The following is a 226,760-nucleotide window of genomic DNA, read 5'->3' on the forward strand; positions in this document are numbered from 1 at the left end:
GGCCGAGGCCCATGCTCTGCGGCGCGTCGATCAAGCGCTGCCGTAACAGCGCCAGGTCCAATGTGGTGGTGCCGCCGCCCAGGGTCCTGACCGCCGTCAACAACGCGGCCGGATCGAAGTTCACCGTCAGCGGCAGGCGATCGGCGACGCCGCGCACGCGCAGCCAAGCCTGGCCGTTGACCGCGAGCAGACCGCGCTGAAGGGCGGCGACGAACAGATCGGTGGCGGCGCTGTCCAGGCGCACCGCCAACCCCGTCGAACCCAAGCTGGCACTGTCGAGCGGCAACAACTCGCCGAGCGACGGCGGCAGATCCAAGGCCTCCACCGCGCTCAGGCGTAACCAGCCTCCTTCGTTCGGCAACGCCGACAAGGCGAGGTTCTGGCCGGCATCGAAGGTGGCGCGGCGCGCCTCGTCGAGGCCGAACTCGGCGGCGAAGGCGATCGACAGGATCGAGAAGCGCTCCAGCCCGGCACTGCCGCGGTCTTGCTGGAAGATGTCGAGACGCATCGGTGGCTCGCTGCCGGCGCCGTGCGCCGCGAGCAGCACCGGCGGCAACTGGAACGCGCCGGGACGCTCGTAGGCGGCGAATGCGATACGTTCGCCGACTTGCATCGGCATGCGCCAATCGGGGCGGCCCGAGAACGACATCGCTCAAGCCCCCGCGATCAATACGGCGGGTTCGTCGGTGCGGCACCAGGGCGTGCTCGGCAGGCTCTGGCCCGACGTGTACATCACCGTCTGCCGATACTCGTAGAAGCCTTCGCTGTCGCGGCGCAACAGGATGTCCATCAACGGCACCGGCACGTCGACGTCGACGGCGAGGTTGGCGGCGTCGAGCACGGCGCGTTTGTTGCCGCGGAACTCGACGATGATGCTGGCGATCTCGCCCGCGGCGTGGCCGGCGTTGAGCAAGACCTCGGGCGTGGTCATGAGCCGCACCGGACGCACCGTTTGCTGGTCGATGGTCTCGTCCAGGGTGTATTTCATGATCGCCTCGCCGTCGGGGATGCTGCGCACCGAGGCGGTGTTGAAAATCGCATCGGCCGGCGCGCTGCCGCTCAGGGCGGCGGTCGGCTGGACCACGAAATCGACGCCCTGCTCCGGGGCGATCTCGACCGGCTGGCTGAGGTCCAGGCCTTCGATGCGGCCTTCGACCAGGCCTTCGCCGCGCGTGATCCAGGTCGGCAGGCGGGCGATGCGTAACTTGCTCTCGGTGGCGTTGAGCAAGCGCACCGCCACCGCGCCGGTCTGTGGGTCGGGGGTTTCGATCGACTGGAACAGCTCGCCTTCCATGTCGGCGAAGTTGAGCTTGACCGGCACCATCACGTTCTCGTTGATGCCGGTCGACACCACCACGCTGCCTTGCAGCAGGTTGGAGTTCGACAGCGACATCAGCACCGCGAACACTTCCTGGAAGTCGTCGAACTCGAAACGCTCGTTGACGGTGAAACCGTTGTCCCAGTCGATCGCCGCCGGCACCGTCTCAAAGCGGATCGCGCCGTCGCGCATCAGCGCCAACTGCAAAGTCGAGCTGGCGCGCAGCAGGCGCAGGTCGAACTCGCGCTGCGGGTTGTCGGCGCTGGCCGGCACCTTGCTGGCCAGTTCGCGGCGCGCGGCGAGCAGGCGCTCGCCGTCGGTGACCGGGCGCACTTCGCAGGTCAGGTCGACCTTGGCGTCGTCGGCGTCCGCGCCCTGGTCGATGCGGAACGCCAGCGACGGCGCATGCGGCGCTTCGCTGCGGCGCGCAAGTTTGAAGGCATCGGGCAGGTAATAGATCCGCGCCGGGTCGCTCATGTCCTGGAAATAGGCATGGCTGCGGCCGCCGCTGGCCGGATAGCGCAGCGAATGCACCACCCAACGCGGCGCCGCCGGGCCGGGCTGGGCGCCGGACGGATACAGATAGGGATGCAGCACCGGCTCGAAGAACAGCGGGATCGCCCAGTCCTGCGACTGGTTGGAAACGTCGTAGCGCGGCTCCGGCGCCGGCTCGGGTTGCGGCTCGGGCTGCGGTAGCGGCTCCGGCTCGGGCTGGACGATGATCGGCTCGCCATCGAAACCGCGGCGCTTGATGTGCATGCGCATGCCCGGCATGGCGGCGCCGCGCGCCATCATCGCCGGCTTGCTCATCTCGGGCCTGCCCATGGCCGGCTTGACCATCGCCGCCGGCGCCGCCCGCAGGCTCGCCGCCGAAGCGCGCGACAAGGCGGCCGCCGACACACTCGCCTGCGGCGCCCGCGACAGCAGCATCTGGCCCTTGATCATCATCAACTGGCGCTTGGGCGCATCCGGCGCCGGGCTGGCCGGCAACGGCACCGCCACGGTGTAGCCACGCGAGATGAGCAGGCGCGCCTGCGACTCGTTCGACATGAAGGCTCGCAGCAAGGCATCGCGTTCGGCCAGGCTCAGGCGCAGCATCGCCACGCAGCCGCCGCGCGGGTCGTCGATCAACTCGCCGACCGGCAGGCGTTGCTCGATCGCGGTGCCGGCGGCGCGGTAGCTAATCACCGCACTGCGCGCGACCGGCAGCATCTGCGCGCTGCGCGCGGCGTCGCCGATCTCGGCGGCAGGATAGGTTTCCATCGCCACGCTGACCGCCCACAGGCCGTCCTGGGCCTGCGCGACCTTGATCTCGTAGCGGCCGCCTTCGTTGCGTACGCGATAGCGTGGCAGCCAATAGCGCTGCTGCGGATGATGCGGATCCTCGAATAGGCAGCGGTCGTCGGGCGTAGCGCTCGGGCTGATCGGATGCGGCGACTGCGAACGCACGAAGCCGGCATCGGCCTTGATCGGAAACAAGCCCGGGCGCAGATCGTTCAAGCGCGGCCGCACCGTCCGACCTTCGAGCTGGGCGATGATCGCCGGTTGCGCGCGCAGCAGCGCCGGGTTGATCCGCATCGCCGGCATGACCGGCATGACCGCAGGACGCGCGACGACCTCCGCAACCGCTGCGGGCGCGACCACCGCAGGTGCGGCGACAGGCGCGGCCACCGGCGCAGCAACGGGCATGGCGATCTTGATGGACTTGGCGGGGGCAACGGCGACGGCCGGGCGCACGCCGGCGACGATCTGGTTGAGATTGAGCAGACGGCCCGGGGGCATGCGGTTCTCCTTGAAATCAGCGTCGGAACGCTGTCCGGCGAGGCGGTCCGGCCTCGTCGGGTCCTGGGTATCGATTGAGTGCGCCCATGGCGCCCATCACCTGCAATACAACGCGACGCCCGCGCGGCGTAGGACGTTGCATGGATGAAACGGATTCGGCGCATCGCGCATTCAGCACCGGCGACGCGCCTGTCGACGGCTAAACCGATGGCCCGATCGGCGCAGCGATACGGGTGTGGGCGCAAAAGAAAACGGGAGCGCCAGGCGCTCCCGTTTTCTGTCGCGACTTGCGACGACTTGCGACGACTTGCGATGGTGCCGCCGCGCGCGACACGCGGCGGCGGGATGCGAGTACCGCTTACAGCGTGACCAGGCTGAGCCCGTACAGCTCGAGAATCGGATTCACCGGCTGGAACCAGGTCGTCGCCGTGAACTGGCCGCAATTGTGCTGCGCGCCGGGAAGGATGTTGGCGGCGGAGGTCACCCCCTGCGCGTGCTCGTACACGTCGATCCAACCGCCACCGGAGTCGCCGTAACCGGCGCAGGCATTGGTCTGGGTCAGGCCATAAACGACACCGCGGGTCGTGTTCACGGTGACGTTCTTGGCGGTGATGAAGCCGCATTGATAACCGGTCGTCGCACCCGAGCGGCACACCACCGCGCTGTAGTGGGCCTCGTTACTGCCGCGCACGTAGAAATACGCACCGGCGTAATTGCTCACCCACGGCAGCACGTCGTGCTGAGCGCCGAGAGCCACCCAGGCCCGGTCGGCGCCGGGAAACTCCGACGCCGCGATGTGACCGGCAGGCGCGCCATCGAGCCAGATCGATTCGCCGACCGTGCCGCAATGGCCGGCGGTGACGAAGCCCTTGGTCGCGCCTTGCCGCACCGCGAAGCCGACCGAGCACGAAGACCCGCCGCTCTTCTGGTAAGCGCGGCCGGCGTAGACCGACGCGGTCGGTTGCGGCACGCCTTCCATGACGGTGAAACGCAGCAAACCGCTGCCTGCACCGCTGAGGGCTACGAAATCGATCGCACGCTCCATCTGCTCCGGCGCCACGCTGATCAGCACCGAGTTGCTGGCCGGGTCGACATGCCAGGCGTGCACGCCGTCGAGCGGCCGGCTGATGCCCGGCACCCGCGCCCGCGCGCTGCGATCCAGCCGCGCTTTCGCCGCTTCCAGCTCGGCCAGGCTGTAACGCACCTTGCGCAGTTGCACGCCCTCGAGCGTGAGCCGGGCGCGCGGATCGGACGAAGCGACGATCAATCGCACTTCATCGTTCTCCCCTCGCTCGATCCAAGTCCCTCCGTAATGCGCGCCGAGGCGCCGCTGCGCAAGCGCCGCCGTCGCCGGCGCTTGGCTCTGCAGTTGCAGCCAGCGGGCGGCTTGGGTCGCGGATAAATCCAGATCGCGCTGGGCGGCGCCGAGCATCTCCGGATTGACGTTCATCTGCGATGCCCCGGCGGTAAACGCGACGCAGCAAAGCAGGGTCGACACCACTACGCCGGCACCGGTACGGCCCAGCCAGTCTCGAACGATCGACATACCCATCTCCTTTGGTTTGAAACATCCAGCCGCGCGCTTAGGCGCGGTCGCGGTCCGTCGCGAATGTCGTCGGATGAGTACATTCGACGGACACGCTCAGCTAACCCCATCCGCGCGAGCGATGCAGTTGCGCAGGTCACAGCGGCGTTAGCCACCGCATCACAAACCCGGCAAACGACGGCTGCGCCGCAGTCGCTGCAGGCGCTGGGCCCGCATAGCGCTGCGTGCGCTCCTTCGAAGACTCTGCGTATCGCGGCGATCGCGCCTGCTCCGCGCCCGGCGCGGCTCCGGCCGGGTCGAAACGCATCGTCCCTGTTCAGCTCACCCGACAACGGGCGGCCTCGCGGGTCACAGCTACTGCGACAGGCCGGCGCTTCGATAGACGACAAGTCCGGTGCCGACGACTCCCGGCGCCGCAGCCATTCGGCTGGCGTGCTGCGTCCTCGTCGAACGCTCCCGGCGTCGCAGAACGTGCTGCGACGGCTTGATAACGTGACCTGCCTCGCATCAGTTCCGGCCAATCGCGTGACTTGCATCGCGATCACGAGCGGCCTTCTGGCACAGGCGAAGGCTATCGAAGCAAAGCGCGTGCACGGCGGCCCCACGCCGCAGGCACTCGATCGAGCGGGCCACGGCGAACACGGGGATCGGCGCGGCCCGGGCAATCCAAGTCATCCACTCTCGTCATCACAGGACGGACCAAAAGATGAAGACTGTTTCGCCACCACAGCCGTGTTCGACCAAAGTCGTCGACATCGACCAGTTCTGGAAACTCGCCGACGCTCTGCAGGATGCAACCGTCGAACAGGCGAAGGACATGTTCTCCTTCGTCGAAACCGCCAGCCCGGATCGCCTGTTCTCGTTACTGGCGCAATACCGCTACTTCACCGTTTATTACATCACCGATATCGCGCTGTTGATCGCCAGGCTGCAGCCCGGACGGATGCGCAGTTTCCTCGCCGACATTCTCCTCGACGAGTTGGGCGAAGGCGACCACACCCAAGCGCATCCGGAGTTGTACGACGAGTTCCTGGACAGCCTCGGGATCGCTCATCCGCCGCTGGACAGCATGGCGCTGGCCGGCAACATCGCGTTGTTGGACCAGACCCGTTCCAATCTGATCGACCCCGCCTACAGCACGGCCTACGGCATCGGCTTGCGCGGCATGGGCGGCGAGTGCGTATGCCAGATCTATCTCGCTCGCCTGTACCAGCATTTGCTGCTCAATCCGTACATCCAACAACACAAGGACACGATCGCCTGGAAGTTCTGGGAGCTGCATGTCGGCGAGCACGACATCGCCCATCGCGAGAACCTGCGCAAGCTCATCAGCGACGAGATCGCGTCCATGGACAGCGGCAGCGTCGAGGCGCTGCAGGACGGTTTCTGCGACAGCATGACGGCCTGGACCTCGTTCTGGCAGAACATCCAGGACGCAGCGACGATGCCCGACGGCCATGACGCCGCCGAACGCGCCGCGGTCGGCGAGATCATTCTCGGACCGGCCGGCGACCGCGGCGGCGGTACCATCCGTCAATTCCATCTGGCCATCGGCGTGCACGACCTGGAACAAGCCCGCCAGTTCTATTGCGATGTGCTCGGCGCGAAACAGGGCCGGTCGACCAGGAATCTGATCGACCTCGACTTCTACGGCCATCACCTGGTCATCCACCAGACGCCGGGCGGCAGCGAAGGCGCCGAGACCTCGTTCGGGTCTGCGTTCTACGGCGAGACCGTACGGGTGCCGCACTTCGGAGTGAACCTCGACTGGAAGGATTGGAGTTCGTTGGCCGACCGCATCAAGTCGCGGGGGCATGCGTTCATCGATCCGCCGCATGTGCGCATGCGCGACCTGCCCGGCGAACACGCGACCATGTTCCTGAGCGACCCGAGCGGCAACTCGCTCGAGTTCAAGGCCTTCCGCAACCATGATGAAGTGTTCTCGGTGATCTTCTCCGACAGCACCCGCGACATCTTCGGCCTGGATGCGCTGGTGGAGAAAGCCGCCACCGCCTGATGCGGCATGGAAGGAAGCCCGGTATCTTCGGGCTTCCTTCCACTGCGGCAGGACGCCTCTGATTCAGGCGCTGCACGAAGCGAGGAGCGGCTCGGCCAAGGCGCGGTTATTGGGCCAGGTAACGGTCGGCGACGTTCAATGCATCGTCGATGATGGCCAACCCCGTCCGTAGATCGGCTTCGCCGATGTTGAGCGGCGGAGCGATGTGCACCCGGTTGAAGTGGACGAAAGGCCACAGCCCCTTGTCCTTGCACGCCGCCGCGAACTCGGCCATGGGCCGGTTGTCGGCGCCGGCCGCGTTGTACGGAACCAGCGGTTCGCGGCTGGTGGGATCGCGCACGAGCTCCAAGGCCCAGAACATGCCGAGGCCTCGCACCTCGCCGATCGACGGATGCCGGCTCTTGAGTGCTTCCAGCGCGGGCCGCACCAGCTCCTCGCCGAGGCGGCGAACGCGCTCGATGATGCCTTCTTCGCGATACACGTTCAGACAGGCGACGGCGGCCGCACAAGCCAGGGGATGGCCCGAATAGGTCAGGCCTCCCGGGAATACACGTTGAGCGAAGGTCTGGGCGATACGCTCGCTGATGATCACGCCGCCCAAAGGGACATAGCCGCAGTTGACGCCCTTGGCGAAGGTGATCAGGTCCGGGACCACGCCCCAGCGATCGATAGCGAACCACTCGCCGCAGCGCCCGAACCCCGCCATGACTTCGTCGGCCACCATGACGATGCCGTGCCGGTCGCACAGCTCGCGTACGCCGCGCAGGTAGCCGTCCGGCGGAACCAGGACGCCGTTGCCGCCGACGACGGACTCCAGTACGACGGCCGCCACGGTATGCGGGCCCTCGACCATGAGCACATCGGCCAGGTGCGCCAGCGCGCGCTCGCACTCCTGCGCCTCGGAGTCGGAATGGAAGGCCGAGCGATACGCGTACGGCCCCCAGAACTTGACTGTCCCGGGCATGCCGGGTTCGGCGCCCCAACGGCGCGGATCGCCGGTCAGCGATATCGCGCCGGCGGTGGCGCCGTGATAGCTGCGATACGCCGACAGGACCTTGATGCGGGTGGTGTGATGCCTGGCGATGCGCACCGCGTTCTCCACCGCTTCGGCGCCGCCGCTGGTGAAGAACACCTTGTCGAGATCGCCGGGAGCCGCTTGCGCGATCAATCGCGCCGCTTCGCCCGTGGCTTCGTTCGCGTGATAGGGCGCGAGCGTGCAAAGACGCTCGGCTTGAGCCTGGATCGCGGCGATCAGCTTGGGGTGCTGGTGGCCGAGATTGACGTTGACCAACTGGCTGGAGAAATCCAGCCAGGTCCGGCCGCTCTCGTCCCAGAAGCGGGAACCGCTGCCTCCGGCGACCACCACCGGGTCCAGGGAGGCTTGCGCCGACCACGAATGCACGACATGGGCGCGGTCGTTCCGGTAGGCCGTAGATTTTCCAGCGGCAGACGTCGCCGCGGCAGTCGCAATCTGTTCGGTCTGGATCTCGGTATCGGTCATCTCGGTCTCGACTCCGATGGCGGGGACAGCGCTCGGTTGACGGTTCGCATCGCCCGGCGATGGCCGTCGAGCGGCGGCGCGCGGCCCGTCCCGGTGCTGCGCCACGCGCTACTACTTCAGCAGCTTCCTGCAGCCCGGGATAGTCCGCCCCGGCAGTCCAGGGGCACGAAGCGGAGAAAATACCGCAGCACCACCCGGCCGGCCCCCTCGATGCCGCCGCAGGCGCGACCGGCCCGAAGACGCAGCGCCCAAGTCATCCTGGGCGCTGCACGACGACGCGCTTACTCGACCGTGACCGCCTTGGCCAGGTTGCGCGGCTTGTCGACGTCGGTGCCGCGCGCGAGAGCGGCGTGGTAAGCGAGCAACTGCACCGGAATCGCATGCACCACCGGCGACAGCACGCCGACGTGGCGCGGGGTGCGGATCACGTGCACCGCCTCGGATTCGCCGAAGTGGCTGTCGAGGTCGGCGAACACGAACATCTCGCCGCCGCGCGCGCGCACTTCCTGGATGTTGGACTTCACCTTCTCCAACAGGCTGTCCTTCGGCGCGATCACCACCACCGGCATGTCGGCATCGACCAGCGCCAGCGGGCCGTGCTTGAGCTCGCCGGCCGGATAGGCCTCTGCGTGGATGTAGGAGATTTCCTTGAGCTTGAGCGCGCCTTCCAGGGCGATCGGGTAATGCACGCCGCGGCCGAGGAACAGCGCGTGCTGCTTCGGCGCGAAGCGGTCGGCCCAGGCGGTGATCTGCGGTTCCAGGTTGAGCGCGTGCTGGATGCTGCCCGGCAGGTGGCGCAGCGCATCGATGAACTCGGCTTCCTGCTCGGCCGAGAGCTTGCCGTGCTGCTTGGCCAGGGTCGCGGTGAGGATGAACAGCGCCACCAGCTGGGTGGTGAAGGCCTTGGTCGAGGCCACGCCGATCTCGGCGCCGGCGCGGGTGTAGTACACCAGCTGGCTCGCACGCGGGATCGCGCTTTCCGGCACGTTGCAGATCGACAGGGTCTTGTCGTGGCCGAGCGACTTGGCGTACTTCAACGCTTCCATCGTGTCGAGGGTTTCGCCGGACTGCGAAATCGTCACGATGAGTTGCTTGGGATTGGCGACCGCGGCGCGGTAGCGGTATTCGCTGGCGATCTCGACCTGGCACGGCAGGCCGGCGATGGCTTCGATCCAGTAGCGCGCGGTCATGCCGGCGTAATAGCTGGTGCCGCAGGCGAGAATCTGCACGCCCTCGACGCCGGCGAACACCGACTCGGCCTGGGCGCCGAACAACGCCGGCGAGAACTTGCCGTCGTCCATCACCGCTTCGATGGTGTCGGCGATGGCGCGCGGCTGTTCGTGGATTTCCTTCTGCATGAAGTGGCGGTAGGGGCCGAGTTCCAGCGAGGCCAGCGACACATCGGAAACGTGCACCTCGCGCTCGATCGCCGCGCCGGTGCCGTCGAACACGCGCACTTGGGCGCGGGTGAGGTCGGCGGTGTCGCCTTCTTCCAGGAAGATCACCCGGCGCGTGGCCTGCAGGATCGCCGAGACGTCGCTGGCGACGAAGTTCTCGCCTTCGCCCAGGCCGATCAGCAGCGGGCAGCCCATGCGCGCGGCGATCATGCGGTCGGGTTCGCGCTTGCTGACCACGGCGATGGCATAGGCGCCGACCAGCTCGCGCACCGCATTCTGCACCGCCGCCAACAAGTCGCCCCCCTGCGACTGGTGGAAGTGGATCAGATGGGCGATGACTTCGGTGTCGGTCTGCGACTCGAAGCTGTAGCCGGCCGCGCGCAAACGCTCGCGCTGCTCGTCGTGGTTTTCGATGATGCCGTTATGGACCACGGCCAGTTCGCCGAAGCTGATGTGCGGATGCGCATTGGCTTCGGTAACGCCGCCGTGGGTCGCCCAACGGGTGTGACCGATGCCCACCGAGGCATTGAAGCCTTCGGCCTGGGCGGCCGCTTCCATTTCGCCGACGCGACCGGTCCGGCGCACGCGGCGCAGGTCGGCGCCGTCGAACACGGCGATGCCGGCCGAGTCATAGCCACGGTATTCCAGTCGCTTCAAGCCATCGATCAAAACCGGTACCACGTCACGATCTGCGATCGCACCTACGATTCCGCACATGCTGGGGCAACTCCTTGGGGGATGCCCGCATTCTATCCGTGCCCCGTGGCGGACACGTCCGGCGGACGCACTGTCCGTCCGGACGGACACCCGGACGGCGGTGTCCGCCTTTAAAAATCAAAGACTTGCAGTTGGCACGCGTTGTGCTTGGGTTATGGATAAACCGCCAAGCCCGAGTCCCACCGAAATGAGCATCCGCGACACTTCTGCGCAGGACCACCGAGTCGCCACCGCCACCGTGCAGGGTCGGCACCGTCGCCGCTGGCTGCTCGGCGCCGGCGCCGGCGTGCTCGCCTTGGGCGCGGGCGCGTGGCTGCTGTCGGGCTGGAGCGCGGGTGGCCGTTCGGTCGACGCCGAGCGTCTGCGCATCGCCGAGGTCAAGCGCGGCGAATTGGTCCGCGACATCGCCGCCGACGGCCGGGTGATCGCCGCCAACAGCCCGATCCTGTATGCCATCGCCGGCGGCTCGGTCGACCTCAAGGTGGTCGCCGGCGACGTGGTCCGTAAAGGCCAGGTGCTGGCCGAGATCGACAGCCCGGAACTCCGCAGCAAGCTCGCCCAGGAACAGGCCACCCTGGCCAGCCTCGAAGCCGAGGCCAGCCGCGCCGAACTCGACGCCGAACTGGCGCGTTCGACCGCGCGCAAGGACCTCGACCAGGCGCAGATCGCCCGCGTCGCCGCGCTGCGCGACCTGGAACGCTACCAGCGCGCCTTCGAAGGCGGCGCGGTGGCCAAGGTCGATGTGGCCAAGGCCCAGGACGATCTGAAAAAGTCCGACATCGGCCTGAGCCATGCTCAGGGCGACCTCGGCCGCCAGGGCCGCAGCGCCGCGCTGGACACTCGCAACAAGCGCTTGCTCGCCGATCGCCAGCGCGCGATCGCGGTCGAGGCGCAGCGCCAGGTCGAAGCGCTGACCCTGCGCGCGCCCTTCGACGGTCAGGTCGGCCAGGTCCAGGTCGCCCAACGCGCCAACGTCGCGATCAACGACCCGGTGTTGAGCGTGGTCGACCTGAGCGTGTTCGAAGTCGAGATCAAGGTGCCGGAAAGTTTCGCCCGCGACCTGGCGATCGGCATTCCGGCGCAGGTCACCAGCGGCAACGGCCAGCCGTTCGCGGCGCAGATCTCCGCGGTTTCGCCCGAAGTCGTCAACGGCGAGGTGGTCAGCCGCCTGCGTTTCACCGGCAAGCAGCCGCCGGGCCTGCGCCAGAGCCAGCGCCTGAGCGCGCGCATCGTCCTGGACACCCGCCGCAACGCGCTGATGGTCGAGCGCGGCCCGTTCCTGGAGCAAGCCGGCGGCAACAGCGCCTATGTCGTCGCCAACGGCGTCGCCACCCGCCGCAGCATCCGTACCGGCGTAAGCAGCCTCAACGCCGTGGAAATCCTCGAAGGTCTGCAGCCGGGCGAGCGTGTCGTCGTCTCCGGCAGCGACCAGTTCGAAAACGCCGAAACCGTCCGCATCAGTGGAGAATGATCATGCAAACCCAACACCACGCCACCGACTTCCCGTTCGCCCCGCAGTGGAGCTCGCAAGAGCTGACCGACGCCGTGCCGCTGCGCCTGCATCAGCTGATCGATTTCGACCAGGCCCGCGATGCCGGCGACGCGCGCAGCGCCAACCAAGCCGCACCGCGCCGCCCGATCCGCATCCACCGTTACCTGGCCGCGTGCGCGCTGCCGATGTTCGCGATCCGCTGAAGCCCACCGCCAAAGGAAACACGTCATGCTCGACATGCGCCAGGTCACCAAGGTCTACCGCACCGAACTCGTCGAAACCCACGCCCTGCGCTCGCTGGACCTGCACGTACGGGACGGCGAATTCGTCGCGGTGACCGGCCCCTCGGGCTCGGGCAAGACCACCTTCCTCAACATCGCCGGCCTGCTGGAGACCTTCAGCGGCGGCGAGTACCGGCTCGACGGCGAAGACGTGCGCGGCCTGTCCGACGATGCGCGTTCGCGCCTGCGCAACCAGAAGATCGGCTTCATCTTCCAGAGCTTCAACCTGATTCCCGACCTCAACCTGTTCGACAACTGCGACGTGCCGCTGCGCTATCGGCGGATGCCGGCCGCCGAGCGCCGCCAGCGCATCGAGCAGGCCCTGACCCAGGTCGGCCTGGGCTCGCGCATGAAGCACTACCCGGCCGAACTGTCCGGCGGCCAGCAACAGCGCGCGGCGATCGCCCGCGCGCTCGCCGGCACGCCGCGCCTGCTGCTCGCCGACGAACCCACCGGCAACCTCGACTCGCAGATGGCGCGCGGGGTGATGGAGTTGCTGGAAGAGATCAACGCTCAGGGCACGACCATCATCATGGTGACCCACGACCCCGAACTCGCCGCCCGCGCGCAGCGCAACGTGCACATCGTCGACGGCATGGCCACCGACCTGAAGGCCGAGCCGAGCCTGATCCGCGCCCCGATGCCGACGGCCTCCGTCGATACCGACGCCACCCTCGTCTGAGACCGTCGCCATGACCGGAAACAGCCAGTTCGGCTATTACGTCCAGCTCGCCCTGCGCAGCTTCAAGCGCAACAAGGTGCTGACCGCGTTGATGGTGGTCGCCATCGCGCTCGGCATCGGCGCGGCGATGACCACCCTGACCGTGTTCTACGTACTGTCCGGCGATCCGCTGCCGGGCAGGAGCGAACACTTGTTCCATCCGCGCATGGATCCGCGCCCGATGGCCGGCTACACGCCCGGCGACGAGCCGCACGAGGACATGACCCGCTTCGATGCCGAGGCGCTGCTGCGCGAGAAGCGCGGCGACCGCCAGGCGCTGATGAGCGGCGGCGACGTCGCCATCGAGCCGCGCCGCAACGGCCTGCCGCCGTTCCGCCAGATCTCGCGCTACACCTCGACCGACTTCTTCGCCATGTTCGGCGTGCCGTTCCAGTACGGCGGCCCGTGGCCGGGCGAAGACGATGCGCGCCGCGCCCGCGTCGCGGTGATCGGCGCCGCCCTCAACGAGAAACTGTTCGGCGGCGGCAACAGCGTCGGCAAGTCGCTGTGGATCGACAAGAGCGAGTTCCGCGTCGTCGGCGTGATCCGGGACTGGAACCCGCAGCCGAAGTTCTACGATCTGTCCGACCGTAACGGCTTCGGCGAACGCGAACTGCTGTTCCTGCCGTTCTCGACCAGCCGCGACCTGAACATGAGCTCGCAAGGCAACTTCGATTGCTGGGCCGAGAGCAACCTCGATGCGGAAGGCAGTCGCGGCATCAACGCCCCGTGCGCCTGGGTGATTTACTGGGTCGAGCTGGGCACACCGGAAAAAGTCGCGGCTTATCGCCAGTACCTGCAGAACTATGTCGCCCAGCAACGCAGCGCCGGACGCTTCGAACGCCCGACTGCGCCGGTGCTCGAGGACGTCATGCAATGGCTGGATTTCAAGCGCGTCGTGCCCGCGGACGTGCGCCTGCAGACCTGGCTCGCCTTCGGCTTCCTGTTGGTCTGTCTGCTCAACACGGTGGGCCTGCTGCTGGCCAAGTTCCTGCGCCGCTCCAGCGAAATCGGCGTACGCCGCGCGCTCGGCGCGAGCCGCAGGGCGATCTTCGCCCAATGCCTGGTCGAAGCCGGCACCGTCGGCCTGGCCGGCGGCCTGCTCGGCCTGCTGTTGGCGCAGGTGGGGCTGTGGGCGGTGCGCCAACAGCCGGTCAGCTATGCCGCCCTCGCCCGCCTCGACCCGACCATGTTGCTCGTTACCTTCCTTCTGGCCGTCGTCGCCAGCGTGCTCGCCGGGCTGTTGCCGGCCTGGCGCGCCTGCCAGGTGACGCCGGCGATCCAGCTCAAGAGTCAGTGATCCATCTTCCGTCGAGGCACGCCATGGATATCCGCCCCATCCTGTCCACCCTGCGCCGGCACAAGACCGCCGCCGCGCTGATCGTGTTCGAAGTCGCCTTGACCTGCGCGATCATCTGCAATGCGGTGTTCCTGATCGAAAGCCGCATCGCCCGCATGCAGCGCCCTAGCGGCATGGTTGAGAACGAGCTGATCCGGTTCTCGATCGGCGGCATCAACGAGAAAGGCGATGCCGATTCGTTGACGAAGTCGGACCTGGCCGTGTTGCGCTCGCTGCCCGGGGTCAAGGCGGCGACCGTGACCAATCAGGTGCGCTACGGCCAGTCGTCGTGGAACACCGGCCTGGAGCTCAAGCGCGACCAACCGGTGCCGACGACCAATGCCACGACTTATCTCGGCGACGACCAGTTCCTCAAGACCATGGGGCTCAAGTTGGTCGCCGGCCGCGATTTCAACGCCGACGAACTGCTCAGCTACCGCAAGATCCGCGAGCCGGGTTCGGACTATCCGGTCTCCTCGGCGATCGTCACCCGCTCGCTGGCCGAGATGCTGTTCCCCGGCCAGGACCCGATCGGCAAGGTGTTCTACGGCTGGGGCGACGCGCCGACCCACGTCGTCGGCGTGGTCGAACATCTGCTGCGTCCGAACGAACTATTCGGCCCGGCCAGCGCCGACTACTCGGTGATCTTCCCGATCCAGGTGGACTACAACAGCGGCATCTACCTGATCCGTACCGACCCCGCGCGGCGCCAGGAAGTGCTCAAGAGCGCCGCCGAAGCGCTGAGCAAGAACGGTCCGTTGCGCATCGTCGACGTCGACAACGACACCCTCGAGAACATGAGCGACAAGTTCCACCAGACCGACCGCTCGATGGTCTGGCTGCTCGCGTCGGTCTGCATCGCCCTGCTGATCGTGACCGCGCTCGGCATCGTCGGCCTGGCCAGCTTCTGGGTGCAGCAACGGACCAAGCAGATCGGCGTGCGCCGCGCGCTCGGCGCCACCCGCGGCCAGATCCTGCGCTATTTCCAGACCGAGAACTTCCTGCTGACCAGCATCGGCATCGGCCTGGGCATGGCGCTGGCGTTCGCGATCAACCTGGCCCTGATGCGCTATTACGAGTTGCCGCGCCTGCCCGGATTCTATCTGCCGCTCGGCGCGCTGTGCCTGTGGCTGCTCGGACAAGTCGCGGTGTACGGCCCGGCCCGGCGCGCGGCGATGGTGCCGCCGGCGCTGGCGACGCGCTCGGCTTGATCGCTCGCACCGCCGGGAAAATAAGTCGTTCGGCCGTGCCACCGATCCGCCCTTCGATGTATCCGTAGATATCAACCCCGTCCGGGCACCGGACGGGACCGGGACTTCGCCTCCCGCCCGACACCATTCGCCACCACGGAGCCCACCATGACTCTTGCGTACGCCTACCGCCCCTCGCGCTCCGCGCTCCGTATCGCCGCACTGTCGGCCGCGCTCGCCGGCGCCATCTACCTGCCCACCGCTTATGCCGCCGCAAAGACCGCCGACAGCGCGGCGGCCGCGCCCGCCTCCGCCGCGGCCAACGACGTCGCCGCCCGCACGCGCCAATTCAACGCCCTGGTCGACGAGCAGTGGGAAGGCCTGATGCGCGAGTTGCCGGAGCAGGCCAGTTTCTTCGGCGACTACCGCTACAACGCCGCCTGGAGCGATTTCTCCCTGGCCGGCGCCAAGCGCCACAACGAAGCGACACGCCGTTTGCTCGCGCGTCTCCAGGCGGTCGACAGCACCGGCTTCGCCGACAGCGATCTGCTCAATCACCGACTGCTGGTGCACTGGCTCGAGAACGACATCCAGGGCTACGAGCTCAAGACCAACCAGATGCCGCTGGACCAGTTCAACGGCACCCACCTGTTCCTGACCATCATGGTCAAGGCGTTCCCGTTCAACGACACCCAGCAGTACGACGACTATCTCGTGCGCCTGCGCGGGATTCCGCGCATCCTCGACCAGGTCACCGAGGTCGCCCGCGAGGGCGCCAAGAACGGCCTGATGCAACCGCGCTATCTGCTCGACAAGGTCGCCGCGCAATGCAACGGCATCGCCGACGTCGCCGGCGAGGACAGCGTGTTCGCCGCGTCGCTGAAGAAGTTCCCCGACAGCGTGCCGGCGGCCGAACGCGAGCGCCTGCGCAAGCAGATCCTCGAAGTCGTCGACCAGCAAATACGACCGGCCTATCGCCGCCTCGCCGAGTTCGTCGCCAAGGAATACGCGCCGCAAGGCCGCGAGCAGTACGGCATCTGGTCGGTGCCGAACGGCGATGGCCTGTACCGCTATGCGATCGAACAGTTCACCTCCTCGTCGATGACGCCCGAGCAGATCCATCGCCTCGGCCTGAGCGAGGTCGAACGCATCGAACGCGCGCAGACCGAGATCGCCCAGCGCCTGGGCTATGCCGATCTGAAGACCGCGCGCAAGGCGATAGCGGCCGATCCTGCCCGTCACGCGAAGTCGCGCGAACAGATTCTCGAGTTGTATCGCCAGTACATCGCGGCCATGGAAAAACGCCTGCCCGATCTGTTCGGCACCCTGCCGACCACCGCGGTGCAGGTGCAGGCGGTGGAAACCTGGCGCGAGAAAGAAGCCTCGTCGGCGCAGTACATGCCCGGCACGCCGGACGGCAAGCGCCCCGGTCTGATCACGGTCAACACCGGCGAGCCCGACAAGCGCCTGCTGACCACGGTCGAGGCCATCGCCTACCACGAAGGCGTGCCCGGCCATCACCTGCAGTTGTCGGTCGCGCGCGGCCTGCCGGCCTTGCCGAAATTCCGCACCCTGACCGGCCAGCTCGCCTACATCGAAGGTTGGGGCCTGTACTCGGAGGATCTCGGCAAGGAAGTCGGCCTCTACCAGGACCCGTACAGCGATTTCGGCCGCCTCTCGCAGGAGTTGATCCGCGCCAACCGTCTCGTGCTCGATACCGGTGTGCATCACCAGCGCTGGAGCCGCGAGCAGATGGTGCAATGGATGCGCGACCACTCCGACATGGAAGAGCCGATCATCCAGGCCGAAGCCGATCGCTACATCGCCTGGCCGGGCCAGGCCCTGGCCTACAAGATGGGGCAGTTGAAGATCCGCGAATTGCGCGCCCGCGCCGAATCCCGACTCGGCGCGCGCTTCGACGTCCGCGCCTTCCACGACCAGATCCTCGGCGGCGGCGCCTTGCCGCTGCGCGAACTGGAAACACGGATCGATCGCTGGATCGCCTCGGTGCCGGCCGATGCGGCGCCGGCCAAGGTCGCGAAATAAGCATCGCGAAGTAAGCCTCTGCAAACGAACCTCGTCCAAGCCGGACGACGGCCGGCCCCGCTCCTCTCGCGGCCACGCGAGAGGAGCCAGGGCGATCCGCGGCTCGCGGACTTCGCGTCTCCACGGGCTGTCGCGATCGGCGCATGGCGAACATCGACGCCGCCGGCCGCTCCTCGCCGGCCCGACCTGCACCGCCGAGCCCGCGCCGTATACTGCGTCGGCAACGAGTCGCCGCGATCCGGCGCCCGCTCCCGAACCACACGGATTCCTGATGCGCACGGTCCTGGTCATCGACGACAACCCGGCGGTCGGCACCGCGCTCGACCTGCTGTTCGGCCTGCGCGAGATCCGCGTGGTCACCGCGCAGTCGCCGGACGAGGGCCTGGACCTGCTGACCCGCGAGGACATCGGCCTGGTCCTGCAGGACATGAACTTCACCGCCGACACCACCTCGGGCGAGGAAGGCGTGGCGCTGTTCCGCGCGATCCGCGCGCGCCATCCGGACCTGCCGATCATCCTGCTGACCGCGTGGACGCACCTGGACATCGCCGTCGACCTGGCCAAGGCCGGCGCCGCCGATTATCTGGCCAAGCCCTGGGACGACCAGAAGCTGCTCGCCAGCGTCGAGAACCTGCTCGAACTCGGCGCCAGCACCCGCGAGGTGTCGCGCCTGCACGAACAGCGGCGCAAGCTGCAGCGCGACCTGGAAGCGCGCTACGACCTGCGCGGGCTGGTGTTCGGTTCCGAACAACTGGCGCGGGTGATCGAGCTCGCCGGCCAGGTCGCGCGCGCCGACGTGCCCGTGCTCATCACCGGCCCCAACGGCGCCGGCAAGGAAAAGATCGCCGAGATCGTCCAGGCCAATTCCTCGGTCAAGTCCGGCCCCTTCGTGACCCTGAACTGCGGCGCGCTGCCGACCGAACTGATCGAAGCCGAGCTGTTCGGCGCCGATGCCGGCGCCTACACCGGCGCCAACAAGATGCGCGAAGGCAAGTTCGAGGCCGCCGACGGCGGCACCTTGTTCCTCGACGAAATCGGCAACCTGCCGCCGGCGGGGCAGATGAAGTTGTTGCGCGTGCTCGAAACCGGGCGCTTCGAACGGCTCGGCTCCAACCGCGAGCGCCAGGTCAAGGTGCGGGTGATCAGCGCCACCAACGCCGACCTGCCGACGATGATCCGCGACGGCCGCTTCCGCGAAGACCTGTACTACCGCCTCAACACCATCCAGATCGATATTCCGCCGCTGGCCGAACGCCGCGACGACGTATTGCCGTTGGCGCGGCATTTCCTGCGCGACAACGCGATCGCGCAAGGCAAGCGCCTCAGCGAAGAGGCCGAAAGCGCGTTGTACGCGCATGCCTGGCCCGGCAACGTGCGCGAACTGCGCAACACCTTGCAGCGCGCCGCCCTGCTCGCGCGCGGCGACAGCATCGGCGCGGCCGACCTCGGCCTGCCGGTCGCTCCGCCGCCGAGTGCGGCCAACGGCGGCGAAGAACCCGACCGCATCGCCATCGAGGCCGCGCTCGAACGCGCCGGCGGCGTGCTCGCACAAGCCGCCGGCGAACTCGGCCTGTCGCGGCAGGCCTTGTACCGCCGCCTCGAACGGCTCGGCATCAAGCGCGACTGAGGTCCGATCATGCGCCGTCTTCCCCTGAGTCTGGTCTTCAGCGTCATCGCCCTGGCCTACCTCGCTGGCGGTGCGGCGCTGACCCTGTGGCTGTCGGACTACCTCGCCAACCGCTGGCTCGCCCTCGCCATCGTGGTGGCGGTGCTGGCGCCGCTGCTGATCTATCACGTCCATCGCGCCTTCGCGCCGATGAACTCGTTGTTTCGCGCCCTCGCCGGATCGGTCGCCAGCTATCGCGACGGCGACTATTCGATCAGCTTCAACTGGAATGGCCAGGGCGATCTCGGCGACTTGGTCGCCAGCCACAATCGCCTCGGCGATGCCTTGCGCGAACAACGCCTGAGCCTCGTGCAGCGCGAGTTGCTGCTCGACACCATGATCCAGAACACCCCGGTGGCGATGATGCTGGTCGACCCGACCCGGCGCATCGTTCACGGCAACCTCGCCGCGCGCAAAATGCTCGGCGAAGGCCGGCGCCTGGAGGGCCAGAGTTTCGCCGACCTGTTGTCGCGCGCGCCCACGCCGATGCAGGAAGCCTTCGAGCGCGGCGGCGACGGCATGTTCTCGGTCGGGGATATCGAAAACGAAGAGATCTATCACCTCTCGCGCCGCATCTTCCGTCTCAACGGCCGCGCCCACGAACTCGTGCTGCTGCGTCAGCTCACCGCCGAGCTGCGGCGCCAGGAAGTGCAGACCTGGAAGAAGGTGATCCGGGTGATCAGCCACGAGCTCAACAACTCGCTGGCGCCGATCGCCTCGCTCGCCCACTCCGGCGCCGAGTTGCTGCGTCGCGGCCAGTACGAGCGCCTGCCGACCGCGTTGACCACGATCGAAGAACGCGCCCGCCATCTCGAAGGCTTCATCCGCGACTACGCGCGCTTCGCCAAGCTGCCCTCGCCGCGCCTGCAGCCGATCGAGTGGTCGCGCTTCGTCGAGCAACTGCGCAGCCAGGTCGATTTCGCCTACGACGGCGTGCAGGGCGAAGCGATCGCGCGGGTCGACGCCGCGCAGCTCGAACAGAGCCTGATCAACCTGCTCAAGAACGCCCACGAATCCGGCTCCAAGCCCGAGGAAGTACGCCTGCAACTGCGCCGCGTGCAGGATGCCTGGCGCATCGACGTGCTCGACCGCGGCAGCGGCATGAACGACGCCGTGCTGTCCAACGCCTTGTTGCCCTTCTACTCGACCAAGCGCAACGGCACCGGTCTGGGCCTGGCCCTGGCGCGCGAGATCGCCGAGGCCCACGGTGGCCGCATCGCTCTGCTCAATCGCGAAGGTGGCGGCTTGTGCGTGTCGATGGTGTTGCCCGATGCATAAGCCGCGGGTAAGCGCGATAGCAGTCGATGCCCGTATACATTCCGGCCGCCGCTACCGGCTCGGCGACTGACCGACCGAAGCCCACGATCTGCGTAACCCGCATCGCTGCCCCGTCGATTTCACTGCGCGCTTGCGGAATCGAAACAGCCTCGCCGGACACATCGACACCTGCGGCTCCGCGATCGAGCCCTGCCCGCATCGACGATGCGTGACCGCGGTCATCGCAGCATCGACGATGCTGTCGCAACACATCGGCCGTAACCGCCTCAACATAGCCGGCGCCAGCGAAGCGTCCATCCGACCCTCGTTAACCGCAGCGACTGCGAACGCGTCCGGCATGACGATCGAAGTTGGCGATATCGCTTCGCTCACCGTTCACGTTCGAGCCGACGCATGAGATCGATGTAGGGGAGCGGCCCTCGCGTTCGTTTCTAGACAGGACGCCCCTGCAACCCGAACGACGGAGGACGCGTGCACCCGCAAAAACCGAAGAAAATTCCAAACAACCGAACAGGAGATTCGCCAATGCTCAGCAAATCTACGCTTCTGGCTGCCGGTCTAATCGCATTTCTTGCAAGCTTCGGAGCTTGCGCGCGCAACGTCGTATTTTTGAACAATCCGTCGCCGCAGGACGTGAAGGACGTCGGTCACTATCGGGTCAAGAGCAGCGGCCAGCCGTTCTTCTCCGATCTCGTGTTGTTCGCCGCCAACATCAACGGCAGCACGCCCAACACGCCCGTGCTGTACTACAACACGGAGATGAGCGCGATCCTGAAGGACAACATCGACGCGGTCCGGCAGTTGCAGAACAGTGGCATCAAGGTCCAGATTTCCTATCTGGGCAATCATCAGAACGCGGGCTGGTCGTGCAACATGACCGCAAAGACGGCGACCCGGCTCGGCAACGCAATGGTGGCCGACGTGGTCAAGTACGGCCTCGACGGCATCAACGTCGACGACGAATACTCCAGCTGCTCGGGCAGCGCGAGCTCGTTCTATTCGGTGCTCAAGGCGATCCGCAGCAACCCGTACTTTTCCGGCAAGACCCTGAGCAAAGCACTGTGGTCCGACTCGCAGTACTTCCGCTCGCCCAACAACGCCGCCAACCAGCTGACCGAAGGGTATGAGATGACCTACGGCGGCAGCGTCAGCTATCTGACGCCGTACGTCGGCTACGGCATGAGTAAGTCCAGCCTGTTCCTCGGCATCTCGCCGGAATTCAGCTCGGCGTCGCAGGCGCATACCATCGCCCAGAACGTCGCCAACGGCGGCTACCAGGGCGTGATGATCTGGGCGCCGAACGCCTTCCTCGACAGGACCGCAGCCGCGCAGTACTACACCGAGATCGCCAAGGCGCAGATCGGCGCCACCGAGTCGGTGGAATACGTTCCCTGATCGAAGCCGCCGCGGCGCGACATCGCGCTGAAGATTCTGGATCCCCGCCTTAGCGGGGATGACAGCCTGGAGAGTCGCGGCAGAGCCCACCTATCGTCATCCCCGCGCAGGCGGGGATCCAGGGCTTAATCCAGGGAGCTTTGCAAAGTCTCTGCACCCGCTTTCGTGCAGCGGGCGGCATCGCGGCGCGCCACCAGGCGCGCCGCGCTGCGTTTGCGACCGCTTACTTCTTCTTGACCGGCCGCTTCCAGCCTTCCACCGTCGACTGGCGCGCGCGCGCCACGGTCAGTTCTCCCGGCGGCGCCAGGCGCGTGATCACCGAGCCGGCTGCGATCGTCGCGTCCTTGCCGATCGTGACCGGCGCCACCAGCGAGGAATTGGAACCGATGAAGGCGCCGTCCTCGATCGTGGTGGTCGATTTGTTGACGCCGTCGTAGTTGCAGGTGATGGTGCCCGCGCCGACGTTGACGCCCGCGCCGATCAGCGCATCGCCGAGATAGGTCAGGTGATTGGCCTTACTGCCGACGCCCAAGGTGAGGTTCTTGGTTTCGACGAAGTTGCCGACGTGGGCGCCATCGGCGAGCACGGTGCCCGGACGCAAACGCGCATAGGGACCGATCTGCGCCGCGCCCTCCACCACCACGCCGTCGAGATCGCAATGCGCGCGCACCAGAGTGCCGGCGCCGAGCTTGACGTCCTTGAGCCGGCAGAACGGGCCGATGCGCACGCCGTCGCCGAGTTCGACCTTGCCCTCGAGAATCACGTCGACATCGATCTCGACGTCCTGGCCCACCCGGACTTCGCCGCGCAGATCGAAGCGCGAGGGATCGGCCAGGCGCGCGCCCTGCAGGCAGACCGCGCGCGCCGCGCGCCACTGGTAGGCGCGCTCGAGTTGGGCGAGCTGCCAGGCATCGTTGGCGCCTTCGACTTCGATCGGGTCGGCGACATGCACCATCTCGGCCGGGCTGTATTCGGAAGCGGCCGCGGCGAACACGTCGGTGAGGTAGTACTCGCCCTGCGCGTTGTCGTTGCCGAGGCGGTCGAGCCAGCGGCGCAGCGGCTCGCCGTCGGCGACGAGGATGCCGGTGTTGACGGTGCGGATCTCCCGCTGCTCTTCGTCGGCATCCTTGTGTTCGACGATGCGGCCGACGCGGCCTTCGGGATCGCGGACGATGCGGCCGTAGCCGGTCGGGTCGTCCAGGTCGGCGACCAATACCGAGATGCGGCCGGGCGCGGCGAGCAGACGCTGTAGGGTCTCGGGGGTGATCAGGGCGACGTCGCCGTACAGCACCAGCACTCGCGCATCCTGCGGCACGCCGGGCATCGCCTGCTGCACCGCATGACCGGTGCCGAGGCGCTGCTGCTGCTCGGCCCAATGCAGGTCGTCCTGGCCTTCGAAGGCCGCACGCACCTGTTCGCCGCCATGGCCGTAGACCACGTGGATGCCGGCCGGGCCCAGCGCCCGCGCAGTCTCGATCACGTGCGCCAGCATCGGCCGGCCGGCGATCTTCTGCAGCACCTTGGCGGTGGCCGACTTCATCCGCTTGCCCTCGCCCGCGGCGAGGATGACGATATGCAATTGATTCATCGAATCGTGAGCCATGGATTTCGGGTTCCTCGACGCGCACTCCGCGTCCGGGCCGAATCTTAGCAACTGCCTTGACGAGGATTCTGCATGCCCGCTGAGCGCGTTTCCTGGCGACCGACCGCCCTGGTCGCCCTGTTCTTCACCTTGCTCGCGGCGCTGGTCCAACGCCAGGACGCAAACTGGGACCTGCGTAACTATCATTTGTACACGCCGCTGGCCTGGCTCGACGGACGCCTGGACTACGACATCGCCGCGGCGCAGATGCAGACCTGGCACAACCCGATCGCCGACCTGCCCTTCGCCCTGTTGGTGCGGGGCGGCGCCGGCGGCTGGCTGGTCATGCTGTGGCTGGCCCTGCCGAGCTTCATCGCCCTGCTGTTCGGCCTGCGCCTGCTCGACGCGCTGATGCCGGCGCAGCGCAGCCGGCTGCGCACCTGGATGGCGGGCCTGGTCGCAATCACCGGTGCCGCGGTGTATCCCGGCACCGCGGCGACCTTCAACGACCACATCGTCGGCGCCTTCGTGCTGGCGGCCTTGTGGTGGGCGGTCGATTCGTTCCGGCGCCGCGACGCCTGGGCGACCTGGCTGCCGGTCGGCCTGCTGGCCGGCATCGCCGCCGGCCTCAAGCTCACCGCCGTGATGTACTGCCTGGGCTTCATCGCCATGGCCTTGTGCGCGGGGCCGCTGAAGCAACTGCCGGCGCGCCTGATCGCCCTGGCAATCGGCGGCTCGGTCGGCGCGGCCCTGAGCTGGGGGCCGTGGGGTTGGTACCTGTGGGAGCATCACGGCAATCCGCTGTTCCCCTATTTCAATCATTGGTTCCACTCGCCCGATGCGCTGTTCAGCGAGCGCCGCGACCTGCGCTTCCTGCCGAAGACCGCGCTCGATGCGCTGAACGTGCCGGTGCGCCTGCTGCGCAAGAGCAACGATTTCTCCGAAGCCTCGCTCGCCGATGCGCGCCTGCTGCTCGGCTTGTGCGCACTCGCGGCTTGGCTGTGGCTGCGCGGCAAGCGCGGCGCCGCAGCGGCGAGCGCATCGCCTGTCGCTGCCGAGGGTTCCGACCAACGGGAAGCCGCCGCGCCGTACTGGCCGCTGCTGGCCTTCGTCCTGGTCAGCTACTGCTTTTGGCTCGGCGTCTACAGCATCTACCGTTATCTGTATCCGCTCGAACTGTTGTTCTCGGTGCTCATCGTCGGCGTGATATCGGTCGCATTCGCGCGGCGTTGGTCGCGCACCGCGCTGGTGGTCGGCGCGCTGTTGGTCATCGCGCCGACCAAGCATCCGGGTTGGGGACGCGACCCGTTCCGCAGCCCGATGATCTCGGTCGAGTTTCCCGCGTTGCCCGTCGACAGCCTGGTCGTGACCAGCACCGAAACGCCGATCGGGCATGCGGTCGCGTTCCTGCCGCGCGGCGTACCGGCGCTGGCGATACGCAACAATTTCATGGACCCGCAGCAATGCACCCGGCTGCAGGCGCGCGTGGAAACCCGGATCGCCGGCCATGTCGGGCCGCTGTGGCTGTTGCGCCCGATCCAAGTCGACACGGTCGCGGCCGAACGCATGAGCCTGTACGGCTTGCGCGTCGATGGCGCCTGCCGGCGCGTCGCCGACAGCCTGGCCGAGATCGAACTGTGCCCGCTCGCGCGGACGCCGTTCACTCCGATCTGTAGCGCACCACCTGGTCGGTGATCAGGCGCAGGATCTCGTTCGAGCGCCGGTTGACGGTGTCGAGGATCAGCCCGGTCGCGAGCAGGATGAAGGCGGTCAGGGCCAGGGCCGCGGCGAGCACCGCGGTCGAGGGATGAGTGACCGCGCCGCTGAGGGTGTATTCGTGGACGACGAAGGCGCCGAAGCCCAGGCTCGCCAACCCCGCGATCAAGGCGGCGATGCCGAAGAACAGCAGCGGCCGCAAGTCCTTGAACAGGAAACCGATCGTGCGCAGCACGCGGAAGCCGTCGCGGAAGGTATTGAGCTTGGATTCGCTGCCTTCCGGGCGCACGCCGTAGGGCACGGTGCGTTCGCTGAGTACGAAGGCGTGGGCCATCGCGAACACCGTCATCTCGGTCTCGATCTCGAAACCGCTCGACAGCACCGGCATCGATTTGACGAAACGGCGCGAGAAAGCGCGATAGCCCGACAGCACGTCGCGTACCGGCTGCCCGAACAAACGGCCGATGCTCCAGCGCACCAGGCGATTGCCAAAGCCATGAAAGCGCCGGAACGAACCGCTGTCGTGGCTTTCCAGGCGCGTGCCGACGACCATGTCGGCGCGGCCCTCGACGATGTCCTCGATCAGCATCGCGGCATGGTCGGCCGGGTAGGTGTCGTCGCCGTCGACCATCAGATAGACGTCGGCCTCGACCTCGCGGAACATCGCCCGCACCACGTTGCCCTTGCCCTTGGCCGGCACGCGGTGGACCCGGGCGCCGGCGGCGCGCGCGATCGCCGCAGTGTCGTCGGTGCTGGCGTTGTCGAACACCCAAACCTCGGCGTCGGGCAGGACGCGACGGAAGTCGGCGACCACCTTGGCCACCGTCCGGGCTTCGTTGTAGCAGGGGATGAGTACTGCGCTGCGCAAACCGCCGCTCCCGTCGTGCCGGCTGGTGATGGGCGCGATGGTACAGGGTCGCTTGGCTAGAATGCGCGCATGACCGCCGCCCCGCCCGCTTCCGCCAAGCCCGCCCCCGCCGAGATCGTCCCCGCCCTCGCGGCCGAGGCCGGCGCATGAGCCTGACCCGCCAGGGCCGCAATTACCTGATCTTCGGCGCGCTGCAATACCTGATCGACTGGGGCGTCATGGTCGGTCTCAGCCACCTCGGCATGCCGGTCGAAGCCGCGAACCTCGTCGGCCGCGTCAGCGGCGCCCTGATCGGCTTCTGGCTCAACGGCCGTTTCACCTTCGCCAGCGAAGACACCCGGGTCGGCCGGCGCCAGTTCGGGCGTTTCGTCATGCTCTGGATCGGCACCACCCTCGTCAGCACCTGGGCGGTCAGCACGGTGGACAGCTACGCCGGCCTGCAATGGACTTGGCTCGCCAAGCCGGTCATCGAAGTGTTTCTCGGCGGCGTCGGCTTCCTGGTCTCTCGCCACTGGGTGTATCGCCGTTGAGAGGCCGCCGTTGAGAGGCCGGCGCTGAGAGGCCGCCGCCGAAGAGCCGCCGCTGACGGACCGGCGTTGAGAGGCCTCGGCTGAGTTCAACGGCGCCGCAGCGACGGCGGCGAACCGCGCCTGTCTGCTACCGTCATCCCCGCGCAGGCGGGGGTCCAGGGCTCCATCGCAGCACAGTTCTGAAGTCTTTGGATTCCCGCCTTCGCGGGAATGACGGTAGGTGCTAGCGCCACATCTCTATCCCCTCGTCATCCCCGCGCAGGCGGGGGTCCAGGGCTCCATCGCAGCACAGTTCTGAAGTCTTTGGATTCCCGCCTTCGCGGGAATGACGGTAGGTGCTAGCGCCACATCTCTATCCCCTCGTCATCCCCGCGCAGGCGGGGGTCCAGGGCTCCATCGCAGCACAGTTCTGAAGTCTTTGGATTCCCGCCTTCGCGGGAATGACGGTAGGTGCTAGCGCCACATCTCTATCCCCTCGTCATCCCCGCGAAAGCGGGGATCCAGGGCTTCACCCAGACATGACTCTGAAGTCTCTGGATGTTCGGCTCCGAAGTAGAGTCGCCTTCGGGACGACGGTCCGAAAGTACCCAAGCACATCGCCGCGACTCGATCCCGAAACGAAAAACGCCGGCGCAAGGCCGGCGTTTTCGTTGCAGCGATGATCTGCTGCGCGTCGCGAAGCAAGACTCAGTGCTTGATGTTCTTGCGCAGACGCTCCAGCGCCTGCAGCTGCGCCATCGCCTCGGCGAGCTTGGACTGCGCTTCGGCGACGTCCATCTGCGGGCCGCGGTTGGCGAGCATGCGCTCGGCTTCTTCCTTGGCGGCGCGCACGGCGGCTTCGTCGATGTCCTGTGCGCGGATCGCGGTGTCGGCCAGCACGGTGACGACCTGCGGCTGCACTTCCAGGATGCCGCCGGAGACGGCGAAATCCAGTTGCTCGCCGCTCGGCAGGGTCACCACGACCTTGCCCGGCTTCAGGCGCGTAATCAGCGGCGCGTGGCGCGGTGCGATACCGAGTTCGCCGATCTCGCCGGTGGCGACGAGCAGCGTCGCCTCGCCGTGGAAGATTTCTTCCTCGGCGCTGACGATGTCGCAACGGAACGTAGTGGCCATAGTCTTTCTCGCTTCGCTCGATGGGATTCGATATTCGGGATTCGGGATTGGCAAAACCTGGCCAACCGCCTCGTACCGCCTTACGAATCCCTAATCTCTAATCCCTAATCCCGAGACGCCCGGAGGGCGTCTCAGCCCACGCCCATCTTCTTGGCCTTCTCGACCGCTTCCTCGATGCCGCCGACCATGTAGAACGCCTGCTCCGGCAGGTGGTCGTACTCGCCTTCGACGATGCCCTTGAAGCCGCGGATCGTGTCCTTCAGCGACACGTACTTGCCGGGCGCGCCGGTGAACACTTCGGCGACGTGGAAGGGCTGCGAGAAGAAACGCTCGATCTTGCGCGCGCGCGACACGGCCTGCTTGTCTTCTTCCGACAGCTCGTCCATGCCGAGGATCGCGATGATGTCCTTGAGCTCCTTGTACTTCTGCAAGGTGGCCTGGACGCGACGCGCGGTGTCGTAGTGCTCGGCGCCGATCACGTTCGGGTCGAGCTGACGCGAGGTCGAGTCGAGCGGGTCGACCGCCGGGTAGATACCCAGGGACGCGATGTTACGACTCAACACGACGGTGGCGTCGAGGTGGGCGAAGGTGGTGGCCGGCGACGGGTCGGTCAGGTCGTCCGCGGGCACGTACACGGCCTGGATCGAGGTGATCGAACCGGTCTTGGTCGAGGTGATGCGCTCCTGCAGGACACCCATTTCCTCGGCCAGGGTCGGCTGGTAACCCACCGCCGACGGCATACGGCCGAGCAGCGCCGACACTTCGGTACCGGCCAGCGTGTAGCGATAGATGTTGTCGACGAAGAACAGCACGTCGCGGCCCTTGCCGTTCTCGTCCTTTTCGTCGCGGAAGTATTCGGCCATGGTCAGGCCGGTCAGGGCGACGCGCAGACGGTTGCCCGGCGGCTCGTTCATCTGGCCGTACACCATCGCGACCTTCGAGTCCTTCAGGCTCTCGAGCTGGATGACGCCGGCTTCGGCCATCTCGTGGTAGAAGTCGTTGCCTTCGCGGGTACGCTCGCCGACGCCTGCGAACACCGACAGACCCGAGTGCTCGGTGGCGATGTTGTTGATCAGCTCGAGCATGTTGACCGTCTTGCCCACGCCGGCGCCGCCGAACAGGCCGACCTTGCCGCCCTTGGCGAACGGGCACATCAGGTCGATGACCTTGATGCCGGTTTCCAGCAGCTCGTTGCCCGAGGACTGGTCGGCGTAATCGGGAGCCGCGCGGTGGATTTCCCAATGCTCGGTGGCTTCGACCGGACCGGCTTCGTCGATCGGCTCGCCGAGCACGTTCATGATGCGGCCCAGGGTGCCCACGCCGACCGGCACCGAAACGCCCTTGCCGGTGTTGATGGCGATCAGGTTGCGCTTGAGGCCGTCGGTGGAACCGAGCGCGATCGCGCGCACGATGCCGTCGCCGAGCTGCTGCTGCACTTCGAGCGTGATGGCGGTGTTCTCGACCTTCAGCGCGTCGTACACGCGCGGCACCGACTCGCGTGCGAACTCGACGTCGACGACCGCACCGATGATCTGAACGATCTTGCCCTGGCTGCTGCTCATCTTTGATTCCTCAGTAACTTTCAAATGCTGCTCGTGGTCGCTGGCCTAGGCCGCGCCCACCGGATGGTTTAGACCGCCGCGGCGCCGCCGACGATTTCGGAGATTTCCTGGGTGATCGCCGCCTGACGGGCCTTGTTGTAGACCAGGTTCAGGGTGCCGATCAGCTTGCTGGCGTTGTCGCTCGCCGACTTCATCGCGACCATGCGCGCGGCATGTTCGGAAGCCACGTTCTCCAGCACGGCCTGGTACACCAGCGACTCGATGTAGCGCGTCAGCACGTGATCGAGCACGGTCTGCGCATCGGGTTCGTAGATGTAGTCCCAGTCGTGCTTGGCGACCTGCGTTTCCGGCGCCGGCAGCGGCAGCAGCTGATCGAACGCCGCGCGCTGGGTCATCGTGTTGACGAAGTCGTTGTAGCTCAGGAACACGCGATCGATGTTGCCGGCGCTGTAGGCGTCGAGCATGACCTTGATCACGCCGACCAGCTGCTCCAGGTGCGGCTTGTCGCCCAGGTGGGTGACCGAAGCGAGCATATTGACCTTGATGCGGCGGAAGAACACCGAGGCCTTCTGGCCGATGGTGACCACGTCGACCTCGACGCCCTGCTCCTGCCACTTGCGGATTTCGCCGAGCAGCTTGCGGAACAGGTTGTTGTTGAGGCCGCCGGCCAGGCCGCGGTCGGACGACACGATCACGTAGCCGACGCGCTTGGGATCCTTGCGCTCGACCATGTACGGATGCTTGTAATCGGTGTTGGCCTGGGCCAGGTGACCGATCACTTGCTTGATCACGCGCGCGTACGGGCGCGAGGTCTTCATCCGATCCTGCGCCTTGCGGATCTTGGAAGCCGAGACCATTTCGAGCGCGCGCGTCACCTTGCGGGTGTTCTGCACGCTCTTGATCTTGGTTTTGATTTCTCTGCCGCCGGCCATTGCTCGCTCCGCTCGTGGGATTGGGGATTCGGGATTCGGGATTCGCTGAAACGGGGATCGGGACCGGCTGCGCCGAATCCCGAATCCCTAACCGCGAATCCCGGCCTTACTCACCAGGTCCCGGTCCGCTTGAACTCTTCGATGCCCTTCTTGAAGGCGCCTTCGATTTCGTCGTTCCAGTCGCCGCTGTCGTTGATCTTCTTGACCAGCTCGCCTGCGGTGTTGGTGAAGTGCGCGTGCAGCGCCTCTTCGAACGCACCGATCTTGGTCACCGGCACGTCGTCCATGTGGCCCTTGTCGACCGCGTAGATCGACAGCGACTGCAGGGCGATCGACATCGGCGCGTACTGCTTCTGCTTCATCAGCTCGGTGACGCGCTGACCGCGCTCGAGCTGCTTGCGGGTGGCTTCGTCGAGGTCGGAAGCGAACTGCGCGAACGCAGCCAGCTCGCGGTACTGGGCCAGGGCGATACGGATGCCGCCGGACAGCTTCTTGACGATCTTGGTCTGGGCCGCGCCGCCGACGCGCGACACCGAGATACCGGCGTTCACGGCCGGGCGGATGCCGGCGTTGAACAGGTCGGTTTCCAGGAAGATCTGGCCGTCGGTGATCGAGATCACGTTGGTCGGAACGAACGCCGAAACGTCGCCGGCCTGGGTTTCGATGATCGGCAGCGCGGTCAGCGAACCGGTCTTGCCCTTCACTTCGCCGTTGGTGAACTTCTCGACGTAGTCGGTCGACACGCGCGCGGCGCGCTCGAGCAGGCGGCTGTGCAGGTAGAACACGTCGCCCGGGTAGGCTTCGCGGCCCGGCGGGCGCTTGAGCAGCAGCGAGATCTGGCGGTAGGCGACGGCCTGCTTGGACAGATCGTCGTACACGATCAGCGCGTCTTCGCCGCGGTCGAGGAAGTACTCGCCCATGGTGCAGCCCGAGTAGGCGCTGATGTACTGCATCGCGGCCGATTCGGACGCGGTCGCGGCGACCACGATGGTGTGGGCGAGCGCGCCGTTCTCTTCGAGCTTGCGCACGACGTTGGCGACCGAGCTGGCCTTCTGGCCGATCGCGACGTACACGCACTTAATGCCGGTGCCCTTCTGGTTGATGATCGCGTCGATCGCCAGGGCGGTCTTGCCGGTCTGGCGGTCGCCGATGATCAGCTCGCGCTGGCCGCGGCCGATCGGGATCATCGCGTCGACGGTCTTGTAACCGGTCTGCACCGGCTGGTCGACCGACTTGCGCCAGATCACGCCCGGGGCCACGCGCTCCACCGGAGCGGTCATGGTCGCGGCGATCGGGCCCTTGCCGTCGATCGGCTCGCCGAGGGCGTTGACCACGCGGCCGAGCAGTTCGCGGCCGACCGGCACTTCCAGGATGCGTGCGGTGGTCTTGGCGATGTCGCCTTCGCGCAGGTGTTCGTAATCGCCCAGCACCACGGCGCCGACCGAGTCGCGCTCCAGGTTCAACGCCAGGGCGAAGGTGTTGTTCGGCAGTTCGATCATTTCGCCCTGCATCACGTCGGCCAGGCCGTGGATGCGCACGATGCCGTCGGACACCGAGGTGACCGTGCCTTCATTGCGCGCTTCGGCGGCCAGCTTGACCTTCTCGATGCGGGTCTTGATCAGTTCGCTGATTTCGGACGGGTTGAGCTGGGTGCTTGCCATTGTCGTTTCCTTGGTCCTGCATCGCGATGGGGCGACGCGCGGGTGCTTTCTTTTGGTTCGGGAGTCGGGAATGGGGAATCGGGAATCGGAAGAGCTACTGCTTCGACGATTCCCTATTTCCTATTCTCTATTCCCGGCTTAACCGGCCAGCGCCGTCTGCAGGCGCGCGAGCTTGCCCTTGAGCGAGCCATCGATCACCACGTCGCCGGCATCGATCACCGCGCCGCCGATCAGCGATGCGTCGACGGCCGTCTCGACTTCGACCTTGCGGCCGAAGCGCTTCACCAGCGCGGCCGTGATCGATTCGAGTTCGGCCGCGGGCAGATCGCTGGCGGAGGTGACCTTGGCCTTGACCACGCGGTCGGCTTCGGCGCGCAGTTCCTCGAACTGACCGGAGATCTCCGGCAGCAGCGCCAGACGGCGGTTGTCGGCCAGCAGCGCGAGAAAGCGCTGGAAGGCTTCGTCCGCGCCGTCGATCGCGACCAGGCCGACCGCGTCGGCGAGGGTCAGCTGCGGATGACCGAGCAGCCCCTGCACCTGCGGATCGCCGGCGACGCGCGCCGCGAAGGCGAGCGCCTGGGACCATTCGGCGGAGCGGCCGGCGTCGTTCGCTGCCGCAAAAGCGGCGCGGGCGTACGGACGTGCGAGGGTAAGGTTCTGGCTCATCGCGTTGGGCTATCCGATCAGATTTCTGCGGCCAGCTCGTCGAGCAGCGCCTTGTGGGCGTTGGCGTCGATTTCGCGCTTGAGCAGCTTTTCGGCGCCGGTCACGGCCAGCGTGGACACCTGCTTGCGCAGATCCTCGCGAGCGCGATCGGTGGCCGCGGCGATTTCGGCGTCGGCCAGCGCTTTCAGGCGCGTGCCTTCGACGACGGCGTCGGTCTTGGCCTGGTCGATGATCTGATTGGCGCGCTGATGCGCCTGATCGATGATCTCGTTGGCCTTGGTACGGGCTTCACGCAGCGCCGCGTCGACGCTTTCCTGCGCCTGCGCAAGGTCTTTCTGGCTGCGTTCGGCAGCCGCAAGACCTTCGGCGATTTTCTTCTGGCGCTCTTCGATCGCTGCGTTCAGCGGCGGCCAAATGAACTTCATCGTGAACCATACGAGGATCGCGAAGGAGAGCATCTGACCGAAGAAAGTCATGTTGGGATTCATGACGGGTCCTCGACGTTGCTTACGTTGGGCCGGCTAGCGCCGGCCCGGGTTGCCGAATCGTGCCCCGGTCGGGGCACGGTTCTGCCTGATCAGCCAGCGGCGCCAGCGAGCTTGACGGCTTCGATCAGCGGGTTGGCGAACGCGAAGAACAGGGCAACGGCGAGGCCGATGATGAACGCGGCGTCGATCAGGCCGGCCAGCAGGAACATGCGGCCCTGCAGCATCGGGACCAGCTCCGGCTGACGCGCGGCGGATTCGAGGAACTTCGAACCCATGATCGCGATGCCCAGGCAAGCGCCGAGCGCGCCGAGGCCGATGATGATGCCGATCGCGATGGCGGTCAGACCCTGAACGTTGGCGATGAACTCCATGGTGCTTCTCCTGGTAGAGGTAGTGCTAAACGGTGAAGGGAAAACGAATGAGGGGTGGTGCGCGTCGAGCGATGGATCAATGACTTTCGCGGGCGCCGGCGATGTAGACGACCGTGAGGATCATGAAAATGAAGGCCTGCAACAGGATGATCAGGATGTGGAAGATCGCCCAGGCCGCGTTGGCGATCACGCCAGGCACGAACGTGTAGATGCTTCCCATCAGACCGGCGATGAGCATGAACACCAGCTCGCCGCCGTACATGTTGCCGAACAGTCGCATCGCGAGCGAAACCGGCTTGACCAGCCACTCGATGATGTTCATGACCAGGTTGACCGGCACCAGCACGAGCTTCATCGGGCCGTGCGCATGGAACGGCGCGGTGACCAGTTCCTTGCCGAAGCCGCCGACGCCCTTGGCCGAAACCGCGTGGCCGATCAGGATGAAGAACACCGAGGCCGAGATCGCGAACGTGGTATTGAGATCGGCGGTCGGGACGGCGCGGAAATAGGTGTGGTGCGCCGCTTCCGGACCGGCGGTGACGTGGACCAGCCAGCCGAACAGGTCGAGCGGCAGCAGATCCATCGTGTTCATGAACACGACCCACATGAAGATGGTCAGCGCCAGCGGGGTCACCGAACGGCGGTCGCCGTGGAAGGTGTCCTTCACCTGGCCGTCGATGAACTCGAGAATGATCTCGACGAAAGCCTGGCCCTTGCTCGGGACGCCCGCGGTGGCCTTGCGTGCCGCCAGACCGAACCACAGGATGAAGAGCAGGCCGAGCACCAAAGCGACGATCCACGAGTCGAAATTGAACTTCGACAACGCTTCACTGCCAAAGACCTCACTGGTGTTGTGGGTCAAATGGTGCTTGATGTATTCGTTCAGGCCGCCCGAACCGGTCTGTTCACTCACGAAAGACACCTTATCGTTTCAAAAGATTGGCCAGTACGAACGCCAGCGTCGCCGCCAACAGCCCCACCAGCATTGGAAGCGGAGGTAGACGCCACCAGGCCATTCCGAGCCCGAGCACCGCCAGTACCACCACCCATTTGAATATGACTCCGGCCAACAACCGACCCACTACCATCCCGGCCGGTTGCACGCCTCCCCCCAATGCCATCCTGGCGGCCACTAGGCTGCCAGCGACCGTCGCGCCGCCGCCGACCGCCGCCGCCAATGCGTGTGACGCACCGAAGGGGTAGAAGGCCAGCGCAGCCAGCGCCATCGCGCCGAATTGCCAGGCAATCGCGCGCGACGCCAACCGGCGACCTGCGGACAAAGGATCGTGCACGCGGGACTCGTCGGTATGGGGTTGGCGCAAAGCGCCCGGTAGAGCCGCAAAAGTATAGAACGCGGGCGCAGTTGCGGCAACCGGCGTCGGTCATACCTGTGCGCAGCGCCCGGTAGTACACGGTATCTATGGCGGCGGCGGAGGACTTCATGGCCGCGACTATGGCCCGCACTGCGCGGCCGTTGAATTACCCGGCAGGTAAAGCGCGCGCCGCGGGCGGCCGCATCGATAGCCGGGATCTATCGTATCGAGCATAAAGGTCGATTTGATTTCCGAAGGCAAAGGCGTATTGTTGAGAACAATTCTCATTTAGACCATCCCCATGAGCAAGACCCTCAGCTTTGCCTGCGTGCATTTCTCGGTCGCGTTCCTCGTCGGCTACCTGATGACCGGCAGCGTCTGGGTCGGCGGCGCGCTGGCCCTGGTCGAACCGGCCTGCAACACGGTGGCCTTCCACTTCCACGAAAAGATCTGGAAGCGGATCGAACGCCGCCGCGCCGCGGCCTCGCCGGGCGCGCTGGCGACTTGATCGAAATCTTTGACGAAGTTCGGAACCTTTCGCGAAAGCACCGGTCAGTATCTGTGAACGCCCGCCGCCTCTCTCTCCTCGTCAATGGCAAAGCAGCGGCGGGCTCCCCCGAAGCCCCGGCATGACCCGCCGGGGCTTCGCCTTTTTGCGGCAAGGGTCACCGTTCGGGGCATTGCGACTTTGCCGCAACGGTCGGCACCGCTTTTTTTCACCGTCACTGCACTTCCCGCGCGGCATTCATGTACGGGCCAGTACATAAAACCGTACTGCGCTTCCCCCGCAACGGAGTGATCCTGTGAACCCGAAAATTTTGCCACTGACGCTCGCGTTGGCCGCGACGAGCGCTTTGTTCGCGCAATCCGCGCATGCCGAAGACGATCGCTTCACCGTACGTTTGGGCGCCATGTCGGTCGAAGGCAGCGGCGAACTCAGCGCCGGCACCACTTACCGCGGCGAACCCTACCGATTCAGCCAGGACTTCGATTTCGGCAGCCGCGAAACCGTGCCGCGCATCGAAGGCGTGTTCCGCTTCAGCGAGCGCAACCGCCTGCTGTTCAACTACTTCGGCTACGACAAGAGCAAACGCGCGACGCTCAACGAGGCGATTTCCTACGACGACACGACCATCCCGGCCGGCAGTTTCGCCGAGGCCAAGGCCAAGTTCGAACTGGCCAGCGTGATGTACGACTACGCCGTGGTCGAAACCGAAACGGTGAGCTGGGGCCTGCAGATCGGCGTGGAGTACGCCAAGCTCGAAGGCAAGCTGCGCGCCGAGGCCGGCGCCGACAACTACCGCACCAGTTCCAGCGAAGACGGCTATGCGCCGGTGGTCGGCACGCGCCTGACCCTGTCGCCGAACGACAAGTGGCGCTTCGTCGTCCAGGGCCAGTACCTCGACGCCGACTGGGGCGATTTCGGCGATTACGAAGGCGACATCAGCCGCGCCAACGCCCTGGTCGAATACCGCTTCACCCCGGCGATCGGCGCCTTCGTCGGCTACGACTGGTTCAAGATCGACGCCCGGCGCGCAGGCAACGACGGCGTGATCGGCCTGGATCAGCGCTTCAAGGGACCGATGGCGGGCGTGACGCTGTCGTTCTGAGGCAGCGTACGACCTTCATACCCTGCCTGGTCATCGCACCCTAAGGCTGGCCGCAACGTGTTGCGCCAGCCTTGGGTGGCGGTGGCGGCGGCGGAACTCCGAGCCAGTTGTCGCGTTCGCCGATCGGACGCGCCTCGGCCAGGTATCGGCGTATCGCGAGGACCTGCGCATCGCGGGTTCCCCCCTCGGCGCCCAAATCGCGTGCCCCACCGCAGTAATGCAGAAATGCAGCGCGTTCCCGGTCATGGGCATAAACGAGATACTCGTGACCGATCGCAATATCGATTCCGCAGAAGCTGATAGGAGAGATCAGGCTCTCTATGGACGTGGAATCGCCTTTCAAAGACTCGACCACGACGAAACGCGCACGCACGACGTTTCCGTCGGATTCCCCGGACGGGTCAGAAATCGTTTCGGCCGCGGTTACCCGTACCACCGCGACGACCCGTGCGCGCGCAACCTGGCCCTGCAATCCGTCTCGTGGCCACCCACAAGAACAAGCCAGGACCAGTCCGGGCATCGCGGCGATCAGGGCCAGCAATGCCCGGCGCAGGATCACTTCTTCTTCGGGATATACAAATCAGTGATGGTGCCGTCGAACACCTCGGCGGCCATGCCGACCGATTCGCTCAGGGTCGGGTGCGGGTGGATGGTGTGGCCGATGTCGGCGACTTCGCAGCCCATCTCGATCGCCAGGCCGATCTCGGCGATTAGGTCGCCGGCGTGCACGCCGACGATGCCGCCGCCGACGATGCGGTGGGTGGCTTCGTCGAAGATCAACTTGGTGAAGCCCTCGGTGCGGCCGATGCCGATCGCGCGGCCGCTGGCGGCCCACGGGAACTTGCCGATGCCGACCTTGAGGCCCTTGGCCTTGGCCTCGCTCTCGGTGACGCCGACCCAGGCGATTTCCGGATCGGTGTAGGCCACCGACGGAATCACCCGCGCCACCCACTCTTTCTTCTCGCCGGCGGCCACTTCGGCGGCGAGCTTGCCTTCGTGGGTGGCCTTGTGGGCGAGCATCGGGTTACCGACCAGATCGCCGATGGCGAAGATGTGCGGCACGTTGGTGCGCATCTGCCGGTCGGCCGGAATGAAGCCGCGTTCGGTGACGCTGACGCCGGCCTGGTCGGCGCCGATCTTGCCGCCGTTCGGCGCGCGGCCCACCGCGACCAGCACACGGTCGTAGACGGTCGCTTCGAGCGTGGCGGCCTTGCCGGCTTCGGCGCTTTCGAACGACACCTTGATGCCTTCCTTCAGCGCCTCGGTGGCCGCGGCCTTGGTCTTCAGATGCACCGTCACGCCCTGCTTCTTCAGGCGGTCGGCGAGCGGCTTGACCAGGTCGGGATCGGCGCCCGGCATCAACTGGTCCATGAACTCGACCACGGTGACTTCGCTGCCGAGCGCACGGTACACCGTGGCCATTTCCAGGCCGATGATGCCGCCGCCGACGACCAGCAGTTTCTGCGGAATCTCGGCCAGTTCCAGCGCGTCGGTGGAATCCATGACGCGCTTGTCGTCCCACGGGAAATTGCCGAGCTTCACCGCCTGCGAACCGGCCGCGATGATGCATTGCTCGAAGCGGATCAACTGGGTGCCGCCCTCGCCCGCCACTTCCAGCTCGTTGGGCGAGACGAAGCGGCCGGTACCGGAGACCACGCGCACTTTGCGCTGCTTGGCCATGCCGGCCAGGCCCTTGGTCAACTGGCCGACCACTTTTTCCTTGTACTTGCGCAGCGCGTCCAGGTCGATGCTCGGCTTGCCGAAGCTGACGCCGTAGTCGCTGGCGTGTTCGGCCTCGTCGATGACCGCGGCCGCATGCAGCAGCGCCTTGGACGGAATGCAGCCGACGTTGAGGCAGACGCCGCCGAGGCTGGCGTAGCGCTCGACCAGCACCGTGTCGAGGCCGAGGTCGGCGGCGCGGAACGCGGCGGTGTAGCCGCCGGGGCCGGAGCCGAGCACGAGCATGCGGCATTCGACGTCGGCCTTGCGGCCGCTCGCCGCGGCCGCGCTCGGTGCGGGTGCGCTGCTTGCCGTTGCCGTTGCTGCCGCAGCGGGAGCCGCAGCGGCAGCGGGCTTCGGCGCTTCGGCCGGCGCCGCTGCGCTGTTGTCCGCGGCCGGCTTCGGCGCCTCGCCTGCGCCTTGCGCTTCGAGGATCGCGATCACCGCGCCCTCGGAGACCTTGTCGCCGATCTTGACGCTGATCGACTTGACCACGCCGTCGGCCGACGAGGGCACTTCCATCGTCGCCTTGTCCGATTCCAGCGTGACCAGGCCCTGGTCTTTCTTCACCGTATCGCCGACGGCGACCAGCAATTCGATCACCGGCACGTCGTCGTAGCCGCCGATGTCGGGAACCTTCACTTCGATGTTGTTGGCCATGACGCTGCGTCCTTTGTTCTGTCTCGGGCCGACGGCGCGCTCGAAGCGTCCGTCGTGGGGGCGGCCATCGCAGCGCGACGGCCTGGCATGGGGCGGCGCGTACGCCGGATCAGCTCGCCGGCGTCGATGCGGCTTCGGCCAGACGCTTGTCCAATTCGTCCAGCGATTCTTCCAGCGCGCGCCAGCGGCGTTCGCGCTTGGACTCGCTTTCGTTCGCCGCCTCGGTCATCAGGCCGACCTGTTCCATGATCGATTCGCCCGGCCCGCAATCGGGGCGCACGCCGCTGATGCGCAGGCCGTCGACGACGAAGATCAACTGGTCCTGCTCGTGGAACTCGGCGGCCTTGCCTTCCGGCGCCAGCGTCGACAGCGCGCGCTTCCAGCTCGCGACCAGGCGCTGGGCCAGAGCGGCCGGCATCGGCGCCTCTTCGTTCTCGACTTCCTGGTCCACCCGCAGTTCCAGCGCCGAGCTGCGGCGCGAGGAGCTCCAGGCCGCGACACGCTCGCTGGCGGTGGCATGGCGCAGGGTCCAGTCGCTCTCGCCCGGAATCAGCATCAGGCCGCTCTCGACGCCGCGCGCCGGCAGATAGGTCAGGCGCAGGCCCGGCTCGGCCTTGGCCGCGAGCAATTGCTCGACCGCCGAGCCGTGGTTTTCGGTGGCCGGCGGCCAACCGCGGCCCAGGGACACTTGGCAGCCATCGGCGGCGTGAGCCAACGGAGCGGCCAGCAGCAAGGCGATCAGGCCGATGCGGCCAAGACGGCGTGGAGCGGAGACGTTCGGTATGCGGCTCATTACGGCGGGCAATCCTATGGAGAACAGCAGGCGTCGGGGCGTGGAGCTTGCGAGCTCGGCGCGGTCGCAGCGAGGCGTCCCGGTCGCGGACCGGAGCGCATCGCGGCGGCATCGCCGGCATCGGGCGAAGTCGGCAGGGCGGCCTGGCACGGTAGCCTGCTCCGCGCCGCCGCCGATGACGGCAGCGACGCGATGCGCACTACGGAACCTAAGCGGGAAGCCATCGCCGACGCGTGCCGCGCTTACAACAGCACGCGGCGCAGATCGGCCAGCAGCTGCGCCAGGTAGGCGGTGAAGCGCGCGGCGGCGGCGCCGTCGATGACGCGGTGGTCGTAGGACAGCGACAGCGGCAGGAGCAGGCGCGGCACGAACTGCTTGCCGTCCCAGACCGGCTTGGTCGCCGACTTCGACACGCCGAGGATCGCGACTTCCGGCGCGTTGACGATCGGCGTGAACGAGGTGCCGCCGATGCCGCCGAGCGAGCTGATCGAGAAGCAACCGCCGCTCATGTCGGCCGGGCCGAGCTTGCCGTCGCGCGCCTTGGCGGCGAGTTCGCCGGTTTCCTTGGCGATCTGCAGCACGCCCTTCTTGTCGCAGTCGCGCACCACCGGAACCACCAGGCCGTTCGGGGTGTCGGCGGCGAAGCCGATGTGGAAATACTTCTTGAGGGTCAGGTTTTCGCCGGAGGCATCGAGCGAGGCGTTGAAATCGGGGTACTTCTTCAACGCGGCCACGCTGGCCTTCATCAGGAAGGCGAGCATGGTCAGCTTCATGCCCGACTTCTCGTTTTCCTTGTTCAGCGCGACACGCAGCGCTTCGAGCTCGGTGATGTCGGCATCGTCGTGCTGGGTGACGTGCGGGATCATCGCCCAGTTGCGCGCGAGGTTGGCGCCGGAGAGCTTCTTGATGCGCGACAGCGCGACCGTCTCGGTCTCGCCGAACTTGCTGAAGTCGACCTTCGGCCACGGCAGCAGGTTGAGGCCGCCGCCGTTCGAGGCCGGCGCGCCGCCGGTCGCGGCGACCGCGCCGCCGCCCTGCATGACGCCCTTGACGAAGGACTGCACGTCTTCCTTGCTGATGCGGCCGCCGCGTGCGCTGCCGCTGACTCGACCCAGGTCGACGCCGAGCTCGCGTGCGAACAGACGCACCGCCGGGCTCGCATACGGCACCTTGTCGGGCATGAGTTCGTCGGCGGTGAACGCCACCGGCGGGGTGCGCGGCGGCATCGCTTCGGGATCGGTGCCGGCGTTGGCGCCGGGGATCGCTGCAGGGGCTGCGGCGGGCGCGGCCGGGGCCTCGACCTTCGCTGCGGCGGGAGCTTCGGCTTTGGCGGGAGCGGGTGCCGGAGCTGCGGGCGCGGCGGGTTTTGCCGGCTCTTGCGGCGAAGCAGGCGCTGCTTTGGCTTCCCCTTCGGTTGGTTCGATCAGCGCGACCACGCTGCCTTCGGCCAACTGGTCGCCGATCTTGACCTTGAGCTCGCGCACCACGCCGGCGAACGGCGCCGGCACTTCCATCGTGGCCTTGTCCGATTCCAGCGTCACCAGTCCCTGGTCCTGGGTGACCGTGTCGCCGACCGCGACCAGCAGTTCGATGACGGGTACGCCGTCGTAGTCGCCGATGTCGGGGACGCGTGCTTCCTTCAGCTCAGCCATTTCGTGGGGCTCCGCAATGCGCGAAAACCCTATTGTGGCGGTTGCAGGCGGTCACGCCAACCGCGTTGCCGGCCAATACCCACTAAAGGCCTAAGCGGCACCGGAACGCACACCGGCGGCGCCAGCGTACGCCCCAGTACTGCCGTGCGCCGGTCACGGCTTGGCGGATTTGCCCGACTTGGCCGGCGCCGACTCGACCTGCAGCAGGTCCAGCGGCTGGCCCTGGTAGCGGTATTCCAGTGCGTTCTCGAGTACGTCGAGTGCGCGCATCTGCCGGCACAGGCCTTCGGCGCGGCGTCCGAGCGCATCGGCGCGCGGCTGCACCGCGGCTTCGATCCTGGCATCCAGGTCGTCGAGCTTCTGCAGGCGAGCGACATCGCCGCTGAAGGCCGCGGTGACCGCGCCGCCGACGACCTCGCCGATCACCGTCGGCAGGGTGTCGCCGAGCGCATCGCCGATGCCGTCGCCGAGCGCCTTGCCGCTGAAGTGGGTCGGGGTGATCACGCGGCTCAGACGGGCGTCGAGCTGCTGGCGCGCCTTCTCGACATGGGCGCGGGTGCGCTCGGGATGATTGCCCAGCGCCGCGGCGACCTCGCCGAGCGCGGTGAAGGCGATGCCCGCGGCTTCCCGGCCGATCAGCTGCGCTTCCGGCATGGCCGCGCGGGTGCCGCGTTCGAACTCGGCCAGGCGGCGCGCATCGGCGGCGTCGAGCGCGACCCAGCGGTCGTCGACGAACAAGCGGCCCTGGCGCATCACGATGGCCTTCGGCTCGCCGCTCTCGCGGGTCAGGATCAGGCTGCGCTCGTTGAGGCTCAGGAAATAACCGCTGTCGATCTCGCAGCTGGCGTCGACATGGATGTTGGAGGCGAAGCTCGAACCGCAGGCCAGCGTCAGTGCGGCCAGGGCGGTCAATCGAAACGTGTGGGACGGGCGCATCGTCGGGTCCTCGACGGTGGAGTGCGTTCAGGATGCCGCAGCGCCGCCGCGCCGGCCCGTGCCGATGGGCGGCGTGACCTTCGTCATGGCCGTTGGCCTTGCCGGCTGTGGCGGTTGGGTCGACGGACGGGTCGCCTGCTCTGCGCCGATCCAGGCCGATCCAGGCCGATCGCCGCGCAAATGCGCCGATACGGGTGTGCATTGCGTTCCCGGCATGGAACGCACCGGTTCGCCGATCGCCCATGCAGGGAAGCAGGCGTGGCAGGTCGATGCGGCGACTCTGCGCAATCCGATCGCTCGACACCGCGTCGACAAAGAACGCGCCAGCGCGGCGCGACATCGTTCATCGGTCGCGGCGAATACGCGAAACCCTTGCGCCGCGTGCGATCCGCGACGAATCCCTGCGCATGGACAACGCTCGCAAGCGATGATTTTTCGCGTGCATGCGTTACGAGATGAACGCAGGTTCATGCAAGTCGCGCACGGTTCATTTTGTTCATTTTTCCCTTGAAAACACGTGTCTAACACGATGCGCGCGTGAAAGTTCCTTCACCCGCGTTCGCGCGGCAAGTTCGGTTCATGCGTGCATGGCTATCTTGCGCCTCGCCTCCCCCAAGGCATCGACACAACACAACAACAGGAGATATCTCCATGATGCGCTTTCGTCATTTGACCCTTGCCCTGATGGGCGCCATGGCCTTTGCCCCGGCCGCCTTCGCTCAGGATTCCGCCACCACCGACACCGCGAGCGGCAAGCGCTTCGCCATCGTCGGCGGTTACGCGCTCAGCCAGCCGACCAAGAACCCGCTGATCGGCGGCGTACGCACCGATCTCGACGGTGAAGGCGCGGCCACGCTCAGCGCCAGCTACTACATCAACGACAACATCGCCATCGAGGCGTGGGGCGCAGCCGACAAGTTCGGTCATCGCGTCAACGCCGGCGGCGGCAAGATCGGCAGCGTCGATTCGCAGCCGATCGCGCTGAGCGGCCAGTACCACTTCCGCACCGCCGACAGCATCGTGCGTCCGTTCGTGGGCCTGGGCTACTACGAAGCCAACTACAGCAACGAGACCCCGATCGCCGGCCAGCGTCTGGGCGTGGAGACCGCCAAGGGCGCGATGGCGACCGCCGGTGTCGACCTCAACATCAACCCGACCTGGTTCGCCCGCGCCGACGTGCGCTACATGCAGGGCAAGTCGGACGTGAAGCTCAACGGCCTCAACGTCGGCGAAGCCGAGCTGAACCCGGTGACCCTCGGTATCGGTGTCGGCGCGCGCTTCTGATCGCCTGATCGCATCGTTTTACGCAACACCCAACGGGCTCCTTCGGGAGCCCGTTGTCGTTTCGACCGCTGTCGTTGAGTGCGTTATCGCCGCCGGCGCTCAGGCCAACGCTCAGGCCAACGCTCAGCCGAATGCGCGCGGATCGGCCACGCGGATCAGGTAGAACGCGGCCCCGCTCGGATCGCTCAAGCGCGCGATGCGGTCGGCGCCGGCGTCGAACGGCGCCAGCAGGATGCGGCCGCCGAGCGCCACCGCGCGCGCGGCGCAGGCATCGACATCGTGCACCTGCAGATAGATCGACCAATGCGGCGCCATGTCGCCCCACTCCGGTCCCATCTGCATCAGGCCGCCGAGCCTGCGCCGATCGTCGGAAAACACCCGGTAGCCGCTCGCCGCGGCCGGCTGCGCCTGCATGCGCCAACCGAACAGGCGGCGGTAATAGGCTTCGGCGCGGTCGAGGTCGCGCGTCGCCAGTTCGGCCCAGCACACGGCGTTGTCGACGCCGAGGCGGTCGACACCGGGATGCGCGCGCTGCTGGGCGAGCAGGAAGGCGACGCCTTCCGGATCGCTGCACACCGCCATGCGCACATGCTCCATGAGCTCGAACGGGGCGGCGATCAAACGCCCGCCCAGCGCGACGGCGCGTTTGGCGACGCTGTCGCAGTCGGCGGCGCGGAAATACACGCCCCAATGCGGCACGCTGCTGCCGTCCGGCCCCGGCCAGGCGCCCGGCACCAGGCTGTAAGCGCCGGCGACGTCGTGGCCGTCGAGCTTGAAGATCGTGTACGGACTGCTGTCCGGCATCGGGGTGCGTTCGGTGGTCCAACCGAACAAAGCACAATAGAAAGCCTCGGCCGCGACCTGGTCGTCGGTCGCCAACTCGAACCAACACGGCGCTCCCGGCGCGTGGACGAGCGAGGTCATCGTGGCTCTCCCCCTGACTACCCCTCGACACTACGCCGTGGCGAAGAAATCGTCATGGCGCGCTGCGGCGAAAGCGCCGCGCTGCGGTGCCTTGGGTGAGACAGCAGGAGTTTCGGTGAGCCTCGGCCAGAACCGCACCGCGCTCAGGGATGTTCGGCCTCGACGTGGACGCGTTCGCGGCGCAGCAAATACAGCCCGCTGGCGACGATGATGGCGGCGCCGATCCAGGTCGTCGAATCGGGCAACACGCCCCACAAGCTGAGGTCGAGCAATACGCCCCAGATCAAGGCCGTGTACTCCAGCGGCGCGATCAGCGAGGCCTCGCCGAGGCGGAAGGCTTCGGTGACCGCGTATTGCCCGATCGAACCGGCGACGCCGAGGCCGGCGATCAGCCATAGGTCTTCGCCGCGGATCGGCGCCCAGGCCGGCAGGGCCAGGGCGCCGGCGCCGAGGGTCAACATCACCATCAGCCAGACCATCATCGCCTGAGTGCTGTCGGTGCGCGACAGCAGGCGCACGGTGATCGCGCTGACCGCATAGCCCAACGCCGCGGCCAGCACCGCCAGCGCGGCCAGGCTCAGCATGCCCTCGCCGCTCGGCCGCAGCAGCACCAGCACGCCGATCAGGCCGATGCCGATCGCGACCCAGCGCCGCGGCCCGACCCGTTCGCCGAGGATCGGCCCGGACAGCGCGGTGATCAGCAAGGGCGCGATGAAGAAGATCGAATACGTCGTCGACAGCGGCAACCGATGCACGCCGTAGACGAAGGTCGCCATCATGCCGATGCCGAGCACGCCGCGCAGCAGGTGCAGCGACCAGCGCACCCGCAGCAAGGGCTTCAGCCCGCCGCTGGCCAAGGCCCAGGTCAGCACGAACGGCAGCGAAGACGCACCGCGCAAGGCGGCGACCTGGAAGGGTTGGTAGTGCGCAGACAGCAGCTTCAGCAGCGCGTCCATGATCGAGAACATCACCACCGCGACCAGCATGGTCGCCATCGCGCGACGGCGATGCGGATGCGCCGCACTCATGACGAGCGCGGGCCGGCGCAAGCGGCGCGCTCGGCGCAGGGCGTGAAGCGGTGGCGTGACGAGAAGGACATGTCGGCCGATCGAAGCGGGACCGTCTATCTTGCCCGCCGCGCCTGCGCGCGTCATCCGGCCGAAGGCGGACGCGATGGAGACCGCGACGATGCCGACCGGGCCGGCGTCGACAAAGCCGGCGTCAACAAAGCCGGCGTCAACAAAGCCGGCCGGGGCAGAGCAGGATCAGCCGCGCCGGCGCAGCCGGCGCCCGAGCCCCACGCTGTAGGCCTGGTAGTAGCCGAGCAGCAGGCCGCCGACCGCGAGCAGGCTGCCTTGCCGCGGCAACCAACTGGCATGGTCGCTCCAGCCATGCGCGGCCTGCCACAGGCCGAACACGATCCGCGCCGCGACCACCAGGGTCAGGCCCAGGATCAGCCAGCGGTTCGGCGTGTAGTACAGGCCCTGGGCCTCGTACTCGAAGCGGGTCAGGTAGACGCCGAGCACACCGAGCAACAGGCCCCCGCCCCAGCCGAGCGCGGCATACAACGGCGCATCGGCGATCCAGTAACCGACCAGCCAGGCGCTGACGAAGAAGATCAGCAGCGACAGCAGCGACAAGGCCGCCGCCAGCCGCACCGCCCACGGCAGGGCCCGGCGCCGGGCCTTGCCGTAGCGATAGCGCTGGATCAGCCCGAGCGGCAACAGCACCGCCCACAGCATCAGCAGGAGCAGCAAGGCCAGCGGAATCAGCAGCAACAGGGGCATGGCCGCAGCTTAGCGGTAGGCCCTGCCGACGTCGCGCGAAGACGCCGACGCGGCGCTGAAGCCGGGGTGCGGTCCGTGGGGTCTCCGCCCTTGCCCGTCATCCCGGCGCAGGCGGGGGTGAGCGGACGTGCGTGCGAGCCACCGGCTCGCACGTCCGTGAACGCCAGGGCGCGATGCGCCCTGGCCGGGCCTTGGACGTAGAGACTTCAGCGCTCTACTCGGACGAGCCCTGGATCCCTGCCTTCGCGGGGATGACGGAATCGGGAAGGCGGCCGTGCCGGGGACGACGAAGTCGAGAACGACGGCCGCGGTTCGGCGGCCGTCCCGGACTCGCCTCAGGCCGCCTGGCCCAGACTGGCGATGTCGATGACGAAGCGGTAGCGCACATCGCCCTTGATCATGCGCTCGTAGGCCTCGTTGATCTGGGCGATGTCGATCAGCTCGATGTCCGAGGCCACGCCGTGTTCGGCGCAGAAATCCAGCATTTCCTGGGTTTCGCGAATGCCGCCGATCAGCGAGCCGCCGAGCTTGCGCCGCTGCATGATCAGCGCGCCCGCGGCGACCGTCGACGGCGTTTCCGGAATGCCCAGCAGGACCATGGTGCCGTCGAACTTCAACAGGCCCAGGTAGGCGTTGTAATCGTGATCGCCGGACACCGAGTCGATGATGAAATCGAAGGAACGCGACAACGTCTTGAAGGTCGCCTTGTCGCGGGTGGCGGCGAAGGCGTGCGCGCCCAACGCCAGCGCCGCCTCGCGCTTGGACTCGGAGGTGCTGAGCACGGTCACCCGCGCGCCCATCGCCACCGCGATCTTGACCGCCATATGGCCCAGGCCGCCGAGGCCGACCACCGCGACTTCGTCGCCGGCCTTGACCCCGTAGTGCTTCAACGGCGAATAGGTGGTGATGCCGGCACACAACAGCGGCGCCGCGCGATCCAGCGGAATCGACTCGGGAATGCGCAGCACGTAGTCCTGGTCGACGGTGATGCGGGTCGAATAGCCGCCGTAGGTCGGCGCCCCGGTGCCGCGCTCGCGCGAGTTGTAGGTGCCGGTCATGCCCTGGTCGCAGTACTGCTCCTCGCCGGCCCGGCACTGCGGGCATTCGCGGCAGGAATCGACGAAACAGCCGACGCCGACCGCGTCGCCGAGCTGGAAGCTCTTGACGTTGGCGCCGAGCCGGGCGACCCGGCCGACGATTTCGTGGCCCGGCACCATCGGGAAGGCCGAACCGCCCCACTCGTCGCGGGCCTGGTGGATGTCGGAATGGCAGACGCCGCAATAGAGAATGTCGATCAGGACCTCGTTCGGGCCCGGCTCGCGGCGCTCGATCGAGAACGGAGCCAACGGCGTGCGCGCATCGACGGCGGCGTAGGCGGCGGTTTTGAGCATGAGGTCGGATCCTGGAGATGGGTGAACGGAGTTTATCGGCGCCCCGATGAGCGGGGCGTCGGCCCGCCGCAACAGTGCATATCGCCCCCGCGCTTGCGTTACCCTTTGCCGGTTCTCCCCCCAGCGAGTGTGCCATGCCTTCCTTCGACGTCGTGTCCGAAGTCGACACCCACGAACTCACCAACGCGGTCGACCAAGCCAACCGCGAACTCGGCAACCGTTTCGATTTCAAGGGCGTCGATGCCGAGTTCGTTCTCGACGACAAGAGCATCACCCAGTCGGCGCCGAGCGAATTCCAGCTCGAGCAGATGACCCAGATCCTGCGCGCGCGCCTGATCGCGCGCAACATCGACGCCCGTTGCCTGGAATTCGGCGACGTCGAGACCAACCTGGCCCGCGCGCGCCAGAAGATCACCGTCCAGCAGGGCATCGAGCAGAAGCTGGCGAAGAAGATCGCCGCGACCATCAAGGACGCCAAGCTCAAGGTCGAGACCCAGATCAACGGCGACAAGCTGCGCGTCACCGGCAAGAAGCGCGACGATCTGCAGGCGGTCATGGCGCTGCTCAAGGGCGGCGAATTCGAGCGTCCGCTGCAGTTCGACAACTTCCGCGACTGAGATGAGCGCGATGGCCCCGTCCGGCGACGACCCGATCGCGGCGACCCGGCGCTGGCTGGAGCGCGCCGTGATCGGCCTGAATCTGTGCCCCTTCGCCAAGGCGGTGCTGGCGAAGGGCCAGGTGCGTTTCGTCCTCAGCGAGGCGACGACCACCGAAGCCCTGCTGGAAGAGCTGGCCTCGGAGCTGGTGCTGCTGGAACAGAGCGACCCGGAACGGATCGACACCACCGTGCTGATCCATCCGCAGGTCTTGAACGAGTTCCTGGACTTCAACGATTTCCTGGAACTCGCCGATGGCGCGGTCGCCGCGCTGGACCTGGAAGGCGAGATCCAGGTCGCCAGCTTCCACCCCGACTATCAGTTCGCCGATACCGCCTATGACGACGTCGGCAACTGCACCAACCGCTCGCCCTACCCGACCTTGCACCTGTTGCGCGAAGCCAGCGTCGAACGCGCGGTCGCGGCCTTCCCCGATCCGGACGTGATCGTCGAACGCAATCTGGCGACCTTGGAAAAGCTCGGCCTGGAGGGCTGGCGCAAGCTGATGGCGGGTTGATTCGCTCCCTGGACGGCGACGCGACGGGCGGAACAGAGCAAATCCCCCTAGCCCCCTTTTTCAAAGGGGGGAACAGCCAGCGCGACTTGATGTATGGATTCGCTGGCAGGTTGCAGACTCGGGGCCGCTGGCGGCTCGCTACGGCTAGCACGTTCGCATCCGCTTGAAAGTCCGCGAGCAGCGAATACACCCGATGGGCGAAGAGCACCTGCCCCGAAGCACTTCCCCCCTTTGCAAAGGGGGGCCAGGGGGGGATTTGCTCTTGCTCTACCCCAATCCGACCAGCCCGCGCCTAGCCCGCAGCGGCCTCGCGTGCGCCCAGCGCCCTATCCAGCAAAACGCGCGCCTGCACCAGCGACTCGGCGATGCGGTGCCCCAGGCCGCGCAATTCCGCGCGCGGTGGAACCAGATCGGGCACCTGGATCGGCGTTGCGCCGGCGGCGAGCGCGGCGCGCACGCCGGGCTCGGAATCTTCCAGCACCAGGCAACGGCGCGGATCGACGCCGAGCTGCCGTGCAGCCAACAGATAGATGTCCGGCGCCGGCTTCGGATGCTCGACGTCGCTGCCGGTGACGATCACCGCGAACCGCTCGATCAAGCCGCTCGAGGCCAGCTTCGCCAGCGCGCGTTCGCGGCGGGTCGAGGTCGCGACCGCCTTCGGGATGCCGTGCGCATCGAGCAGGTCCAGCAGGTCGATCAAGCCGCTCTTGATCGGCAGGCCGGCGACGACGCGCGCGTCGTAGAGGCGGTCGCCGGCGTCGCGCAGGCGCAGCGCGGTGTCGGCGCCGAGGCGCTCGGCCAGCAGCGCGTGGCTGGCGCGATCGTGCATGCCGACCATGCTCAGCCACAGTGCGTCGTCGGCCTCGACCGATTCCTCCACCGCGGCGGCGCGCCAGGTCTCGAGCATCGCCCGCTCGCTGTCCAGCATCAGGCCGTCCATATCGAACAACACCGCGTCCGGGACGAAATCGATCGGCGGCAATCCGGACTCAGCCACGGAATAAGGTCTCGATATCGGACGCGTCGAGCCTGCGCCATTGCCCGCTCGGCAGATCGCCCAGCGACAAACCGCCGATGCGGCTGCGGTGCAGGGCTTCGACATGGTTTCCGACCGCGGCGAACATGCGCCGCACCTGGTGGTAGCGGCCTTCGGTCAGGGTCAGCCTGGCCTGGCGCGGGGCGACCACGTCGAGCACGGCCGGCGCCAACGGCGTCTGTTCCGACTCCAGCATCAGCTCGCCGCTGGCGAAGATCGCGGCCTCGTCGCCGCGCAGATCGGCGGCCAGCGTGGCCTCGTAGACCTTGGCCAGTTGCGCCTTCGGCGACACGATCCGATGCAGCAGACCGCCGTCGTCGGTGAACAACAGCAGGCCGCTGGTCTCGCGGTCGAGCCGTCCGACCGAGGACAACAACGGCGAGCGCGCGCGAAAACGCGGCGGCAGCAAGTCGTAGACGATGCGCCCGGGGTCCTTGGTCGAGCAGGTGTAGCCGACCGGCTTGTGCAACAGCAGGGTCAGGCCGGCCGGCGGATCGAGCGGCTCGCCGTCGAGGCGGATCGCCTCGTGCGCGACCTTGTCGTCGGCGTACAGCACCTCGCCCTGCGCATCGGTGATGCGGCCGGAGCGGAACATCGCGGTGACGTCCTTGCGGCTGCCATAGCCCAGGTTGGCGATCAGCTTGACCAGTTTCATGCGCGCGCCTTGCCCGGAGCCTTCGAATGTTTGATCGCTTCGACGACCTTGAAGCCGCCGCGCTGGGCGACGATGCGGACCTGGCCGAAGCGCTCGTCGAGCACCGATTCGTAGGGCAGATGGCGGTTCGCCACCAGCCACAGGCGGCCGCCGGGGTTCAACGCTTCGGCGGCGACGGCGATGAAGCGGCGGCCCAGGTCGGGGCGCTCGTCGCGGCCCTGGCCGTGGAACGGCGGGTTGCTGACGATCACGTCGTAACCGCGGTCGAGGCCGGCGGTGACGTCGTGCCAGTGGAATTCGAGCTCGGCCGTCGTCGCCACGCGCGACAGATTGGTCCGCGCCAGTGCCAGCGCGCGCGCCTGCGCTTCGTACAGGTCCACCGCGACGATGCCGGGGCAACGCGCCAACAATTCGGCCGAAAGATAGCCGTAGCCGGCGCCGAGATCGGCCGCGCGGCCGCGCAGATCGCTCGGCAGGTGCGCGGCGAGCAGGGCCGATGCGGCGTCGATGCGGTCCCAGGCGAACACGCCGGGGCGGCTGACGAAGCGGCCGCCGAGGATCTCGCGCGGCGCGTCGAACGCGGCCCAGGCCGCGGCCTGGGCCGGATCGGCCGCGCCGTCCAGCGGTGCGGTCCAGAACGCGCGGCATTTGCGCTTGGACAGGCTGCCGACCGGGCCGGCGATGCGCCCCAGGTCGGTTTCGCCGGAACGCGCGCCCTCGTCGTTGCGCATGCAGGCGAGCACGCGCCCGCCGGGCGCGGTGCGCGCGATCGCCTGGGCGAACAGCGCGCGCGCCTCGTCGCGTTGGCGCGGCGGCAGCACCAGCACCAGCGGGAAGCGCCGGGCCGGGTCGAGCGTATCCAGGTCGACCGTGTCCAGGCCGGCGCGGTGCAAGGCGTCGACTTCGGGCTTGAAGCCCTGTTCGCAGACCAGGCCGGGGCGCGGCTGCTGGCGCAGGCCGATGCCGTCGCGCGCGTGCAGGAACAGCGCGCTGCCCTGTTCGGGCCAGCGCAGCACGCCGTCGGCGAGGGGCTGGAAGAGGGTGTCGAGCGCGTCGTCGGAGCGGTCAACGCGCATGCGGGGAATTCTGAATGGCGGTCATCGCACGGATTTTACGCGCGACCGCGCTAGGGTGTCGGCATCGCATCCAACGGAATGCATGCTTCATGCGCCTGCCCGTCCTGATTGCGGCCCTGTTGATGCCCGCGGTGGCCTGGTTTTCCCAACAGGGCGTGTTCGGCCCCGACAACGGCACGATCTCCGACCGCTACCCCACCCTGCTGGTCGCGGCCGGTTACGCCTTCGCGATCTGGGGCCCGATCTTCCTTGGCGACCTGATTTTCGCTTTCTGGCAGCTGCGCGCGCGATATCGCGATGCCGACAGCCTGCGCCGGCTGCGCCCGGCCGCGGCCGCCGGCTTCACCCTGACCGCGCTGTGGATGCCGATCTTCTCCCAGCAGTGGTTCTGGCTGGCCCTGGCGGTGATCTGGCTGGCGCTGGCCTGCCTGGCCCGCTGCGCGGTGCTGCTGTCGCGCGACAGCCACCCCCTGCCCGGGCAGGTCGCCTGGGCCAAGTTCCCGATCTCCTTGCATGCCGGCTGGCTGAGCCTGGCCGCGTTCCTGAACACCGCTCAGGTGATCGTCGCCTATCGCCTGTTGCCGACCGACGACATGCTGGCCTGGAGCCTGGTGCTGCTGGCCGCAGCCGCCGCGCTGCTGTTGCTGTTGAACGCGCGCATGCGCGGCAACACCGGTTATACGATCGCCGCGCTATGGGGCCTGGCCGGCGTCTACGTCGAACAATCCGGGTCGGTCTTGCGGGGCGCGCAGATCGCCGCCTGGGGCGCCGTGGCGATCGCCGTGTTGTTGCTGGTGCAGACCTTGTGGTTGCGCCTGCACCCGCGGCATCGGGTGTTTTCCGGCCATCTCTCGCCGGGCGAGTGATCGTCGTCGGCGCGTTCGCGCCGCGGCGTCCTTGCGACTGCGCAACAGCGGCTTCATCGCCACGCAACGCCGCGACCGCGAGGATGGAACATCGTCCAGCCCAAGGAGCGACCCACGATGCGAGCCCTTTTCATCGGCGGCACCGTCGACAACAGCGAACTCGATCTCGACGACGGCACGCCGCCGCGCCATTACCCGCCCGACACCGGCAGCGGCCACTCGCGTTACCGCTTGCACCACGTCGGCTTGCGGCAGAACGATACGGTCTATGCGGTGTATGCGGCGCCGGACCTTGCCGACGGCGAGGTCGAGCGGGTCGCGCAGGAGCGCGGCTATGCGCGCCGGTTCCAGGCGGAGCCGCAGGTCAGCGAGTGACCCAAGATCGGTAAGCCTCACCGCTGCGCGCGCCCTCACCCAACTCCTCTCCCGCACGCGGGAGAGGGGCTTATCGAAGCCGAGGTTCAGTGAGATCGGCTCGCCGAACTCAACCCTGCAATTCGCGCAAGGTCACCGACGGCGGCGCGTCCAGCACCCGGCGAGTGGCGAACATGCCGGCCGCCAGGGCCGCCAGCACGCCCGCGGCGGCACCGAACGCGGCCATGCGCGCGTCGAATTCCCAGGGCAGATCGAACACCTGCACCGCGACCACGCCGGCCAGCACCGAGGCAGCGATGGCCGCGGTCAAACCGGACAACAGACCGATCGCGGCGAACTCCGAGGCCTGGGCCAGGCGCAACTGGCGCCGACTGCCGCCGAGCACGCGCATCACCCCGCCTTCGAGCAAGCGTTCGTCCTGGCTCGCGCTGACCGCCGCCATCAACACCAGCACGCCGGCGACCAGGGAGAAATAGAACACCACCTCGACCACGGTCGAGACCTGGTCGGCGGTGCTGCGCACTTGCTTGAGCACCTGGTCGATGTCGATCACCGACAGGTTCGGGAAGCGTTCGACCAACTGCGAGGTGAAACGCGTGCGCTCGGCCGGCACGTTCATCGCGGTGATGTAGCTCGCCGCATAACCGTCGAGCGAACCGGGCGAAGCGATGACGAAGAAGTTCGGGCGGAAACTTTCCCAATCGACCTTGCGCAGGCTGGTGACGGTGGCCTGGAAGTTCTGCCCGGCGATGTCGAAGCCGACCTTGTCGCCGAGCTTCCAGCCCAGCTCCTCGGCGAAACCTTCTTCGACCGAAACCTCGGGCCGGGCGAGCTTTCGCGCGGCCCAGAACGTGCCGTCGACGATCTTGTTGTCCGAGCGCAGGCTGTCGGCGACCGACAGATTGAATTCGCGCTCGGCCAATTGCTTGGCGCGCTCGCCGCGCTCGGCATAGTCGGCGCCGGTGACGGCCTTGCCGTTGTGCGCGACCAGGCGCCCGCGGATCATCGGAAACAGGGTCGGCGCCGGCAGGCCTTGCTCGCCGATGAAACGGCGCACGTCGGCGATCTGGTCCTGCTGCACGTTGATGATGAAGCGGTTCGGCGCATCGGCCGACAACGACAGCTGCCAGCGATCGAGCAGATCGGTGCGCACGAAGGTCAGCAGCAGCAAGGCCATCAGGCCCAGGCCGAGCGCCGAGACCTGGGCGATGCTGGTGCCGGCGCGGCGGCTGACGTTGGCCAGGCCGTAGCGCAGGCTGCCGCGCAAGCGCGAACGCAGGCGGCGCACCACCACGATCAGGCCCCAGGCCAGCAAAGCGAGCACCGCCAGGGTCGCGGCGATGCCGCCGAGCATGGCCGCGCCGAGCGCGACCGAACCGGCCTTCCACCACAGCAGCGCGCCGAGCCCGAGCAGGCCGACGATCGCGACCACCCAGGCGCTGGGCTCGGTCGGATCGAGATCGCGACGCAGCACGCGCAGGGCCGGCACGCGCCGCAGCGCGAGCACCGGCGGCGCGCCGAAGGCGAGCAACACCACCATGCCGACACCGAAGCCTTGCACCGCCGGCAACCAGCCCGCGCCCGGGATCGACATCTTCAAGGCCTGTTCCAGCCAACCGCCGATCAGCCATTGCAGGCCGAAGGCGAGCGCGACACCGATCGCGCTCGCGATCAAGCCCAGCAGCACCATCTCGCCGACGTGGATGCCGACCAGGGTGCGCTGGCTGGCGCCGAGGCAACGCATCACCGCGGTGCCGGACAAATGGCGCTCGCTGTGGCGGCGCGCGGCCATCGCCACCGCGACCGCCGCCAGCACCACCGAGACCAGCGCGGCCAAACCGAGGAAACGGCCGGCGCGGTCGAGCGCCGAACGCACTTCCGGACGCGCGTCGGAGATGGTTTCCAGGCGCTGGCCGCGTTGCAGCGCGGGCTTGGCCGCGGCGACGAAACGCTCGACCGCACCGGGCGCGCCGGCTACGACGAGGCGATAGCGGATGCGGCTGCCGGGCTGGACCAGCCCGGTCGCGGGCAGATCGCCGGCGTTGAGGAACACCTTCGGCGCGATGTTGAAATAGTCGAGCGAGGCATCCGGTTCCTGCACCACCAGCGCGGCCAAGCGCAGGCTGGAATCGCCGATCGCGATGCTCTGGCCGATCTGCGCGCCGAGCGTGTCGGCGCCGGCGCGGCTCATCCACACCGTGCCCTTCGCCGGCACGCCCTGCGCATCGCGTTCGGCGCCGCCGGCGCGATCGACGATGCGGAAACTGCCGCGCAAGGGAAAGCCTTCGCCGAGCGCGCGCAGATCGCCGAGTTGCAGGCGTTCGCCGACCCGGATCATGGTCTGCAGTTCGGTGGCTTCGGCGCGGCGCAGCGCCGGCACCGACGCCGCCCGGCGCAGGGCGCCTTCGATCGGGTGATCGGCGCGGATCACCGCATCGCCGCCGAGCAGGCGGTTGGCTTCGATGGTCAACGCGCGTTCGGCGCGATCGGTGACGAAGCCGACCGCGGTCACCGCCAGCACGGCCAACACCAGCGCCGCAAGCAGGATGCGCACGTCGCCGGCCTTGAGGTCGCGGCGCAGTTGCCGCCACGCCAGGGACACGGTGCGGGGCATGCCGCTCACTCCTGCACCAGGCGGCCGCTGTCGAGGCGGATGCGGCGATGGCAGCGCTCGGCCAGGTGCTCGTCGTGGGTCACCAGCACCAAGGTCGTGCCGGCATCGGCGTTGAGTTCGAACAGCAATTCGATGATCGCCTGGCCGGTGTGGGTGTCGAGATTGCCGGTGGGCTCGTCGGCGAACAACAACGACGGCCGGGTCACGAAGGCGCGCGCAAGGGCGACGCGCTGCTGCTCGCCGCCGGACAACTGGCGCGGGTAATGATCCAGGCGTTGGCCCAGGCCGACCTTGGTCAGGATGGCTTGCGCCGGCGCGAAGGCATCGCGGTCGCCGCGCAGTTCCAGCGGCAGCATCACGTTTTCCAATGCGGTCAGCGACGGCAACAGCTGGAAGCTCTGGAACACGAAGCCGACTTTCTCGCTGCGCACGCGCGCGCGGCCGTCCTCGTCGAGCGAGGAAATCGGTTCGCCGTCGAGCGTCACCGTGCCGCTGCTCGGCGAGTCCAGGCCCGCCATCAACGACAGCAGGGTGCTCTTGCCGGAGCCGGAGGCACCGACGATCGCCACGGTGTCGCCCTTGGCGATCGAAAATCCGACCCCATCGAGGATCGTGAGTTCGCCCGAGGGCAGCGCCACGCGCTTGCTCAGCCGGTCGACCTCGAGGGTCGGCACCGCCGCACGCGATACCGCTTCAGCGTGCGTCCCGTCGCGACCCTTCACGATGGAATCGGCCATGATCGAATCGGCCAGGTTGGAAGCTGCCATGATCGTCCTATCTGCTTGCCTCGCCGTATCTTCGGGAGACGTTATTAAATGAGTTTTAAGAACTGCAACCGCGGGGGCTTCGATTTCGGGGATCTCGACGACGCGAGCTCCACCGTCGCCAGCACCGCCCCGGACCGCACCTGCGGCCCGGCCGGCGATATCGCGGCCCGGAAAGAACGATATGTGGCATCGCCGGGCCGCGTTCAATGGGCCGTTGGTCGTGGCGCCCGCGCCGCGCTGCTGGCCGCGGCCGTGCTGCTGAGCGCTTGGGCGCCGCTGCAGGCTCAACCGGCGACCGCCCCACGAGCCTCGGCCAAGCCTGCGGTCGCCGCACCGGCGGCCAAGGCGGCACGCACCGTGCTGTTCATGGGCGACTCGCTGTCGGCCGGCTACGGCCTGGCCGCCTCGCAAGGCTGGGTGGCGCTGACCGCCGAGCGCATCGCCAAGACCAAGCCCGGCTGGAAGGTGGTCAACGCCAGCATCAGCGGCGAAACCACCGCCGGCGGCGCCTCGCGCATCGCCGGCGAATTGCAGCGCAACCGTCCGGCCGTCGTGGTGATCGAACTAGGGGCCAACGACGGCCTGCGCGGATTGCAGCTGGCGCAGAGCCGGGCCAACCTCGAACGCATGATCGCCGCGGCCAAGGCGGCCAAGGCACAGGTGCTGCTGATCGGCATGCGCATGCCGCCGAACCTCGGCAAGGAGTACACCCAGGGCTTCGAGCGCAACTTCCGCGAACTGGCGAACCAGCACGGCACCGCCTTGCTGCCGTTCCTGCTCGAACCGATCGCCCTCGACCGCGCCGCGTTCCAGGCCGACAACCTGCACCCGATCGCGAGCGCGCAGCCGAAGCTGCGCGATCACGTGTGGACTCGGCTCGGGCCGATGTTGAAGTAGCTGCGGGTCGAAACGGGCGCGAGGGCGTCCGCTTCAGGCGCTGTGGCGGGCCGCGGTAGAACGGGCCCGTGCGTGCGGCTTCTCGGCGTCGCGTCCGAGATAGGCCTTGCAGCGGAACTGGTCGATGTCGTTGATGCGCAGGATGTTGCGCTTGCGGCTGACCAGGCCGCTGCGGTGCCAGGTTTGCAACTGCGCGTTCAACTTGGGCCGGCTGGCGTTGACCATCGCCGCCAGGATGCTCTGGGTGGGCGGCAGGGCGACCTCGAAACTGTCCTCGCGCGGACGCGTCTGCGAGCGCATCAGCGACAACAGATACCTCGCCAGACGCGACTCCAGGCGATGCAGGCACATCGTCTCCAGGCTTTCCACCGCTTGCCGCAAGCGCATGCACAACGAGGCATGGGCGCGTTCGATGACCGCCGGGTCCGCGGTCAGGCTCGGGAAGTGGCGGCGCGACAGCAACAGCACGCGGGTCGGACTGTAGGCCACCGCGGTGAAGGTATGCGAGTGATTGTCGAGCAACGGCGTTTCGTCCACCGTTTCGCCGCTTTCGATGGTGTCGACGATGAGCTCCTGGCCGTCGGGACCGTACAGCAGCTTGTAGATCCGCCCGTGGATGACGAAAGCGAGAAAGTCGCTGGAATCGTTCTTGAAGAACAGCGCATCGCCTTCTTCGAGATTGAGTTCGGTGGAATGACGGGCGATGTGTTCCAGCAGCGTCGCCGGCAAACCGCGCAGGAGATTGCAGCGATCCAGGCCCCAGCGGCGCCGGCGCACGGCGATGTTGTCTTCGAGTGTCACGCACATACGGGCGGCCGCGTGCCCGAGCTGGCGGTTGCGTAGGTCCGGGCGGCGACGAAGCCGCGATCATGATGGCCGCGCATGCGGCCGATGGCACGTTGCATAACGCCCCCTGTGGATCGTCTGCGTTCGGAGCCTGCGGCGAGCGGCGAGATCCGTCGATCGAGCTGTGTCGGAGATGCGGCGCCGTTGCGGCGTCGCCAGCGCGAACCCGGCACGCAGGAGCCGGTACGATGCCGGCGCCAGCAGCGGCCCGGCATCGTGTCCCTTGCGGATTACGCGTACGGCGACGGCTTGAACGAGGTGAGCACGGTCAACAGGCTGGTCAGGTTGTCCGACACGCCGGTCTGGGCGACCTTCTCGGTGGCGCCTGCGGCGGCAGTGGTGTCGACGCTGTAGATCTGCATCACGCCCTGGTTGGCGGCGGCCAGCGACAGCGAATTCTGCTGCTGCTGCGAGGAAACCGCGTTCTCGAACAGGATGCCGGTGGAGTGCGCGGCGGCCTGGAAGATCGAACCCATGGCGAAGGCCGGCGCTTCGCCGATGACCTTGACGTTGGACTGGGTGACGGCGTCGGTGATCTGGTTGTTGACTGCGGTGGGAAAGGCCATGAAGAAATCCTCGGTTGGCGATTACTGGAAAGCGAATGAGCCCGGATGCCGGCCCGGCTCAGCGCGAGCGCGGACCGGCATCTGCGGCCTGACCGTCGCGGTCAGGCCCGAACGGCTGCGGGGTATGCGAATCGAACCGATTACGGCTTGAACGCGCGCAGCACGGTCAGCAGGCTGGTCAGGTTGTCCGACACGCCGGTCTGGGCGATCTTTTCGGTCGCGCCGGCGGCGGCGGTGGTGTCGAGGCTGTAGATCTGCATCACGCCCTGGTTGGCCGCCGCCTGCGCCAGCGTGTTCTGCTGCTGCTGCGCGGACACGGCGTTCTCGAACAGGATGCCGGTCGAGTGGGCCATCGACTGGTAGATCGAGCCCATCGCGAAGGCGGGCGCCTCGCCGATGACCTTGACGTTGGACTGGGTGACGGCATCGGTGATTTGATCGTTGACGGCGGTAGGGAAAGCCATGTTGAACTCCTTGGAGGGATGAAGTACGGCCGATGCCGTACGTGTTGGAAGAACGAGTCATCTATCGCGTTGTGAAGCCGATGCTGGCGCCTTGGCGGCGTGTTTTAGTTGTTGTCCCGATCGGGTTTTGCAGCGGAATTCCCGCTGTTTTCCGCATCGGTACGCGACTGGTCCGATGGCGCGGAATTCTGGGTCTTCGGGATCAGGCCGTTGTCCTTCGCGGCGTCGATCACGCTTTGCAGTTGTTTGGCGAGCGGCCCGAACTGTTTGTCGAAGCAGGCCTCGACTTCGATCTGGACCAGGTGCGCGAGCTGATCGGCGATCTGCGCGATCATCGGCCGCTCGCCGGCGGCGGCGCCTGCGCTGCCCGGCGGCGGCCTGGGCGGGCGCAGATCGTCGAGCGAGGTGGCGCGTTCGACCGCGCCGAGCACCGCCGCCTCGGCTTCGCGCTCGGCGCGCGCATCCTTGCGCACCGTCGCCTGGGTGCGGCGCAGGCTTTGCTCGATCACGTCCTCGATGCGCTGGCGGCCGGATTCGATCAGGTTGCCGGCCTGCGAACGGCCGAGCTGTCCGACCGTCGGCGCGCCGGCCGGCGCCGCTGCGCGCGCCTTGGAATCGGCATCGATCGCATCCAGCGCCGCGCTCACCTGCACGCGTTCGCTGTCGCTGAGTTCGCGGCCGAGCACGTGCAAGGCCAACAGGCCGACGTGATGGTCCAGTTCGGTGCGGATCGGATCGGCGGCGGTTCGGCTGAGCGCGGCGCCATTGAGCGCGGCGCCATTGAGCGCGGCGCCGTTGACGGCCGCTGCGCTGGCGAAGCTCGCATCGGGAGGGGCGGCGGACATCAGCGCGCTCCCAACTGCTTCAGCAACGCGCTCAGCACCTGCTGGGGCTGCACGCCGACCAGCTTGGCCAAGGCCGTCAGGACCTGCTCGGGCGACACCCCGGCCAGTTTCGTCAGCGCTTCGAGCACGTCCGGGCGCAGGAAGCGCTCGATCAGCTCGCCGCCGTCCGCGGCCGGCTCGGCCGGCGCCGCCGGATCCGCTACCGGCGCGGTCGCCGGCGCCACCGGCGGCGCCGATGCCGGCGCGAGCGCGTGCTCCATCGCCTCGCTCGATGCGGCGTGCGCCGCCGATACGGCCTGCTCCACCGCCTGTTGCGACGCCGCTTGCGCAGCCTTGACCGCCGGCAGATCGAACAGACCTTCCAGTTCCTCGTGCAGCAGGTAATGCAGATTCTCGTCCATTGCGAACTCCGGTCTTACAAGGGATGCGATACGCAATGCGGTCGCCGATCAGGCCGGGCTGGGCTTGCGCGTGACGGTGACGACGGACGCCGGCGCCTTGTATCCGGCGATCGACGCGGTGATTTGCCGCGTGCCGGCAAAACCCGCGAGCGGGCCGACCGTGGCCTGCCAGTAGGCAGCCGAGACGCTGGCGACCAGTTGTTGCAACTGCGCGCCGACGTTGCCCTGGCTCGACGCGGAGGCCTCGAAAGGCACCAGGTCGTAGGCCAGCAGCACGATCGCGCGCAGGAATTCGTCCTGGATATCGCTGTGTTCGAGGCCTTGCGCATCCGAGCCGAGCAGGTAGGAGCGCCAGTTGATGAACAGGTTCAGGGCCCGGCACAGCGCCGCGAACCAGACACTGCGCACGCCGCTGTCGCCGGCCAGGGCTTCGACCAAGGCCTGGAATGCGGCATAGGCGCGGTCGAGGTTGGCGACGCTGGCGATCAGCGCCATCGCCGCGGCCAATTGCTCCTGGATCACCGGTTTGCCGGCGACGAACAGATCGGCCAGCGTCGCGGCACCGCGCACCAGGCTCATGAGTTGGGCGATCTGCGCGGCGCTCAGGGCCTGCAGGCCGGTGAACATCAACCTGTCGCTCGCGACGCGCAGCAGGTCGGTGTCGACATGGCCGTCGAGGCCGCCCTGGGTCGAAGCGAACCAGCCCGGGGCGCCGGTGATCGCATGACCGCCCAAGTGCGTGTCGAAGGCGATGAAGGGGTACTTGGCGGCGACGAAGCTGCGGTAGTGGCAGACGCCGCCGAGACGGAACCCCAACAGGCTGGCGTTCGCGGTCAGCAGCTCGTAATAGTTCGGGCCCTGCTCCGACGACGGCAGATCCAGCGATTCGCATAAGGCCATCGTGTTGCGTTTGCCGGCGGAGTCGACCCGTTCACGCGTGCGCGCACTGGCGATGTCGTAGCGGCGCAGGGCCAGGCCGTCGCAGGTCAGGCTGTCGTTGCGGAACATCTCGTCGAACAATCCCGAGACGTCGTGGGCCCGATGCGGCGGCATGCCCGCGCTGTCGCGCGCCTCCTCGGCCTGGCGCCCTTTGGCCGCGGCGAGGCAGGCGAAGACATAGTCCGAATAGGCGCGATAGAAACCCGTCGCCGGCAACCGCAACGAATAGGCCATGGCATAGCCGATCGCCGAGCGATTGTCCGAAGACAGGCCCTCGTCTTCGCCGCACTGGATGCGGTTGGTCAGTTGCAAGGCACGCGCGCCCGCGCCGGCACCGAAGAAACGGGTCAGCTCCGGGCTCGGCTGAACCTGCAGCTGCGCGGTCAAAAACGCGAACAACTCGGCGTAGTGGCCGCCCCTGTGCTCGCTGCCGGGCAGGTCGATGCCGATCACCTCGCCGAGGCTCGGGTCTTCGAACAAGGGCAGAATTCTGGCGCTCAGATCGCGTTCGAGCGCCTGCGCGCCGGCGTCGACCGCCGAGGTCCGCGCCAGCAGCTTGTACTGGGTCTGGCGGGCCCGGTTGTAGCTCGCCACGACCGCATTGGCCGCGCGGATCTCGTCCTCGCCGATGGCCGTCTGCACATGGGCGACGCCCTGCTGTTCGAGATAGCGCAGGCTCATCGCCATCCACTGCAGATAGCGTGTTTCGCCATCGGGCTCGGCGCGCAGCTGTTTGATCGCGAACGAGCGTGCGCAGCAGGCATCGTCGAACGGCGTGTATTGGCCGGCGCTATAGATATTGCGGTTGAAGTAACGCAAGGCCGGCATCAGCTGGTCGAGCGTCGTCGAGGCGTTCGGCTTCGCGCCCTTGGCCAGGGCTTCGAGTGCGCCGCGCACGGTCTTGTACAGCACCGGATCGGTGGCGGCGATGCCGCGGCGCAGGTTCAGGCCCAACCAACGGGTCAGGCAGACGCAGGCGATGTAGAGGCTCTCGGCGATGCATTCGCCGCGCTCGTAGCGCGCGCGGTTGCCGCTGGCGGCCACGGTGGCGAGCGGATTGCTCTCCTCCATCCACAACAGCGCCTTGAGAAACAAGGACACCGCGCCGCGACCGGCCTGGGCGTCGTCGGCATCGCCGCCGCCGAAGGCCGCGGCCAGCGACAGTTGCTGGCCCTTGGCGATGGCGACCGTGGCCTGCACTTCGACCGTGCCGTCGCGGCCCTGCACCTTGTACGCGACCGGCAATTGCAGCGCGTCGCCGGCCACCGACGCCGCATCTTCGACCGGCAGGATGCCGGCGAAACGGTTGTGGTAGTCGAAGCGATAGCTCGGCAATGTCAGCGACGGCAAGGCGAAATAAGCCATGGCCCGGGTCCTGTGGGTGCGGTGCGGCGACGGCGGGCCGACGCGGGCGTGCGTTCACGCCCGCGCGGGACGGCGCGGCGGTCAACTGCCCTTGCGGTTCTGCAGCAGCGAGGAGTACTTGGCGATGCTTGAATCGATGCGGTCGATGGCGAAGCTCGCCGACTCGGCTTCCATCGCACCGGCGGCGGCGGCGACGGCGGCGGCCGCGCCCATGAGGATGTCGGTGGCGAGAATGCCCAACGCGTCCTCGGCGGCTTTCTCGAGCTGGTTGTCGACCAGGTCCTGGGTCATTTGCCGCATCAGGATGCCTTGGCTGGCCAGCGCGATCTTGCTGACGCCGTCGAAATAGGCCGCGGCCGATTGCGCCACCAGACCGGCGGCCTGGCTGATCATCATGTCCGGCCCGGTCGCGATCTGCGACGGCGCATACGATGCGGTCTCGGCGTTGGTGAACTGGACCGCCTGCACGATCTGCTGATTGAGCGCGTCGGTCGGCGGCGGGGCCGGCGTCGGCGGATCGACGCTCTTGGCGACCGCCAGGCTGCGCGCCGCGGCCAGCGGCGAGGGCGGCGGCGTCGCAGGAGTCGACGGCGGCGTGCCCGCGGCGGCGGCCGAGGACGGCGCCGCGGCGGCGCTGGCAGGCGACGTCGCGGCGGCATCGCTCGGTGACGTGCCACCCGCTGCTGGTGCCGTCGATGCCGACGGCGATGACGCGGGTGCGGCAGCGGCGGGCGTTGCCGTAGCCGCCGGCGCGCTCGGATCGACAGGCGTGGCCGGCGTAGCGGATGTCGCCGGACTCGCACTTGCGCTCGCGTCGGCCGGCGTCGTTGCCGGCGTATCTGCGGCAGCCGCGGGCGCCGCCGGCGCGTCGCTCGGCGGCGGCGCAGCAGTGGCCGCTGCCGCGGTCGCGGCCGACGTATTCGCCGGGTCGGGCGCGGCCGGCGCAGCGGACCCAGCAGGCGCAGGCGACGCTGCGGCAGCCGGCGCGGTGGCGGCCGGTGCCGGAGTCGTCGCGCTGGCGCTGGCCGCGGCGGCATCGGCGGCAGGCGGATCGATCGGTGCGGGCGGAGTGGTGGCGTTGATGGTCATGGCGGCGGGTATCGCTATAGGCGGTGTGGCAGCGGATGCCGCAACGGGCGGCGTGGGGCTGGCCGTCGCGGTGGAGGGTGTCGGCGTGGACGATGCGATCGACGGTGCGGACGGTGTTGGCGGTGGCGCTGCGCCCGCGTTGCGAGCCGTTTTTTTGCCCGACGCGTTCTTGTTCTTGCCGGGCCTTTGTTTCATCGCCGGGCGCTCCCGCGACGAGGGTCGCGAGCGGGAACCGGCTCATGCCCTCGTCTCGCCGGCGCCATCGCCGACGCAGCGAGCGTCATGGCTTCTCCCCGATCGCCATGATCAACGCAACCGCCTTGGACACCACCGCGCTCGAGATCTGGTTGAGCACTTGCTGGCTGTGTACGGCGTTCTGCAGCGACAGGCCGGCCGAATGGCTGGACACTTGATAGAGGGATGCGATCGCTTGCGCGGGCGCTTCGGCGACCACCTTGACGTTGGTTTGGGTGACAGCGTCGGTGATCTGCGAATTGACGGAGGTCTCGTCGGCCATGAGCCTGTCCTTGAATGGTGCGGTTTGAAGGGGGTCGGCATGACCGGCGCCGGGGTCGCGCTGTCCATTCCGTTATTCGTCGTGGGTCTGATTGGGAGGAACGCCCGGCCAGTACCGTTGTGAAACGAGATTTGACCGATGCGCTTGCTGCCCCGCGAACGAGGTCTCCGCCTCGCTCGCACGAGCGCGCTCAGTCGCGCGCCATCGCGGTCTTGAGGCGGTTGCGCAGCAGCTCCACGCGCTTGCGCGCGAGCGGCTGGTTGATCTGGAATTTCTGGGCGATCACCGGGTACGGCAGATCGTCGATGAAGCGATAGGCGAACAGGCGGCGCTGTTCGCGGCTCAGGCGCGAGACCGCGGCGACGACGCGATCGAGTTGCTGGTCCAGTTCGAGCTTCTGCAGCGCCGACAGGCCGTCGTGGGCGAAGCCGCTGGCTTCGCTGTCGATCTCGCGGTTGCGGTCGAACACCTCGCGGTCGCGACCTCGACGGCGCACGCTGTCGAGAAATACGTGACGCAGCACCACGAACAGGAAGCCGCAGGGATCGGTCACGGTCTGCGGCGCGCGGCGCATGAACAGCAGGGCCTTGATCGCGGTATTGGCCAGCAGTTCCTCGGCCTGGTCGCGCTGGCCGTCGGCGAAGCGGCGCGAACGCGCCTCCAGTTCGGGCAAACACATCCGCCAGGCGTTGGCGAACATTTCGTCGGCGACCTTGAGGTCGTCGCGCTCATTCTTGGGACGTTCCATCTCTCGCTTCTCCTGTGTCGAGCACCTGAGAGCGAGTCTGGTTAGGGGGTCTGGCGATGGCTGTTACTTGGGTGACACGCGCCTGCTGCTGAGGGCGATGAACTGCGCACCCCGTCGCGATACGCGACTTCCGTTCCCGTTTTCGTCGACGTGTTGCGATTTCGTCACCATCGCCGGTGTCCGCAATACGCGTCGGATCCCGTTGCGCGCTCGGGGCGGCAAGGCTGCGAGCGTCACGGAAGGCGCGTGCGCCGCGACACGTCGGCGCGGCGTTTCAAACGATGTTCGATGTACGCCCGGAGGGCCGCAGGCGAGTGGCGAATCGATCGCGGCGCGTTCGACGAACGCCGCGGAGCCGCGACTGCGTCACAGATCCGCGTCGACGACCGCGCAGCATCACAACGCAGCGGCGCGCCTGCGCGATCGCGCAGGCCTTGCTTACGCGGTGCGGCCTTGCGCGGCGCCGTCCAAACCCAGACCGCGCAGAGCGCCGTCCCAACCCCAGGTCAGGGTGCAGCAGGCCGCCACCACCAGCCCCCAGGACACGCTGCCTTGCGGCAAGGCCTGCAACGGCGCCTGCAGCGCCGGCAACCAGTTCGCGCTGGTCGCCATCATCATGCCCACACCGATCACCAACAGCAGGCCCAGCAAACCGCCTTGCAGCAGGCGTTCGAGGCGATCGCCGGCGTTCGCCGCGGACTCGGCCCGGCGCGCGACCTGCGCGGCGAAACCATAGGGAATCGGCTCCATCACCGGCGCACGCAGCGCCCGGCTGAGCAAACGGTACTGGGCCAGGCGCGGATCGCCGGCGCTCATCGGCATGCCGGCGCGCTCTTCCTGCAGCGCGCGCTCCTGCAGCCGCCACTCGCGTGCGATGCGTTCGTCGTCGAAACGCGGTTCCTGATCGGAAGGAATGCCGTTGCGGTTCATGCGAATTCTCCCAACCGGGCTTCGAGGCGCTGGCGCAAGCGGGCGCGAGTCCGGAACAGATGGCTTTTGATCGTGCCCTCGGCCAGGCCGGTCATGCTGGCGATTTCGCCGATGGGCACTTCTTCGAGGTGATACAGGGTCAACAAGGTGCGTTGCAGCGGCGGCAAGGCTTCGATCTCGGCGTGCAGGCCGGCGGCGATCTCCTCGTCGGCGCAGGCCGCCTCCAGGTCGAAGCCATCGCTGACCATGTCGAGCGGCGACAAGGCGTCTTCGTCGTCGGCGACTTCGAGGATCGGAATGCGCTTGCGTTCGAGGTGGCGCTTGGCGACCGAATAGGCGACCTGGCCGATCCACGACTTCAGCGGGCTCTCGTGCCGGTACTGGTGCAGGCACTGGTGCACCCGCAGGAACGCTTCCTGGCACAGCTCGCGGGTGTCGTCCGGGTGCCGCACCATGCGCTGGATGATGTGCCAGCACAGCCCCTGATAGTCCCGCACCAGGCGCTCGAAAGCGCCCGGCGTCTGGGCCAGGACGGCAGCGACCAGACTGCGGTCGTCGTTGATGGGGAGGCCGGTCATCGCACTCAAGATGCGGTCAGGGCGCAATCGGTTGCAGTGACGAGGATATCCATCGCGATATGACAACGGTCAACTTCCGGCTGGCCAGGCCGGACCGGCCGACCCCGCCGGCCACCCTGTAACCGGCCCACCTCACCGCGCCCCGCTCCGGCCGCAGACCCATCGCCCGGGCCTGCAACCGATCGCCAGGTACCCGTATCCATTACCTCGTGACCCGAACCCGAAGAGACTGCCCACATGGAATTCGAACTTCTAATCCCCATTACCCTGTTCATCTGCATCGTCTTCGCGATCAAGATCGTCGTGGACGCGCGCTTCCGCAGTAAGTTGCTGTCGACCGGCGGCGCCGAAGAGCTGTTGCGCTCGATGGCCCGCGACGAAGACATCCGTCGCCGCCACGGCGCCTTGCGCTGGGGCATCGTCATGGTCCTGCTGGCTCTCGCCTTCGGCATCATCGAGGCCACCGGCTGGCGCGAAGCCACCCCGGGCATGGTCGCGGTGCTGCTCGGCGCCTGCGGGCTGGGCAATCTCGCCTACTACTTCATTTCGCGCAAGCTGAATTGACCAAAGTAGTAGACCTTCCGTGCCGGTCTCGGCCGGAAGGCGGTTTCTTGCGGGTGCGGAGGCGGCGATGATCGCCGCTTCCGCCCCGGAGCCCCGCATGCGTCCGCTCACATCGCTGCATCTGTTGCTTGCCTGCCTGTTCGCCGTCGTCGCCTCGTGGCCATCGCTCGCCGGCGCCGCGGCCGACGCTCCCGACCGAGCTCATGTTCCCGACCGCCGCATCGTCATGACCGTCGACGATCTGCCCTGGGTGCAGTTGCCGTCGGTAACGAGCGCCGAGGCGATCGATGGCCACCGCCGCCTGGTCGCGGCGATCGAGCGCGCCGGCGTGCCGGCGATCGGTTTCGTCAACGAGGGCAAGCTCGAACACGACGGCCAAGTCCAGCCCGAACGCCTGGCGATGCTGCGCGATTGGCTCGACGCCGGCGCCGAGCTCGGCAACCACGGCCACGGCCACCTCGATCTGCATGCGGTCGGCCTGCCGGCCTATCAGGCCGACATCCTGCTCGGCGAGCGGCAGTTGCGGCCCTTGCTGGAACGCGCCGGCCGCGCGCCGCCGCGCTGGTTCCGTCATCCCTATCTGCGCGCCGGCCGCAGCGCGCAGGACAAGGCCGATCTGCAGCGCTTCCTCGCCGGACACGGTTACCGCATCGCGCCGGTCACCGCCGACAACACCGACTGGATCTGGGCCACCGCCTACCTGCGCGTCGGCGAATCGCCCGAGCTGTCCAGGCGCGAGGCGCGCAAGCTCAAAGCCAGGCTGCGCGGCGACTACGTCGAGCACATGGGCGACAAACTCGACTACTACGAACGCCAATCGGTCGCCCTGCTCGGCTACGCCCTGCCGCAGATCTGGCTGATCCACGCCAACGCGCTCAACGCCGATACCTATGGCGAGCTGATCGCGATGATGCGCAAGCGCGGCTACCGTTTCGTCGACCTGGACGAAGCCATGCGCGACCCCGCCTTCGAGCGCAGCGACGCCTACCTCGGCCCGGCCGGACCGAGCTGGCTGCACCGCTGGGCGACCGGAGAGCACCCGCCGGCGAGTGTCCTTGCCGGCGAACCGAAGACGCCGGCCTGGGTCATGAAGCTGGCTGGGGTTGAATCGGAATAAACGCCGCTCGTGCAGGATCGGCCTGAACCGCGACCGCGCCGGCGGCTGCAACGACGCGGTCGCGGCTTGCGCCGCTCCTACCCTAAAGCTGCGCGCACCGTGGCTACGACCGATCCAGGGCGGTGCGCAGCACCGGAATCGTGGTCACGTCGTCGACGCCCTTCAACGCGGCGACCCGCTCGCGCAGGTCCGCCAGCTCGCTCGGCGAATGCGTTTCCACCAGCACCATCAGATCGATCTCGCCAGCGACGCTGTGGATCAGGCGCACCTGCGGCAGTTGCGCCAGCGGCGGCACCACGTCGTCGCAACTGAAGCCCTCGCCATAGCGCAGCAGCAACCAGGCCCGCAGCGGATCGCCGCCGCTGCCCAGGCGCACGGTGTATTGGGCGATGACCCCGGCCGCCTCCAGGCGCTGCAGGCGCTCCTGCACGGTGCTGCGCGACAGCCCCACCGCCTTGGCCAGGGCCACCGTCGACGAGCGCGCGTTGTCCTGCAGCAGCGCGATCAGCTTGCGGTCGGTGTCGTCGAGCGTCTTCATCGCATGGGCCATCCATCCGGCGAGAGCGCCGGCACTATCGCCGGCCTGACCGGCATTCTGCCGGGTTGAGACCGGCGCAGGCGAATGCGCACGATAAGCCATCGCCTCGCACCCCGACCGGAACCGCACCGATGGCCGCCTCCGGCTTCGCCGACCTGCCCGCCCCGCCCTACTACGCGGTGATCTTCTCCTCGCAGCGCAGCACCGCGGACGCCGAAGGCTACGACCGCACCGCCACGCGCATGGCCGAACTGGTGCGCGACCAGCCGGGCTTTCTCGGTTTCGAATCGACGCGCGGCGCCGACGGTTTCGGCATCACCGTCGCCTACTTCGACAGCGAACAGGCGATCCGCGCCTGGCGCGAACACGCCGAGCACACGGTCGCCCGCGACCTGGGCCACCGCTGCTGGTACCAGCGCTTCGAGCAACGCATCGCCATCGTCCGGCGCGCCTACGGCGGCCCCCATCTTCCTGCCGACTGAGCCCCACTCATGACCCGAGCGACCATGACCGAGCCGAACCGCATCGCCCTGATCCCCATCGACGTGCAACGGGGCTTCGACTACCCGCCCTGGGGCCGGCGCAACAACCCCGCCATGGAAGCCAACGGCCAACGCCTGCTCGCAACGTGGCGCGAACACGGATGGCCGCTGATCCACGTCCGCCACGATTCGATCCATGCCGGCTCCACGCTGCATCCCTCGCACCCCGGCAACGCCTTCCGTCCCGGCTTCGAACCACGGCCCGGCGAAACGGCGATCGGCAAATCGGTCAACGCCGCCTTCATCGGCACCGACCTCGACCTGCGCCTGCGCCGGCTCGGCGTCGACACCCTCGCCCTGTTCGGCATCAGCACCGACATGTGCGTATCGACGACCGCGCGCGTGGCCAGCAACCCGGGCTACCGCACTATCGTCGTCGCCGACGCCTGCTTCTGCTTCGATCTCGCCGACGCCGACGGCAGCGTGATCCCGGCCGAAGCGGTCAGCCGCGCGCATCTGGCGACCTTGCGCGCGGAGTTCGCCGAAGTGATCGACAGCGACGCACTGATCGCAAGGATCGCTGGCGCGTAGCGAACGAGGCCGCGAACCAGATCGTGTCCGTGCCGAAGCCATCGACTCTTTCTCGCGTCGCGGCAGTGCAAGGCTGAGCGGCGGGATGAGAGCACGCCCCGTCGAAACCGTCTCCTCGCTCAGCGCAGAACTTGTTTCGCCGCAACGAACCGGCGAACCGGATTCGTCGCGCTTGCGAACGAATGCACCCTGCTTTCATCGCACCGTACCGCTTACGGGGCGACGAACGGTATTGCATCCGGTTTTTCGCGGGCGTATCGTTCGCGGCCTTCGTCCTAGCGACGCAATCGACCGACCTCCTTCCGTGCATTTCACTCTCGACATCGCCAAACAGAACGCACCGCGGCCCTCGTGCCACGGCCTGTTCGATCGCGCGTCGACGAAGCGCGGTCGCCTCGACGTTCTGCACACGCCGGACTGACTCCCTTTGCCACGGGAGATCGGTCGCCCCGATCTCCCGAGGAACGCGAACGCCCTCGGTTCACCACCGGGGGCGTTTTCGTTTCAGCGTCCGCAAAGGGAAAAACCAAGCAATAACGCGAGTCCATACCCCGAAGCATCCGAGAGGAAAGGGGATGAGCCGTCGAGGCGCTTTGAGCGCTGTGTCCCGATGCTTCGGCACGGGCGGCCGATCGTGGAACCGCAGACATGGGCGCTTGCGCCCGAACCCATTGCCGACTGGCGACAGTCGGCAATACGAAGCATCCGAAGAAACGGACGACAGCGGTACGGGCTCGCAGCCCGTCCGGTGCGCGCGGCATTGCCGTGGCGTATGCCGACGTCCGCGGATGGATGTTTCTCAAACCGACGGTAGCTCAGCCTGGTAGAGCAGCGACGTAGTGCGCAGGTCATCGGTTCGAATCCGATCCGTCGGTCTTTGGATATAGCTCAGTCGGGTAGAGCAACAGCTTTCGATGCTGTCGGTCGCGGGTTCGAGTCCCGTTATCCCTAACTGCCTTCCAAGCAGTTATCCAGGAACGAAAGTTCCGATCCAGGAAACGCCCCACGCGGCGTTTCGCCAAACGCCGCGTTCGCGCGGCGCGCAACGGAACGACGCAGCGGCGACATCGCCGGACCCGCGCCCTCGTGGCGCGCAACGGTGCGGCGCAAGCCTCGCGACAGGGAACGTCGCGAACGCGGGCCGCATCGCCTCCCGCCGGCAGCGCGCGGGTTTCGCGATGACGACGCCAGGGGCGTTTCCTACCTATTCTTTTCGTCGGCGCGCGTGCGCGCCGGATCACCGCGCCGTTGCGACGACCGATTCGGTCGCAGCGGCCATCACCACGGATCGGGTCCACCGGAACCACAAGGAGAACACCATGTTCTGGATGAAGAAGGTCGTGGTCGGCGATGCCGAGCGCGTCCTGGTTTACCGCAACCGCCGGATCGAGCGCGTGCTCGGTCCCGGCGTGCATCGACTCAGCAACTGGCAGCACCAGCTCGAAGTGACGGCGCATTCGATCGTCGACGCCCAATACAACGGGCGCGACGCCGATGCGCTGATCGCCGGCCTCGGCGCGCGCCTGGACGAACACTTCGTGCTCGCCAATTTGGGCATGCAGGAGATCGGCCTGGTGCTGCGCAACGGCAGGATCGACGATGTGCTCGCTCCGGGCACCCGCCAGTTGTACTGGAAGGGGCTGGCGCAGATCGAGGTGCGGACCATCGTCCTCGGCGACGGCCTGGCGATCGAGCCGGAAGTCGCCAACCGCTTGCGTCAGCTCGCTTACCTGGACCGCATCGCGGTTGCCGGCGCGGTGCCGACCGAGTCGGCCGGGCTGTTGTTCGTCGACGGCAAGTTCGTGCGCCGTCTCGAGCCGGGCGCCTATGCGTTCTGGAACTTCCGCAAGAACGTCAGCGTCGAGGTGATCGAGCTGCGCATGCAGGCGATGGAAGTGTCGGGCCAGGAGTTGCTGACCCGCGACAAGGTGTCGCTGCGCGTGAACCTGGCGGCGAGCGTGCGCGTGACCGACCCGGTCGCCGCGCGCACCCGCGTCGCCAAGCACGCCGAGCACGTCTATCGCGAGCTGCAGTACGGCCTGCGCAAGGCGGTCTCGTCGAAGACGCTGGACGAACTGCTCGGCGACAAGGCCTCGCTCGACGCCGACATCTTCGCCTACGTGCGCGGCCAGATCGCCGGCATCGGCGTCGAGGTACTTGGAGTCGGCGTCAAGGACGTGATCCTGCCGGGCGAGATGAAGGAGATCCTCAACGGCGTGGTGCAGGCGGAAAAGACCGCGCAAGCCAACGTGATCCGCCGTCGCGAGGAGGCCAACGCCACGCGCAGCCTGCTCAACACCGCGAAGTTGATCGAGGACAGCCCGGTGCTGATGCGGCTCAAGGAGCTCGAGGCGCTGGAGAAGATCACCGAGAAGATCGACAAGTTGACCGTGTTCGGCGGTCTGGAGGGCGTCATGAAGCAATTGGTCAGCCTCAAGGGCCACGGCTGAAGGCAGGACCGGGCGGCATCGCCGTCCGGATTCCGATAGCGCCGGGGCCGCAAGCCCATAACGGACGCCGCTCCCCAGGGAGCGGCCATCTCGTCGTGCCCGCAGGGCGCGACGGACTATCGGATAGAGAATCGCGATGCGTAAGGATATGTACAAAGTGATCGTCGAACGGCCGCGAGGCGGAGGCATGACCTCGTCCCGCACGCGGCCGGCTCGCGATCTCGAAGACGAACCGCTGCACGAGGGCATGAAATACCGCCACGGCAGCCGCAAGTGGCTCAACGAAAACCTGAAACCGCTGCAACGCTACCTGGAACGGCAGCTCGGGCGGCGTTGGGATCTCGTCTACTCGGAATTGTGCGAGCGCGTCGACCGGCGCAACACCGTGCAGCAACACATCCACCAGCACCTGGAGGATTTCGTGGCGACGCGGGTGCATCGGATCGACGGCGAACTGTGGGCGATGCGTCGCTACGGCGGCTTCAAGACCTTGGCCGAGTCCTGGCACGATCTGTACGTGTGTCCGGACAGCGGCTGCCTGATGCGCAACGAAGCGGCGATCCGCGCACGGATCGAGCGGCGTCGCGCGCATGCGCGGGCGGTGCAGCACCGCCGGCAAGGACTGGAGCCGGAGGTGCGCCAGCTCGGGCCGACCGCTCAGCTGCGGCGCATCGACGGGATCTGGTATGCGATCGAGCTGGCACCTGTGCCAGCTTCCTGGCAGCGCCAGCCGCGTCACGGTGCGCACGGCACGGTTCGTACTTTCGCCCACGACCTCGTCACCGGCCAGCCAGCCGGCGATTGCGCGGGCCGGCGCGAGGGCCTTTACGGAGACGCCGGCGTTTACGCACAGCGCAAGCGGCAACTCGGACGCGACGAACTGCTCGAACACGGACTTAGAAACAACGACCTGCCGGACGCGTACGACGCACCTGCCCCACGGCGCTGGCGCCGGATGGGCAAGTACCGCGGACCGATCCGCCCCGGCGGTCGCCACAAGGAACATTGAATGACTACTACATCGAACTACGAACTGCTCCACGCCGACGAAGGCGCGGTGCCGGTGAAGGCCTGGGTCCGCGGCGTCCCCGTCGACGAAGGCGCGAAGCGACAACTACGCAACATCGCCGCCCTGCCCCATGTCGGGCCCTGGGTGGCGGTGATGCCGGACGTGCACCTCGGCAAGGGCGCCACCGTCGGCTCGGTCGTGCCCACCCGCGGCGCGATCATCCCGGCGGCGGTCGGCGTCGACATCGGCTGCGGCATGGCCGCGGTGCGCACCACGCTGCGGGCCAAGGACCTGCCCGACAGCCTGGCCAAGCTGCGTTCGGCGATCGAGCACTGCGTCCCCGTCGGCAACGGCCGCGGCGGCGAGCACCGGCGCCTGCCGGACAGCCATGCCACGCGCCTGGCCAAGTCCGGACTGGCGCAGCGGCTCGACGCCATCCACGCCAAACACCGCAAGCTGCGCACCGACAAACTCGACAAACAGATCGGCACGCTCGGCGGCGGCAACCACTTCATCGAGGTCTGCCTCGACGAAGCCGGCGCGGTGTGGGTGATGCTGCACTCGGGGTCGCGCGGCACCGGCAACTTGATCGGCAGTTACTTCATCGAACTGGCGCGGCTGAAGCTGGAACAGCGCGTGCTCGGCTTCCATCTGCCGGACAAGGACCTGGCCTTCCTGCTCGAAGGCGAGCCTTTGTTCGACGACTACATCGAAGCGGTGTCGTGGGCGCAGGACTACGCCCGCCACAATCGCGAAGCGATGATGGACCGGGTCCTGCACGCGATGCGGATCCAGTTGCCGAAGTTCCAGTTGGAAAAGACCGCGGTCAACTGCCATCACAACTACGTGCAGCGCGAGGAGCACTTCGGCGAGGCGCTGTGGGTGACCCGCAAGGGCGCGGTCAGCGCCCGCGAGGGCGAGCTCGGGATCATCCCCGGCAGCATGGGCGCTCGCAGCTACATCGTGCGCGGCAAAGGCGATGCCGACAGCTTCCACAGTTGCAGCCACGGCGCCGGCCGGGTGATGAGCCGCAGCGAAGCCCGCCGGCAGATCACCTTGAAAGACCACCGCGAGGCCACGGCCCACGTGGAATGCCGCAAGGACGCGGCGGTCATCGACGAGTCGCCGGCGGCTTACAAGCCGATCGAGGCGGTGATGGCTGCGCAGTCCGACCTGGTCGAGGTGGTCCACACCTTGCGCCAGGTGGTCTGCATCAAGGGTTGAAGCGCCTGTTGCGCTTGCGACGCCGCCCCTCGGGGCGGCGTTTTTTTGCCCGTGCGCAGCGATCAAGGACCTCGTCGCCCGGCTCCCGCGTTCAGGGCGAGCCGTACCCGTGGTTCAGCTTTCTCTGCGCCTTTTCCGCATTCGCTGAACACCGTACGCTTGTCTGAACATCCTGTACGCATCTTTGCGACTTTGCTCGCGTTTCGTCTGTGCGCTGGCGACTTTTCCGTGCCCGCGGCGCAGCGAAAACCGATATCGTGCGGATGCAAGGGGAATGCCAACGGACTGAGCTCATGACGCATCGCAATGCCGACCGGCTGCCCTCCTTCCACTCCGACGACGAGTGCGAACCGCCCCCGACAGCCGCGTCCGCGACGGCGCTTTCCCACGAAACCCGCGAACTCGCGATCACCTACGGCCTCGGTGCCCGTCTGCATCACGGCGAACGCCATTGGTTCGACATCCGCGACGATCTGGCCCGCGGCTGGGAACGTCTGTGCGGCCGCAATTGCGTGCCGTGGACCCAGGTCGAAGGCGATGTCGAAGGCGCCTGGCGCCTGGTATTGGCCGACTGACTCGGTCGCAGGCCGCACTCCGCCCCGCCGATAAATTCCCCGCCGGCGCCTCCGTGCGCCGGACGAGTGGGCGATGCACCCACTGAGCCGCGTTGCGTACGCGGATCGGGTCGAGAAAACGATAAGCGCCGATTCGCTCAGGCGCGCACCGGCTGCGGCCGGCGCCACTGCCATTTCAGATTCACGCCGAGCGTGCCGATCACGATCAACACCACGCCGAGGCTTTGCACCGGCACCAGGCTGTGGCCGTAGACCAGATAATCGAGCAGCAGCGCGATCACCGGATAGATGAAGGCCAGCACCGCGATCGTCGCCACCGGCAGGCGCGGATACGAGGTGTAGAACAGCACGTAGCAGACGCCGCTGTGGATCAGGCCCAGGCCGGCGAGCCAGAACCAGTGATCGCCCGGCACCCACACCGCGGAATAGTCCGCAAACGGCGCCAACATGACGATGCCGACCAGGCATTGGATCAACACCACCGCGAACGGCCGCTCGCGGCTGATCCGCCGCGACAGCAACAACGAGGCGCCGCACAGGATCGCCGCGACGAAGGTCAGGCCGACGCCGATCAGATAGCCGCTGCCGGCGCTGTTCCAGAGCTTGAAGGGGTCGGCCGAACACAGCACGCCGACGAAGGCGATCGCGGTCCAGCCCAGATCGGCGCTGCGCGTGCGTTCGCCGTAGAACATCGCCGCCATGCCCATGACTACGAACGGGAAGAAGTGGTAGACCATGGTCGCCACGCCGATCGACGAACGCGCCATGCCGGCGAACAGCGCAACCCAGTTCAGCACCAGCAGCACGCCGCTGAAGATCGCCGAGCGGATCAGCGCGCGCTCGCCGAGCAGGCCGCGGAACAGACCGCGGGCGCCGCCCCAGGCGATCAGGAAAGCGCTGCCGAAGACGCAGCGAAACAGCACCGCGGTGATCGCGTCCTGGCCGCTTTCGTTCACGAACACGCCGACCGAGCCGATCAACAGCTCAGCGATCAACAACTGGATCAGGGCGCTACGCGACTCGCTCGGGCTGACGGCGTTCATGGCGGCAACGGCGGGGGGGGGAAGGACAGCCTAGGCCGACGCTGCCGACCGATACAGATTCAGTTAGGATCGGATTCGACCAGTACAGATCCGGGCTACCGTGCTGTTCCGCCGGCCGAGAACACGGCGATCGCCCCTGCCCCGAGAGAGTCGCCGCATGGCCCAGGACCTGCTCTACGAACGCCTTGCCGACCGCATGCGCCGGCAGATCCAGCGCGGCGTGCTGCGCGCCGGCGAACGCCTGCCCTCGCTGCGCCGGCTCGGCCGCGACCAGCGCATCAGCCTGGCCACCGCGGTCGAGGCTTATCAGCAACTCGAACGCGAAGGACTGATCGAGGCGCGTCCGCGCTCGGGTTATTACGTGCGCTCGGCGCCGATGCAGGCGCCGCGCAGCCCGCGCGCCCGGCATCTGTCGCGCGCGCCGATGCCGGTGCGCAACCCGGCCCTGCTCGGCGTGCTCGACGTGCAGTCGCGCCGCGACCTGGTGCCGCTGCACGCGGCGACGCCGGCCGCGGCTTTCCTGCCGACCGCGGCACTGGCGGCTTCGGTGACGCGGGCGATGCGGCGCGACCCCGGCACCGCGCTCGGCTACACCGTGCCGCAGGGTTTACCGGAGTTGCGCGAGCGCATCGCCCAGCGCTACGGCCAATGCGGCGTCGAGATCGACCCCGACGAAATCGTCGTCACCGCCGGCGCGATGGAAGCGATCAGCCTGACCCTGCGCACGGTGACCCGGCCCGGCGACATCGTCATCCTGGAGACGCCGACCTATCACGGGCTGTTGCAGGCAGTGGCCGCGCAAGGCTTGCGCGTACTCGAAGTGCCCAACCGCCCCGGCCTGGGCATCGACGCCGCGCAGGTGCGCGAACTGCTCGAACGCCACGCCGTGCGCGCCGCTCTGCTGGTGCCCAACTTCAACAACCCGCTCGGCAGCCTGACCGGCGACGCCGACAAGCGCGCGATCGTCGCCGCCTGCGCCGCCCACGGCACGGTGGTGATCGAAGACGACCTGTACGGCGAACTGGCCTACTCCGGCGAACGCCCCTCGCCCTTGCGCCGTTACGACGACGGCGAGCACGTGGTCACCTGCGGCTCGTACTCGAAGATACTCGCGCCGGGACTGCGCGTGGGCTGGATGATCGGAGGCCGCCGCACGCAGGAATTGCTGCGCACCAAGAGTTTCTCCACCGTCGCCACCGCGACCCTGCCGCAAATGGCGCTGATCGAACACTTCGCCCGCCACGACGTCGAACGCGGCTTGCGCCGTTTGCGCCGCGCCCTCGCCGATAACGCCCAGGCGTATCGGCAGGCCTTGCTCGATCACTGGCCCGACGGTACCTGCGTGGCCGAACCGGCCGGCGGCATGACCTTATGGATCGAACTGCCCGCCGACATCGACGGCCAGGCCTTGTTCGAGGCCGCGCTGGAACGCGGCATCGGCACTCTGCCCGGGCATCTGTTCTCGAACCGTGGCGATTACAGCCACCACATGCGCCTGAGTTGCGGGCAACCCTGGGACCGCAAGATCGAGACCGCGTTGCGCACGGTTGGAGAATTAGCGAAGCGACTGCAGGGTTGATGCGACGCAAGATGGTCGGCCCGCGGTCGCGACTCGCGCCCGAAGGAAATCCCTGTGGGACGCCGCTCCTATCCAGAAACTGCGCGGCCAAGGGGTAGGAGCGGCGTAAGCCGCGACCGCGCTGTAGCCGATCGCTGCGCAACAGCATGGTCGGCGCCATTGCCGAAAGGCGACGGCGCGCATTCGCTCCATCGCAAACAAAAAGGCCGCCCGAAGGCGGCCTTTCGCAGCGTCGCCATCCGGCGACGTTTAACCACTCAATCTTCGGCAATCCGATTCATGCCGTCAGCAGGCTAGGCAGAAACTGATCCAACGCCGTCTTCACCTGCTCCACGTCGAGGTCGGGTTGCGAGATCGCCCGCATCGCCAGGCCTTCGATCAGGCACTGCAGAATCAACACGCGCGTATCGACGGCGGCCTTCGGAATGCCGAGGCCGCCGTCCTGGGCGCTGCGCGCGAACCAGGCCGCGAGATCGGAGCGGAACACCCGATCCGAAGCATGGGTGGCGGCGGCGATTTCCTCGTCGCGCGTCGCCTCGGCGGTCAGCTCCAGGAACAAAGCGGCGCTGGTGATGTTGGGGTCGTTGGCCTGCCATTGCTGGAAGACTTCGGCGATGCCCGACACCAAGTCGCTGGTCGCGTGCAGCTTGGCGATATCGGCCCGCGCTTCTTCGAGCTGACGCTCGATGATCGCCAGGATGATGTCGTTCTTGCCTTTGAAATACCGGTAGATCAGGCCGGCGCTCATGCCGGCCGTATCGGCGATATTGGCCATGCTCGCGGCATGGAAGCCATGCACGACGAAACATTTCTGGGCCGCGGTCAGGATGCGCTCGCGCTGAGCCAGCGCGCGCGCCTCGGCCTTGGCGGTGGGCTTGCCCGGGGTGCTCATTGGCTGCGCTCGTTCCAGCCACCTCCAAGGACTTTATAGAGCGTGACGCGATTGGCCTGTTCGGCCCGGCGCGTCGACACCAGGCCCTGTTGCGCGGCATACAGCGTGCGCTGCGCATCGAGCTGGTTGAGGTAGCTGTCGCGGCCGGCCTTGTAACGCGCGGTCGACAACTGGTCGGCGCGGGTCGCCGCTTCGACCAGGGCTTCCTGCGCCTGGCGCTGTTCGGCCAGGGTCGCGGTCAGCGCCAGCGCATCGGCGACGTCGCGGAAACCGGACTGGATCGCCTTTTCGTACTGGGCCAACGCGATGCCCTGGTCGGCCTTCGCCGAACCCAGCCCGGCGCGCAGCTTGCCGCCCTGGAAGATCGGGATGTTGACCACCGGGTTCACCGTCCACATGCGCGTGTTCGAGTCGAACAGACCCGACAGCTCGTTGCTCGAGCTGCCGAGCAGGCCGGTCAGGCTGATCGACGGGAAGAACGCAGCGCGCGCGGCACCGATGTTGGCGTTCGCCGCACGCAGCAGATGCTCGGCCTGTTGCACGTCGGGGCGACGCAGCAGCACCTCCGAAGGCAAGCCGGCCGGCAGGGCGCCGATGCCGGTGGTGCCGTCGGTCAGGCGCTGCGGCAACAGCGCGGCATCGACCGGCTCGCCGACCAGCAGGTTGAGCGCGTTGATGTCCTGCGCGACTTGGCCGGCGTAACGCGCCGCATCGGCGCGCGCGGTCTCGACCTGGGTGCGGGCCTGGCTGACTTCCAGCCCGGACACCGCGCCGAGTTCGCGGCGCTTCTCGGTCAGATCGTAGGCGGCCTGCTGATTCTTCAAGGTCGCTTCCGACACCGACAACAGCTCGCGGTCGGCGGCCAGGGTCAGGTAGGCATTGGCGACTTCGGCGATCAGGCTGAGCTGGGCGCTGCGGCGGTTTTCCTCTTCGGCGAAATAACGCTGCAACGCGGCCTGGCTGAGGCTGCGCACGCGGCCGAACAGGTCGAGCTCGAAGTTGGCGATGCCGACACCGGCGGTGTAGACGTCGCTGACCTGGCGGTTGTCGCCGCCGCTGCGCTGCAACTCGGCGCTGACGCCGACCGCGGGCAGGCGGTCGGCGCGCTGGATGCGGTACTGCGCCCGCGCCTTCTCGACGTTGAGCACGGCCACACGCAGATCGCGGTTGTTGTCGAGGGCGCGGCCGATCAGGTCTTCCAGGTTCTGGTCGACGAAGAAATCGCGCCAGCCGACGTCGGCCACCGCGACGGCCGAAGCCGTCGCGGGGTCGGCCGATGTCGTCGACCCGGCGCCCGCCGGCGCAGCGCCGGCGAACGCCTGGGTGGTCGGCGGCAAGGGCCACTCGCCCGGGATCGCCGCATCGGCGGCGGGCAACTTCGGCGCCAGGCTGACGCAGCCGGTCATGGCGAGCGTCACCGCGAGCGCCAGGGCATGGATGGCGAACTTATTCATGGCTCTGCGCTCCTTCCGCGGCAGGCTGCGAGGGCGCAGGGGTGTCCTTGGCCGCATGTTTCTTCTTTCTCACGAACAGCTTCTCGACCACCACGAAGAACAGCGGCACGAAGAAGATACCCAGGAAGGTGCCCACGACCATGCCGCCGAGCACGCCGGTGCCGATCGCGCGCTGCGCGCCGGAACCCGCGCCGCTCGCCAACGCCAGCGGCAACACGCCGAGACCGAACGCCAACGAGGTCATGATGATCGGGCGCAGACGGTCGCCGACCGCGGCCAGGGTCGCCGCGATCAGGTCCATGCCCTTCTCGAGGTTTTCCTTGGCGAACTCCACGATCAGGATCGCGTTCTTGCTCGACAGGCCCACGGTAGTGAGCATCGCCACCTGGAAGTAAACGTCGCGTTCCATGCCACGCATCCAGGTCGCCAGCACGGTGCCGAGGATGCCCATCGGCGCGATCAGCAGCACCGAGGTCGGGATCGCCCAGCTTTCGTACATCGCGGCCAGACACAGGAACACGATCAGCAACGACAAGGTGTACAGCAGCGGCGTCTGCGCACCGGCCTGGCGTTCCTGGTACGACAGCCCGGTCCATTCCAGACCGATGCCCGCCGGCAGTTGCGCGACCAGCTTCTCGACTTCGGCCATGGCCTCGCCCGAGCTCACGCCCGGCTTGGCTTCGCCGTTGATTTCCAGCGCGGAGACGCCGTTATAGCGCTCCAGACGCGGCGAACCGAACTCCCAACGCGTGGTGGCGAACGCCGAGAACGGCACCATCTCGCCCTTGTCGTTGCGCACGTACCAGCGGTTGAAGTCGGTCGGCGCCATGCGGAACGGCGCATCGGCCTGGATGTAGACGCGCTTGACCCGGCCGCGGTCGACGAAGTCGTCGATGTACTGGCCGCCCCAGGCCGCCTGCAGGGTCGAGTTGATGTCGGCGATGTTCAGGCCCAGGGCCGAAGCCTTCTGGTTGTCGACGTCGACGCGGAACTGCGGCGTGTCTTCCATGCCGTTCGGACGCACGTTCTGCAGCAGCGCGCTTTGACCGGCCGCGCCGAGGAACTGGTTGCGCGCGGCGACCAGCGCATCGTGGCCGAGCGCACCGTTGTCCTTGAGGTAGAACACGAAACCGTTGGAGTTGCCGAGTTCGAACACCGCCGGCGGCGCCAGCGCGAACACGAACGCGTCCTTGATCTGCATGAAGCTGCCCATGGCGCGGCCGACCACGGCGTTGACGCTGTTGTCCGGCATCGGCGTCTTGCCGAAGCTGGTCAGCCAACGCCAGCGGTCGCCCCAGGTGGCTTCGCGCTCTTCCCACGGCTTGAGCTGCGAGAACGCCATACCGGCATTCTGGCCGTTACCGGCGAAGCTGAAGCCCTGCACGGTGAACAGCGAGTCCACGGCCTTGTCGCCGAGGAACTGCTCTTCGACCTTCTTGAGCACTTCGCCGGTACGTTCCTGGGTGGCGCCGACCGGCGCCTGCACGATGGTGAACAAGAAGCCCTGGTCTTCCTGCGGCAGGAACGAGGACGGCAGGCGGAAGAACAACACCGCCATCAAGGCCGCCATCGCCGCGAACACCATCATGAAGCGGCCGGTGCGGGTGACGATGCCGTGCACCGCGCCCTGGTACTTCTTGTTGCCGCGGTCGAACTTGTCGTTAAACCAGCCGAAGAAGCCCTTGTCGGAAGCGTGGTGACCCTTCTCGATCTGCTTGAGCATGGTCGCGCACAGCGCCGGGGTCAGCACGATCGCGACCAGCACCGACAGCGCCATCGCCGAGACGATGGTGACCGAGAACTGGCGATAGATCACGCCCGTCGCGCCGCCGAGGAAGGCCATCGGCACGAACACCGCCGACAGCACCAGGCCGATGCCGACCAGCGCGCCGGTGATCTGGTCCATCGATTTGCGCGTGGCTTCGATGGGCGACAGCCCTTCTTCGCTCATCACACGTTCGACGTTCTCGACCACGACGATGGCGTCGTCGACCAACAGGCCGATCGCCAGCACCACCGCGAACATGGTCAGCATGTTGACCGAATAACCGAACAGCGCGAGCAAGCCGAACGTACCCAGCAACACCACCGGCACCGCGATCGTCGGGATCAGGGTGGCGCGGAAGTTCTGCAGGAACAGGTACATGACCAGGAACACCAGCAGGATCGCTTCGAGCAGGGTCTTGACCACTTCCTCGATCGCCACGCGCACGAACGGCGTGGTGTCGAACGGGGTCACCGCCTTCAGGCCCTGCGGGAACGAGGGCTTGAGCTGCTCGAGTTCGGCCTGGATGGCCTGCGCGGTGGCCAGCGCGTTGGCGCCGGTCGCCAGCGAAATGGCGATACCGGTCGCCGGCTTGCCGTTGAAGCGGGCGATGGTGCTGTAGTCCTCCTGGCCCAGTTCGACCCGGGCCACGTCGGACAGCTTCAACACCGCGCCGCTGCTGTTGGCGCGCACGACGATGTTCTGGAACTGCTCGGCCGTCTGCAGACGGTCCTGCGCGGTGACGGTGGCGTTGAGCTGCTGGCCCTTCACCGACGGCGTGCCGCCGAGCTGGCCGACCGCGACCTGGGCGTTCTGCGCGCGCAGGGCGTTGATGACGTCGGTCGGCGTCAGCTTGTAGGTGTTGAGCTTGTCCGGGTCGAGCCAGATGCGCATCGCGTACTTGGTGCCGAACAGCTGGGTGCTGCCGACGCCGTCGACACGGGCGAGCGGATCGACCAGGTTGGCGGCGACGTAGTCGGCGATGTCGGCGCCGCTCATGCTGCCGTCCTCGGACACGAAGCCGATCACCAGCAGGAACGCCGAGTTCGCCTTCGACACGCTCACGCCCTGCTGCTGCACGATCTGCGGCAGCAACGGCGTGGCCAGCTGCAGCTTGTTCTGCACCTGCACTTGGGCGATGTCGGGGTCGGTACCGCTTTCGAAGGTCAGGGTGACGCCGGACTGGCCGTCGGACGAACTGGTCGCCGACATGTACATCAGGCCGTCGATGCCCTTCATGTTCTGCTCGATGATCTGGGTCACCGAGTTTTCGACGGCCTTAGCCGAGGCACCGGGGTAGGACGCGTTCACCGATACGGTCGGCGGCGCGATGGTGGGGTACTGCGAGATCGGCAGCTGGGTGATCGCAATCGCACCACCGAGCATGATGATGATCGCCAGGACCCAGGCAAAGATCGGGCGATCGATAAAGAACCGTGCCATGAATTTCTCCGATTACTGCTTCGGCGCGGCGGGGGCCGCGGCCGGCTTGGCCGGCGCTGCGCCCTTTTCGGTCGCATCGACCGGCATGCCGGGGCCGATCTTCTGCAGGCCTTCGACGATGACCTTGTCGCCGGCCTTCAGGCCGCCTTCGACCAGCCACTTGTCGCCGATGGCCTGGCTGACCTGGACCTCGCGCGGCTCGACCTGACCCTTGGCGTTGACGACCATCGCGGTCGCCGCGCCCTTGGGATCGCGCGAAATGCCCTGCTGCGGGACGAGCAGCGCGTTCTGGCGCACGCCGGTGCCGACCAAGGCCCGCACGTACATGCCGGGCATCAGGATGTTGTCGGGGTTCGGCACCACTACGCGCAGCAGGAAGCTGCCGGTGCCTTCGTCGACGGTGACTTCCGAGAACGCCAGCTTGCCTTCCAACGGGTACTTGCTGCCGTCTTCGAGCAGGATCGTCACCGGCGTGACTGCCTCGGTCAGGGTGCCGGCGGCGATCTGCTTGCGCAGGGCGAGCAGTTCGGCGCTGGACTGGCTGATGTCGACGTGGACCGGATCGAGCTGCTGCACCACCGCCAGCGGTTCGGCCTGGTTGGCCGTGACCAGCGCGCCCTGCGTCACCGCCGACTTGCCGATGCGACCGTTGATCGGCGAGGTGATGCGCGCACGGCCGAGGATCACGCTGGCGCTCTGCACCGAAGCGCGGCCCGCCGACACGTCGGCCTGGCTCTGCTTGAGCGTGGCGACCGCGGTTTCGTCGTCTTGCTTACTGACCGCGTCGATCTTGACCAAGTCGCTGGAGCGGCGCGCATTGAGCCGCGCCGAGTTCAAGGCTGCTTCGCCGCGCGCCAGGGTGGCGCGCGCGGTTTCGAGATCGGCGGCATAGGTCTTGTCGTCGAGCTGGTACAGCGGCTGCCCGGCGCGGACCAGGCCGCCTTCGGTGAACAGACGCTTCTCGACGATGCCGTTGACCTGCGGCCGGACCTCGGCGATCAGCGAAGCGCTGGTGCGCCCCGGCAGCTCGCGGGTCAGGGTGATGGTCTCGGGCTTTAGGGTCACCACCGTGACCTGGCCCTTCTGGCCGCCGGGACCGCCTGGGCCGCCTTGTTGATCGCCGCCCTTGCCGCAGGCGGCGAGCGCCAAAGCGAGCACGGAGACAGTGAGAATTGCCTTATAGGACATGGACTTGCGCGACGGCATGGGGGAGCCTCAGGACGTTGTGGCGGTCGGACGGACCGCGGCCACTTCAAAGAATGAACGATCATTCTCTTTTCTAAGCCGACCGAGGTCAACCCGCCCCACGCCCGTTCAGGCGGGTTTTCCATGCGTTTTTCGGGCTTCCGGCGCGTTTTTGTGCAAAGCAGCGCCGAAAACGCTCATTCGGCAAGGACGAGCGATCAGGAGGGCTTGGGCTTTCGGCCGAATCGGCAAAGACCGGAGTGCGGGTGGGCCGAAGTTGCCGGGATCGGATGCCGCGGCGCTGGACTGCCGGCGGTGAGCCATCAACTCAATGATCGGTCGAGCGCGTCAGCGCGCTCGCGTCTCGCAAGTAAGACATGCATGACGACGGGATTGATCAACAGGCAGAGCACGAGCAAGCGCATGTCGATCAGCCCGAACAGCGGCGAGGTGTAGGACGCGCCGATCAAGAAAGACCACGACCGACTCGGTTGCTTCCACTGCGGCAGGAATCGTCGTGCTACGAACTTGGCGAGTGCGGCGATGAACATGAAAGGCAGAGCCACGATAGGCGCGAAGAGGATGAACATCATCGGCGACATTTCGGGCTGCCGGACCAGCGCGGGCCATACCTCACAAGGTCCTAATCCACGAGGACAACTGATCCGCGGCCTCAGCGTCACTCTTCGATAGACGCATTACCCAAAGCATCCAGGCGTCTCTCTCGACCTCATCAATAGCTCTCCATGTCGCAGCCAGCCACCTCTTACAATCCATTTGCGCTGAGAAACTCGAATCGGCCCATACATCATCAAAGTCCATCATGATGCATTTCATATAGTAGCTTCTCACAAAGGCATGCGCCTCTTCGAAGCTCAAACTTGGCGATATTCTCGAAGCACCTTTAGCATCCGCAATTAGATCGTATGCAAGTCCTAAAGCGCCTGGCGAATCACTCTCGAAGCAAGCCGCCACAAGGTCTTTCGGTATATCCCCATCGTCACGATTGATTAGCTCATCCAATTGCAAAAATTGCGCCGCACTCATAACACCTCCTCTACTTGCACCCCGACATAGCGCTGCGAATCGCGTGCAATCGCAAAATTCGAATCAGACTCGATTGCGTTCGCCTAAAGCAGCGAGCTCAATTCAGAGCAAGCCTTTAACCAGATTCAATTCTTCGCATACGAATGCCATTGCGCCCCCATAGGAGAAGCCCACCTGCACGGCCCAAAGATCGGGGCGTAATCTTTGCAGCCCGGCGACCGCGGACTTAGCATCTCCTCCTGAATAATCGTTCTCGAAAATCAATCCCCACACACTATCCGGGACAAGCCAAGACGACTCCGGGACAGCGGCTACAGGCCAAACATATATCTCCGAAAGGATAGCCCCGACCCCGAGATCTCGAACTTTATAAAGCTCGATCCCGCCAAGCAAAAGAGCCATATGCGCACCACTCGTCGATCGCCATTCCAGGCGGCCATCGGACTTTTCAATGCAGAACAGTTCCAAGACTCGGTCGTGGGCAAAAGAGTCCAGCAGCAGACCAGAATCAGAAGTCCTGAAATTTGGTTTCCCCACCGATGAGAACCTCATAAAATTTAACTTCAGGTGGCGGCACATTCGGGCCACGAGGCGTAGGTGGATCAACAGCCTGAGGCAATCGTGACGTGCCTCCATCCCCGTGCAAGAGTGCTTCTCGATCGGGTGAGCGGCCCCGACCGTTGCAACGCTCCCAGCGCCTATCCCATATTCGTCAGTTGCGGCAAGTCTCTGTCAATTTTTGGATGCCCATTTGGGCCATCTGCGGCTTGCCGCGCCACCGAGAACAATAGATCCGGGCTCATCCTCATTTCCCGGATCTTAACGCCGCCCATCGGGGCCAGCGTCATCGTACAGGCGGCTGATCTTTAGTCATCGCCCGATCGAGCGCGTCGGCGGTTCTCGCAGCGCAAGCAGAACATGCATGATGACGGGATTGATCAACACACAGAGCACGAGCATACGCGCGTCGATGAGCCCGAACAGCGGCGAGGTGTAGGACGCGCCGATCAGCAAAGACCATAACCGGCTTGGCCGTTTCAGGCGGGGCAGCAATCGCCTTGCCACAAACTCAGTCAGCGCGGCGGCGAGCATGAAAGGCAGGGCCACAATAGGCGCGAAGAGGATGAACATCATCGGCGACATTTCGGGTTGCCGATCGATCGCGAAGTAGTAGAGCGTCCTGATGACGGACAGGACGACTGTACCGGTAGCAGCTCCGAGCAGCAGCCATGGGTAATGCCCGACCTGCTTGCGCGCATCGCCGACCATGCTCTACACGTCCAGAGAGTCTATGAATGGAATGTTGTTGTTGAACTGCAAAAAAACCAGCACGGCTTCCATCTTCAAGCAAAAGTACACACACTCGGACGTTGCAGGCGCGGGGGCCAGAGTCAATCTGAAAACGTCGGGGACCGGCCGATCCTCGCGAATCACCATGATCATATCCATGACTCTGAAGGCGAGATAGGCCTGTAAATTGCCGACCGCATCGGCATTATGACCGGGCAGATCGCGGATAAGAAACGGTTGAATCAGTCTTTCCAAGTCACGCAAACCCTTATCCAACCGCCGCACCTCGGAGAACTCCATGCCGGGATTCCAGGTGTAGTGGTCCTGCAAAGATTGCTCAATCGACACCCCCTCCTTTGGTTCAACGGCATATGCGTAGGCGCTGTAACTCCTTATGCCGCCATTGAGAGCGGCGATCCCGTAAAGGAAGCCGCCCAGCCTCGCAATTTCTCTTTCGACGAGGGGTGAAATCATGGCTGGGAAAATGACCGCGCAGAAGCGCCCCGCCATGCCCCTGATCGGCCAGCCCGAGAACAATCACGGTATTGCGCCAAATCTGTCCGAACTGGGCAACGACAACAGAGTTTCATTGAATTGTGCGGCGTTGACCGCTACTGGAGTTGCGCAGACCCGGGCGTTCACAACAGCCGCCGGGCAAAAAAGAAGCTGGCAGGCGCAGAGCCGTGGCTGGCAAAGAGGGGATGCGACCCTGTTGATCGCGAGGCGCATGCTACGGATCGGACGGGATCAAGACAAGGCTTGAAGGTATGCCCTCGCCACGAGCCCGACGGTGCTTCGATGACCGATGCGACCTTGGCACACTCGCCCAACCCGGCGCATCCGATCCCGGGAGTCGGGATCGAGCCTGAATTAACGATCGTGGTGGTGACAGCAATAACCACAACGCCATCCCCGATAGCGAACGGGATGGTGCTGCCGGAGGATTCAACGAACCACAACGAACAAGGGCGCCATCGCGCCCCTGTCCGCCGATAACGCTGGCGATCAGGCCTTGCCGGACACGGGCAAGCCCGCGATCTGCCGCAGCGCAGCTTCGAACTGTTCGACCGGTTGGCCGCCCTGGATCAGGTGGCGGTCGTTGATGATCACCGAGGGTACGGCGCGGATGCCTTGGCTCTGGTAGAAGCGTTCCTGTTCGCGGACGTCGTCGGCATATTCGTCGGATGCCAGCACCGCACGTGCACGGGTTTCGTCGAGACCGGCTTCGGCGGCGGCGCGGGCGAGGATGTCGTAGGCGGACACGTCTTGGCTGTCGGTGAAATAGGCCTTGAGCAGCGCGTTCTTGAGCGCGTGTTCCTGGGCTGCGCCTTCGATGGCGGCCCAGTGCAACAGGCGGTGGGCGTCGAAGGTGTTGTAGATGCGGTCGCGTGCATTGAACTCGAAGCCGACCGCGGCGCCGCGCTGGCGCAGGGCGTCGCGGTTCTGCGCGAGCTGTTGCGGGCTAAGACCGTACTTGTGCGCCAGATGCTCGTCGATGCTCTCGCCTTCGGGCGCCATCTGCGGGTTGAGTTCGAACGGCTGGAAATGCAGTTCGACCTCGACCTCGTCGCCGATCCGGGCGATGGCCTGCTCCAGCGATTTCAGGCCGACCGCGCACCAGGGGCAGACCACGTCGGAAACGAAGTCGATCTTGACGCGCGGCGTCGGGTTGGAGGCGGACTGGGTCATGGGAAGGCTGCGCACGAGGCGGTTGGAATGAACCTTCACGATGCGGCCTGAACCGACGGGGTTCAACCGGCTCCGAGCCGCACCAGCGGATCGGAGCGTTCCATCGGCTCAGCCCGGCGCGGCCTCCGTGTAGCCCTTGCGCAGCTTTTCCTCGACCAGCTTGATGACTTCGCGCTCGGCGCGTTCCGGCGTGTCGAACTGCTTGATCAGGGTCTGCCCGCGCGTGCCGACCCGGCCGAACACTACGGTCATCTCGCCGTCGCGCTGACCGATGCGCCAGAACTTGTTCGACGTGCCCTGTTGCAACACGAACTCGCGCAGGATCGGTGCGGCCGTCGACGGCGACGCGGCCGTATCCGGCGCAGCCGCGTCCATCGGCACCGAAACGGTCTCGACCTTGCTGGCGGTATCGTCGGCCGCGGCTGCATCAGCGGCCGGTGCTTCCTCGGTGGCACCGTGATCGGCCTGCATGCTGGCTTCGATGCGTTCCAGCATCGCCTGCGGGTTGCGCAACCATTCGCTCGACGGCAGGTCGATTACCCGCCAACCGAAGGCACGCAGGATGCCGGGACGGAACACGTAGCGTTCGCGTACGTCCACGGACATCCCCTCGCCGTCGACATCGGGCGCATCGAGCAGGATCGCCAGCGCATAACCTTCGCCGTTCGGGTCGACAATGCCCAGGTCGCAGCGGAACTGCGAACGTCCGACATGTTCGTGGACGACATGGCCGCGTTCGCGCAGGGCGCGCAACAGCGCGGCGCGAAAGGCGTCGCGCTTCGGCGCGCTGGCGAAGGCGCGCTCGGCACCGGGGTTCAAGGCGCCCAGCACGGTCTGCGAGCGCTCGGATTCGCCGCGCGCGCTGGCCTCGGCGAACTGCAGGAAGGCGCGCAAGGCGGCGGCGCCGTCGTTGTGGGTGTTGGTGATCGCATCGGCGCGGATCGTGCTGACCACGGCCATGCGGTGCTTGGCGCGGCTGAAGATCACGTTGAGGCGCTTCTCGCCGCCGCGCTGGTTGATCGGACCGAAGTTCATCAACATGCGGCCGTCGGCGCCGGGCGCGTAGCAGATGCTCAGCAGGATCAAGTCGCGTTCGTCTCCCTGTACGTTCTCCAGGTTCTTGACGAACAAGCCGCAGAACTGGTCGTCGTCTTCGCGCAAGTACTCGCGCTCCAGGCGCATGGCGAAGTCGGCGTCTTCGGCCGCCAAGGTCTCCAGCGCCGATTCGATCTCGCCCTGTTGCGCTTCGGAAAAGGCGACCACGCCCAGGCTCAGGCCGGTCTCGCGGCGCAGCAGCTCGCGCACCAGGCCGGCGATATAGCGCGCCTCGGCCAGGTTACAGCGGTTGGCGTAGACGCCGTCCTCGACCCGGTGATGACTGATCGGCCGCGCCAGCAGCGCATCGACGCCGGCCACCGCGGCCTGGGCCTCGGCGGCGCGCACGCTCAAGGATTCGTCGACGCGCGCATCGAGCCGGCGATCGGGGATGGTGATCAGGCGGCCAGCGTAGAAAGCGGCGTTGGAGAAACTGATCAGCGCCTCGTGACGGCTGCGGTAATGCCAGGCCAGCAAGGTCGCCGGCAGGTTGCGCGCGGCCTGGTTGAGCAGGCTGTCGGCATCGAGATTGATCGCGATGCGTTCGCCGTCCTCTTCGGCGACGACCTGCATATCGTCTTCGTCGCCCGCGGCGGAGAAGAAGCTGGTCGGCGGCAACTGCATCTCGTCTCCGACCACCACCGCCTGGCGCGCGCGGCTCAGCGCCGGTACCGCTTCTTCGGTCGGGATCTGGCTGGCTTCGTCGAAGATCACCACGTCGAACAGGTCGGCGGCGAGCGGCAAGGTGTCGGACACCGACAACGGGCTCATCAGCCAGATCGGTTTCAGGTCGTTGACGACCAGCCCGGTATCGCCGCCGGCGAGTTCGCGGATCGAGCGGTAACGCATGCTCTTGCCGAACTCGTGTTCGAGCTCGCGCCGGCCGGTGGCGTAGCGCTTCTTGAACAGCTTGCCGTCGCTGTCGAGCTGGCTGGCCGACAGCGAGGACTGGCGCACGTGTTCGAGAAAGCTGCGGTGCAGGGTCGCCCGCACCACCGCGGCATTGCGTTCGAGCAGCTGGCGCTCGGCGCGGGCGACGCGCTGCGCTGCGTCGGCCAGGGTGCGGCCGTCGAAGCGCGCGAGTTCGGGTTGCTCGCGGTACAAGCGGGCCAGCGCCTCGTCGGCGATCAGGGCTTCGAGTTGCGGTGCCGGCAGGTCGACCTGCTGCATGGCGTGCGCATAGGCCGGACCGGCCTTATGGATCGCGCGCAGCGACGGCAGGAAATCCGGCAGGTCGTCGAGGCTCTCGCGCAGGTCGCGGGTCCATTCGGCCAGCTCGCCGAGGCTCACGCTGTTCGGCATGTCGAGGCGGCCGTCGACGATCTCCTTCAGGCGCAGCAGCGGCTCGGCGTACTCGGCTTCGCGGGCGGCATGGGCGAGCGGGTCCGGCGCCGCGCGCAAGCGTTCGAGCAACTCGCGCAGCACCGGCGAGGCCGCCGACGCACGGGTCCATTGGTCGAGCGTGGCCACGCAGGCGGCGGCCGCCGGCGTGTCCAGGCGTGCACGCAGGCGCTCTTCGGCCTGCGCATAAGCCGCGTCCGCCTGATGGTGAGCGGCCTTGGCCTGCAGCACCTGGGTATAACTCGGATGCACCGCGTGCTGGGCGAAGTCGTAGCTGCGCGACAGCACGCCGCGCAGGCGCCACCACGACGGCTTGAGCCAGCGCAGCAGCGAGGCTTCGTCGCGGCGCGCAATCGCCAGGGCCGCCTCGGTGTCCTGCGCCGAGAACGGCACGCGCCAGTGCACGGTGCCCTGCCCGGCTTCGGCGCGGCGCCGGTCCAGCCCGTCGAGTTCGTCGCGCTCGCGCCGCAGTTGCGCGCTTGCGGCCGAACCGGCATCGAGCAAATCCGGATGCGCCGCCAATCGGGCATCGCGCAGTCGCCGGGCCATCGACGACGCCTGCACCGCGTCGGCCAGACCCCGCTGAGGATTCAACAGGCTGCTCTCGTCCTCGAATGCGGCATCGAGGCGGTCGAGCAGCGGCTCGCACTCGTCGAGGCAGGCCACGGTCTGTGCATAAGCGCGTTCGTCGCCGAGCAGACCCGCCGACAGGCGCGCGAACGGATGACCGGCGAGTCGATCGAGGCCGAAGCGCTCCTGCAGCAAGGCGCGCAAGCGCTCGCCGGATTCGCGATGGCGCTCCCACACCGCGTAGTCGGGCAGACGCTCGCGTTCGGCCGCATCGATCTCGGCCTGCATCGGCGGCAGCTCGATCGAACGCCGCAACAGGCTGCGCACGCTGCAGGCCAAGCGTTCCGGCATCTGCGCCATGCCGCGCTCGAAGCCTTCGATCTGGCCGAGTTGCCCGGCCAGTTCATCCAGGCTCGCGGCGCGCGACTGACTCAGGCGCTCGTGCTGATGCGGCTGGACGACCCAGCGTTCGTAACCCTCGCGCAGGTTCTGCACGAAGGCCTTCTTGTCGGTCTGGGAATCGTGGATCAGGCAACACAGCTCATCCAGGCCGGCCTGCTTGAGACGATGGAACACCACGTCCAGCGCCGCGCGCTTCTCGCACACGAACAACACGCGTTGGCCGCGGCCGGCGTAGTCGGCGATCAGGTTGGTGATGGTCTGCGACTTACCGGTGCCGGGCGGCCCCTGGATGATGAAACTGCGGCCGCCGCGGGCCAAGGCCACCGCGGCGGTCTGGGTGGCGTCGCTGGCGATCACGTTCCACTGCTCCGCCGGCGCGATCGGCGGCGGCGCGGCGATGTCGACCTCGCGCGGCTCGATCGAGAACACCTTGTCGAAGGCCGGGTTGGCGGCGCCCTCTTCGATCAGTTGCGCGTAATCGCGCACCAACGACATCTTGCGATAGTTGAAATTGGCCAGGGTGACCTGGGTCAGGTCGAAGTCCCAGGCGTAGGCATGGCCATTGTCGTCCTGCAGGGCGTAAGTCGTGTGCTCGACCTCGTCCGCGCTCGCGCTCATGTGCAGCGGGGTCGGCGTCGGGGCCGCACCGACCGCGCCGCGCAGCGGCAAGGGACTCGGCTGGACGTGCTGGCGGAACAAGGCCAAGCCCAGCGGACGGTAGTCGTCGCGTTCGTAACTGAAGTCCGGGCGCTGACCGTCGCTGCGCACGCGTCCGCCGCTGCGGCGTTGATATTGCTGCAGGCGTTGCACCGCCTTGCGCCGGATCAGCTCGATCGCCGGCTTGCGTTGCAAGCGCAGCTCGACCCCGGGCTCGGAGGCGCGGATCTGCGCGGCGAGGTCGGCATGGATCGATTCCAGCGAGACCTTCTGCAGGTCGACCGTCTCGGGCAGGCGGATGTCGTAGAGCTGGCGCAGGTAATGGCGCAGGGCCGGGTTGAACTCGGCTTCGCCGTCTTCGCACTGGATCACGTACTGATCGCGCACGCCCTTCTTGCGCACCAGTTCGACCGGCAGCCACAGCAGCGGCGAGACCAGGCGCTGTTCGGAATCTTCCTTGAGGTTGTGCCAGCGCAGGAACGCGACCACCAGGCGCAGATGGCTGAAGCCGTACTCGGCGCGGTCGCGCCGGGTTTCCTGAGCGATGCGGTCGAGCGCACCCGGCAGATACGGCTGGTCTTCGAAACGAAGCCAGCGATGCAGGCTGACCGCCTTGCCCGCAATCACTTCGTCGGCGAACTCGCCGCTCCAGGTGCACAACTGCTCGGGACGGATGCTGCCGAGCTGCAGCACGATCGGCACGCTGGCGATGGTCAGGTTGACGCTGGCCTGGGTCGGGCGGAACTGCAGCAGGCGATTGCGCCGCGACAGATCGAACAAACGGTCGCGCAGATGCGACAGCACCGCGACGCGGCGCGAGACCTCGCCCTGGGCGCCGGACAGGACGCGCTCGACATCCAGGCCCACCGGCTGGTCGCGATAAGTCTCCAGGCGGCGCACGATCGAGGCCAGGTCGGTGGCGCGTTCGTGACGATTCAGAGCGGTCATCTCGACCACGATCGCGGCGAGCACCGGGTTCAGGCGCGGGTTGATGCGGAACAGGTTCTGCCGTTGCGCGGCGAACAGTTCCAGGTCGTCGCCGTCGTCGAAGTCGAGCCCGCAAGCCAGGCTGGCGAGCACTTGCCCGAGTTGGAAGATGTCGCCGATTTCGTCGTGATGGCCGAGCGCCAGTTCCCACGAGGTATAGCCCGGCAGGTACACCGGATGCTCGATCGGCTGCGCGGCATCGCGCTGGGTCTGCAGGTTCTCGACCCGTGCGCCGTGTGCGGCGTCCTGGGTGACGCGCAGCTCGCCGACGATGTTCAAGGTCGAGCCCGGCGGGGGTTGCAGGCGTCGTATCGCATCCAGTTCGAGCCGCGGCAGGCGCCCGTCGGCTGCGCGCAGGCTCAAGCCCTGGCCGGCGACCTGGACGATATCGTCGGCGCCGAGCGCGGCGACGCGTCCGTGCGCATGCAGCTGCGCGACCGCACGAAACAGCGGCAAGGCCAGGAACAGCACGTCGTCGGTGGCCAGCCCGGCGCCGCGCTGGGCTTCGACCACCGCACGCAGGCTGCTCGCCTGGGTCGGCAAGGCCGGCTCGTTCGCAGGTTCGTTTAGCGTCTCGTTCTCGGGCTCGTTCATGCGCTCGGTTCCTTGTCGAGGCGGCGTGCGAGCTTGTCGAGTTCGCGTTTGCCGAGCCCCGCGTCGCGCTTGAGCGCAGTCATGAACTCGCTGCGGCCGCCCATCGTTTCGGCCAGGCGCGCGGCCTCGAACACCGCCGTTTCGCGCTGCGCCTCGTCGATCAGGGCGAAATCCAGCATCACGCAGTGCAGGTAGCGGCGCACGCTGTCGTCGATGCGGTCGGCGCTCAGCTCGTCGTCGCCGGCGACCGCTTCGTCGGTGCCCCAATCGGGGAAATAGGCGCGTGCCTGCTGTTGCGCCAGTTCGCCGCCCAAGGCTTCCAGCCGCAGCAGACGGGCGATGAAGCGCCGGGTCAGCGCGCTCAATGCGAGTTGGTCGAGCAGATCGAGACGATCGGCCGACAGCGGGCCTTGCAGGCGCCGGCGCAGCCAGGCATCGGTATCGGCGGCTCCATGCCACCAGCGTTCGACCGCCTGCGCGCGCAGATAGCTTTCCGGATGCGAATGGCCTTCGGAGCGGCGCCCGTCGGTCGATTCGAGCTCCTCGGCCTGGCGCAGGTAGGCCGCCGGATCGACGCTGCCCAGGCCGGTATGCACCTTGACCAGGATCGCGATCGCCGGCGTCGCCGACTGCGCGGCGATCGCCGCCCCGCGGTCGGCGTAGATCTCGGTGTAGAGGCTATACAGGCGCGCGCTCTCGGCATGGCTGGCGGCCGCCTGGGGGTCGGCCATGCAGTGATCGAGGATGCGCTGCGCGGTGTAGTAGTCGCCGCCGTCGAGCGCCCACAGCCGGTAATGCGCGAGCTCGTGACCGAGCAAGGCGCTCAGCTCGGTCGCGTCGAGGCGTTCGAGCACCGGCCCCTGCAGGACCACATGCGCTTCGCCGGGCAGGTACCACAGGCTGGCGCCCATCGCGCCGTCGCTGGCCTGGTACAAGGTGGTCGCCGCCTCGATGCCCAGCCGTTGCATGACCGTGGCGCAGATCGCATGCGCCTGCGGGTGCGATTCCGGCGTCAGGCGGTAAGTCTTGCGCAACAGTTCGGCGCGCAGTTCCTGGGCGTGCTGGGCCTGCACGCTGAGCGAGGACGCCCAGGCCCAGACCTCGGCTTCGGCGCGCTTGAGATGCGCGACCAGGGCCGCGTGATAAGGCAGCGGCGCCAGCGCGGGCGCTGCCGGCGGCACCGTCGCACTGTGCGTGTTGCCGCCGTCGGCTGTGCCGATGCCGTCCTGGACCTCGTTGCTTGCCACCACGATCCCGCGCTCCCTCGAATGTCTGAACGCCGCCCCGCGGATCGCGCCGCAGGGACGGCGGCCCGGTCACGATACCGCGCCTCGATGCAGGATGGTCGCCGCAGCGCAGCGTGTGACGGGGCTGCGAGGCGGGCGCGACTTTGCCGCAACTGACCGTTGCCGCGGCGGTGCTGGCGCCGGCGGGTACGACTGGCCACACTGTCCGCTCACCATCGCCTGTCCGCGGCTGCGGGCGCGCCGTCCACGACGGCGCCGACGATTCCAGTTCCCCGCGCGGCCGCATGCATCGCATGCCGGCGCGTTTTCTCCGACGAAGCTTGCCATGAGCGCCACCGCCGCCATTCCCGCCCCGATCGCACGCCCGCTGTGGCAGGGACGCGCCTGGGTGCTGGTCGGCATCGTCCTGTCGGCGTTCACCCTGCGCACCGCGGTCACCTCGCTGACGCCCTTGCTCGACGCGCTCGGCCGCGAGTTCGGCTTCGGTTCGACCATGACAGGCGTGTTCGGAATGGTGCCGACCGCCGCGTTCGCGCTGTTCGGCGTGGCGACGCCGGCACTGGCCCACCGCATCGGCCTGGAACGCGCCGCCTTGCTGGCGATGGCGATGGCCGCGCTCGGCCTGCTCGCGCGCGCCTTCGTCGGCGGCACCGGGCAATTGCTGATCGCCTCGGCGTTCGCCTTAGCCGGCATGGGCATCGGCAACGTCGTGCTGCCGCCGCTGGTCAAACGCTATTTCGCCGATCGCGTCGGCACGGTCAGCACCGCCTACATCACCGTGCTGCAGCTCGGCACGATCCTGCCGGCATTGGCGGCGGTGCCGCTGGCCCAGGCCGCCGGCTGGCGCACCTCGCTGGGCTCGTGGTCGCTGGTGGCGGTGGCCGCGGCGCTGCCATGGATCACGGTACTGTGGATGGAAGCGCGCGGCCGCTCGGCGCAGGCGCGTGCGCTGGCGCGGGCTCACGACGATGCGGTCTGCGTCGGCGACGAAGCGCCCGAACTCGGCACGCCCGCGGCCACCACCGCACCCGGCCGGGTCTGGCGTTCGCCGGTCGCCTGGGGCATGGCGTTGATGTTCGGCATGACCTCGCTGGTCACCTATTCGATGTTCACCTGGTTGCCGAAGCTGTTGATCGAAGCCGGCGGCAGCCCTGCGCTCGGCGGCAGCATGGTCGCGCTGTTCTCGACCCTGGGCATGATCAGCGCACTGTGCATGCCCGCGCTCGCAGTACGCATCGCCAATCCGTTTCCGATCGTCATCGCCTGCATGCTGGCCTACCTGGGCGGCTTCGCCGGCCTGTTGCTGGCGCCGATGCACCTGACCTTCCTCTGGGTCGGGCTGATCGGCCTGGGCCCGAGCACCTTCCCGCTGTCGCTGACCCTGATCAACCTGCGCACGCGCACCCCGGCCGGCTCGGCCGCGTTGTCGGGCTTCATGCAGGGGCTCGGCTACACCCTCAGCTGCCTCGGCCCCTTGTTGTTCGGTTGGCTGCACGATCTCAGCCACGGCTGGGCGTGGCCGTTCGCGATGCTCGGCGCCTGCCTGGTGGTGTTGATCGTCGGCGGTCGCCTGGCATGCAAGCCGCGCATGCTCGAAGACAGTTGGTAACGCGCACCTTACGGTTTCGGCCGTGGCGCCGCGCCTCGATCGCGACCAGGGCTGTTTCGAGCACTGCGCACGCCGCCCTGACGGCGGCGCTCCGGCTCGTGTTCATACCTCGTATCGAAAGGTCGGCCGACACGGCCGCCGTGCACATCGAGTGAATATCGACACCGCAAGCGCAGCCGCCGCGCTAACGCGCATGCTCACCTGCGTTTCACCGTCGCCTTACATCGTCGGACCTAGCTTGGCATCGTGCTTCGATCGCACGACCCGGAGCTTCCCATCCTCGGAGGACGACCATGCACACCGATCAAGAACTCGCCGCGAAATTCTGGAAGGCGCTCAAATCCGACCGCACCCTGATGCTTGGCCTGGACGGCGTCGACGACAGCCACACCCGGCCGATGACCGCCCAGTTCGAAGATGACCGCAGCCCGCTGTGGTTCTTCACTTCCACCGATAACGCCCTGGCCCAGCAGCTCACCGCCAGCCACCGCGCCATCGCTGCGTTCTCGTCGAAAGGCCACGACCTGTTCGCGAGCATCACCGGCAGCCTGAGCGTCGACCGCGACCGCACGGTCATCGAACGTCTGTGGAATCCGTTCGTAGCGGCGTGGTTCGAGGGTGGCCAGGACGATCCCAAGCTGACCCTGCTGCGCCTGGATGCGGAGCGCGCCGAGATCTGGCTCAACGAGAACAACCTGCTCGCCGGTGTGAAGCTGTTGCTGGGCGTCGACCCGAAGAAGGACTACCAGGACAAGGTCGCCGACGTCAGCCTGCGCTGAGCCGCGACCGGGGACGCAGCGCGATGGGTTCGACAGCGCCTCCCCGGCGAACCCCGGACGGCCGCTACGTGGTCGTCAACGAACGGCTCTGGCGCGCAGCCAATCCCCAGCTCGCGCCGGAGCAGCGCGACGCACTGGTGCAGGAACTGATGGCCGCACGCCGCGCCGTGCGCGCGGCCATCGACGCAATCGCGCTGCGCGCCGCACGTGCACGCGTGCATGCCGCCAAGGTGGCACTCGGCGAGCGCGGCGCCGTCTGGTGGCAAGACGGCGCTCCCGATCTGAACCGCCGGCTGGTGAAGAACACACCGTACGCGGACTGGTTCTACGCGAACCCCTGAGCGAATCGATCGCTCCAGTGCAGTCGGCCCGCCCCGGAGTCGATCGATCCGCACACGCTATCGGCAGCGATCGCCCGCGAGGCCGAGCCGCATGCGCCGGCGCATGACGCCGCCTTGGGCCGGCACTGCGCAACGCATTCATCGCAATGAAATATTCGCGCCTACTGCGCACTACCGCGCCGGACTGGAAGCGTCGGCACAAATCGACGCATCGCAAAGCGCCGGTTTCCGGCAACGGGTCACGTAAACCCTGCGGTTGCTCACGACAATGAACGAACGGGATCCATACGCGGCTTTCCACGGACTACACACTCCGAAGGAGATCGTTCGATGCATGTGCACTCACTCGCCGCAGCCCTCGGCTGTTCGCTGCTGCTGACCTCGGCGCTGGCGGTCGCGGCCGACCGTCCCGACCTCGAGGTTCTGCGTTTCGAATTCGACAAGACCCAGGCGCAAGTGCTGGCGCAAGCCCGGCGCGCGTCCTACCCCGAGTATTTTCGCCGCGCTTATGCGCGTTATCCGAACCTGCCGGCCGGCTCGCTGGAAGCGATCGCCTATGCCGAAACCGGCTGGAACCATGTCGCACCCGAAGCGCAGAACCCGCGCGATGTGCACATGCCGCGTTCCTACGGCGTCATGGGCCTTTATCACGGCGGCGGTTTCGCCGATCAGGTCGGCGAAGGCGCGCGCCTGATCGGGCGCAGCGCGCAGCAGGTCATCGACGATGCGCAAAGCAACATCCTAGCCGGTGCCGCCCTGCTCGATCGCGCGCTCGCCGCCAGCCAGGGCGAGCGGCGCAGCCGCACCCTTGCCCAAGCCGAGGATTTGGCCCCAGTGCTGGCACGCTACGCCGGCTACGGCGCTTCCACTGGCGGCATCGCCGACTACGCGCGTCAAAGCTTCGCTTATGGCGTGCTGCAGACGCTCGAACGCGGCGTCAGCGCGCAGGGTGTCGAGATCCCGGCGCAACCGTTGCGGCTCGAACGCGCCTTCGACGCCGGTCAGTTGCAGAAACTGCGCGCGCCGACCCTGTTGATCGATGCCGGCGCCGACAGCGTCCGCGTCGACCGTACACTCGCCGATCAGTTGGCCCGGCCGGCGGTCGATGTCGGCGCCAAGGCCGTCGATTTCGGCGAAGCGATCTGGAACCCGGCCAGCCCGAGCAACTACAGCACCGCCTCGAACGCGATGAGCGCGGTGATCCTGCACACGATGGAAGGCTCCTACGCCGGCTCGATCGCCTGGTTCCAGAACCCGAGCGCGCAGGTGTCGGCGCATTATCTGATCCGCAAGTCCGACGGCCAGATCACCCAGATGGTGGCGGAAAACCGCCAGGCCTGGCATGCGAAGTACCACAACTACTACACCGTCGGCATCGAGCACGACGGCCGCGCCGCCGATGCCGGCAACTGGTCGGCGGCGATGCTCAACGCCTCCGCGCGCCTGACCAAGAGCATCTGCGCACGCCGCGGCATCGATTGCCGCACGGCCTGGAACGGCCCCGGCTACGACAGTTGGCATCTGGTCCCCGACAGCGTGCGAGTCAAGGGCCACGGCATGCTGACCCAGAACGAGAACCGCTACGACCCCGGCAAGTACTTCCCGTGGTCGAGCTATTACGGCCTGATCAACGGCGGCGGCACGCCGAACCCGCCGGGCAAGTACTGGGTCGACACCTTCGCCAACGCCACCGGCTACAAATGGCCGTCGACCCTGACTCCGGTCGGCACCCTCTACCAGGGCACCAACTACGTCTACTGCAAGGCCTGGGGCCAGGAAGTGCGCGTCGGCACCAGCTACAACCACTACTGGCTCAAGACCGATCTCGACGTCGGCCCGGCCGGGGCCTGGGTGTCGGCGTATTACCTCAGCCGCTGGGGCAACGATGAGGCGCGCGACAACAACGGCGCGGTGATTCCGGACTGTTGATCCAACCGGCGAGCGCATCGCCGCGGTGCCCTCGTCCCGATCAGGCGAGGGCACCGCAACGGCATGAACGCCGCGCCACTGCGCGAACGGCCGCACCCGAGCTTTCCCGGCCAGCGGCGCCCTCGACGGCCCAGCTGGCGATTCACCCGATCGCGAGAACACGATGAAACGAAAGATGATGCTGTGCGAGCGGATCATGTACGTCGACCGCGAAACCCCGTTCACCCTGGTCCAGGCCGCGCGCATCCGCGGCCGGCTCGATCCGGAGCAGTTGCGCCACGCCCTCGACCGCATCCAGCTCAAGCACCCCATGCTGCGTTGCGCCGTGCTCGACGGCGACTCGCCGCAGATCGTGCTCGAGGACGATCCCGCACCGATCCCGCTGCGCCTGGTCGCGCGCGAAAGCGACCAGGACTGGCTGCGCGAATCGCATATCGAACGCGAGACCGCGTTCGCCAGCGACCGTGCGCCGCTGATGCGCGCGGTCTGGATCCACGACGAAGACGGCGGCGAGTTGCTGCTGACTTGCCACCACTGCATCTGCGACGGCTTGTCGATGGTGACCCTGCTGCGCGAGACCCTGGCCTTGTGCGACTGCCCGGACCTCGATATCGGCCGCCATACCAGCGTCAACGGCATGGAGGACCTGCTGCCCGAGGAAGTCCTGAACGACCGTCGCGCCCATCGCAACGCGCGCTGGAAGGCGATGGCGTTCCGTCTGTTCTTCGCGGTGCGGCGCAAGCGCACGCCGATCCCGCAGGGCGAGTTTTATGTGCTGCGCTGGAAGCTGCCGCGCGAAGCCAGCCAGGCCCTGGCCGAGCGCGCGCGCGCCGAAGGCGTGACGGTGTTCGCCGCCATCGCGGTCGCGTTCTCTCTGGCGTTCCGCACCATCCGCAGCGACCGCGCCAACGGCAAGGTGTTCGTGCCGGTCGACATCCGCAAGTTTCTGCCGCGGCTCAGCGCCGACAGCCTGTTCGCGTCCGCGCCCGGCGCCATCGTCGCGCTCGACAACCGCACTCCGCCGGACCAGATCGACGAACTCGGCTACTGGAACCAGGCGCGCGCGTTCAAGGCCCGCCTCAATCAGCGCATCGAGCGCCTGACCCGCAACGTCTACGAGTTCTTCATCGGCCTGGAACTGCTGCATTCGGTGTTCGACCAGTTCATCGCCGAGCGCCGCTCCGACCTCGATGCCTACGACGTCACCCTGTCCAACGTCGGCCGCATCGAGATGCCGCGCGACTACCACGGCTTCCATCTGGAAACCGTGTACAGCCCGAGCCTGCACCTGCCCTGGCGCACCACCACCTCGGTGCTGATGTCGGGCTTCGCCGGCGAGCTGGATTTCAGCTTCATGTCGGACCAGCATTCGCTGCCGCGCGAGCAGGCCGAAGCGATCCGCGACCACGTCATCGCCTCGCTGTGGGAGCGCGGACGCACCGCCAATCCGGCCGAGACCGACATCCTGTCGGTGCGGGAAGCCGCATGAAGGTGGATCGCGATTTCGGCGCGGACGGGCCATACGTTCCGCCGCCGCCCGGCGACATCGCCGTCGAACCGGCCAGGACCCCGCGCGCGATCGATCCGCGCGCCTTCGGCGTGGTGTTCGTGTTGTGGCATCCGGACGCGTCGCACCTGATCCATCTCGACGATGCGCATGCCGCTTGTCGCCACGTCGTCGCCGTCGACAACTCGCCCGAGGCCGATGCCGACTTGCACGAGCGCCTGCGCGGCGCCGGCATCGAGGTGGTGTTCAACCGCAACGCCGGCGGCATCTCCGGCGCCTACAACCGCGGCGTCGAGGCCTTGCTCGCGCGCGGCTGCCAGGTGGTGTTCCTGCTCGACCAGGATTCGCAGCTCGGCCCGGAATTCTTCGCCCGGATGATGCAGGCCTGCGCCCAGGTCGGCAGCCAGGCCTTCGTGCTCGGGCCGAAGGTGTTCGAGGCCAACCTCGGCCGCTATCTGCCGGTGTTCTCGCCGGCCGGGCGGATGCCGCGGCCGGAGCGGATCGACGACCGCGTCGACGGCCTGATCCCGACCCTGTTCGTGATTTCGTCGGGTTCGGCGATCTCGGCCGCGGCCTATCGCGAGCTCGGCGCGTTCCGCGAGGACTACTTCATCGAGTACGTCGACATCGAGTACGGCCTGCGCGCGACCCGCCAGGGCATCCCGGTCTACGTCAACGCCGCGGTCGAGATGCGCCAGCAGGTCGGGCGCTTCGTCAAGCGCGGGATCTTTTCGACCAGCAATCACGTGGCCTGGCGCCGCTACTACGCCTCGCGCAACGCCGTGCACGCGCTGCGCTCCAACGCCTCGCGCTGGTCGGTGCATTGGCTGATCGAGTTGCTGACCCTGCACCAGGTGCTGTGCGTGCTGGTGTGCGAGGAGCACAAGCTGCGCAAGATCGTCGCCATCGCGGTCGGGTATTTCGACGGCGTGTTCGGCAGGCTCGGGGCGTTCGAGCAGCGCCACCCGCGGCTGGCGGCGTTCTGCCGGCATTGAGGTGCGGGCGCAGCAGATGAGCGGCCGAGGCGGGAGTCGGGTCGTGCCAGGGCGTGGTCGCGGCTTGCGCCGCTGCTACCCTGAAGCGGAGCGGTAGGAACGCTCAGCCGCCACCCGTGGCTCAGTAAGCGTCGCTGCCCAGACGGATGTCGATGCCGAGCGCGGCGGCGACCGCTTCCATGTTCTCGTCGTCGCGACGCAGGGTGATCCAGCCGGCGTACATGTCGCTGCCGGTGTCGCGGTTCCACAAGGTGTAGCCGTGTTCGCGCAGGCGCACGAAGGCCTTGGCCATCAGCTCGGGCACGTCGGTGGCGTCGAGGAAGTCCTCGTCGGTGGGATCTTCCACGCCCCAGTCGATGCTGAGGTTCCAGCGCGAGGCCAGTTGCGCGATCGAATCGATGAACGAGCCGGTGTCTTTCCAGTCGACGCGATAGCCGGAGGTCCAGTCGATCACCTCCTGGATGGTCTCGGCCGGTTCGGCGTCGGCATCGTCCTCGCAGGTTTCGCGGTAACGCGCGAACTGCTGCAGCGCGGTGTCCTCGTCGCCGGGGTTGATCAGCAGCATCAGCTGCCAGACCAGGGCCTCTTCGTCGAGTTCCTCGTCGCTGTCGCCGCCGGCGAATTCGATTTCGTCGCCCTCGTAGTCGGATTCGTTGTCGGGTGCGCTCATGGGGTGGCGTCCGTAGGGAGAGGGAATGGTGCGACCTGGCGGCCGGATTGGAAAGCCGGAACGACGGACGGATGCGGCCGGCCCGGCGTAGCCGGGCCAAAAAACGAAAGGCACGGCACGGCCGGGCCCGAGAATGCAGAAACCCGCCACCGGCGAGCCCCAAAACGAAGAAGCCCGGCTTGCGCCGGGCTTCTCGATGCCACCCTGCCTTGCGGCGCGGGTAGCGAGGTCAGCGTTGAACCCGAGGGTTCAGACCGCCTGCACCTGGTCGGCTTGCAGGCCCTTCTGGCCCTGCGTCACGACGAAGGAGACCTTCTGGCCTTCCTGCAGGCTCTTGAAGCCCTGGCCCTGGATCGCGCGGAAATGCACGAACACGTCATCGCCGCTCTCACGGCTGATGAAACCAAAACCCTTGGCGTCGTTGAACCACTTGACAGTACCGATCTCACGATCCGACATGTTGCTTACTCCTTGAAACGTTGTGTTGGAATGCCGCTTTCACGGCGTTGGGGCTGGTTGCAAGGAGGAAGCGAGGTGGAACGATGGAGTGGATCAGCGATCTACGGCATCGGGTCACGACCTACGGTGACCCTTGACGAACTCAGCTCGTACACCGTAGTGGCCCGCGATGGGAAAATCAATTGGAGAAACGCACCCGCGTTCATTCGATTAGGCGATCCAGTGCACGGTTTGGAACATGCCGCTTGCAGTCGGGCGGTGCCGGAGGCGCCCCACAGGCTATTGCCCCAGCTTCATCCAATTGATTTCATTGAATTTTACTATTTTACTTCTCGCAATTGGACGACTGGGCGCCGGATAAACCGAATCCGCTCGCTGCATCGAACCTGAACGGCGTTCATATTCGATCGGCCCGGACCCATGCCAAACCGGGGGCGATCCAGGCCCCGGGCGGCCCCTGGAACCCCGATCAGCGCCGATCCGCCCGGCGACCCGGGCCGGCGACCACCCGGTTCGAGGCCTCATCGGCCCTCGCCGCCGTCCTCGTCGGCCTGCGCCTGGGCGCGACGCCAGATGCCGTACTCGGCGCGGTTGAGGCGAAACTCCTGCAGCGCGAACGTCGCCGCGCCGCGATCGGCCGCGCTCGACTCGGGATCGGCGGCGATGGCGAGCAAGGCTTCCTTGAGACGATCGCTGCGGATGCCCGAACCCTGCACGCCGGCGATCGCTTTCGCGCGCACCTCGGCCGAGCTGTCGAGGATCGCGCGGTGCAACAGGTCCTCGACCTGTTCGCCGTCGTCCCATTGCGCGAGTTGCAGCACGGCCTGTGCGCGCAGGTTCGGATCGGGGTGACGCGCCAGCGCCGCCAGTTCGGCGACCACCGGCGCGGCGTCCTCGCTCGGCATCGTCGCCGGGGTCAGCATCGCCACCAGCTCGCCCATGCGCTGCGGGTCGCCGCCGCGCTCGAGCTTGGCCAACAACGTCTGCCGCACTTCAGGGCGATCCATCGAGTACGCGCGCAACAGCTCCAGGCCGTCGCGCTCGTCCTCGGGCCGGGTGCTGGCGCTGAGCGACAAGGCGAAGCGCAACACCTCCTCGCCCGACACCGCATTGAGCAAGGACAGCAATTCGCCGCGCGCGGCCAGGTCGCGTTCGTTGCGGTAGCGCTGCAGCAGGCTTTGCAGAAAAGCCGGATCGCGGCTGGCGCGTTGCCGCAGCGATTCGAAACTGATCCGCTCGTTGCCGAGCACCAGGTATTCCGGACTCGTCGCCGCATCGATCCCGGCCGGCCGCTGCGGCGCCGGTGTCGAGGACGGCGCCGCCGCCGGCGGTGCGGCCGTTACCTCGCGACGCGCCACATAGGCGCCAAGCGCGGCGCCCAGGACGGCGGAGAGGATGGCGATCAGGGCCACCTGAGTGGATTTCATGGGTGTTTCAAACCGGCGAGACCTCGTCGCAGGATAACGCGGCGCTTATTCCGTGCTGCATTCCGCGCCTGCGAAACGAATCCGTGGACACAAGCGCAACAAAGCCCCTCTCCCGTTGACGGGAGAGGGGTTGGGATGAGGGCAACCGGACTACGACCGCCCCCGACGCATCAACAAGGCGGTGCGACGCGCCCGTCCGAGCCGGTGTAGGTGTAGGCATCGGGAATGAAGCGGCCGCTGCCGATCCGGTTCCAGATGTTGCTGGTGCCGTAGGTGCCGGTGACCGAGGTGCCGGTGGTCTGGCATTGGATCGTCACCGCGGTGCCGTCGGCGAGGCTGCCGACGATCGAGTACGAGGTGCCGGGGCCGGACCGCACGTTGAGCGGCGTGCCGTTGGTATTGACCGTGCCCGAACCGGTGCCGCCGCCACTGCAGCTGTTGCGGCTGGTGTAGTTGGTGCTGTTGCCGCTTTCGTCGAAGTACTTGATCAACGCGCCGTTGAAACGGATGCGTTGGGCGCTGCCGTTCAAGCGCTCTTCGAAGTGCAGGTGGGCGCCGAACGAGCCGCCGGTGTTGCCGACGGTGCCGATCGCCTTGCCGGCGGCGACGCTCTGGCCGACCGAGACCGAGTACGAATTCAGATGCGCATACAGGGTGCTCCAGCCGCCGCCGTGATCGATCACCACGTACTTGCCGTAGCTGGTGTCGCCGAGGTTGCGCACCACGCTGACGGTGCCGCCGACCGAGGCGACCACGGTGTCGCCCTCATCGTTGGCGCGGTTGAAGTCGACCGAGTTCTGCGGGCGGTGGTTGGAGCGGGTCTGGCCGGCCCAGGTCTGGCCGCAGGGAAACGGCATCTGGAAGTTCGGCGCGGCTTCGGCGGCGGTGGCGAACAAGGCGGCGAAGGCGAACAGCGCGGACAGGCCGCGAAGTCGGATACGTCTTGCGTTGACTGCGTTCATGGCGGGGATACTCCATCGGTGATGGCCGCGCCGTTGCCGGCGGCGCGACGCGGTTGAAGGGGGTCAGTGCAGGATCTGGACGTCGTCCAGATAGAGGTTGACGTCGTAACTGGTCTGCTCGCGCAGGAACCACACCGCATCCAGGCGCACGCTGGCGGCGTCGATCGTGCCGTTGCTGGCGCCGGCCCAGGCGTTCCACTGCGCGGCATCGCCGAGCGACCATTCCAGCCAGGTCCATTGCCCGCTCGGAATCGCGCGACTGATCGCGCGCTCGGTGCCGTCGCTGTCGTCGATGCTCAGGCTCGCGCTGAGCCCGCTGGCGCCGGTGTAGACCCAGAAGCCGACCTTGCCGCCGTTGCGGACCAGCTCGACGTTGTTGGCCGGCGTGCCGCCGCCCGACAACAGGCGCACCGCCCAGGCGCTGGCGACGGCGGGGTCGTCCTTGAGCAAGACCCGCAACGAGCAACTGCCGTTCTTGCGCGTGGCGCAGTCCTGCTGGGCCAAGGAGGCGGTCGACACGCCGATCGTGCTGCCGGACGCGGTCGGCGCGCTGGCGAAACGGCCGACGCCGCTTTCGAAGCTGTCGAGCACAATCGCGCCGCCGCCCGGCCCACCGCCGCCCTCGTTGGCGAGGAAGGCGTTGCGCATGCCGCCGGGGCTGTTGTTGTTGTTGAAGTAGTGGTTGGCGATCCAGCGCCAGTCACGGCCGTGGTTGGCGGCCCAGCGCTGCGTGCCCCATTGGCTCATGCCGCGGCCGTGGCCGAAACAACCGCGATTGCGCCCGACCTCGTCGGACAGACACGGCCAGTTGTTGCGCGGCGAACCGTTGCGGCCGTTGCCGCAGCTGAGGTCGTTGTTGACGCAGGACAGGCCGTCGCTGGGGCTGTCCCAGGCGTTGTTCTCCGAGGAGTATTCGCTGAAGGCCGCGGTCTTGCCGTCGCGGGTCAGCAGCACGCCGCGCGTGGCCGCCGCGGCCGCGACCGTCGCCGACACGCTGTCGGCGTTGAAGGCCTGGCAGGAGGTGCTGTTGCAGATGTCGTAGCGGCTGTTGACCGGATGGGCGACGTAATACGCCGCATAGCTGCGGTAGGCGACGGCGCCGGCGGCGAGCGAGTCGGCGTCCCAGGACGGAATCCACTCCTCGTCGAGGCCGCGGCCGACGTAGTCTTCGAAACCGTAGACCGACACGCCGCTGCAGGAACGCCCCGAACAATTGGTGCCGACGCGGATGCTCGACGGCACCGGCACGCTGACCGCCTGCGCGATCAGGCGCTGCGCGGTCGCGACCGAGGCCGGGCGCGCGGGATCCAACGCAGCGTCCGCCTCGGCGGCGGCGTCGGATTCGGCCTGCAGCGCATCGGCGGCCGAGCGCGGCCGTTGTTGGTCTTCGCGCTGGCGTGCGCGCGCTTGCACGTGGCTGCGGTCGATCACCACGGTCGAACCGGCGCCGGCTTCGAGATCGACGATCAGGTGGCGGCTGTCGTTGAGCAGCGGCAACCCGGTCAGGCGCTGGCTGCGATACCCCTTGGCGCTGACGGTGATCTCCACCGTCGCCGGCAAGGCCTCGCTGTCGCGCGCCAAGGCCCGCGGCAGTTGTGCGGAGAACTCGAAATAGCCCTCGCCGTCGGCAGTCGTGCCTGCGCCTTGGCTGCTGCGCACCTGCGCGCCGGCGACGGGACGGCCGCTGCGATCGTAGACGTGGCCGCTGAACACCGCGCACTGCGCGCAAGCCGCGGCCTTCAACGCCAACAAATCCAGGGCTTCCGACGGCATCGACGGCGACAGCCACACGGTCACCGGCAGTACCGGCGCGGCGTCGATCTCGACCCGGGTGCTGAGGCTGTCGTAGCCGGGCGCGCTGACGATCAGCTCGTAGCGGCCTTCCGCCAGGGCGGCGACGCGGCCGCCGCGGGTGGTGATGCCGAGGTCGTGCACGCGCGCTTCGGCGCCGCGTGCGATCACGACCAGGTGCGAATCCAGCGCGCGGCCGCTGACGCTGTCGCGTACGCGGATATCGAGCGCGCGGCTGTCGGATGCGCTGTTCGATGCCGGCGTGGCCGAGCCGGCGCGGCCGGCGCGATGCGCCGCGCCCGGCGTGCGCAGCCATTGCGCGAATACGGCGCCGGCCAGCAGCAGGGCCAGGACCGCCAACCAGGTCGGCAGGCGACGCGGCGATCTCGATGGGCGTGGCGCGTCGGGCGCTTGCGGGTGCTCGGACATGGGCGATCCCCTGTGGGTGACGAAACCGTCCGCAGGCGCGCTTCACGCCGATCGGCGGTGCGAAGTGGTGCGCGTGCGGCCGCGATGATCCGAAGCGCGCAGGCCGGTTGCGGGGGGCCGGCCTGCGCGCGGAGGGATCGGTGATGCAACTCTCGGATCAGTGCTCGGTCGGATCAGTACTTGACCTGGACGTCGTCGAGATAGAGGTTGACGTCGTAGCTGGTCTGGTCGCGGTACAGCCAGATCGCGTCGAGCTTGACCGTGCTGGCAGTGATCGCGCCGTTGGCGTTGCCGACCCAGGCGTCCCACTGCGCGGCGTCGTCCAGGCGCCACTCCAGGTAGGTCCAGGTGCCGGCCGGGATCGCGCGGCTGACCGAACGCTCGGTGCCGTCGCTGTCGTCGATGCCGAGCGCGGCGCTCATGCCGGTCGCGCCGGTGTAGACCCAGAACCCGACCTTGCCGTTGGCGCGCGTCAGCGTGGCGTTGCTGGCCGGCGTGCCGCTGGCCGACAGCAGGCGCACCGCCCAATCGCTGGCGCTGGCGGTGTCGTCCTTGAGCAACACGCGCAAGGAGCATTCGCCGTTCTTGCGGGTGGCGCAGTTGCGCTCGCCGAGCGAAGTCGCGGCGATACCGGTGGTGCTGCCCGAATACGCCGGGCCGGTGTCGAAGTGGCCGACCGTGCTCTCGAAGCTGTCGATCACCGTGCCGGTGCCGCTGCCCGGGTTGAGCAGGTTGTAGTAGCGCGCCCAATCCCAGTTGATGCCGGGGTCGGTGTGGTCCTGGCCGCTGTAATGCTGGTGGCCCTTGACCTTGACGCTGGTCGGCAACACGTTGATGCCGCTGCCGGCCGGACCGCGGAACGCGCTGGCGCAGCTGATCGCGCTGTAACGGGCGCAGAAGTGCCGGGTCAACGCCGCCGAGGCGTTGTACATGGCGCTGGTGTACCAGCTGGCGTTGTTGATGAAACCTTCGTGCTCGATGCCGAGCGTGGTCTTGTTGTGTATGCCGACGTGATGCGAGGCGCGGTCCTCGCGCACCATCTGGGTGATCTGGCCGTCCGAGCTGCGGATCAGATAGTGCGCGCTGACGCTGTAGGGGTTGCTCTGGAACCAGGAGATGCTGCCGGCGTAATAGCCCTGCATCGTGTGGATGGTGACCGAGTCGTACGAGGTCCGGGTGGAGTGGTACGGCGAGGCCACCCACAGCGCCGGGCCGTAGTCGGTGCTCTTCGTGTCGGCGCTGTCGAGGCTCGGCGCGGTCAGGGTTTCGCTGAGCGGGTCGATGGCGTAGCCGCCGCTTTTCAGGCCCGGGGTTTCGACCCGATCGTTAGCCAAGTCCAAACGCACGAACGGTGCGCGCAGTTGCACCAGCTTGCGCGCGTCGAAGGCGCGCTCCCAGGCCACCGGACGCTCCGGCACGACGATGCCGCGGTCGTTGACGCCCTTGTCCTGGGCCAGCAACACATCGAAGGCGAAGCTCGAACGCGCGTGGTCCTGGATGGCGCTGCGCGCGAGCGCGTTGCCGCCGCGGGCGAAGCCGGCATAACGCTCCAGCGCCGGGCGCGTGGCCTCGGGCGTAGCCTTCGCACCGACGCCATCGGCGCGCAGCTCGCGATCGAGCAAGGCGGCGGCAGCGAGGATGTTGCTCAAGGGATCGCGCTGCACCCGCGCCGCCGGCACGCCGAGCAGCCGGGCGCCCTCGCCGACTTGGTCGGCGAAGCCTTCGCCGCGGTACAGGCCCATGACGCCGTAGGAGCGCGGCATGTGTTGGTGCTGCTCGCCGTATTGGGCCGTGCTCGGCTGCAGGTGCTGCCAACGGCTCATGACGTAGGCAACCGATTCGAGCGTGCCGGCCGGGATCGCCGGGTAGCGCGCATAGGCCTGGCGGAAGTAGTCGGCATAGACGGCGCGGTCGACCCGCGCCAGCGATTCCTCGATCTGCAGACGCTGGGCCAGGCCGCGGTCCTCGGGCGCCGGTCCGGCGTTGGCGAGCCAGGGCGCGGCGAGGGCCAACAGGCCGACCACGGCGAGCGACAGCGACGACGGCAGGCAGGTGGCGAACCGGCGTTCGGAATATTTGTTCATTTTTGTTTCCCCATGAGAATTAAAAATTCCCCGCGGGGTCCTTGTACTGCATTTGCCTGACTGGCAAGTGCTGTTCGAGGCGGTTTTGCGTAGCAAAATCGCGATCCGCGACTTCCATCACCCCTGAACTGCGCCGGCTGGCGCCTGGTCTCACGGGCGCCGATCCGGCCTATCCCGGTGCAGGAAGCACGCTGCGCTGCACCGCGTCATCTTCCTCCGGCGGCCGGCGGCCTTCATCCTCGGGCTGACCCCAGTGGGGTCTCCCGGCTCCCCGCGTGCCCGGCCCAAGCGCCTCGCCGCGGCCCGGAAACGCATAAGGCCCGGACATGCCGGGCTTCGGAAACTACAAGGCCCGGACATGCCGGGCTAACGGAAACTACAAGGCCCGGACATGCCGGGCTTCGAAAACTACAAGGCCCGGACATGCCGGGCCTTGCGACGGCGAAACCAGGTGCGGATGCGGCGGCGTGTCGCCGCGAACGACCCGCGAACTCAGTTCGCCGGCGCGAACTTGATGTCCGACGGCGCCACCGCTTCGAGCGTCTGCACGGTCTTGCCGAGCCTGCCGTCGGCGGGATCGCGCTCGATGACCACCAGGTTGCCGCTGTGTTGGTTGGCGACGATCAGATGGCGGCCATCGGGCGAGAGCGCGAATTCGCGCGGCCCGCGGCCTTCGCTGCTGCGGCGCTGCAGCGCCGACAAACGCCCGCTGTCCGCATCGACCGCGTACACGGCGATGTGATTGTCCTCACCGCGGTTGCTCGCATACAAAAAGCGGCCGTCGGCGGACAGATGCAGCGCCGCGGCGGCATTGCCGCTGCTCCGGCCCGGATCCATCGCCAGCGTCTGCACCGGTTGCAGGCGGCCATCGGCGTAGTCGAGCACCACCACTTCGCCGCTCATCTCCAGCGTCAGATACGCATGCCGTCCGGAGGCATCGAACAGCAGATGACGCGGGCCGCTGCCGGGCGGCAGTTCCAGGAACGGCGTCGCCGCCGCGCGCAGCGGACGTTCGCCGCTGCGCGCCGGGTCGTAGCGATAGGCATAGACCTTGTCGGCGCCGAGGTCGGCGGCGAACACGTGGGTGCCGTCGGGCGACGGCACCGCGGCATGCACATGGGTCGACAGCTGGCGTTCGCGATCGGCCTGGCTGGCGCGATGGGTCAGCACCTGCACCGCCGACTGCAGGCGGCCGTCGCCGTCGACCGGCATCACCGCGAGCGTGCCCCCGGGATCGGCGTTGACCGAATAGTTGGCGACGAACAAATAGCGCCCGTCCAGGCTCAGCGCCGCATGCGCGGGCTCGTCGCCGAGACTGTTGGCCTGCGACAGCGGCCGCGAGCGGTCGCCTCCGCGCGCGAGGGCGAAGCTGCTGGCGCGGCCGACCGGATCGTCCGACTCGGGGCCGTTCTCGTTGACCGCGAACACGCGGCGGCCATCGGCGGAAAAGACGAACCACGAGGGGTTGTCGGTCTCGATCACTTCCAGCGGCTGCGGCTCGATGCGCCCCTGGGCGGGGTCGAAACGATAGCGGCCGATGCCCTTGCAGACCGCACCGGTGTAGCAGCCCACCAACAACTCAGGTTGCGCCCGCTGTTCGGCGGCGGTGGCGGGTGCGGTAACAAGCGTCATCGACAGGCTCCAGGCAAGCAGGGGGGATCGCAGGATCATCGGGCTCTCCGGCGCCGGCGGCGCGACGCCCGATCCTGCACCAGCGCGCCGCGATGGCCAAGCCTGGGCGGTCGCGGCGCTTGCCTTGTAATTTCACGACAGCCGAAGCGGCCGGCAGTTGGGCGAATTCGCCCGCGGTTTCCCGCGTTTGGCGGGGGCGCCGGACTTTCATGGCGCCCCGGACTCACCGCCGGCATCGCCGCGGCCGCCCAGGCCCCGCGCCGAAACCTGCCGCCGCGCGGACTGGGCCGGGCACGACGGTGCGCGTATCCTGAGCGCCGAATCTCCAACGCCCCGGTCGCCCCGCGCCGGGTCGGCCTCGTACCACGTCAGTTCACTACCGAAAGAGCGCCAGCATGACCGACACCCCGCCCGACCGCCTCTCCAACGACACGCGCAGCCCCTATTACGACCCGGCCGTGCTCGAACGCGGGATCGGCCTGCGCTTCAACGGCGTGGAGAAGAACAACGTCGAGGAATACTGCGTCAGCGAAGGCTGGGTGCGCCTGCCGGTCGGCAAGTCGCTCGACCGCCGCGGCAACCCGATGACGATGAAGGTCAAGGGCCAGGTCGAGCCCTATTACCTGACCGAAGCACCGCAGGCCGACTGAGTCCGCCTGCCCGCGCCGCGCCGTTGCCCATCGGGGCACGGCGCGTCGCCATGTTGTTTGCTGACATTTTTTTGCGGGCGATGTCTTAAACCCGCCTCCTGGATCGTCGATACAGCAACAGCCCCCGAATGCCGCGCCCGCGGCGGGGCGCACCGCTACGACCTTCCGGAGATCCGCATGTCCCTCGCTGCCAGCCTGTTGTTGTTCAAACTCGTCTTCATCGCCGGTCTGGCGTTGTGGCTTACGGTGGTCGCGTTCAACAACCTCATCGCCTTCCGCAACGGCGTGTTCGCGCTCGGTTCGATCATGCGCATGGCGCCGTTCGAACAAGCCCCGGCGATCCAATCGCCCCTGCTGTCGCGCAGGATCGAGCAGACCTCCTGGCACCGCGCCGCGTTCTCGATCGTGCTCGGCGCCGAGATGGTCACGGTCGTGCTGTTGTGGGCGACGGCCGCCGCCCTGGCCGGCCTCGCCACCTCCGCCGACGCGATCATCCTGGCCAACCTGGCGCTGACCGCGCTGATGGCGACCAGCTTCCTGATGGCGGTCGGCGGCAGCTGGTTCGCCTACTACATCCGCCAGGACAACCTGCAACTGATCCACTTCGTCCTGGTCGCGGTGGCCGTGCTCGGCCTGCTCGCGGTCAATCTGCGCCCTTGAGCGCAGCGTCCGGGCCTGCTCAGGCGGTGGCGGTCTCGCGCCACTGTTCGCACAGCCGGCGCATGTCGCCGGCCAGGGCCGGCACCGGTTGCGGCAAGCGCAGCGCCGCTTCGAGCACGGCGCAGGCGCGGTCGCGGTCGCCTTCGGCCGCGGCCGACAGGCCGCGCGCATAAGCGCCGAGCGGATCGGCCTGGGCCAGCACCGGCGCCAGCCACTCGCACGCGTCCTTGGCGGTGCCGCGCATCAACAGCAGCTGCGCCAACTGGAAACGGGCGACGACGAATTCCGGCAACACCGCCAGCACCGCGCGCAAGCGCTCCTCGGCGCGATCGAACAGGCCGAGCTGGGCGTGTTGGATCGCCAGCAGGTACTGCACGTGCAGATTGTCCGGTTCGCGTTCGAGCACGCGCTGCAGCAGGCGCACGGCCTCGACATCGCGCGCCTGGTGAATAGCGTCGAGCGCAAGCCGCAGCAGGTCGGCGGTGGCGAGCCGGTCGGGGGTCATCGGGGCCTGGCGCCTCCCCGGCGCCGGCATTCGTAATGAACGCAGATTGTGGACCAAGCCGGGCCAACGGAAAACGACGGCGGTCATAACGAAAAGCGAAGACGCACTTGCCTAGTGTGGCCATCGCCGTCGCCTCGACCCCATCGCGCGCCGGCCGACGTTCCCAAGACGCACAACCCGATCAACGGAGGATCACCATGTTGCTGCGCAACCGCCCCACCCCCACCCGTTTGCCCGCTGCCGCCCTCGCCTGCGGCATCGCCTTCGCCCTGCTGCTGGGCGCCTGCGGCAAGAAAGTCGAACGCGCCGACGCGCCCGCTTCGGCCGAAGCGGTGTCGATGCCGATGCCAGCGAAAGTCCTGATGGCCGAGCCCGACCAGTCGGCCCCCGCCAACACCGAGAAATACGCCGAGATCGAACCCAACCCGATCCACCGCGCCGCCGAGCAACCGGTCTCGACCTTTTCCATCGACGTCGACACCGGCAGCTACGCCAACGTCCGCCGCATGCTCGCCGCCGGCGAACTGCCGCCCAAGGACGCGGTGCGGGTCGAGGAGCTCATCAACTACTTCGACTACGGCTACCCGGCGCCAGAGTCGAAGGACACGCCGTTCAAGGTCAGCACCGAGCTCGCGCCGGCGCCGTGGAACGCCAAGCATGTGCTGATGCAGATCGGCATCCAGGGCTACGACGTCGACCGCAGCGAATTGCCGCCGGCCAACCTGGTGCTGTTGATCGACACCTCCGGCTCGATGGACGAGCCCGACAAGCTGCCGCTGCTGAAGAAAGCCTTCGCCCAGTTGGTCAAACAACTGCGCCCGCAGGACCGGATCTCGATCGTGGTCTATGCCGGCTCGGCCGGCCTGGTGCTGCCGCCGACGCCGGGCGACCGCGGCGGCGAAATCCTCGACGCACTCGAACGCCTGCAGGCCGGCGGCTCGACCAACGGCGGCGACGGCATCCAGTTGGCCTACGCCACCGCGCGCCAGGCCTTCATCCCCGACGGCATCAATCGTGTCCTGCTCGCCACCGACGGCGACTTCAACGTCGGCACGGTCGACCAGAAGGCGCTGGAGACCCTGGTCGCCGACCAGCGCAAGTCGGGCATCGCCCTGAGCACGCTCGGTTTCGGCAGCGGCAACTACAACGACGCTATGGCCGAGCAGCTGGCCGACGTCGGCAACGGCAACCACGCCTACATCGACAGCGCCCTGGAGGCACAGAAAGTGCTCGGCGAAGAACTGGGTTCGACCCTGCTGACCATCGCCGGCGACGTCAAGATCCAGGTCGAGTTCAACCCGGCGGTGGTCGCCGAGTACCGTTTGATCGGCTACGAAAACCGCCTGCTGCGGCGCGAGGACTTCAATAACGACCGCGTCGACGCCGGCGAGATCGGCGCCGGCCACGACGTCACGGCTTTGTACGAAGTGGCCCTGGTCGGGTCCGGCGGCGAGTCGGTCGATCCGCTGCGTTACGCGGCGGCGAAGCCGGCCGGCGAGGCCAAGGCCGACGACGGCGTGCGCAAGGACGAACTCGCTCTGCTGCGCCTGCGCTACAAGCGTCCCGGCGAGAACGACAGCCGCCTGATCGAGACCCCGTTGCGGCGCCAGGACATCGCCGCACGAGCGAGCGAACGCCTGCGCTTCGCCGCCTCGGTGGCCGGTTTCGGCGACCTGCTGCGCGGCGGTACCCACGTCGACGCGAACTTCGGCTGGGACGGCGTGATCAAACTCGCGGCGGATGCGCGCGGCGACGACCGCAACGGTTATCGCGGCGAATTCCTGCGGCTGACGGAAACGGCGCGCGGGCTGCAGGCCTCGGCGCCGGCGCGCGGTGCGGCGGTTGGCGGGGAATGAACTGCGGGCATTCCCTGGCTAGGGTGAGGGCGCTCTTTGCTTTGCCTTGAATAACTAGCTACGGCCGCACCAGCGTTACGCGCCCCTCATCCCCCCCCTCTCCCGCACGCGGGAGAGGGACTTTCGGCGGAGCGATCAGGCGCCCTGCGCCACCGCGGTGTCGCGCTTGTGGAAGCCGACCGCGTAGTACAGCACTACCAGCAGGATCAGGAACGCGGGGCCGACATACAGCGCCACGCGCGTATCCGGGAAGTACGCCATCAGGCCGACCACCAGCACCAGGAAGGCCAGCGCGACCCACGAAGCCACCGGATACATCGGCATCTTGAAGGCCAGGCGCGCGCGTTCCTCGGCGCTGAGCGCCTTGCGGAAGCGCATGTGCGAAACCAGGATCACCGCCCAGGTCCAGATCGCGCCGAAGGTCGAAATCGAGGTCACCCAGACGAACACTTCCTTCGGCGCCAGGTAGTTCAGCAGCACGCCGAACAGCAGCGCCACCACCGACACCAGGATCGCCGCGCGCGGCACGCCGCCGCGCGAGGTGTTGGCGAAGAACGCCGGCGCCTGCTTCTGCTGGGCCAGGTTGTAGAGCATGCGGCCGGTGCTGAAGATGCCGCCGTTGCACGAGGACAGCGCCGCGGTCAGGACCACGAAGTTGATGATGCCGGCGGCCTCGCGGATGCCCAGGCGCTCGAAGGTCATCACGAACGGGCTGCCGGTGGTGCCGAGCTCGTTCCAGGGGTACAGCGACAGGATCACGAACAGCGCGCCGACGTAGAAGATCACGATGCGCCAGAACACCGAGTTGATCGCATCGGGAATCGACTTGCCGGGGTTGGCGGCCTCGCCGGCGGTCAGGCCGATCATTTCCACGCCGAGGTAGGCGAACATCACCATCTGCAGCGACATCAGCACGCCCTGCGCGCCGTTCGGGAAGAAGCCGCCGTGCGCCCACAGGTTGCTGATGCCGATGGCCACGCCGTTGTTGCCGAAGCCGAACACGATCATCGCCAGGCCGGCGAGGATCATCACCACGATGGTCACGACCTTGATCATCGCGAACCAGAATTCGAACTCGCCGTAGGCCTTGACCGTGATCAGGTTGACCGAGCCCATCGCGATCAGCGCGGCCAGCGCCCAGATCCACTGCGGCGTATCCGGGAACCAGACCTGCATGTAGATGCCGACCGCGGTGATCTCGGCCACGCAGGTCACCAGCCACAGGAACCAGTAGTTCCAGCCGGTCAGATAACCGGCGAGCGGCCCGAGGTAGTCGCGGGCGTAGCGGCTGAAGGAGCCGGCGACCGGGTTGTGCACGGCCATCTCGCCGAGCGCGCGCATGATGATGAAGATCGCCGCGCCGCCGAGCAGATAGGCCAGCAGGATGCCGGGGCCGGCCAACTTGATGGCGTTGGCCGAGCCGAGGAACAGGCCGACGCCGATCGCGGCGCCGAGCGCCATCAGGCGGATATGGCGTTCGCTCAGACCGCGATGAAGTTCCTGCTGGTTCGTCTGCATCGGCGAGGCTCCCGGAATCGGTCCGGCACGACGCCCGCGCTGCGCTCAACGCGGCCGGACCGGAATCGGCGAAGCATACCCCGGGGTGGCGCGATGCGGCAGGCGGGGCGAGACGGCTCCAGCTGAAACCCCAAGTTGCCTCGCCTCCTTTCCCCTCTGGATTGAAGCCCCTCTCCTACTTGTGGGAGAGGGGTTGGGATGAGGGGCGCGGAATATGGCGATGCCGACACCCACGCCCTCATCCGGCCCTTCGGGGCACCTTCTCCCGCTTGCGGGAGAAGGAAAGATCGCCCCCGCTTGCCGGAGAAGGAAAAGCAGCTCTCCCGCCCGCGGGAGAAGGCAAAGACCGCCTCATGCCGCGCATACCTCAACTCTTCAACTTGTACCCGGTCCGGAAGATCCACCACACCGCGACCAAGCACAGCAGCATGAAGCCCGTGGTCATGCCGACGCTGAGGACGATGTCGACATCGGACTTGCCGTAGAAGCTCCAGCGGAAGCCGTTGACCAGGTAAACCACCGGGTTGAACAGCGAGACGCTGCGCCAGAACGGCGGCAGCATGTCGATCGAGTAGAAACTGCCGCCGAGGAAGGTCAACGGCATCACGATCATCATCGGGATCATCTGCAGCTTCTCGAAGCCGTCGGCCCACACGCCGATGATGAAACCGAACAGGCTGAAGGTGACCGCGGTCAGGACCAGGAACACCGCCATCCAGACCGGATGCACGATCTCGAAGTCGACGAAGAAGCGCGCGGTGATCAGCATCAGGATGCCCAGCATCACCGACTTAGTCGCCGCGGCGCCGACGTAGCCGGCGATCACCTCCAGGAACGACACCGGCGCCGACAGCAGCTCGTAGATCGTGCCCGACCATTTCGGCAGGTAGATGCCGAAGGAGGCGTTGGAGATGCTCTCGGTCAGCAAGGCCATCATGATCAAGCCCGGCACGATGAAGGCGCCGTAGCTGACCCCGCCGATCTCGACCATGCGCGAGCCGATCGCCGAGCCGAACACGATGAAGTACAGCGAGGTCGACAGCACCGGCGTGGCGATGGACTGCATCAGGGTGCGGAAGGTGCGGTGCATCTCGAAGAAATAGATCGCCTTGATCGCGTGCCGGTTCATGCGCGCACCTCCGCGCCGGCCTGGCGCGGCGACTTGACCAGGTTGACGAAGATTTCCTCGAGCGAGCTCTGGCTGGTGTGCAGGTCCTTGAAGTCGATGCCGTGCTCGCCCAGCCGCCGCAGCAGGGCGGCGATGCCGGTCTCCTCGGATTGCGCATCGAAGGTATAGATCAGCTCGTGGCCGTCGTCCGACAGGCTCAGCGCATCGCTGGCCAGGGCCTCGGGCAGGGCCGACAGGGCGGTCTGCAACTGCAGGGTCAACTGTTTCTTGCCGAGCTTGCGCATCAGCGCGCGCTTTTCCTCGACCAACACGATCTCGCCGTGGTTGATCACCCCGACCCGGTCGGCCATTTCCTCGGCCTCGTCGATGTAGTGCGTGGTCAGGATGATGGTGACGCCGCTGTCGCGCAGCTGCGACACCATCGCCCACATCTCGCGACGCAGCTCGACATCGACGCCCGCGGTCGGCTCGTCCAGGAACAGAATCGTCGGCTCGTGCGACAACGCCTTGGCGATCAGCACGCGCCGCTTCATGCCGCCGGACAGGGCCATGATCTTCTCGCCGCGTTTTTCCCACAGCGACAGGTCGCGCAGGACTTTTTCCAGATACGCCGCGTTCGGCGCACGCCCATACAGGCCGCGGCTGAACTTGACCGTGTCCCACACCGTCTCGAAGGCGTCGGTATGCAGTTCCTGCGGCACCAGGCCGATCGCCGAGCGCGCGGCGCGGTAGTCGCGGACGATGTCGTGGCCGTCGGCGAGCACCTGGCCGCCGCTGGGATTGACGATGCCGCAGACGATGCTGATCAGGGTGGTCTTGCCGGCGCCGTTGGGCCCGAGCAGGGCGAAGATCTCGCCGCGTCGGATGTCGAGGTCGACGCCCTTGAGCGCCTGGAAACCGCCGGCATAGGTCTTGGTCAGGCCCTTGATCGAAACGATCGCGGGTGCGTCGCTGCGCGCATGCGCGGACAGCGGGGAGGATTCGGAAACGGACGGCATGGACACTCCGCGGAGGCGATGACGCGGACGACGGCGCGAGAGTCGCGCCGGGCGCGTGCGGTCGCCCAGTGTACGGCCGTCGCGCGCCGGCGGTGCAGGCCGGCGCGCGATGGCGTGCATGCTTCGTGCGTCAGCGCGCGGACACCAGCGCGTCCAGGCGTTCGAAGCATTCGCCCCAACCCGGGATGACTTCCTGCTGCTCGGCTTCGACGCGCTCGGCGATCGAACCGAAGCGCATCTCCAGGGTCAGCAAGGTCTTGCCGGCGCCGTGTTCGGCGAAGGTCACGGTGACGCGCGACTGCTGCGAAGGCTTGCTGTCGTCGTCCCAATCGTCGATGTAGACCAGGCGCTCGGGCGCGACGATCTCCTGATAGGTGCCCTTGATCGGGTACTCGGCGCCGTCGGACGCGACCATGCAGATGCGGAACATGCGGCCGACCGCGACGTCCATCTGCCGCACTTCGCTGTTGAAGCCGTGCGGCCCCCACCACTTCGCCACTTGCACGGGGTCGGTCCAGGCCGCGAACACCAGCTCGCGCGGGGCGTTGAGAACGCGCTGCAAGGTGATGCTGTGGTCGTCGACGCTGTGGGTGGTGCGGTCGGAGGACGCGGTGTCGGCGGTGCTGGAGCCATCGAACGTCATGGGAATTCCTCGGGCGAAAGGGGAAGCCGCGCGCCTTGGTCGGCGCCGGGCCTTGCAGGGCCTACATATAAACCGATCAGCTAATTAACCTAAACGGAAAGTACAGCGACAGACCGAAGCGGTCAAGCCCTTCGTCTCGATCGATTCGCGGCCGCGGCCAGGCGAGCCGCCAAGCCTCAACCGGCGAGGCCGCCCGGGGGTTTGCGCGGGCGCTTCGGCCCCGGCGCCGATTGCCGGCCCTGCGCGGCGTCGATCTCGTCGATCCAGCCGGCGCGCGACCCGGCGAAGGCATCGGCGTAAGGCACGTAGGGTTTGATGTCGAGCACCGGGGTGCCGTCGAGCAGGTCCACGCCGCGCAGGATCAGCGCACCGGGTTCGACCGCGACCAGTTCTACCGCCGACAGCCCCAGCGGATTGGGCCGGTGCGGCGAACGCGTCGCCAACACCCCGCGCTTGGGCCCACCGCGCGGCGGCTTCACCTGCGCCTTCCAGCCCTGGCTGCGATGGAACGCGAAGATCAGCCAGATGCGTTCGAAGCCGGTCAGGTCGGCATAGGCCTCCGGCGCCAGGTCGTCGACGAATTCCAGCCGTGCCTCGACCACCTCGCCGCTCTGCGTGCCCTGCACCACCGTCGATTGGTGCGGCGCATCGATGCGCTGCGCATACGGCGAGCGCAGGTAAGCGATGGGGCGGCAAGCGAAAACTTCGGACATCGGACGTGGCCAAGCGTTGCGGAACCTCGGCATTGTCGCCGCAGCCCTCGCCGCACGTCGATCACCGCAGAGATAGGCGTCGTCGCTGCAGCCGGGATCGCAGGCCCTGCGACGGCCGCCCGGCAGATTGCCGCACCGATGCGGTGGTGCCCTGCGCATTCATCCGGCGAACGCCACGAGCGGATGCGATGCATGAGTTTCGTCACTGCTGCACCGCGCGGCCACGGCGTTATGCTCGGCGCCGCAGTCCTCGCGGCGCGCTCCCCAGCCCTCGCCGCTACGGACCCATCGACGAACGCCTTCCTGCCTGCCCCAGAGGACGCCATGAAATATCTGGTCATGATCTACAACGACGACAGCCTGATCGAAGCCCTGCCCGAGGGCGAGTTCGGCACGATGATGCGCGGCTGCCTCGCCCATGCCGACGCGATGCGCGATGCCGGCGTGCTGCTGGATTCGCAGATGCTCGCGCCGCCGGCGCAGGCGACCACGCTGCGCACGCGCAACGGCCGCACCACCTTCATGGACGGCCCCTTCGCCGAAGCCAAGGAATACCTGGGCGGCTTCAACCTGATCGAAGCGGCCGACATGGCCGAAGCCGTGCGCATCGCCGAGTCCTTCCCGTGGAGCCGCACCGGCCGACTCGAAGTGCGCCCAGTCGTGGATTTCGACGACGTGCGGCGCGAGTTTGCGTCCTGAGGGACAGCTGATCTGTCTTTGGTATCGCCTGCGTTTCATTGTCTCTGCGAACACGAACCGACATCAATGACGGCGATACCGCCCCATGCCGGTCGCTGTACGAACTGCGACCACGCGGTCGCGGCTCGCGCCGCTCCTACCCTGGAGCGGCGGCACCTAGGGGGTAGGAGCGGCGCAAGCCGCGACCGCGGTATCGCACGCCACCTCGCCTCGCTCAACAATCGCCGGATCGGTCACAAACCGATTCAGGCAATCCATACGTCGAGGCGATGACCGCTTTCCCCTAGCCAACCCGTTGGGTTCGGAACGGGGGACTCATCATGCACGCTCATTCCATCGCGCTCGGCGCCGCACTGGCGCTGAGCGCCGCCTCGCCCGCCTGGGCTCACGGCGGCGGCCTCAATGCCGAGGGCTGCCATAACGATCGCAAGCACGGCGGCTACCACTGCCATCGCGGCCCCGCCGCCAGCGGTAGCGGCTTGCGACCGGCATCGCCGCGCGCGCCCAACCGCGCCTCGTCGTGGGCCGCCGACAACACGGACTCGGCAGCCGACGACGGCGGCGCTTACGCCAATTGCAGCGCCGCGCGCGCCGCTGGAGCCGCACCGGTACGACGCGGCGATCCCGGCTACGGCCGGCATCTGGATCGCGACGGCGACGGCGTCGCCTGCGAATGAAGCACCCGCGAACGCGGCGAAGATCGTGAATTGGCGGCAACGGAATCTCGCGCCTACGCGGGTTTAACGCCTTGTCGCTGGCGGCGATGCGGCGGCAGGCGGAGAATCGGACCGTATCCCCACCGCATCGGAGCCCGTCATGAACCTCCGCATCGCCTTCGCCGTCCTGCTCTCGGCCGCCGCGCTGATGGCCGGGAACGCCGGCGCGAAGTCCCGCAACGTCACCGATCCCGACGCGCCGCGCGCCCTGCCCGAAGAGGGCCCGGTCGCCGTGCGCTGGGAAGACCCGGCACAGTTCACCGAAGTCCGCTACAGCCGCAACCGCTTCGAGACCGTGCGCGGCAATTGGGTGGAGCAACTGGCGCAGCACTTGCGCACCCGCGCGCAGAAGCGGCTGCCACAAGGCCAACGCCTCGAAGTCGACATCGCCGACATCAAGCGCGCCGGCGACTTCGAGCCCTGGCACGGCCCGCAGTTCGACGACACCCGCTTCATCCGCGAGATCTATCCGCCGCGCATCGTCCTGAACTTCAAGCGTCTGGACGCCAACGGCCAGGTCGTCGAGGAAGGCCAGCGCACCCTGCGCGACATGGGCTTCATGATGGGTGCGCGCAGCGTCAGCGACAGCGACCCCTTGCGCTACGAGAAGCGTCTGATCGACGACTGGCTGTCGCAGGAACTGAAAGCGCCGGGCGCCTGAGCGTTCGCGCTCCCGAGCGCATCGGCGTCCTTATTCGCTTCGGGTCTGTGTAGGGGCGAGGTAAGTCGCGACCCGAGCTCTCCACGCCCCCATCCAGGCAGGAGCGGCGCAAGCCGCGACACGCAACCGCAGCCACGACGCCATTGCGATGTCGCGGTCGCGACTCACGTCGCTCCTACAGGGAGTCGCTCGCAGGCGTGGGCGACCTCCAAACGACGATCGCCCCGGATGCTGGGCATCCGGGGCGATGTTTTTGGACGGGCGACTCGCGCCACCGGCCGCCGAGAACCCGGAGGGTGGCGGCACCCGATTATCGCGCTGCCCGTCCGCGGGACTTACTCCTGGGCGGCGTGCGGTTCCGCATTCGGGTCCATGTAGAACACTTCCCAGGTGTGGCCGTCGAGGTCTTCGTAGCTGCGCTGGTACATGAAACCGTAGTCCACCGGGTCCTTCGGGATGACCGCACCGGCGGCGATGGCCTTTTCGACCAGTTCGTCGACCTTCTCGCGGCTCTCTGCCGACAGGCCGAGCAGGGCCTCGACGCTCTTGGAGGTGTCGCAGATCGACTTCTTGGTGAAGGACTGGAAGAACGGCTCGACCAGCAGCATCACGAAGATGTTCTCGCCGACGATCATGCAGGTGGCGTTTTCGTCGGTGAACTTGGCATTGAAGGTGTAACCCAGTTGGGTATAGAAGGCGACCGCGCGGTCGAGGTTCTTGACGGCGAGGTTGACGAAGATCTTGGGCTGCTCGGACATGGCGAATCCTTTATATGGTCGGTTGGAGGGAGTGGCTTGGCGGGCGGGTCGGATAGGATCCCTTTACTGCCTGCTCCTTTCAACGACGAATCAGGATCGGCGCAATCGACAGGCTCGTGAATTTTTTTTGCCCCCCCCGCAGTCCCTACCCCCGGCCCGCAGGCCCCTGGCCCCTCCCCCTGTAGGAGCGGCATGAGCCGCGACCAAGGGCCGCGCAGAGACCGCACCGCTCGCGTCATCGATCGAAGCTGGGGACTATCGCAGGGTAGGAGCGGCGTCCTACTGGATTTCCTACGGGCACAAGCCGCGATCGCGCTGTATCGCTCTCGCGCCGTATTTCGGCCGCAGCCAATGTAGATTTGCACGCATCCCGTGGTGATCAGGTTCGAACGGAGCGATCCACAACGATGCGGCCGTCCCCGAGGGAACGGCCGCATCGGGCCTCACGCAGCATCAATCCTTTTCGGTGCCGATGACCTTGCCGGTGTTCGGATCGATCTTCACTTCGACGTCCTTACCGGCCGGGCTGTCGGCCTCGGCGTTCCAGATGCCGTCCTCGTAATCGACGTCATGGACGTTGGTGTAGCCGGCCGCCGCCAGCGCCGCGCGCACATCGCGTTCGCTCATGCGCGCGACCTGCTCGTTGGGATAGACCGTGCCGGTGCGCGGGTCGAGCCGGACTTGCACGCGGTTGCCGTCGCCGCTGCGCGCATCGGCATGCCATACGCCGTCGCCGAACTTGAGATCGTTGACCTTGGTATAGCCCTGTTCGGCCAGACGCGTGCGGATCTGGTGTTCGGTCAGGGCTTCGCTGGCTTGCGGCGTTTGCGCTACGGCGGCGACGGGGATGCAGGCCGCCAGGGCGAGCGCGAGCATGAGCGGCTTCATGGCGTACTCCTGTGCGTGGGGGAACCTCGATCTTTCGGCAAGCCACGCAAACGCGGCATGAACATTCGCGTGTTCATACGGGCATCGCCGATACAAGGAAGGCTTTAGCTGAATCCTTTCTCGCACGAAGTGCGATTTCAGGAAGCGATCATGCGTTCGTCACCTGGACGTAACGACGGCGCGACGCCCGAAACGTACGACGCAAACATGCAGATTCGCGGTCGCGACTCGTGACCGCAGGAAATCCAGCAGGACGTCGCTCCTACCCCTAGTCTGGACGTTGCGCCGCCACCAGCAACAGCATCGGCCGTTCGCGTTCTTCTTCCAGCGCGGGCGTCTGTGCGACCTGGGCGTCGCTCGGCCCCCACTCCTCGACGTGGGCGATCCGGAACCCGGCCGCGATCAAACTGTTGAGATAGGTACCGAGGGTGCGGTGCACCTTGCGCACACCGGGCGCGAACCAATGGGTAACGCGCGGGCCTTCGCTCTGGTAGCCGTTGACCGGCCAGGTCTTGCGGCCGTCGACATCGCTCGACCAACCCGGATGCGCAGGCGCGGTGTAGATCGGATGCTCGACGGAAAACAGCAAGCGTCCGCCTGGCACCAGCGCGCGATGGACCTTCGCCAGCAAGCCCGGCAGATCGTCGAGGTAATGCAAGGTCAGCGAGCTGTAGACCAGGTCGAACGCGGCCTCGCCCGGATCGAACCGATCCAGATCGGCACGGACGTAGGCAATGCCTTCGTCTTGGGTCGTAGCCCGGGCACGTTCGAGCATCTTCTCGGACACGTCGACACCCACCACTTCCGCCGCGCCCTGCATCCGCGCGTAGCGACAGAACCAACCGTAACCACAGCCCAGGTCGATGACCCGGCACCCGCGCAGCTCCGGCAGCTGCGCCTGCAGTGCCGGCCACTCCGGCGCGCCGACCAAGCCTTCGATCGAACGCCGCAGTTGCGAATAGCCTTCGAAGAAGGCCGGATCGTCGTAGATGTTCTGGGCCATGGTCGTCCGCTCCGATGCGGGCGCAGTATCGCCCAATCCCTGTCTAGGCAGCGTCGCCGTTAAGGGGTAGGAGCGGCGCAAGCCGCGACCGCGCTCTTCCCCGCAACGACGCGCTCTCGACGGGCTACCGAAGGAAATCCCCGTGGGACCTCCGCTCCTACAGGAGAAGGATTCGCGCGGTTATTACGGCAAGCCGGTGCGCCGTACTACACGTCCGCCCGATTCACGCCGCCACCGACTTGGCCAACAAACGCTCGATCGCCTCGTGCAACTGCGGGTGCGCCGGCACCCGGATGCCGAACTCGGCGCCCAGCACTTCGATCACGCTGTCGGCATCGGTCAGCTCGCGACGCACGCTGTCTTGCCCGAGCCGGTGCACGGCGAAGCTGCCGTTGTTGAACGTCTTGCGTAACCCCTCGCCGGTGCGGGCGACGAACAACTGGCCGAGGAAGGGCGATTCGGGATGCGCCGAGACATACCAATTGGCGACTTCGAAATCGATGTCGACCTGCCTTTGCAGATCGAACACGTACATGGCCCGCCATTCGTCGGCGACCTGCGCGCGCAGCAAGTATTGACCGTCGCGCGGCTCCACACGGTACGACTCGTGGGGCGTCGTTTGTTCCTCTTCGCTGTCCAGGCGCAGCGGCGCGGTCGGCACCATGCCGCCGAAGCCGACGTCGGCGATGTAACGAACGCCCTCGATCGTCACCAGCACCAGCAGATGCGTACGTGCCGGCAGGGCGTCCTCGGGGCCACCCATCAGCACCCGCCCGGTCAGGCCGCGCGCGTCGTAGCCGAGTTGCTGCAGCAGCGCCAGGAACATCCGGTTGAGTTCGAAGCAATAACCGCCGCGGCCTTCGTGCAGCAGCTTGCGCTCCAGCGAGGCCAGGCCGATCGGCACCGGCATGCGCAGCAAGGTGGCCAGGGTCTCGAACGGAAACTCGGCGGTATGCCGCCGCTGCAGTTCGCGCAGGCTGTGCAGGGTCGGCAGCGGCGCGCTGCGGTAGCCCAGGCGTTGCAGATAGGTGGTGAGTTCTTGCAGGCGTGGCGGCATCGCGTGGCCCTCGATCGCTTTGAAGTGCGGCCCACGCTAAGGCCTCAAGTGCGGTTGAGGTCAAGCGCGGGCTGCGCATCCGATATGCCGATCGCGTGCACACCCAGGTATCCGCGTTCGGGCCGTCGCGACCCCGCCTGTTCAGCAAGATCGCGGCGCCAGCTTTCGATAAAGCCGGCCTGCGGGCGGCGCTTGGGCAAGTCGCTAAGCTCGTCCGCGACAGCGTCGAGGCCCGGAATTCGTGCGGGGGAAGCGACCACGCCTCTTCCTATGTACGCCTCATTTCCCCATCGTCTTATCGTGACCAGCCTGCATTTCCGCAGGCGTCAGCCGGCCGTCGCCATCGGCGTCCATTTTCGCGAACATCGCCTGCGACCCGGCCTCGTGCTCCTCGCGCGACAACGTGCCGTCGGCATTGCCGTCGATGGTCTTGATCTTGTCGGCCGAGGACATGCGTTTGTCGCCTTTGAACGCAGCCTGGGCCGCATCCATTTCCGCCGCAGTCACGGTACCGTCGTGGTCTGCATCCATCGTGGCGAACATGTTGCCGGCGCCGGCCGCGTGCTCGTCGGCGCCGATCGAACCATCGCCGTTCTTGTCCATCATCGCGACTTGCGCGGCGACACCTTCCGACACCGCCGGCGCTTGTGTGGCAGACGGCGTGGATGGGGTCTCGGTCTGCGCGGGCGGCGCTGCAGCTTCGCCGTCCGGGGCCGCATGGCGGTCGCAACCGGCGATTCCCGCGGCCAACGCCAACGACACCATGGCGGCACCGGCACTCGTGAAAGCGCGTTCTGCGTTCATGACGAGCTCCTGTGGTGAACCACGGCAGCCTGCGCGCGCCAGGGTTACGCACCTGTCAATCTAGCGTTGCGGCCATCGTCACGCCTAAGCGCACGTATGCATGCATCGACGGCTTTCTTTCGACGCCGATGTCGCCGGCACCGCCGCGCTGCCGAGGCGAGCACGGCGGATCATCCAGGCCTAGGCCGCCAGCGCGGCGTCGTATTCGGCGGCGAACTGCAGCGACGGACGCTCGCCGCAGCGCTTGATCCAGGCCTGCACCGCGGGGTCTTGCGGCGCGCTGTCGGGGAACCAGGCGAACGGCGAGTGCAGCAGCAGATCGGCGGCGGTGTAGTGGTCGCCCATCAGATACGGCTGGTCGGCCAAGGCCTTGGCCAACCGCTCATGCAGCTGCTGTGGGCCGCGGAACGTGGCATGGACATAGGGATGGCTGATCTCGGCCGCCCCCAACAGCAACACCGGCTCGACCACGCCGCCGTACCAGCTCAGCCACGACAGATAACGGCCGCGGTCTTCGTCGCCGACCGCCGCGCCGAACTTGCGGTGCGCGTACAGATCGGTGAGGTAGAGAATGATCGCCGGGCTCTCCCAGATCTCCACTCCGTCGTGGATCAACAGCGGCACCTTGCCTTCCGGATGCGGGTTGCGCGCGTCGCCGTCGAAGGACTGGCCCATGCGCTGGATGTCGACCGTGCGGACCTCGACGTCGGCCAAGGCATCGAGTTCCTTGAGCAGCGAGATGATGCGCGTCGAGCGGGAGTGCGGTGCGTGGATCAGAGTGAGCATAAGGGCCTCGGAGTGATGGGTACCGGTCTTGCGCGGCAGGACCAAGGTAACCGCCATAGAGGACAGAATCGGTCCTCAATTAGATCCGGGCCGAAGCATTCGATCGCCGGGGATGCGGGCCGAGCGGAACAGCCACACGGCGGTCACCGCAGTTCGCGGCAAGCCGAAGGCCGGCCGCAGACGGCCGGGCGAACTCGGGTGGGGTCGAAGTCTTCGGGAGACGAAGCGGGCCGCGAATTTCGCACCAGCGCAGGCGCCAACGCGACCTGCGCAGACCGAGGCCGATCAGACGCCGATCAGGGCCGCGCTTGCACCGGCCGGTACTGCTTCTTGTCGCCGAAGGTCTTGCCCTTCGGATCGACGTTGGCACAGAGCTGGCCATCGCACAGGGTTACGTCGGCCTGGTTATAGGCGCGCAACAGGTCGGCGGCGACCCGGTTCTCGTTGATGTCGGCACGGTACTGCCACAGCAGCCAACCGCCGCCCGCGAGCAGCAACAGCACGCTGCCGAGCGCGGCACCGACCACTTTCCAGATCAGCTGCTTGTGCAGCCACTCCATGCGCTTGAGCTGGGCGGCGAGCGACTGCGAGCCCTCCTGCAGCAGGCCGCCGGCATCCTGCAGGCGGCGCTCGTAAGCGCCGACCGGCTGCGACAGGCCGCTCTCCAGCTTGCCCATCACCGCGCCGGGCAGATTGCGCAGGCTCTCGTCGGCCGATTGCCGCACCACCCCGGGCACTTGCTGCGCGAGCTGCTGCAACTGCTGGTAGACCGCGCGTTGGTGTTGCTCGATCTCTTCGCAGCGGCGTTCGAACTGCTCCATCAAGGCCGCGGTCTTGCTGACCAGGCCCATCAACTCGTCCTGTTGCATCCAACCGCTCCTCGGTGCGATCTCAAACCGTGCCTGTTTGCCTAAGGTCCCGCTGCCTCACATCACTGGACGCGTCGATCAGGCCATGCGCGGGCCGCTGCGCGCCGGCGAAGCTTGTTCGGCCGCCTGCGCCTGCTGCTGCACCGACGCCTGCTGGGCGAGCGCCTGTTCCTGCCGGTCCACCGTCGCCACCGCTTCCTCTCGCAGCGCGCGCCCCGGCGGCGCCGAAGCGGCGTCCTGGGTCATCTGACGGAAGGCGTCGCGGTCGCCGTTCTGCGACGCCGCCAACATGCGGTCGAGGAAGGCCGAAGGATCGCCGCCGACCGAAGTGGTCGCGTTGCGGAACGGAATGCCGGGGCCGGACGGCTGCTCCCTACCCGGATGGATGTAGTCGGGGATGCTCTTGCCGGGCGCATAGGGATTGAGGTGCAGCGGCGCCGAATGCCGTTCCGGCACGGCCGGCGCATGGCGCTCTTCCTTGCGCCCCGGCTCGCCCGCCTTGATCGGGCCGCGAATGTCGTCGATCGCATCGCCGACCCGTTCGAGCGGATTGCGCGAAATATGGGTGACGCCCCGGCGGGTGGTTTCGACATCGCCGCGGTACTTGTCGATCATCGGGTCGTACTGCTGCGCCAGGCGCTGCGTCTGAGGATCGCCGAGCACCGAGCGATCAGGCTTGCCGTTCGTGTCCCTGTCGAGGAAGTTGTCCATACGGTGCGAGGGAACGACCATGTCCTTGACCGCGCCAGCCATGTTGCGCGCGTCGAAGACACTGCGGTTGTTCTCGTAGCCGCGGTCCTTCATCGTCGCGATTTCCTGCGGCGTCGCGTAGACCTTGACCTTGCCGTAATGGTCGCTGGCCGCACTGACCGGGTCGCCGGCCATCACATGGTTGGTGACGCGGTTGCCGCCTTCCGGGATGCGATAGCCCAGGCTGACCGCGCCGTAAGGATTGAACGTCTCGCCTCGCAGGTCGTAATGGTGGGCCGTGATCTGCGCGAGTGTGCCGCCCAGGGAATGGCCGGTGACGGTGACTTCGGGCCCCGGCGGCTTGGCGCGACCCACCGATTCCGCTTCCTTCAGCGCTTCGCGGGTCAATGCCAACGCGTCTTTTGCCTGCGAGTTGGTGCGATTGGTGGCCATACCAGCATCGGTCAGACCGTCCTTGATCATTTCGCGATCGAATTCGGTACCGCGGTGCGCCACAATGATCTCGCCGGTATCGATGCGTTTATAGATCGTCCCTTGGTAACCCGAAGGCTTATCTACGTGATTGAGTACCGTGTACTTCACGCCGTCAAGAGTGACGTCTTCGCCCTTATCGTGCTTTTTATAGGAATCATCCGCGAGAGCAGCATATTGCTGGCTGTTAAGGCTCATGGCGTCCCTACCTTAGGCGTCGAGGTTATGGTGAACAACTGCCCCTGAAGTTCTGCCTTGTATTTATTCGGATTGATATCGCCCGTATCGATACGCTCAGAAGGGTCGTCACCCGGATACTCATACTTGACGTAATAGTTGGTACGCGCCTTCTGTTCGCGCACTTCATCGGCCAACAAATTCGCGATATAGCCGATATCGGTTTTAGCTCCGGTGGCCCGCAGCGATGAGTTGACGCTCATCAGCTGCCAATGGCAAACGCCCTTCCCAAGATAATCTTCATCGAGCATCCCATCGGCATAAATCGTGGCCGCAAAAGTATTCTCATCAACCTTTGTGTACTCGATCGGCAGCGTGTGCGAAGGATTCATTCGCACACCGGCGATCGGATCAGGCACATAGCTGCAATCGGGAGCCTCATAGCGAATGAAGCCCTCCGCCTTGGTCAACGGCCCCGGGGCATCCTTCACGCTTAGCACGATCTGATACGGCTGCTTGGGAGCCGGATTACGTTTGTACTTGGCTTCCAGCTCAGCCGTCGAGGGAGCGGAATCGGGCGAGGATTTGTCGGAAGTCATTGCAGTCTCGGGAGCGCTACAGGCGGAAGTACTCAACGCCAGCAGAAGACAAAAGGTGCGAAGCTCACCGCGCATCGATGCCTCCATGGCAAGAGATGATTAAGGGACGGGCCGGCGGCGGCAGTACCGCGACGGTCCCGACCCGGGTCAAGGCCGGGCCTTTATGGGTCCGAGCCTACGTCAGGTGGGAGATTGCCGCAACGGCAACCGAAAGTTGCGATGGCATTGGTACGGGCGAGGGGCTCGCCCGTTGCCCAACGACCAGCCAGCAACACTCGCCAAGCTCATGGCGTCGTTGCCCTGGGCAGCAGGGTGATAGCAAAGAGTTCATCGCGGATTTCGGGCCGGAAGGCATCCCGATCTTCCTCGCCCATATCCGGATAGTCCGTAACTTCGCTGCGCGGATACCGCTCTTTCCAGTAGTAGTTCGTTACCGCTCGCTGCGCCGTCACATCTTCATTCATAAGGCTGGCGATGAAATTCGTCTCAGGCTCGGCACCGGTCGCCTTGAGCTGCGCATTCAACGAGGTCAGTTGCCAATGACAGATGCCCTCGCCAAGATAATCCTCGTCGAGCATCGCATCGGCGTGGACCGTGGCGACATAAGAAGTCTCGTCGACCTTTGAATAGCTCATTGGCAGGTTGATGGACGGAGTCAAGAAAAAGCCCGCGATCCGGTCCGGCATATAGCGGCAATCCCGAGCCTCATAGGAAACAAATCCTTCTATCTTGGCGAACGGCCCCGGCGCATCGACCAGGGTCAGAGTGATCTGATAGGGCTGCTTCGGGGCCGGATTGCGCTTGTACTTGTCCTGCAACTCCGCGGTCATCCGGTCCACGCGGGGCTTGTGCTCACCGCAGGCGGAAACCCCCAGCGCCAGCACGAGCGAGAAAATGCAGAACTCGGTTCGCATCGATGCCTCCATGGCAAGAAAAGTTCGGACTACGCGACGATGGCGATGACACGCAGGTCTCGACTCGATCGGTTCTTATGCCTCGCAGCCTACGTCAAGCGCGTGCGCGCAACAACGGCAACTGAAAGTAGCGCTGATGTCGTCGGCGCTACAGTTTCCGATGCAACAAGCAACTGCTAACGCGCACAGAGGCGCAATAGGCTTGATGACACATGAAGATCTAGAGACCTTCCGGCTGAAGGCCGATTTCGGTAAGCCGCGCGAGGAACCCTGCGTGCGCCAACTCCGGTAATGGATCTATCGCCACCACCAAGGCATGAAACCAAGGATTGGCATGCACTGTGTCGAAACTGAAATCGACGGCGCAGCGCTCGGCTTGGTCATAGACATCGCGCAGCGCAGCGACAATCGCATCACCGGCATCGTCGAAGTTGCCGGCACCGAAACGCTCTTCGATCGAACGCAAGGCGAAGCGGTAAGTGCGTGCGCTAACCGGCCGTGGCGGATGCATGGCGAGGGTTTCAGGTCGACAGGGCATGTCTATGCGGTGAGCTTGCACAGGCCATCGCGGAGGACTTACCAGATCAGATCGTCCGGCACCTGGAACTGGGCGTAGTACTCGTCGTCCTCGCTCGTGGGTGCGTCGGGTTTGGGCGCGGCGTGATCGAGCACGATCATCGACGGGTCGCGGGCATACACTTTTTCCGCAGCGGCGCGCGGCAGCAGCTCATAGCCCTGGTCGTGGCGCGCGATCACCAGCGCGCCGCTCGCCAACTGCGCGCGCAGCGCAGTGTTGATCAGCACGTTCTTGATCTTGCCTTCGTCGGTAAAACCGTATGCGATCTCGCCCTCGCGCTTGACCTTGTGGGTCTCGACGATCTGGCGGACCTGCGCGCGCAGCTCGTGCGCCTTCGCCTGCGCGTTGCGCTCGGCCGACAACGCGCGGTCGCGCTCGGCGCGTTCGGTACGCAGCCGCTCGCTCTCGATCTGCTCCGCGGTGGGCGCGGGCGGCGCCTTGCCTTGGCGCTGTTTGGCCTGCTCGCGCGCGACCTGGGACACCTGGGCCTTCTTGACCAGGCCGGCCTTGAGCAATTGATCTTGCAGTGGATTTCGCATGGGATGGAGTCTAGTACGGCGGGCGGGAGGCCGGAAGACAGGTTCGCGATCGAAATACCGGCCTGTTCATCGCAACTACCCGTCACCTTCGAACTTAATAGTTGCCCGGAAGCACCACACTACTCTTTAGCAGCAGCCCAGGCGGCGGAGAATACTTTTCCGACCTTTCGAAAGAATAGCTTTAATCTGCCGGAATCACGATCCAGGTTCTTCAACAGGTCATATTTCGGCCGCAACCGGGTACAGACCTTCCAGGCTCTGCTCACTTTGTGGTTCGCTCTATACAGCCGAAATGCCAATTGTTTCGCTCTAGCGATTACTCGCTCATCAGGGGCATTCTTTCTAAGCTTCCTGAAATGAGTGGCCGCACTCTTCAATCTTTGGACGCACGTAAGCGTGTCGACGAACAGAGCTCCGACCTCCATTGGAAGCGAAGCGAACCCGTCCAAGGTAGAAGGGAATTTAGAGATATCTATCGCATCAATGGCATCTGCGAATAGCGCCCGTGCATCCTGATCGTCGAAGTAAACATGAAACCCCTCTTCCGCAGCCGCCTCGATAACGCCAACAAGCTTCTCGATCGCTATTTTTAGCGAATTCAGCCTCGGCGCGAGGATAACCGCGAGTAGCTGCGCTTCGTTTTTCCGCCGCCTTGCTGCGGCCCAACGATCGGCCGCCCAGATAAGAAGCGCCACTGTCGCGGCAACGACCGTGCCGATCGCAGCCACCGCATCCCACCCCCACGCCCATGAGTTGCTTTCGGATGCCGCCGCGAAATTTGCTACTACGTCCATGCCCCCCCCGGGATTACGTAACATGGCCTCGCTTCATTGGCGTAGGCCGCACTAGTTAAGTTGCACCAACTACATCTTAGAACACGAGACCTTGCTGACCGCAGAGCGGAATCGCATTACGCAGGACCGGCTTGGCTGCTTGCTACCCGCAACAAGCAGCTTTGGCACGATACGGGTCACCTCTGCACTGACAAAGCATGCTCGAGCCCAGTGCTGTGCATACCCACCTGATAGCCCTCAACCGCCCGCCATCTCGATCAACTTCGCCACCGTGTTCAAGTTGCGCGCGGTGCCGGCCTTGGCCGCGGGGATGACGAGTTTGGAATCGGCCATGCCGTCGCCGTAATGCACGTAGATCTCGCGCTCGCCCAGGGCGATCTCTTCGCCGTTGCGATGCTTGACCGCGGCCAGCGCATCGGCCGGCGGCGGCGCGTCGAGAAAGATCACCAGCGCGCGGTTCGGCGCGGCATGCGCGAACGGTTGCGCGGCCAACGCGCGCGCCATCTCCGCTGGGGTGCGCACGATCACCCCAACCGGCTTGCCTGCGTAGTCGGCCAGGCATTGCTCCAAAGCCGCCTGCACGCGCTTCGCGTTCAGCGCGCTGCGCAACACCACGTTGCCGCTGGCGATATAGGTGCGCACGTCTTCGAAGCCGACGGCCTCGCACATCGCGCGCAGTTCGGCCATCGGCAGTTTTCCGGTGCCGCCGACATTCACGGCGCGCAGCAAGGCGATATAGGTGGGCATGGGGCGGCAGGATACGGCAAGGCCGGCGGCCTGTTCAGCCGGGCACGGGCCGCGAAGCTCCGCGCAATGAAGGCCACGGGCAGCGCGCCTGCCTTCCCGGGCGCCAGGCATCGATATCCCTGAACAGGCGCGTTGCCGGGCCATCGATGCGGCCGGCTTGGCCGGATCGGCGAACCCATCGCGTTTCTTGTGACTGCGCTCCCACTTCAGCCCCCTGTGCCTGACGGGTGCAGCGCCCCGCCCACCCGGGCCGGACCGTTGGTCGCGTCGGTCGGAGCCCCCGATTTCCTTCGCTCCCACAGTCCGCCTATAGTCGGCAAATCCAACCCGCTCGGCAGGAACACGGCTGCGCCGAGCGCCTTACCCATTCGTCAGCCTTTCAACGCCAAGGAGAATCTCTATGGCAGGCCCCACTCCCACCGTCATCGACGGCGGTACCGTCCCGCCCGGCAGTCCGCCGCCCGATCTGTCGCGCAGCACCGCCGACGGCAAAGGCATCGTCTCGCAGGAACTGTTCCGCCAGGGCGACATCGTCATCAGCCGCGAACAAGTGCCCCGCGGCGATCAGTTCAGCGACCTGCTCGTCATCAACGGCGGCGCCGGCGACGACAACGTGCAAGTCAGCCAGCGCGCCAACGGCGTGCTCGATGTCAGCATCAACGGCCAACCCTTCCAGATCACCCTCGCCGCCCAGCAGCAGCTCGGCGTGCGCGGCGGCGACGGCAACGACATCATCCATGCCGCGCCCAACGTGCGCGTCAACATGGACGTGCAAGGCGGCAACGGCAACGACACCATCACCACCGGCCGCGGGCGCGATCGTGTCGATGGCGGCGCTGGCGACGACACGATCAGCACCGGCCGCGGACGCGACGACGTGTTCGGCAACACCGGCAACGACACCATCGATGCCGGCGCCGGCAACGACGTGGTCTACGGCGGCGACGGCAACGACATCCTGCGCGGCGGCCAAGGCCGCGACTACCTCGAAGGCGGGCGCGGCAACGACACCCTCGAAGGCGGCCAGGGCAACGACATCCTGTCCGGCGGCCAGGACAACGACATCCTGCGCGGCGGCCAGGGCAACGACCGCGTCTACACCGGCGCCGGCGCCGACACCGTCGACAACCGCGCCGGCCGCGACACCGTCTACGGCCAGAGCGGCGAAGACACCGTCACCGCCGCGCGGGGCGCGCGCAACACCCAGGTCCAAGTGGACATGACCGCCAACGTCGGCGCCACGGTCACCGTCGCCGCCGGCTCCTCGGATGCGTTCCGCCAGCGCGCCGAGGCCGACCTCGACATGATGCGCTCCTCGCCGAACGGCCGCGAAATGCTCGGCGAGTTCGACCGCATCGCCAACCCGACCACCGGCACCGGCCACAAGATCAGCATCACCGAATTGGCCAACGAGATGAACGGTTACGCCGGCCCCGGGCCAACCGCCGACGCCTTCCTGCGCACCGACCCCACCACCGGCGTCACCACCGCCGGCCGGGGCATGGACTCGGTGATCAGCTACAACCCCTCGTTCCACAGCGAATTCTTCGAAAGCCCGACCGTGGTGCTGCACCACGAGATGTCGCATGCCTACAACATCACCGGCGGCACCCTGCAGCAGGGCATGTACAGCGGCACCGGCCCGGACTCGGGCAACGTGCGCAACTTGGAGCGCCAGGCGGTGGGCCTGGACAACAGCGGCGTCGCCTTCGACTTCGACCGCAACCCGGCCACCCCGGACACCAAGACCAACCCGCGCAACCTGACCGAAAACGGCCTGCGCGACGAGATGGGCCTGCCGCGCCGTCCAAACTACAGCGCCGACGAGAAGACCGCGTTCTCCGCGCCGGGCAACCCCAGCGCGACCGGTGCCAACCCCAACGGCGGGCACAACCACGCCCACGCCCACCTGGACGCGTTGTTGCAGGCAATGGAATCCGGCGACCGCACTGCGACTCGCGAAGCCACCCGCGCCCTGGCCGAGCAACCGCCCGGCCAGGCCATGCGCCACGAAGCCATCCACGCCGTCGACCGCCAGGAGCAACAAGCCCAGGCGGAAACGCAGGCCCAGGCGCAGCAGCAACAACAAGCCGAACCGGCGCAGAGCGCCGGCGGCATGCGCCGATGAGCGACCGCCGCGCGCAGCCCCCGGGCCTGCGCGGCGCGCCCACACCCACCTGTGAATCAACGACCCATGCCGAGACCCGCCCGATGACAGCGAACCACACGACCGCCGCCCGCCCGCGATACGCGCTCAAGGCCTCCGCCGTGTTCGCCGCCTCGCTGGCCGCCGCCTGCGCGCATGGCCTACCGCATCCTGCAGAAGACACCCGAATGAACGCTCAGCCCGACACCACCACCGCCACCGCCGACACCCGCCTGCGCGTGCAGGACGGCCAGGAAGCGAGCCTGCACGCCGAGTTCCACTACAGCGCCGACGCCAACACCCTGCTGGTGCGCTACCGCCTGCGCAACGGCAGCGCCGACCGCGCCCTGGCCGTGTTCGACCGCGGCGTGTACGGCGACCGCGCCGGCGCCACCTTCAACCCCGGCCCGGTCGGCGCACCGCGCGTCGAACAGCAAGACGGCGGCACCGTGCTGCTGCACGCCCCCGGCCCCGCCCCAGCCACCGCCGCGATGGACCCGCTGGGCGTCGCCCCGCTCGCCGTCGAATTGAAGCCCGGCGGCGAACTGGCCGACCAGTTCGTCCACCGCTTCACCGGCACCGGCGCCCCCAAGCGCGTGCGCTGGTGCGTCGCGGTGGCGCCGTTCGACGAAAAGCAGTTCCGCAACCCGGTCAAGACCAACCACGGCCCCATCTGGACCGCCACCGGCGACACCAGCAGCGGCCGCCAACTGCTATGCACCCCGTGGTACGACGTGGGGACGGCGCGGTTTGTTGAGTGATTGAAGCAACAGACCTGCGATAGATACGGATCGGGCCGCGAAAGCGGCCCGGTTTTTTGTGGGGATGGCGCTTAGTCGCTACGAGCAAGGTCTCAGCAACAACCGATACAACGCCCCTATCGAGACGCGTCTTATCGACTCATCCCAGACGACTTCTGCACTTCTTCTTGCGCCTGATAATTCTGCTGCGTACTGAGCGCTTGCTGCGCTGACCGCTCGTTCAGTGCCTCGACCTTCTGGAACGACACGGCCTCGGGCGTCTGTACCGCCGCCTCGGTCTTCATATGCGCGCGCACATGCGCAGGATCGTCCAATCGCCCTTGCACGATGAAGACGTTCTCTCCGGCCGCTACGTGGTCGGTCTTCTGGCTGAAGACCACGTGGTCGACGTGGGTGACGCCGCTGTCCTTCGCCAGCGACAACAGGCTAGCGCTCAAGCGCTCGCTGACCTGATCCCAACTACGACCGTTGACGCGATCCAGCTCTTTTACTTGCGTGACGATTTGCGAGTAGAGCGTGTGGTCGGGATGGCCGGGTTGGGAGGGATTCGGCTTAGCATGGTCTTTGTTGACTACGTCGCCGGCGAGGATCTCGGGATCGATCGGGACATGCTCGTAACGGCTAAGACCCGTCTCAGTATGGTCGAAATGCCGTAGCGCCGGCGGCGACCGACTGGCGTCGTAATAAGCCTGGCGCCGTTCCGGGTGCGGATCGATCTCAAGCCCCAACCGCTCGATCAAGCGTTCATCCAGACGCAGCTGCGCCATGTTGATCTGCATCTGCGGCTCGACGCCATCGACCGAGTGCGCGTGCTTACGATCGATCGTGATGGCACGCTGGATGGCGTTACGACCGTAGTAGTTGGGGTAGTCGGCCTCTCTATGCGGGCCCAAGCTCGACGTCTGTTGCAGAGGTATTCCCGGCGTACCATCAGGATGTTTATCGAAGTAATGCCTTCCCATCGCGGCAATATTTTCGGGAGTCTGAGACAAAGAAAGATCTGGATTGAAGACCAGACCCGGCTTAGGGGAGGCTTTCTGCGCGACGATATCGTAGTCAACGAAATCCCTGACTTGGTTTACTTGGATTTTTGACATCACAGCCAAATCGACCGCCGGCTTGATTTGCTGCGTGCTACTCAGAACGGCATTCCAGCCTGCGATCTCGGCCTTTGATTCATCTTCTCGGCCTGCTTGAACCAACTTCTCAATAGGCAGGGTGTAATCGTTGATCGGATTGCTATCCCGTGCAATTTTCCGGACCTCCGAATCGAACACCCGGTAGGCAGCCTGCTTTTCGGCATGGTTGAATCCATGCTGAGTTTCATGGCCGAGCACGAAGGTCAATGAGCCAACGTTGAACTTTCCAGCGGGGTTGGCTGCAGTCTTACTTTGAAGGCTCGATGCAGGGAGATTCATGGTCTGAGTAGAGCCATCGTAAGTACCACCCGCTCCAGTTCCTGGCGCCATCACCGCGAATTGCTTCAAATGACCGGCCGCAGTGGCCGCCTTCATCTGGTCAGCCAATACAGGTGAGCCGTTGATCGTACGCTGAAGATTGTCGACCATTTCCTGGCTGACGGTGGCCGGCTGGTTCGCCGCATCTGTATAGCTGCTATGCGCAAAACGTACTGACATGTCCTGAATACGTAGCGCGCCGGCGAGGTTCGGGCTCGGCTCTTTGCCTGCTTCGCGGAACCCCGAAGCGGGCAACATGACCATCCCGGATTGTATGTCGTACGCACCAACAAGGTTGTCTCTTGTACTGATGTGAAATGCGAACCCTTTTAGCCGCCCAGCCTCGGCCTCCTTATTCAAGCTTCGCAGCAGACTCGAATCCGCATCAATCGCAGCATACAGTTGCGCCACTTGGTCACTATTCGCGCCCGATGTGGCGCCGAACCTATCAATCGCTGCCTGAAGTTCCCTATTCGGTCTGGCCATAGTCAATCCACCGAATGTATCGCGACCGACTTAACACAAGAACGCGGCAACGCTCCTTCGCTTGCAATGCGCTCCCTCCTCTCGGTGATGATAACTTGCACCTCGGGCCGATAGAAGCTGTAGTCAATCGCTCGACCTATTTCGTCATGCGAAGTCGTCATGGTGAAGCCGATCTTCTTCAGCGAGTCTGCATAATCATCGAAGCTAAGGCCGCACACTGGCGTCATATCCGCCTGTTCATTCGCCGGGTTCGCAAAGTCGTAACGAACAGTCTTCAGCTTCGCTTCCGCATCTTCGAAATAGGAAAGCGCGTAGTGCCAGCCAGAGTCCGGCAGATACAATCCGAACACATATGCCCTACCATCTGGGGCATATCGAAGGGGGAGCTTGGTTTGCTCGAGGACTCGATCCAGAGTCAGCTCCTCAATAGTTTTCAACCCGTCGACCAACTTCAGGAGACGCCGCCCCATTTCCTCGGGCGTGATCTCCGGGTAGTCGCTCGCAGGATGCGGTTTATAGGACTCAGTTGAGCTCACGCCGGAGGCCCCCTTGGCAAATGGCTGATCTATTGGGCTAACGGGCGCTGCATGGGTGCAAGCACTCAAAATTGTGCAACTAGCAGCCAGCAGCAGCCCGACGATCGAAGGATGATTTAGGTGCTTCATGAGTTCTGACTTGGCCATACGTTATTGATCCGAACGAGTAACGATGATCTTGATGCAAGCATGCGGAAGCTTCCCTTCGTCCGTGGATTCAAGGCTCTATCGAGCTCAATCCGCTGAAGTAATCATCAACTGCGAGACACACATGTGATACGCGCCTGTTTTCTCGTTGGGAACGCTCGCCGCGGGCACCACCCGGACCTTAAGCGGCGAGCGCTCGAAGTAGTAGGCCAAGGCCTTACCTAACTCGTCGACATCGATCCACAGGGAATAGCCATCTGCCTTGAGCTTCCTTGCAAGACCATCGGCGGACATACCGCACAAGGGGGCCCCTTTAGGCCGAGCGTCGCCGACATACGCATACTCCAGCTCGAACAATTTCCCTTCGAGACCTTCGCGGTAGTTCACACCGTAGTACCAAGGGGAATCCGGCTCCTGAACAGTGAACGCATAGACCTTTCCCTTCGGCGCGTACTTCAGCGGTATTCCGGTGCGCGCAGACACTTGGCCGACGGTTAGTTCGTCCATGGATTTCAGCCCATCCAGCAGTCGCAAGGTCCGGCGCCCAAGTTCCTCTGGGGTCAACTCTGGATGCTCGGTGGGCGAACTGATTCCGTAGGCATCTATCGACGTTATGTCGACAGGCTCTTTTGGCCTAGAGGGGGAGACGGCATGGGCAGAGGCGCTCATCAGGCCGCAGCCTGCCAGCACCGCTACGCCTACTACCGTTCGAAATAGAACAATCATGGGAACTCCGTCCAATGACACAGGAAAGTTACGATCCCAAGCAATGGCCATTAGCATCCTTCTAACGTTGATAGCGGCCTGGACAGGCTGCCATCAACTAGTCCTTTGACTGAATTGTCAGCACTGCCACGCAGGTATCTGTCCCAAGCGGACTCGACATGCTGTAGCTGCTCGGCACGATGCGCACACTCAAGCGGCCCCGAGTGAACACGTGTTCGAGCGTGCGACCAATCTCATCAATGTCGGTGTTCATGATATAGCCCAATGCCTTCAGCCGCTCCGCGACCGCAGTGGCACCCAGCACGCAAGGAAATACATCGGAATGTTCGGACTCCTCCGGCCCGTCATATCGGATCTCGACGAACCTTCGGCCATTCTTATCGCGATAAATGACGTTGTAAAAACCTCGGTTTCCAGCCAGTTCAACGGCGAAGGCATGCAGGTTTCCGGCAGGAGCGTACGTTAGCGGCAAGCCAGTTCGCTCTATCACTCGCTCCAACGGAAGCTCATCCATCGATTCCAGCCCATCGACGAGATTCAGAACGCGCCGCCCGGCCTCCTCGGCCGTCAGATCGGGATACTCGCCCGCCTGGCTTAACTTGTAGGTATCGGTCGACATCGTGCCTGGCTTCTCCGTAGCCTTCTTTTCGGGCGGGATGTGCGTGCAAGCACCCGCCATAACCGAACACAGCAAGAGGATCGTGGCTCCAACCCGGCGCAATGCCGATGGGGTCATGGGGACCTCCCGGGATATTCAACTGTTTGAGCACCGTGACCGCACCGGTTGCGAGATCGTAGCGGCAGCTGAGCAATCGCCTGCGGCATGTCACTTCGCTCCGTGGACCGAGATCGATTCCACGCAGAAATGCGTTTGCTTGACCTGCGTTGAGCGGGCCTGCTCGCGATAGCCCATCGACACGTCGAGCTCGCCGCGGTAGAAGCGATATTCCACCACGTTGCCGCGCATGTCGTACGTAGGCGTCATCGCGAAGCCCATGCCCTTGAGCGCCGCCGTATAGCCATCGAAGTCGAGGCCGCAGACTGGTGCCATATCGGCATCCGGGTTTGTCGGGTTGCTGAACTGCACGCTAGCGGTTTTCCATCCTGCTGCCGGGCTCTGGTAGTAGTCGAGTCCGTAGTACCAGCCCGACTTGGGCTCGTGAAGGGTGAACGAGTAGACCTTACCGGCCGGTGCGTACTTCAAAGGCAGGCCGGTCTCGGCTGCCACGTATTCCGGCGTCAGCGCGTCGACGGTCTTAAGCCCATCGACCAGCTTCAGAAAGCGCCGCCCCATTTCCTCCGATGTGATCTGCGGGTAGTCGCCGGCAAGACTCGGCTTGAACGTATCGGACAACGTCACAGCGGCAGATTTTGAAGACAGGCGAGCGGCCTTCGTCTTCGACGGTGCTTGCGCACAGGCAGCTAATGCGAGGCAAGAAATGAACGATCCGCACAGCGCAAGCCGCCGTGACAGCGGCAGTTGCTTCATGCGCAAATCTCGCGGCCCGTCCATGCCTGCCCATTGCCTATGACTTCGGAATCAAGGCCGAGGTTACGCCAGCCCCAGCCCCCGAAACAATCCGTAACCTAAGGAAAGGCACCGATAGCTCGTTTTGTCTACAAAGAATCGAGAACTAAGCACACTTACGGGGCTGCCGCTGCAACGACTACTACTGCAGCTTTCTTGCATGCAGCTTCGCTTTCGCAACTCCAGGTTGCGCTGTAGCTTCCACGCCGGCCTCGACACTCAGAACTCAGCCCTATGCGTCGCTATTCCGACGTACAGGTTGGACACCCGGCCATGTCTTGCCGGCAGCATCTCGGCACCAACTGCCTAAGAAAGCTCATCGAATACGGAGTCTTGCCGGATGAAGCGCACTCGAGCGTCGGCACTCTGTGCAGAGCGCCGACGCCATTGAGAAGAACTCTGTCAGTTGCGCCTATGCGGCAGGCGATGAATCGTCAGGACCACGGGCGATCTCGACGCGCTGCCACAGCGCATCGGGAGTTCTGTTCTTCCACACCCCATGAAGGAGCTCGCGGAACGCCGGATCGCTCTTAGCAGTACGTTCGATTCGCTCGATGAAGTAGTCGCCGAAGTGGGCGATCATGTCCTCAAGCGGTCCTGCCGCCAGGCATTCGAGGACGAACGGGGGGGGGTCTGCGAGCCAATACCTCTATGACGAACTGCCACATCGTTTCGCGATCGACGGGCTCGAGAATGAAGATCGTTCGTTCAATTGCCCACCACAACGGGTGATCTGAGTTCGGCTCGGAAGTTTCATGCTCGGCGTGGAGTTCGATGAAGGCATCGATCCAGGTGTCGAGCGAGGGTGCGTTGGTCATGAGATCAGGCGGCACGGCCGCGAGTTGATTGACGAGGGTTGCCAAGCGGGAGCAGCACCCGCGGCCGGAGAGGCCGGTGGCATCAGATCAGCTGATGAGGATTAGAGGCGTTATGCCGGCGTCGCCGGCTTTGCTTCGTGTGCGCGCCCGGTGGGCGGCAGCGCCTGCATGGCGCGATTAGGTCGGCGGGATCATACGCGCCTTCTCTAGCGTTACTCAAGCATGCGGGCATGCAATGTGAGGTTGGAATCGCACGCCAGCCCCTGTGCGTGATAGCGGACCAGGTCGGTTGTGGATGACAAGATCATGCAGCCGTCCTGGAGGCAAGCCCATTCCGCAGCTTCGTAGCCCGGCATGGCCTCTTGCTCGGCAATCATCACCACGACGACCCCGCTCGCCTCGTCTCCCCAGCGAATGGTGTCGCCCAACCTAACCTCTTGGCCATCGTGGTACTGCAGTGTCGTCATTATCTTGTCCAAATGTAAGTAACGATTACTACGTAGACTGCGGCATGTTGCTTCCGATGTAACCACTATCCACGCGCGCCTATTTCGCCCTGGCCACGACTAAGTGCGGCGAATCCTCGAAACCGGGTTGGCGATCGCCCAGATGTTCGTGATCGTAGTCGCCGCCCATGCAATCCATGTTATCGGCCGCGTCGCTCAGGAATGCGGCGATACGCCGAAGCTCGGCTGGGGTTGCCAGTAAGCTGGCTTCCGCCAGCTCTATAAGACGGACCTCGCCTGCGTCTCGTTCTTTCTTGCTATAGCCCCAGAGTTTCATTCGTCGCCTGTGCGGATGATAGCGGAGGCGCAGGATAGGACGTATCGGCCGTCCTTGCATTACTGATCGATAATGAAACGATGAAGATGGGAACAGGTTTTCAGGCATCCCTTACTCTTCGCACGATGCCGCCACCGTGCCGCAGGTACGCGAGCCGCCCCTACGCCTTCGCTATCGATACTCTGCGCCGCCTGGGTGTACCGCAGCCCCAGGCACTACCACCATCTAAGTGTCGGTTTCGGAATAAAGAAAGCAAGCGGGACGCCCAAAGCGTCGGCAATACTGCTCCGAACGAGTGCCTAGACGGGATCGGCGCGTGCGATGAGTCCGAGGTTCGCGTCGTGCTGCAAGCCTTCCGCGTTGTAGTGAAACAGGCCCGCTGCGGGCACGTGGATCATGCAGCCCCGCTGGAGGTAGGCCCAGTCATCGGCTACGTACCCGACCACCGCCGCCTGCTCGGTGATCATGACCACGACGGTTCCGGTTGCACTATCGCCCCATTGAATCAGGTCGCCCAATCGCACGTCCTGGCCATCGTGATAATTCAGCATTGTTACTTCTTTCCCTTGTTAGCTCGATCCGACTTTGGCTATCGATGCTAGCCAAGCCTCTGACGATATCGCGCACGGGAGCCGGTCGCTGGGCGGCCTCCTCCCATTGCCAGCCCGTTATATCGCATCAGACCCTATTGTGGCTGGCGACCGACTCGGCCAGGCCGGCCCGGCCCGGCCCGGCCTGGCTCGGCTCGGCTCGGATCATTCAAAGAGCAAGGCGATTTAGATGCATGGCACCCCCTTGAGCGCTGGCAGGTTGCCCGCCCTGCTCAATTTGAGCGCCCTGCCCTTGTCATCCGCTGTTTCATATAAGAGCCTTCTCAGGCTAAATCCGACACAGATAGGGACATCTGATGGACTCGATCCTTCTCGTTCTTGCTGTAGCCGCCTCCATCTTCATTCCTACGCTGATGGCGATAGGAGCGCTCTGGGGCTACAAGCTGTGGCGCGATCGTCAGGGGCGCCGATCCCCGCTCGCGGATCGGCGTATCCACGGGGCCGGGGAGCAGTTGCGGAAGCGCATCGAAGATCACACCGACTCGATGCTCGGCGGCTTGATCGCCCTGTTCTTTCTTGGCCCCTACTTCCTCGCGGCATGGGCGCTGCCAAAGGTCGAATGGGGCAATGCCAAGTTCGGCGTGAGCGAGGTTTTGTATCTGACCGCTTTTCTGGTTATGGCTGCGTTCTCCCTGCGCCGCATCATCGTCAGCGGCAATGCACGGCGGCGCGGAATGGACGGCTTGAAGGCCGAGATGTTCGTCGCGCAGGAGCTGAATCGGCTGATCGGGTTGGGGGCGACGGTCTTGCATGACGTCCCCTGCGAATCCTTCAATCTCGACCACGTTGTGATCGGCCGCCACGCCGTTTTCGTGATCGAAACCAAGTCGGTACGCAAGCCGCCCAAGACCGGCAGCAAAGATCACTTCAAAGTGGCCTACGACGGCGAGCGGCTACGCTTTCCGGACCATGTCAACGCAAAGGCCATCGCGCAGGCACGGCAGCAAGCCGGTTGGCTAGCCGCCTATCTGCGCCAGATGAATATTGCGGTCCCGGTGAAAGCCGCGGTCGCGCTGCCGGGATGGTGGATCGATAGCCCGCGGCTGCCAGACGATGGCGTCCGGGTGTTTAACCCTGCGGGCCGAGGCGCCCATTTCATGGCGGATGCCCGCCTCGGCGCTACACCGCTCAGTCCGACTCAAATCGGTGTTATCACCCAGGCGCTGATCATGCGCTATCCGGTCGAGGCCTAGACTTCCTGGGGCCCGAGGCTTGATCCGATCAATCGTCCCTCTTCCTCCACCATCACAATTACGATCGACGGGACACTTTCAACCGGGCTATCGCCCGATCGAAGGACCGCGCACCACATCCTCTGGTGCCTGCGTCTGCGCCAAGGTTGTGGCCTGTGTAGCCATGCGCTCGCTCAGTGCCTCTGCCCTGGCAAATGAAGCACTTTCCGGCGTTCGCGTGGCCTCATCGGTCTTCATGTGGGCGCGGAGGTGAGCGGGGTCGTCCAGCCGCCCTTGCACGACGAAGACGTTTTCGCCGGCAGCCACTTGGCCGGTTCGTGTGCTGAAAACCACGTGGTCGACCTGGGTCAGTCCGGCTTCCTTGGAGAGAGCCAGCAAGCTCGCAGTGAGGCGTTCGCTCGACTGGTCCCATTGGCGGCCGTGCTGTCGGTCTTGCTCACGCACATGACCGGCTATTTGGGAATAGAGACCGTGATCCGGATGCCCCTTGCTTGAGGGCACCATCGGAGCCGACTGGGGTAGATCACCGTCCCGCCCTCTTGCATCTGCCTCTCCCTGGTTCGGCGTGTGCTTGATCAGAGCTTGGTAATCGCGCAGGTAGGCGTCGCGCTGTGTCAGCACGCCATCGGCGTTCTGATCGAGCAGCGGTTCGCCGCGCGTGTAGGGAAAGTTGGGGATCGGCGCGGCAAGCTGGGCGACGGCTTGATCGTCGGTCAATCGCCCTTTGCTCCACTCCAGGTGGACGGCGGCCGTTCCCAGGCCACCTCCCTGCCCATAACCCAGCTGGCTCCATCGGGGCTGGAATTCCCCGTGCCCTTTCAGATCATTGAAGATCGGAAACGCGTTGAAGACCGCACCGGCCTCAAGCCGGGCGCGATACTGGACGTACTCTTCGGCAGAACCCCCGCGGAACGGCATGGCGCCGGGATTGAACTTATCGTGGCCAATTTCATGAGCCAGCGTCGTGAACATCGCCAACTCGGCTTCGATGCTCTGTTTGGCGGCGGGGCCACGCAGCGTATCGAGCGCATCTTTGTCCACCACGATTCGCGGCGGCTCGGTCGCGTGGTAATAGGGCAGCCCGATGCGGTCTTTAGGTTCAACGAACCCGCCCTTCTCGAAGAACCGAGCGAAATCTTCGGCGGCATGAGGAGAATGAAGAATCCATCCCTGCATCCTCGCCGGCAAGCCCTGGAATCCGGCATGCGCCCTCAGATACTCTGCATCGCGCGTATCGATAATGTTGTCGCTTCTGTCGTCCATATCATCACCTGCCAGGCTTCCATGCCGTGGATGCTAATCTGATCGCCCCGTCAAGGAGAAGACGATGAAGATGTCCGGGTGCCGTCGAGTAATGTGCTTCTTGCCATTGCTATTGGTTGCTTGCGCTACCGCGCGCGGCGGATCGGAGCCGCTTCAAGCTCACGCTGGCGACCGCATCGAGGATTTCTTTTCCCTCCCCTTGTCCGAGGGCCCCAGCGGATTCGATCGGCTTGCACGGGCACTGGAGCAGCAGTTCCCGGCGTCCGCCCATGCTTCGGCCATTGAGCGAACAGCACAGCAAGCGCCCGTAACGCTGCGGGATGGATACATCGTGCAGCGCTACCTCCGACTGGAGAATGGACGCCACCTGATGGCCGAGTTCGCCAAGACGCCCTGCATGCCGGTGCAACTTGCGGTATCGCTGACGCGGCCCGATCCGGCTCAGCTCGACTATTACCGGCGCACCGGGGTCTATCTCGCAGCTGGCAACGGCATGTCGGTGACCTTCTCCGTGGACACGGTCAGCACCCAGTGCGTGACGTCGATCGAGATTGCCGAGACGCCGACCCTGCGCGCCGACGATCAGCCGCCCCGAAACTGAGACCCATCGTCGGCGGCGACGATGTCCTCGCCTGCGCATTGCGTGCAGGGCTCGAATGCGGCCCAGCGGCTGGAGCTGTCGGAATACTCCACGCAGATCTCCCCACGGCCGCGGCACGGCTGGCACCAGCGCAAACCATGCAGGACGGTGCCGTCTCTCTGGCGGGCCGCCGAGAGAAATAGCCGCTTGCGGATCTCTCGTTTATGTTTATCCGATTCGGTCATGTCGCTTCCCTGGTTTGCATCCAGCCATAGTCAATCCGTTTATTCAGCGCCCGCCGGAATGCTTTCTCGCGACTATGTCTTCTCGACCTTGCCCCATGCGCCATTCTCGAAGCGCCAGAGGGAATCCAACTGCCCGCAATTCGTGTACAGCTTGAATTCGCCAGTAGGCATACCATCGATGAAGGCACCCTCCCACTCGGCGCAGTTCTTCGGCTGCTTGCCACCGAAGAAAGTTTCGTAGACATCACCCGTATAGGGCTTTCCGTCCTTCGTCGAAGCGCGAGACGGCAGAATGTTGTGGGCATCTGTTTGAATGGTGAGGTCGCTGGCGTGCAGTGACCGCTTGTTTGCCTCGGTAGAGCAACCGGTGAAAGCCAGCGCCGCCACGATGATGAGAGACATCAGGACGCAGCGATTCGCCATGAAACCTACGATGGCCGCACTCTTAGATGTCATCTTTGATGTCCTTATCTCAGCGATGCCCGCAATCTTAGCGGTGCGACTTAGACGGTGGGAATATGTGCCGCTTGATCTGCGCCAAGGCCCTACGCTGCTGCCTTTCTGATAGCAGCCCAAAGGCGAGCACCATTTGTGCGAGCAAGTCCGAGTCTGCAAACAGGTAGGCGATTGGCACTCGCAGTTCGTCTGCGATGCGCTGCAGAACTGCTAGCTCGGGCTCGTCGCCCGGCCTCAAGTACCGAACAAATCGGGCGTTTGCGAGACGCGCATTCAGGGCAGCATCCATGCGTCCACTCCTCAGTAGGCCGGCAACTAGGGCCGGCTGATATGTCCAGATCGGACACATCACAACTTTCCAATATGGAATCAAAGAAGTCAACCGTTTTGGAAAGGAAAGTCCTTGCCGATTTGGTCAGACTCCGGCCATGGATACTTTCGGTTCTAGGTTGCGTGGCCTGCGCGAAGCTCGCGGCTGGTCCCAGGAGAAGCTGGGCTTCGAACTCGAGGTCACGGGGGCGACTGTCTCCAAGTGGGAGACCGGGCGGGCCGAGCCCAATCTGGGGCACCTTGAGCTGTTCCTACAGGTGTTCGCCCAGGACAACGTGACGCTGGATTGGCTGATCACGGGGAAGAGGTCTGGCTCGGCAAAGACTGATAAGACCCGCAAAGCCAGCGAGCCGTCCCCTCGGGCGGCAGACAGTCAGGACGAGCAGGCATTGCTGGCCCGCTACCGTCGACTGCCCGCCAAGAAACAAAAGATGTTGCTAGGCCTGTTGGAAGACTGAGCACCTCTCCGCCCCCGCATCGGACGCAGCCATGGCGAAGCCCCAGTGATCGACCTCCCTTTTGAAGTTGGCGCGCTTTACCACCGCGGCAATGAAATACACGGATTGCTCGGTGGCCAAAGGCAAGGCGGGATCTCTACGCCCAAAGACCAGCCCTTCATCATCGCCTTCACCGGCGAGGCGGGTAAGTCGCACGGCTATGAGGATTTCTGGGATGACGAACGTGTCTTCCATTATTTTGGCGAAGGCCAAAGCGGCGACATGCAGTACACCGGCGGCAACCGGGCCATCGAGAACCATGTAGCCGACGGCAAGAGGCTACTGCTGTTTCAGATGATGGGACGCGGTAAGCCTTATCGTTACCTCGGCGAGTTCGTCAAACAGTCGTCCTACCTGAGGCCTAATACGCCGGACACTAGCGGCTCTTTGCGGACCGCGATCGTCTTTCGCCTAATCCCGGCAGAAGACGGCGCCTTCTTTGCCGGCAATAAGGTCGCAGAGCCCCAGGCCTCGTATCAGACGCTCGATAGCACCGTCTCTTCGCGCTTAGTCGAAGTTCGCAGCAAGCAGTCGTTGTTTCGCAGACGCCTGCTCAGCGTCGAGAAGCAGTGCCGACTGACCGGCATTCAAGATCTGCGTTTCCTTCGCGCTAGCCACATCAAGCCCTGGGCAGCCTGCACGAGTGGCGATGAGCGCACCGATGCCCACAACGGCATGTTGCTGACTCCCCAAGCCGATCTGCTGTTTGATCGCGGCTGGATCACATTCGAAGGCAAAGGCAGCCTCATCGTTACCAGCGACCTGCCAGCCGACGTGATAAAGCGGCTTGGCCTGAATCTACGCCAAGGGCGGAACTGCGGCTTGTTTAGCGAGAAGCAGGCGACCTACCTCGATTACCACCGCACGCAAGTGTTTGAGCGGCGTTACAAGAGGAGCCTCGATCCCATCGACGATCTTATGGGTGACCTAGTCGGCTCAGTAACTTGAGACCAGGCGGATCAATCGCCACCCTCACCTGCGCCGCCACAGCTACAGATTGATGGGCCATCGTCCAAGTAGGCACCGTCGCCCGGGTACTCATGGGGATCGTGTTGCGAGAGCACCAAGCCGGCTTCGCGTGCTTCGGTCTTCGCCAACTGCACGCACACCGCGGCCCCGATCAGCGGCAGCAACCAGATCAGGGCGAGCTGCCATCGCTGCTGAGCGAGGGAGAACCCGCCGCTGTGCAGCACCACCCTCGTTGCCCCCAGGTTGAGCATCACCAGGACGCCAAACACCACCGCTTGCCATCCCATAGCGCCACCTCAATCCGGCAGATCCGATGCGCGCACTCTCGGCGCCGGCTGGGCGGCCGCCTATAACCCGAACGAACTGCCTGCCCGCTTGATCGCTGGTCAGGCCTTGCTGCGGGTGACGACCGTCTCGGTCAGGCGGGCCTTGAGGTCGGCCACGGCCTTGCGCTGCTCGGGTTTGGACAACAGGCCCAAGGTCAGGATGGCCTCGGCCATGGTGCCGGTTTCGGCGTAGAGGAAGGCGAGCGGGACGCCCAAGGCCTCGGCGATGCGACGTGCAATCGCTCAACAAGGGCATGAACGGGCTTGCAACCAAACCTCACTCTCGCAATCCAACATAAAAGCAAAAGACTTATCGACGCCACCAATTGCGAATATCGCAATTACGATTCGCCAACAAGCCATTTCGTCGGAATATGAGCCTGATATCGCAGAAAGCATCAACACATGAGAAATGCTTCGAGATGGCCGGAACACGACCCACATTACGTTTGCCACCTGGCAAACCCTAGAAACTGGAAGGAACGGGCCGTCAATGATAAGTCTGCCGAGTCAAAGAAGACTTACTCAAGGAACCATATTTTGCAGCGCACAAGCGGAGGGCTATGAAGATTGCCCCACATGGGGCATTGTAATTACCGCGCGGTGCGACGCCGCGCACGAAAAAACACAATACGTAAACTACATCCCAGTCGTAAGAATAGAAGACTGGCTAAATCGCGACGGCGGATTAATCATAATCGACAGAGCTCTTTCGGAGCATCTAAACAAATTCGCTAACTTGTTGGCTACAAAAGCACTTAGCCCAAGCCTGATTGATTCATATGCACCAGAAAAAATAGCATCCACTCACTTCCCGCCCCCTAAAGAGGGCGACATGACGAAGAAATCTGAAAGGGAGAACAAAGAAGCGGCTACGGCACGTGCTCTTGCAGAATCAATCACGTCATTAAAGGCAGCGCTACAAAGCACTCGCCCTTTTGGAAAAACAGTAGAGAAGACTTGCAAGCAGCATCCAAAATCCTTGAGCTCAGTTGTGTCTGATCTACTAAGCCACAAATTGACAAGCCATTATTATCTTGAATCCATAGGCAACCTGACCGAGAGCAAATCCGACCTAGGCTACGTAGCCACTCTTCGAGAAGTAAGATATCTACCTAGAGACATTGCACTAGCCCTCGCAGATGGAATCATTAGAGAGTCCGCCCCAAATCCACACTATTCACAGCTCAACTTCAATTGTTTCGATTTTGCCTACCCCATTGCTCAACTAGACTCCCCTTGGGTCGAACATTTTATGCAAGCGTTCTGCACGATGTTCGGCCGAATTGGGCTGACTGACATTGATAAAAGCAAATCGAGATTTATCTGTGAATATTTTAGTGCAGGAGCTTTATAATGAGGGACTACAAATATATTTTTGTCGACTCAGAAGCCGCAGAGGACATTGTTCAAGACCGTTTTCTACAATCTGAAGATTTTGAGCAAGGAAAGGCTTTTGCCGCCATGTTAATAGGCGAAAGCGACTATAAAAGATTGACTACACATACTCATGTTATTGACGGCGGGGAAGGCATATTCATTCTTAACGACAAGAGCCAGCACAGCAATTTTCTTGTTATTGATATTGATGCAGCCCCCATTTTTCATAAATGCACTTACAAAGACTCTATAACTCGCTTCCAGAAACTTCTTAGATTTGCGAGGCGGCGATGGACAAAAGTGAGCCCAGCCTCAAATGAAAAAATAATTTCCGGCAGCACAAAGGCCGTTATATTCCCCTACCCTATTAACACACAATCTTCGATAAGAATCTCTGTTGAGCTGGCTCCGGATAAGCAACGGCGAGAAAAGAGATCAAAAGGAATTGAGCTACTTGCTTATAGGATTGGAACGGATGAAGGTGACGGCCCTAACGAGGTAGCTTCAGTCACAAACTTCAGGAAGGCTATAGAATCACTGCCGAAATCGGTGGCAAAACTAGACATTGAACTGAAGCAAGCTCAACCACAGCCAACACAGATTGAGAGCCTAAGTGTTACACGCCTGAAAGAAGGTAGCGCCAAAGGAACCATTGCGGGCTGCAATTTTGACGAATGGGGCCACTATTTAACTACTGCGCAGAAAGACTTTATAAACCAGCGGCTCAGCGCGCCTCATCGCATCGAAGGTCCGGCAGGGACGGGCAAGACGCTTAGCCTCGTACTGAAATGCGTTGCACAAATAAGGCTAGCTAGAGCCAGAAATGAGGAGCATCGCTCCATATTTATCGCACACAGCGAGGCCACAAAGAAAAATATTCAAAGCATGTTTGAGCCTGAAATAGATACGAACAACCAGGATACAAATATGTTTTCTCTGCAGTCCGTAAAAGTAACGACTCTGCATGAGCTTTGCAGCGAGCTCCTGAGGTACGAAATATCTGAATCCGAGCTACTCGATAGAGACGCCTTCGAATCGAAGCAATCACAACTTCTCTACGCCATTGAATCTTTGCAAGAAGTAATCTCAACCGACTTAAATAGTCATCGACCGCACATGTCTGCCGAGTATGTTCAATTTCTCGGAGATAATGATGAATGGCTTCTCGCAGAGATGTTACAGCACGAAATTAGCGTAATGATTAAAGGCCGCGCCGATGAAGATCTAGCTAAGTACAAGAGACTTTCAAGCCTTCCATACGGGCTCCCCGCCCGAAATGAAGGGGACAAGTCTTTCACCTTTCTCATATTCAATGCGTATCAGCGAAGACTTCGAGCTAGTGGACAGTTCGATACAGACGACGTAGTTCTGAGCGCATTGCAGCAGCTCTCTACGCCAATCTGGCGCAGGCGACGCGAAAAAGAAGGGTATGACAGCATATTCGTTGATGAAACCCATCTCTTTAACATAAACGAACTTTCAATTTTTCACCGCCTGACGAGAAACAACCTCGACTTTCCAATTGCCTATTCCGCCGATATTTCCCAGTCCCTCGGCGATCGCGGCTGGAGTCAAGTTGACTTTGATCAGGCAATGTTCGGCGCGAGTAGCGAGGAAGGCCAAATATCCGCACGCTCATCGCCGGTAAAATTTTCTTCAATATTCAGATGCGCGCCTAGCATCGTAGACTTGGCATTTAGCGTCACATCTGCGGGCGCCACATTGTTTACGAATTTTGACAACCCGCTATCTGCTGCATCAAGCACATTTACAGAGACTGAAGAGAAAAAGTGCCAACAACCGCAATATCTGTTTTCCGTTAGCGACGACGCCATGCTATCCGATGCATTTTCGACTGCCGAGAAATTCGTCGATGAGATGGAATCCACTCGCGGCGATGTAGCCATCATCATATTCGGCAACGAACTTTACTCCGCAGCGGAACGCGAAGCAAAATCAGCAAACAAACCAATTGAGCTTCTCAAACATCGCGGCGACATGGAAGTTGTCCGGAGAGCCAGGAGCTCGGGGCGATTTATCCTAACCACACCCGATTATGTCGGCGGACTAGAATTCGATGCCGTCGTCTTAGTCGGAGTGGATAAGGGAAGAGTGCCTCCGCGATTCAACCACGAATCCGCGGACAGCGAAAACTTCATTAGTTATGCGACCCATCAGCGACTTTATGTTGCCATCACACGCGCGAAGTATCGCGTCGCAATTCTAGGAGTAAAAGCACGAGGCGCTAGCGAGATTTTTTCCAGTGCAATTTCCCATGGAGTTTTGGCGACCAATTAGAACAAAAGAGAGATGGCCACTAGCCGCCCCCCAAAAAACGAATGATATTATGTCAATTCATAAAATCGGGCTTCGGCTTCTCCACATCGATCTTGTACTGCTTGATCGCCCGGGCCACGTCCTTGCCGGTCATCTTTCCCTCCGCCGCCAGCGCCGCGATTGCGGCGCTGGCGAAGAAGTGGTGGCGCAGTTTGACGCGCGTATCACCGCGGCCGGAACCGCCGCTGATAGAGCTCAAGCCCGGCAACCATTCGCGCTGTCGTTAGCGCGCGCGAATCATCCCCGCCAAATCCTTCCGGCCCGCTGCCTCGGCCGACTCCGCCGCATCCTTCGAATCACCCTGGCTGCGTGGTTTGGTGTCGGCACCGGCGTCGAGCAGCGCGCGCACCAGAGTGTCGTTGCCGCGGCGGGCGGCACGGATCAGGGCAGTCTCGCCTTGAGCGTTGACGTGGTCGAGGCCGGCCTTGGCCTTGATCAGGCGCAACGCCACATCGGTGTGATTGCCGTAGGCGGCCAGCAGCAGCGCAGTGTCGCCTTCGCGGTCGGTGGCGCTCAGGTCGGCGGTAGGCAGCAGGACTTCCAGGTTATCCAGGCGGCCAGCGTAGGCGGCTTGGGCCAAGGCGGTGAAACCGTCATCGTTGGTCTTCCGCGATGAGGCTTTTTGCGACAGCAGCCAAGTCAGGTCGGCGGGCAAGCCGCAGCCGGCAGCAGTCATCAGCGCCGTGTTGCCGCTGGCATCGCCAGCGTCGATCGACATACCTTCCTGTACGAGCGCAGCCGCGAGGGCTTGGGTAGCGGGGTTGCCGCCAATGCCGCAGGCAACCTGCGACAGCACCGCATCCAGGGGCAGGGTCGATTCGGCTTGCCCGCGGAACTGTGCGGCGGCCGCGGGGTCGGTGTTACGCAGTTGCGCCCACTTGGCGTAGTGGGCGATCGCCTGGGTCGCCATCAGCTTGCCGTAGGGGCGGATGGCCATCGCCTGGTCGACTTCGGCGATGGCGCCGTCCACGTCACCGATGGTGTTCATCAGATAGGCGGCCAGGTTGCCGTGCATGAAGGCAGAGGTGGGGAAGGCGGCGACGGCTTCGCGATACGCACGCAGGGCGGCGTCGCGGTCGTTCATGGCGGTGTAGAGGTCGATCTTGGCCTGCGCGCCGAGGCGGCCGCCGCATTGCGCGGGCACGGTGTGGCCGAGGCGGCAGGCCGGCACCTTGCGCAGGGCTTCGTCGGCCGCGCTCCAATTTTTCATCGCGGTGTAGGCCAGTGCGCGGTGCACGTATAACTGCGCGTCGCGCGAGCCCAAGGACTCCGCTTTTTTCAGGTGGGCCAACGCTTCGTCGTTGCGATCCATCTGGGTTTTCACCCGCGCCATCTGGATCATCGCGGCGGCAGAGTCCGGCGCGGCCAGCAGCGCCATCGTCAAACTCATTTGAGCGCCGGCCAGCGCCGGGTCACTGGCTTTCGTGGTGCACCCGCTGCCGGCGATCAACTGGTAGCGCGCACGCTCGACCAGGGCGGCGGAGTTCATCTTGGGGCGCGCGTCGGCAATGGCTTTTTTCAGCAGTCCGTCGATTCGCCCCAAAGTCTCAAGGTCGGTGCATTTGACCTCGTCGATCAGCCGCGCGGCTTCGACGACGTCGGGGCCGGCGGCGGCATTCGCCAGCGCGCCGCTCGGCGGCGGCGTGGTGGTCTGTGCGCAGGCGACCAGGGGGAGCAACGATAAAGCGATCATCCAACGTACGACGGCCATGTCTGTCCTTGCTGAGCTGATAAAGAAAAGGGCGGCCAGGCCGCCCTTTTCGGGTTGGATGGAAGCGAAGCCTCAAACGCCCAAGGGGTTGGGCTTCTCCACATCAATCTTGTACTGCTTGATCGCCCGGGCCACGTCCTTGCCGGTCATTTTGCCTTCCGCCGCCAGGGCCGCGATGGCGGCGTGGGCGATGTAGTAGCGGTCGACTTCGAAGTGGCGGCGCAGGTTGGCGCGGGTGTCGCTGCGGCCGAAGCCGTCGGTGCCCAGCACGGTGTAGCGCATCGGCACGAAGGCGCGGACTTGTTCCGGGTACATGCGGATGTAGTCGGTCGCGGCGATCGCCGGGCCTTGGCGGCCTTCCAGCAGCTCGGTGATGTAGGGCTTGCGCGGGGCCTTGGCTTCCGGGTTGAGGCGGTTGTGGCGCTCGGCGTCGGTGGCGTCGCGGGCGAGTTCGTTGAAGCTCGGGCAGGACCAGATGTCGGCGGTGACGCCGAAGTCCTTGTCGAGCAGTTCGGCCGCGGCGATGGCTTCGCGCAGGATGGTGCCGCTGCCGAGCAGCTGCACGCGCAGCTCGCCCTTCTTCGGCTTGCCGGCGTCCTTCAGCAGGTACATGCCCTTGATGATCCCCTCGGCGCTGCCCTCGGGCATGTCCGGGTGGGTGTAGTTCTCGTTCATCAGGGTGAGGTACCAGTACTCGTCGCGCTGCTCGGTCAGCATGCGCTGCATGCCGTGCTGGAGCAGGGTCACCACTTCGTAGCTGAAGGTCGGGTCGTAGCTGCGGCAGTTCGGGATCAACCCGGCCTGGACCATGCTGTGGCCGTCTTCGTGCTGCAGGCCTTCGCCGTTAAGCGTGGTGCGGCCGGCGGTGGCGCCCAGCAGGAAGCCGCGCGCGCGCATGTCGGCCGCCTGCCAGGCGCTGTCGCCGATGCGCTGGAAGCCGAACATCGAGTAATAGATGTAGAACGGCAGCATCTGCAGGTCGTTGGTGCTGTAGCTGGTGGCTGCAGCAAGCCACGAGGAGAACGCGCCGGCTTCGGTGATGCCTTCTTCCAGCACTTGGCCGGTGGTGTCTTCGCGGTAGTACATCAGCTGGTCGCGGTCGACCGGCTTGTACTTCTGGCCGTGCGGGGCGTAGATGCCGAGCTGGCGGAACAGGCCTTCCATGCCGAAGGTGCGGGCTTCGTCGGCCACGATGGGCACGATGCGCGGGCCGACCTGCTTGTCGCGCAGGGCGATGTTGAGCGCCTGCACGAACGACATGGTGGTGCTGATTTCGCGCTCGCCGGTGCTCTTGAGCAGGCGGTCGTAGGTTTCGAGCTTGGGCACTTCGAGCGCGGTGCTGGCCTTGCGGCGGCGCTGCGGCAGGAAGCCGCCGAGGGCCTTGCGGCGCTCGAGCATGTATTCGACTTCCGGCGACTTCTCGCCGGGGTGGAAGAACGGCACGGCGCCGTCTTTGAGCTGTTCGTCGCTGACCGGGATGTTGAAGCGGTCGCGGAACAGGCGGACGGCTTCGTCGTCCATCTTCTTGGTGCCGTGGGTCGGGTTGAGCGATTCGCCCGACGCGCCCATGCCGTAGCCCTTGACCGTCTTGGCCAGGATCACGGTGGGCATGCCCTTGGTGTTCACGGCCTCGTGGTAGGCGGCGTAGACCTTGTGCGGGTCGTGGCCGCCGCGGTTGAGGCGCCAGATGTCGTCGTCGGACAGGTTGGCGACCAGCGCGGCGGTTTCCGGGTATTTGCCGAAGAAGTTGTCGCGGGTGTACTTGCCGCCGAAGGCCTTGCAGTTCTGGTATTCGCCGTCGACGGTTTCCATCATCAGCTGGCGCAGCTTGCCGGTGGTGTCGCGCGCGAGCAGCGGGTCCCAGTAGCTGCCCCAGACGGTCTTGATGACGTTCCAGCCGGCGCCGCGGAACTGGCCTTCCAGCTCCTGGATGATCTTGCCGTTGCCGCGCACCGGGCCGTCGAGGCGCTGCAGGTTGCAGTTGATGACGAAGACCAGGTTATCGAGGCCTTCGCGGCCGGCCACCGAGATGGCGCCGAGCGATTCGGGTTCGTCCGTCTCGCCGTCGCCGAGGAAGGCCCAGACCTTGCGGTCGGACTTCGGCATCAGGCCGCGGCCTTCCAGGTATTTCCAGTTGCGCGCCTGGTAGATGGCGCTGATGGGGCCCAGGCCCATCGACACCGTCGGCACCTGCCAGTAGTCCGGCATCAGCCAGGGGTGCGGGTAGGAACTGACGCCGCGGCCGTCGACTTCCATGCGGAAGTTGTCGAGGTGCGATTCGCTCAGGCGGCCTTCGAGAAAGGAGCGCGCGTAGATGCCGGGCGAGCTGTGGCCCTGGATGCCGATGAGGTCGCCGGGGTGGTCGCCTTCGGGGCCGCGCCAGAAGTGGTTGAAGCCGACGTCGTACAGGGTGGCCGCCGAGGCGAAGCTGGCGATGTGGCCGCCGAGGTCGCCGGGCTTGCGGTTGGCGCGCACCACCATGGCCATGGCGTTCCAGCGGATCAGCGAGCGGATCCGCCATTCCATCGCGGCGTCGCCGGGGCTCTTGGCCTCCAGGTGCGGCGGGATGGTGTTGATGTATTCGGTGGTGGGCTGGAACGGCAGGTGCGCGCCGGCGCGGCGCGTGACTTCGACCATGCCCTCAAGCAGCTGATGCGCGCGCTCGGCACCGTCGCGGGCGATGACGGCCTGTACGGACTCGACCCACTCCTGGGTTTCGGTCGGATCGGGGTCGTTCTGGAGCAGGTCGTGCAAAGAGCTGGCAAGCGGCTGATTCATCGATCTCGCGGCCCCGTGGCCGCGCCTCAAAGGTGGGGGACGGATTAGAGCACCGAGTCTAACAAACGGTGACGGGGTTACGGCTTGCGGTGGCGGCTGTAAAGGGTGGAATAGTCCGTTTTGGCTAGGGGTGTGCTTGGGGTGGCGGGTCGGTTTGGGCGGGTTGGCGGGTCGTGGATGGGGTGGCGCTGGGATACGCGGGCGTGTGGTTGGGGACCGGGTTAGGGCCAAACGTCGCATACCGGGCCGGTCATCTGGAGGGGCACGGGCGTTCGAGGTCGCGCGGTCGCGGCTTACGCCGCTCCTACAGAGGTTGCGCCATCGTTTTTGTAGGAGCGGCGTGAGCCGCGACCGGCGAAGCGGGGTTGTGGCGGGCGGTTCGGGATATCGGGACCTAAGACGCCATAGCTGGCGACGGCGTGCGGTGCCGGTGCGCAGCGGCTGGGGTCGCGGCTTACGCCGCTCCTACAGGGGTAGCGCCATCGTTTTTGTGCGGCGTGAGCCGCGACCGGCGAAGCGGGGTTGTGGCGGGCGGCGCGGGATATCGGGACCTAAGACGCCATGGCTGGCGACGGCGTGCGGTGCAGGTGCGCGGCGGCTGGGGTCGCGGCTTACGCCGCTCCTACAGGGGTAGTGCCATCGTTTTTGTGCGGCGTGAGCCGCGACCGGCGAAGCGGGGTTGTGGCGGGCGGCGCGGGATATCGGGACCTAAGACGCCATGGCTGGCGACGGCGTGCGGTGCAGGTGCGCGGCGGCTGGGGTCGCGGCTTACGCCGCTCCTACAGGGGTAGTGCCATCGTTTTTGTGCGGCGTGAGCCGCGACCGGCGAAGCGGGGTTGTGGCGGGCGGTTCGGGATATCGGGACCTAAGACGCCATAGCTGGCGACGGCGTGCGGTGCCGGTGCGCAGCGGCTGGGGTCGCGGCTTACGCCGCTCCTACAGGGGTAGCGCCATCGTTTTTGTGCGGCGTGAGCCGCGACCGGCGAAGCGGGGTTGTGGCGGGCGGCGCGGGATATCGGGACCTAAGACGCCATGGCTGGCGACGGCGTGCGGTGCCGGTGCGCGGCGGCTTGGGTCGCGGCTTACGCTGCTCCTACAGAGGGGGTAGTTCGATAAAGGGTATGCGGCGGCGCGGCGCGCGCCGTTGGCGGGACGCCTTCGATCCATAAGGCGCCCCAGTGCGGGTAGTCGCCGACGCGACGGACCAAGCCGGCACGCAGCGGGTTGGCTACCAGATAGCGGGCAGCCGTAAGCAGGCAGTCCTCGTGCCGCAAGGCGCGGTCGTGATAGGCCGGGGCCCAAACGTTGCACGCGAGCGGCAACACGAAGCGCACCTGGCGCGCGGTGTTCGATTTCAGACGGCGCATCAGGTCCGGCAGGGTTTCCCACGCGCCGAGCTCGACCAGACCATGCCAGTGGTCGGGCATCAACACCCATGCCAGCAGGCGCGAACGCGGCCACAGACGCCTATCGAGCAACGCGTCGGTCGCCGCGGAGGCGAGGGCCGGGTCAGCGAATAACGCGCGTCGGCCGTCGGTGACCGAAGTGACCAGATAGATGCCTTGGGTTTCGGAGCAACGCCCGCGGCGAAGCGCGGCATGTCCTGGAGGATGCGGTGGAGACGGGGTCATGCGATACAGCGTGGCCGTCGATCACCGCACCGGGCATCGGATGCGGAGTGAGTGGGAGGTCGGGATTTGCCGCGACTTGGGGTCGCGGCTTACGCCGCTCCTACAGGGGAGACTCCTCCGCGCATTAGCCCGGCGCGCTACGCAACACCACGATGCCGGCGACGATCAGGGCGACGCCGCCCAGGCGCAACGGGGTGATGGATTCGCCGAACAGGATCGAGCCGATCAGCACGGTGCCGGCGGCGCCGATGCCGGTCCACACGGCGTAGGCGCTGCCGACGGGCAAGGCGGTCAGGGCGCGACCTAACAGCCAGACGAAGGCGATCAGGGCGACGATCGAGGCCGCGGTCCAGCCGGGTTTGGTGTAGCCCTGCGACAGCTTCATGGTCAGCGCCCAGGCCACGTCGATCAGGCCGGCGGCGATGAGCATGGTCCAAGCTATGGAAGGTCTGATGGCTTCTCCGATCATGGCGCTTTCTCTCGACGCAGGGCTTCGGCGACGCTGTCGCGTGCGCGCACGCGCTCGAGGTAGGCGGCCAAGGCGGGATACGGGTCGAGCGCGATCTTCAGCGGGCGGGTCCAGTCGGCGATGGTGAACAAGTAGGCATCGGCGACGCTGAAACGGTCGCCGAGCAGATAGTCGCGATCCGCGAGGTGGCGTTCGACCACGGCCAGGCGCTTGGCCAGGCGTTCGCGTGCGACGTTGGTTGCTTGTTCGCCGTATTCGGGATGGAACAGCCAGGGGCTGAAGGTCTTGTGCAGTTCGGAGCTTATGAAGTTCAGCCAGCGGTGCAGTTCGTCGCGCTCGGGCGTGCCCGCCGCGGGGGCGAGGCCGGCCTCGGGTTTCTGGTCGGCCAGGTGCAGCAGCATCGCCACGCCTTCGGTCAGCACGCGGCCGTCGTCGAGTTCGAGCAGCGGCACGTAGCCGAGCGGGTTGAGTTCGCGGAAGTCGCGGCCTTCGGCGACCACCAGAGGGTCGGCGCCGAGGCGCACGCGGCGCAGTTCGGCGTCGAGGCCGAGTTCGCGAATGGCGATGTGCGGGGCGAACGAGCAGGTGCCGGGGGTGTAGTAGAGCTTCATGGCGTACTCCAGTCGGGAAGCCGATACTTTCCGCGCACCCCGATGCCGCGCCAACACGGCGAACCGACAAGGATTGCTTGCATATGCGACACGAACGATTAAGCCTGGACGACCTGGAGCTGGTGCGCGCGATCGGCGCGCACGGCAGCCTGACCGGCGCGGCCAAGGCCTTGGCGCTGGACCATTCGAGTGCGTTCCGGCGCCTGGCCGCAGTCGAGACGCGGGTCGGCGCAGCGCTGTTCCGGCGCAGCCGCCGCGGCTATACGCCGACCGATGCCGGCGAGTTGACCATCGCCAGCGCGCAGCGCGTGCTCGCCGAGACCGAGCGCTTGCAGCGCGAGCTCGCCGGGCGCGATGCGCGCACCGAGGGGCGGATTCGTATCACCTTGCCGGACACCTTGGCACCGGTGGCGGCGCGCATGTGCGCGGCATTTCGTGCCGAGCAACCGGGGCTGCGTTGCGATCTGGTCGTGGCCAATGCGTTCTTGACCCTGCAGCAGCAGGATGCCGATGTGGCGCTGCGGGCGAGCGTGTTGCCGCCGGAAGGTTTGTCCTCGCGCAAGGTCGCGGCGATTTCGATCGCGGCCTATGAGGCGGCCGGGCGCGGCAGCGGGCGTGGCGGTGGCCGTGGCAAGACGACGCTCGACGAAGCGGCGTTGGCGCAGGGCGATTGGGTCGCACTCGACGAGAGCCTGGCGCATCTGTCGTCGGCGCAATGGTTGAGCGACCGGGTGCCGGCCGAACGCATCGCGATGCGGGTCAATACCTTGCCGGCGGCGTTGGCGGCCTGCGAGGCCGGATTGGGGCGGGCGCTGTTGCCGTGTTATCTGGCCGATGCGTCGCCGGGTGTGCGGCGGATCTCGGCGCCGTTGCCGCAAGTGCGCGCGGATCTTTGGTTCGCGACGCATCCCGATTTGCGGCGGTCGGCGAAGGTGAAGTTGTTGCGGGAGTTTGCGTTGAAGTGGTTGCCGGGTGAGGTGGCGTTGGGGTGAGGCGGTTGATCGGCGCTTGGCCCTCACCCCTCTTCCGTTCACGGGAGAAGGGCTTTGATGCGCGGTGATCGGGGTTGGCTGCGGGCGCAGGTGTTGTCGTGGGTTTGCGCGGGCATCGAATATTGCGACGCGAGCGATTGAATGCTGCGCCGCGAGCGTTCGGCATCGCGGTCGCGGCTTGCGCCGCTCCTACCCCAAAGCTGCGCCAGCAAAGGGTAGGAGCGGCGCAAGCCGCGACCGCGCAAATCAATCGGCGACGCAAACGGAGCGCTGGAGCAAATCCCCCCTGCCCCCCTTTTCCAAAGGGGGGAACGGCACGGGGTTAGCAGGGAAATGCGGCGACGTTGCGCTTCCCTGTAGGAGCGACGTAAGTCGCGACCGCGAATCTGCGGCTACGGTGCAAACCGCGGCATCTAGGTGTCGCGACCACGACCTTGCAGTGGCGACGCAAACTGCGACGCCGCGACACCGGCTGCGTCATCGACGCAGCCGGCTATTGCCGTGAATCAGCGGCTCAGGTGCCGCCGACTTCGCCCAGGCCCTTGCGCTCGGATTCGCGCGAGGCGCGGATCTGGGCGTCTACGGCGGCGATCGCAGTCATGTTGACGACGCGGCGCGGGGTCGAGGCCGGGGTCAGGATGTGCGCCGGCTTGTCCAAGCCCATCAGGATCGGGCCGATGGCCACGCCGTCGGTCATCACCCGCACCATGTTGTAGGTGATGTTGGCGGCATCCAGGTTCGGCAGCACGAACAGGTTGGCGCGGCCGTGCAGGGTCGCGTTCGGGAAGATGCGCTTGCGCAGTGCGTCGTCCCAGGCGGTGTCGGCCTGCATTTCGCCGTCCATCTCGAGCTTGGGCTGACGCTGTTTGATGATCTGGCGGACCTTGCGCATCTTCGCCGCCGACGGGTTGTCGTGGCTGCCGTAGTTGGAGTGCGACAGCAACGCGACCTTCGGCTCGATGCCGAACAGCTTGAGGCGGTAGGTCGCCTGCAGGGTCGCTTCGGCGATCTGCTCGGCGGTCGGGTCGACCTGCACGTGGGTGTCGAGGAAGAACCAGGCGCCCTGGTCGTTGATCACGCCGGTCATCGCCGAGGTGCCCGACACGCCCGGGTCGAAGTCGAAGATGCTGCGCATGTAGCCGAGCTTCTTGTGGAAGCGGCCGACCAAGCCGGAGATCATCGCATCGGCTTCGCCGCGCTCGACCATCAGGGCTGCGATCAAGGTGGGACGCGAACGCAGCAGGTTCTTCGCCGCCGCCGGGCTGACGCCGCGGCGCTCGGTCAGGGCGTGGTACTGCTGCCAGTAGTCGTTGAAGCGCGGGTCGTCGTTGATGTTGGTCAACTCGAAGTCCACGCCTTCGCGCATGCGCAGGCCGAGGCGCTGGATGCGGGTTTCGATGACGTCGGGGCGGCCGATCAGGATCGGGTACGCCAGTTCTTCGTCGATCACCGTCTGCACCGCGCGCAGCACGGTCTCTTCCTCGCCTTCGGCGTAGACCACGCGCTTGCGATCGGCGCGGGCGCGGTCGTAGACCGGCTTCATCAGCAGGCCGGTGCGGTAGATGTATTGGCTGAGCCGTTCCTCGTACTCGTCCATGTCGACGATCGGACGCGCGGCGACGCCGGAGTCCATCGCCGCCTTGGCCACGGCCGGGGCCAGCATCACCAGCAGGCGCGGGTCGAACGGGCGCGGGATCAGGTACTCGGCGCCGAAGGTCGGCACTTCGCCGCCGTAGGCGCCGCCGAGGTCGGACGATTCCATGCGCGCCAGCTGGGCGATAGCACGCACGCAGGCCAGCTTCATTTCTTCGTTGATGACGGTCGCGCCGACGTCGAGCGCGCCGCGGAAGATGTACGGGAAGCACAGCGCGTTGTTGACCTGGTTCGGGTAATCCGAACGGCCGGTCGCGATGATGCAGTCCGGGCGCACGGCCTTGGCGTCTTCGGGCAGGATTTCCGGGTAGGGATTGGCCAGGGCCAGGATCACCGGCTTGTCGGCCATGGTCGCGACCATTTCCGGCTTGAGCACGCCGCCGGCCGACAGGCCGAGGAACACGTCGGCGCCGGCGACGATGTCGGCCAGGGTGCGCTTGTCGGTGTCGCGGGCGTAGCGGGCCTTGTCCGGGTCGAGGTTGGGACGGCCGGTGTAGAGCACGCCGTCGCGGTCGACCGCGAGGATGTTCTCCGGCTTCATGCCCAGGGCGACCAGCATGTCGAGGCAGGCGATGCCGGCCGCGCCGGCGCCGCTGGTGGCCAGCTTGACGTCTTCGATCTTCTTGCCGACCACTTCCAGCGCGTTGAACACCGCGGCGCCGACGATGATCGCGGTGCCGTGCTGGTCGTCGTGGAACACCGGGATCTTCATGCGCTCGCGCAGCTTGCGCTCGACGATGAAGCACTCCGGGGCCTTGATGTCTTCGAGGTTGATGCCGCCGAAGGTCGGTTCCAGCGAGGCGATGATGTCGACCAGCTTGTCGGGGTCGCGCTCGTCGATTTCGATGTCGAACACGTCGATGCCGGCGAACTTCTGGAACAGCACGCCCTTGCCTTCCATGACCGGCTTGCCGGCCAGCGGGCCGATGTCGCCCAGGCCGAGCACGGCGGTGCCGTTGCTGATCACCGCGACGAGGTTGCCGCGGGCGGTGAGCTCACTGGCGGCGTTGGGGTCTTCGACGATGGCCTCGCAGGCGTAGGCCACGCCCGGCGAATAGGCCAGGGCGAGGTCGCGCTGGGTGACCATCGGCTTGGTCGCGGTGACCTTGATCTTGCCCGGCGGGCTGAGGCGGTGGTAGTCGAGCGCAGCGGTTTTCAGATCGTTGTCGGACATCAGGGAATGGCTGCCGTGGCAAGGGCGCGAGGAAAGGTGGACTTGCAGTCTAAAGGATCGCCGACGCGGATTCGCGCGACCGCGGTGGCGAAAGCCTTAGTACTTTGGAGTTGTACCCGCAGCGCCGCGCGGGCGCTTTGCCGAACGCGGCGCGGGCCGGCCGCGGCGATCGGCCGCGGCATCGAACCGACGCCGGCGTATGGGCGGGGCGGGCCGAAGCGCTGCGGCTCAGGGTGCATCGGCGGGCCCCTTGCGTCCGGGCTGGACCGTGCTGCGCCAGGCCTCGAGGAACTGGCGGCGCTTGAGCGCGTCCAGATACACCAGCAGACCCGGGCCCAGCGGGATCGGGCGCAGGGCGCGCACCCGCGCGCCGTCGCGCGCATGCGGCGACAGCGGCGCGCCGTCGGCGGCGCGGATCGGCTGCAGGCCGACCTGCTGGGCCAGCATGGCCTGGCCGCGCGGCGACAGCAGGTAATCGAGGAAGCGCCCGGCCTCGGCCGCGTTCGGCGCGGTGCGCGGGATCAGCGCGGTGCGCAGCAGGACCAGGGTGTAGTCCTCGGGCAGGACGATGCCGAGCGGCGCGCCGGCGTCGATGCGGGCCTGGGCGTAGGAACCGAGCACGTTATAGGCCAGGGCGAGTTCGCCGCGGGCGACGCGGTCGAGCAAGGCGCCGGTGCGTTCTTCCAGACGCACGCGATTGTCGCCGAGCGCGGCCTGCAAGGCGCCGGCCATGCTGCCGAGCTGGTGGTCCTGGGTCGCCAGCAGATAGCCGACGCTGCTGCGGGCCACGTCGTAGGTGCCGACCCGTCCGGCCAGCGGCGCGGCCGGGTCGCGCAGCAGGGCCAGCAGTTGCCGGCGCGTATGCGGCACGCGCGCCGCCGGCAGCAGGCGCTTGTTGTAGACGATGACGATGGGTTCGTAGCTGATGCCGAAGGCTTCGTGGCGCCAGTGCGACCACGCCGGCAGGCCGACCGTGGCCGGCGAACGGTGGGCGAGCGCGTGGCCGTCGTTGGCCAGCTTGGTCTGCAGGTCCATGCCGCTGCTGATCAGCAGGTCGGCGACGCGGCCGCGGCCGGCGGCGAGGTGACGGGTGTAGATGTCCTGGGCGACGAGGTCGGAGTACTCGACCTCGGTGCCCGGGTGCAGGCGTTGGTAGTCAGCGATGACCGCGGCGAAGTTCTCGATGTCGGTCGAGCCGTGGATGCGCAGTTGCGCGCTGCGGGCCTGCGGCGCCTTGAACAGGCGCACGTCGCCGGGCGCGGCGTGGGCTGGAGCGAGGAACGAGTTGAGAAGAATGAGGAACCAGTAAAGGCAAAAGCAGCGCGCAGCGTTGTAGCGCAAGGCATGGCGCTTTTTCTCGTTTCTCACTTTTCCGCACTCGTTTTTCAAACCGCGCTCCTCGGCAGGCTGAGGGTGACGATCAGGCCGCCGCCGACGCGGTTGGACAGATCGATGCGGCCGCCGTGGCTGTCGACGATGCGCTTGACGATCGCCAGGCCGAGCCCGGCGCCGCCGGCGGCGGCATCGTGGCCGCGGGCGAAACGCTCGAACACAGTCTGCGCGTCGGCCGGGGCGATGCCGGGGCCGTGGTCGGCCACGGTCAATACCGCGGTCGAGGCGCCCTCGCCTTCGGCCACGGTCAGGGCGATCTGCAGCGGCCCGCCTTCGCTGCCGGGCCGCGGCTGGCCGTGCTTGAGCGCGTTGTCGATCAGGTTTTTGATCGCTTCGCGCAGCAGCAAGGCATCGCCGCGCACCAGCACCGGGCCCTGGGTTGCGGCCAGGCGCACGTCGGGGCGCGGTGCGGACTGCGGGATCGATTCGTACAGCGCTTGGTGCAACAGTTCGGCCAAGTCGACGGTCTCGAACTGTTGCAGGTGCGAGCGGTGGATCGCGCTGGCGTCGCTGAGCAACTGGTTGAGCAAGCGGCTCATGTGGTTGGCGTTGCGCTCGATGGTGACCAGGCTGCGGCGCTGCTCGGCTGGGTCGTCCTCGTCGAGGGCGAGCTGGGCCTGGGCGCGCAAGGCCGCCAGCGGCGTGCGCATCTGGTGCGCGGCGTCGGCCATGAACGCGCGCAGAGTCTCGTTGCTCGCCGACAGCCGCGCCATGAAGCGGTTCAAGGCGCCGACCAGTTGGTCGAGTTCCAGCGGCACTTCGCCCGCGACCGGCTTGAGGTCGGAGGGTTCGCGCAGCGACAGGTCGCGTTCGAGCTTCTGCAAGGGCCGCAACGCACGATGCACGCCGATCCAGACCAAGGCGAGGGCCGCGAACGACAGCACCACGATGGCGACGATGGCGCGCAGCACTACGTCGTCGGCGAGAGCCTCGCGGGCGATGCGGGTCTGGCCGACCTGGACGATGGCCTGCCCTTGCGTGGCCGGCCCGGCGACCCAGCGCGAGACCGCGACGAAGCGCGTGGGTTCGCCGCGATACAGCGCATCGAACAGCCGCGGCTTGCCGTCTAGCGGCGGCGATGGCGGCGACGGCAGGTCGTCGTAGCCGGTGATGGTCGCGCCCTCGCGGCTGGCGACGCGGTAGAACACCCGGTCTTCCGGCGCCATCGCCAACAGGTCGAGCGCGGCATACGGCAGATCGACCTGCCACTGGCCGTCGACCAAAGCCACGCTGTCGGCGATCGACAGCGCCGAGGCGATCAACAAGTGATCGTAAGAACGGTCGGCGGCGGCGCGGCCGTAGCTGCGCGCGGCGACGAACAGCAGCACCGCGCCGATCAACGACAAGGCGCCGAGATAGACCAACAAGGTGCGGCGGATCGAACCGTGCCGCGGCGGCGAAGTGCGCGCGGATTCAAGCATCGAGCGGCTCCGCGCCGGCCTGCCCGGCGACGGGCGCGGCCGCTTCGAGCATATAGCCGACACCGCGCACGGTGACGATGCGCAAGGGCGCGGCGGCAAGACGTTTGCGCAGGCGGCCGACGTACAGCTCGATCGCGTTCGGCCCGGCCTCGTCGTCGAAACCGAACAGGCCGTTGCCGATCTCGTCCTTGCTGACCACCTGGCCGAGCTTGCCGATCAGGATTTCGAGCAGGCGGAACTCGCGATTCGGCACTTCGATCGGCTCGCCGTCGAGGGTGACCCGATGCGCGGCGCTGTCGAAGGCCAAGCCGCCGACCTGGATCACGCCGGCGGCGCGGCCTTGATTGCGCCGCAGCAGCACCCGGCAGCGCGCTTCGAATTCGCGGAAATCGAAGGGCTTGCCGAGGTAGTCGTCGGCGCCGACGTCGAGCGCCTTGACCCGGTCTTCGATGCCGTCGCGCGCAGTCAGCATCAACACCGGCGTGGTGTCGCCGCGCTCGCGCAAACCGGCCAGCAGGCTGAGGCCGTTGAGCCGCGGCAGGCCGATGTCGAGCACGATCAGGTCGAAGGCCTGGTAGCGAAGCACACTGGCCGCGGCGACGCCGTCGGACTGCCAGTCCACCGCGTGGCCGTCGCGCCGCATCCGCCTGACGATGGCGTCGGCGAGATCCGCGTTGTCCTCGACCAACAGAATGCGCATCGAACGGGGGCCCTCGCAGTTGCCGAAGTCGGGTATCGCCGGGCCGACCTCGGCGGCGATGACAGGTCCGATAGCAGGTCCAGTGACAGGTCAATGACAGCTTCGCCCGCCTAGCCTGCGCTCGAGGGGTTGCGGCTGGCCGTCCTGGCCGAAGCAACTATAAGCGCACGAACACGCGCCTGTCGTCGAAAAAAGGCAGAAAAATAGGGAAACCAGATGCCTACGATGGTGCTTTTCCGTCACGCCGCCGCGTGCGCCGCGCTGTGCCTGTTCGCCGCCCCATGCCTGGCCGAGGACGGCCCGGTGACCGCCGAACTCGGCGGCCGCCTGCACTGGGACTTCGCCGATTTCGACAACGATGCGCGCGGCCTGCGCAACGGCGACGACACCGAGGTGCGTCGGCTCTGGCTCGATGTGTCCGGCAAGTTCTACGGCTGGGGCTACAAGATCGAAGGCGACTTCGCCAGCCTGCAGGACGATTTCTCCAAGGACAGCATCGAAGCCAAGGATGTCTATGTCACCCGCGACTTCAAGGCCGGCAAGCTGACCCTGGGCCAGTTCAAGCAGCACTTCACCCTCGACGACCGCATCAGCTCGAACTACGGCGTGTTCATGGAGCGCAGCATGTTCGCCAGTTCGGTCGCGCCGCTGTACCGGCTCGGCGCCGCCTGGATCACCGCGCGCGAGAACTACACCGTCGCCGGCAGCGTCTACAGCCTGGAAAACATCGACGTGTGGCAGGTCAAGGGCCATGCGGTCGGCGCACGCGGCACCTGGACGCCGCTGCACGCGGACGAACGCACCCTGCACCTGGGCCTGTCGCTGGCGCGCGAGGCTTACGACCATCCCGGCCGCGACGGCGCCAACGCGTTGCGCATCGCCCCGCGCCCGGCCGGGCACCTGTCCGACAACAGCCGCGCGACCTTGATCAACTTCAATCGCGGACTCGACACCGACGTCGACAAGTACTCGCTCGAGTTCGGCCTCGCCCACGGGCCGTTATATCTGCAGTCCGAACTCGGGGGCGCCAACTTCGACGACGGCAGCCAGCGCGGTCAGGTCCGTTCGGCCTATGGCCTGGTCGGCTGGTTCCTGACCGGCGAATCGATGCCCTATGACAGCAAGACCGGCCGCTTCGCCCGGGTCAAGCCGGCGCGCAGCAGCGGCGCCTGGCAGGTCGCGCTGCGCTACGACACGATCCGCGGCAAGCAGCACCTCGCCGGCCGCGGCAACTTCAGCGACGTGTCGATGGAACAGGCCAGCGTCGGGGTCAACTGGCATCTGCGCTCGAACCTGCGTTTCATGCTCGACTGGATCGAAAGCCGCAACCGCGACCGCCTGGCCGATCGCACCTTGGATCGGACTCGGGCGTTGACCGGGCGGTTTCAGTACGACTTCTGAGTTCTTCGCCTGAGTAGCCCTGGGTTCCCGCCTGCGCGGGAACGACGGGAGAGAGTTTCGTCGCTTCTTGTCGCGCTGCGCCTCGCGCAGCCGCGCTTTCAAAAGGAATCGCCTCATGTTGACCGCGCTCGGCTTCGGCATGGTCCTGACTTTCATGTATCTGATCATGAGCAAGCGGATGTCGCCGCTGGTGGCTCTGATCGTGATCCCGATCCTGTTCGCCCTGGTCGGCGGTTTCAGGAACGACATCGGCGAGATGATGATCGAGGGCATCAAGAAGATCGCGCCGACCGGCGTGATGCTGATGTTCGCGATCCTCTACTTCGGGGTGATGATCGACGCCGGCCTGTTCGACCCGGTGGTCAAGCGCATCCTCAAGCTGGTCAAGGGCGACCCGGTCAAGATCGTGGTCGGCACCGCGGTGCTGGCGATGCTGATCTCGCTCGACGGCGACGGCTCGACCACCTACATGATCACCGTCTCGGCGATGCTGCCGTTGTTCCAGCGCCTGCGCATGAACGCGCTCAACCTGACCTGCGTGACCATCCTCGCCGGCGGGGTGATGAATCTGACCCCGTGGGGCGGCCCGACGGCGCGCGCGGCGACCGCCTTGCACGTCGACCCCAGCGACGTGTTCGTGCCGCTGGTGCCGGCGATGGCGGTGTCTTTAGTCGGCATTCTGCTGCTGGCGTGGTACCTGGGCCTGCGCGAGCGCAAGCGCCTCGGCATCGTCACCCTGGACGGCCATGCCGCCGACTGGAACCCCGACCTCGACACCGCCAGCGACAACCTGCCGACCCTGGCCGACAGCGAAGACACCAAGCGGCCGAAGCTGCTGTGGATCAACGCCGCGCTGACGCTCGGGCTGATGACCGCGCTGGTGCTCGGCGTGCTGCCGCTGCCGGTGTTGTTCATGATCGGCTTCGCTTTCGCCCTGGTGATCAACTACCCCGACCTCGCCGAACAGCGCCGCCGCATCGGCAACCATGCCGGCAACGTGCTCGCGGTGGTATCGCTGATCTTCGCCGCCGGCATCTTCACCGGCATTTTGTCCAACACCGGCATGGTCGAGGCGATGTCGCGCAGCTTCCTGGCGGTGATTCCCGATGCCTGGGGCCCGTACCTGGCAGTGATCACGGCAATCGCGAGCATGCCGTTCACTTTCTTCATGTCCAACGACGCCTTCTACTTCGGCGTGCTGCCGATCCTGTCGGAAGCCGCCGGCCACTACGGCATCACTCCGGTCGAGATGGCCCGTGCCTCGCTCGCCGGCCAGCCGGTGCATCTGCTGAGCCCGCTGGTGCCGTCGACCTATCTGCTGGTCGGCATGGCCAACGTCGATTTCGCCGACCACCAACGCTTCACCCTGAAATGGGCGGTGTTGATCTCGCTGCTGCTGATGTTCGCTTCGCTGGCGCTGGCGTTGTATCCGCTGGCTTCTTGATCCGGCCCTTGTAGGTGCGGCGTGAGCCGCGACCCCCGCAGTCATGTAGGCGAGCGGAGCGGCCGAAGCCTGGAGCAACTATCTGTTTTGATCGGTCGCGCCGTTTGTCCTGGCTTCGAACAGAACGCTTTCGATCACCACTTCGGTTGCACGCGGCTTACGCCGCTCCTACAGAAAGTCATAGCCCCGCTTCGTCGTTCGTCCATCACTAGGAACCGCGCCATGACACTCCGCATCGCCTACGTCACCAGCGGCATGGGCAGCCTCGGCACCGCGATCTGCCAGAAGCTCGCCCACGGCGGCCACACCGTGGTCGCCGGCTGCGGCCCCAACTCGCCGCGCAAGGCCGCCTGGCTGCGCGAACAGCGCGAACTGGGTTTCGACTTCATCGCTTCCGAAGGCAATGCCGCCGACTGGGACTCGACCGTGGCCGCGTTCGCCAAGGTCAAGGCCGAGGTCGGCGAGATCGACGTGTTGGTCAACAACGCCGGCGGCACCCGCGACGTGCTGTTCCGGCAGATGACCCGCGAGGACTGGAATGCGGTGATGGCCGGCAACCTGCACAGCCTGTTCAACATCACCAAGCAGGTCATCGACGGTATGTCGGCGCGTGGCTGGGGCCGGATTATCAACATCGCCTCGGTCAGCGCACAGAAGGGCCAGATCGGCCAGGTCAACTACGCCACCGCCAAATCGGCGATGCACGGTTTCACCCGCGCCCTGGCCCAGGAGTTCGCCGCGCGCGGCGTCACCGTCAACACGGTGTCGCCCGGCTATGTGGCCAGCGCGGCGATCAGCGCGTTTCCGCCGGACGTGCTCGACCGGCTCGCCGCATCGGTGCCGGTACGGCGCCTGGGCAAGCCGGACGAAGTCGCCAGCCTGTGCGCGTGGTTGGCCTCGGACGATGCCGCCTTCGTGACCGGCGCGGATTACGCGGTCAACGGCGGGCTACACATGAACTGAGTTTTCCGGCTTCCGGGCGCGTCGTTTCCCCTCCCCCCACGCGGCCCGGGAGTCGTTTTTATCTTGAGGCCCTGGGTAGGAGCGGCGTGAGCCGCGACCGCGACTTCTGAACGACGTCGAGACTTGGAGGTCGCAGTCGCGGCTTGCGCCGCTCCTACCCTTGAAGCAGGGCTCTCAACCGATTTCGCTGAAGTCGCCTTCGGCCATCTGGTCCAGGCGGATGCGGTTGGCGAACAGCGAGAACGCCAGCATCCCGGCCAGGCCGTTCGCGCGGGTGATCCACGGCGGCATCCAGCGCGGCGGTGCGAGCACGCCGCTGTCGAACAAGGGCTCGAACCGCTGCACGTCGCCCAGGGTCATCTTGCCGGCGAACAACCAGCGGCACAGGTGCAGCTTCTGTTGACGCAGGGCCCAGCGGAAGAAGGTGTGCACGCCGACCAGGCCGCGCAGGTAGACGGTGTCCTTGGTGAAGGCGGCGCCGCCGTTCGTGGGCACGCCGCGGAACACCCGCTGGGCCGAGGCGAAGCTGTCGGCCGGCGACTGGCCGGCGTCGATGAAGTAACGAAACACCTGGATGAAGTCGGCGCCGTCCAGCGCCATCGCCACCGCGTCGATGCGCAGGCTCAGGCGCTTCATGCGGCCGATGTCGATGCTGCCGGTGATTTGCTCGGCGAAGGTCGCCAGGCCTTCCTGGGTCGCGGTGCTGCGCGGCGACGACAGCGCCAGGCTCGGCAGCACCGGCTGTTCGCGGCCGTTGAGCGCGGTCAGCGAGTGCACGAAGGCTTCGTGCTGCAGCAGCTGATGGCGGTCGTAGTCGCTGAAGGCCGCGCCGCTGCGCAGGCGGATGCGGGTCGCGCCGGCGGCGGCCTTGGCGATCAGGTCCGGGTCGAGCACGACTTCGATCACGCGGGCGTCGAAGTAGTCGTCGAGGTCGCGCTGCAGTTGCAGGCGCAAAGCGGTCGCCGAGATCTCGACCGTTTCGGCCGGCGACATCAGCTCGCGGTCGAGCTCGTTGGCGATCGAGATGAAATGGTTGGCCGCCTCGCGCGTGCTCGGCCCCTGCCCGGGCAGCGCCGCGTCGGGCTTGCCGAACAACTGCACCGAATAGTCGGTGACCGCGGTCGTACCCAGGCATTCGACCAATTGCGCGGCGATGCCCCAGGAGTGCGCGGATTCGATCAGGTACTCGCCGAGCGGATGGTCCGGATCGGCGTCGGCGGCGACGGCTTCGAGTTCGCGCCGCGCTTCGCTGAAGTCGTACTTCGGGTACGCGATGACCGGCAGCTGCGCGGCGCCGCGCGCGTAGTCGGCGAGGAACTGCACTTCCAGGCCGGACGGCCAGCTCGCCATGGTCAGCAGCTTGATCCCGCGTGCGACCCGGACCATGCGCGCATCGAGCGCGGCGTGATGCTGGATTTCGCTGTGCAGGCTGGGGCTGAGCAGGCTCATGCGGCGAGGCCTTGGGGGTGTTTCGCGGTGGAGAGCAGAGGCAAGCGCAGGAGCAAATCCCCCCTGCCCCCCTTTTGCAAAGGGGGGAACGGCAGGGGCTTGCGGATAGGTGCGCAGCGATTGCCGGCGCGCTCCCGCATGCAACGCTCGCCTACCGCGCAAGTCCTCCGCAAACGGCTAATCCCGCCAGACACCTCCCCCCTTTGCAAAAGGGGGGCTGGGGGGATTTGCTGTTCGGCCTGCGCAAACATCCCGTCTGCGCTCGGCCCTGCGACTGAACCCGGGCGCTCAGCGGCGCCCATGCTTGGCGTCCGGCCGCTTGTTGGGCGCCTTGCCGACCGCTTTCACGTCGGCTTTCTGCGCGCGCCGGTTGGCCAGCTTGGTGGCCGCGCCGGCGACTTCGTCGCGCAGTTTCAGATAGCTGGCGAAACGCTGCGGAGCGAGCCGGCCGTCTTCGATCGCCGCGCGCACCGCGCAGCCGGGCTCGCGGTCGTGCGTGCAATCGCGGAACTTGCACTGCTCGGCCAGGGCTTCGACATCGCTGAAGTTTTCGGCGACGTCTTCCTCGCCGGTCGGCTTGAGTTCGCGCATGCCCGGGGTGTCGATCAGGCAGGCGCCCGACGGCAACGGGATCAGGGCGCGATGGGTGGTGGTGTGGCGGCCGCGCGCATCGCTTTCGCGCACCGCGCCGGTCTTCATGCGCTCGATGCCGAGCAGGCTGTTGGTCAGGGTCGACTTGCCGGCGCCGGAGGAGCCCACCAGCACCACGGTGCGGCCCGGCTGCAGCCACGGCGCCATCGCCGCGACGCTGCCGTCGCGGTCGCGCGCGTTGACCGCGCGGATCGCCACGCCCTCGGCCAGTTCGGCCAAGGCGCCGATCGCGTCGGCGACCGCGTTCTCGTCGGCGGCGACGGCTTCGTCGGCCTTGGTCAGCACCACGACCGGCTCGGCGCCGCCGCGCACCAGCAGCAGATAGCGCTCGATCCGGCGCGGATTGAAGTCCCCGTCCAGACCGCACACGATGAATACCGTGTCGATGTTCGCTGCGATCAGCTGCTGCTTGTAATGCTCGCCGGCGGCGCCGCGCTTGATCGCGCTATACCGCGGCAGCAGCGCGACGACCTTGCCGCCGCAGCCGTCGCCGTCGATCAGCAGCCAATCGCCGACCCCGGGACGCTGTTCGGGCGCGACCGAGCCTTTTTTGTAATTGGCCGGGCGTTGCCATTCGGGCAGGGACTCGACCCGGTAGCCGCTGTCGGGCCCTTCGGACACGACATAGCCGCTGCGGTGCTGCTCGGTCACCCGCGCCGGGCGTGCCTGGGGGTGGTCGAGCAACATCTGGCGCCAGACGGGGTCGGCGGGCAACGGCTCGTCGGCCGTGATCGGCCAGCCGATCGCCTGCAAGGCAGCGAGTTCAGGAGTCAAAGGCGCGGGCAACGAGGGTCATGGCGCGATTCTACATAGGCCGGACGCGGGTTTCGGCCTCGGCGCAGGCCTCCGGACCGACGGCGCACGCGGCGGCGGCCGGGATCGGGGCCGCCGCCCCGGCCATTCCGTGCGCGCCGGCGCAGATCGCGGGCGCCCGGAATCGCCGCCCCCGGCTGATTCGCCGGACCGATTCAGCTAGTCTGGGGGTCTCTCCTTCGACCCAGCCCTGCCCCGATGTCATTGCCGCCCCTGAAAACCCGCGAACGCCTGTCCGAAGTCCGTTACGAAATCCGCGGTGAACTGGCCCGGCGAGCCCGTGAGTTGGAGGCCCAGGGGCGCAAGCAGATCAAGCTCAACATCGGCAACCCCGGCGCCTTCGGCTTCCGCGCGCCCGAACACCTGCAGCGCGCGATCGCCGACCACATCGCCAACACCGACCCCTATACCCATCAGCAGGGCCTGCCGGCCGCGCGCGAAGCCATCGCCGCATTCCACAAGCGCCGCGGCACGCCCAACGCCTCGCCCGAGCGCGTGTTCGTCGGCAACGGCGTCAGCGAGCTGATCGACCTGTCGCTGCGCGCCCTGCTCAATCCCGGCGACGAGGTGCTGCTGCCCTCGCCCGATTACCCGCTGTGGTCGGCCGCGACCATCCTCAACGACGGCCGCCCGGTGTATTACCGCTGCCAGCCCGAGAACGGCTTCCTGCCCGACCCGGACGAGATCGAGCAACTGATCTCCAGCCGCACCCGCGCGATCGTGCTGATCAACCCGAACAACCCGACCGGCGCGGCCTATCCGCGCGAGCTGATCGAACGCATCGTCGCGATCGCCGCGCGCCACAAGCTGCTGCTGATGTGCGACGAGATCTACGACTCGATCCTCTACGACGGCGCCCAGTTCACCCCGGTCGCGCCGATCGCCGGCGACCTGCCCTGCCTGAGCTTCGGCGGCCTGTCCAAGGTGCACCGCGCCTGCGGCTGGCGCGTGGGCTGGGCGGTGCTGTCGGGCGACCCGGTCGCCAGCGGCGACTTCCACCACGCCATGGACCTGCTCGGCGCGCTGCGCCTGTGCGCCAACGTGCCGGGCCAGTTCGCGATCGAAGCCGCGCTCAACGGCGAAGACACCATCACCCCGCTGTGCGAGCCGGGCGGACGCCTGTACGAAGCGCGCCGCGCGGTGATCGAGTCGGTCGAAGCCAGCCAGCACCTGGAACTGGTCGCCCCGGCCGGCGCACTGTACGCGTTCCCGGCCGTGGTCGGCGCCGCCGCGCAAGGCTTCGACGACCACAAGTTCGCGCTCGAACTGCTGGAAACCGAAGACGTGCTGGTGGTGCCGGGCTCGAGCTTCAACGTGCCCTATCGCAACCACTTCCGCGTCACCCTGCTGCCGCAGCCGGCCGAGGTGCGCGAAGTGTTCCAGCGCATCGAACGCGTGCTCGACCGTTACGCCGAACGCGGCGCCCAGGTCGAGGCCCAACGCGCCGCGGTGGCTTGAAGCAAGCATGACGCTGTCCTATCTCGCGCTCGGCGACAGCTACACCATCGGCGAAGCCGTGCCCGAGGCCGGGCGCTGGCCGCTGCAGATGGCGAACGCCTTGCGCGAGCGCGGCATCGACCTGGCCGACCCGCGCATCATCGCGACCACCGGCTGGACCACCGACGAGCTCGCGCTCGCGCTGGACCTGGCCGAACCGCTGGGGCAGTGGGATTTCGTCAGCCTGCTGATCGGCGTCAACAACCAGTACCGCGGCCGCAGCGCGCCGCAGTACGCCGGCGAGTTCCGCGAATTGCTCGAACGCGCGATCCGCTACGCCCACGGCCGCGCCGATCGCGTGCTGGTGCTGTCGATCCCCGACTGGGGCGCGACCCCGTTCGGCGCCAGCGACAAGCGCGGCCCGGCGACGATCGGCGCCGAGCTCGATGTCTTCAACCAGGCCGCGCGCGATGTCTGCACGCGGCACGGCGTCTCCTTCGTCGACATCACCCCGGTCTCGCGCGCACGCGGCAGCGAAGCGGCGATGGTCGCCGAGGACGGCCTACATCCGTCGGCGGCGATGTATGCGCAGTGGGCCGAACTGGCCGTGCCGGTGGCGCAACGCCTATTGGAAGCGCGCGCGGACTGAACCCGGCGCAGCCGCGGCAGCGGCGCGCGCCGCCTCGTCGCCCACGATACTTTGCGACGCCGTGCGGCGATGGCCGAGCGCCGGCGCCCCTGGAATGCCAAACTGCCGCCGGCGGCACGGCCGCGCACGGAGTCCGGACCCAGCAATGAACGAAGCGGTACAAGCCATGGCCCACGGACAGGCGGACCGCATCGCGCGCGCCTATCTGCCCGAGCATCCGCTCGGCAATCGCTGGGACTATTACTACAGCCGCGCCAAGCTCGGCAGCGATCCGCTCTATCCGGGCGTCAGCGCAGCCTTGCGCGGCACCCGCGCGCCGCTGCTGGACTTGGGCTGCGGCCTCGGCCTACTCGCCCACACCTTGCTGGCCGACGGCATCCGCCTGCCGTACCGCGGCGTCGACAGCGATGCCGCCAAGATCCTCCGTGCGACCCGCGCCGCTGCGCGGGTCGGCCTGGATCAGGCCGTGTTCGAGACCGTCGACCTCGCTCACGAAGTGCCCGAGCATCGCGGCAGCGTGGTGATGCTCGACGTGCTGCAGTTCATTCCCTACCCGGCGCAGGCACGCGCGATCGACGCCATGATCGCGATGCTGACCCCGGGCGCACGCCTGGTGATCCGCACCGGCCTCGACGACGGCACCCACCGGGCGCGCATCACCCTCGCGGTCGACCTGTTCTCGCGCGCGCTAGGCTGGATGAATGCGATGCCGCGTTATTACCCCAACGGCGAAGCCTTGCGCGCGCGTTTGCGCGAGGCCGGGCTCGAAGTCGAGTTCACGCCGCTGTTCGGGCGCACCCCGTTCAACAACTGGCGGATCGTGGCGGCGCGTGCAGAGTGAGGCTTGCGCGGTAGCGCGCTAGATCGCGGTCGCGGCTTGCGCCGCTCCTACCCTTGGAACGCGGCTTTGGAGTAGGAGCGGCGCAAGTCGCGACCGCGAACCAGCCGATCTGAGCGCAGGCCGATCGGCCTGCGCCGCCCTCATTCGACCGACGGCACCACGCAGCGGTAATCCAGCTCGCGCAAACGCCGCAACAGCACCGCCATGGTCTCGACATTACGCCCGTGACCCGCGCCCTCGTGCATCAACACGATCGCGCCCGGCGCCAGGTCTTTTTCGATCCGCGCCACCACCGTGGCCGGGTCGGCCGCAACTGCGTCGAAACCGCGCGCGCTCCATGCCACCCGAATCAAACCGTGCGCGCTCAGCGGTTGCGCGGTGAACGGATTGGCCATGCCCACCACGGCCCGGAACCAGCGCAGGCGCAGGCCCGGCACCAGCGCCTGCAAGCGCGCCTGGGCGCCGCCGATCTCGGCGGCCATCGCCGCCGGCCCCAACATCCAGAACCGCGCCGAAGGATGGCTGGCGCTGTGGTTGCCGAGGTCGTGGCCGCGGCGGACGATCTCACGCAGCAAGTCGGCGCGTTGTTCGGCGCGCTGCGCGACCACGAAGAAGGTGGCCTTGGCCTGGTGCTCATCGAGCAGGTCGAGCAAGGCCAGGGTGTCGTCGGAGGGGCCGTCGTCGATGGTCAGCCAGACCACGCGTTCGCGGGTCGGCAGCCGCGACAGCACCGGGCTGAACAGACGCGAGCGCGGCCACAAGGTGCCCCAGACCATGGCCCCATGGCTCAGCAGCAGGGCCGGCAGGCCGACGGTCCATCCGTAGCGCGCCCACAAGGCGACCATCAGCAGCTGTGAGCCGAGGAACAGCCACAACCAGACGCCGGGGCGGCGCGGAGGACGGTGGGCGACGAGGATGGCGTTCATGCGCGGCGGGCGGTTCCGACGGTCGGGAGGGGCTCCGCGGCAGCCCGAGACGCCGGCGGATGCCGCATCCTACCTTGCGACGTAGACTGCCCGCCCCCACCTTGCCCCTATTCCCGCCCGGCTGACCTCCATGTCCCTCGACCCTGCCCTGCGTTCGCGCATCGAAACCCTGCTCCAGTCCAACCGCGTCGTTCTGTTCATGAAGGGCGGCCCCACCGCGCCGCAGTGCGGCTTTTCGGCCAAGGCCTCCGGCGCGCTCAACGCGCTGCTGCCGCAGGGTTATGCCCATGTCGACGTGCTGGCCGACCCGGAGATCCGCGAGGGCATCAAGCAATACGGCGAATGGCCGACGATCCCGCAGCTGTATGTCGACGCGCAACTGGTCGGCGGCAGCGACATCATCGAGCAGATGGCCGGCAGCGGCGAACTGCACGAGCTGCTCGGCCTGCCGACGCCGGACCGCAGCCCGCCGAAGCTCACGATCACCCCGGCCGCGGCGCAGATGCTGCGCGACGCGGTGGCCAATGCCGGCGACGACTACGCGGTGCAGCTCGAAGTCGACGCGCGCCATAACGTGCGCCTGCAATTGGCGCCGGTCGACGCCAACGCCATCGCGGTCGAAGCCGAAGGCGTGCGCGTGCAGACCGACTGGATCAACGCCCGCCGCGCCGACGGCGTAAGCATCGACTGGGCCGACGACGAACGCGGCCGCGGCCTGGTCATCACCAACCCCAACGCACCGCCGGCGGTGAAGCCGATCGCGCCCGAGCAGGCGCTCGCGCGCGCCGGCGAAGGCTCGCTGCGCGTGGTCGACGTGCGCCCCGCCGACGAGCGCGCGATCGCCCGCATCGGCATCGCCTTCGACACCTTCGACGGCGGCACCGACGCGCTCGAAGGCCTGCCCAAGGACACCCCGCTGGCGTTCCTGTGCCATCACGGCGGCCGCAGCGCCCAGGCCGCCGAGCACTTCCGCCAGCTCGGTTTCCGCGAGGTCTACAACATCGAAGGCGGCATCGACGCCTGGGCCGACCTGGACGCTTCGATTCCGAAGTATTGATCGAGCGGCAGTTCTGATCGAACGGCAAGCCTGAATCGAACGGCCGCGGCGCCTTGCGTCGCGGCCGTTTTGTTTTGTGGGGCGGGCTGTCGCGTCGCCGCCCCTGTAGGAGCGGCGTGAGCCGCGACCGCGGGCTGACGGATCGCCGCGCAGGCTCGGGTGGGTGCGCGGTCGCGACTCGCGTCGCTCCTACCCCAAAGCGGGGCGCCGGGGACGGACGTCCTGCGGCCACCACCAACTTCTGGCCGATGGACGCGGCGAGGCCATCGCCTAAGCTCGGCGGCGGCCACCACGCCCGCCCCCTCCCGCATGACCACTGCCACGGACCGGCGCATCCGACCCGGAGTCTTCTTCGTGAACGCTACCGCCGTGCCCGCCCTTCGCCGCTGTGCGCTCGCCCTGCTGCTTTGCCTGTGCTGCGCCGCCTCCCTCGCCCATGCCAGCGACACCCCGGCCGCCGCCACCGCGGGTCCGGTGCAGCAACTGCGCATCTACGAAATCTTCGAAGACACCAAGCCGCATTTCCACGCCCGCTTCCGCGATCACGCCCTGCGCATCATGCGCCGCTACGACTTCCGCATCGTCGCCATGTGGGAGACCAAGACCGCGCAGCGCACCGAATTCGCCTACCTGCTCGAATGGCCCGACGAGACGACGATGAAGGACCGCTGGAGCAAGTTCATGGCCGACGAAGAATGGACCGAGATCAAGCGCCAGACCCGCGTGCACGGCCGCATGGTCGGCGAGATCCAGGACCGCACCCTGCGCGTCGTTCCGTATTCGCCACAGCAGCGGTTGTTGGATTGATGCGGCCGTAGACGGAGCGACGTTTGCAAGGGTAGGAGCGGCGCGGCCCTTGTAGGAGCGGCGTAAGCCGCGACCGCGGGCTGACGGATCGCAGCGCTGGCTCGGGCGGATGCGCGGTCGCGACTTACGTCGCTCCTACCCCAAAGCGTGGCGTCGCTGCCCTTGTAGGAGCGGCGTGAGCCGCGACCGCGCGCTAGCGGATCGCGGCGCAGGCTCGGGTGGGTGCGTGGTCGCGACTTGCGTCGCTCCTACCCCAAAGCGCGGCGCCGCTACCCCTGTGGGAGCGGCGCAAGCCGCGACCGCGGGCTGACGGATCGCCGCGCCGGCTCGGGTGGGTGCGTGGTCGCGACTTGCATCGCTCCTACCCCAAAGCGCGACGCCGCAGCCCTGTAGGAGCGGCGTGAGCCGCGACCGCGGGCTGACGGATCGCCGCGCCGGCTCGGGTGGGTGCGCGGTCGCGACTTGCGTCGCTCCTACCCCAAAGCGCGGCGCCGCGGCCCTTGTAGGAGCGGCGTGAGCCGCGACCGCGGGCTGACGGATCGCCGCGCCGGCTCGGGTGGGTGCGCGGTCGCGACTTGCGTCGCTCCTACCCCAAAGCGCGGCGCCGCGGCCCTTGTAGGAGCGGCGTGAGCCGCGACCGCGGGCTGACGGATCGCCGCGCCGGCTCGGGTGGGTGCGCGGTCGCGACTTGCGTCGCTCCTACCCCAAGGCGCGGCGCGGCAGCCACTGTAGGAGCGGGGTAAAGGCGTGCCGCGACTCAGCCCTTAAACCCGCCGCCATCCAGATGGGCCTGTTCTTCGGCCGTACTCTCGCGGCCGAGCGCGGCATTGCGGTGCGGGAAGCGGCCGAAGCGTTCGATGATTTCGAGATGGGCCACGGCCCACTGCGCGGCGTCGCTGCCGTCCTGGTTCGGCGGTAAGCCACGGTGCAGTTCGACCGAGCGGCGTTGATCGTCGAGTTGCTCGGAATGCTCGAACGGCAGATAGAAGAACGCGCGCAGCGCCGGCTCGATGCTGCGGTCGTGACCGAGTTCGAGCGCGCGCCGGGCGTAGTGCCGCGCGAGCGGGTCGGTCGCATAGGAATGCGCGCTGCCGCGGAAGACGTTGCGCGGAATCTGGTCGAGCAGGATCAAAAGGGCCAGCGCGGATTCGGCGTCGCGCTCGACCCAGTCGTCGTGCTCGCGCCGCGCGGCGGCGTGGTGCGCATCGAGGAAGCCGCTGCGGCACTGGTGGTCGAAGCTCTCGTTACGGTCGAACCAGCGGCTGGGGCCGGCATTGCGCCAGAAATCGACGACGTCTTTCGCGGTCACGGACATGCGGGTTCTCGCTGAGGATCAGGTGGCGAACCCTAGCAAACCGGGCGCGAAGCTGTCGCGCTCACCCTGCGACGGGCATCAAGCCGCATCGACATGAATCGCGGAAGCCCGCGTACCGCGCGCTGTCGCAAGACCGATGCCTGCCGCGCCACAAGCCGCTGCGACGATCGACCCGATGGATCCATCGAAACCGTCGACCTCGTGGGGCCGATCCGCTGCCCCCATCCTTCCACCGCCGATGCATGCCCACGGCCGCCATCGCCGGCCGCATCAAGCGGCCTCTTCCTCGCCCAACTGCGTTTCCAGCTCGTTGATCCATGCGACCGTGATGCTTTCCATGGTCACCGCGTGGATCAGCGGACGGATGGGCCCGGCCGAGTACGACTGCGAGACGAAACGCGCATGGCATTCGCGAAAAGTCAGCCAGGCCTCGTGCGCCCGCTCGAACGCCGCCAGGCCGTCGCCGTCGAGCTGCTTGCGCAGGTGCGCGACCAAGCCCTGCAACCGCACTTCCTCGCGGCTGAGTTCGGCGATCGCCTGCTGGCTCATGTCGGCCTCGCTGACCCGTGCGTCCTCGTTGTCGCGAGCGACCGCGGCGGCCTTGCTGAAATAACTGTCGGCGATGCGCGCCGCGGTTTCGGCCTTGCCGACCAACCGGCTTTCGAAACGGCGCAGTTCCTCGACGCTGGTGTGAGCGCCGTCCAGCTCTTGCTTGAGCGCCAGCAATTGCTTGCCGCGCTCGATCGCATCGACCGTGCCGCGACGTTCGGCGAAACGCTGGATGAAGTAGAACGCCCAGGTAAGCAAGGCGCCGATGACGGTGAAGATGAGCTGTTCCATGACCTGTCCTCCGGCCGTGGAATACAGTGTCGGCGCGAGGGGTCTCAAGCCACGCGATGTCACGTGCGGCGCGTCGCAAAACGCCTAGAAAAGCACGCGATCGTGTTCGTATCACAGGTAAATCGTTCAGCCTCCGGCGCTCGCCGAAACTGGCCATGAGCTTCGCCCTGTGCCCATCGAATCACTCACCCGGCACTCCGTAGGCAGAGGTGTGCCATGCCGGCATCGGCGACATGCCAATCGGCTCGATCGGCCTTGCAAACCAACGCCCCCTCTCCGATTCAACACCTCATCTGGATGCACCTAATCGCAGCACTCGCGAGTGCTCTCTCTGCGACATCGCAAGGACAGAAAAGCACATTCAGGTGAACAAGCACGGCGATTACGTGACCACCTACCCAGTAAGCGCCGACGGGGATAAGCTGACCCCACTTACCGAGGGGCAGGTTCCGATGAAGGCGAAATGGATAACGCTGGGCGTGGGCTGCTTCGCTGCAGCCGCGAGCGTGGTGCTGCTGACCGATGCACTCGATGGCGAGGGCATGAGGTCACCGTCCCTATCGGGGGTTTCCCCGCAAGAGCGCGCGACCATATCCGCAGGCAGTACCAATTCCAGCCAGACCGCTGTCTCGCCGCAGGCCGTTGACGTTCCGTTCTCGTTTCAGGCGCCGATCCATTACGTCCGGTCCAATGAGTCCGTAAACAAGGTTGCGATCGGCGACGTGACAGGCGACGGTCGTCAGGATTTGGTGGCGGCAGCGTACGACCTGTTCGTGTACAAGCAGCAGTCGGACGGCCGTCTGGGTGGTGCAATGCTCGTATCTGCGAACTCATCCAACAATTCGCTCGCGCTGGGCGACCTGAACAACGACACGATTCTCGACATCGGTATAGGTCGCGGTAGAGGGATAGATACGTATACCGCGGACGGATCCGGTGGCTTCGTCGCACGCGACTACACCATCACGCCTCTCCGCGACTCGTTTGTTCAGATCGAGTTGGCCGATGTCAATATGGATGGGAACGCGGATGCGCTTGCTATCGCTCCTATTTCCGGTGGTCGTATGTTCTATGGCGACGGCACCGGCGCAGTCGGTATCGGCGGCGGCAGCGGTACCGGTCGAGGAGGAAGTCGCGACTTGACTGCGGGCGACTTCGACGGAGATGGACTCGTCGATGCGGCCATCGTGAGTGGAGTCGCAGGCGGAGGCTTCGAGATCCATTCCAGTAACGGCAGCATCATGCAACCGCGAGTCGGCGCCTATGTTCCCGACAACCGTTATGCACCGATCAACATCGCCGTCGGCGATTTCAACGGCGATGGCCGCAACGACTACGCCGTGACTGCCGTAGATGCCGATAATGCGATGAAGCTCTGGATCTATACACCGGATGCTCTGGGCAGGCCCAAACCCACCTTCGCGGCAATCGACGGACAGGTCGCGCCCCGCTCCACGATCGCCACCGATCTCGATCGCGACGGTCGGACCGACCTGGTTGTACTGCATGGCTCGGGACTGGGCTATTACCTTCGAACCACGGGCGGCTTGGAGGCGGAGCAATTCGTTCCGTTTGCTGGCGGCTCTGTCGGCTATGTTCAGGAAGTTGCCGCGGGCGACCTGAACGGAGACGGCTGCACCGATATCGCGATCGCCGCCGGCACCAGCGGCGTGGTTGTATACCCCGGACAGAACTGCAGGCCGGTCGCGCCGCTGCCGCAGAAGGCGCCGCACGACATCAACCTGGATGGGAAGAGCGATCTCTTCTGGCGCCACCCGGCCCGCAATATCTGGGTCTACTGGCTGATGAACGGCGCGCTTCGCACCAATGGCTTCCTCAACTACATCCATCCGGATTGGGACCCTATCGCGCTCGGCCATTTCACTCCTCAGGGCAGCATGGATCTCATCTGGACCGATCGTTCGTCTATGGAGATGTCGCAGGCACGTGCCGATAGCACCGAAGTGCCCGGCGCTGTGGTGCGGGCTTACCCCAAAGGCTATCGCCTGGTTGCGAGCGGCGACATCGACGGCGACGGCTCGGACGATCTTCTATGGCGCGACGACAACAACACGGTGCTTTCGGCCTGGGTCATGTCGGGCGTAGGCGTGGTCGCGGGCAAGGCTTACCATATGCCGTCGCAGTGGCGGGTCATCGGCTCGGGCGATTTCAACGGCGACAGTCATCTCGACCTGATCTGGACCAATGGACAGATCATGAGACTGTGGTCGGGATCGGCGAACATGATCTTCGCGCAGGATTCGATGGGCGGCTATCCGGTCGGCTGGGAGTTGGCCGGTACCGGCGACGTCGATGGCGACGGTCGTTCGGATCTGTTCTGGCGCCGTGCCGACGTCAATGCGTTCGTCGTTTGGTATATGTCGGGCCACCGTCGCCTCGACGGTTCCAGTTATACCGTCGACAGCACATGGCGAGTGATGGAAACCGGCGATTACAATGGAGACCACAAGGCCGATCTGGTCTGGACCAACGGCAGCTTGATGCAACTGTGGCAATCCAATGGCAGGAGCTTCGAGGGACTGGCGATGCAGAATTACCCCACAGGCTGGACGGTGATAAAGAACTGAGCCCACTGGTCTGCCGGCATGAAAAGCAAAAGCCCGCTTAATGCGGGCTTTTGCTTGGGCGTTATCGTCCTGGTCGCACCGAAGCGAGGTAACGGCCGCGCGAGCTCAAGCAGCCCAAGCCCCCTTCACTCCCGCGCGGACATAGGCCCAACTCTCACTCGTCGAAGCGCAGATGCCGCACCGACTTGCCGTGGCGGCGGATCAGCTTCAGCGCTTCGATGCCGACGCTGATATGAGTGTCGACGAAGTTCGCGCTGACCTTGGCGTCGGAGGCTTCGGTCTTGACGCCTTCGGGGATCATCGGCTGGTCCGACACCAGCAGCAGCGCGCCGCAAGGGATGCGGTTGGCGAAGCCAGCGGCGAACACGGTCGCGGTCTCCATGTCGATGGCCATGCAGCGCATCTGGCGCAGGCGCTCCTTGAAGGCTTCGTCGTGCTCCCAGACACGGCGGTTGGTGGTGTACACCGAGCCCGTCCAGTAGTCGTGGCCGAGGTCGCGGATGGTGGTCGAGACCGCGCGCTGCAGCGCGAAGGCCGGCAGGGCCGGCACTTCCGGCAACAGGTAATCGTTGGAGGTGCCTTCGCCGCGGATCGCGGCGATCGGCAGCACCAGATCGCCGAGCTGGTTCTTGCGCTTGAGGCCGCCGCACTTGCCGAGGAACAACACCGCCTTGGGCATGATCGCCGACAGCAGGTCCATCATGGTCGCGGCGTTGGGGCTGCCCATGCCGAAGTTGATCATGGTGATGCCGTCGAAGGTCGCGCTCGGCATCGGCCGGTCCAGGCCGACCACTTCGGCCCCGGTGAGGCGCGCGAAGGTGTGCAGGTAGCCGCCGAAATTGGTCAGCAGGACGTGCTCGCCGAACTGGTCCAGGGGCACGCCGGTGTAGCGCGGCAGCCAGTTTTCGACGATCTGTTCTTTCTCTTTCATGGTCTGTGCCTGTTCTTGTTGTTGTCCGGCCATTGTCGCACCGCCCATGACGATAGTCAGGGTTGGCAGGGGCTCGGGCGGCCGTTACGGTTCCGAGGTTGTCCGTCGCTCGCTCTGTCTTGGGGGAATCCATGTTTCGACCGCTACTGGCCGGCTGTGGCCTGGCGCTGCTCGCCGGCGCCGTGCAGGCCGCCACGCCCGCCTCGGCCTCGCCAGCGTCCGCCTCGCGTTTCACCCAGGACCCGTATCCGAGCACCTACAAGGCGATCGCCGCCGGCCCGGTGCTGCTGCAGCACGCGACCGTGCTGACCGGCGCCGGCCAACGCCTCGACGACGCCGACGTGCTGCTGCGCGACGGCAAGGTGGTCGCGGTCGGCCGCGCTCTCGATGCGCCCAGCGACGCCACCCGCGTCGATGCGAGCGGCAAGTGGATCACCCCCGGCATCATCGACGTGCACTCGCATCTGGGCGTGTACCCGAGCCCCGGCGTCGGCGCGCACGCCGACGGCAATGAAATGACCGGCCCGGTCACCCCGAACGTCTGGGCCGAGCATTCGGTGTGGCCGCAGGACCCCGGCTTCGCCGCGGCGCTCGCCGGCGGCATCACCTCGCTGCAGATCCTGCCCGGCTCGGCCAACCTGATCGGCGGACGCGGGGTGACGCTGAAGAACGTCCCGGCCACCAGCTACCAGGCGATGAAATTCCCGGCCGCGCCGTGGGGCTTGAAGATGGCCTGCGGCGAGAACCCCAAGCGCGTCTACGGCAGCCGCAACACGCCGCCGGGCACGCGCATGGGCAATGTCGCCGGTTACCGCGCCGCCTTCATCGACGCCAGCGAATACCTGCGCAAGAGCGCGCCGAAGGCCGCCGCGCCGCAGAAGAAGCGCTGGTGGCAGAGCAGCGCCAAGCCCGGCAACGGCAACGGCGCCGACAGCGAGAAAGACACCGGCGGCAAGCGCGACCTCAAGCTCGACACCCTGGCCGGCGCGATCAAGGGCGACATCCTCGTCCACATCCATTGCTACCGCGCCGACGAGATGACCACCATGCTCGACCTGGCCAAGGAGTTCGGCTTCAAGGTCAGCGCCTTCCACCACGGCGTGGAGGCCTACAAGATCGCCGACCGCCTCGCCGCCGAAGGCGTGTGCGGCGCGCTGTGGGCCGACTGGTGGGGCTTCAAGATGGAGGCCTTCGACGGCATCCAGGAAAACATCGCCATCGTCGACCGCCCCGCCAACAGCTGCGCGATCGTGCATTCGGACTCCGAGGAAGGCATCCAGCGCCTCAACCAGGAAGCGGCCAAGGTGATCGCGCATGCGCGCCTGGCCGGCATCGACATCGCGCCGGAACGGGCGATCCGCTGGTTGACCCAGAACCCGGCCAAGGCGCTCGGCATCCTCGAGCGCACCGGCACCCTCGAGCCCGGCAAGATGGGCGACGTGGTGGTGTGGAACGGCAACCCCTTCAGCGTCTACGCCAAGGCCGAGCAGGTCTATGTCGACGGCGCGCGCGTCTACGACCGCGCCGACCCGTCGCGGCAACCCAAGTCGGACTTTCTGCTGGGGCAACCGGCGACGCAGACCGGAGGCGTGCGATGAACCGTCGCGGGATCGAACCTTTGTCGTGCGCCGTTGCAGCGAACCTTGCACCCCGCGGGCTGCGTCGCAGCGCGCTGCTGCTCGCCCTGCTCGGCGCTTGCGCGAGTTTCGGCGCCGCGGCGCAGAACGTCCTGATCCGCAACGCCACCGTGCACACCGCGACCGCGCAAGGCTCGCTCGAACACGCCGACGTGCTGGTCGGCAACGGCGTGGTGCGCGCGGTCGGTAAGGGCTTGTCGGCGCCGGCCGGCGCCCAGGTCGTCGAAGCCGAAGGCCGGCCGCTGACCCCGACCCTGTTCGGCGGCATCACCGAGATCGGCCTGGAAGAAGTCTCCGGCGAAAAATCCACGGTCGACCAGACCGTCGCGCTGGGCGCCGACACCAAGGAAATGACGGTGCGGCCAGAGTTCGACGTGACCCTGGCCTACAACCCCGACTCGGTGTTGATCCCGGTGGCGCGCATCGAAGGCATCGGCTGGACCCTGCTCGGCGTCGGCACCGCCACCGGCGGCTCGATCGTCGCCGGCCAGGGCGGCGTCGAACGGCTCGACGGCGGCCCCGACCCGATCGGCCCGCGCGTGTTGTTCGTGCGCCTGGGCAAGGACGGCCTGGGCCTCAGCGGCAGTTCGCGCGCGGCGCAGTGGATGATCCTCGACCAGTTGATCGACGAGGCGCGCGGCCGTATCGCACCCGGCCACCACGCCGCGCTGCTGACCCCGGCCGGGCGTTCGACCCTGCTCAAATACCTCGACGGCGGCGGCCGCATCGTGTTCGGCGTCGACCGTGCCGCCGACATCCGCCAGTTGCTGCGCTGGTCGGCGCGGCACCGGTTGCGCATCGCCATCGCCGGCGGCGGCGAGGCCTGGCGGCTCGCGCCGCAGCTCGCCGCGGCCAAGGTGCCGGTGTTCGTCAACCCGCTGTCCAACCTGCCGAGCGATTTCGACCAGGTCGGCGCCAGCATGGAGAACGCCGCGCGCCTGCGCGCGGCCGGCGTGGCGGTGGGTTTCAGCGAAGGCGGCGCCTCGCACAACGCGCGCAAGGTGCGCCAGCTCGCCGGCAACGCCGTCGCCGCGGGCCTGCCCTGGGCCGACGGCCTGGCCGGCCTGACCCGGGTGCCGGCCGAAGCCTTCGGCGTGGCCGGCCAGGTCGGCGCCATCGCCCCGGGCCAGCGCGCCGATCTGGTGCTGTGGAGCGGCGACCCGCTCGATGTCGCCCAGGTCGCCCTGCAAGTGTGGATGGACGGCCGCGCGATCGAGATGCGCAGCCGCCAGACCGAACTGCGCGACCGCTACCTGCACGGCGACACCGGCCTGCCGCGCGCGTATCCGGCGCCGGCGCGCTGAGGCAGCGGCCCGGCCGCTTGATCGAAGCGACCGGCGAATCCGCCCGGCCTTTGTAGGAGCGGCGTAAGCCGCGACCACGAATCCACGGCGACGACGAAGCTGCAAGAACGCGGTCGCGGCTTACGCCGCTCCTACACGGGGGCGGTCCGCGGGCATGGCCCATGCCACCGCCTCCGACGACCCAGGCGTATCCTGTCGTCGGCCGACGAAGGATCGCCGCCCGTCCCGACCTTTCCCCGAGCCCGCTGCGGCGAGCTGCCGCGCGACATCGCGCACCGGGAATCGGTCGGTGCCGATTCACCCCAACACCCGGAGAACACCGCGATGACCGCATCCCTCTTGCAACTCAACTGGCTGGCGATCCTCGCGGCGACCGCCTCGTCCTTCCTGCTCGGCGGGCTTTGGTACGGGCCCTTGTTCAAGAAGCGCTGGTGCCGCGAAGCCGGCGTCGATCCCGACGCCAAGCCCGGCCACCCCGGCCGGGTGTTCGCCACCGCCATCGCCTGCAGCTTTCTCGCCGCGCTGATGTTCGCGGTGTTCCTGCCGCCCGGCGCCAATGCCGCCGACGGTTTCGGGGTCGGCTTCGTGGTCGGGCTGTTCTTCGTCTCGATGAGCTTCGGCATCAACTACGCCTTTGCCCAGCGCAGCCTGATGCTGTGGATGATCGATGCCGGTTACCACATCCTCCAGTTCGCCCTGTACGGCCTGATCCTCGGCGCCTGGAAGTAAGAGAGCCGACCATAAGAGACCCGACCATGACCGCGCTGCGCTGGTACTTCGACTTCATCTCGCCGTTCTCCTACCTGCAGTGGCCGAAGCTCAGGCCTATGGTGCGCGAGCGCGCGATCGAACTGGTGCCGGTCGCATTCGGCGCCGTGCTCGAGGCGCGCGGCCAGAAGGGCCCGGCCGAAATCGTCGGCAAACGCGAGTTCACCTATCGGCACGTGCTGTGGCAGGCGCGGCGCGAAGGCGTCGCCCTGCGCTTCCCGCCGGCGCATCCGTTCAACCCGCTCGCCGCACTGCGGTTGTGCCTGGTCGCCGGCTCCACCCCCGAGGCGGTCGATGCGATCTTCGACTGGATCTGGCGGCGCGGCGAGGCCGGCGACAGCGCCGAAACACTGGCACCGGTGATCGATGCGCTCGGGGTCGAGGCCGAAGCGCTCGGCGCCGACGCGATCAAGGCGGCGCTGCGCGACAACACCGAGGCCGCGTTGGTGGCCGGTGTCTTCGGTGTCCCTACGTTGAGCATTGGAGATGAGTTGTTTTGGGGCAACGACGCCCACGACTTCGCTCTTGACGCACTGCAACATCCCGAATTGCTCGACGACCCGGAGATGCAGCGTTTGAAGCAACTGCCGGTGGGGATACGTCGCCGCGCCTGAACGACGCAAGCCCCGGAGCGCGCTCACGCGTGACTCATGTCTCAAAAAGGTATGCTGCGGTCCTATCCGATCACCACGCGCCCTACCCGGGGGGGAACATGCGCATTGGAATCGTCGTCGACTCCGCTTGCGATCTGCCGTTGGAATATCTGGAACGGCACGACATCCATCTGTTGCCGATCACCGTGCGCATCGGCCAGGCGGTACTGGCCGACCATCGCAACGAACAGGCCACCCTGCAATTCCTGCACACGCACCTGGCCGAGCGCGGTTTCGAGGCCGAGACCACGCCCTACACCGTGCAGCAGGTGCGCGACTTGTTCGTCAGCCAGCTCGTGATCGATTACGACTACGTGTTCTGCATGACGATCACCAAGACCCGCAGCCCGGTCTACGAGAACGCCAACCAGGCCAGCTTCGCGATCCTCAACGACTACAAGCCGGTGCGTTCGGCGGCCGGCATCAACACGCCGTTCGCGTTGCGGGTGATCGACACCCTCAACCTGTTCGCCGCCCAGGGCATCACCGCGGTCGAAGCGGTGCGCCTGCGCGCCGCCGGCGAAGGCGCGCCGAAGATCCGCGCGCGCCTGGAGCACCTGGCCCTGCACACCCACGGCTATCTGATCCCGCGCGACCTCAACTACCTGCGCGCGCGCACCCGCGTGCGCGGCGACCGCAGCGTCAGCTTCCTCAGCGCCACCCTCGGCACCGCGCTCGACATCAAGCCGGTGCTGCACTGCAACCGCGGCGAGACCGGCCCGGTCGCCAAGATCAAGGGCTACGAGAACGCCGCGCAGAAACTGTTCGAGTTCACCGCGCACAAGGCCCAGACCGGGCTGCTGACGCCGACGGTGTGCGTCAGCTACGGCGGCGAACTCGCCGAACTGCACGCCCTGCCCGGCTATGAGCGCCTGCGCGAAGCCTGCCGCAACAGCAACGTCGAGCTGTTCGAAAGCGTCATGAGCCTGACCGGCATGGTCAACGTCGGCAAGGGCGCGGTGGTGGTCGGCTTCGCCGCCGAGCAGGCCGACTTCAAGGGCTGAGCGGGCGCGGCTGGAGCGTCGATGCGGATGCGGCGGCGCCAAGAGCAAATCTCCCCCAACCCCTCTTTTCCAAAGAGGGGAGCGGATTAGCTTTGCCGGGAAGAACGACACCTCGTCGATGCATTAGAACTGGCCACCGTCGCTCTTGCTTCGAAGGCAGCATCGGCTACACGAGGTCCACGGCTTCCATTCGAGCGCCGGCAGTTCGGCCCCGCTAGCCGCCAGCACCTCTTGTTTGCAGAGCGATGCAGCTCGAAAGAAGTTCATCCTCCCCGACCCGACGCCAGCACTCCCCTCTTTGGCAAAGAGGGGTTGGGGGAGATTTGCTTTGCTCGCACGGCGTGGCGACAGCGACATCTCGCCATACCCCGCCAAGCACGACTTTTAGCCCAGGTGTCCAGGCATCGGCGCGGGTTAGGCTCGATCCATCGTCAGCCCCAGGTAACCGCTTCGATGCCCAATCACCGCCTGCTCGCCCTTGCGCTCGCCAGCGCGCTCGCCGTCCCGGCCTATGCCCAGACCCCGCCGCAACCCGCACCGCAAGACAAGAAACAAGGTGAGAAACAAGGCGATGCGCCCGCCGCCCAGTTGGAACAGGACGCGCTGAAACCCGCCGGCACCGATCCGGCGCGCGCTTCGGCGCAAACCGCCAAGGGCGTCGGCAAGCCCGGCGACAAGGACGAGAAGAAGTGGGACGTCACGGCGCCGCACGGCCAGACCAAGACCGTGCGCTTCGACACCGACGAAGGCACCTGGATGGACCTGGACGTGTCGCCCGACGGTCGCGAAATCGTGTTCTCGCTGCTCGGCGATCTGTACCGGCTGCCGATCGGCGGCGGTCAGGCCAAGCGCATCACCAGCGGCCCTGCCTGGGACGTGCAGCCGCGCTGGTCGCCCGACGGTCGCGAACTCGCTTTCACCTCCGACCGCGGCGGCGGCAACAACCTGTGGCGGATCAAGGCCGACGGCAGCAACGCCGTCGCGGTGACCAAGGAAGACTTCCGCCTGCTCAACAACCCGGCGTGGACGCCGGACGGCCAGTTCCTGGTCGGGCGTAAGCATTTCACCGGCGAGCGTTCGCTCGGCGCCGGCGAGTTGTGGATCTATCACGCCGCCGGCGGCGGTGGCGGCCTGCAACTGACCAAGCAGAAGAACGATCAGCAGGACCTCGGCGAACCGGCGCTGTCGCCGGACGGCCGCTACGTCTATTACTCCGAAGACGTCAGCGCCGGCCCGGCCTTCCAGTACAACAAGAACGTCCACGACACCGTCTACGCGATCAAGCGCTTCGACCGCGAAACCGGCAAGAGCGAAACCGTGATCGGCACGCCCGGCGGCGCGGTGCGGCCGCAGCCGTCGCCGGACGGCAAGTCGCTGGCCTTCGTCAAACGCATCCGCGACAAGTCGGTGCTGCACGTGCTCGACCTGGCCAGCGGCGAAACCCGCCCGGTCTGGGACGGGCTGTCGCACGACATGCAGGAAGCCTGGGCGATCTTCGGGCCGTACGCGAATTTCTCCTGGACCCCGGACTCCAAGTCGGTGGTGATCTGGGCCCAGGGCAAGCTGTGGCGCGTCGGCATCGCCAGCGGCAAGCCCGAGGCGATCCCGTTCCAGGCGTCGATCGAACAGACCGTGGCCGAGCCGTTGCGCTTCGAACAGAAACTCGACGAGGGCCGCTTCGCGCCGAAGATGATCCGCGACGTCGCCACCAGCGCCGACGGCAAGACCCTGATCTTCCACGCGGTCGGCCATCTGTGGCGCAAGCGCCTGCCCGACGGCAAGCCCGAACGGCTCACCGGCAACGACAACCTTTACGAATACCAGCCCAGCTTCAGCGCCGACGGCGGCAAACTGCTGTACACGACCTGGTCCGACGAAGCGCTCAGCGCGATCTACGTCGCCAGCGCCGGCGGTGGCGGCGGCAAGCGCCTGACCCAGGACAAGGGCTTCTACTACGGCCCGCGCTTCTCGCCCGACGGCAAGCGCATCGTCTACGCCAAGACCGGCGGCGGCGGTCTCACCGGCAGCCTGTGGTCGGCCGATCGCGGCATCTACGTGAAGTCGGCCGACGGCGGCAAGCCGACCCGCGTCGCCGACAACGGCGAGGCGCCGCAGTTCAGCGCCGACGGCAGCCGCGTGTATTACCTCACCGGCGGCGGCCTGAAGAAGAAGCTGATGTCGGTCGGCCTGCACGGCGAGGAGCCGCGCGAGGTCTACAACCTCAAGTACGTCGACTCGGTCAGCATCAGCCCGGACGGCAAGTGGGTGGCGTTCACCGAGTTGTTCAACGCCTATGTCGCGCCGCTGATGACCACCGGCAGCTCGGTCGAACTGAGCAAGGACAGCAAGGCGATGCCGGTGACGCCGGTCAGCGCCGACGTCGGCAGCTATCTGCACTGGGCTGCCGACTCGAAGTCGCTGCATTGGATGGTCGGCGATCGTTATTACTCGCGCCCGCTCAACCAGGCCTTCGCCTTCCTGCCGGGCGCGCCGGCGACGCCGGCCAAGCCGTCGGCCGACGAACCCGGCGTACGCGTCGGCCTCGATCTGCCGGTGTACGCAGCGCGCGACACCGTCGCCTTCACCCACGCGCGCGTGGTGACGATGCGCAACGCCGAGACTGCGCAGGAAGTGATCGAGGACGCCACCGTGGTGGTGCGCGGCGACAAGATCGAAGCGGTCGGCGCCAGCGGCGCGGTCGCGGTGCCGGCCGGCGCGCGCGTCATCGACGCCACCGGCAAGACCATCCTGCCGGGCTATATCGACGTGCACGCGCACGCCGCGCATTTCGGCCAGGGTGTGGTCCCGCAGCAGAACTGGGCCTACTACACCAACCTCGCCTTCGGCATCACCACCATGCACGATCCCTCGGCGACCACCGAGTTCGTGTTCTCCGAAGCCGAGCTGCTCAAGGCCGGCAAGATGGTCGGCCCGCGCGTGTTCTCGACCGGCACGATCCTGTACGGCGCCGACGGCGACTTCAAGGCGGTGATCAACTCGATCGACGACGCCCGCAGCCACCTGCGCCGGATGAAGGCCAACGGCGCGTTTTCGGTGAAGAGTTACAACCAGCCGCGCCGCGAACAGCACCAGCAGATCAACCAGGCCGCGCGCGAGCTGGGCATGCTGGTGGTCGAGGAAGGCGGTTCGACCTTCAACCACAATATGCCGATGATCCTCGACGGCGTTACCGGCATCGAGCACAACATCCCGGTCGCGCCGCTGTACAAGGACGTGGTCGAACTGTGGCGGCAGACCGACGTGCGCAACACCCCGACCCTGGTGGTCAGCTACGGCGGCCTGTCCGGCGAGTACTGGTGGTATGCGCGCGACAACGTCTGGGAAGACAAGAAGCTCAACCGCTTCTTCCCGCGCGAAACCCTCGACGCGCGTTCGATCCGCCGCGAGACCGCGCCGGATTGGGATTACTGGCATGTGCAGGTCGCCAAGTCGGTGAAGAAGCTGCGCGACGCCGGCGTCAAGATCCAGGTCGGCGGCCACGGCCAATTGCAGGGCCTGTCGGCGAACTGGGAAATCTGGATGCTGCCGCAGGGCGGTTTCAGCAACTTCGAGGCCTTGCGCGCGGCCACCATCGACGGCGCCGATTATCTCGGCCTGTCCAAGCAGCTCGGTTCGCTCGAAGCCGGCAAGAAGGCCGACCTGGTGGTGCTCAACAGCAATCCGCTGGAGAACATCCGCGCGACCATCGACACCCGCTATGTGATGGTCGACGGGCGTTTGTTCGACGTCGATGCCGACATGGCCGAACTCGGCAATCTGGGCGAGAAGGCGCCGAACTTCTACTGGCAGCGCCATCGCGACGGCCAGACCTTCGGCATCGAATTCGGCCCGACCTCGGTCTGCCATTGCCCGAAGGGACATGGCCCGCACGAGGCGCACGCAGCGCACGAAGACTGAGGCGCGACCAGCGCGGCGGCGGAGCCGCCGCGCACTTAGTCGGATTAACGCGGCGGCGCCGCCGCGCAATGGGCCAGGAACAGCCATTCGCCGGGACTCGGATCGGGATCGTCCGGGTCGCCCGGCTCGGCCAGCGCACGCAGCCTCCAGCCGCACTCGCCGAGCCATGCGCCGATCGCGCCGCGCTCGCAGCCCCAGCGGAACGGCTCGCCGCGCCGCTGCAACCAACCGCGCACCCACGGCCGTTCGCGGCGGAAGCGCGGCCGGCCACACCACGGTTCCATCGCCGTGGCGATCAGGATCGGATGCGGCAGACCCTGCGCCAATCCGCGCAGCAGGTGCTGCGCGCGCGCCGACGACAGATACATCAGCACGCCTTCGGCCACGCACAGGGTCGGCCGATCGGGATCGAAAGCGGGATCGGCGAGGAGCGTGCCCAGCGCATCGTCGCGTTCCAGATCGGTCCCCAGCAGCCGCAAACGCGACATGTCCGCTTGCAACTGGCGCAACGCCTCGCGTTTGATCGCCACGCTATCGGTGCGGTCGAGTTCGAACACTCGCAGCATCGGGTGCCGCTGCGCCAGGCGCCAACCCAGGCCGTCGTAGCCGCTGCCGAGCAACACCGCCTGCGCCGCGCCGTCCGCGCAAGCGCGGTCGGCCCATTGCGCGATGCGCCGCTTGCGCCAGGCGTAGTGCCCGCGCAAGCCCGGCAGGGCCAGCGTTTCCAGCACGCTCACGCAAACGCGGCCCAGGGCATGATCGACGAGTCGCAACAGGCCGCGGCCGCTGGTACCGCAGCGCTCCAGGCAGGCCCGGGCAAGTTGCGCCTGCGGCGTCGATTCGACTCTGCCGTAACCGTGCTGCGCGGTGGCGGCGGCGACCAGCATCGCGGTGGACAAGCCCTTCATTCGTCGCCCCGCGCGAACAGCGCTTCGTGATGGCGGAACCAGTCGCTGTCCCAACGCCGGTCCGGGTCCAGCTCGCGCTTACGGCGAAGGAAGGCGCGGAACTGCGGATGGGCTGCCTCGACCTGATCGCGCGTGGCATGGCGATGGTAGGTCAGGTAGTAGCTGCCGCCGCAGGCCAGGGCCTCGTCGATCAGGGCGCGGAACGCGACCGCGGCGGCGATGCGTCCGGCCGGATCGTGGCGCACGTGCAGATTGAACACGATGCAGGCCCAGTCCTCGCGCGCCCAGGCCAGCATGCTGCTGCGTTCCGCGCACACCAGCCGCACGGTGCCGTAGATCGGCTGCGCGCGGTGGCGTCGCAGGCAGTCGGCGGCCGCGGCCATGAACCCGGCCAGACGCGCGCGTGGCACGTACAGCTCGGTGATCATCTCCGAGCCGCAATGCCCCAGCGCCGCGTCGACGCTGGCGTGGTAGCCGTCCAGGTAGACGCCGGCCTGCTGACTGTCGGAGGCATAGCGCTGACCGTCGGTGGCCAGATAGAAGGCCGCGTACTCGGCGAACGCGCGGCTCGGGTCGACGTGCGCCAGGCGCAGCAAATGGGCGAAATCTTCGCCGCCGAGATGGCGCGGCGCGGGGTCGGGCGCGGCGTCGGCGAGCGGCCGATAGCAGGACGCGATGCCCAGGTCGAGGAAGTCGTCGCTGTTCGGGTCGATAGCGAACTGGAAGTCGCCGTAGCTGCAACCCTCGGCGATCGCCGCCTGCAGGTGGGGCATCAACTCGCCGACCCGCAGCAGTGCGACCTCGCGCCGCAGCACCGTGCGCGGCACCAACCGCAGGGTCAGTCGCGCGACCAGACCGAATAGACCATAGCCGCCGGCGGCGAGCGCGAACCATTCGGCATTGCGCTCGCGGTCGGCGATGCGCGCATCGCCGCGATGGTCGATCAGCACGATCGACTCGACGTCTTCGACGAACGGAGCGTAGGCCAGGCCGCGGCCGTGGATATTCGATGCGAACGCGCCGCCCAGGCTGAAGCCGTCGGCGCCGGTCTGCTTCTGGCGGATGGTCCAGCCGCGGGCGTTGCCCGGATGCCGCGCCAGCCATTCCAGCAACGCCGGCCACTGCACGCCGGCTTCGACCGTGAGCAGACCGCGCTCGTCATCGAAATCGACGATGCGGTCCAGTCCCGAAGTGTCCAGCAGCCAGCCGCCGGACAGGAACTGCTGGCCGCCCATGGCATGGCGCGCACCCACTGCGATGGTCGAACGGCCCAGGCGCGCGCAATCGCGCACCGCCGCACAGGCTTGTTCCAGGCTGCGCGGCTGCAGCAGGCCGGCGACTGCGGTGCGGTTGAGGCCGGAGTGGACGTCGTTGAGGTGCAGGGTCGGCGCGCAGGGCGGTGCGATGACGGCGGGCATGACGGATACCGTTGACGAGGCCGGCCCACCTTGGCCGACCGGTATCGAGAATCGCAACTCCGCTGGATCAGGTATCGGATTATGATCCCCGGCATCCCGACTGCCCGCACCTTCCCGCCATGGCCGAACGCGAACGCCTGCTCGCTGCGCTCAAGACCGTGCTCAAGGAACGCGGCTGGCGCTACGCCGACCTGGCCCGCGCGCTGGGCCTGTCGGAGCCCACCGTCAAACGCCTGTTGTCGAACGGACGCATCGACCTGGAGCGGCTGGAGCGCATCTGCGCCGTGCTCGACCTGGACTTCTTCGAGCTCGCACGCCGTGCGCGCGGTGCGCGCGACGAGACCCGCCATCTGAGCCCGAAACAGGAAGCGGAACTGGCGCGGTCGCCGCGACTGATGACCGTGTTCCACCTGCTCTGCCAAGGCTGGCGCACCGATGCGATCCGCTCCGGCTTCGACCTGAGCGCGCCGGAACTGACCCGCCTGTTGGCGCGCCTGGACCGATTGGGGCTGGCGGAATTGCTGCCCGGCGACAAGGTGCGCCTGCGCGTGCCGCGCGACTTCTCCTGGCGCGACGACGGGCCCGTGCGCGCACGTTACCTGGGCGCGGCCAGCCGCGAGTTCCTGCTCGATGGATTTCAGTCGTCGGATGCTCTGCTGGCCTTGGACATCCGCGAACTGGGCGCGGCCTCGCTGGCGGTGCTGCGGCGCAAGCTGGAACGCCTGCAGGCGGAGTTCAAGGAAGCCGCAGAACTCGACCTCAGCCTGCCGCCGTCGAAGCGGCGCAGCGTCGGCCTGTTGCTGGCCACGCGGCCCTGGGTCTACTCGCTGATCGAGACCCTGCGCAGCGAGTACGGCGACGAACGCGATGCGCCCGTACCCGGCCGGGGACGGCGGCCGCGCGTCGCGGCCCGCTGAGCGACCGCCGCCTCCTTGCCGAATTCGCGCGTTCACAAACCAACAATGTTTGCCGGCCTAGGCTAGCGGCACCCCCCGCTCGAGACGCCATGATGGCCACCCGTTACTACATCAGCCTTCCCGATGCGCAACGCGCGCGCGGCAGCGATGCGTCGCTGTCGTTCACCGCGGTCAGCGCGGAAGGCTTCGCCGAGCAATTGCAGACCGCGCTGCGCAGCGACGGCTTGTTCGAGCGCTGGCGCGCGAAGCAGCCCGAGCCCGACGAGGTCGACCCCACACTGGGCGCGACCGATCCGAATGCCTCGGCGCGAGGGGCTCAGCGCGATCTGCACGTGGAGCTGATCATCACCACGGGCCTGTCGGGTGCGGTCATCAAGCATCGCCTGCGTCTGCTCGCCGGCAGCGGCTGGGAATTGCGCGACGTCACCGCCGCCTGAGCGCGGCCGTACAGGCACTCCCGGCGCCGTCGCGGTTCGCAACGGCGCCCAACGGCGAGACCGGCTCAGCCGTGCAAGGCGCGCGCGTGATGCGCGATGTGCTCGCCGATGTAGCTGGCGATGAAGTAATAGCTGTGGTCGTAACCGGGCCGGATGCGCAGTTCGAGCGGGTGCTTAGCGACTTCGCAGGCCACGCGCAGCAACTCGGGCTTGAGCTGCGGCACCAGGAATTCGTCTTCGCCGCCCTGATCGATCAGCAGCGGCAGTTTCTCGCGCGCGGCGCCGACCAAGGCCGTCGCATCCCAGGCCTTCCACGCTTCGCGGTCCTCGCCGAGATAGGCAGTGAACGCCTTCTCGCCCCAGGGCGAATGCGACGGCGCGGCGATCGGCGAGAACGCCGACACGCTGCGGTAGCGACCGGGGTTCTTCAGCGCGATCATCAGGGCGCCATGGCCGCCCATCGAGTGGCCGCTGATCGCCCGCGCGCTGGTGGTCGGGAAATGCGCGTCGACCAAGGCCGGCAACTCGTCGACGACGTAATCGTACATGCGGAAGTTCGCCGCCCATTTCGGCCGCGTCGCATTGAGATAGAACCCCGCGCCCTGGCCCAGATCGTAGCCTTCGGCATCCGGCACGCCCTCGCCGCGCGGGCTGGTATCGGCCGCGACCAGGATCAACCCGTGCTCGGCCGCGTACTGCTGCGCCCCGGCCTTGGTGATGAAGTTCTGCTCGGTGCAGGTCAGGCCCGACAGCCAGTACAGCACCGGGCAGTCTTCGTGCTCGGCCTGCGGCGGCAGGTATACGCCGAAGCGCATCGGGCAGCCCAGCGTGGTCGCGGTGTGGCTCCAGACTTCCTGGCGTCCGCCGAAGCAAGCGTGCGATTCGATTTTTTCCATGGCGTCCTCGGTGGTCTTGTTGGCCTTCATTGGCCCCTGCGGGGCGCCTTGTCGGCCTTACGCTTGCTACCGCATCCCAAGCTCAACGCAAGCGCGATCCGTTCGGATTGATCGCGCCGGCATCGGTGCGGTCGGGATAGTAAGCCTTCTTGTGCTCCAACCCATAAAACAGCAAGCCATGCAGGCCGATGATCTCGTGCTTGGCCACGCGCTGTTTCCAGAGCCGTTCGAATACGGCATCCAGCCTGTCCGGATCGCCTCTGGCCAGCACTTCATCGATAAAAGCGACGTCCTGCCCGTCGGGAAACAAGCACCGGAACCCCTCGTCGTCGATTGCATACACGTCGTAGACGCAGTTATCGGCGCCGTCGACGACCTGGACGTGCTTCATCGCCGCGCTCAGTAATGAATCACGGTCCGGATCGACTTGCCCTCGTGCATCAGGTCGAAGGCTTCGTTGATGCGTTCCAGCGGCAGGGTGTGGGTGATGAAGGGGTCGAGGTCGATCTCGCCCTTCATCGCCTGCTCGACCATGCCCGGCAACTGGGTGCGGCCCTTGACCCCACCGAAAGCCGAACCGCGCCAAACCCGCCCGGTAACCAGTTGGAACGGACGCGTGCTGATCTCCTGGCCGGCGCCGGCGACGCCGATGATGACCGACTCGCCCCACCCCTTGTGGCAGCACTCCAGCGCCGAACGCATGACGTTGACGTTGCCGATGCACTCGAAGCTGAAATCGACGCCGCCGTCGGTCATCTCGACCAACACGTCCTGGATCGGGCGATCGAAGTCCTTCGGATTGACGCAGTCGGTCGCGCCCATCTTCTTGGCCAACTCGAACTTGCCCGGATTGGTGTCGACGCCGATGATGCGCCGGGCCTTGGCCTGCACCGCGCCCTGGATCACCGCCAGGCCGATGCCGCCGAGGCCGAACACCGCGACCGTGTCGCCGGGCTGGACCTTGGCGGTGTTATGGACCGCGCCGATGCCGGTGGTGACGCCGCAACCGAGCAGGCAGACCTTTTCCAACGGCGCCTCGGGGTTGACCACCGCGAGCGAGACTTCGGCGACCACCGTGTATTCGCTGAAGGTGCTGCAGCCCATGTAGTGATGGATCGGCTGGCCGTTGTAGCTGAAGCGGCTGCTGCCGTCCGGCATCACGCCTTTGCCCTGGGTCGCGCGCACCGCCTGACAGAGGTTGGTCTTGCCCGACAGGCAGAACTTGCACTTGCGGCATTCGGCCGTATACAGCGGGATCACATGGTCGCCCGGCTTGACGCTGGTTACGCCTTCGCCGACTTCGACCACCACGCCGCCGCCTTCGTGGCCGAGCACGGCCGGGAACAGGCCTTCCGGGTCGTCGCCGCTGAGGGTGAAGGCATCGGTGTGGCAGACGCCGGTGGCGGTGATGCGCACCAGCACTTCGCCGGCGCGCGGTGGCTCGACGTCGATCTCGACGATCTGCAGGGGTTGTCCGGCGGCGAAGGCGACGGCGGCGCGGCTTTTCATGGCGTTCTCCAATGACGTCCCGTGTGGCGGGAGGGATGCGGTGTGCGGCGTCGCGACGGGCGACGCGGCGGTGTTCGATCGAATCTCTATTTCAGGTACGAGCGCACCAACGCGGCGACTTCGTCGATGCTGGCGCTGCGGTTCTTCTGCGACGACGCGGCCTGGCCGAGCTCTTCGCGGATATGGCTTTCCAGCACTTCCGACATCAGCCCGTTGATGGCGCCGCGGATGGCCGCGATCTGCTGCAGCACCGCCGCGCACTCGCTGCCCTGCTCCAGCGCGCGCTCCAGGGCTTCGGTCTGGCCCTTGATGCGGCGCACCCGGGCGAGGACGCGTTTTTTCTCGGCGGGCGAATGCGGCATGCGGCACCTCGGCGGCCACGGCGGGCCGGTTACCATACTGGGGGATAGTATCAGGGGCGGCTTGGATTTGGGATTGCCGATTCGGTTGCGCCGCGTTGGCGATGTCGCCCAGGGCTGCAGCGCGCCCAGGGTAGGAGCGGCGCGAGCCGCGACCGCCATGCCTCGATCTCGCGTCGCTGCCGGGCTCCTCTGTAGGAGCGGCGTAAGCCGCGACCACGCTGTAACGTGTTTCGCGGCGTATCGTTCCCGCACGATCCAGATCCAGATCCAGATCCAGATCCAGATCAAACGCTAAAAGCTTCCGCCACTAAAGCGGCGGGTTACTTTCTTTTGTCATAAGCAACAAAAGAAAGGTAACCAAAGAAAAATGCTTTTGCTTTGAATCACAGGCCCGCACGAGCGGTGCATCCGCGGGGATTTTTCATACGGGACATCCCTGTCCCGATGAAAAACGGCCTGCATCCATGCAGGCCGCCCTCCGGGTCTTCTATTGCCTTCGCGAGGCTGAGATGGCGCACAGCAAGGGCATTAGCGACGTGGGTCGACACCATCCCTAGCCCCGCGTTGCGGTTGCGGTTGCGGTTGCTGAAGAGCTTGGCGGGGCGAAACACTCGCGAGACAGATGGAGACCCGGAGGGCGCCGCACAGGACGTGCGCCGTTTCTCGATAGGACAAGGATGTCCTATCGAAAAATCCCGGCGACAGCATCGCACTCGTGGCCTGTGCCCTTGCAAGGAAAGCCCTTTTCTTTGGTTACTTTTCTTTTGGGCTTAGCAAAAGAAAGTAACCCGGCCGCGTAGCGGACGGAAGCTTTGCAGTTGCTCTTGCAGTTGTTTCATCGTCTTACAGCCACAGACGCCGCAATAGGACACAACGCGATCGCGGCTTGCGCCGCTCCTACCCTTGGTCGCACCGCTTTCTGTAGGAGCGACGTGAGTCGCGACTGCGAACCCACAGCTAAGCCGTAGGTGCGAGGCCGTGGTCGCGGCTTACGCCGCTCCTACAGGAGGGGCGGTAGCTGCGCGAGACCGAAGCAGCGCGGACGCGGCTTGTGACCGAAGGAAATCCAGTAGGACGCCGCCCTACCCTTGGTTGCACCGCTTTCCGTAGGAGCGACGTAAGTCGCGACTGCGAACCCACAGCTGCGCCGTAGGTGCGAGGCCGTGGTCGCGGCTTACGCCGCTCCTACAGGAGGGACGGTAACGGCGCGGGAACGACGCAGCGCGGTCGCGGCTTGTGACCGAAAGAAATCCAGTAGGACGCCGCTCCTACCCTGGGAGTACGGCATAACCGAATCTCAAACCACGAATCCCGAACCCCTAATCAACCCGTATTCTGCACACCCGCCGCAATGCCATTGACCGTCGCCACCAGCGCTTGCTGCAAGGCATCGTCGGGACGGCCGGCGGCGCGCCAGCGCGCAAGCAGGTCGACCTGCAGCAGGCTGATCGGGTCGACATAGGGATTGCGCAGCCGGATCGACTGGCGCAGGCGGTGGTCGCCGGTCAGCAATTCGTCGCTGCCCTTGATCGCCAGCACCGCGCGCCGGGTGCGCTCGAATTCTTCGGCGATGCCGGGATGGAAGCGCGCATGCAGGTCGCCTTCCGGCAGGTCCTGGGCGAGCATCGAGTAACGTTCGAAGATCGCCGGGTCGGACTTGGCCAGTACCATTTCGAGGTCGTCGATCAGGGTGCCGAAGAACATCCAGTCGCGCGACATCTCGTTCAAGGCCTCGCGGCCGTGGCGCGCCAGGGCCTGTTCGAGCGCGGTGCCGACGCCGTACCAGGCGGTTAGCCCGGCGCGGTTCTGCGACCAGGCGAACACCCAGGGGATCGCGCGCAGCGAACCGATGTCGCCGATGCCGGCGCGCTTGGCCGGACGCGAACCGATGCGCAGCCGCTCGATCACATCGATCGGCGTGGCAGCGCGGAAGTAGGCCGGAAACAACTCGTCCTCATGGACCAGCGCGCGGTAGTGGGCACGTGCGTCGGCGGCCAGTTCGGCGGCCATCGCGCGCCAACCGTCGCCGCGCGGTTCCGGCGGACGCGGGCGCAGGGTCGCGCGCAGCACCGCACCGGTGGTCTGTTCGAGATTGCGCAAGGCCAGCGCGCGGATGCCGTACTTGCGGTGAATCACCTCGCCCTGTTCGGTCAGGCGCAAATAACCGTCGACCGAACCGCGCGGTGCGGCGATCACCGCGCGCTCGGTCTTGCCGCCGCCGCGGCTGATCGAACCGCCGCGGCCGTGGAAGAAGGCGATGCGCACGCCGCTGTCGGCGGCCAAGGTGGTCAGGGCGCTTTGGGTGCGGTGCAGGGCCCAGCGCGAGGCGACCATGCCGCCGTCCTTGGCGCTGTCGGAATAACCGAGCATCACCACCTGGCGGTTGCCGCGCGCGCGCAAATGCGAGCGGTACATCGGATCGGCGAACAAGGCGCGCAAGGTGTCGGCGGCGGCGTCGAGGTCGTCGACGGTCTCGAACAGGGGCGCGACGTCGAGCGGCACGCGGCCGTCGCGATCGACGCAGCCGGCGGTCTTGGCCAGGGCCAGCACCGCCAGGGCGTCTGCGGCGCTGCGGCTCATGCTCACGATGTAGGGGCCGAAGGCGCGCTCGCCGTAGCGCGGGCGCAGGCGGGCGACAGCGCGGAACACGTCGAGGGTGGGTTGAGCCGGGCCGGCCGCGGCCCGTGCCGGCGGCGCATCGCCGTCGAGCAAGGTGTGCAGACGCGCGGCGCGCGTGGCGACATCCAGCGACGCCCACTCGGGCAGGTCGAGCAGCGCCGCCAGCGCGGCATCGTGGGTGCCCGAATCCTGGCGCAGGTCGAGGCTGGCGAGATGGAAGCCGAAGCATTCGGCGCGGCGGCGCAGGCGGCGCACGGCGAAACTGCCGGCGTGCGCACCCTGGTTGTTGGCCAGGCTGCGTTCGATCAGGGCGATGTCGGCCAGGAAGGTCGCCGCATCCGGATAGCCGTGCACGCTCTCGTCGACCGTGGCCTGCAGGCGCGCGGCCATCAGGCTGAGCAGGTTGCGGTAGGGCATGTCGGCGTGACGCGGCTTGAGCAGCTGCGCCGCCTTCGGCAATTGGTAGCGGTAGTCCTCAACGCGGGCCAGCACGGCATCGTCGATGCGCACGCGCGTGACCGATTGGCTCAGCAGTTCGGCCAAGGTGCCCAGTTCGCGACGGTAGGCGTTGAGCACCAGCGCGCGTTGCCCGGACAGCGTCGCGGCGATGGTGTCAGCGCCGACGTTCGGGTTGCCGTCCATGTCGCCGCCGACCCAGGTGCCGAAACCGAGTACGTCGGGCAACGGCGCGAACGGGCCATAGGTTTCGCGCAGCGCCTCCTCGAACATTTCGTAGTAGACCGGCAGCACGCGATACAGCACGTCGGACAGATAAAAACCGACGTGCTCGAACTCATCGGCAACGCTCGGCTTGGCCGCGGGCGCCTCTGCGGTCTGCCAACTCGCGGTGAGGGCGACGCGGATGCGTTCGCGGTCGGCGCGGCGTTCGGCCGGGGTCCGGCCGCGGTCGATATCGTCGACCAGACAACCGACGATCTGGCGTTCTTTCTCGAGCAAGGCGCGCCGCACCGCTTCGGTGGGGTGCGCGGTGAACACCGGTTCGATGCGCAAACGCGGCAACAATGCAGCCACTTCTTCGGCGCTGACGCCCTGGCGCGACAGCACGCCCAGCGCATCGCGCAAACCGCCCGGCTGCGCGCCGGCGCCGCTGCGCTCGTAGTCGCGGCGGCGACGAATGCGGTGCACGCGTTCGGCCAGGTTCACCGCCTGGAAATAGGTGGCGAACGCACGCACCAGGTCGCTGGCCTGGTCCAGATCGGTGTCGGCGAGCGCTTCGGCGAGTGCGCCGATCGGGGCCTGCGCCTCGCGCCGGCGAATGGCCGCGCGGCGCAAGCGCTCGACCTCGTCGAGGAAGCCCGGCCCGCGTTGTTCGGCGAGGATTTCGCCGACCAGCGCGCCCAGCATCTTGACGTCGTCGCGCAGCAGCGCGTCGGTGGAAGCGAAGTCTACGGCGCGCAACGGTTCGTCGCTGGTATCGAGGAGGACATTCATCCGACAAGGCTACAACACCGGCGCGGCGACTGCGTTGCCGCCCGCTGGGGCGTATCGCGCTGTCCAGCGTCCGCGGCGAGGTACGCACGAGCACGCCGGTCGTCGCGGCGGACGCCGCTTTAGCTCTTGCGGGCTGGGAATTCCGGAGGAACACAGCATTTACCCGCGGCCGCCACCGAGACCGTCGTCGAGACTTCGCAGCGCGCCGGTTCTACCGATATGCGTATCGGTTCTAGCGGCGCCATCGATTACAAACGAAACGATTTCACAAGAAACGATTAGCGGGCGTCGCGCCCATCACGGCGCCGACGCCTGCTTCTCCAGCGCCTTGAGACGGTCCAACGCCGGCTTGTTCATACGCCGCGCATAGGCCGGCAAGCGCTTCGCCCGCGTCTGCGCCTGCACGCACAGCTCGCGCACGCGGCCGAGCTCGCCCCAAGCGACCAGGGTTTCGGCATAGCGCACGTGCGGCTCGAAACCGCTGCTGTAGCCGAGCAGGGTCTCGAACTCGTCGCGGGCCTTGGCGCGGTCGCCCTGCGCGGCAATGGCGCGCGCATAGATCAAATGCCCCTCGGGCGAACGGAAGTCGGGACGGCGCGCGATCAGTTCGTCGAGCACGGCCTGCGCCTGCGCCGCCTCGCCGTTTTCGAGCAAGGCCTGCGCCAGCTTGACCTGGATGTCGGGATCGTCGCGATGGATGCCGCTGAGCGAAGCGCGATACAGCGGCAACGCATCGGCCGGGCGCTGCTTGCCCAGCAAGGCATCGGCCAGACGCAGGCGGTTGTCGGTGGTGGCCGCGGTCTCGTAGGCATCCTGCGCTTCGCGCAACTCGCGGTCCGGATCGAGCAGGCGCCGCACGTTGCCGACCAGGGCGCGGCCGTGCTGGCTGTGGCGCTGCTCCGGCAGCCAGATCGCCAAGCCATAGACCACGCTGCCGAGCAGCGGAAACATGAAGAGGATCATCAACCAGTAACGGTCCTGCCCGCTGCGCACCACGTGCACGGCGAAACACAACGCGACGATGACGTGCAACCCCAGCCCCAGATACGGCATGACGCGATCCTTGCGAGATATTCGGGCGCTAGTGTGGTGATTCGGCAGCCGCCGCGCCAGAGGGGCGCCGCTGCCCTCGGTGTGCTTCGAGCGCCGGCATCCGCCGCGGCTTCGACCGGCCTGGCCGGCGCGCGCTAGGCATCGTCGTCGGCCCGCAACAAGCCGCCCAGCCAGTCGCGCAAATGCCCCAGGCGCGCGCTGCCCTGCGCTTCCGGCAACCAGGCCAGATAGACGCGCTTGACCGGCGCCGGCTGCGGCAGCGGCAAGGGCAGCAGTTCGCCGCTGGTCAGGCGCTCGGCGATCAGGCGCGGATACATCAAGGCGATGCCCTGCCCGGCCAGCACCGCACTGAGCGCCGGCATCGGCGAAGACAGGCGCAGATGCGGCAGAGGCCAGGTTGCGGGATCCTCGCCGAACCAAGTCGGCCAGTCATGACGCCAACCGTCGCTGACGACATGCAGCAGGCGCACGCCGGGCAACGGATCCTGCCACCAGCGCTCGCGATCGAGCCGCGCGTGCAATTCGGGCGCCGCGACCGGCAGCATCGCCTGCTCGAACAACAGCTCGCCGTGCAAACCGTCGGCCTGCGGTTCGCGGTGCAACAAGGCAGCGTGGATGCGCCCCTGCGCCAAGTCCTGCGCCGTCGCCGGGCAGAACAGCTGCAGGTCCAGCCCGGCGTAGGCGGGAAATTCTTCGATGCGCGGCAGCAGCAGGCTCACCCCAAGGCTGGTCGGCGCACCGAGGATCAACCGCCGCCCCTCGTCGCCGCGCATGCGCAGGCGCGCGGTCGCCGCTTCGATCTGCTCGAAGCCGGCGATCAGGGCCTCGCCGTATTCGCGCCCCAGCGGCGTCGGCCGCGCCCGCCCGCCGCTGCGGTCGAGCAGACGCAGGCCGAAGGCTTCCTCCAGATGCTGCACGTGCTGGCTCAGGGCGGCATGGCTCAGGTGCATGCGCTCGGCGGCGCGGCGCATGCCGTCGTAGCGCACCACGGCGGCGAAGGCCTGCAGGGCGCGCAGGGGCGGGAGGCGCCGCGACGGTGGATCGGAAGTGGTCATATTTACTTACCGCTACTCTTGGATTTCTCGGTTTATACGAACCGAGTGACTGTCTAGATTTACCACATGACTGCAGCCCCCTTGCCGCTCGCCGCCGCGCCGGCACCGTCCCGCCCCTTGGCAATGCGCGCCGGCCTCATGGCCAGCGCCTCGATCTGCCTGGCCCTGCTCGCCCTGCTCAGCCGCTACACCCGCGGCCTGCCGCCGGAGTTGGTGACCTGGCTGCGCTTCATGATCCCGGGCCTGTGCCTGGTCGCGTTGGCGCGCCGCGACGACTGGCGCGCGGTCTGGTCCGGCGCCGACCGGCCGGGCTGGGTGCGGGCAGTGTGCGTGGTGATCTCGCAAGGCTGCTTCGTCCTGGCGGCGATGCGCGGCGACCTGCTGCACGCGGTGCTGCTGTACAACACCGGGCCCTTGTTCATCCCGCTGATCGCGCGCGTCTGGCTCGGCGAGCGCCTGCGCCCGGCGGCGCTGTGCGGCCTGGCGATCGGTTTCGCCGGCGTGCTGGTGGTCCTGCAACCTGCGTTGCGCGGCTTGGAGAGCACCGCCTTGATCTCGCTGTTCGGCGGCTTCGCCATGGCCGCCTCGCAGGTGCTGTTCTACCGCAGCGCCCAGCACCAGCCGCCGTTCCGCAACCAGTTCAAGCTGTATATGCAGGCCTCGCTGGTCGGCCTGCCCCTGGCCGCCCTCGGCCTGGGCCACCTGCCCTCGCAACCGCTCACGACCGAATCGACGACGGTGCTGGTACTGGCCTTGCTCGGCATGTCGCTGTGCAGCCTGGGCAGCCAGTCCCTGCGCGACCTCGCCTACCGCGGCATGGATAACGCCTCCACCCTCGCCCCGCTGATGTACGTCGCCGTGCCGGTCAGCGCCGCCCTGGATTGGCTGTTGTTCGCCCACCCCGCACGGCCGTCTACGCTGGCGGGCGCAGCGTTGATCGTGATCGGAGCGGTCGCGGCATTGCGCAGCGGAGCGCGTGCGAAGCGCGATTGAGAGACGGTGCGAGATTGAAGCGATGCGGCGGCGGCTGGCGCCGCCCCTACCCAAGAGCAAGCGCGAACCACCAACCGTTGCCGTTGCCGTTGCCGTTGCCGTTGCCGTTGCCGTTGCCGTTGCCGAGATTTTGATCTGCTTTGCCGCTTTGCCGGTCAAGTGGAGACCCGGAGGGCGCCGCACAGGACGTGCGGCGTTTTCCGATAAGACAGGGACGTCTTATCGGAAAATCCCGGCGCGGGCATCGCACTCGTGGCCTGTGCCCTTGCAAGGAGAGCCCTTTTCTTTGGTTACATTTCTTTTGGGCTTAGCAAAAGAAAGTAACCCGACCGCGTAGCGGACGGAAGCTCTGCTCTTTCTTGAAGGGTTGTGCCGGAGGCCGGCAGAGCGTGGTCGCAACTTACGTCGCTCCTACAGGGGTACTTCGCACTTGCCTGTGGCTTTAATGGAAGCAAGACCAAACGATAAAAGCTTCCGCCACTAAAGCGGCGGGTAACTTTCTTTTGTCTAAAGCAACAAAAGAAAGTCACCAAAGAAAAATGCTTTTGCTTTGAATCACAAGCCCGCGCGAGCGGTGCATACGCGGGGCTTTTTCATACGGGACATCCCTGTCCCGATGAAAAACGGCCCGCATCCCTGCGGGCCGCCCTCCGGGTCTTCGATTGCCTTCGCGAGTGCTGGGCGACGCACGGCAACAGCAACAGCAACAGCAACAGCAATCCTGCAGCCACGACGGTTCAAGGGGCAGGAGCGGCGCCCTACTGGATTTCCTTCGGTCACAAATCGCGACCACGCCGCCACGATCACCCACGCCGGCAGCCGTAGATTCGCGGTCGCGGCTCGCGCCGCTCCTACCCAAGAGCAGGCGCGAACCACCAAACGTTGCCGTTGCCGTTGCCGTTGCCGTTGCCGTTGCCGTTGCCGTTGCCGTTGCCGTGAAAGCTTGGCGCAGTTCCGAACTTGCGAGAACACCTGGAGACCCGGAGGGCGCCGCACAGGACGTGCGGCGTTTTCCGATAAGACAGGGACGTCTTATCGGAAAATCCCGGCGCGGGCATCGCACTCGTGGCCTGTGCCCTTGCAAGGAGAGCCCTTTTCTTTGGTTACATTTCTTTTGGGCTTAGCAAAAGAAAGTAACCCGACCGCGTAGCGGACGGAAGCTCTGCTCTTTCTTGAAGGGTTGTGCCGGAGGCCGGCAGAGCGTGGTCGCAACTTACGTCGCTCCTACAGGGGTACTTCGCACTTGCCTGTGGCTTTAATGGAAGCAAGACCAAACGATAAAAGCTTCCGCCACTAAAGCGGCGGGTAACTTTCTTTTGTCTAAAGCAACAAAAGTCCGTCTGGATTCCCTTCGGTCAAAAGTCACCAAAGAAAAATGCTTTTGTTTTGAATCACAGGCCCGCACGAGCGGTGCCGACGCAGGGATTTTTCATACGGGACATCCCTGTCCCGATGAAAAACGGCCCGCATCCCTGCGGGCCGCCCTTCGGGTCTTCGATTGCCTTCGCGAGTGCTGGGCGACGCACAGCACCAACGAAGCTGCGGCCGATGACGACGCGAAACCGAGATAGCGCGGTCGCGGCTTGTGACCGAAGGAAATCCAGTAGGATGCCGCTCCTACCCTGCGATAGCTTCGAGGTTTCGATCAGCGACGAAGGCGACGCACCCTCTGCGCGTTCCGTGGTCGCGGCTCACGCCGCTCCTACAGGGGCTATGTCGCCGCGACCGAGGGTGCGATCCGCCGAGCGAACTCAGTACGCGAATTCCTTGAACACCGGATCCACATTCCCACCCCACGCCCCATGGAACAACTCGAGCTTGCGCTCGGCCGGGCTCTTGCCCATCGCGACGAATTCCATCAGCGGTTCCAGGTAGATCGACTCGTCGGCACCATTACCGTTCAAACGCGCGCGACGCTTCAGCCCGTGCGCGGAAATCTCCAGCGCGCGGCGCGACAGTTCGAGTACGTTGCTGTCGCGGAACGGCAATTGGAAACCATGCCGCGGCACGCCGTCGCGCAGGGCATGACGCTCGGCCGGGGTGAAATCGAGCACGAGGTCCCAGGCCGCGTCGAGCGCTTCGGCGTCGTACAGCAGGCCGACCCAGAACGCCGACAAGGCGCAGATGCGGTTCCACGGGCCGGAGTCGGCGCCGCGCATCTCCAGGTACTTCTTCAAACGCACTTCCGGGAACGCGGTGGTGGTGTGGTCGGCCCAATCCTTCAGGGTCGGGCGCTGGTTCGGATAGGCCGGCAGCTTGGCGTCGAGGTAATCGCGGAACGACTGACCGCTGGCGTCGATGTACTCGCCGTCGCGGTAGACGAAGTACATCGGCACGTCGAGCAGGTAGTCAACATAACGTTCGTAACCGAAACCGTCCTCGAACACGAAGTCGAGCAGACCGGTGCGGTCGCGGTCGGTGTCGGTCCAGATATGCGAGCGATAAGACAGATAGCCGTTCGGCTTGCCCTCGGTGAACGGCGAGTCGGCGAACAACGCGGTCGCGATAGGCTGCAGGGCCAGCGAGACGCGGAACTTGCGCACCATGTCGGCCTCGTCGCGCACGTCGAGGTTGACTTGCACGGTGCTGGTGCGGGTCATCATGTCCAGGCCGAGCGAACCGACCTTGGGCATGTACTCGCGCATGATCTTGTAGCGGCCCTTCGGCATCCAAGGCATCTCGTCGCGGCGCCACTTGGGCTGGAAGCCCATGCCGAGGAAGCCCAGGCCCATCGGCTCGGCCACCGTGCGCACTTCGCGCAGATGGGTCGCCGCTTCGACGCAGGTGTCGTGCAGGGTCGCCAGCGGCGCGCCCGAGAGTTCCAGTTGGCCGGCCGGCTCCAGCGAGACCGAGGCCTCGTCGCGGGTCAGGGCGATGACCCGGCCCTTCTCTTCGACCGGTGTCCAGCCGAACTGGACCAGCCCCTTCAGCAAGGCCTCGATGCCGCGCTCGCCGTCGAAGGTCGGCGGGCGCAGGTCGTCGGTGCGGAAGCCGAACTTCTCGTGCTCGGTGCCGATCTTCCAGTCCGAGTCCGGGCGCGCGCCCGACGCCAGGTACTCGACGAGCATGGCGCGACCGCCGCCCTTGATATCGGGAATCTCAATATCTTTGACTTGGCTGGGACCGGACACATCCACCTCGCTGGTAAAACCTGCTGCAAGGCGGGATGCCCTGCTCGCGCATCTGGCGCGGAGGGCCGCCGGCCGTCGCGAAACGGTCTAGCGGCCACGGCCGGCGCCTCGCTGTACGAAGGCCGGCCGCTTGCAACATCGTCTGAATCACGGTCTGGATATGCGGGACGTCGCCTACAATCGCAAGACCCCGGCAGTGTAGACCCAGCCTTGCACCGAACAACGCCCGCCTTGCAACGCTATGGTGCAGCCGTGTCGCTGGCCGATCTGCTAGGAATGCCCCTGTCGGGGGTGCGCGTGGTTGGGGCCCTTCTGGCGAGGGCGCTGCTGTGGGGAGCGCTGTGGGCACCGGCGGCGCTGGCGCAGGCGGCGCCATCGCAACTGGAACGCGGCAACGGTCCCGAACCGAGCACACTCGACGCCCACCGCTGCCAGGAAGTCGCCTGCGGCAACGTCCTGCGCGATCTGTACGAAGGCCTGGTGACCGAGGACGCGCGCGGCCGGCTGGTGCCGGGCATGGCCGAGCGCTGGTCGGTGTCGGCCGACGGCCGCAGCTGGACCTTCGTCCTGCGCGAGAACCTGCGCTGGAGCAACGGCGAGCCGATCGACGCCGGCCAGGTCGTCGCCAGCTTTCGCCGCGCGTTCGCGCCGGCCACCGCGGCGCCCTTCGGCGAGCTGTTCGACGCGCTCGACAATGCCCAGGCCGTGCAGGCCGGCAAACTGCCGCCGGAACGGCTCGGGGTGTCGGCGCCGGACCCGCGCAGCGTTCGCTTCCGACTCAACCGCAGCGCCTCGTTGCCGGCCTTGTTGACCCTGCCGATCGCGTTTCCGGTGTACCTGCCGGCCGTGGAGCAGCATGGCGCCCAGCACACCCGGCCCGGGCAACTGGTGTCCAACGGCGCTTACCGGCTGGCGGCGTGGACGCCGCAGGCGAATCTGCTGCTGGAGAAGAACCCGCGCTTCCACGACGCCGAGGCGGTCGCGATCGAGCGCGTGCGCTTCCAGGTCACCGAGGACGCCGCCGCGGAGCTGCAACGCTTCGCCGCCGGCGACCTGCACATCACCGAGGTGGTGCCGCCGCAGCCGCTGGCCTCGCTGCGCGCGCGGTTCGGCTCGCAACTGCGGCTGTCGCCGTACCTCGGCGCGTTCTGGCTCGGCCTCAACGTCACCCGCCCGGCGTTCCGCAGCGACGCCTGCGCCACCCAGGACTGCGACAACCGCGCCCTGGCCCTGCGCCGCGCGCTGTCGATGGCGATCGATCGCGACAAGCTCACTCGTTACGTCACCGGCCTGGGCGAAACCCCGGCCTACGGCATCGTGCCGCCGGGCATCGCCGGCTACACGTCTGCGACCACGACTTGGGCGACGCGGCCGCAAGCGCAGCGCGAAGCGCATGCGCGCGCGCTGTATCGCCACGCCGGTTATTCCAGCGCCAACCCGCTGGTGATCGAGCTGCGCTACAACACGTCGACGCCGCACCGCCGCCTCGCCCTGGCGGTCGCGGCGATGTGGCGGCAGACCCTCGGCGTGCAGGTGCGCCTGCGCAACGAGGAATGGAAAGTGTTCGTGCAGAACCGCAAGCAGCGCACCATCACCCAGGTGTTCCGCGGCGGCTGGATCGGCGACCTCGCCGACGCGCGCAACTTCCTGGCCGCGTTCGGCAGCGATGGCCCCTTGAACTGGATGGGCTACGACAGTGCGCCCTATCGCGAGCGCCTGGCCAAGGCCGATGCGGCGAAGTCGGAAACCGCGCGCAACGCCTGGCTGCGCGCGGCCGAGCAGCGCCTGCTCAACGACGACGCGGCCATTCCGCTGTATTTCTACAGTTCCAAGCACCTGGTGTCGCGACGCGTGCGCGGCTTCGAATCGAACGCGCTGGACCGGCACGCGAGCCGCTGGCTGAGCCTGACGCCATGACCCCACGCTCTCCCTCCGCCCAAGCCGAAGCACGCAGACGGCACCGCGAAACCCACCGCTCCGAACGCGTCGGCTGGCTGCGCGCGGCGGTGCTCGGCGCCAACGACGGCATCGTTTCGGTCGCCGGACTGGTGGTCGGCGTGGCCGCCAGCGGCGCGACGCCGGCGACCATTCTCGCCAGCGGCATCGCCGGCACCGTCGCCGGGGCGATGTCGATGGCCGCCGGCGAGTACGTCTCGGTGCGTTCGCAAGCCGACACCGAGCGCGCCGACATCGCGGTGGAGCGGCGCGAACTGCGCGAGGACCCGGACAGCGAGCTGGCCGAACTCGCCCACATCTATGTCCAGCGCGGCCTGACCCCCGAGCTGGCGCAGGAAGTCGCGCGCCAACTGACCGCGCACGACGCGCTCGGCAGCCACGCCCGCGACGAACTCGGCATCACCGAGACCTTGCGCGCGCGCCCGGTGCAAGCCGCGCTCGCCTCGGCCCTGGCCTTCGTCGTCGGCGCCGCCTTGCCGATCGCCGCGGTGCTGGCGGCGCCCGCGGGGCGTCTGGAAGCGGTCGCGATCCCGACCACCCTGGTGGCGCTGTCGATCTCCGGCGGGCTCGCAGCCTGGGCCGGCGGCGCGCCGATCCTGCGCGGCGCCGCGCGCGTGGCGTTCTGGGGTGCGTTGGCGATGGCCGCGGCGTCCCTGGTCGGCCGATTGTTCGACGTGACCGTCTGATGCGCACTGAAAACCGCAGCGGCCATCCCGTCATCGCCCGACTCGGCGCGCGCGTGTTGGAAGCGGTCATCACCCTGTGGCTGCTGGCCACGCTGTGCTTCGTGCTGCTGCGCGCCGCGCCCGGCGGGCCGTTCGATGCCGAAAAGGTCGCGCCGCCGGAAGTGCAGGCCGCGCTCGATGCGCAGTACCGGCTCGATCAGTCGCTGCCGATGCAATACCTGGCCTGGCTCGGCGACGCGGTGCGCGGCGATCTCGGGCCGTCGTTCCAATACCCCGACTACACCGTCAATCAGCTGATCGCCAACGCCTTGCCGGTGTCGGCGCTCAACGGCGGGCTGGCCTTGCTGCTCGCGCTGCTGCTCGGCGTCGCCCTGGGCGTGTGGGCGGCATTGCGCGCGGGCGGGTGGACCGACCGCGCCTTGATGCTGCTGGCCGGGCTCGGCCTGGCGATCCCGAAGTTCGTGGTCGCGCCGCTGTTGGTTCTGTTGTTCGCCGTGACCCTGCATTGGCTGCCGGCCGGCGGCTGGGGCGAATGGGACAACGTGGTGCTGCCGGTGATCGCCCTGGCCCTGCCCAACATCGCCTACTGCGCGCGCCTGACCCGCGCTTCGATGCTCGAGGTGCTGTCGGCCGACTACCTGCGCGCGGCACGCGCGCGCGGCCTGTCGGAAACGCGTCTGCTGTTCGCGCATGCGCTGAAACCGGCGCTGCTGCCGGTGGTGGCCTGGCTGTCGCCGGCGCTGATCAACGTCGTCACCGGCTCGGCCGTGGTCGAACAGGTGTTCGGCATTCCCGGCATGGGCCGCTACTTCGTCCAGGGCGCGCTCAACCGCGACTACACCCTGGTCCTGGGCGTGGTGTTGGTGATCGGCGCGCTGATTGTGGCGATCAATACCGCCGTCGACGCTTTGCGCGGCTGGATGGACCCGCGGCTGGAGGGTTAGGGGCGGGAATCGGGAATCGGGAATCGGGAATCAAGAGCTTAGCTGCCGGCTAGAAGCGAGCGCTCAGTCCCGAGCCCCGGCTTCACAGCTACACTCAGCCCCATGCGCAAGAAGTCCAAGGCGACCTCGGTCGACATCGCCCACCTCGCCGGCGTTTCGCAGGCCACGGTGTCGCGCGTGCTCAGCGGCAGCCCGCTGGTCAACGCCGACACCCGCAAGCGCGTGGAAGCGGTGGTGCGCGAGCTCAACTACAAGGTCGACCGCCACGCCTCCAGCCTGCGCCGGCAGCGCTCGGGCACCTTGGCGATGCTGTTGTTCGAGGACCCGACCCCGGACGAGTCGCACATCAACCCGTTCTTCCTGTCCATGCTCGGTTCGATCACCCGCGCCTGCGCGCGCCACGGCCAGGACCTGCTGATCTCGTTCCAGCAACTGTCCGACGACTGGGCCGCCGACTACGAAGACAGCATGAAGGCCGACGGCCTGATCCTGCTCGGCTACGGCGACTACCTCGCCTACCAGGGCAAGCTGCAGAAACTGGTCGAACAGGGCACGCGCTTCGTCCGCTGGGGTGCGGTGCTACCCGATCAGCCGGGCTTGTCGATCGGTTGCGAGAACGTCGGCGGCGGCCACCAGGCCGGCGCCCATCTGGTCGGCCTGGGCCGGCGCCGGGTCGCGTTTCTCGGCGACGCCTCCAGTCATTACCCGGAATTCCTCGACCGCTTCCTCGGTTGCGAGCGCGCCCTCAACGAAGCCGGCCTGCCCCTCGACCGCGCCTTGCAGGTCGACGCCGAAAGCTCCGAAGACGCCGGCCACGACGCCGCGCGCGAACTGCTCGCACGCGGCCTGCCCTTCGATGCCGTGTTCGCCGCCAGCGACCTGATCGCCCTCGGCGCCATGCGCGCCCTGACCGAACACGGCCTGCGCGTGCCCGAAGACGTCTCGGTGATCGGCTTCGACGACATCCCGATGGCCCGCGTCGCCCACCCGCCGCTGACCACGATCTTCCAGGACACCAAACAGGCCGGCGAACTGCTGGTCGACACCCTGATGAAGCTGGTCCGCGACGAAGAAGCGCACAGCATCCGCCTGCCGACGACGCTGGTGATACGGAAGTCCTGCGGCGCGGAGTGAGGGCGGCGGTAGTTGGGGCGGAGCAAAAGCAAATCCCCCCTACCCCCCTCTACAAAGGGGGGAATCCTTCGGGCAGGAATGTCGTGATTGGCGTTGCCGTAAAGATTTTGCTGTTGCTGTGCGCAGCCTCGCGCTCGCGACGGCCAAAGAAGACCCGGAGGGCGGCCCGCAGGGATGCGGGCCGTTTTTCATCGGGACAAGGATGTCCCGTATGAAAAAGCCCCGCGTATGCATCGCGCGTGCGGGCCTGTGATTCAAAGAAAAGCATTTTTCTTTGGTTACCTTTGACCGAAGGGAATCCAGACGGACTTTTGTTGCTTTAGACAAAAGAAAGTTACCCGCCGCTTTAGTGGCGGAAGCTTTTGGCGTTTGATCCCGATCTTGCTTGAACGAGACGCCGCAAACCCGTTACAGCGCGGTCGCGGCTTGCGCCGCTCCTACCCTGCGCCAGCACATCGCTTCGATGTGCGATGTCGGCATCTTTAGTTATCCGCGTCCCGTGGTCGCGGCTCACGCCGCTCCTACAGGGAAAGACGACACGCCATAGATCGCGGCTCAACGCCGCCGCGCATGCGCCATCGCCTCATCCAAGGCCGCCGCCAAATCCGCCCGCCGCACCGGCGCATCCAGCAGATACACCTCGACCCCATGCGCCGGCACGATCGCCTCGATCACACCGTCCTCGCCGACCTCGACCGTGCCGCCGCCGAGCGCCGCGCGCCAACGCCCGGCCTGCAGGTAATCGCGAATCCAGAACGTATTCGGTCCATCGCTCTTGTTGAGCAAGACCAGGGCGATCTGCGCTTGCCCAGCGTGCTGGTAGACACGATAAAAGGCGGCGCGCTCTCCCTGCAGCAGCAGATTCAACTGCAGGCCGCGTTGCAAGGCCGGCGAGGCCTCGCGAACCTTGGCGATGCGCTTGAGCGCGGCATGGATCGGGTGCGTCTTGGCGGCGTCGATGCGCTCCTGGCCGAAGTAGTTGCGATTGCCGGCGTGCTCGGCGCGGCCGCGCTGGAAACCGATCTCGGAACCGTAATAGATCACCGGGATGCCGCGCGCGGTGAACAACCAGTTGTTCGCGTCGATGAAGCCCTCGTCGCTCGCGCTCAGGCGCGGCATGTCGTGGTTGTCGTAGAAGGTCATCAGCTCGTACGGGTTGGCGTACGGGCCGTCGCGCAGGTACAGGCGCGGGGATAAGCGCTCGTAGCCCGCCTCCTTGACCCCGAACACCTCGGCCAAGCCTTCCTTGAGCGGAAAATCGAGCACGCTGATGCCGCCGTTCTCGGCCCAGGTGAACGGCGCGATATGCTCTGCCCTGTAGTCGAAGGCTTCGCCGAACATGAAGAAGCCCGGACGCTTGGCGCGGATGCGCTCGGCGAAGACTTTCCAGAACGCATGCGGCATGTGCCGGATGGTGTCGATGCGGAAGGCGTCGGCGCCCTGGTCGATCCATTGCGAGTAAGCGCCGACGAAGTAGTCGAGCACCTGCGGATTGGTATCGTCGAGGTTCGACAACTGCACCAGGTCCTTCTGCGCATGAAAGAACCGATGCAGCGGATTGCGCGCCGGGTCGAGCTGCTCCGGCGCCAGGTTCTGGTGATCGGCGACCAGCACGCCGTCGCGGTAAATCTCGCCATACTTGGGCTGGTCGGCCGGCATGGTGAACGAAGGCGAGCCGTGGTTGGCGACGATATCGAGCACGGTCTTGAGACCCTGCCGCTTCAGCCCTTGAGTGAGGCCGGCGAAATCGAGGCCGGGGCTCGGCAGGTGCTCGTCGAGACGATAAAAGTCCACGCCCCAGTAGCCGTGATAGCCGGTCTTGCCGCGGTCCTGGAAGGCGCCGCCCCAGGTGACCGCGTCGCCGCCGGTGAAGGCCTGGTCCGGGTTGTCGACGATCGGAGTCAGCCAGACCGCGCCGAAGCCCATGTCGCGGATGTAGCCGGCGTTGTCGAGCAGGCCTTTGAAGTCGCCGCCGAGATAGCCGATGTTGTCGCTCTCGTCGACCGGCGCGCCCGCCACCGGACGATCGAAGCTGCGCGTGCGCGGGTCCGGCCCGCCTTGCTCGCGCTGGTCGTTGGACGGGTCGCCGTCGACGAAACGGTCGGTGACGACGAAGTACACCGCATCGCCGGCCATCGGTTCCAGCGTGCCGTAGTACTCGCGCGCCGGCGCGGTTTCGCGTGCGCCGTGCGCACAACCGGCGAGGACGAGACTGAACGCAGCGAGCGCTAAGGTCTTCATGCCGCCGCTCCGCTGCCGGGTTCGCGCACCCACAGCACGCACAGGCCGGAGACGAACAGGCTGACGCCGCCGATCGCCAGGGCCCAGACCGGTTCGCCGTGGAAGAAGGTCTTCAGCAAAAAACCGAGCAGACTGGCCGCGACCAATTGCGGGATGACGATGAAGAAATTGAAGATGCCCATGTACACGCCCATCTTGGTCGCCGGCACGCTGTCGGACAGCAGGGCGTAGGGCAGCGACAGGATCGAAGCCCAGGCGAAGCCGACGCCGAGCATCGACAGCAGCAGCCACTGCGGGTCGCGAATCAGGGCGATCGAGATCAGGCCCAGCCCGCCGAGGCCGACGTTGCACAGATGGCTCCAGCGCAGGCCCCAGCGCCGCACCATCCACGGGATCGCAATCGCCGCCAACGCAGCGAAGCCGTTGTAGGCCGCGAACAGCACGCCGACCCAGTTGGCGCCTTCGTTGTAGGCGGCCGAGGTGGTGTCGCTGCTGTGGAAATGCAGTTGGGTCACCGCCGGCGTGGTGTAGATCCACATCGCGAACAGGGCGAACCAGGAGAAGAACTGCACTACCGCCAGCCGCACCATGGTCGAGGGCATCGAATGCAGATCGTCCATGACCGTGGCGAAGCCGCCGCCGGCGCCGATCATGCCTCGCACCAACAGCGCCAGGCCGAAGGCGCCGATCATGCCGGCCAGCACGTACAACTGGCGGTCGAGCCCGCACATCGAAATGGTCGTGGCGACGAGGCCGCCGACCACGAGCCAGGAGGCGCCGAACAATGCGCAGCGCACGCGGTCGCGGTTCGGCCGCGGCGCCTCGGGCAAGGCATCGTCGAAGGACTGCAAGGTCTCCGGCGGATACTCGCGGGTGCGCAGCACGGTCCAGCCGACCGAGAGCAGCAGCACGGCGCCGCCGAAATAGAAGGCGTAACGCACCGTATCCGGCACCTCGCCGGGCCCGGCGGTGTTGCCCACGCCCAGGTGCGCGAGCGCGAACGGCAACACGCTGGCGACCACCGAGCCCACGCCGATGAAGAAGCTCTGCATCGCATAGCCGCTCGGCCGTTGCGAGGTCGGCAACTGGTCGCCGACGAAGGCGCGGAACGGCTCCATCGAAATATTGATGGACGCGTCGAGCACCCACAGCAGGCCGGCGGCGATCCACAGGGTCGGCGAGTTGGGCATCGCCAACAGCGCGAGGGTGGCGAGGACCGCACCGACCAGGAAATACGGGCGCCTGCGGCCGAGTCCGGTCCAGGTGCGGTCGGACAGATAGCCGACGATGGGTTGCACGATCAGCCCGGTCAGCGGCGCGGCGATCCACAACATCGGGATATCGTCGATCGGCGCGCCCAGGCTCTGGAAGATCCGGCTGACGTTGGCGTTCTGCAGGGCGAAGCCGAACTGGATGCCGAGAAAGCCGAAGCACATGTTCCAGATCTGCCAGAACGACAGCTGCGGCTTGCGGGACGTGGCGCTGCGCTCGGTGCGTTCGGTCATGGGCTCGATACTGGCATGAAGCGCCGCGCGGTGAGGCGACGCGGTTGCGGGAACAAGCAAATCCCCCTCGCCCCCCCTTTGTCGAAGGGGGAAGACCAGCGAAGCAGCGTCCTATCCAACTCGCACCGCTCCACTCAGTGACATCGTGCTATTCCCCCCTTTGGAAAAGGGGGGTTAGGGGGGATTTGCTCTCGCCCCTGGGATTTTGCTTTCGCTTCCGCTCTCAGAACTGCGACGAGAATCGGATCCCGTACATCCGCGGGGTGTTGAGGTAGCGGATGTTGGTCGCGTTGTTGACGAAGCCCTTGCCCGAGTACACCTCGTCGGTGAGATTCGAGACGAAGCCGTCGATGCGGAACTGGCTGTCTTCGCCGAAGTTCAGCCCGGCCGAGACGTTGACCGTGGTGAAACCGCCGACGTCGTCGCGCATCGCCATGCCGTCGGCCGGGCCGCCGCCCGCGGCGGGGTTGGAGCCGTTGTTGAACGGCATGTCGGCCAGCGGGATCTCGATGACGTTGCCGGCCGCGTCCAGCCCGAAGCCGCGACTGTTGAACGCGGTCAGGTAGTAATCGGACCGGTAGGTCAGGTTGATCGTCCAGTCGAACGAGTTCAGCGCGCCGCGGCCGATGTCGATGGTCTGCGACAGGCTGAGGTTGGCGTTGTACTTGGAGGTGTTCGGCAGGCGGTTGCCGTCGAGCGGCACGATCAGGCCCAGGCCGCCGGAACGCGTGTCGAGCACCTTGGAGTCGTCGAAGGTCGCGTCGAGGTAGGTGAAGTTGTAACCCAGGTTGAAGCCGTGCGGCAGGCCGACCCGGCCTTCGAGCTCGAGACCGAGCACGCTGGCGTTGGCGGCGTTGTCGTTGAAGACCTGGCGGCTGGTCGCGTTCGGGTTGGTCGGCGTCGGCGCCGGCACGTCGATCAGGTTCTGCAGCACCTTGTTCTGGTAGTCGTAATAGAACACCGAGGCGTTCAGGCGCACCGGGGTCTCGCCCCACAGGTAGTCGCCCTTGATGCCGGCTTCGTACGAGGTCAGTTCCTCCGGCTCGAAGGTCGGCGCCAGCGCGCTGCCGTCGTTGAGCAGCAGGGGACGGTTGATGCCGCCCGAACGCGTGCCGGTCGACACCGTGCCGTACAGCATTACCTGCGGGTTGAGGTCGTACTCGAAGCCCACGCGCCAGTCGACGTAGCTGTCCTCGTAGACATCCACGCTCTTGCCGCCGGGGAAGTCGGAACGCACGATCACGTCGATCTGGTCGCGGTTGCGGGTCAGGAACTGAGACCAGTTGTCCTGCGCGCCGAAGTTCTGGATGCCGCCGAGGAAATAGTCGAGCGAATTCGCGCCCGGGCCGCAGCGCAGCTCGGCCGGCGACCAGCCGGTGCAGATACTCGGGTCGCCGCCGCCGCGGCGGCCGGGAGGCGCCAGCTGGAAGCCGGGCGAACCCAGCACCAGGCCGGTGGTGTAGGGATTGGTCGCGGTGTTGATCGGTTGGCCGGTGAACTGCTGGAACAGTTCTTCCGGAATCACAAACTGGTACTTGACGTTGGACTCGCGCGCGGTCTTCTTGTCGCGGGTGTAGCGCACGCCGCCGATCAGGCGCAGCGAATCGGTCGCGGCGAAGCTGAAGTCGCCATAGACCGCGTTCGACTCGACCTTGGAGTCGTCGCCGCGGTTCTCGCCGCCCAGGCCGTCCTGCCAGCCGCAGACGGTGCCGGGACGCCACCAGTCGCAGTCGCCGAAATAGCCGTTGCCGACGTCCCACGAGGTGTAGTCGTACTTCTCTTCGTAATTGAACAGACCGGCCGACCAGATCAGCTTGCCGGTGTCGCCGAAGAAGCGCAGCTCGTTGATGGTCGAGCTGGACTTGTCGGACTGATAGAAGGTGTCGTACCAGGCCAGGCGTTCTGGGTTGTGATAGGCCTCGCGTTCGGACCCCGGATAAACCGGGCCGAGCTGCCATTCGCGCGAGGCGTTGCGGTTGTCGAACTCGTACTTGCGGTAGGAGGTGTTGAACTCCACCGACACCGCATCGTTGAAGGCGTAGGTGAAGGTGCCGGCGACGCCTTCGATGTCGTTGCTGGTCTTGCCCTGGGTGCGGAAGTACTGGCGGAACGGGTCGGACAGGTCGTCGATGTCGTAGCCGGCGGCCAGGCCGCGTTCGGCGAACAGGCCCGGGTCGCCGGTGCCGCGCTCGCTGACCTTGTCGAGCATGACGTAGGCCGAGAACTTGTCGTTGGGCTCCCACAGCATCGACAGGCGCGCGGCCTGGTTGTCGAGCGCGCCCGGGCCTTCGGCCGGGAACAGCGAGCTGGGGTAGCCGTTCTTGATATAGGAAGAACGCTCTTCGTCGAACAGCGCCGCGCGCAGGGCGAAGGTGTCGCCGATCGGCAGGTTCAGCACGCCCTCGGCGGTGGTGAAGTCGTGGTTGCCGGCGCCGACCTTGAGGCCGCCGCTGGTCACGCCCAGTTCGGGGCGCTTGGAGATCACGTTGATCGAGCCGCCGGTCGCGTTGCGGCCGCGCACCGTGCCCTGCGGCCCCTTGTTGACCTCGATGCGGTCGACGTCGAAGAACATCGGCCCGATCGAGCGCGGACGCGGCAGGTAGATGCCGTTGTAATAAGTGGCCACCGACGGGTCGGAGGAGAAGTCCGAGTCGGCCGCGCCGATGCCGCGCAGGAAGATCTCGTACTTGCCTTCCTGGCGGGTGATCTGCAGGCCCGGCACCACCGCCTGCAGGTTGCGGAAATCGGTGTTGATGCCGAGCTTGGTCAGATCCTCGCCGCTGAAGGACTGGATCGTGCCGGCGTATTTCTGGATCGACTGCACGCGGCGGTTGCCGGTGACCTGGACCGCGTCGAGTTCGTGCGCCGCGCTCGTCGGTGCCGCTTCGACGCTGGCCGCGGCCGGGGTGTCCTGCGCGGTGGGCGCATCCGCCGCCCAGACCGTCCACGAGTTGCACAGGCCGAACGAGGCCAGTGCCACGGTCAACAGGTGGCGTTGTTGGTTCGATGAAGCCCGGTTCGTTCTCGACATGCTCCCCTCCAGTAGCTGTGTGCCGTCCGCGCGCGCACTGCGGCGTGCTGCGGTTGCCTGGGCGACGTACGCCCTCGGTCTGAGGCGCATGTTAGGCAAGCGATCGCGCCCGCTGCGGTTTATGCATACGTATTCATGACCGGCAGTCGCATTCATGTCGCACTTCATCGGTCGTTTAGGCATGAATACGTATGCAGCCCGGCGAGCCGCGAACGCGCCCGGCGCTAAGCTGGCGCACATCGCGGCAGTGCAGCACGAAGACCGCATACGCCATCAGGGGCGCCTCTTGTCAGCCGTCAATCTTCCGACCCCCGCCGCATCGCAGGAACACGCCTGGTGGCGCGGCGCGGTGATCTACCAGATTTACCCCAGAAGCTTCCGCGACCTCGACGGCGACGGCGTCGGCGACCTGCCCGGCATCATCGACAAGCTCGGCTACGTCGCCGACCTCGGCGTCGATGCGATCTGGGTCTCGCCGTTCTTCAAGTCGCCGATGATCGATTTCGGCTATGACATCGCCGACTACCGCGCGGTCGACCCCTTGTTCGGCAACCTCGACGACTTCGACCGCCTGCTCGCCAAGGCGCATGCGCTGGGCCTGCGGGTGATGATCGACCAGGTCCTCAGCCACACCTCCGACCAGCACGAGTGGTTCAAGCGCAGCCGCGAAAGCCGCGACAACGAGTTCGCCGACTGGTACGTATGGGCCGACGCCAGCCCCGACGGCACCGCGCCGAACAACTGGATGTCGCTGTTCGGCGGCGTCGCCTGGCACTGGGAACCGCGCCGCCAGCAGTATTACCTGCACAACTTCCTGGCCTCGCAGCCGGACTTGAACTTCCACAACCCGGCGGTGCGCGCCGCGGTGCTCGACAACGTGCGCTTCTGGCTCGATCGCGGCGTCGACGGCCTGCGCCTGGACGCGATCAACTTCTGCTTCCACGACGCGCAACTGCGCGACAACCCGCCGAAGGCGCGCGAGCTGCGGGTCGGGCGCGGTTTCAGTCCCGACAACCCCTACGCCTTCCAATACCACTATTACAACAACAACCAGCCCGAGAACCTCGACTTCCTGGCCGAGCTGCGCAGCCTGCTCGACCGCTATCCGGGCGCGGTGTCGCTCGGCGAGATTTCCTCGGAAGACTCGCTGGCGACCATGGACGAATACACCCGCGACGGCCGCCTGCACATGGGCTACAGCTTCGAGCTGCTGACCGAGGACTACAGCGTCGCCCATATCCGCGGCACCGCGCAGGCGCTCGAAGAACGCATGCTCGAAGGCTGGCCGTGCTGGGCGATCTCCAACCACGACGTGCAGCGCGTGGTCTCGCGTTGGGGCCGCGGCGACAAGCCGGCGCACTTCGCCTCCATGCTCAGCGCGTTGATGTGCTCGCTGCGCGGTTCGGTCTGCGTCTACCAGGGCGAAGAACTGGGCCTGCCCGAAGCCGAGCTGCCGTTCGAGGCGCTGCGCGACCCCTTCAGCATCGCCTTCTGGCCGACCTTCAAGGGCCGCGACGGTTGCCGCACGCCGATGCCGTGGGACGGCACGCCGCAGGCCGGTTTCAGCACCGGCACGCCGTGGCTGCCGATCGCCGAGGGCCATCGCGGCCTCGACGTCGCCCGCCAGCAGCACGACCCGGATTCGTCCTTGAACCGCTTCCGCCGTTTCCTGTCGTGGCGCAAGACCCGGCCGGCCCTGCTCGACGGCGCGATCCGTTTCCTCGCCAGCGACGAGCCAGTGATCGCCTTCGTCCGCGGCAGCGGCGCCGACGCGGTGCTGATGGCCTTCAACCTCAGCGGCGCCGAGGCGGAATTGAATCTGTCCGAAGCCGGCACTTGGCACATCGATCGCGGCCACGGCCTGCCCTCGGGCGAGCGGACCGGCGATCGCCTGCGCCTGCCGCCCTACGGCGTGTTCGCCGCGCGCGCAGCCGGCTGAGCTCGCGGCACACTTCGGTCAGGCGGCATACTCCGGTCTCGCGGCAGGACGTCCGCGATCAGGGGGAACGCCGAATGCAGATCGTTTACCACGCCGCCCATTCGGCGGACGCGCAGCTCGTGCGCGGCTTGTTGGCGGAGGAAGGCATCCGCTCGTTCGTGTTCGGCGGCGCCCTCGAAGGCGGCGCCGGCCTGTTGCCGGCCGGCGGCTCGGTCCGGCTCGAAGTCGCCGACGACGACGCCGAACGCGCACGCAGCATCATCCAGGCCTGGCAGGACACGGCCGTACCGCTCGACGACCGGGACGATGCAGACGAAGTCGATCGCGACTACGGCGACGACGACACGCCGGCGCACGTGGAGGGCGGAAACCTCTATCGCCCCTTGAACCAACGCCTGCCCTCGCGCCACACCGGCGCAGGTCTCGGCGGCATCGTGTTCGCCCTCATCGCCGGCGCTCTCGGCGGGGCCATCGCCACCGGCATCGCCCTGCAGCCGCGCCAGAGCCTGCAACCTATCGACTACAACGACGACGGCCGGCCCGACGAGACCCTGTTTTTCGAAGGCGAGCACCTGCAGCGCATCGATGCCGACCGCGACAGCGACGGCGAAGTCGATCAACGCACCCACTACGACGAACGCGGGCTGCCCACCGGGATCGAAGAAGACCAGGACTTCGACGGCGTGCGCGAGACCGCCAGCCGCTACGAAAACGGCCAACTCGCCGGCCGCAGCGCCGACTACGACGGCGACGGCCAGGTCGACTGGCAGCAAGCCGCCAAGCGCGGTGTGTTGCAGAGCGAACAGTGGTTCGACAAACGCGGCAACTTGGTCAAGCACATCGACTACGTCGACAACCGCCCGGTCAGCGGCGAGTTCGACAGCGACGGCGACGGCGTGCGCGACACCGCGCGCGACTACGACCCGCGCGGCGAGATCAGCGCAAGCCGGCCGCTGCCGACGCCATAGCGGCGGCGCGCCATTGCCCGGGCCTCAGCCGCGCCCGGGCTGGGCCGCCCGCACTTCGCGGCGCAGTTGCTCGCGCGTCACCGTCGGCACCGGCTGCAAACGCCGCTCCGGCGGCGGCAGGGCCAGCGTGTCCAGGCGCTTCTTCGCGCCCTCGTTGCCGAGCGCGGCGGCCTTCCTGAGCACCACCTGGGCCTCGGCGATGCGTCCCTGCCCCACGTAGATCTCG

The 226,760-nt window shown here is 66.5% G+C and carries 204 protein-coding genes, 2 tRNA genes and 1 pseudogene (2 of these 207 running past the window's edge); 79 read left to right on the forward strand and 128 right to left on the reverse strand.

Annotation, left to right across the window (positions count from 1 at the left end; genetic code table 11):
• The 3 genes from ACKN61_RS20545 to ACKN61_RS20555 form a co-directional block, all read right to left on the reverse strand.
• A protein-coding gene (locus ACKN61_RS20545) for a hypothetical protein (RefSeq protein ID WP_408951007.1) crosses the window boundary here: on the reverse strand, window positions 1-619 show its start. Its footprint begins 1,166 nt before the window's first position; the window shows 619 of its 1,785 coding nt (coding positions 1-619); its start codon is at window positions 617-619; the stop codon falls past the left edge of the window.
• 33 nt (window positions 620-652) lie between these two features.
• The gene (locus ACKN61_RS20550; protein ID WP_408951008.1) at window positions 653-3,100 is read right to left on the reverse strand and encodes a hypothetical protein; all 2,448 of its coding nucleotides are present in this window, start codon (window positions 3,098-3,100) and stop codon (window positions 653-655) included.
• A 358-nt stretch (window positions 3,101-3,458) separates the two neighbouring features.
• Entirely contained in the window at window positions 3,459-4,646 is a 1,188-nt protein-coding gene (locus ACKN61_RS20555; RefSeq protein ID WP_408951009.1) for a S1 family peptidase, read from the reverse strand.
• A gap of 706 nt (window positions 4,647-5,352) precedes the next feature.
• Here ACKN61_RS20555 and ACKN61_RS20560 point away from each other — a divergent pair.
• Window positions 5,353-6,663 carry an iron-containing redox enzyme family protein gene (locus tag ACKN61_RS20560; protein ID WP_408951010.1) on the forward strand — a complete coding sequence of 437 codons (1,311 nt, stop codon included), beginning with the start codon at window positions 5,353-5,355 and terminating at the stop codon, window positions 6,661-6,663.
• Window positions 6,664-6,769: 106 nt separating this feature from the next.
• On the opposite strand, the gene ACKN61_RS20565 is transcribed toward ACKN61_RS20560, so the two are convergent.
• Window positions 6,770-8,164, reverse strand: coding sequence for an aspartate aminotransferase family protein (locus tag ACKN61_RS20565; protein ID WP_408951011.1), 1,395 nt, complete (start codon window positions 8,162-8,164; stop codon window positions 6,770-6,772).
• 281 nt (window positions 8,165-8,445) lie between these two features.
• Entirely contained in the window at window positions 8,446-10,278 is a 1,833-nt protein-coding gene (gene glmS / locus ACKN61_RS20570; RefSeq protein ID WP_408951012.1) for a glutamine--fructose-6-phosphate transaminase (isomerizing), read from the reverse strand.
• A 187-nt stretch (window positions 10,279-10,465) separates the two neighbouring features.
• Here glmS and ACKN61_RS20575 point away from each other — a divergent pair, with 187 nt between their 5' ends.
• The 10 genes from ACKN61_RS20575 to ACKN61_RS20620 all read left to right on the forward strand — a co-directional run bounded on the left by ACKN61_RS20575 (window position 10,466) and on the right by ACKN61_RS20620 (window position 21,686).
• On the forward strand, window positions 10,466-11,749 hold the full coding sequence (locus tag ACKN61_RS20575; protein WP_408951013.1) for an efflux RND transporter periplasmic adaptor subunit: 1,284 nt from the start codon (window positions 10,466-10,468) through the stop codon (window positions 11,747-11,749).
• A gap of 2 nt (window positions 11,750-11,751) precedes the next feature.
• The gene (locus tag ACKN61_RS20580) at window positions 11,752-11,973 is read left to right on the forward strand and encodes a hypothetical protein (RefSeq protein WP_152566121.1); all 222 of its coding nucleotides are present in this window, start codon (window positions 11,752-11,754) and stop codon (window positions 11,971-11,973) included.
• 25 nt (window positions 11,974-11,998) lie between these two features.
• Complete coding sequence (locus ACKN61_RS20585; RefSeq protein WP_057919201.1) at window positions 11,999-12,733, forward strand: ABC transporter ATP-binding protein; 735 nt, start codon at window positions 11,999-12,001, stop codon at window positions 12,731-12,733.
• Window positions 12,734-12,743: 10 nt separating this feature from the next.
• Window positions 12,744-14,072 (forward strand): ABC transporter permease, encoded by a 1,329-nt coding sequence (locus ACKN61_RS20590; RefSeq protein ID WP_408951014.1) that lies wholly within the window; start codon window positions 12,744-12,746, stop codon window positions 14,070-14,072.
• Between the two features lie 23 nt (window positions 14,073-14,095).
• Complete coding sequence (locus ACKN61_RS20595; protein WP_408951015.1) at window positions 14,096-15,322, forward strand: ABC transporter permease; 1,227 nt, start codon at window positions 14,096-14,098, stop codon at window positions 15,320-15,322.
• A 147-nt stretch (window positions 15,323-15,469) separates the two neighbouring features.
• On the forward strand, window positions 15,470-17,347 hold the full coding sequence (locus ACKN61_RS20600; RefSeq protein ID WP_408951016.1) for a DUF885 domain-containing protein: 1,878 nt from the start codon (window positions 15,470-15,472) through the stop codon (window positions 17,345-17,347).
• Window positions 17,348-17,618: 271 nt separating this feature from the next.
• The gene (locus tag ACKN61_RS20605) at window positions 17,619-18,974 is read left to right on the forward strand and encodes a sigma-54-dependent transcriptional regulator (RefSeq protein WP_408951017.1); all 1,356 of its coding nucleotides are present in this window, start codon (window positions 17,619-17,621) and stop codon (window positions 18,972-18,974) included.
• A gap of 9 nt (window positions 18,975-18,983) precedes the next feature.
• Window positions 18,984-20,291, forward strand: coding sequence for a sensor histidine kinase (locus ACKN61_RS20610; protein WP_408951018.1), 1,308 nt, complete (start codon window positions 18,984-18,986; stop codon window positions 20,289-20,291).
• Between the two features lie 208 nt (window positions 20,292-20,499).
• Window positions 20,500-20,688: a hypothetical protein gene (locus tag ACKN61_RS20615; protein ID WP_408951019.1), complete on the forward strand. Its 189-nt coding sequence runs from the start codon at window positions 20,500-20,502 to the stop codon at window positions 20,686-20,688.
• A gap of 212 nt (window positions 20,689-20,900) precedes the next feature.
• Window positions 20,901-21,686, forward strand: a complete 786-nt coding sequence (locus ACKN61_RS20620) for a hypothetical protein (protein ID WP_408951020.1) — start codon at window positions 20,901-20,903, stop codon at window positions 21,684-21,686.
• A 223-nt stretch (window positions 21,687-21,909) separates the two neighbouring features.
• On the opposite strand, the gene glmU is transcribed toward ACKN61_RS20620, so the two are convergent.
• Window positions 21,910-23,289, reverse strand: coding sequence for a bifunctional UDP-N-acetylglucosamine diphosphorylase/glucosamine-1-phosphate N-acetyltransferase GlmU (glmU, locus tag ACKN61_RS20625; RefSeq protein ID WP_408951021.1), 1,380 nt, complete (start codon window positions 23,287-23,289; stop codon window positions 21,910-21,912).
• Between the two features lie 72 nt (window positions 23,290-23,361).
• Here glmU and ACKN61_RS20630 point away from each other — a divergent pair, with 72 nt between their 5' ends.
• On the forward strand, window positions 23,362-24,963 hold the full coding sequence (locus tag ACKN61_RS20630) for a hypothetical protein (protein WP_408951022.1): 1,602 nt from the start codon (window positions 23,362-23,364) through the stop codon (window positions 24,961-24,963).
• Here the strand turns inward: ACKN61_RS20630 and ACKN61_RS20635 are convergent.
• Entirely contained in the window at window positions 24,929-25,852 is a 924-nt protein-coding gene (locus ACKN61_RS20635; RefSeq protein WP_408951023.1) for a glycosyltransferase, read from the reverse strand. The genes ACKN61_RS20630 and ACKN61_RS20635 overlap by 35 nt on opposite strands.
• A gap of 146 nt (window positions 25,853-25,998) precedes the next feature.
• On the opposite strand from ACKN61_RS20635, the gene ACKN61_RS20640 reads away from it, so the two are divergent.
• A complete protein-coding gene (locus ACKN61_RS20640; protein ID WP_408951024.1) occupies window positions 25,999-26,382 on the forward strand; it encodes a GtrA family protein in 384 nt (127 codons plus the stop codon).
• A 687-nt stretch (window positions 26,383-27,069) separates the two neighbouring features.
• Here the strand turns inward: ACKN61_RS20640 and ACKN61_RS20645 are convergent.
• The 9 genes from ACKN61_RS20645 to ACKN61_RS20685 all read right to left on the reverse strand — a co-directional run bounded on the left by ACKN61_RS20645 (window position 27,070) and on the right by ACKN61_RS20685 (window position 34,467).
• Entirely contained in the window at window positions 27,070-27,495 is a 426-nt protein-coding gene (locus ACKN61_RS20645; RefSeq protein ID WP_408951025.1) for a F0F1 ATP synthase subunit epsilon, read from the reverse strand.
• Window positions 27,496-27,626: 131 nt separating this feature from the next.
• Window positions 27,627-29,057 carry a F0F1 ATP synthase subunit beta gene (gene atpD / locus ACKN61_RS20650; RefSeq protein WP_031371123.1) on the reverse strand — a complete coding sequence of 477 codons (1,431 nt, stop codon included), beginning with the start codon at window positions 29,055-29,057 and terminating at the stop codon, window positions 27,627-27,629.
• Between the two features lie 68 nt (window positions 29,058-29,125).
• A complete protein-coding gene (atpG, locus tag ACKN61_RS20655) occupies window positions 29,126-29,989 on the reverse strand; it encodes a F0F1 ATP synthase subunit gamma (RefSeq protein WP_031371122.1) in 864 nt (287 codons plus the stop codon).
• A gap of 110 nt (window positions 29,990-30,099) precedes the next feature.
• Window positions 30,100-31,650 carry a F0F1 ATP synthase subunit alpha gene (atpA, locus tag ACKN61_RS20660; RefSeq protein ID WP_031371121.1) on the reverse strand — a complete coding sequence of 517 codons (1,551 nt, stop codon included), beginning with the start codon at window positions 31,648-31,650 and terminating at the stop codon, window positions 30,100-30,102.
• A 138-nt stretch (window positions 31,651-31,788) separates the two neighbouring features.
• Window positions 31,789-32,316 carry a F0F1 ATP synthase subunit delta gene (locus tag ACKN61_RS20665; RefSeq protein ID WP_031371120.1) on the reverse strand — a complete coding sequence of 176 codons (528 nt, stop codon included), beginning with the start codon at window positions 32,314-32,316 and terminating at the stop codon, window positions 31,789-31,791.
• A gap of 17 nt (window positions 32,317-32,333) precedes the next feature.
• Window positions 32,334-32,804 carry a F0F1 ATP synthase subunit B gene (locus tag ACKN61_RS20670; protein WP_057919212.1) on the reverse strand — a complete coding sequence of 157 codons (471 nt, stop codon included), beginning with the start codon at window positions 32,802-32,804 and terminating at the stop codon, window positions 32,334-32,336.
• Between the two features lie 89 nt (window positions 32,805-32,893).
• Complete coding sequence (gene atpE / locus ACKN61_RS20675; RefSeq protein ID WP_031371118.1) at window positions 32,894-33,175, reverse strand: F0F1 ATP synthase subunit C; 282 nt, start codon at window positions 33,173-33,175, stop codon at window positions 32,894-32,896.
• 76 nt (window positions 33,176-33,251) lie between these two features.
• Window positions 33,252-34,088: a F0F1 ATP synthase subunit A gene (gene atpB / locus ACKN61_RS20680; RefSeq protein ID WP_057920209.1), complete on the reverse strand. Its 837-nt coding sequence runs from the start codon at window positions 34,086-34,088 to the stop codon at window positions 33,252-33,254.
• A gap of 10 nt (window positions 34,089-34,098) precedes the next feature.
• Entirely contained in the window at window positions 34,099-34,467 is a 369-nt protein-coding gene (locus ACKN61_RS20685; protein ID WP_031371116.1) for a hypothetical protein, read from the reverse strand.
• A gap of 322 nt (window positions 34,468-34,789) precedes the next feature.
• Here ACKN61_RS20685 and ACKN61_RS20690 point away from each other — a divergent pair, with 322 nt between their 5' ends.
• Entirely contained in the window at window positions 34,790-34,996 is a 207-nt protein-coding gene (locus ACKN61_RS20690; RefSeq protein WP_031371115.1) for a DUF2061 domain-containing protein, read from the forward strand.
• A gap of 295 nt (window positions 34,997-35,291) precedes the next feature.
• Window positions 35,292-36,098 (forward strand): hypothetical protein, encoded by an 807-nt coding sequence (locus tag ACKN61_RS20695; protein WP_408951026.1) that lies wholly within the window; start codon window positions 35,292-35,294, stop codon window positions 36,096-36,098.
• Between the two features lie 40 nt (window positions 36,099-36,138).
• On the opposite strand, the gene ACKN61_RS20700 is transcribed toward ACKN61_RS20695, so the two are convergent.
• The 5 genes from ACKN61_RS20700 to ACKN61_RS20720 all read right to left on the reverse strand — a co-directional run bounded on the left by ACKN61_RS20700 (window position 36,139) and on the right by ACKN61_RS20720 (window position 41,858).
• Window positions 36,139-36,657 carry a hypothetical protein gene (locus ACKN61_RS20700; protein WP_408951027.1) on the reverse strand — a complete coding sequence of 173 codons (519 nt, stop codon included), beginning with the start codon at window positions 36,655-36,657 and terminating at the stop codon, window positions 36,139-36,141.
• A complete protein-coding gene (lpdA, locus tag ACKN61_RS20705) occupies window positions 36,654-38,477 on the reverse strand; it encodes a dihydrolipoyl dehydrogenase (protein WP_408951028.1) in 1,824 nt (607 codons plus the stop codon). The genes ACKN61_RS20700 and lpdA overlap by 4 nt, the downstream gene beginning before the upstream one ends.
• 109 nt (window positions 38,478-38,586) lie before the next feature.
• On the reverse strand, window positions 38,587-39,270 hold the full coding sequence (locus tag ACKN61_RS20710) for a hypothetical protein (RefSeq protein ID WP_408951029.1): 684 nt from the start codon (window positions 39,268-39,270) through the stop codon (window positions 38,587-38,589).
• Between the two features lie 242 nt (window positions 39,271-39,512).
• Window positions 39,513-40,922, reverse strand: coding sequence for a dihydrolipoyllysine-residue acetyltransferase (aceF, locus tag ACKN61_RS20715; RefSeq protein ID WP_408951030.1), 1,410 nt, complete (start codon window positions 40,920-40,922; stop codon window positions 39,513-39,515).
• 153 nt (window positions 40,923-41,075) lie between these two features.
• Window positions 41,076-41,858 carry a DUF2884 family protein gene (locus ACKN61_RS20720; RefSeq protein ID WP_408951031.1) on the reverse strand — a complete coding sequence of 261 codons (783 nt, stop codon included), beginning with the start codon at window positions 41,856-41,858 and terminating at the stop codon, window positions 41,076-41,078.
• A gap of 73 nt (window positions 41,859-41,931) precedes the next feature.
• On the opposite strand from ACKN61_RS20720, the gene ACKN61_RS20725 reads away from it, so the two are divergent.
• Together ACKN61_RS20725 and ACKN61_RS20730 are read left to right on the forward strand one after the other, a co-directional pair.
• Complete coding sequence (locus tag ACKN61_RS20725) at window positions 41,932-42,369, forward strand: hypothetical protein (protein WP_408951032.1); 438 nt, start codon at window positions 41,932-41,934, stop codon at window positions 42,367-42,369.
• A gap of 140 nt (window positions 42,370-42,509) precedes the next feature.
• On the forward strand, window positions 42,510-43,142 hold the full coding sequence (locus ACKN61_RS20730; protein WP_408951033.1) for an OmpW/AlkL family protein: 633 nt from the start codon (window positions 42,510-42,512) through the stop codon (window positions 43,140-43,142).
• A 123-nt stretch (window positions 43,143-43,265) separates the two neighbouring features.
• On the opposite strand, the gene ACKN61_RS20735 is transcribed toward ACKN61_RS20730, so the two are convergent.
• From ACKN61_RS20735 to ACKN61_RS20750, 4 genes are all read right to left on the reverse strand, one after another.
• The gene (locus ACKN61_RS20735) at window positions 43,266-44,066 is read right to left on the reverse strand and encodes a VOC family protein (protein WP_408951034.1); all 801 of its coding nucleotides are present in this window, start codon (window positions 44,064-44,066) and stop codon (window positions 43,266-43,268) included.
• 143 nt (window positions 44,067-44,209) lie between these two features.
• Window positions 44,210-45,094 (reverse strand): DMT family transporter, encoded by an 885-nt coding sequence (locus tag ACKN61_RS20740; RefSeq protein WP_408951035.1) that lies wholly within the window; start codon window positions 45,092-45,094, stop codon window positions 44,210-44,212.
• Between the two features lie 237 nt (window positions 45,095-45,331).
• A complete protein-coding gene (locus tag ACKN61_RS20745) occupies window positions 45,332-45,853 on the reverse strand; it encodes a DUF1453 domain-containing protein (RefSeq protein ID WP_408951036.1) in 522 nt (173 codons plus the stop codon).
• 335 nt (window positions 45,854-46,188) lie between these two features.
• Complete coding sequence (locus ACKN61_RS20750; RefSeq protein ID WP_408951037.1) at window positions 46,189-47,244, reverse strand: NAD(P)-dependent alcohol dehydrogenase; 1,056 nt, start codon at window positions 47,242-47,244, stop codon at window positions 46,189-46,191.
• Between the two features lie 134 nt (window positions 47,245-47,378).
• Here ACKN61_RS20750 and ACKN61_RS20755 point away from each other — a divergent pair, with 134 nt between their 5' ends.
• Window positions 47,379-47,861 carry a YajQ family cyclic di-GMP-binding protein gene (locus ACKN61_RS20755; RefSeq protein WP_031371104.1) on the forward strand — a complete coding sequence of 161 codons (483 nt, stop codon included), beginning with the start codon at window positions 47,379-47,381 and terminating at the stop codon, window positions 47,859-47,861.
• A 1-nt stretch (window position 47,862) separates the two neighbouring features.
• A complete protein-coding gene (locus ACKN61_RS20760) occupies window positions 47,863-48,417 on the forward strand; it encodes a DUF1415 domain-containing protein (protein ID WP_408951038.1) in 555 nt (184 codons plus the stop codon).
• A 292-nt stretch (window positions 48,418-48,709) separates the two neighbouring features.
• Here ACKN61_RS20760 and ACKN61_RS20765 read toward each other — a convergent pair whose 3' ends face one another.
• The 3 genes from ACKN61_RS20765 to ACKN61_RS20775 are packed head-to-tail and all read right to left on the reverse strand — an operon-like array spanning window position 48,710 to window position 51,184.
• Entirely contained in the window at window positions 48,710-49,357 is a 648-nt protein-coding gene (locus ACKN61_RS20765; RefSeq protein WP_408953881.1) for an HAD family hydrolase, read from the reverse strand.
• Window positions 49,358-49,406: 49 nt separating this feature from the next.
• Window positions 49,407-50,108 (reverse strand): pseudouridine synthase, encoded by a 702-nt coding sequence (locus tag ACKN61_RS20770; RefSeq protein ID WP_408951039.1) that lies wholly within the window; start codon window positions 50,106-50,108, stop codon window positions 49,407-49,409.
• Window positions 50,105-51,184: a class I SAM-dependent methyltransferase gene (locus ACKN61_RS20775; protein WP_408951040.1), complete on the reverse strand. Its 1,080-nt coding sequence runs from the start codon at window positions 51,182-51,184 to the stop codon at window positions 50,105-50,107. The genes ACKN61_RS20770 and ACKN61_RS20775 overlap by 4 nt, the downstream gene beginning before the upstream one ends.
• Window positions 51,185-51,273: 89 nt before the next feature.
• Between ACKN61_RS20775 and ACKN61_RS20780 the strand changes: the two genes are divergently transcribed.
• Together ACKN61_RS20780 and ACKN61_RS20785 are read left to right on the forward strand one after the other, a co-directional pair.
• The gene (locus ACKN61_RS20780; RefSeq protein ID WP_408951041.1) at window positions 51,274-52,050 is read left to right on the forward strand and encodes a hypothetical protein; all 777 of its coding nucleotides are present in this window, start codon (window positions 51,274-51,276) and stop codon (window positions 52,048-52,050) included.
• 117 nt (window positions 52,051-52,167) lie between these two features.
• The gene (locus ACKN61_RS20785; RefSeq protein ID WP_031371098.1) at window positions 52,168-52,425 is read left to right on the forward strand and encodes a hypothetical protein; all 258 of its coding nucleotides are present in this window, start codon (window positions 52,168-52,170) and stop codon (window positions 52,423-52,425) included.
• A 109-nt stretch (window positions 52,426-52,534) separates the two neighbouring features.
• Here the strand turns inward: ACKN61_RS20785 and ACKN61_RS20790 are convergent, their stop codons facing one another.
• Entirely contained in the window at window positions 52,535-55,039 is a 2,505-nt protein-coding gene (locus ACKN61_RS20790) for an ABC transporter permease (protein WP_408951042.1), read from the reverse strand.
• 5 nt (window positions 55,040-55,044) lie between these two features.
• Window positions 55,045-55,806: an ABC transporter ATP-binding protein gene (locus ACKN61_RS20795; protein WP_408951043.1), complete on the reverse strand. Its 762-nt coding sequence runs from the start codon at window positions 55,804-55,806 to the stop codon at window positions 55,045-55,047.
• A gap of 48 nt (window positions 55,807-55,854) precedes the next feature.
• Here ACKN61_RS20795 and ACKN61_RS20800 point away from each other — a divergent pair, with 48 nt between their 5' ends.
• Window positions 55,855-56,703 carry an arylesterase gene (locus tag ACKN61_RS20800; RefSeq protein ID WP_408951044.1) on the forward strand — a complete coding sequence of 283 codons (849 nt, stop codon included), beginning with the start codon at window positions 55,855-55,857 and terminating at the stop codon, window positions 56,701-56,703.
• A gap of 33 nt (window positions 56,704-56,736) precedes the next feature.
• Here the strand turns inward: ACKN61_RS20800 and ACKN61_RS20805 are convergent, their stop codons facing one another.
• The 11 genes from ACKN61_RS20805 to ACKN61_RS20855 all read right to left on the reverse strand — a co-directional run bounded on the left by ACKN61_RS20805 (window position 56,737) and on the right by ACKN61_RS20855 (window position 65,991).
• On the reverse strand, window positions 56,737-57,504 hold the full coding sequence (locus ACKN61_RS20805) for a Crp/Fnr family transcriptional regulator (RefSeq protein WP_408951045.1): 768 nt from the start codon (window positions 57,502-57,504) through the stop codon (window positions 56,737-56,739).
• Window positions 57,505-57,779: 275 nt separating this feature from the next.
• On the reverse strand, window positions 57,780-58,115 hold the full coding sequence (locus ACKN61_RS20810; RefSeq protein ID WP_408951046.1) for a RebB family R body protein: 336 nt from the start codon (window positions 58,113-58,115) through the stop codon (window positions 57,780-57,782).
• 140 nt (window positions 58,116-58,255) lie between these two features.
• On the reverse strand, window positions 58,256-58,579 hold the full coding sequence (locus ACKN61_RS20815) for a RebB family R body protein (RefSeq protein WP_031371092.1): 324 nt from the start codon (window positions 58,577-58,579) through the stop codon (window positions 58,256-58,258).
• 104 nt (window positions 58,580-58,683) lie between these two features.
• On the reverse strand, window positions 58,684-59,424 hold the full coding sequence (locus ACKN61_RS20820; RefSeq protein WP_408951047.1) for a hypothetical protein: 741 nt from the start codon (window positions 59,422-59,424) through the stop codon (window positions 58,684-58,686).
• Window positions 59,424-59,825: a hypothetical protein gene (locus tag ACKN61_RS20825; RefSeq protein WP_408951048.1), complete on the reverse strand. Its 402-nt coding sequence runs from the start codon at window positions 59,823-59,825 to the stop codon at window positions 59,424-59,426. Before ACKN61_RS20825 ends, ACKN61_RS20820 begins: the two co-directional genes overlap by 1 nt.
• A 48-nt stretch (window positions 59,826-59,873) precedes the next feature.
• Complete coding sequence (locus ACKN61_RS20830) at window positions 59,874-62,129, reverse strand: hypothetical protein (protein ID WP_408951049.1); 2,256 nt, start codon at window positions 62,127-62,129, stop codon at window positions 59,874-59,876.
• Between the two features lie 81 nt (window positions 62,130-62,210).
• Window positions 62,211-62,597, reverse strand: coding sequence for a hypothetical protein (locus ACKN61_RS20835; protein ID WP_408953882.1), 387 nt, complete (start codon window positions 62,595-62,597; stop codon window positions 62,211-62,213).
• A gap of 901 nt (window positions 62,598-63,498) precedes the next feature.
• Window positions 63,499-63,735: a RebB family R body protein gene (locus tag ACKN61_RS20840; protein ID WP_031371088.1), complete on the reverse strand. Its 237-nt coding sequence runs from the start codon at window positions 63,733-63,735 to the stop codon at window positions 63,499-63,501.
• 190 nt (window positions 63,736-63,925) lie between these two features.
• A complete protein-coding gene (locus ACKN61_RS20845) occupies window positions 63,926-64,483 on the reverse strand; it encodes an RNA polymerase sigma factor (RefSeq protein WP_057919231.1) in 558 nt (185 codons plus the stop codon).
• 438 nt (window positions 64,484-64,921) lie between these two features.
• Window positions 64,922-65,413, reverse strand: a complete 492-nt coding sequence (locus ACKN61_RS20850; RefSeq protein ID WP_408951050.1) for a hypothetical protein — start codon at window positions 65,411-65,413, stop codon at window positions 64,922-64,924.
• The gene (locus ACKN61_RS20855) at window positions 65,410-65,991 is read right to left on the reverse strand and encodes an RNA polymerase sigma factor (protein ID WP_031371085.1); all 582 of its coding nucleotides are present in this window, start codon (window positions 65,989-65,991) and stop codon (window positions 65,410-65,412) included. Before ACKN61_RS20855 ends, ACKN61_RS20850 begins: the two co-directional genes overlap by 4 nt.
• Window positions 65,992-66,228: 237 nt before the next feature.
• Here ACKN61_RS20855 and ACKN61_RS20860 point away from each other — a divergent pair, with 237 nt between their 5' ends.
• Together ACKN61_RS20860 and ACKN61_RS20865 are read left to right on the forward strand one after the other, a co-directional pair.
• Window positions 66,229-66,555: a DUF6249 domain-containing protein gene (locus tag ACKN61_RS20860; RefSeq protein ID WP_031371084.1), complete on the forward strand. Its 327-nt coding sequence runs from the start codon at window positions 66,229-66,231 to the stop codon at window positions 66,553-66,555.
• Between the two features lie 97 nt (window positions 66,556-66,652).
• Complete coding sequence (locus ACKN61_RS20865) at window positions 66,653-67,672, forward strand: polysaccharide deacetylase family protein (protein ID WP_408951051.1); 1,020 nt, start codon at window positions 66,653-66,655, stop codon at window positions 67,670-67,672.
• A gap of 103 nt (window positions 67,673-67,775) precedes the next feature.
• Here the strand turns inward: ACKN61_RS20865 and ACKN61_RS20870 are convergent, their stop codons facing one another.
• Entirely contained in the window at window positions 67,776-68,210 is a 435-nt protein-coding gene (locus tag ACKN61_RS20870; RefSeq protein WP_408951052.1) for an Lrp/AsnC family transcriptional regulator, read from the reverse strand.
• Window positions 68,211-68,341: 131 nt separating this feature from the next.
• Between ACKN61_RS20870 and ACKN61_RS20875 the strand changes: the two genes are divergently transcribed.
• The 8 genes from ACKN61_RS20875 to ACKN61_RS20910 all read left to right on the forward strand — a co-directional run bounded on the left by ACKN61_RS20875 (window position 68,342) and on the right by ACKN61_RS20910 (window position 74,541).
• Complete coding sequence (locus ACKN61_RS20875) at window positions 68,342-68,692, forward strand: antibiotic biosynthesis monooxygenase family protein (protein WP_408951053.1); 351 nt, start codon at window positions 68,342-68,344, stop codon at window positions 68,690-68,692.
• A gap of 9 nt (window positions 68,693-68,701) precedes the next feature.
• On the forward strand, window positions 68,702-69,283 hold the full coding sequence (locus ACKN61_RS20880; RefSeq protein ID WP_408951054.1) for a cysteine hydrolase family protein: 582 nt from the start codon (window positions 68,702-68,704) through the stop codon (window positions 69,281-69,283).
• Window positions 69,284-70,087: 804 nt separating this feature from the next.
• Window positions 70,088-70,158, forward strand: a tRNA-OTHER gene (locus ACKN61_RS20885).
• A gap of 4 nt (window positions 70,159-70,162) precedes the next feature.
• A tRNA-Arg gene (locus ACKN61_RS20890) sits at window positions 70,163-70,234 on the forward strand.
• A gap of 368 nt (window positions 70,235-70,602) precedes the next feature.
• Window positions 70,603-71,733, forward strand: a complete 1,131-nt coding sequence (locus ACKN61_RS20895) for a slipin family protein (protein ID WP_408951055.1) — start codon at window positions 70,603-70,605, stop codon at window positions 71,731-71,733.
• Between the two features lie 187 nt (window positions 71,734-71,920).
• Window positions 71,921-72,742: a hypothetical protein gene (locus ACKN61_RS20900; protein ID WP_408951056.1), complete on the forward strand. Its 822-nt coding sequence runs from the start codon at window positions 71,921-71,923 to the stop codon at window positions 72,740-72,742.
• Window positions 72,743-73,966, forward strand: a complete 1,224-nt coding sequence (locus tag ACKN61_RS20905) for an RtcB family protein (RefSeq protein ID WP_408951057.1) — start codon at window positions 72,743-72,745, stop codon at window positions 73,964-73,966.
• A 293-nt stretch (window positions 73,967-74,259) separates the two neighbouring features.
• Complete coding sequence (locus ACKN61_RS20910) at window positions 74,260-74,541, forward strand: hypothetical protein (protein ID WP_408951058.1); 282 nt, start codon at window positions 74,260-74,262, stop codon at window positions 74,539-74,541.
• A gap of 137 nt (window positions 74,542-74,678) precedes the next feature.
• On the opposite strand, the gene ACKN61_RS20915 is transcribed toward ACKN61_RS20910, so the two are convergent.
• Window positions 74,679-75,584, reverse strand: coding sequence for a DMT family transporter (locus ACKN61_RS20915; RefSeq protein WP_408951059.1), 906 nt, complete (start codon window positions 75,582-75,584; stop codon window positions 74,679-74,681).
• Window positions 75,585-75,741: 157 nt separating this feature from the next.
• On the opposite strand from ACKN61_RS20915, the gene ACKN61_RS20920 reads away from it, so the two are divergent.
• Window positions 75,742-77,163 carry a PLP-dependent aminotransferase family protein gene (locus tag ACKN61_RS20920; RefSeq protein ID WP_408951060.1) on the forward strand — a complete coding sequence of 474 codons (1,422 nt, stop codon included), beginning with the start codon at window positions 75,742-75,744 and terminating at the stop codon, window positions 77,161-77,163.
• Window positions 77,164-77,440: 277 nt separating this feature from the next.
• On the opposite strand, the gene ACKN61_RS20925 is transcribed toward ACKN61_RS20920, so the two are convergent.
• The 9 genes from ACKN61_RS20925 to ACKN61_RS20965 all read right to left on the reverse strand — a co-directional run bounded on the left by ACKN61_RS20925 (window position 77,441) and on the right by ACKN61_RS20965 (window position 86,713).
• Window positions 77,441-78,055, reverse strand: coding sequence for a TetR/AcrR family transcriptional regulator (locus ACKN61_RS20925; protein ID WP_408951061.1), 615 nt, complete (start codon window positions 78,053-78,055; stop codon window positions 77,441-77,443).
• A complete protein-coding gene (locus tag ACKN61_RS20930) occupies window positions 78,052-79,509 on the reverse strand; it encodes an efflux transporter outer membrane subunit (RefSeq protein WP_408951062.1) in 1,458 nt (485 codons plus the stop codon). The genes ACKN61_RS20925 and ACKN61_RS20930 overlap by 4 nt, the downstream gene beginning before the upstream one ends.
• Entirely contained in the window at window positions 79,502-82,717 is a 3,216-nt protein-coding gene (locus ACKN61_RS20935) for an efflux RND transporter permease subunit (RefSeq protein ID WP_408951063.1), read from the reverse strand. Before ACKN61_RS20935 ends, ACKN61_RS20930 begins: the two co-directional genes overlap by 8 nt.
• Window positions 82,718-82,729: 12 nt before the next feature.
• On the reverse strand, window positions 82,730-83,905 hold the full coding sequence (locus ACKN61_RS20940; RefSeq protein WP_408951064.1) for an efflux RND transporter periplasmic adaptor subunit: 1,176 nt from the start codon (window positions 83,903-83,905) through the stop codon (window positions 82,730-82,732).
• Between the two features lie 320 nt (window positions 83,906-84,225).
• Window positions 84,226-84,495, reverse strand: coding sequence for a hypothetical protein (locus ACKN61_RS20945; protein ID WP_408951065.1), 270 nt, complete (start codon window positions 84,493-84,495; stop codon window positions 84,226-84,228).
• Between the two features lie 40 nt (window positions 84,496-84,535).
• Entirely contained in the window at window positions 84,536-84,949 is a 414-nt protein-coding gene (locus ACKN61_RS20950) for a hypothetical protein (protein ID WP_408951066.1), read from the reverse strand.
• Between the two features lie 102 nt (window positions 84,950-85,051).
• Window positions 85,052-85,501, reverse strand: a complete 450-nt coding sequence (locus ACKN61_RS20955) for a hypothetical protein (RefSeq protein ID WP_408951067.1) — start codon at window positions 85,499-85,501, stop codon at window positions 85,052-85,054.
• Window positions 85,502-85,819: 318 nt separating this feature from the next.
• Entirely contained in the window at window positions 85,820-86,218 is a 399-nt protein-coding gene (locus ACKN61_RS20960; protein ID WP_408951068.1) for a hypothetical protein, read from the reverse strand.
• Between the two features lie 3 nt (window positions 86,219-86,221).
• Window positions 86,222-86,713, reverse strand: coding sequence for a hypothetical protein (locus tag ACKN61_RS20965; RefSeq protein WP_408951069.1), 492 nt, complete (start codon window positions 86,711-86,713; stop codon window positions 86,222-86,224).
• Window positions 86,714-86,723: 10 nt separating this feature from the next.
• Here ACKN61_RS20965 and ACKN61_RS20970 point away from each other — a divergent pair, with 10 nt between their 5' ends.
• Window positions 86,724-87,002: a hypothetical protein gene (locus tag ACKN61_RS20970; RefSeq protein WP_408951070.1), complete on the forward strand. Its 279-nt coding sequence runs from the start codon at window positions 86,724-86,726 to the stop codon at window positions 87,000-87,002.
• 242 nt (window positions 87,003-87,244) lie between these two features.
• On the opposite strand, the gene ACKN61_RS20975 is transcribed toward ACKN61_RS20970, so the two are convergent.
• The 3 genes from ACKN61_RS20975 to ACKN61_RS20985 all read right to left on the reverse strand — a co-directional run bounded on the left by ACKN61_RS20975 (window position 87,245) and on the right by ACKN61_RS20985 (window position 94,824).
• Window positions 87,245-87,928, reverse strand: coding sequence for a DsbA family oxidoreductase (locus ACKN61_RS20975; RefSeq protein ID WP_408951071.1), 684 nt, complete (start codon window positions 87,926-87,928; stop codon window positions 87,245-87,247).
• A 108-nt stretch (window positions 87,929-88,036) separates the two neighbouring features.
• The gene (locus ACKN61_RS20980; protein WP_408951072.1) at window positions 88,037-93,574 is read right to left on the reverse strand and encodes a DUF4011 domain-containing protein; all 5,538 of its coding nucleotides are present in this window, start codon (window positions 93,572-93,574) and stop codon (window positions 88,037-88,039) included.
• Entirely contained in the window at window positions 93,571-94,824 is a 1,254-nt protein-coding gene (locus ACKN61_RS20985) for a hypothetical protein (RefSeq protein ID WP_408951073.1), read from the reverse strand. Before ACKN61_RS20985 ends, ACKN61_RS20980 begins: the two co-directional genes overlap by 4 nt.
• A 322-nt stretch (window positions 94,825-95,146) precedes the next feature.
• On the opposite strand from ACKN61_RS20985, the gene ACKN61_RS20990 reads away from it, so the two are divergent.
• The 6 genes from ACKN61_RS20990 to ACKN61_RS21015 all read left to right on the forward strand — a co-directional run bounded on the left by ACKN61_RS20990 (window position 95,147) and on the right by ACKN61_RS21015 (window position 101,981).
• A complete protein-coding gene (locus tag ACKN61_RS20990) occupies window positions 95,147-96,430 on the forward strand; it encodes a CynX/NimT family MFS transporter (RefSeq protein ID WP_408951074.1) in 1,284 nt (427 codons plus the stop codon).
• A gap of 293 nt (window positions 96,431-96,723) precedes the next feature.
• A complete protein-coding gene (locus tag ACKN61_RS20995) occupies window positions 96,724-97,209 on the forward strand; it encodes a pyridoxamine 5'-phosphate oxidase family protein (protein ID WP_408951075.1) in 486 nt (161 codons plus the stop codon).
• A 23-nt stretch (window positions 97,210-97,232) separates the two neighbouring features.
• Window positions 97,233-97,550 carry a hypothetical protein gene (locus ACKN61_RS21000; protein ID WP_408951076.1) on the forward strand — a complete coding sequence of 106 codons (318 nt, stop codon included), beginning with the start codon at window positions 97,233-97,235 and terminating at the stop codon, window positions 97,548-97,550.
• 330 nt (window positions 97,551-97,880) lie between these two features.
• Window positions 97,881-99,479, forward strand: a complete 1,599-nt coding sequence (locus tag ACKN61_RS21005) for an N-acetylmuramoyl-L-alanine amidase (RefSeq protein ID WP_408951077.1) — start codon at window positions 97,881-97,883, stop codon at window positions 99,477-99,479.
• Window positions 99,480-99,642: 163 nt separating this feature from the next.
• Window positions 99,643-100,968, forward strand: a complete 1,326-nt coding sequence (locus ACKN61_RS21010; RefSeq protein WP_408951078.1) for a condensation domain-containing protein — start codon at window positions 99,643-99,645, stop codon at window positions 100,966-100,968.
• Window positions 100,965-101,981: a glycosyltransferase gene (locus ACKN61_RS21015; RefSeq protein ID WP_408951079.1), complete on the forward strand. Its 1,017-nt coding sequence runs from the start codon at window positions 100,965-100,967 to the stop codon at window positions 101,979-101,981. The genes ACKN61_RS21010 and ACKN61_RS21015 overlap by 4 nt, the downstream gene beginning before the upstream one ends.
• A 121-nt stretch (window positions 101,982-102,102) precedes the next feature.
• On the opposite strand, the gene ACKN61_RS21020 is transcribed toward ACKN61_RS21015, so the two are convergent.
• The 7 genes from ACKN61_RS21020 to ACKN61_RS21050 form a co-directional block, all read right to left on the reverse strand.
• On the reverse strand, window positions 102,103-102,651 hold the full coding sequence (locus tag ACKN61_RS21020) for a hypothetical protein (RefSeq protein WP_408951080.1): 549 nt from the start codon (window positions 102,649-102,651) through the stop codon (window positions 102,103-102,105).
• 249 nt (window positions 102,652-102,900) lie between these two features.
• Complete coding sequence (locus tag ACKN61_RS21025) at window positions 102,901-103,110, reverse strand: cold-shock protein (protein WP_031371060.1); 210 nt, start codon at window positions 103,108-103,110, stop codon at window positions 102,901-102,903.
• A 521-nt stretch (window positions 103,111-103,631) separates the two neighbouring features.
• Window positions 103,632-104,537, reverse strand: coding sequence for a HEAT repeat domain-containing protein (locus tag ACKN61_RS21030; RefSeq protein WP_408951081.1), 906 nt, complete (start codon window positions 104,535-104,537; stop codon window positions 103,632-103,634).
• A gap of 170 nt (window positions 104,538-104,707) precedes the next feature.
• Window positions 104,708-105,499 (reverse strand): M23 family metallopeptidase, encoded by a 792-nt coding sequence (locus ACKN61_RS21035; protein ID WP_051884580.1) that lies wholly within the window; start codon window positions 105,497-105,499, stop codon window positions 104,708-104,710.
• 63 nt (window positions 105,500-105,562) lie between these two features.
• Window positions 105,563-107,719: a SpoIID/LytB domain-containing protein gene (locus ACKN61_RS21040; RefSeq protein WP_408951082.1), complete on the reverse strand. Its 2,157-nt coding sequence runs from the start codon at window positions 107,717-107,719 to the stop codon at window positions 105,563-105,565.
• A 173-nt stretch (window positions 107,720-107,892) separates the two neighbouring features.
• Window positions 107,893-109,803: an N-acetylmuramoyl-L-alanine amidase gene (locus tag ACKN61_RS21045; protein WP_408951083.1), complete on the reverse strand. Its 1,911-nt coding sequence runs from the start codon at window positions 109,801-109,803 to the stop codon at window positions 107,893-107,895.
• Between the two features lie 492 nt (window positions 109,804-110,295).
• Complete coding sequence (locus tag ACKN61_RS21050) at window positions 110,296-111,474, reverse strand: lactonase family protein (RefSeq protein ID WP_408951084.1); 1,179 nt, start codon at window positions 111,472-111,474, stop codon at window positions 110,296-110,298.
• A gap of 356 nt (window positions 111,475-111,830) precedes the next feature.
• Between ACKN61_RS21050 and ACKN61_RS21055 the strand changes: the two genes are divergently transcribed.
• Together ACKN61_RS21055 and ACKN61_RS21060 are read left to right on the forward strand one after the other, a co-directional pair.
• Window positions 111,831-112,085 carry a DUF3297 family protein gene (locus ACKN61_RS21055; protein WP_031371055.1) on the forward strand — a complete coding sequence of 85 codons (255 nt, stop codon included), beginning with the start codon at window positions 111,831-111,833 and terminating at the stop codon, window positions 112,083-112,085.
• A gap of 177 nt (window positions 112,086-112,262) precedes the next feature.
• The gene (locus ACKN61_RS21060; RefSeq protein ID WP_408951085.1) at window positions 112,263-112,745 is read left to right on the forward strand and encodes a DUF2165 family protein; all 483 of its coding nucleotides are present in this window, start codon (window positions 112,263-112,265) and stop codon (window positions 112,743-112,745) included.
• A gap of 19 nt (window positions 112,746-112,764) precedes the next feature.
• On the opposite strand, the gene ACKN61_RS21065 is transcribed toward ACKN61_RS21060, so the two are convergent.
• Window positions 112,765-113,250 carry a M48 family metallopeptidase gene (locus ACKN61_RS21065; protein WP_051884577.1) on the reverse strand — a complete coding sequence of 162 codons (486 nt, stop codon included), beginning with the start codon at window positions 113,248-113,250 and terminating at the stop codon, window positions 112,765-112,767.
• A 338-nt stretch (window positions 113,251-113,588) separates the two neighbouring features.
• Here ACKN61_RS21065 and ACKN61_RS21070 point away from each other — a divergent pair, with 338 nt between their 5' ends.
• A complete protein-coding gene (locus ACKN61_RS21070) occupies window positions 113,589-115,106 on the forward strand; it encodes a vWA domain-containing protein (RefSeq protein ID WP_408953883.1) in 1,518 nt (505 codons plus the stop codon).
• 135 nt (window positions 115,107-115,241) lie between these two features.
• Here the strand turns inward: ACKN61_RS21070 and ACKN61_RS21075 are convergent, their stop codons facing one another.
• From ACKN61_RS21075 to tsaA, 5 genes are all read right to left on the reverse strand, one after another.
• On the reverse strand, window positions 115,242-116,624 hold the full coding sequence (locus ACKN61_RS21075) for an amino acid permease (protein WP_223621392.1): 1,383 nt from the start codon (window positions 116,622-116,624) through the stop codon (window positions 115,242-115,244).
• A gap of 367 nt (window positions 116,625-116,991) precedes the next feature.
• Complete coding sequence (locus tag ACKN61_RS21080; protein WP_031371050.1) at window positions 116,992-117,753, reverse strand: ABC transporter permease; 762 nt, start codon at window positions 117,751-117,753, stop codon at window positions 116,992-116,994.
• Window positions 117,750-118,751 carry an ABC transporter ATP-binding protein gene (locus ACKN61_RS21085; protein ID WP_408951086.1) on the reverse strand — a complete coding sequence of 334 codons (1,002 nt, stop codon included), beginning with the start codon at window positions 118,749-118,751 and terminating at the stop codon, window positions 117,750-117,752. The genes ACKN61_RS21080 and ACKN61_RS21085 overlap by 4 nt, the downstream gene beginning before the upstream one ends.
• A 130-nt stretch (window positions 118,752-118,881) precedes the next feature.
• Entirely contained in the window at window positions 118,882-119,394 is a 513-nt protein-coding gene (locus ACKN61_RS21090) for an SRPBCC domain-containing protein (protein WP_408951087.1), read from the reverse strand.
• Window positions 119,395-119,570: 176 nt separating this feature from the next.
• On the reverse strand, window positions 119,571-120,107 hold the full coding sequence (tsaA, locus tag ACKN61_RS21095) for a tRNA (N6-threonylcarbamoyladenosine(37)-N6)-methyltransferase TrmO (protein ID WP_408951088.1): 537 nt from the start codon (window positions 120,105-120,107) through the stop codon (window positions 119,571-119,573).
• Between the two features lie 324 nt (window positions 120,108-120,431).
• Here tsaA and ACKN61_RS21100 point away from each other — a divergent pair, with 324 nt between their 5' ends.
• From ACKN61_RS21100 to ACKN61_RS21110, 3 genes are all read left to right on the forward strand, one after another.
• Entirely contained in the window at window positions 120,432-120,806 is a 375-nt protein-coding gene (locus tag ACKN61_RS21100; RefSeq protein WP_408951089.1) for a YciI family protein, read from the forward strand.
• Window positions 120,807-121,126: 320 nt separating this feature from the next.
• Window positions 121,127-121,483: an excalibur calcium-binding domain-containing protein gene (locus ACKN61_RS21105; protein WP_408951090.1), complete on the forward strand. Its 357-nt coding sequence runs from the start codon at window positions 121,127-121,129 to the stop codon at window positions 121,481-121,483.
• Between the two features lie 139 nt (window positions 121,484-121,622).
• Window positions 121,623-122,183, forward strand: a complete 561-nt coding sequence (locus tag ACKN61_RS21110; protein WP_408951091.1) for a DUF3016 domain-containing protein — start codon at window positions 121,623-121,625, stop codon at window positions 122,181-122,183.
• Between the two features lie 335 nt (window positions 122,184-122,518).
• Here the strand turns inward: ACKN61_RS21110 and ACKN61_RS21115 are convergent, their stop codons facing one another.
• From ACKN61_RS21115 to ACKN61_RS21185, 15 genes are all read right to left on the reverse strand, one after another.
• On the reverse strand, window positions 122,519-122,941 hold the full coding sequence (locus ACKN61_RS21115; RefSeq protein WP_408951092.1) for a VOC family protein: 423 nt from the start codon (window positions 122,939-122,941) through the stop codon (window positions 122,519-122,521).
• A 453-nt stretch (window positions 122,942-123,394) separates the two neighbouring features.
• On the reverse strand, window positions 123,395-123,829 hold the full coding sequence (locus ACKN61_RS21120) for a PepSY domain-containing protein (RefSeq protein ID WP_408951093.1): 435 nt from the start codon (window positions 123,827-123,829) through the stop codon (window positions 123,395-123,397).
• A gap of 268 nt (window positions 123,830-124,097) precedes the next feature.
• Window positions 124,098-124,832, reverse strand: a complete 735-nt coding sequence (locus ACKN61_RS21125) for a class I SAM-dependent methyltransferase (protein ID WP_408951094.1) — start codon at window positions 124,830-124,832, stop codon at window positions 124,098-124,100.
• 223 nt (window positions 124,833-125,055) lie between these two features.
• Window positions 125,056-125,889: an arylamine N-acetyltransferase family protein gene (locus tag ACKN61_RS21130; RefSeq protein WP_408951095.1), complete on the reverse strand. Its 834-nt coding sequence runs from the start codon at window positions 125,887-125,889 to the stop codon at window positions 125,056-125,058.
• 44 nt (window positions 125,890-125,933) lie between these two features.
• Entirely contained in the window at window positions 125,934-126,149 is a 216-nt protein-coding gene (locus ACKN61_RS21135) for a hypothetical protein (protein WP_408951096.1), read from the reverse strand.
• Between the two features lie 19 nt (window positions 126,150-126,168).
• Entirely contained in the window at window positions 126,169-126,693 is a 525-nt protein-coding gene (locus ACKN61_RS21140) for an EF-hand domain-containing protein (protein WP_408951097.1), read from the reverse strand.
• Between the two features lie 180 nt (window positions 126,694-126,873).
• Window positions 126,874-127,536: a glutathione S-transferase family protein gene (locus ACKN61_RS21145; protein ID WP_408951098.1), complete on the reverse strand. Its 663-nt coding sequence runs from the start codon at window positions 127,534-127,536 to the stop codon at window positions 126,874-126,876.
• Between the two features lie 239 nt (window positions 127,537-127,775).
• Entirely contained in the window at window positions 127,776-128,348 is a 573-nt protein-coding gene (locus ACKN61_RS21150) for a relaxation protein (RefSeq protein WP_408951099.1), read from the reverse strand.
• 78 nt (window positions 128,349-128,426) lie between these two features.
• Complete coding sequence (locus ACKN61_RS21155) at window positions 128,427-129,728, reverse strand: lipase family protein (RefSeq protein ID WP_408951100.1); 1,302 nt, start codon at window positions 129,726-129,728, stop codon at window positions 128,427-128,429.
• A complete protein-coding gene (locus ACKN61_RS21160) occupies window positions 129,725-130,306 on the reverse strand; it encodes a hypothetical protein (protein ID WP_408951101.1) in 582 nt (193 codons plus the stop codon). The genes ACKN61_RS21155 and ACKN61_RS21160 overlap by 4 nt, the downstream gene beginning before the upstream one ends.
• Window positions 130,307-130,590: 284 nt before the next feature.
• Window positions 130,591-131,220, reverse strand: a complete 630-nt coding sequence (locus ACKN61_RS21165) for a hypothetical protein (protein WP_408951102.1) — start codon at window positions 131,218-131,220, stop codon at window positions 130,591-130,593.
• A 220-nt stretch (window positions 131,221-131,440) separates the two neighbouring features.
• Window positions 131,441-131,686 (reverse strand): hypothetical protein, encoded by a 246-nt coding sequence (locus ACKN61_RS21170; RefSeq protein ID WP_408951103.1) that lies wholly within the window; start codon window positions 131,684-131,686, stop codon window positions 131,441-131,443.
• Between the two features lie 110 nt (window positions 131,687-131,796).
• Window positions 131,797-132,336, reverse strand: coding sequence for a DUF2058 domain-containing protein (locus ACKN61_RS21175; RefSeq protein ID WP_408951104.1), 540 nt, complete (start codon window positions 132,334-132,336; stop codon window positions 131,797-131,799).
• A gap of 119 nt (window positions 132,337-132,455) precedes the next feature.
• Window positions 132,456-133,130: a hypothetical protein gene (locus tag ACKN61_RS21180; RefSeq protein WP_408951105.1), complete on the reverse strand. Its 675-nt coding sequence runs from the start codon at window positions 133,128-133,130 to the stop codon at window positions 132,456-132,458.
• Window positions 133,131-133,367: 237 nt separating this feature from the next.
• Window positions 133,368-133,877 (reverse strand): DUF1697 domain-containing protein, encoded by a 510-nt coding sequence (locus tag ACKN61_RS21185; protein WP_408951106.1) that lies wholly within the window; start codon window positions 133,875-133,877, stop codon window positions 133,368-133,370.
• Window positions 133,878-134,277: 400 nt separating this feature from the next.
• Here ACKN61_RS21185 and ACKN61_RS21190 point away from each other — a divergent pair, with 400 nt between their 5' ends.
• Together ACKN61_RS21190 and ACKN61_RS21195 are read left to right on the forward strand one after the other, a co-directional pair.
• Window positions 134,278-136,005 carry a M91 family zinc metallopeptidase gene (locus ACKN61_RS21190; RefSeq protein WP_408951107.1) on the forward strand — a complete coding sequence of 576 codons (1,728 nt, stop codon included), beginning with the start codon at window positions 134,278-134,280 and terminating at the stop codon, window positions 136,003-136,005.
• A gap of 83 nt (window positions 136,006-136,088) precedes the next feature.
• On the forward strand, window positions 136,089-136,784 hold the full coding sequence (locus ACKN61_RS21195; RefSeq protein WP_408951108.1) for a hypothetical protein: 696 nt from the start codon (window positions 136,089-136,091) through the stop codon (window positions 136,782-136,784).
• A gap of 131 nt (window positions 136,785-136,915) precedes the next feature.
• Here ACKN61_RS21195 and ACKN61_RS21200 read toward each other — a convergent pair whose 3' ends face one another.
• The 10 genes from ACKN61_RS21200 to ACKN61_RS21245 all read right to left on the reverse strand — a co-directional run bounded on the left by ACKN61_RS21200 (window position 136,916) and on the right by ACKN61_RS21245 (window position 143,816).
• Entirely contained in the window at window positions 136,916-138,652 is a 1,737-nt protein-coding gene (locus tag ACKN61_RS21200) for an XVIPCD domain-containing protein (RefSeq protein WP_408951109.1), read from the reverse strand.
• A 77-nt stretch (window positions 138,653-138,729) separates the two neighbouring features.
• Entirely contained in the window at window positions 138,730-139,410 is a 681-nt protein-coding gene (locus tag ACKN61_RS21205; protein WP_408951110.1) for a hypothetical protein, read from the reverse strand.
• An 87-nt stretch (window positions 139,411-139,497) separates the two neighbouring features.
• A complete protein-coding gene (locus ACKN61_RS21210) occupies window positions 139,498-140,136 on the reverse strand; it encodes a hypothetical protein (RefSeq protein ID WP_408951111.1) in 639 nt (212 codons plus the stop codon).
• A 97-nt stretch (window positions 140,137-140,233) separates the two neighbouring features.
• On the reverse strand, window positions 140,234-140,872 hold the full coding sequence (locus ACKN61_RS21215; RefSeq protein ID WP_408951112.1) for a hypothetical protein: 639 nt from the start codon (window positions 140,870-140,872) through the stop codon (window positions 140,234-140,236).
• Window positions 140,873-140,962: 90 nt separating this feature from the next.
• Window positions 140,963-141,625: a hypothetical protein gene (locus tag ACKN61_RS21220; RefSeq protein WP_408951113.1), complete on the reverse strand. Its 663-nt coding sequence runs from the start codon at window positions 141,623-141,625 to the stop codon at window positions 140,963-140,965.
• Window positions 141,626-142,076: 451 nt separating this feature from the next.
• A complete protein-coding gene (locus ACKN61_RS21225) occupies window positions 142,077-142,247 on the reverse strand; it encodes a DUF6869 domain-containing protein (protein WP_408951114.1) in 171 nt (56 codons plus the stop codon).
• A gap of 4 nt (window positions 142,248-142,251) precedes the next feature.
• Window positions 142,252-142,482, reverse strand: coding sequence for a hypothetical protein (locus ACKN61_RS21230; protein WP_408951115.1), 231 nt, complete (start codon window positions 142,480-142,482; stop codon window positions 142,252-142,254).
• 212 nt (window positions 142,483-142,694) lie between these two features.
• Complete coding sequence (locus ACKN61_RS21235) at window positions 142,695-142,910, reverse strand: hypothetical protein (protein ID WP_408951116.1); 216 nt, start codon at window positions 142,908-142,910, stop codon at window positions 142,695-142,697.
• A 118-nt stretch (window positions 142,911-143,028) separates the two neighbouring features.
• Window positions 143,029-143,265, reverse strand: coding sequence for a hypothetical protein (locus ACKN61_RS21240; protein WP_408951117.1), 237 nt, complete (start codon window positions 143,263-143,265; stop codon window positions 143,029-143,031).
• 299 nt (window positions 143,266-143,564) lie between these two features.
• Window positions 143,565-143,816 carry a hypothetical protein gene (locus ACKN61_RS21245; protein ID WP_408951118.1) on the reverse strand — a complete coding sequence of 84 codons (252 nt, stop codon included), beginning with the start codon at window positions 143,814-143,816 and terminating at the stop codon, window positions 143,565-143,567.
• 356 nt (window positions 143,817-144,172) lie between these two features.
• Between ACKN61_RS21245 and ACKN61_RS21250 the strand changes: the two genes are divergently transcribed.
• Window positions 144,173-145,069 (forward strand): nuclease-related domain-containing protein, encoded by an 897-nt coding sequence (locus ACKN61_RS21250; protein ID WP_408951119.1) that lies wholly within the window; start codon window positions 144,173-144,175, stop codon window positions 145,067-145,069.
• Window positions 145,070-145,156: 87 nt separating this feature from the next.
• On the opposite strand, the gene ACKN61_RS21255 is transcribed toward ACKN61_RS21250, so the two are convergent.
• Window positions 145,157-146,332 (reverse strand): XVIPCD domain-containing protein, encoded by a 1,176-nt coding sequence (locus ACKN61_RS21255; protein WP_408951120.1) that lies wholly within the window; start codon window positions 146,330-146,332, stop codon window positions 145,157-145,159.
• 64 nt (window positions 146,333-146,396) lie between these two features.
• Here ACKN61_RS21255 and ACKN61_RS21260 point away from each other — a divergent pair, with 64 nt between their 5' ends.
• Entirely contained in the window at window positions 146,397-146,933 is a 537-nt protein-coding gene (locus tag ACKN61_RS21260; RefSeq protein ID WP_408951121.1) for a hypothetical protein, read from the forward strand.
• Here ACKN61_RS21260 and ACKN61_RS21265 read toward each other — a convergent pair.
• Window positions 146,915-147,157 (reverse strand): hypothetical protein, encoded by a 243-nt coding sequence (locus ACKN61_RS21265; protein ID WP_408951122.1) that lies wholly within the window; start codon window positions 147,155-147,157, stop codon window positions 146,915-146,917. The genes ACKN61_RS21260 and ACKN61_RS21265 overlap by 19 nt on opposite strands.
• Window positions 147,158-147,229: 72 nt before the next feature.
• Window positions 147,230-147,559, reverse strand: coding sequence for a hypothetical protein (locus tag ACKN61_RS21270; RefSeq protein ID WP_408951123.1), 330 nt, complete (start codon window positions 147,557-147,559; stop codon window positions 147,230-147,232).
• Window positions 147,560-148,041: 482 nt separating this feature from the next.
• Between ACKN61_RS21270 and ACKN61_RS21275 the strand changes: the two genes are divergently transcribed.
• Entirely contained in the window at window positions 148,042-148,401 is a 360-nt protein-coding gene (locus ACKN61_RS21275) for a helix-turn-helix domain-containing protein (RefSeq protein WP_408951124.1), read from the forward strand.
• A gap of 45 nt (window positions 148,402-148,446) precedes the next feature.
• A complete protein-coding gene (locus ACKN61_RS21280; RefSeq protein WP_408951125.1) occupies window positions 148,447-149,388 on the forward strand; it encodes an HNH endonuclease in 942 nt (313 codons plus the stop codon).
• An 11-nt stretch (window positions 149,389-149,399) separates the two neighbouring features.
• Here ACKN61_RS21280 and ACKN61_RS21285 read toward each other — a convergent pair whose 3' ends face one another.
• On the reverse strand, window positions 149,400-149,696 hold the full coding sequence (locus tag ACKN61_RS21285) for a hypothetical protein (protein ID WP_408951126.1): 297 nt from the start codon (window positions 149,694-149,696) through the stop codon (window positions 149,400-149,402).
• A 99-nt stretch (window positions 149,697-149,795) separates the two neighbouring features.
• On the reverse strand, window positions 149,796-149,951 hold the full coding sequence (locus ACKN61_RS21290; protein ID WP_408951127.1) for a hypothetical protein: 156 nt from the start codon (window positions 149,949-149,951) through the stop codon (window positions 149,796-149,798).
• A gap of 277 nt (window positions 149,952-150,228) precedes the next feature.
• Here ACKN61_RS21290 and ACKN61_RS21295 point away from each other — a divergent pair, with 277 nt between their 5' ends.
• Window positions 150,229-151,092 (forward strand): hypothetical protein, encoded by an 864-nt coding sequence (locus ACKN61_RS21295; protein ID WP_408951128.1) that lies wholly within the window; start codon window positions 150,229-150,231, stop codon window positions 151,090-151,092.
• On the forward strand, window positions 151,092-153,413 hold the full coding sequence (locus ACKN61_RS21300; protein WP_408951129.1) for a UvrD-helicase domain-containing protein: 2,322 nt from the start codon (window positions 151,092-151,094) through the stop codon (window positions 153,411-153,413). The genes ACKN61_RS21295 and ACKN61_RS21300 overlap by 1 nt, the downstream gene beginning before the upstream one ends.
• Window positions 153,414-153,465: 52 nt before the next feature.
• On the opposite strand, the pseudogene ACKN61_RS21305 reads toward ACKN61_RS21300, so the two are convergent.
• From ACKN61_RS21305 to gstA, 6 genes and pseudogenes are all read right to left on the reverse strand, one after another.
• Window positions 153,466-153,669, reverse strand: a pseudogene (locus ACKN61_RS21305) (hypothetical protein); the annotation flags it as partial.
• Window positions 153,670-153,675: 6 nt separating this feature from the next.
• A complete protein-coding gene (locus tag ACKN61_RS21310; RefSeq protein ID WP_408951130.1) occupies window positions 153,676-155,163 on the reverse strand; it encodes an ankyrin repeat domain-containing protein in 1,488 nt (495 codons plus the stop codon).
• A 72-nt stretch (window positions 155,164-155,235) separates the two neighbouring features.
• Window positions 155,236-157,941, reverse strand: coding sequence for a pyruvate dehydrogenase (acetyl-transferring), homodimeric type (aceE, locus tag ACKN61_RS21315; RefSeq protein ID WP_408951131.1), 2,706 nt, complete (start codon window positions 157,939-157,941; stop codon window positions 155,236-155,238).
• A gap of 1,082 nt (window positions 157,942-159,023) precedes the next feature.
• Entirely contained in the window at window positions 159,024-159,572 is a 549-nt protein-coding gene (locus ACKN61_RS21320; RefSeq protein ID WP_408951132.1) for an REP-associated tyrosine transposase, read from the reverse strand.
• A gap of 124 nt (window positions 159,573-159,696) precedes the next feature.
• The gene (locus ACKN61_RS21325) at window positions 159,697-160,002 is read right to left on the reverse strand and encodes a DMT family transporter (protein WP_408951133.1); all 306 of its coding nucleotides are present in this window, start codon (window positions 160,000-160,002) and stop codon (window positions 159,697-159,699) included.
• 35 nt (window positions 160,003-160,037) lie between these two features.
• Window positions 160,038-160,652, reverse strand: a complete 615-nt coding sequence (gene gstA / locus ACKN61_RS21330) for a glutathione transferase GstA (RefSeq protein ID WP_408951134.1) — start codon at window positions 160,650-160,652, stop codon at window positions 160,038-160,040.
• 83 nt (window positions 160,653-160,735) lie between these two features.
• On the opposite strand from gstA, the gene ACKN61_RS21335 reads away from it, so the two are divergent.
• Entirely contained in the window at window positions 160,736-161,644 is a 909-nt protein-coding gene (locus ACKN61_RS21335; protein WP_408951135.1) for a LysR family transcriptional regulator, read from the forward strand.
• Between the two features lie 514 nt (window positions 161,645-162,158).
• Here the strand turns inward: ACKN61_RS21335 and ACKN61_RS21340 are convergent.
• From ACKN61_RS21340 to ACKN61_RS21355, 4 genes are all read right to left on the reverse strand, one after another.
• Window positions 162,159-164,471, reverse strand: coding sequence for an NADP-dependent malic enzyme (locus tag ACKN61_RS21340; RefSeq protein WP_408951136.1), 2,313 nt, complete (start codon window positions 164,469-164,471; stop codon window positions 162,159-162,161).
• A gap of 228 nt (window positions 164,472-164,699) precedes the next feature.
• Entirely contained in the window at window positions 164,700-165,767 is a 1,068-nt protein-coding gene (locus tag ACKN61_RS21345; protein ID WP_408953884.1) for an ABC transporter substrate-binding protein, read from the reverse strand.
• Window positions 165,768-165,856: 89 nt separating this feature from the next.
• Window positions 165,857-167,284, reverse strand: coding sequence for a sensor histidine kinase N-terminal domain-containing protein (locus ACKN61_RS21350; protein WP_408951137.1), 1,428 nt, complete (start codon window positions 167,282-167,284; stop codon window positions 165,857-165,859).
• A complete protein-coding gene (locus ACKN61_RS21355) occupies window positions 167,277-167,984 on the reverse strand; it encodes a response regulator (protein ID WP_408951138.1) in 708 nt (235 codons plus the stop codon). The genes ACKN61_RS21350 and ACKN61_RS21355 overlap by 8 nt, the downstream gene beginning before the upstream one ends.
• A 216-nt stretch (window positions 167,985-168,200) precedes the next feature.
• On the opposite strand from ACKN61_RS21355, the gene ACKN61_RS21360 reads away from it, so the two are divergent.
• The 3 genes from ACKN61_RS21360 (at window position 168,201) to phbB (ending at window position 171,792) form a co-directional block, all read left to right on the forward strand.
• Entirely contained in the window at window positions 168,201-169,385 is a 1,185-nt protein-coding gene (locus ACKN61_RS21360) for an OprO/OprP family phosphate-selective porin (protein ID WP_408951139.1), read from the forward strand.
• A gap of 115 nt (window positions 169,386-169,500) precedes the next feature.
• Window positions 169,501-170,829: a CitMHS family transporter gene (locus ACKN61_RS21365; protein ID WP_408951140.1), complete on the forward strand. Its 1,329-nt coding sequence runs from the start codon at window positions 169,501-169,503 to the stop codon at window positions 170,827-170,829.
• 222 nt (window positions 170,830-171,051) lie between these two features.
• Window positions 171,052-171,792: an acetoacetyl-CoA reductase gene (gene phbB / locus ACKN61_RS21370; protein ID WP_223621439.1), complete on the forward strand. Its 741-nt coding sequence runs from the start codon at window positions 171,052-171,054 to the stop codon at window positions 171,790-171,792.
• A 174-nt stretch (window positions 171,793-171,966) separates the two neighbouring features.
• Here the strand turns inward: phbB and ACKN61_RS21375 are convergent, their stop codons facing one another.
• Together ACKN61_RS21375 and rsgA are read right to left on the reverse strand one after the other, a co-directional pair.
• Window positions 171,967-173,241: a flavohemoglobin expression-modulating QEGLA motif protein gene (locus tag ACKN61_RS21375; RefSeq protein ID WP_408951141.1), complete on the reverse strand. Its 1,275-nt coding sequence runs from the start codon at window positions 173,239-173,241 to the stop codon at window positions 171,967-171,969.
• 288 nt (window positions 173,242-173,529) lie between these two features.
• Window positions 173,530-174,666 (reverse strand): ribosome small subunit-dependent GTPase A, encoded by a 1,137-nt coding sequence (rsgA, locus tag ACKN61_RS21380; RefSeq protein WP_408951142.1) that lies wholly within the window; start codon window positions 174,664-174,666, stop codon window positions 173,530-173,532.
• A 237-nt stretch (window positions 174,667-174,903) separates the two neighbouring features.
• Here rsgA and ACKN61_RS21385 point away from each other — a divergent pair, with 237 nt between their 5' ends.
• The 3 genes from ACKN61_RS21385 to ACKN61_RS21395 all read left to right on the forward strand — a co-directional run bounded on the left by ACKN61_RS21385 (window position 174,904) and on the right by ACKN61_RS21395 (window position 177,632).
• Window positions 174,904-176,163 carry a pyridoxal phosphate-dependent aminotransferase gene (locus tag ACKN61_RS21385; RefSeq protein ID WP_223621441.1) on the forward strand — a complete coding sequence of 420 codons (1,260 nt, stop codon included), beginning with the start codon at window positions 174,904-174,906 and terminating at the stop codon, window positions 176,161-176,163.
• 7 nt (window positions 176,164-176,170) lie between these two features.
• Window positions 176,171-176,791: an SGNH/GDSL hydrolase family protein gene (locus ACKN61_RS21390; RefSeq protein WP_408951143.1), complete on the forward strand. Its 621-nt coding sequence runs from the start codon at window positions 176,171-176,173 to the stop codon at window positions 176,789-176,791.
• 166 nt (window positions 176,792-176,957) lie between these two features.
• Window positions 176,958-177,632 (forward strand): methyltransferase domain-containing protein, encoded by a 675-nt coding sequence (locus tag ACKN61_RS21395; protein WP_408953885.1) that lies wholly within the window; start codon window positions 176,958-176,960, stop codon window positions 177,630-177,632.
• 140 nt (window positions 177,633-177,772) lie between these two features.
• Here ACKN61_RS21395 and ACKN61_RS21400 read toward each other — a convergent pair whose 3' ends face one another.
• Entirely contained in the window at window positions 177,773-178,558 is a 786-nt protein-coding gene (locus ACKN61_RS21400; protein ID WP_408951144.1) for a polysaccharide deacetylase family protein, read from the reverse strand.
• Between the two features lie 130 nt (window positions 178,559-178,688).
• Here ACKN61_RS21400 and grxD point away from each other — a divergent pair, with 130 nt between their 5' ends.
• Window positions 178,689-179,615 (forward strand): Grx4 family monothiol glutaredoxin, encoded by a 927-nt coding sequence (gene grxD, locus ACKN61_RS21405; protein ID WP_408951145.1) that lies wholly within the window; start codon window positions 178,689-178,691, stop codon window positions 179,613-179,615.
• Window positions 179,616-179,969: 354 nt separating this feature from the next.
• Window positions 179,970-180,422 carry an NIPSNAP family protein gene (locus ACKN61_RS21410; RefSeq protein WP_408951146.1) on the forward strand — a complete coding sequence of 151 codons (453 nt, stop codon included), beginning with the start codon at window positions 179,970-179,972 and terminating at the stop codon, window positions 180,420-180,422.
• A 757-nt stretch (window positions 180,423-181,179) separates the two neighbouring features.
• Here the strand turns inward: ACKN61_RS21410 and ACKN61_RS21415 are convergent.
• Window positions 181,180-181,737: a DUF924 family protein gene (locus ACKN61_RS21415; RefSeq protein WP_408951147.1), complete on the reverse strand. Its 558-nt coding sequence runs from the start codon at window positions 181,735-181,737 to the stop codon at window positions 181,180-181,182.
• Window positions 181,738-182,007: 270 nt separating this feature from the next.
• Window positions 182,008-182,577 (reverse strand): lysozyme inhibitor LprI family protein, encoded by a 570-nt coding sequence (locus tag ACKN61_RS21420; protein ID WP_223621446.1) that lies wholly within the window; start codon window positions 182,575-182,577, stop codon window positions 182,008-182,010.
• 365 nt (window positions 182,578-182,942) lie between these two features.
• Between ACKN61_RS21420 and ACKN61_RS21425 the strand changes: the two genes are divergently transcribed.
• Complete coding sequence (locus tag ACKN61_RS21425; protein WP_408951148.1) at window positions 182,943-185,165, forward strand: FG-GAP repeat domain-containing protein; 2,223 nt, start codon at window positions 182,943-182,945, stop codon at window positions 185,163-185,165.
• 154 nt (window positions 185,166-185,319) lie between these two features.
• Here ACKN61_RS21425 and ACKN61_RS21430 read toward each other — a convergent pair whose 3' ends face one another.
• Window positions 185,320-186,096: an AMP nucleosidase gene (locus ACKN61_RS21430; RefSeq protein ID WP_057919309.1), complete on the reverse strand. Its 777-nt coding sequence runs from the start codon at window positions 186,094-186,096 to the stop codon at window positions 185,320-185,322.
• A gap of 131 nt (window positions 186,097-186,227) precedes the next feature.
• On the opposite strand from ACKN61_RS21430, the gene ACKN61_RS21435 reads away from it, so the two are divergent.
• The 6 genes from ACKN61_RS21435 to ACKN61_RS21460 all read left to right on the forward strand — a co-directional run bounded on the left by ACKN61_RS21435 (window position 186,228) and on the right by ACKN61_RS21460 (window position 195,380).
• Window positions 186,228-187,694, forward strand: a complete 1,467-nt coding sequence (locus ACKN61_RS21435) for an amidohydrolase (RefSeq protein ID WP_408951149.1) — start codon at window positions 186,228-186,230, stop codon at window positions 187,692-187,694.
• A complete protein-coding gene (locus tag ACKN61_RS21440; protein ID WP_408951150.1) occupies window positions 187,691-189,037 on the forward strand; it encodes an amidohydrolase family protein in 1,347 nt (448 codons plus the stop codon). The genes ACKN61_RS21435 and ACKN61_RS21440 overlap by 4 nt, the downstream gene beginning before the upstream one ends.
• Window positions 189,038-189,361: 324 nt before the next feature.
• Window positions 189,362-189,766 carry a DUF1761 domain-containing protein gene (locus ACKN61_RS21445; RefSeq protein WP_031370995.1) on the forward strand — a complete coding sequence of 135 codons (405 nt, stop codon included), beginning with the start codon at window positions 189,362-189,364 and terminating at the stop codon, window positions 189,764-189,766.
• A 26-nt stretch (window positions 189,767-189,792) separates the two neighbouring features.
• The gene (locus ACKN61_RS21450) at window positions 189,793-190,419 is read left to right on the forward strand and encodes a 2-hydroxychromene-2-carboxylate isomerase (protein ID WP_408951151.1); all 627 of its coding nucleotides are present in this window, start codon (window positions 189,793-189,795) and stop codon (window positions 190,417-190,419) included.
• 98 nt (window positions 190,420-190,517) lie between these two features.
• The gene (locus tag ACKN61_RS21455; RefSeq protein WP_031370993.1) at window positions 190,518-191,462 is read left to right on the forward strand and encodes a DegV family protein; all 945 of its coding nucleotides are present in this window, start codon (window positions 190,518-190,520) and stop codon (window positions 191,460-191,462) included.
• Window positions 191,463-191,915: 453 nt separating this feature from the next.
• Window positions 191,916-195,380 (forward strand): amidohydrolase family protein, encoded by a 3,465-nt coding sequence (locus ACKN61_RS21460; protein WP_408951152.1) that lies wholly within the window; start codon window positions 191,916-191,918, stop codon window positions 195,378-195,380.
• Window positions 195,381-195,424: 44 nt separating this feature from the next.
• On the opposite strand, the gene ACKN61_RS21465 is transcribed toward ACKN61_RS21460, so the two are convergent.
• Window positions 195,425-196,279 (reverse strand): class I SAM-dependent methyltransferase, encoded by an 855-nt coding sequence (locus ACKN61_RS21465; protein WP_408951153.1) that lies wholly within the window; start codon window positions 196,277-196,279, stop codon window positions 195,425-195,427.
• A gap of 5 nt (window positions 196,280-196,284) precedes the next feature.
• Window positions 196,285-197,706, reverse strand: coding sequence for an FAD-binding oxidoreductase (locus ACKN61_RS21470; RefSeq protein WP_408951154.1), 1,422 nt, complete (start codon window positions 197,704-197,706; stop codon window positions 196,285-196,287).
• 119 nt (window positions 197,707-197,825) lie between these two features.
• Here ACKN61_RS21470 and ACKN61_RS21475 point away from each other — a divergent pair, with 119 nt between their 5' ends.
• Both ACKN61_RS21475 and ACKN61_RS21480 read left to right on the forward strand, forming a co-directional pair.
• Window positions 197,826-198,623 (forward strand): helix-turn-helix domain-containing protein, encoded by a 798-nt coding sequence (locus ACKN61_RS21475; protein WP_408951155.1) that lies wholly within the window; start codon window positions 197,826-197,828, stop codon window positions 198,621-198,623.
• Between the two features lie 92 nt (window positions 198,624-198,715).
• Entirely contained in the window at window positions 198,716-199,060 is a 345-nt protein-coding gene (locus ACKN61_RS21480; protein WP_408953886.1) for a hypothetical protein, read from the forward strand.
• A gap of 65 nt (window positions 199,061-199,125) precedes the next feature.
• Here the strand turns inward: ACKN61_RS21480 and fghA are convergent, their stop codons facing one another.
• The 7 genes from fghA to ACKN61_RS21515 form a co-directional block, all read right to left on the reverse strand.
• Entirely contained in the window at window positions 199,126-199,956 is an 831-nt protein-coding gene (fghA, locus tag ACKN61_RS21485; protein ID WP_408953887.1) for an S-formylglutathione hydrolase, read from the reverse strand.
• Between the two features lie 82 nt (window positions 199,957-200,038).
• Complete coding sequence (locus ACKN61_RS21490; RefSeq protein WP_408951156.1) at window positions 200,039-200,347, reverse strand: hypothetical protein; 309 nt, start codon at window positions 200,345-200,347, stop codon at window positions 200,039-200,041.
• A gap of 8 nt (window positions 200,348-200,355) precedes the next feature.
• On the reverse strand, window positions 200,356-201,465 hold the full coding sequence (locus ACKN61_RS21495) for an S-(hydroxymethyl)glutathione dehydrogenase/class III alcohol dehydrogenase (RefSeq protein ID WP_408951157.1): 1,110 nt from the start codon (window positions 201,463-201,465) through the stop codon (window positions 200,356-200,358).
• Window positions 201,466-201,551: 86 nt separating this feature from the next.
• On the reverse strand, window positions 201,552-201,827 hold the full coding sequence (frmR, locus tag ACKN61_RS21500) for a formaldehyde-responsive transcriptional repressor FrmR (protein ID WP_031370984.1): 276 nt from the start codon (window positions 201,825-201,827) through the stop codon (window positions 201,552-201,554).
• A gap of 1,323 nt (window positions 201,828-203,150) precedes the next feature.
• A complete protein-coding gene (gene ppc / locus ACKN61_RS21505) occupies window positions 203,151-205,898 on the reverse strand; it encodes a phosphoenolpyruvate carboxylase (protein ID WP_408951158.1) in 2,748 nt (915 codons plus the stop codon).
• Between the two features lie 297 nt (window positions 205,899-206,195).
• On the reverse strand, window positions 206,196-206,951 hold the full coding sequence (locus ACKN61_RS21510) for a tetratricopeptide repeat protein (protein WP_408951159.1): 756 nt from the start codon (window positions 206,949-206,951) through the stop codon (window positions 206,196-206,198).
• A 134-nt stretch (window positions 206,952-207,085) separates the two neighbouring features.
• Window positions 207,086-208,006, reverse strand: a complete 921-nt coding sequence (locus ACKN61_RS21515) for a LysR family transcriptional regulator (protein WP_408951160.1) — start codon at window positions 208,004-208,006, stop codon at window positions 207,086-207,088.
• A 66-nt stretch (window positions 208,007-208,072) separates the two neighbouring features.
• Between ACKN61_RS21515 and ACKN61_RS21520 the strand changes: the two genes are divergently transcribed.
• Entirely contained in the window at window positions 208,073-208,999 is a 927-nt protein-coding gene (locus ACKN61_RS21520; RefSeq protein ID WP_408951161.1) for a DMT family transporter, read from the forward strand.
• A 1,751-nt stretch (window positions 209,000-210,750) separates the two neighbouring features.
• Here ACKN61_RS21520 and ACKN61_RS21525 read toward each other — a convergent pair.
• The gene (locus tag ACKN61_RS21525; protein ID WP_408951162.1) at window positions 210,751-212,130 is read right to left on the reverse strand and encodes a glutamate--cysteine ligase; all 1,380 of its coding nucleotides are present in this window, start codon (window positions 212,128-212,130) and stop codon (window positions 210,751-210,753) included.
• Window positions 212,131-212,406: 276 nt separating this feature from the next.
• Here ACKN61_RS21525 and ACKN61_RS21530 point away from each other — a divergent pair, with 276 nt between their 5' ends.
• From ACKN61_RS21530 to ACKN61_RS21545, 4 genes are all read left to right on the forward strand, one after another.
• Window positions 212,407-214,047, forward strand: a complete 1,641-nt coding sequence (locus ACKN61_RS21530) for a peptide ABC transporter substrate-binding protein (protein ID WP_408951163.1) — start codon at window positions 212,407-212,409, stop codon at window positions 214,045-214,047.
• Window positions 214,044-214,772, forward strand: a complete 729-nt coding sequence (locus ACKN61_RS21535) for a VIT family protein (protein WP_408951164.1) — start codon at window positions 214,044-214,046, stop codon at window positions 214,770-214,772. Before ACKN61_RS21530 ends, ACKN61_RS21535 begins: the two co-directional genes overlap by 4 nt.
• Window positions 214,772-215,716 (forward strand): ABC transporter permease subunit, encoded by a 945-nt coding sequence (locus ACKN61_RS21540; protein WP_408951165.1) that lies wholly within the window; start codon window positions 214,772-214,774, stop codon window positions 215,714-215,716. Before ACKN61_RS21535 ends, ACKN61_RS21540 begins: the two co-directional genes overlap by 1 nt.
• Window positions 215,717-215,818: 102 nt before the next feature.
• On the forward strand, window positions 215,819-216,850 hold the full coding sequence (locus ACKN61_RS21545) for a LacI family DNA-binding transcriptional regulator (protein WP_408951166.1): 1,032 nt from the start codon (window positions 215,819-215,821) through the stop codon (window positions 216,848-216,850).
• 555 nt (window positions 216,851-217,405) lie between these two features.
• Here ACKN61_RS21545 and ACKN61_RS21550 read toward each other — a convergent pair.
• The 3 genes from ACKN61_RS21550 to ACKN61_RS21560 all read right to left on the reverse strand — a co-directional run bounded on the left by ACKN61_RS21550 (window position 217,406) and on the right by ACKN61_RS21560 (window position 223,627).
• On the reverse strand, window positions 217,406-219,091 hold the full coding sequence (locus ACKN61_RS21550) for an alpha-amylase family glycosyl hydrolase (protein ID WP_408951167.1): 1,686 nt from the start codon (window positions 219,089-219,091) through the stop codon (window positions 217,406-217,408).
• A complete protein-coding gene (locus ACKN61_RS21555) occupies window positions 219,088-220,596 on the reverse strand; it encodes an MFS transporter (RefSeq protein ID WP_408951168.1) in 1,509 nt (502 codons plus the stop codon). The genes ACKN61_RS21550 and ACKN61_RS21555 overlap by 4 nt, the downstream gene beginning before the upstream one ends.
• A 223-nt stretch (window positions 220,597-220,819) precedes the next feature.
• Window positions 220,820-223,627: a TonB-dependent receptor gene (locus tag ACKN61_RS21560; protein WP_408951169.1), complete on the reverse strand. Its 2,808-nt coding sequence runs from the start codon at window positions 223,625-223,627 to the stop codon at window positions 220,820-220,822.
• Window positions 223,628-223,913: 286 nt separating this feature from the next.
• Between ACKN61_RS21560 and ACKN61_RS21565 the strand changes: the two genes are divergently transcribed.
• Window positions 223,914-225,566, forward strand: a complete 1,653-nt coding sequence (locus tag ACKN61_RS21565; protein ID WP_408951170.1) for an alpha-glucosidase family protein — start codon at window positions 223,914-223,916, stop codon at window positions 225,564-225,566.
• 74 nt (window positions 225,567-225,640) lie between these two features.
• Window positions 225,641-226,534 (forward strand): putative signal transducing protein, encoded by an 894-nt coding sequence (locus tag ACKN61_RS21570; RefSeq protein WP_408951171.1) that lies wholly within the window; start codon window positions 225,641-225,643, stop codon window positions 226,532-226,534.
• Between the two features lie 24 nt (window positions 226,535-226,558).
• Here the strand turns inward: ACKN61_RS21570 and ACKN61_RS21575 are convergent, their stop codons facing one another.
• Window positions 226,559-226,760 carry the end of a hypothetical protein gene (locus ACKN61_RS21575; RefSeq protein WP_408951172.1) on the reverse strand. 644 nt of this gene lie beyond the right edge of the window, so 202 of the gene's 846 nt are visible here — the last part of the coding sequence; the start codon falls outside the window, past its right edge — the gene reads right to left on this strand; the stop codon is at window positions 226,559-226,561.

It is taken from the genome of Lysobacter sp. Hz25 (assembly GCF_046097045.1).
Taxonomy (GTDB): Bacteria; Pseudomonadota; Gammaproteobacteria; order Xanthomonadales; family Xanthomonadaceae; genus Lysobacter; species Lysobacter antibioticus_B.

Excerpts from the sequence above, each read along its gene's own strand:
- ACKN61_RS20550 (WP_408951008.1), bottom strand. The coding sequence starts at position 3,100 with ATGCCCCCGGGCCGTCTGCTCAATCTCAACCAGATCGTCGCCGGCGTG.
- ACKN61_RS20555 (WP_408951009.1), bottom strand. The coding sequence starts at position 4,646 with ATGTCGATCGTTCGAGACTGGCTGGGCCGTACCGGTGCCGGCGTAGTG.
- ACKN61_RS20560 (WP_408951010.1), top strand. The coding sequence starts at position 5,353 with ATGAAGACTGTTTCGCCACCACAGCCGTGTTCGACCAAAGTCGTCGAC.
- ACKN61_RS20565 (WP_408951011.1), bottom strand. The coding sequence starts at position 8,164 with ATGACCGATACCGAGATCCAGACCGAACAGATTGCGACTGCCGCGGCG.
- glmS (WP_408951012.1), bottom strand. The coding sequence starts at position 10,278 with ATGTGCGGAATCGTAGGTGCGATCGCAGATCGTGACGTGGTACCGGTT.
- ACKN61_RS20575 (WP_408951013.1), top strand. The coding sequence starts at position 10,466 with ATGAGCATCCGCGACACTTCTGCGCAGGACCACCGAGTCGCCACCGCC.
- ACKN61_RS20580 (WP_152566121.1), top strand. The coding sequence starts at position 11,752 with ATGCAAACCCAACACCACGCCACCGACTTCCCGTTCGCCCCGCAGTGG.
- ACKN61_RS20585 (WP_057919201.1), top strand. The coding sequence starts at position 11,999 with ATGCTCGACATGCGCCAGGTCACCAAGGTCTACCGCACCGAACTCGTC.
- ACKN61_RS20590 (WP_408951014.1), top strand. The coding sequence starts at position 12,744 with ATGACCGGAAACAGCCAGTTCGGCTATTACGTCCAGCTCGCCCTGCGC.
- ACKN61_RS20595 (WP_408951015.1), top strand. The coding sequence starts at position 14,096 with ATGGATATCCGCCCCATCCTGTCCACCCTGCGCCGGCACAAGACCGCC.
- ACKN61_RS20600 (WP_408951016.1), top strand. The coding sequence starts at position 15,470 with ATGACTCTTGCGTACGCCTACCGCCCCTCGCGCTCCGCGCTCCGTATC.
- ACKN61_RS20605 (WP_408951017.1), top strand. The coding sequence starts at position 17,619 with ATGCGCACGGTCCTGGTCATCGACGACAACCCGGCGGTCGGCACCGCG.
- ACKN61_RS20610 (WP_408951018.1), top strand. The coding sequence starts at position 18,984 with ATGCGCCGTCTTCCCCTGAGTCTGGTCTTCAGCGTCATCGCCCTGGCC.
- glmU (WP_408951021.1), bottom strand. The coding sequence starts at position 23,289 with ATGGCTCACGATTCGATGAATCAATTGCATATCGTCATCCTCGCCGCG.
- ACKN61_RS20630 (WP_408951022.1), top strand. The coding sequence starts at position 23,362 with ATGCCCGCTGAGCGCGTTTCCTGGCGACCGACCGCCCTGGTCGCCCTG.
- ACKN61_RS20640 (WP_408951024.1), top strand. The coding sequence starts at position 25,999 with ATGAGCCTGACCCGCCAGGGCCGCAATTACCTGATCTTCGGCGCGCTG.
- ACKN61_RS20645 (WP_408951025.1), bottom strand. The coding sequence starts at position 27,495 with ATGGCCACTACGTTCCGTTGCGACATCGTCAGCGCCGAGGAAGAAATC.
- atpD (WP_031371123.1), bottom strand. The coding sequence starts at position 29,057 with ATGAGCAGCAGCCAGGGCAAGATCGTTCAGATCATCGGTGCGGTCGTC.
- atpG (WP_031371122.1), bottom strand. The coding sequence starts at position 29,989 with ATGGCCGGCGGCAGAGAAATCAAAACCAAGATCAAGAGCGTGCAGAAC.
- atpA (WP_031371121.1), bottom strand. The coding sequence starts at position 31,650 with ATGGCAAGCACCCAGCTCAACCCGTCCGAAATCAGCGAACTGATCAAG.
- ACKN61_RS20665 (WP_031371120.1), bottom strand. The coding sequence starts at position 32,316 with ATGAGCCAGAACCTTACCCTCGCACGTCCGTACGCCCGCGCCGCTTTT.
- ACKN61_RS20670 (WP_057919212.1), bottom strand. The coding sequence starts at position 32,804 with ATGAATCCCAACATGACTTTCTTCGGTCAGATGCTCTCCTTCGCGATC.
- atpE (WP_031371118.1), bottom strand. The coding sequence starts at position 33,175 with ATGGAGTTCATCGCCAACGTTCAGGGTCTGACCGCCATCGCGATCGGC.
- ACKN61_RS20690 (WP_031371115.1), top strand. The coding sequence starts at position 34,790 with ATGAGCAAGACCCTCAGCTTTGCCTGCGTGCATTTCTCGGTCGCGTTC.
- lpdA (WP_408951028.1), bottom strand. The coding sequence starts at position 38,477 with ATGGCCAACAACATCGAAGTGAAGGTTCCCGACATCGGCGGCTACGAC.
- ACKN61_RS20710 (WP_408951029.1), bottom strand. The coding sequence starts at position 39,270 with ATGAGCCGCATACCGAACGTCTCCGCTCCACGCCGTCTTGGCCGCATC.
- aceF (WP_408951030.1), bottom strand. The coding sequence starts at position 40,922 with ATGGCTGAGCTGAAGGAAGCACGCGTCCCCGACATCGGCGACTACGAC.
- ACKN61_RS20720 (WP_408951031.1), bottom strand. The coding sequence starts at position 41,858 with ATGCGCCCGTCCCACACGTTTCGATTGACCGCCCTGGCCGCACTGACG.
- ACKN61_RS20730 (WP_408951033.1), top strand. The coding sequence starts at position 42,510 with ATGATGCGCTTTCGTCATTTGACCCTTGCCCTGATGGGCGCCATGGCC.
- ACKN61_RS20735 (WP_408951034.1), bottom strand. The coding sequence starts at position 44,066 with ATGACCTCGCTCGTCCACGCGCCGGGAGCGCCGTGTTGGTTCGAGTTG.
- ACKN61_RS20740 (WP_408951035.1), bottom strand. The coding sequence starts at position 45,094 with ATGAGTGCGGCGCATCCGCATCGCCGTCGCGCGATGGCGACCATGCTG.
- ACKN61_RS20745 (WP_408951036.1), bottom strand. The coding sequence starts at position 45,853 with ATGCCCCTGTTGCTGCTGATTCCGCTGGCCTTGCTGCTCCTGCTGATG.
- ACKN61_RS20750 (WP_408951037.1), bottom strand. The coding sequence starts at position 47,244 with ATGCTCAAAACCGCCGCCTACGCCGCCGTCGATGCGCGCACGCCGTTG.
- ACKN61_RS20755 (WP_031371104.1), top strand. The coding sequence starts at position 47,379 with ATGCCTTCCTTCGACGTCGTGTCCGAAGTCGACACCCACGAACTCACC.
- ACKN61_RS20760 (WP_408951038.1), top strand. The coding sequence starts at position 47,863 with ATGAGCGCGATGGCCCCGTCCGGCGACGACCCGATCGCGGCGACCCGG.
- ACKN61_RS20765 (WP_408953881.1), bottom strand. The coding sequence starts at position 49,357 with ATGGACGGCCTGATGCTGGACAGCGAGCGGGCGATGCTCGAGACCTGG.
- ACKN61_RS20770 (WP_408951039.1), bottom strand. The coding sequence starts at position 50,108 with ATGAAACTGGTCAAGCTGATCGCCAACCTGGGCTATGGCAGCCGCAAG.
- ACKN61_RS20775 (WP_408951040.1), bottom strand. The coding sequence starts at position 51,184 with ATGCGCGTTGACCGCTCCGACGACGCGCTCGACACCCTCTTCCAGCCC.
- ACKN61_RS20780 (WP_408951041.1), top strand. The coding sequence starts at position 51,274 with ATGCGCCTGCCCGTCCTGATTGCGGCCCTGTTGATGCCCGCGGTGGCC.
- ACKN61_RS20785 (WP_031371098.1), top strand. The coding sequence starts at position 52,168 with ATGCGAGCCCTTTTCATCGGCGGCACCGTCGACAACAGCGAACTCGAT.
- ACKN61_RS20790 (WP_408951042.1), bottom strand. The coding sequence starts at position 55,039 with ATGCCCCGCACCGTGTCCCTGGCGTGGCGGCAACTGCGCCGCGACCTC.
- ACKN61_RS20795 (WP_408951043.1), bottom strand. The coding sequence starts at position 55,806 with ATGGCAGCTTCCAACCTGGCCGATTCGATCATGGCCGATTCCATCGTG.
- ACKN61_RS20800 (WP_408951044.1), top strand. The coding sequence starts at position 55,855 with ATGAGTTTTAAGAACTGCAACCGCGGGGGCTTCGATTTCGGGGATCTC.
- ACKN61_RS20810 (WP_408951046.1), bottom strand. The coding sequence starts at position 58,115 with ATGGCCTTTCCCACCGCAGTCAACAACCAGATCACCGACGCCGTCACC.
- ACKN61_RS20815 (WP_031371092.1), bottom strand. The coding sequence starts at position 58,579 with ATGGCTTTCCCTACCGCCGTCAACGATCAAATCACCGATGCCGTCACC.
- ACKN61_RS20820 (WP_408951047.1), bottom strand. The coding sequence starts at position 59,424 with ATGTCCGCCGCCCCTCCCGATGCGAGCTTCGCCAGCGCAGCGGCCGTC.
- ACKN61_RS20825 (WP_408951048.1), bottom strand. The coding sequence starts at position 59,825 with ATGGACGAGAATCTGCATTACCTGCTGCACGAGGAACTGGAAGGTCTG.
- ACKN61_RS20830 (WP_408951049.1), bottom strand. The coding sequence starts at position 62,129 with ATGGCTTATTTCGCCTTGCCGTCGCTGACATTGCCGAGCTATCGCTTC.
- ACKN61_RS20840 (WP_031371088.1), bottom strand. The coding sequence starts at position 63,735 with ATGGCCGACGAGACCTCCGTCAATTCGCAGATCACCGACGCTGTCACC.
- ACKN61_RS20845 (WP_057919231.1), bottom strand. The coding sequence starts at position 64,483 with ATGGAACGTCCCAAGAATGAGCGCGACGACCTCAAGGTCGCCGACGAA.
- ACKN61_RS20850 (WP_408951050.1), bottom strand. The coding sequence starts at position 65,413 with ATGAACCGCAACGGCATTCCTTCCGATCAGGAACCGCGTTTCGACGAC.
- ACKN61_RS20855 (WP_031371085.1), bottom strand. The coding sequence starts at position 65,991 with ATGACCGGCCTCCCCATCAACGACGACCGCAGTCTGGTCGCTGCCGTC.
- ACKN61_RS20860 (WP_031371084.1), top strand. The coding sequence starts at position 66,229 with ATGGAATTCGAACTTCTAATCCCCATTACCCTGTTCATCTGCATCGTC.
- ACKN61_RS20865 (WP_408951051.1), top strand. The coding sequence starts at position 66,653 with ATGCGTCCGCTCACATCGCTGCATCTGTTGCTTGCCTGCCTGTTCGCC.
- ACKN61_RS20870 (WP_408951052.1), bottom strand. The coding sequence starts at position 68,210 with ATGAAGACGCTCGACGACACCGACCGCAAGCTGATCGCGCTGCTGCAG.
- ACKN61_RS20875 (WP_408951053.1), top strand. The coding sequence starts at position 68,342 with ATGGCCGCCTCCGGCTTCGCCGACCTGCCCGCCCCGCCCTACTACGCG.
- ACKN61_RS20880 (WP_408951054.1), top strand. The coding sequence starts at position 68,702 with ATGACCCGAGCGACCATGACCGAGCCGAACCGCATCGCCCTGATCCCC.
- ACKN61_RS20895 (WP_408951055.1), top strand. The coding sequence starts at position 70,603 with ATGTTCTGGATGAAGAAGGTCGTGGTCGGCGATGCCGAGCGCGTCCTG.
- ACKN61_RS20900 (WP_408951056.1), top strand. The coding sequence starts at position 71,921 with ATGACCTCGTCCCGCACGCGGCCGGCTCGCGATCTCGAAGACGAACCG.
- ACKN61_RS20905 (WP_408951057.1), top strand. The coding sequence starts at position 72,743 with ATGACTACTACATCGAACTACGAACTGCTCCACGCCGACGAAGGCGCG.
- ACKN61_RS20910 (WP_408951058.1), top strand. The coding sequence starts at position 74,260 with ATGACGCATCGCAATGCCGACCGGCTGCCCTCCTTCCACTCCGACGAC.
- ACKN61_RS20915 (WP_408951059.1), bottom strand. The coding sequence starts at position 75,584 with ATGAACGCCGTCAGCCCGAGCGAGTCGCGTAGCGCCCTGATCCAGTTG.
- ACKN61_RS20920 (WP_408951060.1), top strand. The coding sequence starts at position 75,742 with ATGGCCCAGGACCTGCTCTACGAACGCCTTGCCGACCGCATGCGCCGG.
- ACKN61_RS20925 (WP_408951061.1), bottom strand. The coding sequence starts at position 78,055 with ATGAGCACCCCGGGCAAGCCCACCGCCAAGGCCGAGGCGCGCGCGCTG.
- ACKN61_RS20930 (WP_408951062.1), bottom strand. The coding sequence starts at position 79,509 with ATGAATAAGTTCGCCATCCATGCCCTGGCGCTCGCGGTGACGCTCGCC.
- ACKN61_RS20935 (WP_408951063.1), bottom strand. The coding sequence starts at position 82,717 with ATGGCACGGTTCTTTATCGATCGCCCGATCTTTGCCTGGGTCCTGGCG.
- ACKN61_RS20940 (WP_408951064.1), bottom strand. The coding sequence starts at position 83,905 with ATGTCCTATAAGGCAATTCTCACTGTCTCCGTGCTCGCTTTGGCGCTC.
- ACKN61_RS20945 (WP_408951065.1), bottom strand. The coding sequence starts at position 84,495 with ATGATGTTCATCCTCTTCGCGCCTATCGTGGCTCTGCCTTTCATGTTC.
- ACKN61_RS20950 (WP_408951066.1), bottom strand. The coding sequence starts at position 84,949 with ATGAGTGCGGCGCAATTTTTGCAATTGGATGAGCTAATCAATCGTGAC.
- ACKN61_RS20955 (WP_408951067.1), bottom strand. The coding sequence starts at position 85,501 with ATGAGGTTCTCATCGGTGGGGAAACCAAATTTCAGGACTTCTGATTCT.
- ACKN61_RS20960 (WP_408951068.1), bottom strand. The coding sequence starts at position 86,218 with ATGGTCGGCGATGCGCGCAAGCAGGTCGGGCATTACCCATGGCTGCTG.
- ACKN61_RS20965 (WP_408951069.1), bottom strand. The coding sequence starts at position 86,713 with ATGATTTCACCCCTCGTCGAAAGAGAAATTGCGAGGCTGGGCGGCTTC.
- ACKN61_RS20970 (WP_408951070.1), top strand. The coding sequence starts at position 86,724 with ATGACCGCGCAGAAGCGCCCCGCCATGCCCCTGATCGGCCAGCCCGAG.
- ACKN61_RS20975 (WP_408951071.1), bottom strand. The coding sequence starts at position 87,928 with ATGACCCAGTCCGCCTCCAACCCGACGCCGCGCGTCAAGATCGACTTC.
- ACKN61_RS20980 (WP_408951072.1), bottom strand. The coding sequence starts at position 93,574 with ATGAACGAGCCCGAGAACGAGACGCTAAACGAACCTGCGAACGAGCCG.
- ACKN61_RS20990 (WP_408951074.1), top strand. The coding sequence starts at position 95,147 with ATGAGCGCCACCGCCGCCATTCCCGCCCCGATCGCACGCCCGCTGTGG.
- ACKN61_RS20995 (WP_408951075.1), top strand. The coding sequence starts at position 96,724 with ATGCACACCGATCAAGAACTCGCCGCGAAATTCTGGAAGGCGCTCAAA.
- ACKN61_RS21000 (WP_408951076.1), top strand. The coding sequence starts at position 97,233 with ATGGGTTCGACAGCGCCTCCCCGGCGAACCCCGGACGGCCGCTACGTG.
- ACKN61_RS21005 (WP_408951077.1), top strand. The coding sequence starts at position 97,881 with ATGCATGTGCACTCACTCGCCGCAGCCCTCGGCTGTTCGCTGCTGCTG.
- ACKN61_RS21010 (WP_408951078.1), top strand. The coding sequence starts at position 99,643 with ATGAAACGAAAGATGATGCTGTGCGAGCGGATCATGTACGTCGACCGC.
- ACKN61_RS21015 (WP_408951079.1), top strand. The coding sequence starts at position 100,965 with ATGAAGGTGGATCGCGATTTCGGCGCGGACGGGCCATACGTTCCGCCG.
- ACKN61_RS21020 (WP_408951080.1), bottom strand. The coding sequence starts at position 102,651 with ATGAGCGCACCCGACAACGAATCCGACTACGAGGGCGACGAAATCGAA.
- ACKN61_RS21025 (WP_031371060.1), bottom strand. The coding sequence starts at position 103,110 with ATGTCGGATCGTGAGATCGGTACTGTCAAGTGGTTCAACGACGCCAAG.
- ACKN61_RS21030 (WP_408951081.1), bottom strand. The coding sequence starts at position 104,537 with ATGAAATCCACTCAGGTGGCCCTGATCGCCATCCTCTCCGCCGTCCTG.
- ACKN61_RS21035 (WP_051884580.1), bottom strand. The coding sequence starts at position 105,499 with ATGAACGCAGTCAACGCAAGACGTATCCGACTTCGCGGCCTGTCCGCG.
- ACKN61_RS21040 (WP_408951082.1), bottom strand. The coding sequence starts at position 107,719 with ATGTCCGAGCACCCGCAAGCGCCCGACGCGCCACGCCCATCGAGATCG.
- ACKN61_RS21045 (WP_408951083.1), bottom strand. The coding sequence starts at position 109,803 with ATGAACAAATATTCCGAACGCCGGTTCGCCACCTGCCTGCCGTCGTCG.
- ACKN61_RS21050 (WP_408951084.1), bottom strand. The coding sequence starts at position 111,474 with ATGATCCTGCGATCCCCCCTGCTTGCCTGGAGCCTGTCGATGACGCTT.
- ACKN61_RS21055 (WP_031371055.1), top strand. The coding sequence starts at position 111,831 with ATGACCGACACCCCGCCCGACCGCCTCTCCAACGACACGCGCAGCCCC.
- ACKN61_RS21060 (WP_408951085.1), top strand. The coding sequence starts at position 112,263 with ATGTCCCTCGCTGCCAGCCTGTTGTTGTTCAAACTCGTCTTCATCGCC.
- ACKN61_RS21065 (WP_051884577.1), bottom strand. The coding sequence starts at position 113,250 with ATGACCCCCGACCGGCTCGCCACCGCCGACCTGCTGCGGCTTGCGCTC.
- ACKN61_RS21070 (WP_408953883.1), top strand. The coding sequence starts at position 113,589 with ATGCCGATGCCAGCGAAAGTCCTGATGGCCGAGCCCGACCAGTCGGCC.
- ACKN61_RS21075 (WP_223621392.1), bottom strand. The coding sequence starts at position 116,624 with ATGCAGACGAACCAGCAGGAACTTCATCGCGGTCTGAGCGAACGCCAT.
- ACKN61_RS21080 (WP_031371050.1), bottom strand. The coding sequence starts at position 117,753 with ATGAACCGGCACGCGATCAAGGCGATCTATTTCTTCGAGATGCACCGC.
- ACKN61_RS21085 (WP_408951086.1), bottom strand. The coding sequence starts at position 118,751 with ATGCCGTCCGTTTCCGAATCCTCCCCGCTGTCCGCGCATGCGCGCAGC.
- ACKN61_RS21090 (WP_408951087.1), bottom strand. The coding sequence starts at position 119,394 with ATGACGTTCGATGGCTCCAGCACCGCCGACACCGCGTCCTCCGACCGC.
- tsaA (WP_408951088.1), bottom strand. The coding sequence starts at position 120,107 with ATGTCCGAAGTTTTCGCTTGCCGCCCCATCGCTTACCTGCGCTCGCCG.
- ACKN61_RS21100 (WP_408951089.1), top strand. The coding sequence starts at position 120,432 with ATGAAATATCTGGTCATGATCTACAACGACGACAGCCTGATCGAAGCC.
- ACKN61_RS21105 (WP_408951090.1), top strand. The coding sequence starts at position 121,127 with ATGCACGCTCATTCCATCGCGCTCGGCGCCGCACTGGCGCTGAGCGCC.
- ACKN61_RS21110 (WP_408951091.1), top strand. The coding sequence starts at position 121,623 with ATGAACCTCCGCATCGCCTTCGCCGTCCTGCTCTCGGCCGCCGCGCTG.
- ACKN61_RS21115 (WP_408951092.1), bottom strand. The coding sequence starts at position 122,941 with ATGTCCGAGCAGCCCAAGATCTTCGTCAACCTCGCCGTCAAGAACCTC.
- ACKN61_RS21120 (WP_408951093.1), bottom strand. The coding sequence starts at position 123,829 with ATGAAGCCGCTCATGCTCGCGCTCGCCCTGGCGGCCTGCATCCCCGTC.
- ACKN61_RS21125 (WP_408951094.1), bottom strand. The coding sequence starts at position 124,832 with ATGGCCCAGAACATCTACGACGATCCGGCCTTCTTCGAAGGCTATTCG.
- ACKN61_RS21130 (WP_408951095.1), bottom strand. The coding sequence starts at position 125,889 with ATGCCGCCACGCCTGCAAGAACTCACCACCTATCTGCAACGCCTGGGC.
- ACKN61_RS21140 (WP_408951097.1), bottom strand. The coding sequence starts at position 126,693 with ATGAACGCAGAACGCGCTTTCACGAGTGCCGGTGCCGCCATGGTGTCG.
- ACKN61_RS21145 (WP_408951098.1), bottom strand. The coding sequence starts at position 127,536 with ATGGCGGTTACCTTGGTCCTGCCGCGCAAGACCGGTACCCATCACTCC.
- ACKN61_RS21150 (WP_408951099.1), bottom strand. The coding sequence starts at position 128,348 with ATGCAACAGGACGAGTTGATGGGCCTGGTCAGCAAGACCGCGGCCTTG.
- ACKN61_RS21155 (WP_408951100.1), bottom strand. The coding sequence starts at position 129,728 with ATGAGCCTTAACAGCCAGCAATATGCTGCTCTCGCGGATGATTCCTAT.
- ACKN61_RS21160 (WP_408951101.1), bottom strand. The coding sequence starts at position 130,306 with ATGACTTCCGACAAATCCTCGCCCGATTCCGCTCCCTCGACGGCTGAG.
- ACKN61_RS21165 (WP_408951102.1), bottom strand. The coding sequence starts at position 131,220 with ATGCGAACCGAGTTCTGCATTTTCTCGCTCGTGCTGGCGCTGGGGGTT.
- ACKN61_RS21175 (WP_408951104.1), bottom strand. The coding sequence starts at position 132,336 with ATGCGAAATCCACTGCAAGATCAATTGCTCAAGGCCGGCCTGGTCAAG.
- ACKN61_RS21180 (WP_408951105.1), bottom strand. The coding sequence starts at position 133,130 with ATGGACGTAGTAGCAAATTTCGCGGCGGCATCCGAAAGCAACTCATGG.
- ACKN61_RS21185 (WP_408951106.1), bottom strand. The coding sequence starts at position 133,877 with ATGCCCACCTATATCGCCTTGCTGCGCGCCGTGAATGTCGGCGGCACC.
- ACKN61_RS21190 (WP_408951107.1), top strand. The coding sequence starts at position 134,278 with ATGGCAGGCCCCACTCCCACCGTCATCGACGGCGGTACCGTCCCGCCC.
- ACKN61_RS21195 (WP_408951108.1), top strand. The coding sequence starts at position 136,089 with ATGACAGCGAACCACACGACCGCCGCCCGCCCGCGATACGCGCTCAAG.
- ACKN61_RS21205 (WP_408951110.1), bottom strand. The coding sequence starts at position 139,410 with ATGGCCAAGTCAGAACTCATGAAGCACCTAAATCATCCTTCGATCGTC.
- ACKN61_RS21210 (WP_408951111.1), bottom strand. The coding sequence starts at position 140,136 with ATGATTGTTCTATTTCGAACGGTAGTAGGCGTAGCGGTGCTGGCAGGC.
- ACKN61_RS21215 (WP_408951112.1), bottom strand. The coding sequence starts at position 140,872 with ATGACCCCATCGGCATTGCGCCGGGTTGGAGCCACGATCCTCTTGCTG.
- ACKN61_RS21220 (WP_408951113.1), bottom strand. The coding sequence starts at position 141,625 with ATGAAGCAACTGCCGCTGTCACGGCGGCTTGCGCTGTGCGGATCGTTC.
- ACKN61_RS21225 (WP_408951114.1), bottom strand. The coding sequence starts at position 142,247 with ATGATCGCCCACTTCGGCGACTACTTCATCGAGCGAATCGAACGTACT.
- ACKN61_RS21230 (WP_408951115.1), bottom strand. The coding sequence starts at position 142,482 with ATGACCAACGCACCCTCGCTCGACACCTGGATCGATGCCTTCATCGAA.
- ACKN61_RS21240 (WP_408951117.1), bottom strand. The coding sequence starts at position 143,265 with ATGAAACTCTGGGGCTATAGCAAGAAAGAACGAGACGCAGGCGAGGTC.
- ACKN61_RS21245 (WP_408951118.1), bottom strand. The coding sequence starts at position 143,816 with ATGCTGAATTATCACGATGGCCAGGACGTGCGATTGGGCGACCTGATT.
- ACKN61_RS21250 (WP_408951119.1), top strand. The coding sequence starts at position 144,173 with ATGGACTCGATCCTTCTCGTTCTTGCTGTAGCCGCCTCCATCTTCATT.
- ACKN61_RS21255 (WP_408951120.1), bottom strand. The coding sequence starts at position 146,332 with ATGGACGACAGAAGCGACAACATTATCGATACGCGCGATGCAGAGTAT.
- ACKN61_RS21260 (WP_408951121.1), top strand. The coding sequence starts at position 146,397 with ATGAAGATGTCCGGGTGCCGTCGAGTAATGTGCTTCTTGCCATTGCTA.
- ACKN61_RS21265 (WP_408951122.1), bottom strand. The coding sequence starts at position 147,157 with ATGACCGAATCGGATAAACATAAACGAGAGATCCGCAAGCGGCTATTT.
- ACKN61_RS21270 (WP_408951123.1), bottom strand. The coding sequence starts at position 147,559 with ATGTCTCTCATCATCGTGGCGGCGCTGGCTTTCACCGGTTGCTCTACC.
- ACKN61_RS21275 (WP_408951124.1), top strand. The coding sequence starts at position 148,042 with ATGGATACTTTCGGTTCTAGGTTGCGTGGCCTGCGCGAAGCTCGCGGC.
- ACKN61_RS21285 (WP_408951126.1), bottom strand. The coding sequence starts at position 149,696 with ATGGGATGGCAAGCGGTGGTGTTTGGCGTCCTGGTGATGCTCAACCTG.
- ACKN61_RS21295 (WP_408951128.1), top strand. The coding sequence starts at position 150,229 with ATGATAAGTCTGCCGAGTCAAAGAAGACTTACTCAAGGAACCATATTT.
- ACKN61_RS21300 (WP_408951129.1), top strand. The coding sequence starts at position 151,092 with ATGAGGGACTACAAATATATTTTTGTCGACTCAGAAGCCGCAGAGGAC.
- ACKN61_RS21310 (WP_408951130.1), bottom strand. The coding sequence starts at position 155,163 with ATGGCCGTCGTACGTTGGATGATCGCTTTATCGTTGCTCCCCCTGGTC.
- aceE (WP_408951131.1), bottom strand. The coding sequence starts at position 157,941 with ATGAATCAGCCGCTTGCCAGCTCTTTGCACGACCTGCTCCAGAACGAC.
- ACKN61_RS21320 (WP_408951132.1), bottom strand. The coding sequence starts at position 159,572 with ATGACCCCGTCTCCACCGCATCCTCCAGGACATGCCGCGCTTCGCCGC.
- ACKN61_RS21325 (WP_408951133.1), bottom strand. The coding sequence starts at position 160,002 with ATGCTCATCGCCGCCGGCCTGATCGACGTGGCCTGGGCGCTGACCATG.
- gstA (WP_408951134.1), bottom strand. The coding sequence starts at position 160,652 with ATGAAGCTCTACTACACCCCCGGCACCTGCTCGTTCGCCCCGCACATC.
- ACKN61_RS21335 (WP_408951135.1), top strand. The coding sequence starts at position 160,736 with ATGCGACACGAACGATTAAGCCTGGACGACCTGGAGCTGGTGCGCGCG.
- ACKN61_RS21340 (WP_408951136.1), bottom strand. The coding sequence starts at position 164,471 with ATGTCCGACAACGATCTGAAAACCGCTGCGCTCGACTACCACCGCCTC.
- ACKN61_RS21350 (WP_408951137.1), bottom strand. The coding sequence starts at position 167,284 with ATGCTTGAATCCGCGCGCACTTCGCCGCCGCGGCACGGTTCGATCCGC.
- ACKN61_RS21355 (WP_408951138.1), bottom strand. The coding sequence starts at position 167,984 with ATGCGCATTCTGTTGGTCGAGGACAACGCGGATCTCGCCGACGCCATC.
- ACKN61_RS21360 (WP_408951139.1), top strand. The coding sequence starts at position 168,201 with ATGCCTACGATGGTGCTTTTCCGTCACGCCGCCGCGTGCGCCGCGCTG.
- ACKN61_RS21365 (WP_408951140.1), top strand. The coding sequence starts at position 169,501 with ATGTTGACCGCGCTCGGCTTCGGCATGGTCCTGACTTTCATGTATCTG.
- phbB (WP_223621439.1), top strand. The coding sequence starts at position 171,052 with ATGACACTCCGCATCGCCTACGTCACCAGCGGCATGGGCAGCCTCGGC.
- ACKN61_RS21375 (WP_408951141.1), bottom strand. The coding sequence starts at position 173,241 with ATGAGCCTGCTCAGCCCCAGCCTGCACAGCGAAATCCAGCATCACGCC.
- ACKN61_RS21385 (WP_223621441.1), top strand. The coding sequence starts at position 174,904 with ATGTCATTGCCGCCCCTGAAAACCCGCGAACGCCTGTCCGAAGTCCGT.
- ACKN61_RS21390 (WP_408951143.1), top strand. The coding sequence starts at position 176,171 with ATGACGCTGTCCTATCTCGCGCTCGGCGACAGCTACACCATCGGCGAA.
- ACKN61_RS21395 (WP_408953885.1), top strand. The coding sequence starts at position 176,958 with ATGGCCCACGGACAGGCGGACCGCATCGCGCGCGCCTATCTGCCCGAG.
- ACKN61_RS21400 (WP_408951144.1), bottom strand. The coding sequence starts at position 178,558 with ATGAACGCCATCCTCGTCGCCCACCGTCCTCCGCGCCGCCCCGGCGTC.
- grxD (WP_408951145.1), top strand. The coding sequence starts at position 178,689 with ATGTCCCTCGACCCTGCCCTGCGTTCGCGCATCGAAACCCTGCTCCAG.
- ACKN61_RS21415 (WP_408951147.1), bottom strand. The coding sequence starts at position 181,737 with ATGTCCGTGACCGCGAAAGACGTCGTCGATTTCTGGCGCAATGCCGGC.
- ACKN61_RS21420 (WP_223621446.1), bottom strand. The coding sequence starts at position 182,577 with ATGGAACAGCTCATCTTCACCGTCATCGGCGCCTTGCTTACCTGGGCG.
- ACKN61_RS21430 (WP_057919309.1), bottom strand. The coding sequence starts at position 186,096 with ATGAAAGAGAAAGAACAGATCGTCGAAAACTGGCTGCCGCGCTACACC.
- ACKN61_RS21435 (WP_408951149.1), top strand. The coding sequence starts at position 186,228 with ATGTTTCGACCGCTACTGGCCGGCTGTGGCCTGGCGCTGCTCGCCGGC.
- ACKN61_RS21440 (WP_408951150.1), top strand. The coding sequence starts at position 187,691 with ATGAACCGTCGCGGGATCGAACCTTTGTCGTGCGCCGTTGCAGCGAAC.
- ACKN61_RS21445 (WP_031370995.1), top strand. The coding sequence starts at position 189,362 with ATGACCGCATCCCTCTTGCAACTCAACTGGCTGGCGATCCTCGCGGCG.
- ACKN61_RS21450 (WP_408951151.1), top strand. The coding sequence starts at position 189,793 with ATGACCGCGCTGCGCTGGTACTTCGACTTCATCTCGCCGTTCTCCTAC.
- ACKN61_RS21455 (WP_031370993.1), top strand. The coding sequence starts at position 190,518 with ATGCGCATTGGAATCGTCGTCGACTCCGCTTGCGATCTGCCGTTGGAA.
- ACKN61_RS21460 (WP_408951152.1), top strand. The coding sequence starts at position 191,916 with ATGCCCAATCACCGCCTGCTCGCCCTTGCGCTCGCCAGCGCGCTCGCC.
- ACKN61_RS21470 (WP_408951154.1), bottom strand. The coding sequence starts at position 197,706 with ATGCCCGCCGTCATCGCACCGCCCTGCGCGCCGACCCTGCACCTCAAC.
- ACKN61_RS21475 (WP_408951155.1), top strand. The coding sequence starts at position 197,826 with ATGGCCGAACGCGAACGCCTGCTCGCTGCGCTCAAGACCGTGCTCAAG.
- ACKN61_RS21480 (WP_408953886.1), top strand. The coding sequence starts at position 198,716 with ATGGCCACCCGTTACTACATCAGCCTTCCCGATGCGCAACGCGCGCGC.
- fghA (WP_408953887.1), bottom strand. The coding sequence starts at position 199,956 with ATGGAAAAAATCGAATCGCACGCTTGCTTCGGCGGACGCCAGGAAGTC.
- ACKN61_RS21490 (WP_408951156.1), bottom strand. The coding sequence starts at position 200,347 with ATGAAGCACGTCCAGGTCGTCGACGGCGCCGATAACTGCGTCTACGAC.
- ACKN61_RS21495 (WP_408951157.1), bottom strand. The coding sequence starts at position 201,465 with ATGAAAAGCCGCGCCGCCGTCGCCTTCGCCGCCGGACAACCCCTGCAG.
- frmR (WP_031370984.1), bottom strand. The coding sequence starts at position 201,827 with ATGCCGCATTCGCCCGCCGAGAAAAAACGCGTCCTCGCCCGGGTGCGC.
- ppc (WP_408951158.1), bottom strand. The coding sequence starts at position 205,898 with ATGAATGTCCTCCTCGATACCAGCGACGAACCGTTGCGCGCCGTAGAC.
- ACKN61_RS21510 (WP_408951159.1), bottom strand. The coding sequence starts at position 206,951 with ATGCCGTATCTGGGGCTGGGGTTGCACGTCATCGTCGCGTTGTGTTTC.
- ACKN61_RS21515 (WP_408951160.1), bottom strand. The coding sequence starts at position 208,006 with ATGACCACTTCCGATCCACCGTCGCGGCGCCTCCCGCCCCTGCGCGCC.
- ACKN61_RS21520 (WP_408951161.1), top strand. The coding sequence starts at position 208,073 with ATGACTGCAGCCCCCTTGCCGCTCGCCGCCGCGCCGGCACCGTCCCGC.
- ACKN61_RS21530 (WP_408951163.1), top strand. The coding sequence starts at position 212,407 with ATGCCCCTGTCGGGGGTGCGCGTGGTTGGGGCCCTTCTGGCGAGGGCG.
- ACKN61_RS21535 (WP_408951164.1), top strand. The coding sequence starts at position 214,044 with ATGACCCCACGCTCTCCCTCCGCCCAAGCCGAAGCACGCAGACGGCAC.
- ACKN61_RS21540 (WP_408951165.1), top strand. The coding sequence starts at position 214,772 with ATGCGCACTGAAAACCGCAGCGGCCATCCCGTCATCGCCCGACTCGGC.
- ACKN61_RS21545 (WP_408951166.1), top strand. The coding sequence starts at position 215,819 with ATGCGCAAGAAGTCCAAGGCGACCTCGGTCGACATCGCCCACCTCGCC.
- ACKN61_RS21550 (WP_408951167.1), bottom strand. The coding sequence starts at position 219,091 with ATGAAGACCTTAGCGCTCGCTGCGTTCAGTCTCGTCCTCGCCGGTTGT.
- ACKN61_RS21555 (WP_408951168.1), bottom strand. The coding sequence starts at position 220,596 with ATGACCGAACGCACCGAGCGCAGCGCCACGTCCCGCAAGCCGCAGCTG.
- ACKN61_RS21560 (WP_408951169.1), bottom strand. The coding sequence starts at position 223,627 with ATGTCGAGAACGAACCGGGCTTCATCGAACCAACAACGCCACCTGTTG.
- ACKN61_RS21570 (WP_408951171.1), top strand. The coding sequence starts at position 225,641 with ATGCAGATCGTTTACCACGCCGCCCATTCGGCGGACGCGCAGCTCGTG.